The following is a 227,693-nucleotide window of genomic DNA, read 5'->3' as shown; positions in this document are numbered from 1 at the left end:
CGAGCAGACCGTAGTAGACGTGCGGCATGCCCGCGTCGCGCTGCAGCTGACGGTCGAGATGGTCCTCGAGGAGGGTGGCGGCGTTCATGTACGCACGCCAGGTGCGCTGTTCCTCGTCGGTGAGCCAACGCGGCTCTTCAGCGGATGCGGGTGCCGTAGTCATGTACCCCACTGTACGAGCCCCTTCTTGAATATTAAACAAATCGGGAGTATCGTTCTGCATGGAAGCTTGAGACTTCAAATAACTTCCCCATCGGTCTTCCGATGGACCCCCCGGAGGGAGCAGCTGCCATGTCTGTCGCCACGTCTGCCGTCACCGAAGGGCGTGCCCCGCAGAAGCGCATGCCCGCCCTCTACCTCAGTCATGGCGCTCCGCCGCTCGCCGACGACCCGGTCTGGCCCGGAGAGCTGGCCGCCTGGTCCGCCGAACTGCCCCGTCCCAAGGCGATCCTGATGGTCTCCGCCCACTGGGAGGAGGCCCCGCTGGCCCTCGGCGCGGTCCAGACCGTACCGCTCGTCTACGACTTCTGGGGCTTCCCCGAGCACTACTACCAGGTCCGGTACGAGGCTCCCGGCGCCCCCCAACTCGCCGAGTCCGTAAGGAAGCTGCTGCGCGCCCCGGGCATTCCCGTCCAGGACATCCCCGACCGCGGCCTCGACCACGGCGCCTACGTCCCCTTGGTCGAGATGTTCCCCGACGCCGACATCCCTGTCCTGCAGATCTCCATGCCGACCCTCGATCCGGTGAAGCTGATGGAGATCGGACGCAAGCTGGCGCCGCTGCGCGACGAGGGTGTCCTGATCGTGGGCTCAGGCTTTTTCACCCACAACCTGGCCGCGCTGCGCCAGGGCGGCGTCCCCTCCTGGTCGGTCGAGTTCGACGACTGGGGCCACCGCGCTCTGGACGCCCGTGACTGGGACGCCCTGCTCGACTTCGGTCACAAGTCCCCGGCCGGCCTGCTCGCCCACCCCCGTACCGAGCACTTCGCCCCGCTCTTCGTGACGATGGGCGCGGCGGACGCCACGGGCGAGCTGGACGAGCAGCGTTCGGTGATCGACGGGTTCTGGATGGGGCTGGCCAAGCGGTCGGTGCAGTTCGGCTGATCTAGAGGTCCTTCTCGTACCAGGCGACATCCCAGTACCGGCCGAACTTCCGGCCCACCTCCCGGTACGTACCGACATGCCGGAACCCGAAGCGTTCGTGCAGCCGCACGGACGCTTCGTTGGGCTGGGCGATGCCCGCGTAGGCGCGGTGCACGTCCTCGTCGGTGAGCGCCTCGAAGAGGGACTTGTAGAGCAGCGTGCCGACGCCCCGGCCGCCCGCGTCGGGGGCGAGGTAGATGCTGACCGCGACGGAGGTGTCGTAGGCGGGCTTGGGGCGGAAGGCGCTGGATGTGGCGTATCCCAGAATTCGCTGTGCGTTCCCGGGAACCCCCTGTGAGTCCGTGTCTGTGGCAACCATCAGGCGGTGCGGGCCGTCTTCAGGATGGGAGAGCAGCCAAGGACGACGTTCTTCCGGGGTGAAGACGGCAGTGTCGAAGGTGATGGGCGTCTCGCGAATGTAGTGGTTGTAGATGGCCGTGAGGGCGTCGAGGTCGGCCTCGACTCCTGGCCTGACCTGCGCCTCTGTACGTTCCGTTGACATCCGACCTCCCGCTGTGGCGGCACAGGGTACTGCACGATCAGAAAAATTGAGGGGCGGGTTGGGAATTCTGTCCGGATTCCAGTCGTTGTTTCCTTCGGATGCCGGGCACTCGGAAGAGTGTCCGAGCCGCCACTAGGACCCGCAAGCCCACCATCGCAAGGGAGCACGCATGGCAACCCGTGCCGTCGCCCGTCGTCAGTCCGCCACCGGCGAGACCGCCGACGCGGCACGCAGTGTTCGCGCCGTAGGCGGCGAAATCGCCGACCGCGACCTGGTCGGCATGTACCTCGACGAGATCGCGCGTACGCCGCTGCTCGACGCCGCCAAGGAAGTCGAGCTGTCCCAGATCATCGAGGCGGGTGTGTTCGCCCGGCAGATCCTCGACGACGAGGTCGATGCCCCCAAGGCGGACGCGACCCGCGAGGAGCTCGAGGCGCTGGTCGCCGAGGGGGAGCGGGCCAAGGATGTCTTCATCCGCTCCAACCTGCGGCTGGTCGTCGCCGTGGCCCGGCGGTATCCCCGTAGCGGCCTGCCCCTGCTCGACCTGATCCAGGAGGGCAACGCGGGCCTGGTGCGCGCGGTCGAGAAGTTCGACTACCGCAAGGGCTTCAAGTTCTCGACGTACGCCACGTGGTGGATCCGTCAGGCCATCACCCGCTCCATCGCCGACCAGTCGCGCACGATCCGCCTCCCCGTGCACCTGGTCGAGGAGCTGGGCCGGATCCGTCGCGTGCAGCGCGAGTTCAACCGCAAGAACGGGCGCGAGCCCGAGCATGCGGAGATCGCCGCCGAGCTGGACTCGACCCCGGAGCGTGTGACGGACGTCCTGGACTGGGCGCGCGACCCGGTCTCGCTGAACATGTCGGTGGACGACGACGGTGACACCCAGTTCGGTGACCTCCTCGAGGACACCTCCGCGGTCTCGCCCGAGCAGTCCGTCCTCACCCTGCTGCGCAGCGAGGAGCTCGACGACCTGATCGGCCGCCTCGACCAGCGCACGGCCTCGATCATCAAGATGCGGTACGGCATCGACGACGGCCGGGAGCGCACGCTCACGGAGGTCGGCAAGGAGCACGGGCTCACCCGAGAGCGCATCCGCCAGATCGAGAAGCACGCGCTGCTGGAGCTGAAGAAGCTGGCCCGCGACACCGGTTTTGACGCGGCGGCTTAAGAATGTCCACGGTTAGTGCGGTTTGCGTGGTTCATGTGGTTGGTGTGCCACGTATGGTTCGTACGGGTTCGACGGATCTGAGGGGATCCGATGGCCCGAGGTCGGCCATAAGTCGACCGGACATGGCCATGTAACGCCGCTTAACTCGCTGGGCTCTGGGCACAAGACTTCAGGGCCCAGGGTTCAGGGTCCCGGGGCGCAGCCCCAAGACCCCCCAGAACCGAGTCCCGACGCACTCCCCCCCCGCGCCGGGACTCTCCAGAGCCGAGCTTCGGCGCCTTCCCCCCCTGGCGCCGGGGCTCGGCTCCTTTTTGCGCAGGGTTCGTTCGGGACTCGCTCCGGGGGAGCGGTGGTTTTCGGGCAGGCCGACGGGCCACCCCGTACCTGAACCCCGGGGTGACCCGGATGGCAGATTGTGCCACAGGGGCATAACCTGCCGTCCGTGACCGGTACCGACCGCGCGGCCGCCGCTCCCGGGCTCTCGCTCACGGAGCGACGCAAGGCCGCCACCCGGATGGAGATCGCGCGGGCCGCGGCCGGGCTCTTCATGAGGCACGGTCTGCGCGCCACCCGAGCCGAGGACATCGCCCGCGCCGCCGGTGTCGCGCCTCGCACCTTCTACCGCTACTTCGCCGGCAAGGAAGAGTGCCTCGCCCCGCTCTTCTCCGCGGGCGTCGAGAAGTGGGCCGAGGCCGTACGTGACGCCCCGGCCGACCTGTCCGTGCCTCAGGCTCTGCGCCACGCCGTCGTCCAGACCCTCACCCCGGGCGTCGGGGTGCGACCGGAGTCCATGGACTGGGTCCGCGCTCTGCTCCGGTTGGCCGAGGGGAGCCCGGCGCTGCTGAGGGTGTGGGGCGAGGCGTGTCAGGGGGCGGAGCGGACGCTGGCGCGGGTATTGGAGGCGAGGGCTTCCGTGGCGGGCGGCGGGGCGGAGTTCCGGCTCGGTGCCGCCGTGGCCGGTGCGGCGGTTCGTGTGGCGGTGGAGGCCTGGGCCGCCGGTGACGAGCCGGCCGACGGTCCGGCAGGACCGGTCGCGCTCGCCGTACGTCATCTGGAAGCGCTGCGTGACTTCCCCTGGGGCACCGCGTGACTTCCCCTGGGCACCGTGTGAGCGCGCCGCGGACCGGTGCGGCCCGTGCCGGGTGAGCCCCGCATGGACCGGTGCGGCCCGCGCCGGGTGAGCCCCGCATGGACCGGTGCGGCCCGCGCGGGGCTCACCCGGCCCTGACGCCGCCCCCTTCCCGGCGACCGCCCTCCGACCCGCCCTCCGAGGCACCCCCCGACCCGTCTTCCGAGCCGCCCGCCGCCCGAGTCAGGCGCCCGCCCCACTCCCGTACGCACTCCACCAGTTCCGCCGGCCGCCGTACCGTGAACTCGCAGTCGACCATCGCGAGCCGTACCGCCAGCCACTCCACGGAGTCCCCGGCGGAGGAACGCAGCAGGCAGTTGCGCTCGTCGATCGGCTCGGGCGCGCCGAACCACTTGGGCAGGCGGGCCGCGACGAACGCGGCGGGCGCGGCGAAGGCGACCTCGAAGTCGTACGTCTCCTGGCGCCCGTACATCGACTGCCGCAGGTACTCGGCCGCGTTCCCCGTCGGCAGTTCGCGTGGCGTGAAACGGACGCCGGTCGCGAAGGGCTCGGCGATCCGGTCGACGCGGAAGGTGCGCCAGTCGTCGCGGTCGAGGTCGTAGGCGACGAGGTACCAGCGACGGCCGGTGGAGACGAGGCGGTAGGGCTCGGCCAGGCGTCGTGAGGGGGTGTCGTCACCCGAGCGGTAGGCGAACCGCAGCCGCTCCCGCCCGGTCACCGACGCGGCGATCACGGTCAGCGTCTCGGGCGCGATGCTCGCCCCGTCCCCGCTGGTCAGCGGAGTGGTCGCGGCCTGGAGCGTGGACACACGGTGGCGCAGCCGGGACGGCAGCACCTGCTCCAGTTTGGCGAGGGCCCGTACGGAGGCCTCGTCGACGCCCTCGACCGCGTGCCCGGCGCCGGCCCGAAGCCCCACCGCGATCGCCACCGCCTCCTCGTCGTCGAGCACGAGCGGCGGCATCGCCTTGCCCGCCACCAGCCGGTACCCGCCGTCGGCCCCCTTCGTCGCCTGCACCGGATAACCCAGCTCCCGGAGCCGGTCGATGTCGCGGCGGACGGTACGCCGGGACACGCCCAGCCGCTCGGACAGCTCGCCCCCGGGCCATTCGCGGGGCGTCTGGAGCAGGGAGAGCAGCTGGAGGAGCCGGGCCGGTGTGTCCGTCGTCATGTTTCCAGAGTGCCGCACATCTAGGACATGATCTGACCTAATGGGGGCCTACCTTCAAGCCATGACCTCCACCGAGACCACTTCCAGCAGTCCGGCCGAGCCGCCGAAGGGCCCGGCAGCCGCGGCCGACCGACGGCGCTGGTTCGCGCTCGCCATCGTGATGACCGCGGCCTTCATGGACCTGGTCGACGTCACGATCGTCAACATCGCGATTCCCTCGATCCAGCGGGACGAGGGCGCGTCCTTCAGCCAGATCCAGTGGATCACCGCCGGCTACGCGCTCGCCTTCGCCGCCGGGCTCATCACCGGTGGACGGCTCGGCGACATCCACGGCCGCAAGCGGCTCTTCCTGGTCGGCATAGGCGGCTTCACGATCGCCTCCGCTCTGTGCGGCTTCGCCGCGAACCCGGAGATGCTCGTCGCCTCGCGCATCCTGCAGGGCGGGATGGCCGCGCTGATGGTGCCGCAGGTGCTGTCGATCGTGCACGCGACCTTCCCCGCGCACGAGCGGGGCAAGGTCTTCGGCCTCTTCGGAGCGATCGTCGGCCTGGGCGCCGTGTCCGGCCCGCTGCTCGGCGCGCTGCTCACCGAGTGGAACCTCTTCGGTCTCGAGTGGCGGCCGATCTTCCTCATCAACCTGCCGGTGGGCATCGCCGCGCTGATCCTGGGACGACGCTTCATCAGCGAGTCCAAGGCCCCGAAGGCCCTCAAGCTCGACCTCGTCGGCGTGGCCCTCGTGACGCTGGGCCTGCTGATGCTGCTCTACCCGCTGACGCGCGGGCGTGAGCTGGGCTGGCCGCTGTGGGGGTACCTGTCGATGGGCGGCGCCCTCCTCGTCTTCGCGGCGCTGGTGGCCTACGAGCGGCGGAAGGCGGCGCGGGACGGTTCGCCGCTGGTCGAGCTGTCGCTGTTCAAGGTGAAGAGCTTCGCCGCGGGCATCGCCGTCCAGACCGTCTTCGGGGTCGGCCTCGGTATCTTCTTCCTGGTCTGGACGCTGTACATGCAGGTCGGCCTGGGCTGGAGCCCGCTGCGGGCGGGGCTGACCGGGGTCCCGTTCTCGATCGCGGTCTCGGCCGCGGCGGGCATGTCGGTGCAGCTGCTCGTCCCGCGCTTCGGGCGCAAGGTGCTTCAGGCCGGCGCGCTGATCATGGCGGCCGGGGTGCTGCTCTACATCTGGGAGTCCGAGCGGTACGGCCTGTCCATCGCCTCCTGGCAGATGGCGCTTCCGCTGGTCGTCATGGGCGCAGGCATGGGCTTCATCGTGGCCCCGCTGACCGACGCGGTGCTGTCGGAGGTCCCGCGCGAGCACTCCGGTTCGGCGTCCGGCCTCATCAACACCGTGCAGCAGATGGGCAACGCGCTCGGACTCGGCCTGGTGTCCGTGGTCTTCTTCGGCCAGATCGGCGACCGCCTGACCGCCGCCCAGGTGGGCCCGGCCTTCGTCAACGGCTTCCAGCACGCGCTGGGCTGGGTCGTGGCGGTGATGGTCGCGATCTTCCTGCTGATGTTCGCGCTGCCGAAGCGGCCGGCGCAGCATGTCGAGGGGGCGGAGGACACCGCGGTCGGCGGACAGGAGAGCGCGAACCCGGCGGCCGACGCCCCGGTGTCCGGCAGTGAGCCGGCGTTGACGGGCTGAGGTTCTGGTGCCGATGCCCTCGCGCTGACTGTGGTGCTGACGTCCTGGTTCTGTGCCCGTCCTCCGCCTCCGGAGGGCGGGCACACGGCGCTGGTGCAGCGGTTCAGCGTGGTTCAGCGTTTCCTGAGAGCGCACGTTTCCTGAGAGCACACGTTGATATACGGTGACGTAATGTCATCGAGGGAACACGTCACCCCCCGTGAAGCGGTGGTCTCCGGGGCGCCGCAATCCTGGCTTCCCACGTTGTCGGCACTGTCGCTCGAGGAGGTCGCGGCCCTTGATGACGCCGTTCTACGGCCGTCGGTCGAGCGCCTGAGGCTTCGGGTCGGTCGCCCCCTCTCCACCATCGCGGGCAGCGACGGCAGTTAGGGCCCCGTCGCGATCTGCCACGGAGTGCCCCAGTCACGGCCCTGTGAACAAGGAATCGTCGTGCCGATGCGCCGTCACCACCTTTCCGAACCCGTCCTGGACGCGCTGAACTCCGTCACCGAGGACGAGGAAGCTGTCGGTTTCCTGCTCGACGCGGAGTCGAGCCGACGCCTGTTGCTGTTGCGTGCGATCCGCGACGCGGCAGCGGATGACACGGCAGCGGACGCCGAGGACGTACGTCGGGCCTGGCAGCTGCTCGAAGCCGCCGAGCGGGCGGATCCGGCGGGCTTCCGTACGGTGCTCCTCGACCCGCAGGTCGGTGTGTGGTCGGCGAGCCTGCTGCGCAGACTGTCCCGCCCGGATCCGGCGGTGACCGCGGGAGAGCCTCCGCTGCGCGTGGAACTGGGATTCCTCGGACAGCTGGCGGTGGCCGTGTTCATCGGCGCCGGCGTCGACTTCCGCGCGCGCGTGCCGGTGCGGGACGGCCGGGTGTTCCTGCCGGGCCTCGGCCGGGCGACCGTCGGCGGTGATCCCTGGGGCACCGCCGAGGTGTGGGGGCACGACGGTGCGGTCCGGGTCGCCGCGGGCGACGTGATCGTGACGTTGCCGGACGCTAGGGAGAACGACGTCCCGGGGTGGGAGGGGCAGCGGCGGCTGCGTGCGGAGCACGCGGGCATGCGCCTGACCATCACCCTCGACGACCTGGGACCCTACGCACCGGTGCCGGCGCTGGCGGCGCCGGGGCGGCTCTCCTCCGCGCAGTTCGCCTCCTGGCAGAACTGGTTCGCACGCACGTGGCCGGTGCTGGTGAACGATCACGTGGTCAGCGCCCGGGCCCTGACCACGGGGTTGCGCTCCGTCGTTCCGCTGCCGCGGGGCGAGCGGCTGCGTGCGCGGGCGGCTTCGTCGAGCGACGCGTTCGGGTGCCTGTTGCTCTCCGAGCCGGACGAGGACGAGGACGTCCTCCCGGCTCAGCTCGGCGTCGCCCTCGTACATGAGTTCCGGCACACCCTGCTCAACGGCCTCATCTTTCTCACGCCCCTGTTCGAGGAGTGTGACGAGCTGTTCTACGCGCCCTGGCGGGACGATCCGCGCCCTCTCGGCGGGCTGGTGCATGGGGCTTATGCCTTCTCCGGGGTCGCGCACTACTGGCGCACACGAGGTGCGGAGGGGCTCGCGGGCTTCGAGCACGCGCTGTGGCGCAGCGCCGTGCGCGGGGTGCTCGGGACCCTGCGCGAGCACCCCGCGCTCACTCCACTGGGGCACGCGCTGGTCGACAGCCTGGACGAACAGACCACCGGCTGGCATGCGGAGCCGGTGGGAGTACGCGAACAGCGCCTCGCGCACCTCGCGACGGTCCACCACCGTGCGACCTGGCGCGCACACCATCTTCAGGTGCCCGCGGCGCGTGCGAAGGAGCTGGCGGAGGCCTGGTCCGCGGGGCGGCCCGGGCGCGCCGTCACGCGGCACCCCGTGCCCGCGCTGCGGGCCGATCCGGGGGCTTGCCGACTGGACACGCTCGCGCTGCTGGCCCGCCTCAGCCTTGTCGCTCCCGGGGAGTTCGACACCCTGCGTGCGGCGGAGAACCCCGCGAGGAAGGTGCCGGGTGTCGTGCCCGCCGATCTGGCGCTGGTGGACGGCGACGCCACGACCGCGGTCAAGCTGTACGGCGAGGAGCTCGGCGGTCCGGGTGCCCGGCCCGCAGCCTGGGCCGGGCTCGGCCTGGCGCTGGCCGAGTGCGGCGAGCGGGCCGCCGGGAACGCCCTGATCGAACACCCCGAACTGGCCCTGGCCGTCGGCCGTGCGCTGCCCGCCCCGCCGGATCCGGTGCTCCTGGCCCACTGGCTCGCGGAGTAGCGACGTCGGCACCGGCCGGGCCGGTGGCCGGGCTCGACGATCGCGGTACGGGGTCCGTCACAGCGGCATCGGATCGATGTCGCAGTCCGCTCGGTGGTCCCGGTCGGAAGCCTGGCCGACCGCCGGGTGACCGCTGCCCAGGGTGCGCAGGAGACGGCTGTGGGTGTCGCCGTGCAGTGCCTCCGCCTCCTCGACGCGTCCCACGGCCCGCAGGTCCATCGCGAGGTTCGCGGCACAGGCCAGGGCGGAGGGGTGGTCGGCGTCGAAGACCTCCCGGGACCTGCGCACCGTTTCGGTGTCGAGGTCGAGGGCGACGGCCGGGTCACCGAGTGCGTAGTGGTCACTGGCGAGATTGGTGCGGCACACCAGCGTCGAGGGGTGGGTCGCGCCCAGCATCTCCGTGAGCCGGTCCAGCGCCATGGCGTCCATGTACTGTGCGGCCGCCGCGTCGCCCAGCAGCCGGTAGGTGATCGCGAGATTCACGGCGGCGGACACGGCGTGCGGATGGTGCCTGCCGTAGGTGTCCTCGTAGCGACGGCAGATCTCGGTGCCCAGGCGCAGCGCCTCGTCCAGGCTTCCCCGGTGCCGCAGGTGGATCGTCAGTTCGAGCGTGGCGGCCATGGATTCGGGGTTCTGATCGCCGTACCGGCGCACGAGCTCGGAGCGGATGTGCTCCGCCGTCGCACCCGCCTCCTCGTGCTCGCCGGCCTTGCGCAGGGCAACGGCGAGGAGGCGGACACAGGAGAGCGTGAACGGATTGCTGTCGCCGAGCAGTGTGGTGGCCTGCTCGGTGATCTCGCGGTGGTAGGTCAACGCCGTGTCGTAGTCGCCGAGTTCACGCAGGTCGACGATCATCCCGAGCCAGGTGCGCAAGGAGTCGATGTGATCCTGGCCGAAGGTCTGAATGCGGTTGTGCCGGGTCTGCTTGTCCAGTTCGTAGGCGCGCCTGAACTGGCCTACCAGGCGCAGGCTCACGCCCAGGTTGTGCGCGGCCCGCAGTGTCTCCGGGTCGTCCGGACCGATGAGTTGCACGTACTGCTGGTGCACGGAGTCGGAGAGTTGGAGGGCCTCGGCGAAAGCGCCGCGCACGCGGTGGTCTATGGCGACGTTGCCCAGTGCGTCGAAGGTGTCCTGGTGGTGGGGGCCCAGCGACCTGAGATAGGCCTCCAGCGTCGTCGCGTTGAGCTCGGCGGCCTCCTTGTAACGGCCCATGCTGAACTGGAGGAATCCGAGCCAGCGGGCGATCTGCAGGGTCTGGCTGTGTTCCTCGCCCAGTCGGCGGGACCAGTTCTCGTACGCGGACTGGGCGAGCTCCAGGCAGGACTCGTAGTCGCCCCAGCGAAGGAGGTACTTGACCTCGTTCACCACCAGCCTGCGCACCCAGGTCTCGTCGGACTGCACCGCGCCGGAGACCACCACGTGGGGGTAGAGCGCGCCGTACCGGTCCCAGCGCAGCGCGTTGCTGGGGTCGTTGGGGTCGCTCGCCACCAGCAGCATGTGCGCCCCGTGCCGCATGGTGGACCGGTCCGCCTCGGTCATCCGGAACTGCAGCGCCGCCTGCACCAGCCGGTGCATCTGGAGGGAGTTGGTGCGGTGGTCGAAGCGCGCCAGGGAGTAGCGGCCGATGTCGCGGATGGCCTGGCCGAGCCGGATCGGATCCTCCAGGGCGGCGTCCAGCTCGGGGGTGATGGGACTGGGCGGCATCCGCATGAACATGGTCCGCGCGATGGGTTCGGGCGCGTAGAAGGAGCACACCTGAAGCAGCTGGTACGCGGCCGGGCTCTTGGCCTCCAGCCGGTCCAGGGAGATGTTCCAGGCCGCTATCACCGGATGCTGGTTGCCGAGCGGCGCGGTGCCGCGCAGCAGGTCCACGCGCTTCTCGTCGAGCAGCCGCAGGTACTCGTCCACGGGCATGCCCGTCTCCGCGTGCCAGGCGGCGGCCTGCTCGATGGCGAGCGGCAGGTCGCCGAGTGCCTCCGCGAGCCGGTCGGCCTCGGCGTCGCTGATCTCCGGGCCGCGTATGCGCAGCAGCTGTTTGCTCTCCTCCCGCATGAAGACGTCGACCTCCAGCGGCCGGGCGACGGAGGCCCATTGGGGATTGCGCGAGGTGACGAGGATGTTGCCCGGTCCTCCGGCCGGGAAGAACTGCCGTACGGACTCCGGGCTTTCGGCGTTGTCGAAGACCAGGATCCAGTTGGCGTAGGGCACGCCGATGCGCAGCGCCTCCAGGACCGAGGCGACGGTCGAGGAGACGTCGGACCCGGTCGGCAGGCCCAGGCGCGGTGCCAGTTCCACCAGGGACAGGGAGATCTGCGCGCTGCGCTCCGCGGAGATCCACCAGACCACGTCGTACTCCGCCATACGACGGTAGAGGTACTCGACGGCCAGCAGGCTCTTGCCGACGCCGCCCATGCCGTGCAGCGTGTGGGGCAGCACGGCGGTCGCCTTCTCCCGCAGCAGCCGCTGGTGCAGCGTGTCGAGGAGTTCCTCGCGGCCCGTGAAGTTCGGATTCCTGGGCGGGATGTTTCCCCAGATCGTGGGCGCGCTCCTGGTACGTCCGTTGCCCACCGTGCTCGCCGGGGCCTGCTGCGGCATCACCGGCCTCCTCTTCCCCTGATCGGTCCGACGGTCGGCGTCGCCCGGGGGCCGGACGACGGCATCGCTGGGTGCTGTGAGTGCTGTGGATGTTTCGGGTGTGGTGGCGGTGCCGTGGTGCTGTGCGTGCTGCGGGCGGGTCCGATCGGCCGGGGCGGCCGCGAGGGCCTCGTCGACCTCCCTCGCCGGCTTCAGGAACGGCCCGGACAGGGCGTGGAGCACAGCGCTCTCCGCCATGAGCCACGGCCCGGACTCCGCGTCGACCGGCGGGAGTCGGTGCACGGCGGCCCCGCGCAGCAACCGGGGCAGTCGCCACAAGTGTTCCCCGCCGGATCCCCGGCGATCCCCGATCAACTCGACTACCCGCACCACATCGGTACGCCGTCCGGTGGCCAGCAGCTCCTCGCGGATCCCGGGGGCGAACGCGAAGGTGGTGTGCCCGCCGTCGGCCGGTCGGACCAGGCCGTGCACCAGCAGGTGCGCGACATCGGCGAGGGAGGTGCCGGGCAGGAGCGCGCCCCGCACCTCCTCGATCAGCCCGGCGTCGAGGGGTATCGCGGAGAGCATGGTGGCGAGCGTGAACACGCTCCGGGGCACGGACGACTGGAAACGCGCCACCCGAGCCGCCGGGGTGGGGTCGGGCTCCGCCGCCGCGGCGGCGGGTATGTGCGCGCGGGGGAACATCACCGTCATCGGCAGCCACGGCGGCGGGCCCCCGCCCAGCAGGCCGGACCAGGCCTCCAGCCAGCGGGGGGCGAGTTCGAGCACGGGTACGGCCACGTCGGGACGGTGGGCCGGCGGCAGGCCGTGTTGATCGGGCCCCAGGCCGCGGGGCCGCCACCGCAGCCGGTGGTTGGCCGCGCCCGGGGTGGGCGAGCGCAGCAGCACCTGCCAGCCGCGCAGCCCCGTCGTGTGCCATACCGGGTGTGGCAGCAGGTGGATCAGCGCGAGCGGTCCGGACTGGCCCCAGCGGCGCAGCAGCGGTTCCACCTCGTGGGTGCGCCAGCGGGGGCCCGCGCCGTCGGTGAGGAGCAGGGTCAGCCGGGTGCCCGCACGGTGACGCGGCAGGCTCGCGGGGTCGGCGCTGTGCCCGGACGGCAGCCTGTGCGTGGTGATCCGGCCGAAGGCCCCGCACCGACGCAGCGCCGTGGCGAACTCGTGGACCGTCCGCTGCCAGATCCCCATCGTCGGCCCCGCGTCGGCCACCACCGCCACGTCCCGGACAGCGGTGGTGTCGAGCGCGGTGCCGATGTGCCACAGGGCCTCCGCAAGCCCCGGCGGGAGCGCGGCGGGAAACGGGCCGGGCTCCGTCATGGCTCCTCCGGCGCGGTCCACTGCCAGAGGGTGTCGACGGCCTCCTGCCAGTTGCCGTCCTCCGCCACGGCCTGGAGGACACCGTCGGCGGCCAGGCGGAGTGCGTCCAGGAACCGTTCCAGCACCGGTCCCTCGGCGGCGGTGGCCCGTTCGACGAAGGCGTCCACGGCGTCCGGCGCCGGGCCGGGACGGCCGGGCTCCGCGGGGAACCGGTTCGCGGCGATGGCGCGCAGCAGGTCAGGGCCGGGCCGCTGGGTCCGCAGGGTCACACAGCGGCGTACGAGATCCGATGGCAGATCCCGCTCACCCGTGGTGGTGATGACCACCACGGGGAAGGCCCGGCAGCGCACCGTTCCGTCCGGCAGGGAGAATCCTCCGGCCGTCAGTACCGTGCACAGGTCCTCGGGCAGACTGATCTCGGCCCGGTCCAGCCGGTCGATCAGCAGCACACGGGGCCGGCGGTACGGCAGGAAGGCGGCACCCAGGGGCCCGAGCCGGATGCCACCGTCGTGCCCGCCCGCGTCATGACCCTCGTGCGGGCCCTCGTGCGGGCCGTTGTACGGGCCGTCGTACACGCCGTCGTACAGGCCCTCCCGAAGTGTGCTCAGGGAAGTGATCTGCCAGCGCAGGACCGGGCCGAGGCCGAGCTCCCGGCTGATGCGGTAGGCGAGGGACGACTTGCCGGTGCCGGGCTCGCCCGTGACGAGCAGGGGGCGGCGCAGGTGCAGCGCCACGTTCACCCGGGCCACCTCGTCCGGCGGAGCGGGCAGTGGCTGACTGATGGTGCCCAGCACCGCGGGGGCGCACGGGTCGTCGACGGGTGGCGGGGGGAGCTCGGGGCCGCCACCGAAGCTGCGCCAGGCCGGTGCCTGAGGCCACTCCTCCTCCGTCGCACCGGGCAGCCCCGTGCCTCGGTACAGTCCCCACGACTGGCTGTTCGGCGGCATGAACGGCGTCCCTCCGTACGACGACTGGGGTGGCGATGCCCGGACCGGTGGCGCCGGTCCGCACTGCTGGTCCGTGGTCATGCGGGCCGTGGTCACGGTGGCTCGGGGCGCACAGGTTTGCGGTCGGGGTCGTCCCACAGGACCGCGAGGTGGCGGCCGATGTGTGCGGCGTCCTCGTCGTCGGCGGCGTCGATCGCCGCACGGCGGCGGTAGGCAGCCACCTTGGCCGGGAACCGCGACAGGCCCTCGGTGAGGAGCCCGTCGAGAACACCCCGGAACTCCTGGGTGGAGCGGCCCGCGCGGTGCCAGATCACCACGGGCAGCCCGCTGCGCAGGGCCGCGTGCAGCTCCCGGCGGCCGTTGCCGTGTTCGGGCAGCGGCGGCTCGCTCAGCACCAGGGCCACGCAGTGCTCGTTGTCCCCGAGGCGGGCCTCCAGGCCGCGCAGATGGTTGCCGTTCTGGTGCGCGACGTTGACGTACACCGACTTCGACGGGTGTTCGTCGCGCGCCAGCTGCTGCCAGCGGGTACGCCAGAACCGGTACCAGTCCCGGTTCTGCAGCCGGTCCAGGCTGCGCACGACCACCGGGTAGTCCACCGCGAGCGGCACGTTCGGTACTTCGGTGGTGTCCCGGGGCCACCAGTCGACGGGCAGGTTGAGCAGTTCGAAGGGGAGCACGAACTCCAGCCACACATGGGCCAGCCGGTCGCCGCCGCCCCCTTCGACCGCTTTGATGACGCGGGTCACGGCGTGCTGCAGCCCGTCGGTCGGCACCCGCTGCATCGGGTCGCCGTGCTGCCAGTTCGGGCCGCCGGCGTCGGACATGAGGGAGTGCGAGACCGTGTAGCGCCCGTTCTCCAGCGGGTCCGGAGCGATGTGGATCGCCAGGTACTCCTGGCCCGGCCTGACCGCCGGCGGGGGCGCCGGAGTCCGGGCGCGGTCGAGGTCGAGCAGCTCGGCCAGGCCGCAGCTCAGGGCCCACTGCCGGTTGCGTGCGAGCAGTTCGACCGCGACGGGGTGGCCCATCGCGTCGGCAGCGCGGTCGAGGTAGACCATCCACGGTGGCAGCCCGCCCCGTGGAGCTCCCTGCCCGGCCATGTGCAGGAAGTCGTGCCAGCAGGTGTCGGCGTGCGGCGGCGGTGCGGAGACCCTGGCCTCGGTGGCCGTCCGGACCAGGGCCCTGCGCATGGCGTACGACATGGCCGGCGTGCCCAGGGTGGCACCGAGGAAATCCCAGGAGCCGGTGACCTCCGGCAGGCCGTCGAGCGAGTCCACGGCCGTCCATTCGTCGGCGAGCCGTTGTACGACGGGTCCCTGCGGGCAGCCCGGCTCCAGCATCTGCAGTTTCCGCGCGAGCGCCGACAGTCCGTCCTGGTGGCGGGTGCAGAAACGGAACAGTTCCAGCAGCTGCAGCGGCACGGTGGACTGTTCCCGCAGGTCGGCCCGGTGCCCCAGCGCCTCGCCCACCAGATCGGTCAGCAGGGCGCGCGCGTAGCGGTCGTGGAGCGCGGGGACCGTGAGCAGTGCGTCGAGGGCCTCCTCGCCGATCCGCTCCCGTATCCGTAACGCCGGGTTGTGGCGGCCCGCGCCGCCCTGTCCCGTCAACGTCGGCCCGCCGGGTCGGGGAAGCGCGGAGGTGCGGCGTGCCTGGTGGGGGCGGTGCGGGTGACGCCGACGGCGTCGAGCAGCCGGGTGCGGGCCGCGTCCTCGCCGAGGCCCGTGAGGTCGGTGCACGCGACCGTGGACAGCGGCCATGGCGGCCGGCACGGCTCCACCATGACCGGCACCAGCAACTCGGCCATGCCCTCGGGGCTCCGGCGGTGCACGGCCTGCCAGGCCTGCTGGACGGCTTCGGAGCCGACGTAGGCCGGGGACAGGAGGGCGAGGACGCGCTCGCACTGTTCCGGACCTCTCTGTTCCGGACCTCTCTGTTCCAGACCTCTCTGTTCCAGACCGCTCAGCGGTGTGCCGAGGAGGTCGAGGCGTACGCCGACGCCCGCGTTCTCCAGGTGCCAGGCGATCCAGGACGCCCATGCGAGGTCGGTGACGGCGCAGGAGAGGAACAGGTGGACCAGGTGAGCAGGGAGGTCGGTGTGCGAGGGGGCATGCGGTGGTGCGGCCCGTACGACGTGCTCCCGTACGACGTGCTCCCTTACGAGCTCACCGACGGCGTCGGCCGTCCGGCTGCGGCCCTCCAGCAGTGACACCGCGTCGGCCAGCGCGGACAGTCCGTGGTTCGCCGCGATCTCCTCGCGGACGCAGAACCGCACCAGTTCGAGCAGCTGCAGCTGCGTGGTCGTCTGTTCCCGCAGGGCCACCGGCCGCCCCAGCCGGTCGCCGATCAGCTCGGCCAGCATCGCGCGGGCGCCCCGGTCGCCCAGGACCGGGGAATCGCACAGCGCCTGGACCATGGCCTGCTGCCAGTCATGGTTTGGGCGGGCGCGGAGACCGTCCCTGTCCACAACACCCCCCGAGAAGTTGTGTCCCACAGTCCAGGATACGGACGCGATGACACGGCGTCAGGACTTCTGCGAGGCCGGAACGAGCGGGGCGGAGGGGCTCACCTCGATGCCCGTTTGTGTCCACCTGGCACCCGAACCTGTTTACTTTCCGGAAATCCGGGCGTAGCCTCCGAGCGAAACCACAAGTTCGGGCATCGGCCGGACACCAATCGGAGGCGAACGGACATGTACGCACCGGAGCGGCAGCAGGAGATCCTCCGGCTTGCCCGTGACGGCGGTCGGGTGGACGTGCTCTCGCTGGCCGAGGAGTTCCAGGTCACCGCGGAGACCATCCGCCGCGATCTGAAGACCCTCGACCGCGCGGGGCTCCTGCGGCGGGTGCACGGCGGTGCCATACCGGCCGGGCGGCTGGACTTCGAGCCCGACCTCGCCGAGCGCGAGTCCACCGCGGCCGACGAGAAGGACCGCATCGCGCAGGCCGCCGTCGCCGAGCTGCCGGACCAGGGCACGATGATCCTCGACGCGGGCAGCACGGTCGCCCGGCTCGCCGGGGACCTTCCGCTGGAGGCGACGCTCACCGTCGTCACGCACAGCCTGCCGATCGCGGCCCGCCTCGCGGACCACCCCGGCATTCAGCTCCACCTGGTCGGAGGGCGCGTCCGGCACCGTACGCGCGCCGCCGTGGACGCCTGGGCGCTGCGCGCGTACGCCGAGATCCGCGCCGACGTCCTGTTCGTCGCGGCCAACGGCTTCTCCGCCGAGCACGGACTGACCACCCCCGACCTCGCCGAGGCCGCCGTGAAGCGCGCGGCCATCCGCGCCGCTCGCCGCGTGGTGCTGCTCGCCGACTCCTCCAAGCACGGCCAGGAGCACTTCGCCCGCTTCGGCGACCTGAGCGACGTGGACCTGCTGATCACCGACAGCGGGCTGAGCCCCGAAGACGCCACCGACATCGAGCGCGGTGGCACGGAAGTAGTGCGCGCATGATCCTCACCGTCACCCCCAACCCCTCCCTCGACCGTACGTACGAGGTCCCGTCGCTCGACCGCGGCGAGGTCATCCGGGCCACCGGCGAACGCATGGACCCGGGCGGCAAGGGCGTGAACGTCTCGCGCGCGGTCGCGGCGGCGGGGCAGCGCACGATCGCCGTACTGCCGCTGGGCGGTGCGCCCGGCGCACTCGTCGCCGAGCTGCTCCACGCGCAGGGCATCGAGGTCGCGCCGGTCCCGGTCACCGGAGCCACCCGCTCGAACATCTCGGTCGCCGAACCGGACGGCACGCTCACGAAGATCAACGCCCCCGGCCCCGAACTCACCGCCGCCGAGGCGGAGCTGCTCCTGGAGACGGTGCGTCAGCAGTATCGTTCCGGCGACACCGACTGGATCACCTGCTGCGGCAGCCTGCCGCGCGGACTCGGTCCTTCCTGGTACGCCGACCTCGTCGCCCGCGCCCACGCGGCCGGCGCCCGGATCGCGCTGGACACCTCCGGCCCCGCGCTGCTCGCGGCGCTGCGCGAGCGGCCCGACGTGGTGAAGCCCAACGCTGAGGAGCTCGCCGAGGCCGTCGGGCGCCCCCTTGCCACCGTCGGTGACGCGGTCAAGGCCGCCGAGGAACTGCGTGCGATGGGCGCCGACGCCGTGCTCGCGAGCCTCGGCGCGGACGGGCAGCTGCTCGTGGACGGCGCGGGCGCCTGGTTCGGCAGCGCACGGGTCGATGCTGTACGCAGCAACGTGGGCGCCGGTGACTCCTCCCTCGCCGGATTCCTGATCGCCGGTGGCCGCGGCCCGGAGGCCCTCGCCTCCGCCGTCGCCCATGGCGCCGCGGCCGTACAGCTGCCCGGCAGTGTGATGCCGGGCCCGGCCGACCTCGACCCCTCCGCCGTGACCGTCACGTCGGAGGTCCCCGCGGACCGCGTCCTCACGGAGCCCGTGTCATGACGAAGCCAGCTGCTTTGACGAACCCACCTGTTCCGACGAACCCAGCTGTTCCGACGACCGGTACCACCGCGGTCGCACCCCCTGAGCAGGCCCTGATGAGGCGGGGTTTCCCCGGCCCCGCCTCCGCCACACCCGCAGACCCCGCCCTCCCTGAGTGCGGCACCCCCGTCCCCACCCCCGCCCATCACTTCCCCCGGGCGATACGCGTGCGAAGGAGCCCGCGATGAGCGAGATGATCACCGCGGACCTGGTCGATCTCGACCTGTCCGCCGAGACCAAAGAGGCGGCGGCACGCGCCCTCGCCGAGCGCATGGTGACCCTGGGGCGGGTGACCGACCTCGAAGGCTTCCTCGCCGACGTGGCCGCCCGCGAGGCCCAGATGCCCACCGGCCTCGACGGCGGGATCGGCATCCCGCACTGCCGGAGCGTTCACGTCACCGAGCCGACGCTCGGCTTCGGGCGCAGCGCGGCCGGGATCGACTTCGGCGCGCCGGACGGCCCCGCCGACCTGATCTTCCTGATCGCCGCCCCGGCGGGTGCCGACGACGCGCATCTGACGATCCTGTCGTCGCTGGCCCGTCAGCTCATGAACGCCGAGTTCACGTCCGCGCTGCGGGCCGTGGACGACGCGGCGGCCGCGGCCGCGCTCATCCGCGGGGACGAGTCCCCGGCGGCCGCGGCCTCGACCGCGCCCGAGGGCACCGAGTCCACTGACGGCTCCAAGAACTCCGTGGCGGTGTCGGTGGCGGCCTCCGCCGACACCGCCGCGGGCACCACGACCGACACGACGACCGACACCACCGCGGACACCGGAGCCTCCGGTGAGCGTCCGTTCCGGATCGTCGCCGTCACCTCCTGCCCCACCGGCATCGCGCACACCTACATGGCGGCCGAGTCGCTGGAGAACGCGGGCCGCGAGGCGGGCGTCGAGGTCGTCGTCGAGACACAGGGCTCGGCCGGCTTCACCCGGCTCGACCCGGCGGTCATCGCGGCCGCGGACGGTGTGATCTTCGCGCACGACGTGCCCGTACGGGACAAGGACCGGTTCGCCGGCAAGCCCACCGTCGACGTCGGCGTGAAGGCGGGCATCAACAAGCCCACCGAGCTGATCACCGAGGTGCGTGGCAAGGCCGCGCGGGGCGAGGTCAGCGCGGGATCCGCGCCGGGTACGCCGGTGGAGCGCTCCGGCGACTCCACCGAGGGATACGGCACCAAGCTCCGCAAGTGGCTGATGTCCGGCGTCAGTTACATGGTCCCGTTCGTCGCCGCGGGCGGTCTGCTGATCGCCCTCGGATTCGCGATCGGCGGGTACACGGTCAACAAGGCGCCGTCGGTCATGGACCACTTCGTGTGGACCCAGGCGGACAGCTGGGGCGCCCTGCTCTTCCAGATCGGCGGCGTCGCGTTCGGCTTCCTCGTCCCGGTCCTGGCCGGTTACATCGCCTACGGCATGGCGGACCGGCCGGGTCTCGTGCCCGGCTTCGTCGGCGGCGCGATCTCCCTCACCATCAACGCGGGCTTCCTCGGCGGTCTGGCCGCCGGTCTCATCGCCGGTGGTGTGGTGATCGGGATCCAGAAGGTGAAGATCCCGGCGGCGTTGCGCGGCATCATGCCGGTGGTGGTGATCCCGCTGATCTCCGCGGCGATCGTCGGATTCCTGATGTTCGTGGTCATCGGCAAGCCCATCGCCTCCGCGCAGAAGGGCATGACCGACTGGCTCAACGGCCTCACCGGCACCAACGCCGTCCTGCTCGGCGCGCTGCTCGGCCTGATGATGTGCTTCGACCTCGGTGGCCCGGTCAACAAGGTCGCGTACACGTTCGCCACCGCCGGTATCGCCGTCGCGAGCCCCAGTGACTCGGCGATGAAGATCATGGCGGCCGTGATGGCGGCGGGCATGGTTCCGCCGCTGGCCATGGCGCTCGCCACGACCGTGCGCGGCAAGCTCTTCACCCAGACCGAGCGGGAGAACGGCAAGGCCGCCTGGGTCCTGGGCGCCTCCTTCATCTCGGAAGGCGCGATCCCGTTCGCGGCGGCCGACCCGCTGCGCGTGATCCCCTCCGCCATGGTGGGCGGCGCGGTCACCGGCTCCCTGTCGATGGCCTTCGGCGCCACGCTGCGGGCCCCGCACGGCGGCATCTTCGTGGTCCCGCTGATCGGCAACCCGTTCCTCTACCTGATCGCCATCGCGGCCGGTGTCTGTGTCACCACCGCCCTGGTGGTCGTCCTGAAGGGCATGCGCAAGCAGGCCCCCGAGGGGACCGGCGCGGGGGTCGCCGACACCGCGATAGCGGCGAAGGCCGACTCCAAGGAGCCGGTCGCGGCCTGAACGGCCAACTACTCGCCCTTTTAGGGCATCTGCGAGATACATCACGGTCCGGGGCCAAAGTCCCGGACCGTGGTGTCTACTGGGGGCATGCCTGAGCATGTGTCGATCCTCCAGCTGATGGGCGTGGCCGTCCTCGCCCTCGCGACCGTCATCTGGGTCGTCGGCCTGTTCCGCCTGCTGCGCCGTGCGCGCACCGGGGCCCCCGTGCGCCACCACGGGCAGGTGCTGCGCGCCATACCGCGTCAGCGCCGGTCCGGCCCCGCCGCGGAGACCGTGGAACTCACCCCCGAGGAACGCGCCGCGTTCGCGGGCCTGGTACGCCAGTTCAGCGACAGCCGCCCCTGACGAACGGGGGGTTCCCCTGACGAAGGGGGTGTTCGGCTCGACAACCCTGCCAGGCTCTAGGCGAGCCGCGCCGCCCGGCGTTCCATGGCGGCCCGAGCCGCGTGCTCCGTCGGATAGACCTCACACATGTGCCGGCCGTCCGGCGTCGCCGTGTGCTCGACCTCCCACAGGGAGATCTCCTGGCCGTCGCGGAGCAGGAACGCGTGCTCGTAGAGCGAGAAGCACAGGCCGACCTGGCCCGCCCGGCAGGGGCGCCCGAAGGCCTGGGTGATCTGGTGCGCGAACGCGGTGCGCAGCAGCAGCGTCGTGATGTCGGCCCCCGGCCGGTCCGCGTTCTCCGCCCGCCGCAACAACCGCCGCGCGTGATCCGCCGAGTCGTCCGTCAGGTAGACGTGCCGCGGCTCGGGGACCGGTGACGGATGGACCATCACGGGCAGTTCGAAGTCCGGCGCGTCCGGCGGCAGCGGCAGTCGGGCCGTTGCGGCGCGCAGCTCCTCCTCGTCGGCATACACCTCGTGCTGCGGCTCACTCCCGAGCGCCGTGTTGTGCACGAGCTCCCACAGCGTGACCGCCGAGCCGTCGGCGAGCAGCCAGGTGTGCCGGTACGTCTCGCGGTGCAGCCCCGCGCTGTGATGCGCGGAGTGCAGCGAACTGTCGTGCGCCAGCGCGCAGTCGAGCCGCCTTATCGTCTCGTCGGGCAGCTCGAAGGAGTTCAGGGCACGGCCGAGGAGTCGCTCGAGGTGCTCCTCCGGAGACTCGGGCGACTCGGGTGGTTCGTACGCTGCTGTCTCGTACGGAACGCTCAAGGCTTCTCCCGGCGTTGCTGCATGTCACCTTGTGGGTGCATACCGTAGCCCCTCGGTCGGACATCAATCCTGCGAACCGAGAAAACGTACGGACGGAAAACGAGCGGGCCGCGCGGCAAGTTCCCGCGCGGCCCGCCGTGACGTCAACGGCCCCAGGTCAGACCGTACTTCCCGCGGTCCACGCACTCCAGGACATGTTCCAGCCGTTCAGTCCGTTGTCCGGCGAGACGGTCTTGTCGGGGGAGTTCTTCACCACTACGACGTCCCCGACGAGAGAGTTGTCGTAGAACCACTTCGCGCTGGTGTCGCCCTGCGCGCCCTGCACATCGGCGAGACCGACACATCCGTGGCTGGTGCCCTGCTGTCCGAAGGGCGGGTTCCCGCGGTTGTACCAGTAGTTGCCGTGGATGAACGTCCCCGAAGACGTCAGTCGCATCGCGTGCGGCACGTCCGGGATGTCGTACTCGCCGCCGTAGCCCACCGTCGAGCCGTTCATCCGCGTCTGGACGAACTTCTCGGAGATCACCATCTGACCGTTGTACGTGGTGTGCTCCGGGCTGCCCGCCGAGATCGGCACCGACTTGAGCGTCTTGCCGTCTCGCACGACCGTCATGGTCTGCGTGTTGACGTCGACCGTGGAGACCTGGGAGCGGCCGACGGTGAAGGTGACCGTCTTCTTCTGCACCCCGAAGACGCCGTTCGCGCCCTCGACGCCGTCCAGGTCGATCTTCATCGTGACCTTGGAACCGGCCTTCCAGTACGTCTCGGGCCGGAAGTCGAGCCGCTGCGAGCCGAACCAGTGCCCGGCCACCTGCTGCCCGCTGCTGGAAGTGACCGTGATGTGCGACTGCACGGCCTTCTGTTTGCTGATCACCTTGTCGAAGTTGAACGACACCGGCATTCCGACGCCGACCGTGGTGCCGTTGTCGGGCGTGTACGTGCCGATGAAGCTGTTGCTCGAGGAGACCGTCGTGAAGATGGAGTTGGCGGCGGCCGTGCGTCCGCTCGCGTCCTTCGCGGTCGCCGAGATCTGGTACTTCGTCCCGCGCTCCAACTGCGCCGCCGGCTTCCAGCCGGTCCCGTCCGCGGTGATCGCCCCCGGCACCGCCGTCCCGGCCCCCGACACCGTCATCTTCACGTCGGTCAGCTTGCCGTCGCTGACCTTCACGCCCGTCGCGTTGATGGACGCGTCCGTCGAACCGTCCTTGGCCGAGATGACGATCTTCGCCGTGGACGTCTTGGCCGAGGTACCGCTGTCCTTGCCGCCCTTGGCGTCGGCGCTGGCGTTGCCGCCGCAGCCGGTCAGGGTGAGGGCGCCGACCATCAGGGCGGCACAGGCCCCCAGTGCGCGCCGCGCTGTCATGTTCGGCGTTGTCACGGGCTACTCCAGTTTCTCGTGATGTGCGTGATCCGCTCCAGTGCGTGGAGAAAGAGCGAGCGGCGCCGCGAAGGGTTCCCACCGTCCCCGGCCCAACACCGTCGCGTGACAGAACCGGGACAATCGCCCACCGGGCCCACGACGAACTCCCCCTCCTATTGGCGCGACTTGGCGTCAGCGAGGGCAGCGGGCCACCCGGAACCACGGGCCAGGACCCGTCCTAGGCGCTCCCGTACAGCTCCCCGTACGACGGCCACACCCCGCCCGGCCCGTCCACCGGGTCGGCCGCTCGTACCGCGCGGACGATCGCCCGGGTCACCAGATCCGCGCCCGCCGCGAGGATCTCGTTGAGGGCCAGGGGGTGGTCGGGACGGAGCGGGCGGGCGCCCGTGGCCAGGGTGAAGACCGTGTCGCCGTCGTTCAGGAGGTGGACCGGGCGGACGGCGCGCGCGATGCCGTCATGGGCCGTGCCGGCCAGCTTGTGGGCCTGGGCGCGGGTGAGGTCGGCGTCGGTGGCGACGACAGCGAGCGTGGTGTTCAGCGGGGGAGGCGTGTTCTTCGCGGCGGCTTCGGCGAGCCGTTGTCGCGCCGCCTCGTGGACCTCGGCGGCGGGATAGGCCGTACGACCGTCTCGCAGCAACTCCCCGTACAACACCCCCGTCTCCGGATCCACCGCCGAACCCGCCGCGTTGGCCACCACCAGCGCGGCCACCGTGATCCCCGAGTCGAGCACGGCGCTCGCCGTCCCGATCCCGCCCTTGATCCGCCCGACCGTGGCCCCCGTCCCGGCGCCCACGCACCCCTCCGGCACCCGCGCGCCCGGCCCGCTCGCGTCGGCGGCCTCGACCGCGGCCCGGCCCGTGGCCGCGTCCGGCCTCGCCCGGAAGTCGCCGCCGCGGCCCAGGTCGAAGACACAGGCAGCGGGCACGACCGGTACGACGTGCGCCGGATCGAGGCCCACCCGCACCCCGCGGCCCCGCTCCTCCAGCCAGGCCATCACCCCGGACGCGGAGTCCAGCCCGTACGCGCTGCCGCCGGTCAGTACGACCGCCTCCACCTTCTGCACCAGGTTGCGCGGGTCGAGCGCGTCGGTCTCCTTGGTGCCGGGCCCGCCGCCGCGTACGTCCACGGCCGCGATGGCGCCGCCCGCAGGAGCGAGCACGACCGTGGTGCCGGTGAGCCAACCGTCGCCGGTGCGCGTCGCGTGTCCCACGCGCAACCCCGCGACATCCGTCAGAGCGTCAACTGTCATGTCTCCAGTGTTTCCCGCCCCGCGGTCCCCTCTCCCCTCGTTGTGACCATCCGTGCCGTCAGGGTGACCCCGACCGCTACCGACAGCGCCGCCACGATGCCCGCCGCGAGCACCGCCCAACTGCGCAGGAAGGTGCACAGGATCACCAGCAACGCCGTCGTCGGCAGGACGAGTTGCTCTGTGATGCCCATCTTGAAATGGCGCGCGTGCAACAGCCACACCGTGAGGAAGTACAGTGCCGTCGGCAGTGTCACCGCGGCTGACGCGGCGAGCGTCGAGATCTGTGTCTTGCCGACCGCTTGCTCGACCGCGACCTCCAAGCCCGCGCCGATCGCGGCCGCCGACGCGAAGATCAGGTAGTGGCCGTATCCCCACAGGAACGCGTGGGTTTTGGACCGCAGGTGCCCGTGGATGGGTACCACGAAGTAGATCCACCAGGCGGAGAAGACGATCAGCAGTCCGCCGGCGGCGATCGGCAACAGCTCGCCCAGCGCATCGTGTTCGTCCACCGCCGACTTCATGGCCATCGTCGACGCGGCGATCGTCTCGCCCAGCACGATGATCGTGAACAGGCCGAACCGCTCGGAGACGTGGTGCGGATGCCAGGAGGTGACGAAGTCCTTTTCCGCGTACTCGGGGACGCACATCTCGGCGATCGCCATCACCAGGAACACCCAGGGACGCCCGCCCTCGGGCAGGACCACCAGCCCCAGCCAGCCGACCTGGCACAGCAGCACACCGCCCGCGTACCGCAGCGCCATGGTTCTCTCGGGGCCCTGTGTGCCGCGGGCCACTCGCAGCCACTGGGCGATCAGCGCGAACCGCATGATCACGTAGCCGAGCCAGACGGCCAGGTACACATGGTCCTCGAACGCCCGCGACATCCCGGCGGCGAGGACCAGGACACCGGCGATCTGCACCAGTGTCACGACCCGGTAGAGCGCGTCGTCGTTGTCGTACGCCGAGGAGAACCAGGTGAAGTTCATCCACGCCCACCAGATCGCGAAGAAGATCATCGCGTAGTTGAGGATGCCCTCGCCCGCGTGTCCCGCCGCCACGGCGTGCACCAGCTGGCTGCCCGCCTGGGCGATGGCCACGACGAAGCACAGGTCGAAGAAGAGCTCCAGCGGCGACGCGACGCGGTGCGCCTCGTCCCTCCTCCGGGCGGTCATTCTGCGCAGGGGCCCGAGTCGGGCCGTCCTGGGCGTCGGATTGGGTTCGGAAGCGGCGCTGGACGTCATACGGCCAAGCACAGCAGAAAAGAGTCCAGGTCGCTCGGGTTGACGGTCGCAGGACCCGGCCGTACTGGGGTGGGCCTGGGACCCCTCGGCGTACTCTGGGACGCATGAGTACCGGCCCCGCCCCCGCCTCCGAACCGCGTGACGCGTCCGCACCGCGCGATCCGAAGTCCGCGCTGATCTTCGACGACCCGCTGAGCCAGCAGTCCTCGGACGACACGGACCGGGGATGGGGCGAGCAGTCCGGCGGTGACGGTGACAGCGTGGCGGACCTGAAGCGGTTCCTCGACGAGAAGCCGCCGCACCACCTCTGAGCCGCCGTACCTCGGCGCCGCCTGCCGCCGACCCCGCCCTGGCGAGCGCCGGTCCCGAGGCCGCCGCGGCCGGACCCGCGGTCGCGGATCCCGGCCTGGAGAGAACGGTCGCGGATCCCGGCCTGGAGAGAACGAAGGACGACTCCGAGCGCCCGGAGACGGCCCCTGAACGTCCGGAGACGGCCGCCGAGCGTCTCAAGCCTGGCCCGGGTCGTGCAGGGTCGACTTCCGAGCTTCCCGGGCGGGCGCCCGACGGTCCGGATCCGGCCTCCGAGCTTCCCCAGCCTGACGCCGACGGTCCGGGATCGGGCTTCGAGCCTCGGCAGCAGGCCGCCGGGCTTTCGTAGCCCTACGGCGACTGCCCGGCGCCGGCCCGGGCGTTCCCGGGGCCCGAGCCCGATGCTCCGCAGTCGGCCTCGGAGCTTCCCGAGCTCGACCCTCATGGCCCGGCGCCGGCCTCCGGGCTTACGTGGGCCGGCCCCGGTCTTCTCCGTCAGTGCTGGCTGTTGCCCGAACCGCGCTGGGCCACCAGGGCGTCGCGGATTTCCTTGAGGACCTCGAGCTCGGACACCTCGATGACCTCGTGGGTGCCCTCCTTCGCCTTCTGCCGGGCCGCCTGCCGGGCCAGGAACTTCGACATCGGTAGGACCATCAGGAAGTAGACGACGGCCGCGGTGATCACGAAGCTGAGCGTGGCGCCCAGCACGGAGCCCCACATGATCCGGATGCCCGTCGCCGTGTCCCCGGTGCCGGTGCAGGGGTCTTTGAGGCAGGAGCTGTAGCTGTCGAGGTTCTTCGTGCCGATCGCACCCACCAGCGGGTTGATGATGCCCTTCACCACCGAGTTGACGATGTTGGTGAAGGCCGCGCCGATGACCACCGCGACGGCCAGGTCGATGACGTTGCCCCGCATCAGAAAGGCCTTGAAGCCCTCCCAGACACCGGGTTGCTTCTTCTCGCTCACCAAGAGGCCCCTCTGCACAAGTTGTGGAACAAACAGCTCCGCAACCTACGGCAGGGCCCGCCGGACCTGTCCAATTCGATAGCACGATCGAGCGAGTTGACACCGATTCGATATCCAGGAGAGCCGTCAGTACGGCACTGCGCACGGCGCTCAACACAGTGTCACCGCCAGCCGTGCCGTCGTGCCCGCGCCCGCCAGCCGCGCCGCCGTGGCCCGGGGCACGGAGAGGACCACCAGCGCCCCGGTCTCGGTGGCGGCGAAGTCCGGGACCTCGGCCACCCGCGCCCCGGCCGCGACCACGCGGCCCTCGCCGCCACCGTCCGCCGCGATCACGTCGACCCGGTCGCCCGGCCTGAGCAGCCGCACCGTGGCCGCGTCGGCGATCCGCACCGGCGCCGCCACCGTCTCCACCGCGCCCCGCCCCCGCACGGACGCGGTAGCGGAAGAGGGAGAAGAGGACATGGGGGAGGAAGCGGACGTGGACGGGGGAGCCGCCGTCGGATGGCCCCGTGCCCTCCCGGCGTCACCGGGGCCCGCCGCCACGAGGGCCGCCGCCGTGACGGCGAGCCCCGCGGCCACGGCCCGCCGCTTGTGACGGGTGAGGCGCCGCAGCCCGTACCGCCCGCCGCGCACGTGCACGGGGGCGAACTGCGGCACCTCGCGGATCGGAGGCGCGTCCACACCGGGCGGACGTACAGGATCCGTGCCCGGAGCCCGTACGAGATCCGTGTCCAGCGGGCGTACAAAAGGAGCGTGCTGTGCCATGGGACCACCACCTGCGACGAGAGATCGGCTTGCGATCCCACGATGAGGCTTCGCGGCGGAGCCCGTCGGCGCCGGTGGACTACCGGCGAGTTGTGGACAACTCCCTCACCCGAACGGGAAGTTCCACGGCGTGAAGACGCCCGTCATCGCCCGTCACCGCTTGTCGGCGCCCGTCAGTGCCCATCGGCGCCCATCGGCGCCCGTCAGTGCCCACCGAGCGCCCGTCGAGGCCATCGTCACGGCAGCTCGAAACCCGGATCCATGCCACCCTGCGCCGTCGTGCACAGACAGTCCCGCGTCCCGTTCTCCGGCAGGGCCGCCACCGCGTCGTACAGCACGTCCCGCAGCCGGTCCACGTTCGACGCGAACACCTTCAGCACGTCGTCGTGCGAGACGCCCTCGCCGGCCTCCGCGCCCGCGTCGAGGTCGGTGACCAAGGTCAACGAGGTGTAGCAGAGCTCGAGTTCACGGGCGAGCGCGGCCTCGGGGTGACCGGTCATGCCCACCACGGACCAGCCCTGCGCCTGGTGCCACAGCGACTCGGCGCGGGTGGAGAACCGCGGTCCCTCGATCACCACGAGCGTGCCGCCGTCCACCGGCTCCCAGTCACGCCCACGCGCCGCTTCGAGGGCGGCCTTGCGGCCGATGGGGCAGTAGGGGTCGGCCAGCGACACGTGCACGACGTTCGGCACGGTGCCGTCCGGCAGCGGCAGCCCGTCGAAGAACGTCTGCGTCCGCGTCTTCGTACGGTCGACCAGCTGGTCCGGCACGAGCAGCGTTCCCGGCCCGTACTGGGGGCGCAGTCCGCCCACCGCGCAGGGTCCGAGAATCTGACGGGCGCCTACGGAGCGCAGCGCCCAGAGGTTGGCCCGGTAGTTGATGCGGTGCGGCGGCAGATGGTGGCCGCGGCCGTGGCGGGGAAGGAAGGCGACCCGTCGCCCGGCGATCTCGCCGAGGAACAGGGAGTCACTCGGCGGCCCGTAGGGGGTCTCGACTTGTATCTCGGTCACATCGTCGAGGAAGGAGTAGAAGCCCGAGCCACCGATGACACCGATCTCTGCGTTCGCCATGACAAGCACAGTAGCGGGCTTCGAAGGTCTGCCTCCGGAAACGTCGAGGACCCCGTCTTCCGAAAATGTCGAGGACCCCGTCCTTTGAAAACTCCGGGGGAACCTGCCCCCGAAAACGCCAAGGACCCCATCGTCGTACGACGACAGGGTCCCCGCGAGAAAGTCCTATGCGGCCGAGCTGCTGCTCGACGAGCCGCTGCCCGACGACTTCGAGTCCGACGAGGACGAGGTCGTCGACGACGAGGACGACGTCGAAGTGGTCGACGGCTTGGAGGCCGGCGAGCTGCTCGACGAGGAGCCACGGCTGTCGTTGCGGTAGAAGCCGGAGCCCTTGAAGACAATGCCGACGGCCGAGAACACCTTCTTCAGGCGTCCACCGCAGTTGGGGCACTCGGTCAGGGCATCGTCGGTGAACTTCTGCACCGCCTCGAGGCCGTCGCCACACTCGGTGCACTGGTACTGGTAGGTCGGCACTTGTCTTCCTCCTGGCACTCTCACTCAGTGAGTGCTAACGACGATCCATACTGACGTATTCCGCGAGATCAGTCCACTGTCACCGGCACTCGGTGACCGACGCCACGTGCGACGGTGCGTCCGTTGGGCCGCGTGGCCAGCCGTGAGCGCAGGGCCAACAGGGTCACCAGCGCCAGTGCCGTACCGGCCATCGGCACCAGGAATCCGGCACCGTCCCACAGGCGGTCCTCCAGTTGTCCGGCGACCGTGACGGCCGCCGCCTGGCCGAGCGCTACGGCGCCGGTCAGCCAGGTGAAGGCCTCGGTGCGGGCGCCCGCCGGGACCAGGCCCTCGACCAGCGTGTAGCCGGTGATCAGGGACGGAGCGATGCACATGCCGACCAGGAGGCCGACCGCGGCGAGCACGACCACGGAGTGCGCGGCCCACAGTCCGGACGCGACGAGCGCCAGGGCGGCGTAGCCGATGACGAGCCGCCGCTGCGGGGCCACCTTCCAGGCGATGGCGCCGCAGACGACGCCGGAGAGCATGTTGCCCGCGGCGAAGACGCCGTACAGGACGCCGTTCAGACCGGGCTCGCCGATCGACTCGCTGAACGCGGCGAGCGAGACCTGCATACCGCCGAAGACGGAGCCGATGCCCAGGAAGGTCACGATCAGCACGCGCACTCCGGGGACCCGCAGCGCGGAACCGTGCTCCACGCGTGTGTGCCCGGCGGCTGCGACCACGGGCTGGGTGCTCTTCTGCGCGGCGAAGAGGAGGCCGCCGATCAGGGTCAGCCCGGCCTCGGTCAGCAGGCCCGCGGCCGGGTGCACGGCGGTGCACAGCGCCGTGGCGAGCAGCGGGCCGAACACGAAGGTCAGCTCGTCCGTGACGGACTCGAAGGCCGCCGCGGTGGTCATCAGGGGCGAGTCCTGGAGTTTCACGCCCCAGCGGGCGCGCACCATGGGCCCGACCTGGGGCACCGAGGCGCCGGTCGGCACGGCGGCGAGGAAAAGGGCCCACAAGGGGGCGTTCGCCAAGGCCAGCGCCGTCAGGGAGAGGCCTGCCAGGGCGTGCACCAGGACGCCGGGGAGCAGGACGGCCCGCTGGCCGTGGCGGTCGGCGAGACGGCCGGTGAAGGGTGCGAACAGCGCCATGGAGACGCCGGTGACGGCGGCGACGGCGCCGGCGGCCCCGTACGAGCCCGTGGTGTGCTGGACGAGGAGGACGAGGGAGAGCGTCAGCATCGCGAAGGGCTGACGTGCGGCGAAGCCGGGAAGCAGGAACGTCCAGGCGCCGCGGGTGCGCAGCAGCTGTCCGTATCCGGGGCGGGAGGTGACCGTGGATGCCACGGCCCGTGCCTTTCTGCCGCCTGGTAGCGCGCCCGTGCGGGGGGCGCCGAGAGCTGTCCTCTTGCGCGGAACTGCGGTAGATGCCGCGCCGCCCACTGCGGGGGCGTCACGACCGCCATACGGTCGCGCCAGCTCTGCGTCAGGCAGAGTTGGTTCGATCAAGGTGTGCCTTCATCGTACAGGGGCGAGTGCTGCGGTGCCTGTGAAAGTGAGCACCATGGCGGTGTTCGCCTGTGAATGCACATCGCCCCTTAATGTCCCGTTTACTGTCCGGAATGTCGGGAGTGCGGTTCGGCGCCGTTGCCCGCGAGGCCCAGCCAGCCCGCCAGCTTGCCGCCCTGGCCCACCGCGCGCAGCCGTCGCTCGGCCGCGTCCCGGACCGGGTCGGTGGCCACCACGAGCAGCTCGTCGCCGCGTCGCAGAACGGTCGTGGGCAGCGGCACGAAGGAGGTCCCGTCGCGCACGACGAGCGTGACGGCGGCCCCCGAGGGCATGCGCAGCTCGGCCACCTCCACGCCGTGCATGCGGGAGCCCTTCGGGATCGCGACGGACAGCAGATGGCCGCGCAGCCGCTCCAGGGGCGCCGATTCGATCCCGAGGTCGGCGGCGCCCTCGGACTCGCCCAGTCGCAGCTTCCGGGCCAGCCAGGGCAGCGTGGGGCCCTGGATGAGGGTGTAGGCGACGACCAGGACGAAGACGATGTTGAAGATCCGGCGGCTCTCCGCGATGCCGCTCACCATCGGGATGGTCGCCAGGATGATGGGCACGGCGCCGCGCAGGCCCGCCCAGGACAGCAGCGTCTGCTCCTGCCAAGGGATCCGGAAGGGCAGCAGGCCGACCACGACGCTCAGGGGGCGCGCCACCATGGTGAGCACCAGGCCGATGACGAGGGCCGGCACGATGTCGTCGCCCATCTCGTGCGGGGTGACCAGCAGGCCGAGCAGGACGAACATGCCGATCTGGGCGATCCAGCCGAGCCCTTCGGCGAAGCCTCGGGTGGCGGGCCAGTGCGGCAGTTTGGCGTTGCCGAGCATCATCGCCGCGAGGTAGACGGCGAGGAAGCCGCTGCCGTGCGCGAGCGCGCCGGCGGCGTAGGCGGTGACCGCGATCGCCATCGCGGCGATGGGGTAGAGGCCGGAGGCGGGCAGCGCCACGTGCCGCAGTCCCCAGGAGCCGAGCCAGCCCACCGCGAGGCCGATGGCCGCGCCGATGGCCAGCTCCAGGGCTATCTCGCCCAGCAGCACGTACCAGTGCTCCACAGGGCCCGCCGCGCAGAACGCGACGACGAGGATGACCACCGGGGCGTCGTTGAAGCCGGACTCGGCCTCCAGGATGCCCGTCACGCGCGCGGGGAGGGGTACTTTCCGCAGCACCGAGAAGACGGCCGCCGCGTCCGTCGAGGACACCACCGCGCCGATGATGAGTGCCTGCCGCCATTCCAGGCCGATCAGGTAGTGGGCGGCTGTCGCCGTCACTCCGACGCTCACGGCGATGCCGACCAGCGCCAGCGAGGTGGCCGCGGGCAGCGCCGGCTTGATTTCCTTCCACTTCGTGCCGAGGCCGCCCTCGGCCAGGATCACGACCAGGGCCGCGTACCCGATGACCTGGGTCAGTTCGGCGTTGCTGAAGTGGACGTCGCCGACCCCGTCCTGGCCCATGGCGATGCCTATGCCGAGGTAGACGAGCAGGCTGGGGAGCCCGCTGCGCGAAGAGATACGAACCGCTGCCACCGCGACGAGCAGAACGAGCGAGCAGACGAGCAGGAGCTGGTTGAGGTGGTGGACAGTCAGCGGCTGTTCCCTTCTCGCCAATCCGGGCACTGGATTCGAACGTGTGGATGTGAACACGTCGATTCGATGTGATCGCGTCGAGGTCAACGCGTGGAATCGAGGTGATCGCGCGGATCCCAGCACGTCGATCCGAACACCCGAAGTCGATACATGAGTCCAAGTACTTCGTTACCTTACCTAACTCTTGACGCTTTCTTGACACTCCATGGGCCGAGATCGAACGCTCGTCCGTCCTGTACCCGACTCCGCGTCAAGGCGCGTCGGGCCCTGCGCCTATGGTTGCTCCAGCACTCCAGGACCGCCTGCCGCTCGCGTTAGGACAGCAAGGACAGCGATGCCCCCGAACACCACCGCCTCTTCCGGCCAGAAGCCGGGCAAGTCCGGCAGGAAGAAGGGGCGCAAGGCCCGACTGTTCCTGATCGTCCTGGTTCTGGCCCTCTTCGGAGGCGTTGCCTATGGCGGCTACTGGGGGGTCAGTACCGTCCGTGCCTCCTTCCCGCAGACCAAGGGCTCCCTCACGCTCGAGGGGCTGTCGGGCCCCGTGGACGTCAAGCGGGACGGCAACGGGATCCCGCAGATCTACGCCTCGTCCGACGCGGACCTGTTCATGGCGCAGGGCTACGTCCAGGCGCAGGACCGGTTCTACGAGATGGACGTACGCCGTCACATGACCTCGGGCCGGCTGTCCGAGATGTTCGGCTCGGGCCAGGTCAAGAACGACGAGTTCCTGCGCACGATGGGCTGGGACCGGGTCGCCAAGGAGGAGTACGACAAGAAGCTGTCGGCCTCCACGAAGAAGTACCTCCAGGCGTACGCCAAGGGAGTCAATGCCTACCTGAAGGGCAAGGACGGCAAGGACATCTCCCTGGAGTACGCGGCCCTTGGTTTCACCAACGACTACAAGCCCCAGGAGTGGACCCCGGTCGACTCGGTCGCGTGGCTGAAGGCGATGGCCTGGGACCTGCGCGGCAACATGCAGGAGGAGATCGACCGCTCCCTGATGACCAGCCGCCTGGGCCCGAAGCAGATCGCCGACCTGTACCCGGAGTACCCCTACAGCCGGAACAAGACGATCACCCAGGAGGGCCAGTACGACAGCGTCACGGGGTCGTACGTCCAGGGCAGCAGCACGACGGTGGGCAGCGGGACGCAGTCCACGGCGGGCACCGGCCTCGCGGGGAACACCACCGCGCCGGGCGGCCTGCAGAGCCAGCTCTCCAAGCTCTACAACGTGCTCGACAACGTGCCCACCGCCGTCGGCGTGAACGGCAACGGCATCGGCTCGAACTCCTGGGTCGTCGCGGGCAAGCACACGATCACCGGTAAGCCGCTGCTGGCCAACGACCCGCACCTGTCGGCCTCGCTGCCCTCGGTCTGGTACCAGATGGGCCTGCACTGCACGAGCGTCTCCAGCAAGTGCCAGTACGACGTCTCCGGCTACACCTTCGCGGGCATGCCCGGCGTGGTCATCGGCCACAACCAGGACATCGCCTGGGGCATGACCAACTCCGGGGTCGACGTCACCGACCTCTACCTGGAGAAGATCACCGGCGAGGGCTACGAGTACGACGGCAAGGTGCTGCCCTTCACGACCCGCAAGGAAACGATCAAGGTCGCGGGCGGCGCGAGCAAGACGATCGTCGTCCGGGAGACCAAGGACGGGATGCCGCTGCTCTCCGACCGCGACGACGAACTGGTCAAGGTCGGCAAGAAGGCCACCGTCGACAGCGGGGCCCCCGACCGCGGCGACGGCTACGCCATCGCGCTGCGCTGGACCGCCCTTGACCCGGGCAACTCCATGGACGCCGTCTTCCAGCTGGACAAGGCGTCGAACTGGGCAGAGTTCCGCACGGCGTCCGCGTCCTTCGACGTGCCCTCGCAGAACCTGATCTACGCCGACACCGAGAACCACATCGGCTACCAGCTGCCCGGCAAGATCCCGACCCGGTCGAAGGGCGACGACGGCTCGCTCCCGTCGCCCGGCTGGGATTCCAAGTACCAGTGGACCGGCTACATCAAGCAGTCCGAGCTGCCCTACGAGTACGACCCGAAGCGCGGCTACATCGTGACCGCCAACCAGGCGGTCGTCGACAAGGACAAGTACCCCTACACGCTCACCACGGACTGGGGTTACGGGACGCGCAGCCAGCGGATCACCGATCTCATCGAGGCGAAGATCAAGGGCGGCGGCAAGATCTCGACCGACGACATGCGCCAGATGCAGCTCGACGACAGCAGTGAGATCGCCAAGCTGATCGTGCCCAAGCTGCTCAAGATCGACGTCGCCGACAAGAACGTCCGCGACGCGCAGAAGCTCCTGGAGGGCTGGGACTACACCCAGGACGCCGACTCCGCGGCGGCCGCGTACTTCAACGCGACCTGGCGCAACATCCTCAAGCTCGCCTTCGGCAACAAGCTGCCCAAGGAGCTGCGGGTCAAGGGCCAGTGCCTGAACGTCGCCCCGGTCGACACCACCGGCCCCGCGGACGAGAACCAGACCGTGCGCGAGTGCGGCCAGCGTGAGGCGGACCAGGCGCAACCGGACGGCGGCGACCGCTGGTTCGAGGTGGTCCGCAAGATCATCGACGACCCGAACAACGACTGGTGGAAGGCGCCCAAGACGCGCCTCGACAAGGCGGCCGACAACCGGGACGAGCTCTTCGCGCGAGCCATGAAGGACGCCCGCTGGGAGCTGACCGCCAAGCTCGGCAAGGACATGGACACCTGGAGCTGGGGCCGGCTGCACCGCCTGTTCCTGAAGAACCAGACCCTGGGCACCGAAGGTCCCGGCGTCCTGCAGTACATGCTCAACCGCGGCCCCTGGAAGCTCAGCGGCGGCGAGGCGACGGTCAACGCGACCGGCTGGAACGCCGCGGGCGGCTACGGAGTGGTCTGGGTGCCGTCCATGCGGATGGTGGTCAACCTCGACGACTTCGACAAGTCGAAGTGGATCAACCTCTCCGGCGCCTCCGGGCACGCCTACAGCGCCCACTACACCGACCAGACGGACAAGTGGGCCAAGGGCGAACTGCTGCCGTGGTCCTTCTCGGACAAGGCGGTCGACAAGAGCACGAGCGACACCCTGGTGCTCAAGCCGTGAGCCACTGACGGCGACCACGAGTCACCGACGGCGACCGTGAGTTACTGACGGCGGCAGGTGAAAGGGCCCTCCATGCACGCGTGGAGGGCCCTTTCACCTGCCCGGCCCCGTCAGCCGAAGCGGCGCACCCCCGAAGGCGTCACCACCGCGTGTACGGGACGGTCGTGAGGCTCCGCGGGGACGTGCTCGACGACCTCCGCGTCGTACAGCAGCACCACGAGGGCGGGATCGGCCCCCGCGCGCTCCAGGCGGGCCAGGACGCGGTCGTACGAGCCACCGCCGCGCCCCAGACGCATTCCGCGCCGGTCCACGGCCAGGCCGGGCAGCAGGACGGCGTCGGCCTCCTGGACGGCCTCGGGGCCGAGCCGCTCACCCGCCGGCTCCAAGAGAGCCATCCTGCCGCCGTGTCGGACACGCTCCAGGGAGCCCTCTCCGGCGTACGCGCCCCAGTCCAGGTCGTTGTCCGCCATCAGGACCGGCAGCAGCACGCGCACCCCGCGCGCGTGGAGCGCGTCAAGGAGCGCGAGGGTGCCCGGCTCGCTCCCCACGGAGACGTACGCCGCCACCGTGCGCGCGTGCGCCAGCTCCGGCAGCTCCAGTGCCCGCAGGGCCAGGGCCCCGGCGGATACCCGCAGGTCGTAGGGTGTCAACCTGCTTCTCACCGCGAGGAATCCTCGCCGCAACATTCGCTTGTCAGGCTCTGGCGCACGTCCCACGTGACTCACAGCTCACTCCGTACCGTTCCTTATGCGCTCATATGAGAGCTATTTAACGGGACCAACAGATTGCGCTCATAGCCACCGGATATGGTTACGCGCATGACTGAGTCGCACCCCAGGATCAGCAAGGCTGTCATCCCCGCAGCAGGCCTCGGCACCCGGTTCCTGCCGGCCACCAAGGCCACTCCCAAAGAGATGCTGCCGGTCGTCGACAAGCCGGCGATCCAGTACGTGGTCGAAGAGGCCGCGTCGGCGGGTCTCGACGACGTCCTGATGATCACCGGTCGCAACAAGCGCCCCCTCGAGGACCACTTCGACCGCAATTACGAGCTGGAGTCCGCCCTTCAGAAGAAGGGCGACGCCAACCGGCTCGCCAAGGTCCAGGAGTCCAGCGACCTGGCCACCATGCACTACGTGCGCCAGGGCGACCCCAAGGGCCTCGGCCACGCCGTCCTGTGTGCGGCGCCGCACGTCGGCCACGAGCCCTTCGCCGTGCTCCTCGGCGACGACCTGATCGACCCCCGCGACCCCCTCCTCGCCCGCATGGTCGAGGTCCAGGAGCAGCACGGCGGCAGCGTCATCGCGCTCATGGAGGTCGCGCCCGAGCAGATCCACCTCTACGGGTGCGCGGCCGTCGAGACCACCGCCGAGGGCGACCTCGTCAAGGTGACGGGCCTGGTCGAGAAGCCGGACCCGGCGGACGCGCCCAGCAACTACGCGATCATCGGGCGCTACGTCCTCGACCCGCACATCTTCGACATCCTCCGTAAGACCGAGCCGGGCCGCGGCGGCGAGATCCAGCTCACCGACGCCCTCCAGCAGCTCGCGCAGGACGAGAAGGTCGGCGGCCCCGTGCACGGCGTCGTCTTCAAGGGCCGCCGCTATGACACCGGCGACCGCGGCGACTATCTGCGTGCCATTGTCAGGCTCGCGTGCGAACGTGATGACCTGGGCCCGGACTTCCGGACCTGGCTTCGCAGTTACGTAGCCGAGGAGATGTAGGAACTTGAGCAGTGCCGCGACCCGTGTCACCGGCCAGGACCACCTCTGGTCGGTGACCGAGCACCTGGAGGACATCCTCGCGACCGTTCGCCCTCTCGAACCCATCGAGCTGCAACTCCTCGACGCCCAGGGCTGTGTCCTGGTCGAGGACGTCACGGTGCCGGTCTCCCTGCCGCCGTTCGACAACAGCTCGATGGACGGGTACGCGGTCCGGGTCGCCGATGTCGCGGGCGCGAGCGAGGAGTACCCGGCGGTCCTCACGGTCGTCGGCGACGTCGCGGCCGGCCAGGGCGAGCAGCCCCATGTGGGCCCCGGTGAGGCCGCCCGCATCATGACCGGCGCCCCGCTGCCGCCCGGCGCCGAGGCCGTCGTCCCGGTGGAGTGGACCGACGGCGGCCTGGGGGAGGGTCCCGTCTCCGGGATGCGCGCCCACAGCGCGTCCCCCGAGGGCGCCTCCGGCCAGGTGCACGTCCACCGCCCGGCCGAGGCACGCGCGCATGTGCGCGCGAAGGGCAGCGACGTGAAGGCGGGGGACCGCGCCCTCGAAGCAGGCACGATCCTCGGCCCGCCGCAGATCGGCCTGCTCGCCGCGATCGGCCGCGGCACCGTACGCGTGCGCCCGCGCCCGCGCGTGGTCGTCCTGTCCACCGGCAGCGAACTCGTCCAGCCCGACGAGCCGTTGGGCGCCGGCCAGATCTACGACTCCAACAGCTTCGCCCTGTGCGCCGCCGCCCGCGACGCCGGGGCCATCGCCTACCGGGTGGGCGCGGTCGCCGACGACGCCGTGACGCTCCGCGCCACCATCGAGGACCAGCTCATCCGCGCGGACCTGCTGGTCACCACGGGCGGCGTGAGCGTCGGCGCCTACGACGTCGTCAAGGAGGCCCTGTCCTCGGTGGGCGACGAGGACGAGGAGGGCAGCGGCATCGACTTCCGCAAGCTCGCCATGCAGCCCGGCAAACCCCAGGGCTTCGGCACGATCGGCCCCGAGCACACCCCGCTGCTCGCGCTGCCCGGCAACCCCGTCTCCTCGTACGTCTCCTTCGAGCTGTTCGTCCGCCCTGCGATCCGCACCTTGTCGGGCCTGGACGACATCCACCGCCCCACCACCAGGGCGACCTTGGAGACGGGCAAGGCGCTGACCTCGCCTGACGGCCGCCGGCAGTTCCTGCGCGGGAGGTACGCCGACGGCAAGGTGACCCCGGTCGGCGGCGCCGGATCCCACCTGGTCGCGGCCCTGGCCCAGGCCGACGCGCTGATCGTCGTCCCCGAGGACGTCACCTCGGTCGAGCCCGGCACCGAGGTCGACGTGGTCCTGCTCGGCTGAGTGCCCCGAGTGGCGGTACCGTGTCGCGCACAAGAGGCCCGACCGGGAGCGCCGCGCAGACATGAGTACGCAGGACCGACTGACCCACATCGACGAGGCGGGCGCCGCCCGCATGGTCGACGTCTCCGGGAAGGACGTGACCGCGCGCACCGCCCGCGCCAGCGGCCGTGTCCTGGTCTCACCCCGTGTGATCGAACTGCTGCGTGGTGAGGGCGTCCCCAAGGGCGACGCCCTGGCCACCGCGCGCATCGCGGGCATCATGGGCGCCAAGCGCACCCCGGATCTGATCCCGCTCTGTCATCCGTTGTCGGTCTCGGGTGTCAAGCTTGATCTGTCGGTCGCGGACGACGCCGTCGAGATCCTCGCCACCGTGAAGACCACCGACCGTACGGGCGTCGAGATGGAAGCCCTCACCGCGGTCAGCGTGGCGGCCCTCACCGTGATCGACATGGTCAAGGCGGTCGACAAGGGGGCTGTCATCACGGACGTACGGGTGGAAGAGAAGACGGGCGGAAAGTCGGGCGACTGGAGCCGGGCATGACGGCACCGTCGTACCGCGCGCTCGTGGTCACGGCCTCGAACAGAGCCGCCGCGGGCGTCTACGAGGACAAGGGCGGCCCCTTGATCGCCGAGGGGCTCACGGCGTACGGCTTCGAGGTCGACGGCCCCCGGGTGGTGCCGGACGGCGACCCCGTGGAGGCGGCACTGCGCGCGGGCGTCGACGCCGGGTACGACGTGATCGTGACGACGGGCGGTACGGGGATCTCGCCCACCGACCGGACGCCCGAGGCGACCCGGCGCGTACTCGATCACGAGGTGCCGGGCATTCCCGAGGCCATCAGGGCGTTCGGGAGAGAGAAGGTGCCCACGGCGGCGCTGTCCCGAGGGCTCGCCGGAGTCGCGGGACGGACGTTGATCGTCAACCTGCCGGGTTCCACCGGCGGGGTGAAGGACGGCCTGGCCGTCCTGGAGCCCCTTCTGATCCACGCCGTCGACCAGATCCGTGGCGGCGACCACCCCAGACCCAGCGGCAGTGGGGGTGCGAGCTGAACAGCCCATCCTGGCCCGTCGAGCTGGTGGACGGCGATGTCGTCCTTCGGCCGATAAAGGTGCGCGACCAGCGGGCCTGGCGCGAGGTGAACCGGCGCAACCGGGACTGGCTGCGGCCCTGGGAGGCGACGATTCCGCCACCCACGCCCAGCGGTCCGATAGCGCACCGGCCGACCTACCGTCAGATGGTCCGGCATCTGCGCGCCGAGGCCAACGCGGGCCGGATGCTGCCCTTCGTCATCGAGTACCAGGGCCGTCTGGTCGGGCAGCTGACCGTCGCTGGAATCACCTGGGGATCGATGTGCTCCGGGCACATCGGCTACTGGGTGGACCAGTCGGTCGCGGGGCGCGGAGTGATGCCGACGGCCGTGGCGATGGTGACCGACCACTGCTTCCGCACGGTCGGACTGCACCGCATCGAAGTCTGCATTCGCCCGGAGAACGGGCCGAGCCGCCGAGTGGTGGAGAAACTCGGATTCCGCGAGGAAGGGCTCAGGCCGCGCTATCTGCACATCGACGGGGCCTGGCGGGACCATCTCGTCTTCGCACTCACCGCGGAAGAGGTGCCGGAGGGGTTGCTGGGGCGTTGGCGGCGGGCACGATCGATGCAGGCCCGTTCGGAGAACCAGAGCAAGCCCGGCACTCAGTAAATGAAATGTATGTTCGAAATTGATCGGTGCGTGATCGGCTCAGGGCATTAAATTCGCGCTCGCTGCGGCCTGCTGATCGCATCGGTCACAAAAAAAGCTCGAAATATCAGCCGGATCGTGCGACACACCGGCCGAATTGGCAGATGGCCTCATGCAAACCCCTCTACCGTGTGAGACGTGAGCAGCAGCGGCCTCATCTACGCAGTCATCGTCGGGGCCTGGGCCGCCTACTTGGTGCCGATGTGGCTCCGTAGGCAGGACGAGCTGAACGAAGCCCGTCCGACGGAACGCTTCAGCACCGCCATCCGGCTGCTGTCCGGACGGGCGGGAATGGAGCGCCGGTACGCCAAGGACCTGCGGGCGCGCTCCACCGAAGAGGGGGAGCCCAGCGCCCGGCCGGACGCCGTCACCGACTCGGTGGACGTCCGGGCCTTCGCCATGCCTCCGGTCCGGCAGCAGACCAAGGCCCAACTCCCGCCGCCCGCCCAGCCCGAACCGCAGCAGGCGCCACAGGCCCCCGCCCGGCAGGGTGCCCCCCAGGGCTCCTCGGCGGCCGGCCGGGCGGTGCCGCAGCAGTCGGCCCAGCCCGCGCCGAAGTCGTCGGCGCCGGGACCGGGGTCCGGGTCGACACCATCGTCGGGTTCGGGCCCGGGATCGGATTCGGATTCGGCCAACTCCGCGGCCTCCAGGGTTCCGGCCGCGCGGCGGGCCTCCGCGGCGGAGGCCGCGGCGCGCGCCCGGCGCTCGAAGGTGCTCGCGCGCCGACGGCGTACGACCGTGATGCTCTTCCTCGCCTTCACGCTCGGCGCGATCGTGGCGGCCGTCGGGGGGCTCGCGTTCCTGTGGGCGCCCGGCGTGCCCGCCGTGATGCTGAGCTCGTACATCGTGTACCTGCGCGCCCAGGAACGACGGCGCTTCACGTACACCATGGACCGGCGCAGGGCCGAGGCCGCGGCGCAGCGGCTCAGGGAGCGGCAGCCGCGTCGGCGACCCACCCTCGACCCCGGCGCCGACGAGCCCGACGACAGTCCCGAGCCGGAGACCGACCCCGGTCTGTCCGCGCTCGCGGCCGACCGCCGCGCCCTCGTCGAGCAGACCGACCACGCCGAGTGGGTCGACCAGCAGCGTGAGCGCCAGCGGGGTCCCGGCCGGGGCGACAGCTGGGATCCGGTGCCGGTTCCGCTGCCTACGTACGTGACCGCGCCGGTCGCGCCCCGGGCCACGTCCAGTGTCGATCTGGGGGCGCCGGACGCGTGGAGCTCGGCGCGCTCCAGCGCCGCCGAGCCGAGCGAGCCGGAGGCGGAGCCCGCCGCCGAGGAGGGCCACGAAGCCGCCGAGACGGCCGAGGCCGCCGACGACGGTCGAAGTGACGCCCGGCGCGCCGCGTCCGCCCGGCGGGCCCGTGAGCGCGGTCGCACTCCGCTGTTCGACCAGTACGAGGACGGCGAACGGCCGCGCGCCGCCAACGAATGACCAGGCGCTCGGGAGCCCCGGCTGACCTGCCAGGAACGGATTTCCAAGCACCCCGACGGGGATGCTAGAGTTTCACTCGTTGCAAGGGCCTGTGGCGCAGTCCGGTAGCGCACCTCGTTCGCATCGAGGGGGCCAGGGGTTCAAATCCCCTCAGGTCCACTGCAATTCAGAACCCCGTCGGATTCGTCCGGCGGGGTTCTTGCCTGTTCGGCCGCACTCTCTCGTTCACCGAATGGTCAGCGGCTTGGCATAGCAGAGGCTCAGTTCGTGGAAGCGGTAGTAGCCGAACTTGGCACAGGGCTCGTAGCCGCTGGAGAGGTAGAGGGCGACCGCCTCGGGCTGCTTGGCGCCGGTCTCCAGGACCATGCGGGTGCGGCCGGCCGCGCGGGCGTCGTCCTCCAGGGCGGCCAGGATGCGGCGGGCGAGGCCGAGACCGCGGGCCTCCGGGGTCACGTACATGCGCTTGAGCTCGGCGTCGCCGTCCGCGTACCCCTCGTCGTTCTTGTCCTGGCTGCGCCAGCCGCCGGACGCGATCGGGCGGTCCCGCTCGTCGTAGGCGAGGAGGTACAGGCCGAGCGGCGGCTTGAACATCGACGCGTCGAGCGGTGTGACATCGCCCTCATCGCCGTAGCGCTCGGCGTATTCGGCCTGCACCTGGTCGTTGAGCTTGACGGCGTCGGGGTGGTCGTACGGGACCGGGCGGATACTCATGCGAAGTATCGTACATCTATGCGCCCTCTGGGTGGAATGGATTAAGTATCGTGCCCGGGTGCTGACTGTTACCTCGGTGAATGTGAACGGGCTCCGGGCCGCCGCGAAGAAGGGCTTCGTGGAGTGGCTCGCGGAGACCTCCGCGGACGTGCTGTGCCTTCAGGAGGTGCGGGCCGAGCCCGGGCAGCTGCCCGAGGAGGTCCGGGCGCCGGAGGGGTGGCACGTCGTGCACGCCCCCGCGGCGGCCAAGGGGCGCGCGGGCGTCTCCCTGTACACCCGGCGCGAGCCCGACCGGGTGCGGATCGGTTTCGGGTCCGAGGAGTTCGACTCCAGTGGACGGTACGTCGAGGCCGACCTCCCCGGTGTCACCGTCGCCAGCCTCTACCTGCCCTCCGGCGAGGTCGGAACCGAACGGCAGGACGAGAAGGTCCGGTTCATGGACGAGTTCCTCGCCTACCTGAAGGAACTGCGCGAGCGGGCCGCCGCCGACGGGCGCGAGGTCGTCGTCTGCGGCGACTGGAACATCGCCCACCAGGAGGCCGACCTCAAGAACTGGCGTGCCAACAAGAAGAACTCCGGCTTCCTGCCCGAGGAGCGCGAGTGGCTGGGGCGGGTCCTGGCCGCGGACGACGGCGGGTACGTCGACGTCGTACGGTCACTGCACCCGGACGCCGAGGGACCGTACTCGTGGTGGTCGTACCGGGGGCGGGCCTTCGACAACGACAGCGGATGGCGCATCGACTACCACGTCTCGACGCCGGGGCTCGCGGGCAAGGCCGTGAAGGGGTTCGTGGAGCGGGCGGCGACGCACGCGGAGCGCTGGTCCGACCATGCGCCGGTGACGGTCGTCTACGAGCTGTAGCGCTGCAGCCGCCGGTGGCGGTCGTCTACGAGCCTTGGTCCCGCAGCCGCCGGTCCAGGGCCATCGACACTTCCGCCTCCACCACGCTCTTCGCCAGGGGGCGTAGGCGTTTGAGGTCCTCGGTGGTGCGGTCTTGCGTGAGGACGATGCCGGCGAAGAGGTCGGCGAGGGCGTCGGCGTGGTCGCGGACGCGGCGGGCGGCGGTGAGGACGTCGGCCAGGGGGATGCCCTCGCGGACCAGGGCCGCCGAGACGTCGAGCAGGCGGCGGCTGATGTGGACGATCTCGCCGCCGTCGATGCCGAGATAGCCGAGGTCGAGGGCCGCGGCGAGGTTCTCCGGGGTGGCCTGGCCGGCGAAGACGTCGGCCAGCTCCTCGGGGGAGAGGCGGACGGGGGTCTCCTCGGTGGGCTCGCCGAGGCCGAGGAGTTCACCGACGTCACGGCCGTGGTCGAAGGCCTCGGCCAGCTCCGCGATGCCGCTGAGGGTGTGGCCGCGTTCGAGCAGCGCCGAGATCGTGCGCAGGCGGGCCAGGTGCGTGTGGTCGTACCAGGCGATACGGCCCTCGCGGCGGGGCGGCGGTATCAGCTTGCGCTCCCGGTAGAAGCGCAGGGTGCGCACGGTGATGCCGGCCTCCTTGGCCAGCTCCTCCATCCGGTACTCACGCTTCTCCGCCACGTGCGAAACCCTACGTCGTACCGTCGGTAACTTTCGTGGTCGCAACCCTACCCATCAGTACGGAGCTGCCCTACGCTCCCATTGCGCCAGTGTTCACTGGCAGAGTCGGGCGGCTAGGGAGGCGTGGGATGGTCGGGATGACCGAGCACGAGCATGTGCGCGTCGCGGTGATCGGGTCCGGGTTCGGCGGTCTGGGGGCCGCGGTGCGGCTGCGCCGCGAAGGGATCACCGACTTCGTCGTCCTGGAACGGGCCGGAAGCGTCGGGGGTACGTGGCGGGACAACAGTTACCCGGGGTGCGCCTGTGATGTGCCCTCGCACCTGTACTCGTTCTCGTTCGCGCCCCACCCCGACTGGCCGCGCACCTTCTCGGGGCAGGAGCACATCCGGGCCTACCTGGAGCATGTCACCGACGTCTTCGGGCTGCGCCCGCATCTGCGCTTCGACTCCGAAGTGAAGATGATGACGTGGGACCAGGACAAGCTCCGGTGGGGGATCGAGACCAGCCGTGGCTTCCTCACCGCCGATGTCGTCGTGTCCGCGACCGGGCCACTCTCCGACCCCAAGATCCCCGACATACCGGGGATCGACTCCTTCCCCGGCAAGGTCTTCCACTCGGCCCGCTGGGACCACGACTACGACCTGCGCGGCAAGCGCGTCGCCATGATCGGCACGGGCGCGTCCGCCATCCAGATCGTGCCCGCCATTCAGCCCGACGTGTCCCGGCTGACCCTCTTCCAGCGCACGCCGCCGTGGGTGATGCCCCGGGTCGACCGGGCCATCACCGGTGCCGAACGGTGGCTGCACAAGCAGTTGCCCTTCACCACACAGGCCCGGCGCGGACTGCTGTGGGGGATCAGGGAGCTGCAGGTCCAGGCGTTCACGAAGCGTCCTGACGAGCTGGGCCTCGTCGAGCGGCTGGCCAGGCGGAACATGGCACGAGCCGTCCGGGATCCGGAACTGCGGGCCAAGCTGACCCCCGACTACCGGATCGGGTGCAAGCGGATCCTGCTCTCCAACACCTACTATCCGGCGCTCACCCGGGCCAACGTCGACGTCGTGGACTCCGGGCTCGCCAGGATCGACGGCTCCACGCTCGTCGCCGCCGACGGCAGCACGGCCGAGGCCGACGCGATCATTTTCGGTACGGGCTTCCACGTCACCGACATGCCGATCGCGGACCGGGTCGTCGGAACGGAGGGCAGGACGCTCGCGGAGGTGTGGCGCGACGGCATGAAGTCGCTGCGCGGGGCCACCGCGGCCGGGTTCCCCAACTGGATGACGATCATCGGTCCGAACACCGGGCTCGGGAACTCCAGCATGATCCTGATGATCGAGTCCCAGCTGAACTACATGGCCGACTACGTGCGGCAGTTGGACGTCCTGGGCGGACGCGCGGCTCTCGACGCGCGCCCCGACGCCGTCGAGGGCTGGAACGACAAGGTCCAGAAGCGGATGCTGCGCACGGTGTGGAACACCGGCGGCTGCACGAGCTGGTACCTCGACGCGAACGGCCGCAACACCACCATCTGGCCCGGCACGACGACCGAGTTCCGTAGCGCCACCCGGCGAGTGGACCTGGGAGAGTACGAGGTGCTGCGCGCCCCCGGGCCGAACACATCCGGGCCGCGCACACCCGAGTCGCGCATCAAGAACTCCGGCACAAAGGGTGCCAAGAAGGTGGAGGCGGGAGCGTGAGTCGACTGACGCATGTGGAGCACGGGGCGTACGCGCCGCCCGCGCCGGCGCGCGAACTGACCGCCGTCTCCGCCGACGGCGCCCGGTTGCACGTAGAGGTGCACGGACCCGAGGACAACCCGGCCGCGCCCGTCGTCGTCCTCGCGCACGGCTGGACCTGTTCGACTGCCTTCTGGGCCGCGCAGATACGGGACCTCGCCGTCGACCACCGGGTGATCGCGTACGACCAGCGCGGGCACGGCCGCAGTCCCGCGAGCGAGACGTGCACCGCGGACGCGCTCGCCGACGATCTGGAAGCCGTGCTCGCGGCCACGCTCGCACCCGGCGAGAAGGCCGTGCTCGTCGGGCACTCCATGGGCGGGATGACGCTGATGGCGGCCTCGGCGCGGCCACGTTTCCGGGAGCACGCGGTGGCGGCCCTGCTGTGCAGCACGGGCAGTTCGCGGCTGGTGGCCGAGGCGCGGGTGGTGCCGATGCCGGCCGGGTGGCTGCGGACCCAGGTGACCAAGAGGATCCTCGGGTCGGCCGCGCCGCTCGGGCCCGTCACCCCGCTCGCCCGGCGGATCCTCAAGTACGCGACCATGGGCGCCGGTTCGTCACCGGGCATGGTGGAGGCGTGCGCGCGGATCGTGCACGCCTGTCCGCGCACGGTGCGGCACGCCTGGTCGAAGGTGCTCGACCTGCTCGATCTCGACCACGGCGTACGGGCGTTGGCGGTGCCGACGGCCGTGGTGGTGGGTACGGCGGACCGGCTGACGCCCGTGGTGCACGCGCGCGCCCTGGTCGCGGCCCTGCCGAACTGTGTCGGCGTCACCGAACTGACCGGGCTCGGGCACATGACACCGGTGGAGGCGCCGGAACTGGTCACCGCCCGCATACGCGAACTCGTCTCCACCTACGCAGAGATCAAGGAGGGCAGCGCATGACCAAGGTGAGCCTGGAAGGGCAGGTCGCGGTCGTCACGGGGGCCGCGCGGGGCGTCGGCGAACTCCTCGCCCGCAAGCTCTCCGCGCGCGGTGCCAAGGTCGCGCTGGTCGGCCTGGAGCCGGACGCGCTCAAGCAGGTCTCGGACCGGCTGCACGGCGAAAGCGGCTTCTGGCATGCCGATGTCACCGACCACGAGGCGATGGCCCAGGTCGCGGCCGAGGTGAAGGAACGGTTCGGGAAGGTCGACATCGTCGTCGCCAACGCCGGGGTGGCGAACGGCGGTCCCTTCGTCGAGTCCGATCCCGTCGCCTGGCGGCGGGTCATCGAGGTCAACCTCATCGGATCGGCGGTCACCGCGCGGGCGTTCCTGCCCGTGCTCATGGAGAGCCGGGGGTATCTGCTGCAGATCGCCTCGCTCGCGGCCATCACCCCGGCGCCGATGATGACGGCGTACTGCGCGTCCAAGTCGGGCGTGGAGGCGTACGCGCACAGCCTGCGTGCCGAGGTCGGTCACAAGGGCGTACGGGTCGGGATCGGTTACCTGTCCTGGACCGACACCGACATGGTGCGCGGGGCCGATCAGGACGAGGTGATGCGGGAGTTGAGGCAGCGGCTGCCGTGGCCGTCCAACAAGACGTATCCGCTGGGGCCGGCCGTCGACCGTATCGTCGCGGGGATCGAGCGGCGGTCCGGCCATGTGTACGCGCAGTGGTGGCTGCGCGGGATGCAGGGCGTCCGGGGCTACCTCCCGGGGATCATCGGGGCCGTGGGACAACGGGAGATGCGGCGGTTCGAGCCGCGGCTCAAAGGCGTGAGTACGGGGCTCGTGGGTGCCGGCGGGGCGGCCGACGAGCAGCGCCAGCAGGGGATATCACCGTGAGTCACTGATCGAAATGCGTGCGTAGTCCGTGCGTGTAAGTCTGGTCGAGCCCGATCCCCCTCACCCACAAATGGGAGTGAAACCTCATGGGCAAGAAGGACCAGATGCAGAACAAGGCCGAGCAGATGAAGCAGCAGGGCAAGAAGAAGATGGGCCAGGACATCGGCCACGAGAAGGCCCGTCCCGGCGAGCACTCCCCGCAGCCGGGTGCCCGCACCTCGCAGCAGGGCGCGCGTTCCCCGCAGTCGGGTGAGCGCTCCCCGCAGAGGGGCGACCGGACGATCCCGGAGGCCGAGCGCGTGCAGCGTGAGGCGAAGGACCGGCTCGACCAGGACTACGACGTCTGACGGTTCGCTGCGCCGGCTTAGGCCGAGTTGTGGGGCGCCCCTGTTGGCTGGGGGCGCCCCACGCTTTTTGTTGGCGTCGGGGGTGCGTCGTCGGGTGCGGGTGGGTGGGGGCTTGTCGCGCAGTTCCCCGCGCCCCTGACGGCGCGCCCCGCTGACGGTGCGCCCCCTGACCTCTATTGAGATCGTGGGGGGAGTTTTGGTCTTGATCTGTCGGGGGCGTTCGAGTAGTCGGGTGGGGAGGCCGCGTGGTGGGTGGTCAGGAGGTCCAGGGCCAGTTGGATGGCGGTGTCCATTTCGGTGTGGTGGCCCTCCGCCCAGTCCAGGGGGGTGCGCAGGACCGCCAGGTCCGGGGGGACGCCCTGGTTCTCGACGGACCAGCCGTACGCGTCGAACCAGGCCGCGTTCATCGGCACCGTGATCACCGTGCCGTCGCCGAGGCGGTGGCGGCCGGTCATGCCGACGACTCCGCCCCAGGTGCGCTGGCCGACGACGGGGCCGAGCTTCAGCAGCTTGAACGCGGCAGTGATCATGTCGCCGTCGGAGGCGGTCGCCTCGTCGGCGAGGGCGACGATCGGACCGCGCGGGGCGTTCGAGGCGTACGACACCGGCTGGGCGTTGCGTGTCAGGTCCCAGCCGAGGATCGTGCGGGTGAGCTTCTCCACGACGAGTTCGCTGATGTGGCCGCCCGCGTTGCCGCGCACGTCGACGATCAGTGCGGGGCGCGAGACCTCAAGGCGCAGGTCGCGGTTGAACTGGGCCCAGCCCGAGCCGCCCATGTCCGGGATGTGGAGGTAGCCGCACCGGCCCCCGCTCAACTCCCGGACGACCTCGCGGCGTTTGGCCACCCAGTCCTGGTAGCGCAGGGGGCGCTCGTCGATCAGCGGGACCACGGCCACCCGGCGTGCGCGGCCCTCGCCCGCCTCAGGGGTGAACGTGAGCTCCACCGTCGTACCGCCCGCGCCCGCGAGGAGGGGATAGGGGCCGGTGACCGGGTCGACCGGGCGGCCGTCGACGTGGGTGAGGACCGCGCCCTCGCGGATGCCGGTACCGGCGAGCGGTGAGCGTGCCTTGGAGTCGGAGGAGTCGCCGGGGAGGATCCGCTTCAGCGTCCAGCTGCCGTCACGCCGGACGAAGTTGGCGCCGAGCAGGCCCTGCCAGCGCTGGTAGTGGGCCGGGCCCTCGTTGCGGCGGGCGGCGGCGACGTACGCGTGGGAGGTGCCGAGTTCGCCGAGGACCTCGCGCAGGAGGTCGGCGAAGTCGTCGGGGGAGGCGACCCGTTCGACCAGCGGGCGGTACTGGGCGAGCACACCGTCCCAGTCGATGCCGCACATGTGGGGTTCCCAGAAGTAGGCGCGGGTGAGACGGCCCGCTTCCGCGTAGGCCTGGCGCCACTCGGCGGGCGGGTCCACCTCGTGGATGATGCGCCGCAGATCGATCCAGACCGTCGAGTCGGAGTCACCGACCTCGGTCGAGGGGACCGCGCGCAGGTCGCCCTCGTCCACGACGACCAGCCGGGAGCCGTCGCCGCTGACCGCGAACCAGTCCAGGTGCTGGACGAGTTCGGACTTCTTCGCCTTGCTGATGTTGAAGAACTCCAGCGTCGGGCGGCCGGAGGTGTCGTCGGGGTTGACGAAGGTCTCGCCGAGGGCGCCCGAGATCGGCCAGCGCAGCCAGACCAGGCCGCCGCCCGCGACCGGGTACAGCGCCGAGTACTTGGAGGCGGTGACCGGGAAGGGGGTCACCCGGCTCTCCAGGCCTTCCAGTTCGACGCTCACCGCGCCGTCCGCGCTCTCGTCCTCGATCGGGTCCAGGCCTCCGGCTACCGGCCGCCCGTCGGGGTTGAGCGCGAAGGGGGAGGGGGTGGCGGAGGACAGCGGGACGAGGTAAGGGCGGCAGCCGAGCGGGAAGGAGAGGTCGCCGGTGTGGACGTCGTACACCGGGTCGAAGCCGCGCCAGGAGAGGAAGGCGAGGTAGCGGCCGTCGCGGGTGAACACGGGGTTCTCGTCCTCGAAGCGGCCGTTGGTGACGTCGACGATGAGCCGGTCCTTTATGCGCGCGATCTTGATCTGACGCAGGGAGCGGCCGATCCCCGGGTGCGACCAGGTCAGCCAGGCCCCGTCCGGGGAGAAGGCGAGGTCCCGGACCGGCCCGTTGATCGACGTGATCAGCTCAGTGACCTCCCCTCCCTCGGTCTCGGCCGCCGAGGTGTCCTCGGACTCCGTCCGGGCGGCTCCCTCGGTCTCGGCAGGTGAGGTGTCGCCGGGCTCCGTCCGGTCGGCTTCCTCGGACCCCGTCTGCGCGGTGTCCTCGGACTCCGGCTCCGAGGTGGTGCTGTCGGGCTCCGTCCGGGAGGCTTCCTCGGGCTCCGCCCGGGACGGGGACGTGTCCCCGGAATCCTCCGTCGCGTCGAGGATCAGCAGGCGTCCGTCGTTCGAGGCGATCGCGAGGCGTTCGCCCTGCGGGTCGGAGACCATCTCCAGCACGCGCCCCAGTTCGCCGGAGGCGAGCCGGCGCGGCTCGCGTTGGCCGGAGGCCCGGGGGAGGAAGGCGATCTCGACGGCGTCCTCGCCGTCCGCGTCGGTGACGTAGGCGATCCGGCCGCCGGAGCCGAGCATCTCGGGGAGCCGGACGCGTACGCCGGGAGTGTCCGCGATGGTGCGTGCGGGGCCGTCGCGGTGGGTCAGCCAGTACAGGCTGCCGCGCACGACGACGGCGCTGGCCCGGCCCGTCTCGTCGACCGAGAGCCCGTCCACGTGCTGCGCCGCGGGCACCTGGTACGTACGGCGTCCCGCGCGCGGACCGCCGAGGCGGACGTCGAGGCGGCGCGGGACCGAGTCCGGGGACAGGTCGTCGACGATCCACAGGTCCCCGGCGCACTGGTAGACGACCCGGGTGCCGTCACTGGAGGCGTGCCGGGCGTAGAAGGCGTCGTGGTCGGTGTGGCGGCGCAGGTCACCGCCGTCGTACGCGCACGAGTACAGGTTCCCGATGCCCTCGTGGTCGGAGAGGAAGGCGATCCGGCCGCCGACGAACATGGGGGAGTCGAGGTGGCCGTCGAGATCGGCGAGCAGTCGCCGTCCGTGCAGCCAGAGCCGCCCGGTGGCGCCGCCCCGGTAGCGCTTCCAGGAGGCGGGCTCGTGCGGCGGGGTGCCGGTCAGCAGGAGCGTCTTGTGTTCGCCGTCGAGGTCGGCGACCTGGATGGCGGAGACCGGGCCCCAGGGCAGCGCGCCGCCGGGGTCGCCGTCGGTGGGGACCTTGTAGGCCCAGGTGAAGTACGAGAAGGGCTGGCCGTGGGAGGCGACGGCGAGGATGTCGCTGTGCCCGTCCTTCTCGGGCGGCGACCAGCCGCAGACCTGGGTGTCCGCGCTGCCCCAGTAGGTGAGCCGGCGGGAGGGGCCGCCGTCCACCGGCACCAGATGGATCTCCGGCACGAGGCTGCGCCAGCTCGTGTACGCGATCAGCCGGCCGTCGGGGGAGAAGCGGGGGTGGCCGACCTTGGTCCGGTCGACGGTGAGCCGCCAGGCGCGGCCCGGCCCGTCGAGGGGGGCCATCCACAGGTCGTCCTCGGCGGCGAAGCAGAGGTGGTCGCCGCTGAGATGGGGGAAGCGGAGATAGCCGGATGCGTTGCCCCCGGTGGTCGCGTTGTCCCCGGGGGGCGCATGGTCCGTGGTCGCCTTCTCATACGCGTCGCTCACCTACCCATGCTTTTCCTCCCGGAGGCCCCTGGCAACTTGTGAGTAGGTGTCCTTTCGGACGGGCGTGACCCAGCACACGTACGAAACGGTTTCGTTTCGCTTGATCTCAGGGTATCTTCGTAGGTGTACGAAACAGTGTCGTCCGGAGCAGAGAAGGTGAGTGGGATGACTGAAGTCGCAACGGTGCGTCGCAGTCGGATCACCCCCGAGCGTGAGGCCGAGCTGTACGCCGCCGTGATCGAACTGCTCCGCGAAGTCGGCTACGACGCCCTGACCATGGACGCCGTCGCCGCCCGCACCAAGTCCAGCAAGGCCACCCTCTACCGCCAGTGGGGCGGCAAGGCCGAACTCGTCGTGAAGGCGCTGCGGCATCAGAAGCCGGTCAACGGCGACATCGACACCGGATCCCTGCGGGGAGACTTCCACGCGATGGCGCGGCGTGACACCGACTGCGAGATGGAGCAGCACTCCGCGCTGATGCGGGGTCTGGCCACGGCGACACACGAGAATCCCGATCTTCTGCGCGCGTTCAGAGAGCTGATCATCGAGCCGGAGATCGAGGAGTTGGACACGCTGCTGCAGCGCGCCGTCGACCGGGGTGAGATCCGTGCGGACAACCCCGCGAAGGACTATGTGCTGCACATGTTGATCGGCGCCTTCGCGGTCCGCAACATCATCGACCAGCAGCCGCCGACCCAGGACTTCCTCACCTCGTACATGGACGCCGTGATCCTCCCCGCTCTCGGCGCCTGAGCCTGCCCGACCTTCAGTAACGCCTACGTGCACCTGACGCGACCGCTCACGTCGTCGGGCTGATCTCCCCTGCCCAGTTGCCAGCAAACGACCTGACCGGGAGTACGCCCTCGTGGCCACATTCCTTTACAAACTCGGCCGATTCGCCTTCAGGCGACGCCATTTCGTCGCCCTGATATGGGTGGCCCTGCTGACGCTGGCGGGTGTCGGCGCCGCCTCCGCGCCCACCGCCGGAGCGTCCTCTTTCTCGATCCCGGGCACCGAGGCGCAGAAGGCTTTCGACCTGCTCGAACAGCGCTTCCCCGGGATGAGCGCCGACGGCGCGACCGCCCGTGTGGTCTTCAAGGCGCCCGCCGGCGAGAAGATGGGCGACAAGGCCAACAAGGCGACCGTCGAGAAGACCGTCAAGGCGCTCGGCGACGGCTCCGAGGTCACCTCCGTCTCCGACCCCTTCAAGTCCCACGCGGTGAGCAAGAACGGGTCGGTCGCCTACACCTCGGTGAAGTACAAGGTGTCCGGCATGGAGTTGAAGGACTCCTCGAAGACCGCCCTGGAGGAGGCCGCGCAGCAGGCGCGGGACGCCGGGCTGAGCGTCGAGGTCGGCGGTGACGCGCTCCAGGCGACGCCCGAGACCGGGTCGACCGAGGTCATCGGTATCGCGGTCGCCGCGGTCGTGCTCGTCATCACCTTCGGTTCACTGATCGCGGCCGGGCTGCCGCTGCTGACCGCGCTGATCGGCGTCGGTATCGGCGTCTCGACGATCACGGCGCTGGCGAACGCGCTGGACCTGGGCACCACCACCTCCACCCTGGCGATGATGATCGGCCTCGCGGTCGGCATCGACTACGCCCTCTTCATCGTCTCCCGCTACCGTGCCGAACTGGCCGAGGGCCGGGAGCGCGAGGAGGCGGCCGGACGGGCCGTCGGCACGGCGGGTTCCGCGGTCGTCTTCGCCGGTCTGACGGTCGTGATCGCGCTGGTGGGTCTGTCGGTCGTCAACATCCCGATGCTGACGAAGATGGGTGTCGCGGCGGCGGGCACGGTCGCCATCGCGGTACTGATCGCGCTGTCGCTGATTCCGGCCCTGCTGGGCTACGCGGGCCGCAAGGTCCAGCCTGCGGGCAAGAAGAGCAAGCTGCTCGGTGGTGGGCGCGCCGCGAAGAAGGAGAGCAAGCCCAACATGGGCACCCGCTGGGCGAGCTTCGTCGTGCGCCGGCCGCTCGCCGTGCTGGTGCTCGGTGTGATCGGCCTGGGCGCCGCCGCGCTCCCGGCGGCCTCGCTCGAACTGGGTCTGCCCGACGACGGTTCGCAGCCGACGTCGACCACGCAGCGCCGGGCGTACGACGCGCTGTCCGACGGCTTCGGTCCCGGCTTCAACGGTCCCCTGATGCTCGTCGTGGACGGCAAGTCCAGCGACGACCCCAAGGCCGCGGCCACCAAGGTCACCAACACGGTCAAGGACATGAAGGACGTCGTGTCGGTCAGCCCGGCGGCGTTCAACAAGGCCGGGGACACCGCGACGATCACGGTCATCCCCGACTCCAAGCCGTCCTCCGTCAAGACCGAGGACCTGGTGCACGCCATCCGTGACGCGGGCGGCAGCATCACGGCGAAGACCGACGCGAAGGTGCTGGTCACCGGTACCACCGCGATGAACATCGACTTCTCGCAGAAGCTGAACGACGCGCTGATCCCGTATCTCGCGCTGGTCGTCGGCCTCGCCTTCCTCCTCCTGATCGTGGTCTTCCGCTCGATCCTGGTCCCGTTGAAGGCGGCGCTCGGCTTCCTGCTGAGCGTGATGGCGGCGCTCGGCGCGGTCGTCGCCGTCTTCCAGTGGGGCTGGCTGGCCGGCCTCCTGGGCGTCGAGGAAACCGGCCCGATCATGTCGATGATGCCGATCTTCATGGTGGGTGTCGTCTTCGGTCTTGCGATGGACTACGAGGTGTTCCTCGTGACCCGGATGCGCGAGGCGTACGTCCACGGGGAGAAGCCCCACCAGGCGATCGTGACCGGGTTCAGGCACGGCGCACGGGTCGTCACGGCGGCCGCGGTCATCATGATCGCCGTCTTCTCCGGCTTCATCGGCTCCAGCGAGTCGATGATCAAGATGATCGGCTTCGGCCTCGCGATCGCGGTCTTCTTCGACGCGTTCGTGGTCCGCATGGCGATCGTCCCGGCGGTGCTGGCCCTGCTCGGGAAGAAGGCCTGGTGGCTGCCGAAGTGGCTGGACCGGGCGCTTCCCAACGTGGACGTCGAGGGCGAGGGCCTGCGCACGGCGGAGGAGAAGGGCCAGGGCCGCGGCGACGGGGGCCGGGACGAGGACCGGGAGCTGGTACGGGTCTGAGGCCTGACCGGCGGTCTGGCTGAGATGGTGAGGGGCACCCTGCGTTGTGGCAGGGTGCCCCTCACTGTCGTCCTTGTCGAGCAAGCGCCGGGGGAACCGTCTACGTCGCCTCCCGCTGACGTATCAAGGGGCCGGTGACGCCGGACAGGTCGCGGACGGTCACGCTGTTGCGGTCGGTGACCGAGCGGCCGAGGGCGTGGTGTGGCCACAGGCCCCCGGCCACCCGGCGGCTGCGCTCGGCCCACTCGCGGGCGGGGGCACCGCCGGGCTTGTAGTGGTTGAGGGCGAAGCCTCCGGAGTGGATCCGTAGCAGGCAGAAGCCCCCGGGATAGTCCTTGACTGCGCTGACCTCCTGCTGGGTGACGTGCGGGGCTTGCGGCAGGACGGTGCGTTTGTTGCGGTGGGTGTGGCCCGCGTGGTGGAGGAAGACGCCCGGGGCGGCGGCGTAGGCGTCGAGGATCGCGCGCGCCTGGCGACGGTCGAGGCGCTGCCCGCGGCCCATGGGGAAGACGGAGTCCCGCACGGCCAGCGGATGGTGGCCGAACACCACGGTCGGCTGGTCGCCGCGCTCCTTCAACCGGGCCCGGAACCAGGAGAGTTGCTCGGCGCCGAGCCCGCCCGCGTCACCGCCGGCGCCTTCCTTCTCGTAGGTGTCGAGGCCGATGATCCCCAGCCCGCCGAGGTCACGCGCGAAGTAGGCGGGCCCGGCACCGTCGTGGAAGGTGTCGAGGAAGGCGTCGTGGAAGGCGGCACCGGGCTGTCCGGGCCGGTCGTGGTTGCCGCGTACGACGAAGTAGTCCTGCCCGTGGGTGCCGAAACCGTCCATGATCCGCCTGGCCTCGGCCAGGTCCCGCGGGGCCCCGTCGGCCGAGACGTCCCCGGCGGCCAGCAGCAGGTCCGCCCCCCGCCGACGCGCCTCCTCGACCAGGGCCCGGCTCATGGTCTCGGGGTACGGCGCGAGCCCCGGGGCCTGCGACACCCCGCGTATCAGGGGGATCCCGGCCACCAGGCCCGCGGCGGTCTCGCCGAGGTGCAGGTCGTTGCAGAGCGCGATGGACAGGAGGTGGCGGCCGGGCGGGGGCTGGGGCGTGGTGAAGGAGTACGGGCCGCCGACGGAGCCGAGCCCGTGCAGGGAGGTGCCGACGGCGTTGCCGCGCACGAGGTGCAGGGGTGTGGGTGTGGCGGCGACGCCCCGCGAGCCGGCCCGGTAGTAGTAGGTCTGGCCCGGTTCCAGGTCCGTGAGCTCCACGTAGTGGTGTGCGGTGGGCCCGTCCTCGGCCGCGGTGCGGTTCAGCCGGGCGGGGTGGGTGCCGTAGACGACCTCGCCCTCCGTCACCGCGGGCAGCGGATGACCGAACCCGTCGTCGGTGCCGGGTATGCCGGTGTACCAGGTGATGACGGCGCGGTCCTCGGCGAGGGTGACCAGTTCCAGGTGGACCGCGATCAGGGAGTCGGGGTGCCGGCGGCCCGCCCTGCGCGCGGCGGCGGTCCGCAGCAGGGCGGGGACGAGGAGGGCGCCGGAGCGCAGGACGTCGCAGGGGGAGGGGAGAGCCGACAAGGCGGCGAGGGGAGCGGGGAGACAGCAGCGCATGCCGGGTAGGTGCCCCCCGGCAGTGAACGGCGGCCGTGGTGGCGGGGGCGGCACCAGGTATGGGGCGCGACAACTCGGCCCGCGAGCGCCGCCTGCGACTCGGAGCCCGGTCCCGGACCCGTGGCAGCTCCGGATCCTCGAACCACGCTATGACATCATCCGGTCTCAGGCTCTCTCACCAGGGGAGTCGCCGGCCTTCGTCGAACAAGCCTGGGGGAACTGTGAGCACGTCGGAACTCCACTGGTTCACGAGCGGCCACAGCAGCGGTCCCGAGGTCGGCGACCGCGTCGAGACAGCCGTCGTCCCCGCCACCCGGGGGCGGTTCGTGGCGCACGTGTCCGTCCGCTGACCGTGTTGCAGGAGTCGGTCTTCAGATCCGCGGACCTGCCGGTCGGTGACCGGTTCGAGGCGTGGACGCAGCGCATGGGCCGTACGCACGCACCCATGCAACTGGCCAGCGACCGCGCGGCGGACTACCGCGCGCACCAGCGCATGATCGGGCTGGGCGAGGTCACGGTCTGGCCGGCGACCTTCGACCATCTGGTCTTCCGCCGGACGCCGAAGCTGATCCGCCAGTCCGATCCCGAGGTGTACCACCTCTCCCTCCTGCTGAGGGGAGAGGGAGCGGCGGTCTGGGACAGACAACAGGCCGCGTACCGGGTCAACGACATCCACACGAACTGTTCCTCGCGGTCGTACGAGATACACACCGGCCCCGACCCGGTCAGCCTCGTGGGAGTCGAGATCCCGCGGTCGCTGGTGGCGCTGCCCGCGAACCGGGCCGACCAGGTGATCGGCAGCCGGATCTCGGGCCGTGAGGGAGTCGGCGCGCTCCTGGCGCAGTTCCTCGTCCAGCTGGCCTCGGACACCGGCTCCTACCAGCCGTCGGACGGACCCCGGCTGGGAACGGTCCTCGCCGATCTGGTCACGGCCGTCTTCGCGGGCGCCCTGGACGCCGAGGCCCTGCTGCCGCCGGAGACCCGCGGCCGGACGCTGACCCTGCGCATCAAGGCGTTCATCCGCCGGCATCTGGGCGACCAGGAGCTGACTCCCGCCCGGATCGCCGCCGCGCACCACATCTCGCGCAGCCATCTGTACCGCCTCTTCCAGGCCGAGGGCCTCACCGTGGCCTCCTACATCCGCGATCAGCGGCTGGAGAACGCCCGCCGCGACCTCGCCGACCCGGCACTGCGCGCGATGCCGGTCCATGCCGTCGCCGCCCGCTGGGGCTTTCCCCGCGCCGCCGAGTTCACCCGGGCCTTCCGCGCCGCCCATGGCGTTCCGCCGAGTGAACTCCGGAGGCAGGCGGTGGCCGAGGAGCGTGAGGTACGTCCGCAAGGCCGTGGACGCTGCGCCAAGTAGGTGGCGACTGTGCGCCAACGACAGGCGGGCGGTCGGCCGCGCATTCTGGTGATCGCCGCGCGGCGAGGGACGGGCGGACCGGAAGGGTCGGGCCAGGATCGCGGGGGTGTCCTGGCACGGCCCTGGCCGGATCGGCTACGACGCGTCCCCGGCCCGGTCCGCTACGACACGTCCCCGGCCCGCTCGGTTACGACGACAGCGCCGACCGTACCGCCCGTACCAGTGCCTGCGCCCGTGGATCCGCCGTCACCGTCTTGCGGAAGCCGTTCGTGACGTAGCCGAAGGCGATGCCCGACTCCGGGTCCGCGAAGCCCAGGGGGCCGCCGCGGCCGGGGTGGCCGAACGAGGCCGGGCCCAGCAGCGGGGAGGCCGTGCCGTGGAGCATGTAGCCGAGGCCGAAACGCGTGCTGATGACCAGGGTGCGGTCCGGTCCCGCGGACGCCTCGGCGCGGGCCAGGTCGACCGTGGCCGGGGTGAACAGCCGGGTGCCGTCCAGCTCGCCGATCAGGGCGGCGTAGAAACGCGCGAGACCGTCGGCCGTGGCGATGCCGTTCGAGGCGGGGAGGGCCGCCGCGCGATAGGCGGGGTCGTTGTCGTCGGGCGGCGGGGTGATCGCGGCGAAGGCGCGGACGGTCGTCGAGTCCGGGTCGTTGTAGGCCTCGGCCACCGACCGCTTCGGGCGGGTGCGCAGCGCGCTCGACGGCTCGGGCGCATCGACTCGGCCCGCGCGGCCCACCCGGTGGGCCTCGGCCTGCGGCAGCCCGACCCAGAGGTCCAGGCCGAGCGGGGCGGCGATCTCCGTGGCGATGAACTCGCCCACGCCCCGGCCGCCGGTGACGCGGCGGACCAGTTCGGAGAGCATCCAGCCGAAGGTGTGGGGGTGGTAGCCGTGGTCCGTGCCCGGCTCCCAGAGGGGGGTCTGCGCCGCGATCGACTCGGCCGTACGGTCCGGGTCCGCCGCCTCGGCCGGGGTCAGCGGCGCGTCGACCAGGGGCACGCCCGCCTGGTGCGACAGCACGTGCCGGACCAGGAGGCGTTCCTTGCCCCGAGCCTTGAACTCGGGCCAGTACTTCCCGACCGGTGCGTCCAGGTCCAGCTCGCCGCGCTCGTGCAGCATCAGGAGTACGGCTGCCCCGACCCCCTTCGTCGCCGAGTGCATGACGTGGGCGGTGTCGTGCTCCCAGGGCGCCGAATCCGCCGTACCGTCCACGTCCCGCGTGCCGCCCCACAGGTCGACGACCTTGCGACCGTGCCGGTACACGGAGACCGCGGCACCCCGTTCCCCGAGCGTCTCGAAGTTGCGTGCGAACGCTTCCCTGACCGGCTCGAAGCCCTCGGCCACTTCGCCGTTCACGTTCACGTCCGTACTCCCTGTCGCCCGGCCACCCTCAACAGTGGAGGTAACACACACGCGGGAGGCTCGATTCCTAGCCGAGCAGGATCGTGACCTCGATGTTGTTCCGGGTCGCGTTCGAGTACGGGCAGACCTCGTGCGCCGCGTCCACGAGCTTGGTCGCGACGTCCTGGTCGAGGACGGGCAGCGAGACGCTCAGGGCGACCGCGAGGCCGTAGCCGCGCTGCTTGTTGGGTCCGATGCCGACCTTCGCGGCGACGGTTGAGCCGGTCAGGTCCAGTCCGGCGCGGCGGCCCACCAGCACCAGCGCGTTGTGGAAGCAGGCGCTGTACCCGGCCGCGAAGAGCTGCTCGGGGTTGGTGCCGTTGCCGTCACCGCCGAGCGCGGGCGGCATCGCGACCTTCAGCTCGATCTGGCCGTCCTGGCTGGTGACATAGCCGTCCCGGCCGCCGTGCGCGGTGGCCTCGGCGACGTACATGATCTTCGTCGGGCGGGTGTCGACAGCGGTGCCGTCGATCATGGCGGGACCTCCCCCAGGACGGAAAACACAGGAGTGCGCAAGTACATCGTGCACAAGGTACCGGCCGGTACGGAGGATGTGCCTACCAGGGGGTAGAAACCGTCGGTAACCCCCGCCCGGGCAGGTCAGCGCGCGCGCCCCGCCGCACCCTCCGCGCACTCGGCCAGCCCCCACAGCTCCTGCCGCAGCCTGGCCACCTCGTCCCCGGCGAGGCCGGTCGACGCCAGCAGCGCTCGCGGTACGCCCGCCGCGCGCTCCCGCAGCGCCTCTCCGCGCCCGGTGACCGCCACCAGCACCGACCGCTCGTCGCGCGGCGAGCGTTCACGGCGGACCAGACCGGCCGACTCCAGGCGCTTGAGCAGCGGCGACATCGTGCCGTAGTCCAGCCGTAGCGCGCCCGCCAGCTCCTTGACCGTGGTCTCGCCGCGCTCCCAGAGGAACAGCAGGACGAGGTACTGCGGGTAGGTGAGGCCCAGTTCCTCCAGCAGCGGGCGGTACGCGGCGGTCACCGCGCGCTGGGCCGCGTACAGCGCGAAGCACAACTGGTCGTCGAGGAACAGCGACCCGGCCGATCCGAAGTCCTCTTGGTCCCCTTGTTTCGTCACGCGCCCATTGTCACGGAGTACGCACAGCTGTCGAGCGCGGATCGAAACCGAAGGGCAGCTCCAGGCGGTGGGTGCGCATCAGCTCCTCGTCGGAGAGCAGTTCGCCGGTCTTCCCGTCCGCCGCGATCGCGCCGTCGCTCAGGATCAGCGCCCGGGGGCACAGTTCGAGGGCGTACGGCAGGTCATGCGTGACCATGAGGACGGTCACGTCCAACGACCGCAGGATGTCGGCGAGTTCGCGGCGTGAGGCCGGGTCCAGGTTGGAGGACGGCTCGTCGAGGACGAGGATCTCCGGCTCCATCGCGAGGACGGTCGCGACGGCCACCCGGCGTCGCTGTCCGAACGACAGATGGTGCGGGGGACGGTCGGCGAAGTCCGCCATGCCGACCCGCTCCAGGGCCGTACGGACGCGGTCCTCCAGCTCGGCGCCCTTGAGGCCCGACGCGGCCGGCCCGAAGGCCACGTCCTCGCGCACGGTCGGCATGAACAACTGGTCGTCGGGGTCCTGGAAGACGATGCCGACCTTGCGCCGGATCTCCGCCATGTGCCGTTTGCCGACCGGGAGTCCGGCCACCGTCACGGTTCCGGCGCCGCCGTTCAGGATGCCGTTGAGATGGAGGACGAGCGTGGTCTTGCCGGCACCGTTCGGGCCGAGCAGCGCGACACGCTCGCCACGCTCGATGCGGAAGTCGACGCCGAAGAGGGCCTGGTGGCCGTCGGGGTAGGCGAAGGCCAGTCCGGCCACTTCAAGAGAGGGGGTCACAGGGTCCATCCCAGCAGGCAGACGACAAGGGCGGCGAACGGGAGGGCGAGAGCGTACGACCACTGCGCCCGGGACGCGGTCACCTCGTCGATGACCGGCATCGAACCGGCGTATCCCCGGCTCACCATGGCGAGGTGGACACGCTCCCCGCGCTCGTAGGAGCGGATGAACAGCGCGCCCGCCGACTTCGCGAGGACGCCCCAGTGCCGTACACCCCGGGCCTCGAAGCCCCGCGACTCCCGCGCGATCCGCATCCGCCGCATCTCGTCCGTGATGACATCGCCGTAGCGGATCATGAAGGAGGCGATCTGCACGAGGAGCGGGGGCAGCTTCAACCGCTGGAGCCCCAGCAGCAGTTCGCGCAGTTCGGTCGTCGAGGCGAGGAGCACGGAGGCGGCGACGCCCAGGGTGCCCTTGGCCAGGACGTTCCAGGCGCCCCACAGGCCGTTCACACTGAGCGACAGACCGAGGACGTCCACCCGCTCGCCCTGCGCCACGAACGGCATGAGCACGGCGAAGGCGACGAACGGGATCTCGATCAGCAGCCGCTTGAGCAGGAAGGCGGCCGGCACCCGGGCTTTGTACGCCACCGTCGCCAGCAGCGCGGCGTACAGCGCAAAGGCCCACATCGCCTCGCGCGGGGTGGAGACGACCACGACGACGAAGGCGAACGTCGCGGCGAGTTTGGTGTGCGGAGGCAGGGCGTGCACGGGGGAGTGCCCGTGCCGGTAGAGCCGGTGGGCGTGACCCGCGCCCACCTCAGGCCACCTGCGAGGGGGTGACGTCGGCGGTGCGGCGCCTGCGCACCGCCCAGAAGATCCCCGTGCCCGCGACGACGGTGACGCCGACGCCGATCACGCCCGCGAGGCCGCCGGAGATCCGGGCGTCGGAGATGTCCTTGACGCCGTACCCGGCGAGCGGGGAGTCCTCGGTGTGGTGCTTCTTGGTGTTCTGGTCGATGCCCTGGTCCTTGGCGACCTTCTCCAGGCCGTCGGGGCTCGCGGAAGCGTAGAAGCTGACGAAGCCCGCGAGGACGAGGGAGGTGACGAGGCCGACCGCCCACACCTTGCGGCGGGAGGTCCTGGCGGCCACGGGGACGGCGGCGGGCGCGGGTGCGTCGACCAGTTCGCCGCCGACGCGCAGCTTCAGCCGCTGCTGCAGACCGCGGGCCCCGTACACGAGGTCCGGTCGTACGGCGATGACCGCGCCGACCGTGAGAGCGGTGATGGTGGCCTCGCCGATGCCGATGAGGACGTGCACGCCGATCATCGCGGTGGCGACCTTGGTGATCGGGACGTCGGTGGTGCCGCCGAGGGCGTAGATGAGGGTGAAGGCGACGGCGGCGGCCGGGACGGAAAGGAGCGCGGAGACGAAGGCCGCCACGGTGATGGAGCGCTTCTTGCGCGGCAGGACCTTCACCAGGCCCCGGAAGACGGCGTACGAGACGACCGTCGTGACGATCGCCATGTCGGTGATGTTCACGCCGAGTGCGGTCAGACCGCCGTCGGCGAAGAGGATGCCCTGCATCAGCAGGACCACGGAGACACAGAGGACCCCGGTGAAGGGGCCGACGAGTATCGCCGCGAGCGCGCCGCCGAGCAGATGTCCGCTGGTCCCGGCGGCGACCGGGAAGTTCAGCATCTGTACGGCGAAGATGAAGGCGGCGACCAGGCCGGCGAGCGGCGCGGTCTTCTCGTCGAGTTCGCGGCGGGCGCCCCGCAGGCTCACGGCGATGGCGCCGGCGGCGACCACTCCGGTGACCGCGGAGACCGGGGCGTTGATGAATCCGTCAGGCACATGCACCGTTCGATGATAGTGCCTTGTTGCGAACGGCTTGCAAGAGCGAGGTGCCCATGAATAGCGGCGGGGCGGTGATGCATGTGTGATGCATGGCGAGGGCCGATCAGGGAACCCGATGGATAAGGGAGTCCGTGGGCGAAATCTCCGAAATGTGCGACATTGGAGAGGCGACGGATTCTTATATTCCCCACAGGTAACGCAGCGCAAGGAGTCGGTTCATGTCTGCCGTCGAACAGTACGCACGAGCCCACATCGTCACCGACACGGCAGACTCCGCCGAGGACGAACACCAGGTCGTCCCGGTGGCCCTCAGCTACGACCCCGACGCTGATCCCCGCCGGGTTCACATGACGCTGCCCGGCCCCCACGAGTGGGCCTTCCCCCGGGAGCTCCTCGAACGGGGCCTGCGTGGTCCGGTCGAGTCCGGCGACGTACGCGTGTGGCCGTGCGGCCGGGTGCAGGCGGTCGTGGAGTTCCACTCCGCGCAAGGCGTGTCGGTGGTGCAGTTCGACTCGAAGGTCCTGATCCGCTTCCTGCGCCGCACGTACACAGCGGTGACTCCGGTGGCTCACTGACGATCGGCCCACCCCGCGTGCGGCATCACTCCGTGTGAGGCATCGGCTCGCGTGCCGTGTGTGGCATGGTCCGTGCAGCACCTTGTCATGACCCTGCCGATCAAGCCGGCCAGGGCCGCCGCCACCCCGGGCGAGCCCGCGGCGATCCACTGCCGGATCTCCCCTACCGAGGACGAGGACCAGACCGGAGTCGACCGACAGGAACGCATCTGCCGGGAGACCGCCGAACGGCTTCAGCTCCGTGTCGAGGCGGGCGCCCATCTACGTGGACAGCAACCGTTCGGCGTGGCAGCGCAACCGCAAGCGGCCCGGGTGGGAAGAGGCGCTGCGGGCGATGGGGGATGGAGAGATCCGGCGCGTCGTCATCTACCACCCCGACCGCCTCATGCGGCAGCCCAAGGATCTTGAAGAGCCTCTCTCGACAGCCGACGACAAGCGCGTACTCCCGCACGGCGAGGCCTACCGGCGCGACCTGTCGGACCCCGACGACCGGTTCATCCTCCGCATTGAGGTGGCTCACGACTGGGGTGGCTCACGACTGAGGTGGCTCACGCGTGCCGCTCTTCCGACGACTCGTCACGACGGCTGAAGGGCCCTGAAAGGCAAGGCCCGCGAGGGAAAGCCGCGTGTGGGCAATCGTCCTACGGCTGTACGGGCAACGGTCAGGCGATCAGCGAGGAAGAAGCGTGGCCCGCCGTGATCGATCGGGGCCGGTGGGACGAGGTTCAGCGGTGCAGGGAGTACCGGGCCGCCGAGCACTCGCGCCGATGACGTCGATCGGCAGAGGCGCAAGCGCTCCGTGTCAGCGGTGCCTCTCGAAACTTTCGCTCGGGATGTCGCGATCAGGTTTCCGACCGAGTCGGACACCTCCGGCTATGAGGCCGCCACGACCACGCGCCCTGAGGCCGATGTTCTCGCGGACGAAGCCCTGAGGCCGAAGTTCTCGCGGACGAAAAGGACCGGGCGAAGCTGGAGGAGCGCCTGGTCGGTGGCCTGGGATACGTCCCGCGCAAGGACATGGAAGACGACCGGGTGGTGCTGGTGCCGGTGGAAGGGGCCGGAGCGCGGCTGGCGCTCTACGGCCGGGCACGCACCTCGTTCGCGCGGCTGACGACAGCCCGGCCCGCATGGTCCCGGAGTCACCGGGTGCGGCGGACACACTGCTGGAGGCGGGCGGGGAACCCATCGATTTCTCCCCCACGCCGCTCGCCGGGCCGCACGGCGGGCCCGGGCTCCATCCTGATCAGGGCTGAGCGGCGGCGGCTCGGCGGCGAGGGATGCCGCCCGGCGTCGAGGGCGACTCCCTGGGGGCCCGGGGCCGGTGGGGCGCGAAAGAAGCGGAAGGTCATATTCCATGACGTTCTATGGCGTCGGTCACAGCGCCCCACCAACCAACCTGCACGCTTAGTAGACGAGGCATGGCGGACATCTGAGTATTTGTCCGTCTTGGACCTGATGTGGATCCCGCCGCGCGTCCCGGGATTCCGCGTGGCCGGTCCGCACGCCTGTTGCCGTGTGAGGCAAGGCTTCTGACGTCACGTCAGCTTTCCTCCTGCCGCCATGTGCGGACCGGAGACCCGGGGGCACTGCCCTGGCGAGGTCCCGGGACCTACGAGGCGACGTAGTGGCGGGACCCTTTGCGCTCCCTGTTGAGCCGTTCTAAGAATGTCGACTCACAGGACGTCGCCGCAGTTCGGAACCGGTGTTCACGCAGAGCCGACCGCGCACCGGGTGCTCGGCGTCACCGAGTGAGTAGGAGCCCCCCACATGAAGTCGTCCCGAACGTCCGCGAGACTCCTCGCCCTCCCCCTCGGCCTGGGTCTGGCCTCCAGCGCGCTGGGCGCGGCGGTGCCGGCGAGCGCCCAGACGGCCGCCCCCCCGTCCGCTGCCGCCGGTACCTCCGTGGCGCGGTACGACGGGTCGGTTGAGGAGGCTGCGAACAACAAGGCGTTCTTCGAGGCCGTGCTCAAGTCCGTCGCTGAGAAGCGCGCCGCGCAGCCGAACGGGCAGGCGGTGACTGTGTCCTACAACGCCTCCCAGGCACCGAGCTTCCGTGCGCAGATATCGAGCGCGGCCGCGATCTGGAACAGCTCCGAGTCCAACGTCAAGCTCCAGGAGGCGTCGAGCGGTGCCGACTTCTCCTACCAGGAGGGCAACGACTCGCGCGGGTCCTACGCCTCCACCGACGGCCACGGACGTGGCTACGTCTTCCTCGACTACTCCCAGAACCAGCAGTACGACTCGGTCCGCGTCGTCACCCACGAGACCGGGCACGTGCTGGGCCTGCCGGACGACTACAGCGGGCCGTGCAGTGAGCTGATGTCGGGCGGCAGCGCCGGCCCGTCCTGCACCAACCGCTACCCGGACGTCACCGAGCGCTCGCGTGTCGACCAGCTGTGGGCCACCGGACTCGCGCAGGCGCCGGGCACGGTGACCGGGCCCGCTGACCCCTCGAGCGCTGCACCGCCGGTAGGGACCGTGGCGCCGAGCCACGGTCCGGGGTATCCGATGCACGGCACGCCCTGGAGCTGATCGCGTTCCCGAGCGGGAAGCGGCTCGCTGCCGAGGATGGCTTCAGCCACATGCTCAAGACGGCCGTCCGAGCACTCTTGCAGGCCGGCCGGCAGACGCTGGTCTTGTGCATGGCTGTCCTGGGAGGGCGAAGCCGCTCGCACGGCGACGCCCTGCAACGGCGTATCGATGCGATCATCGCCCGGGCAGCGGAAGCGGACTCGACCTGTTCCTGGGGCCTGTGGCAACTCGCCAGGGACAAGTACGAGTTCCGCAGCATGTACTACGGCTCTCTCAAGGAGCGCGAGCACCGACGCCTGGCAGGCGCAGCAGGCCCAGACGGACTCGGAGGAGTACACGCCGCCGGCAAAGGGGGGCAGCGGCACCATCGCCCCACGTTCATCAACACGATCGGCACGTTCGGGGAGAAGATATTCGGCGTGCCGGTCGCCGTGGTCGCGACGGGGATCGGCATCTACTACACGCCCGAGGCAGCAGAGTCGCTGAGCAGCTTTCGCCGGCTGGCAGGACTACCTGCCTGCGATGAGCAGGCGGTATCCGTAGTCCATGCTCTGCTGGCCCAGCAGGTCGGCGTGGCGGCGGTGCCAGGTGCCGGAGTCGAGGTCGGAGCGGAGCCGGGCGATCGCCGGCTCTACGACGGAGGGCGGTAACTGGGCGAAGGTGGAGCTGGCCTGGCGGATGATGGGGTCGAGGTAGCACTCCGGTCGGCGCCAGTAGGCGCACTGGAAGCCGTCGGTGAAGTCGTGCGGGATGGAAAAGGGCGTCACGGTGTGCGCGTCGAGCGCGTCGGCGACCTCGGTCACAGGGGTGAAGCGGGCATGGTCCAGCTCACGGATCTCCGGCAGATACTCCTCCAGTAGCCACAATTCCGTCCGGTGCGTGGGATCCCAGGTGAAGACGACCTGCCTGTCGGCGACGCGGCGCAGTTCGCCGAGTCCGCGGTGCAGGTCGGGCCAGTGGTGGACCGTCATGATGGCCATGGCCGTGTCGAAGGAACCGTCCGTGAACGGCAGGGCTTCGGCCGCGGCCTTCACCTTGTTCGTCCCGAGATGTTGGCCGAGCATGACCTCGGAAGGATCGACCGCGGTCACGCTGACGCCTTCCGGCTCGTAGGAGCCAGTGCCGGCGCCGACATTGACAACCGTGCGGGCACCTTTCAGCGCTTGGCCGATGAGAGCATGCAGGCGGGGGTCAGGGCGTCGGATTTCGCTGTATCCGATACCGATGCGGTCGTAGGTCGCCGACGGAGGGTCGGCAGCGGCGGTGTCCATGGGATCGAGCTCAGCAGATCGACTGGCGGAAGGCCAGAGATTCAAAGATTCAGCGTGGGCCGGATGTTGATGTTCCGACCGAGCGTGGTCGAGCGTGCAGGCATGGCGCGGAAGAGCCGCTGTACGCACGGGTATGCGACACGATGCCCGGCGCGGACGTGACCGGTAGGGGCGGCGAGAATCCACGCATCACAATGACAAAGCCGAGGGAGAAGCCGTGAACGGACCGGCCCCGCGCCGCGCCACGGTCCTGTATGCGATATCCGCGACCTGCGGGGCCATCGGCGCCCTGCTGTGGGTGCGCAGCCAGACCAGTACGCCCCCCAGTCTCCACTCCTCCGCCTATGGATCCTTCCTGGCAGCCGATGCCTACACCTCGTCAGCCTGGCGGGTGTGGTCACCGGCAGTGCCCGAAGGACGTCTTGGCCTGTACCTCATCGCGGTCGGGCTGGTGCTGGCTGTGGCGGCGCGCCTGTTCGCCGTCCGGCGTGACTGAGCAGCGCCAAGGCCACGCCTGCAGGCACGTGCGCTGGTGCTCTGACCGAGCGATCTCTCCGGTGTACTTCCGCAGATTGCCGTGCCCGCGCTTGTGCTGTGCGGGAAGCGGGATCGCGCCAGCCTGCCGGATGCCCGACGGACGGCGGCGGCCATCCCGGGAGCCCGCCGCCTGTTCGTGGTTCCGCACGCCGGGCACCTGGTGCCCATGACGGCGCCGCATGCATTCCATGCCATCGTCCGGGGATTCCTTGCCCCCGAGTAGCAGCAGACGCGTTGAGGGCATCATGGGCAGGCTGCATCACGCGGCTTTGCGTGATCTCCCACCCCAGCGGACGCCCTCTTGCCGGGGCAGCCTGATCCCTTCGGCGAACCCCTGCCCAGCACGTCAAAAGGGCAGGCCCTGCAGGTCCACGCCGACGGTGGGCCGGGGCAGCTCGGCCAGGTCGTACGTCATGGTGGTCAGCGGGCAGAGCCGGGCGCCGACAGGCTGCCGGAAGGCGACCGGCGCAGACATCTGGCGCCATCCGAACCGCGTGTAGAGCGGGACCAGCTCCGGGCGGCAGAGCAGCATCACCGTTTCGGCCCCGGCCGCCCGTGCGTGTTCGACCGCGACGCTGATCATGGTCTTGGCGATGCCCCGGTCCCGATGGGCGGGGTGCACCAGCACGCTGCCCAGCCCGGCGACACGGCGCGGTGCCCCATCGAATGCCATCTCCCGCAGCAGCCACCCCATGGAAGCCACCAGCCGGCCGTCACGGACGGCCGTGAGTGTGTGTTCCTTGTCCGCCCAGACCAGACCGAGTCCGTCGACTCCGAAGGGGTCGGGCAGACCGTCGCGGAGTGCGGCGTTGTCCTCCCGGTCGCCGGGGCCGGGCGCACAGCGCAGTCGGAGGTCTGCATCACCGTCATCACCGTCGTCCACCGCGTGCCCCGCCGCGGCCGGGCCGGCTGTGGGGTCAAACCGGTACCGCAGACAGTGCAGGCCGCTGGACTGGACGGTCCCGGCCTCCTGAGCACCCAGGCGGCGCAGCGCCGCGATCGAGGCCGTGTTGCCGGGCAGGACGAACGCGAAGACGACCGGGAGCGCGAGTCGACGAAACGCCAGGTCCAAGCAGGCACGGCCTGCCTCTCCTGCGATGCCGCGGCCCTGCGCCCGTGGATGCACGGCGAAGCCGAGGTCGGTCCCGTACCAGGCCCGGTTGCGCAGTCCCACCCGCCCGAGGAAGGCATGGGTTGCCGCGTCCCTGACCGCGAAGTCGCCGTAGCCGTGCCTGGCCCAATGTGCGACGTGATCGTCGCACATGGCCTCGGCCGCCGACCGGCTGTCCGCCCGGCCGGTCGCCAGCCACCGCATGACGCTGTCCTGACTGACCACAGCCTCAAACAGATCGTCGCTGTCCTCGCGGCGAATCGGCTCCATCACCAGCCGCTGCGTGCGCAGAACAGGTCCACGTAACCGAGCCATTCGGCAACTCCCCTCAGCCAACGACGGGAGGAGAGTACCCGGCAACCTCTGGAGCGATCTGGTCGGCAACCCTGAGGACTCGCGCAGGGCGGCGAAGGGCCGTAGGACGGGGACGAGCTGGGAGCACAGCCGGTAGGCGGCGTACGCCGAGTCCGTCCACGACGGTGTACGCGGCGATCGACACACCGGAGGCCGACGCCGCGCCGATGGCGGCCCAGTTGGGGCGCCGCCCGCGCATTCCCCCCACCGCGACCCCCGTCAGCCCCGTGCACGACACCGCGATCCCCGCCGCCGCCCACGCGTTCGCCACCTCGTACACGAACACGGCCGCCAGCACGGGGACGACCAGCGGAGCGGTCCCGCGGGCGATCGGATACGCCTGCCCGAAGTCGCCCAGCCGGATGCGGTGCGCGATCGCGTTCCAACTGGCGTGGGTCACCGCGGCGAGCAGCACCGCTGCGGTGACCAGCGGGGTCACGGGTGCTGCTCGCGCACGTCCACCAGCGTGCCGCCCGCATGCGCGACCAGCGTCTTGGGGGCCATGGGGAACACGGTGTACGGGGTGCCGGCCGCGGCCCACACCACGTCGTGGCCGAGCAGCGAACGGTCCGCGAGCACCCGCGTCCTCGTACGGTGGCCGAAGGGCGGCACCCCGCCGATCGCGTACCCGGTCGTCTCCCGTACGAGCTCGACCCTGGCCCGCGTCACCTTCTCGGCCCCGAGTTCCCGCCGCACGAGCTCCACGTCCACGCGCGACGCCCCGTCCATCAGCACCAGCACCGGCACGCCGTCCGCAGCGAAGATCAGCGACTTGCAGATCTGGCTCAGCTCGCACCCGATCGCGGCGGCGGCCTCCTCGGCGGTACGGGTCGCGTCCGGGAAGCGGCGGATGCGCGGCAGCAGATCAGCGAGGCCCAGGTCCGCCAGGGCCTCGGCGAAACGGGGGTGGGCTCCGGACTCTTCGGCGGCGTCGGTCGTCATGGGCGGCACGCTATCGGTCGGTGTAGGAGGCACGCGAGCGAGTTCCGGCGCGCCGCGTGCCGGGTCCCGTACCGGTCCTAGTCCCACCAGAAGCGCCACAGCGGGGCATCGACCAGGGAGGCGGCGTAACGGGGGAAGGGGGTCGGGGGGTCGTTGACGATGTTGTCGGCGGTGGTCAGGAGGTGTTCGAGCGCGATGTGGGCGGCCTGCTGTGCGTCGCGCGGCGGGCTCGCGACGGAGACGTACAGCGTCGCTCCGACGACGGTGAGGACACGGGCGCCGAAGCGGTCCTCCCAACTGCGCAGGAGAGCGCAGAGCAGGGGCAGTGGCGCCTGCGCACGCCAGCCGACGACGGCGGGGATGTCGGCGCTGCGTGCGGCGGCGACGAGGCCGAGACGGGCGTCCGTCGCGTTGTACGGGTCGTCGGCCATGAGGTGGGCGAAGGCCGAGCGGGCGGCCTCGTCCGGGTCGACGCCGCAGGAGGCGAGGGTGGCGGGGGCCAGCCCGGGCCAGTGGTCGAAGGGCGCGCCGGGGTCGTCCTCCCACGGCTCTACGAACGGCGCGATGTCCTCGGGCAGTTCGAGCGGCTCGGACGGGGCGGCGAGCCGGGCGAGTTGGTCACGCCGGTACGCGCGCCAGCTCTGCTCCAGCTCGGCTTCGAGGTCGACGGCGGCTATCTCGGCGAGGTCGAGCGAGCGGGGCCGGTCGTCGTCCCCGTAACAGAGGATCGGCAGCAGACCGGTCTCGCCCTGCTGCCGCTGGCAACGTGTCCACCAGGCCAGAGGGTCCGACGGAGGTGTGTCGGAGCGCCACATGACGGGGGAGCCGTCGGGGACGGCACGGCCTGCGGGCAGTCCCGCGGGCAGTCCCACGGGAAGGGAGAACGTCATGCGCGGAGCGTAGAGGACCCCACTGACACGGCTCCCGAGTCGCTTCCGAGCCGACCCGCACCCCGCCCGGACAGGTCCTGGTTCCCCGCCCGGCTAGCTACCGGCCTTCAGGAGTGCCGCCACGATCGGGCCCGCCGTGTCGCCGCCGTGGCCGCCCTGTTGGACGACGCCCGCCGCGGCGAGGTCGCCCTTCCACGCGGTGAACCAGCCGTTGGGCTTCTTCTGGCCGTCGACCTCCGCGGAGCCGGTCTTCGCGCCGTAGTCGGGGCCGAGGCCGGACATCGCCTCGGCGGCGGTGCCGTACGCCGCCGTGTACTGCATGAGTTCGCGGAGCTGGGCGAGGGTGGTGGCGGAGAGGGTGCGGGAGGCCGTCGCCAGCTTGCGGTTGTCGACCGTCGGAGACACCAGGTAGGGCTGGTGGAAGGCGCCCGTCTTGACCGTGGAGGCGACCGAGGCCATGTTCAGCGGGTTCATGCGGACCCCGCCCTGGCCGATCAGCGAGGCCGCCATCTGGGCCGCCGACTGGACCGGGACCGAGCCGTCGAAGGACGGGACGCCGATGGCCCAGTTGTTCATGGACAGGCCGAAGTACTGCTGCGCCTGGTTCGTCAGGTCGGAGTTCGACAGCTTCTTTGCCTGGCTGATGAAAGCGGTGTTGCAGGAGCGCGCGAAGCTCGCCTTGAACGTGCCGCCCTTGATCTCGAACTTGTCGTCGTTCTGGAACTTCCAGCCGCCGTACGTCACGTACTTCGGGCACGGGTGCTGCTTGTCGGCCGAGGCGAGCCCCTTGTCGATGAGCAGCGACGACGTGATGACCTTCATGGTGGAGCCGGGGGCCAGCGAGCCCTGGAAGGCCGTGTTGAAGCCGTGGCTGGTGTTGGCGACCGCGAGGATCTCGCCCGTCGAGGGGCGCATCAGGACCACGGACGCCCGGTCCTTCTTGGCGACCTGCTGCTCGGCGTCGGCCTGGAGGGTCGGGCTGAGCGTGGTCTTCACGGTCCCCGGGGTGCCCTCGCTGAGGGTCACCAGGGTCTTGTCGGGGGTCTTCTGGGTGCCCTTGGTGGCGGCCTTGCGGACCACGCGCAGTTCGATGCCCGCCTTGCCGCCGGCGATCTTTCCGTACTTCTCGCGCAGCCCGTCCAGCACCGTGCCCAGCGAGGGGTACTTGGCCGTGGTGATCTCGCCGCCGTCCCGGTCGAGAGCGGTGACCGGGGGAGTGCCCGCAGGACCGGTGACCAGGCGGTCGCCGTCCTGGAGGTCGGGGTGCACGACCGACGCCTTCCAGCCGACCAGCGCCACACCGTCCTTGGCGCGCCGCACGACGGTCAGCTTCGAGTCGTACGCCAGGGGCTTGCTCTTGCCCTTGTACGTGACCGTGGCCTTGACGGAGAAGGGGACGGAGGACCCGGACGCCGTGCCCGGAGTCAGCTTGACGCCGGTGATGTGGGCGTCCTTGCCGTAGCCGGTCAGCAAGGTCGTCGCGGCCGCCGAGTCGTCGGTGGCCGCGGCCGCCTTCGCGACGTCACCGCTCTGCCAGGCGGTCAGGAACCGCGTGGACAGCGCCGTGACCTCGGCCGCCGACGGCGGACCGGTCTTCACGGCCTTGTGGGCGGCGGTCTCCGACGTGCGGTCCTCGGCCGACGCCCCGCCGCCGTACAGGCTGTAGGCGCCGAACGCCCCGCCGCCGACGACCACCGCGATCAGCCCGCCGACCACGGCGGGCTTCGTCTTTCGTCGCTCGGCGACGCGCCTTCTGTTCCCCACAGCTTTCGATCCTCCGCCTGTTCCCCAAGTCCCCCGGCACCCTCATGCTCCTCAACGAGAGCCCCTACCCTAGGGTCCCGCCCTGTCAAGGGTGACTTCAGCCGCCCGTTCGTAGCACAGCTGCGACGATCGGACCGGCCGCGTCCACCCCGTGACCGCCTCCCTGGGTCATCGCGGCGGCCGCGATGTCGTTCCGATAGCCGGTGAACCAGCTGTTCGACCTGGACTGGGCGTCGACCTCGGCCGAACCCGTCTTGGCGCCGATGGTGCCGCCGAGCCCCGCCATCACCTGGGCGGCGGTGCCGCTGGTGGCGGTGAGGTTCATCATCGCGCGCAGCTGCGCCGACGTACTGCTGGGCAGGCCCTTCGCCTTCGCCAGTTCCCGGTCGTCGAGCTTGGGCGAGACGATGACCGGCTGCCGGAAGGTGCCCGTCATCGCCGTCGCTGTGACCGACGCCATGTTCAGCGGGCTCATCTGGACCTGGCCCTGGCCGATCGCGTTCGCGGCGCGGTCCGGGCCGCCGGAGGCGGGGACGCTGCCGTCGAAGGAGGGGATGCCGGTCTTCCAGTTGTTCTGGCCGAGGCCGAAGCGCGTCTGTGCCTCGGTCGTCAGGGACTCGTCCGTGAGCGGCTTCTCGTCGATCAGTTTCACGAAGGCCGTGTTGCAGGACCGCATGAAGCTGTTGGCGAGGCTCGCCTTCTCGTTCGGCGCGAGGTTGGTGAGGTTGTGGAAGGTCTGGCTCTGCCAGGTCGCGGTCTCCGGGCAGGGCGCCGGGCCGTTCATGGTGGTCACGCCGTTGTCGATGAGCATCGCCGCGGTGATGATCTTCATCGTGGAGCCGGGGGCCAGGGTGCCCTGGAAGGCCGCGTTGAAGCCGTCCGCACGGTGGTTGGCGACCGCCAGCACCTCACCGCTGCTCGGTTGCACGGCCACCACGGAGGACTCGGCGTACCGGGCGACCGCCTTCTCCGCCGCGGCCTGCACGCTCGCGCTGAGGGTGGTGCGCAGCTTGCCGGCCTTGCCCTTGGCGAGGGTCACCAGGGCGGTGTCCCCCGCGCCCTCGGTCGCGTGATGGATCGCCAGCTCGACTCCGGCCGTACCGCCCGCCGTGTCGCCGTACTTCTCGCGCAGCGCGTCCAGGATCGGTCCCAGCGAGGGGTACTTCTCCTTCGTCAGGACAACGTTGTTCCGGTCCACGGCCTCGATGGGCGGGCTCGCCGAATCGCCCGTGACCAGCGTGTCCCCCTCCTGCAACTCGGGATGCACGACGGACGGCTTCCAGTCGACCAGCGCCTTCCCGGTGGTCTCGCCGCGTACGACGGTCAGCCGGGAGTCGTACGCGAAGGGCTTGGACTTCCCTTCGAACGACACCGTCGCCTTGACGGAGAACGGCACGGTGACTCCCGCCGCCGCCCCCGGGGTGATCTTCACACCGGTGAGGTGTGCGTCGTCGCGGTAGCCGGCCAGCAACTCCTGCGCCTTCTGGGCGAAGTTGGTGTACGCGGCGGCCTTCGCGGCGTCCCCCTGCTCCCAGGCGGCGAAGAACTTCGTCGAGGTCTCCTTGACCTCCGCGCTGCTCGGCGGCCCCGTCTTCACGGCCGCGGGTCCGCCGCTCCCCGAGCCCCCGCCCTCGCTCCCGCTGAGTGCCGACATCACATTGAAGGCGCCGTATCCGGCACCCCCCACCATCACGGCGAACACACTGCCGATGACGGCGGCCTTTGCCCCCTTGCGCATCGCGCGAAACCCTCCCCGTGGACCCCTCCCCCGAACTTCTGAACGCGTTCAGAAAAGCCGGTCTGCAGGGCACTGTATGCGGGAGGAGTGGCGAGTGGGGTGGAGGTTCTCCGAATCGTTAAACCCGGATGTCCAGTCGCATCCGTGAACGCCGGTCATCGACCGGGATGAACGGCTCGCCCCAACGCGCCCTGCACCGGCCGGTCTTGGGCAAGGCGAGGGTGGATCATGGCCGTTTCTTGGGCGTGGGCCTGACACGATGACGCAGCTTCACCAGCTTCACCACCCTCACCGCGAACGCTTCGTGGAGACCTCATGCATAGACCTCGCCCCGCTGTCGGGGTGTCCGTGGCCGTGCTCATCGTGGCGGGGGTGATGAGTGGCTGGGGTACCGGTAGGGCGACGGCGGACGCGGGTTCGGCCGGGACGTTGTACGTGAACCACGACGTGACGTGCAGCGACACGGGCGCGGGCACCCAGAGCGCGCCCTTCTGCACGGTGCAGGCGGCGGCGGACGTGGTGGAGCCGGGGCAGACGGTCCGGATCGAGGCGCCGGACAGTCTGTCGTACTCGGGGTCGGTGACCTTGACCAGGTCGGGCACCAAGGACGCCCCGATCACGTTCACCGGGGCGCCCCTCGCCGTGGGCGGTTCGGAGGCGGAACTCGCGTCCACCGGATCCGCGCCGGCGCTGACGCTCAAAGCGGTGCACGACGTACGGGTCGAACACCTGGCGGTCTGGTACCGCGGCGGGGACGGGGTGGTGGTGACGGGCTCCGAAGGTGTCGGCCTCGACCGGCTGTCGTTCCCCCGTCCCGCAGTGCGGGCCCCCAGCGCGGGGACCGCGGTCACCGTGGACGGCGCGTCCTCGGACGTGACCGTGTCGCGGAACTGGATCGGCGACGGATACGCCTACGGCGTGCGGGTGGAGCCGGGAGCGGCGCGGGTCACCGCGACGACCAACGTGGTGACCACCCCGGGGCTGGGCGGCATCGTGGTGACGGGGACGACCGGCGCGAACGTGACGAGCAACACGGTCATTGCGCCCTGCGCCACCGGAATCTCGCTGGACGGCCAGATCTCCGGGACGGTGGAGAACAACGTGGTCGCCTCCACGGCGGCGAGGCAGAGCGATAAGTGCCCGGCGCCCACCGCTCCGCTGTACGTGGTGTCGGCCGAGTCGGCGGGTCAGGTCACCGGCGACTACAACGTGGCGGCGAACGGTGCGGGCGCCTCCGCCCGCCCCCGCCCCGAATACGCGTGGGCCGGCACCCCCTATGCCACCACCGCGGCACTGCGGGACGGGACCGGGCAGGGTGCGCACGACATCGACGGGCTCAACGCGCAGTTCCTGGCGGTACCGTCCGAACACTCCCCCCTCATCGACTCGGCCGACGCCGACGCGCCCGGCGAGCTCACCACCGACATCGACGGTGTCCCGCGCGTGGACGACCGGATCGTCGCCGACACCGGCACCGGCGCGACGACGCACCTCGACCGGGGCGCCTTCGAGCGGCACGACATCATCATCATTGCGAACGGCGGCTACCCGTCGCCGACGACCGGCGTCGCACCGTTCGTCACCTCGTGGAAGACCGACGGCGCCACCAGTTCGTGGGGCGAACCACTCACGTACTCGTTCGACTTCGGAGACGGCACCGCCCCAGGCACCGGCACCCCGGGCGACCCGATCACACACAGCTACACCACGCCGGGTAGATACTCCGCGAGGATCACGGTGACCGACGCCGACGGATCGACCCGGACCGGGTGGTACAACGAGGGCGTGGCGGGTACGGCCACCCCGCCCGCCGCGTCGCTGTCCGCCGCCGCCGACACCGTGGACGGGCAGGTCAACGCGGGATCCGCGCGGTTCACCCTTGCGGCACCGGCGGACGCGTGGGAGGTCGCCTACCAGACCCTGACATTCGGTGACGGCAACCTGGAGAACCTGCCCGTCGGTCTCCACGAGGTGGAGCACCAGTACCCCGCCCCCGGCACGTACACCGCCACGCTGACGCAGACGGACGGGCTCGGCCGGGTCACCACCGCCAGAACGACCTTCCACGCCGCGGACGCCTTCGTCCCCATGACCCCGCAGTTCGACACGGAGAAGACCATCGCCGCCCACGGCGTCCTGAAGCTCTCGGCGGCCACCGTGCGGGCCGACTCCGACGGCGTGGACGCGGCCCAACTGCAGATCGTCGCCAGGGCGGCCAGGGCGGGCGGCTCCCTGACCCTCTACACCGACGGCACCACCCGGCCGGGCACCTCCAGCATCACCTTCGAGCCCGGCCGGACGGCCACCAACGAGGCGACCGTCAAGGTCACTCCGACCGGTTCGGTCGACGTCTACAACGGCAGCTCCGGCCCGGTGACCGTCGAGGTCGCCACGGTCGGCCTCCAATCGCACGCCCAGTTCGCCCGGACCTACCACCCGGCCACGCCGGTCCGCCTGCTCGACACCCGAAGTGGCACCGGCGCCGCCGCCGGCCCGGTCGCCGGCGGCCGCGCGGTGACCCTGACAGTCGCCGGCACCCACGGCGTCCCGACCGGGGCGAACGCGGTGGTGCTCAACGTCGCGGCGACCACCACCAAGGCCTCCGGCAGCCTCATCGTCTCCACCCACGGCACCTCCGACTCCAGCGTGACGGGCCCGTACTGGACGACCGGGCAGACCGCCTCCGACCAGATCGTGCTCCCGCTGGTGGACGGCAAGGTCGTCCTGCGCAACACCAGCAGGGCGTCGGCGCACCTCGCAGCGGACCTCGTCGGCTGGTACGGCCCGACCGCGAGCGGTGCGGAGTTCCAGCCGGTCAGCCCGGCACGGATCCTGAACACCCGCACCGGCACCGGAAGCGGCAAAACCGCCAAGCTCGGTGCCCACGCCACGCTGAAGCTCAAGGTCACTGGTGCGCACGGGGTCCCTGTGAGCGGGGTGAGCGCCGTGGACCTCAACCTCGCCGTGCCCTCGCCGTCCGGCACCGGCTACCTCATCGCCTACGCCGACGGAACCTCCCGCCCCGGCGTGCACTCGGTCGACTTCACCGCCGGACACACCGTGGCCGACCGCGCGCTGGTCAAGGTCGGCACCGACGGCGAGATCGACCTGTACAACGCGGGCTCCACCGCTGTCGACGTCTACGCCGACCTCCTCGGCGACTACACCGTCCACCCGGCGGGCTGACCGCCCGACGACCACCAACGGCCACGACGACGGCGCGGCATCCGCCGTGCGTGATCCGGCCCAGTAGAGCCCCGGCCAGGGCGTCAGCCTCTGGCCGGGGCCGTCTCGGGCGGCTCGGGCGGCTTGGGCCGTCTCCGGGCCGTGATCTTGAGGGGGCGACGCCGGACAGAGGCTGTCGACGGCCTTCCGGGACATCCCTCGTCGCTCGGCATGAGGTGCGTGTAGGTCCGGAGAGTGAACCCCGGGTCGGCGTGACCGAGGTGGGAACTCAGGGCCGGGATTCCCTCGCCGGCGTCCAGCAGTATGGACGCGTAGAAGTGCCTGAGTACGTGACGTGCGCATTCCGTCCTCGGGGGCTGACACATCGCGCTCGCCCGCTTTCCGTGCCAGGATGATATCTGCGGCTGCCAGGGCGGGCTTCCGGTGGTGATCGTCGAATTTCGAACTCTCCCTGGACCTCTGCCCCTTGTTCTGGTGCACCCGCCTTTCGGCGTGATGCCTGATTCGGCCCATCTCCGACGGGTAGTTCTGCCCACACTGAATCGGCTGTTCTGCCTAAATTGTCCAACCGTGGTGTGCTCCTCACGCCTGGCGGCTGACGCACGGGGCGCGTTTACGAGTGAAGCAGGGAATCCACTGGAAGGGCGCACCTGTACATGGCCCCCACGGCGGATAGTGAGGCTCTCGTGTTTATTGATCGAAATCGAATCGCGCGCGTAGTAGGGGTTTCCTCTGCTGCCGCGCTGCTCGCTGGAACAGCCGGCTTGGCAGGCGCCGAGGCTGTGACCACAACCCGGAACGGCGCAGTGGTGCATTCGGTCAGCAAGCCGCGCCCGCCGCTCCCATCACATACACAAAATTCGCCGGGTGCAGGGAGCGGCGGCGGGCACATTCCCAACACGCCCAACACGCCAACTGCGACGAACACCCCGAACCGCCCCGGTGGTGGCATTCCCAACACGAACAACACGCACAACATCCTGGGATGACGGCGCCAACGCAGGAACGACCAGGACCGTACCCATGTCACGGATGGCGCAATTCGGCGTGCTCTGCCCAACAGTTGCGCTCATGGTGGCTTTATGGAAGAGCCGAATGTTGTTCAGTCGCACGAAGACGCAAGTGGACGGCTCCGAAACCTTCCCGTAGCGATCGTGATGGCTGCAGGTCTGCTGACCGGCGGCGGCATACTCTCCTGGTTCGGGTTGAAGGATGTTAGCGAAGCGCTGTCGTTCGCGGGCCGGACAACCGGCTTCTCCGCATTGGTCGTCGCCCTGGTGTTGTTTCTTGCCGTGGTTGCCGCTTGTGACTACTGGGGAGGGCGGAGCTTCAGAGCATCGGGAATGTTCGTCCTGGCTGCCGTTCTGCTTGTCCTGATCATCAACGCTGGACTTTTGGCGATGCAGATAGAGGGACGCGAACTCACGAACTGGCTGATCGCCTGGATTGCGCTTATAGCCTGGTCGGGCTGGGCGTTATGGGTGCTCCTGCGGCGCGAAAAAGTCTGGAAAGATATTCCAGCGCCCCGCGCGTTCGCCGTGGGGGCCCTGGCGACGGCGCTTTTGGCGTTCGGTAACTTTGCGTACTCGCAGGTTTATCTACCCTATTCCACCCCTCTGCTCGTCTCGGTTACGGCGGAGTTTGAAAAGCCGGTGGCGAACGGTGCCACCGGTGGCACCACGGTGCCGCTGCGTCTGACGCTGAAGAATGGTGGGAAGGTCTCTGCGTATGTCCCCCAGAGTATCTACGTGGTCCAGGGGCAATATGAGGACACGAGCCAGGTGGCGGGAACTCGCAAGAACTGGCTGTATGGCGCATCGAACGGTGTTGTCCGAGACAATTTCCAGATCAAGGGCGCGACCGTGATCGAGAATGGCATGATCTTCTATCCCGGCACGGACACGTGGTTGGACCCCGGAGAAACTCGGACGGTGGATCGCGTTATCCGGCTGCCGAAGGATGTCAAGTATCAGACCCTCATGGCTTACGCCGAGGCCATTCTAGTAAGAAAGGATCGAGTATCTCTCGACACTCCCGGCGTGCAAAAATCCTGGGATGAATCATCACTTAAACACATCAGTGATGCTCCGGAATGGGTGAGAGGTGACGCACCCTCTAGCGTTGATTTTCTGAAGTGGACGTTTCCTCTGCGTGAGGGAAGTTATCTGACGGCGGCGACAAGAAGACGAAAACAACTCACCACGTGGTGGGTGCTGCAGAATCCGAACATTGCCGTGACCGTCTCCCCTTTGAGGGGAGAGAATGTCAGGCCGACTGCGCGAGATATGAGTACCCTCCTTGCGCGGTACGGACTTGAATCGATCGACAGTGGGTTTGCCGAGATGCCGATGGAGGCGGTGATGAAGGGCCGGTGAGGCTTGGTGTCTTCCAGACCGTCCACGGCCGGCGCGACGGCCGGCGACCAACGACGACCTCGAGGGCGCGGCTGACCACCGCGCCCTCGTGGTGTGTCCGTGCAGCTAGACCCAGGTGTCCAGCCACATCCGGGAGCGCCACTGGTCTATGGGGATCGCCGTGCCCGTGTACAGGGGCCAGAAGTAGATGAAGTTCCAGGCGATCAGGAGGACCAGGACGCCCGCGCTCGCCGCGCCGATGACGCGGCGGCGTTCCGTGGAGCCGGGTGGGCCGAGGATCGCGCCGATCATCATGGCGACCGCCAGGCACAGGAACGGGACGAAGATGATGGCGTAGAAGAAGAAGATCGTGCGCTCCTGGTACATGAACCAGGGGAGGTAGCCGGCCGCGATGCCGCAGGCGATCGCGCCCGCCCGCCAGTCGCGGCGGAACGCCCAGCGCCACAGGACGTAGACGATCGCGAAGCAGGCGGCCCACCAGAGGAGGGGCGTGCCCAGGGCCAGGACCTCGCGGGCGCACTTGTCGCCCGCGTCCGCCGGGCAGCCGTCCTTGCCGGGCAGCGGGGACTCGTAGAAGTACGAGACCGGGCGGCCCAGGACGATCCAGCTCCACGGGTTCGACTGGTAGGTGTGCGGGGACGAGAGGCCGACGTGGAACTCGTACACCTCGTGCTCGTAGTGCCACAGGCTGCGCAGCCAGTCGGGCAGGAAGGTCCAGCTGCCGCCCTTGCCGTCGGTCGCGGCCCAGTTGCGGAAGTAGCCGCCCTTGCCGTTGGTGGGGGAGAGGATCCAGCCGGTCCAGGAGATGAAGTACGTGGCGATCGCCACCGGGACCGTCGCGAGGAACGTGATGCCCGTGTCGTGCTTGAGGGCGGCCGCATACGGGTGACGGGCGCCCGCGACCCGGCGCGCGCCGACGTCCCACAGGACCGCCATCAGGCAGAACGCGAAGAGGACGTACAGGCCGCTCCACTTGGTGCCGAGGGCCAGGCCCAGCATCAGACCGGCCGTCCAGCGCCAGGGGCGCCAGCCGAGGCGGGTGGACTCGGCGATGTGCGCGTCGGGGCGTACGAGACCGTCCGCGTCCGTGGGCAGGGCGGCCGCCAGCCGGGCACGCGCGCGGTCGCGGTCCACGATCAGACAGCCGAAGGCCGCCAGCACGAAGAACATCAGCACACCGTCGAGCAGCGAGGTGCGGCTCATCACGAAGTGCAGCCCGTCCACCGCCATCAGCGCGCCCGCGAGACAGCCCAGGAACGTCGAGCGGAACATCCGGCGACCGATCCGGCACAGCAGCAGCACCGACAGCGTGCCGAGCAGCGCCGTCATGAAACGCCAGCCGAATGGATTGAAGCCGAACATCCATTCGCCGAGCCCGATGACGTACTTGCCGACCGGGGGATGCACCACATAGGCGGCGTCGGAGGGGATGCCGACGTGCCCGTTGTTCTGCAGGATCAGGTCATTGGCGTTCTTGTCCCAGTTGACCTCGTACCCGCGGTGGATCAGCGCCCAGGCGTCCTTGGCGTAGTACGTCTCGTCGAATATCACCGCCTTCGGGCTGCCCAGGTTCCAGAACCGCATCAGCCCTGCCATCAGGGTCACGAGCAGCGGGCCGCCCCAGCCCGACCAGCGCGTGATGCGCTCCGCGACCTCGTGGCGCAGCCCGAACGCAGCCCAGATCCGGGGACTGGGCTCGGCGTACGGCGGCACGAGCCGATCACGCACGTCGCTTCTGGGTGGCGCGTTGTATCCGAAGCGGCGCAGCCGCTGCTGCCACGACGGCCGCCGTTCTTCGGCTGCCTGGCCCTGCCGGGTGTCCGTGGAGGACGCGGTACTGGTCACCGCGCCATCGTAGGGAACAGGTCTGTGGGAGTCCCGTGCACGGGCCTAATGGGTGGATGCGGCTGCCGCCGAATGCCCCTGCGAGGATGGAACCGTGACAGGAACCCTTGTTTTGGCCGGCACCCCCATCGGCGACGTGGCCGACGCCCCGCCCCGGCTCGCCCAGGAGCTGGCGGGCGCGGACGTCGTCGCCGCCGAGGACACCCGCAGGCTGCGCCGGCTGACCCAGGCGCTGGGCGTGCAGCCCACCGGGCGCGTGGTGTCGTACTTCGAGGGGAACGAGGCCGCCCGCACGCCCGAACTCGTCGAGGCGCTGGCCGGCGGGGCGCGCGTGCTGCTGGTGACCGACGCCGGGATGCCGTCCGTCTCCGACCCCGGGTACCGGCTGGTCGCCGCGGCTGTCGAGAAGGACATCAAGGTCACCGCCGTACCCGGCCCGTCCGCCGTGCTCACCGCGCTCGCGCTGTCCGGGCTGCCCGTCGACCGGTTCTGCTTCGAGGGGTTCCTGCCGAGGAAGGCGGGCGAGCGGCTGTCCCGGCTGCGGGAGGTCGAGGGTGAGCGCCGCACGATGGTCTACTTCGAGGCTCCCCACCGCCTCGACGACACCCTCGCCGCGATGGCCGAGGTCTTCGGGGACGGGCGGCGGGCCGCCGTCTGCCGCGAGCTGACCAAGACGTACGAGGAGGTCAAGCGCGGACCGCTGGGCGAGCTGGCGGCCTGGGCCGCCGAGGGCGTACGCGGGGAGATCACGGTGGTGGTCGAGGGTGCGCCGGAGAAGGGCGCCGAAGAACTGGACGCGGGCGAACTGGTGCGCAGGGTGCGGGTGCGGGAAGAGGCGGGAGAGCGCCGCAAGGAGGCCATCGCGGCGGTCGCGGCCGAGGCGGGAATTCCCAAGCGCGACGTCTTCGATGCGGTGGTCGCGGCAAAGAACGCGGCGCACAGCGCCCCATAGAAGAGCAAAGGGCCCGCACGGAAAGCAAAGCTCAGGCCGTGTCTTCGAGGCATTCCGACAAGGAAAGGCCAAAACGACTCCAATAGTCGACAGGCCTGATGCGTTCCCGCCCGGAGAAGCGTCCACTGGTTGAAGGGACGTACCCGTCCCTCGCCCCCGCCGACCGGGGGCGCTTGTCCAGCGGAACAGCAGGAGCTGGCATGAGTGAGATCGCAGGGCAGACCGGCAACCGCAGCGCGGCGACCGCCGTCGTCAACGAGTCGTATTCCTTCGCATGCATGCGCTGCGGGCACGGCTGGGAGCAGTCGTTCGAGATAGAGCACCACCGCGACGCCGAGGGCGGCGAGTTCGTGATGTACGTGGCGGACGGCCATGTCGTGCCGTCGCCGCTGAGTCGGCCCTCCTGCCAGAACTGCGACGGACACGTGGTGCGCATCATGCGCGCCGGACAGGTGTCCTCCGTCCAGAACTCCATGCACCAGCACACGCACCGACCGGTGCCGGCCCACCCCGAGCAGACCCACGGCGAGCAGACCCACGGCGAGGCCGTCGACCAGCCGGCCGTGCCCAGGGAACCCCACCACTGGCACCTCTCCGACCTGCTGCACCCCTTCCACCACCGCAAGGCGGGCTGATCGCGCAAGCGCGGTGACCTCGCCCGGGTGAGGTCCGGTCCGGCATGCCCCTTTCGTAGGATCGGGGCATGCCCTCCGACAAGACCGAAGCGCCACCGCTCCCCGAGCCGCTGCGCGTCCCCGTCGCCGACTCGCACACCCACCTCGACATGCAGTCCGGCACCGTCGAGGAAGGCCTCGCCAAAGCCGCCTCGGTCGGCGTGAGCACGGTCGTCCAGGTCGGCTGCGACCTGAAGGGCTCCCGCTGGGCGGCCGAGACCGCCGCCGCGTACGAAGCCGTCCACGCCACCGTCGCCCTGCACCCCAACGAGGCGCCCCGTATCGTGCACGGCGACCCCGACGGCTGGTCCCGCCAAGGCGCACGACAGCCCGGCGGCGACGGCGCCCTGGACGAGGCCCTCGCCGAGATCGACCGCCTCGCCGCCCTGCCCCAGGTCAAGGGCGTCGGCGAGACCGGGCTCGACTACTTCCGTACGGGCCCCGAAGGCAAGGCCGCCCAGGAGCGCTCCTTCCGCGCCCACATAGAGATCGCCAAGCGGCACGGAAAAGTCCTGGTCATTCACGACCGGGACGCGCACGCCGACGTGCTGCGCGTCCTGAAGGAGGAAGGCGCGCCCGAGCGGACCGTCTTCCACTGCTACTCCGGCGACGCGGTGATGGCCGAAATCTGCGCCCAGGCCGGGTACTACATGTCCTTCGCCGGAAACATGACCTTCAAGAACGCCCAGCCACTGCGCGACGCGCTGGCCGTGGCCCCCCTGGAGCTCGTCCTCGTCGAGACCGACGCGCCCTTCCTGACCCCCGCCCCCTACCGCGGACGGCCTAACGCGCCCTATCTCATTCCGGTCACGGTGCGCGCCATGGCGGCCGTGCGGGGCATCGACGAGGACACGCTGGCGACGGCGCTCTCGGCGAACACCGCACGGGCCTTCGGTTACTGAGAGATAACGCTTCCGGCCATTTTTCGGGGTCACACCTCAGGGAAGTATCGCGACACAGCGTAGCCGCGTTGCTTGGGAGAGTGACGACCGCTCCGCTAGGTTCTGGTCGCCCGATCCGGACCCCCCTGGAGCGTGTCGTCGTGAGCAACTCGCAGAACGAGACGTTTGGCCTGACTGGAACGTCGTTCGAGGACCGAGAAACTGGTGAGCAGCCGCCGTACGGTGCCGGAAGCCCGGACCGCGGCGGCTACGTGGACACCTACCGGCCCGCGTACGAGGCACTGGCGGCGTCCCAGGCGCCGACCGAGCCGATACTGCCCCGGCAGACGCAGACGTTGGTGCAGACACAGACACACACGCAGACGCAGGCGCTCGGTGACGCGGCGGAGGATCCCCGGTCCGGCGGGCGGGCCGCTGCCCGGCGCGCCGCCCGGCGTCGGCGCACCGCCGAGCGTCCCGACCCGCTGCGGAGGCTGCTGCCCCAGGCGCTCGTCGTCGCCTTCCTCGCCGGCGGCACGTCCGCCTTCGTCGCCAACGACAAGGCCATCGAGCTCAGCGTCGACGGCAGAGCGCGCACGCTGCACACCTTCGCCGACGACGTCACCGAACTGCTCGCCGAGGAGGGCGTGCGGGTCGGCGCGCACGACGTCGTCGCGCCCGCCCCCGGCACCGAGCTGACCAGCGGTGACGAGATCGCGGTCCACTACGGGCGGCCCGTACGGCTCACCCTCGACGGACAGCCGCACGAGGTGTGGACGACGGCGCACACGGTGGACGGGGCGCTCCAGCAGTTCGGGGTGCGCGCCGAGGGGGCGTACCTGTCGACCTCGCGCTCCCGGCGCATCGGCCGTGAGGGCCTCGCGCTCGACGTCCGCACCGAGCGGACGGTGACGATCATGGCGGACGGGCGGGCACGGACGATCCGGACGAACGCGGCGACCGTCGGCGAGGCCGTCGAGAAAGCCGGGATCACCCTCCACGGCGAGGACACGACGTCCGTCCCGCCAGGGAGCTTCCCCCGGGACGGACAGACGGTCAGCGTGATGCGGATCACCGGCACCCAGGAGGTCCGCGAGGAGGCGATCCCCTTCCGGACGACACGGACGAACGACCCCTCGCTGTTCCATGGCACCGAGGTCGTCGACCGGGCCGGGGAGCCCGGGGCCCGGCGGGTCACCTACCTGCTGCGGACCGTCAACGGGGTCAGGCAGAAGCCGCGGAGGGTCGGCGACGAGGTGGTCCGGGAGCCGCGTGGACAGGTGGTGCGGGTCGGTACGAAGCCGCGGCCCGATTCCCCGCAGGGTGCCGACCATCTGAACTGGTCCGGGCTCGCGGCGTGCGAGTCCGGCGGCCGCCCCGGCGCCGTGGACCCCTCCGGCACCTACGGCGGCCTGTACCAGTTCGACACCCACACCTGGCACACGCTCGGGGGGGCCGGGCGGCCCCAGGACGCGCCGGCCGCGGAGCAGACCCGCCGGGCGAAGAAGCTGTACGTCCGCCGGGGCACGAGCCCGTGGCCCCACTGCGGAGTCCACCTCCACGGCTGACGGGTTCTCCGGCTGCGGGCCCGGTGGGGGTTGTTCGCGCCCACGCGGCCCAGCCGCATGTTCAGCAGCGCCCCGCGCCCCCTGAGGCGGGGGCTGCGCCCCGCGTCCCCGTAGTCTTGGGGCGTGAACAGCCCCACCCCCGACGCCCTCCTGGGCCCCGCCGACGTCCGCGAGCTCGCGGGTGCCCTCGGTGTGCGGCCCACCAAGCAGCGCGGCCAGAACTTCGTGATCGACGCCAACACCGTGCGCCGCATCGTGCGCACCGCCGGTGTGCGGGCCGACGACGTGGTCGTCGAGGTCGGCCCGGGCCTCGGCTCGCTGACCCTCGCGCTGCTGGAGGCGGCCGACCGGGTCGTCGCCGTGGAGATCGACGACGTACTCGCGGGGGCGCTCCCGGTGACCATCGCCGCCCGTATGCCGGCCCGCGCCGACCGCTTCGCCCTCGTGCACTCCGACGCCATGCACGTGAACGAACTCCCCGGCCCCGCCCCCACCGCCCTCGTCGCGAACCTCCCGTACAACGTCGCCGTCCCCGTGCTGCTGCACATGCTCGCCACCTTCCCGACCATCGAGCGCACGCTGGTGATGGTGCAGGCCGAGGTCGCCGACCGGCTCGCCGCCGACCCCGGCTCGAAGGTGTACGGCGTGCCGAGCGTCAAGGCCAACTGGTACGCCGACGTGAAGCGGGCCGGCTCCATCGGACGGAACGTCTTCTGGCCCGCGCCGAACGTCGACAGCGGCCTCGTGTCGCTCGTCAGGCGCGCCGAGCCCATCAGGACCACGGCCTCCAAGCGCGAGGTCTTCGCGGTCGTCGACGCCGCCTTCGCCCAGCGGCGCAAGACGCTGCGCGCCGCCCTCGCCGGGTGGGCCGGTTCCGCGCCCGCCGCCGAGGCCGCGCTCGTCGCCGCCGGGGTCTCACCGCAGGCCCGCGGGGAGTCGCTGACGGTGGAGGAGTTCGCCCGTATCGCCGAGAACAAGGCCGAGGACAAGGCCGAGGGCAAGGCTGAGAACGCCGAGCACAAGGCCGAGAACAAGGAGAGCGCTCAGCCGTGACGGAGTCGAAGACCGAGCCCACGACGCACACGGGCAAGGGCAGGGGCACGGGCACGGACGTCGTGACCGTACGTGTCCCCGCCAAGGTCAACGTCCAGCTCGCCGTCGGCGCCGCCCGCCCCGACGGCTTCCACGACCTGGCCAACGTCTTCCTCGCCGTAGGGCTGTACGACGAGGTCACCGTGACGCCGGCAAACGAGCTGCGGATCACCTGCGAGGGCCCGGACGCCGACCAGGTCCCTCTCGACTCCACGAACCTGGCGGCCCGCGCGGCCCTCGAACTCGCCCGCCGGTACGGCGTCGAACCGAGGGTCCACCTCCACATCGCCAAGGACATCCCCGTCGCGGGCGGCATGGCGGGCGGCAGCGCCGACGGCGCCGGCGCGCTGCTCGCCTGCGACGCCCTCTGGGGGACGAACGCCTCCCGCGAGGAACTCCTCGACATCTGCGCCGAGTTGGGCAGTGACGTGCCGTTCAGCCTGGTGGGCGGGGCGGCGCTGGGTGTCGGGCGGGGTGAGCAGCTGCGGACGCTGGACGTCGGCGGGACCTTCCACTGGGTCTTCGCGATCGCCGAGCGCGGGCTGTCGACCCCGGCGGTCTTCCGGGAGTTCGACCGGATGAACGAGGGCGTGCGGATCCCGGAGCCGGTCGCCTCGCAGGAGCTGCTCGACGCGCTGGCCAAGGGGGACGCCGGGGCCGTCGCCCGCGCCGTCTCCAACGACCTCCAGCCCGCTGCCCTCTCCCTCTTCCCGGCCCTCGCCGACACGCTCGCCGCCGGGCGGAGCGCCGGTGCGCTCGCGGCCCTGGTCTCCGGCTCGGGGCCGACCACGGCCTTCCTCGCGGCGGACGCCGCGTCCGCGCGCACGGTCGCCGACGCGCTGCGCGCCTCCGGCACCTGCCGGACGGTACGGGTCACCGACGGCCCCGCCCCCGGCGCGACGGTCGTCTGACCCGCACGGGCACGTCACGTGCGGCGGTACTCGGAGGCACGTCACGGGCCCGGTACTCAGAGGCGAATTGAGTACGGGCGCGCTGACGCCGTAGCGGCGGACGGCGCGACCGTACTCGTATGGCATCAAGCGCTCACGCCCTCGCCGAGGCCACACCCGCCTCGCGCGACAAGTACGTCGACCTGCTGCGGGTCGCCTCGCTCGGCACGGTGGTGCTCGGGCACTGGCTGATGGCCGCCGTGTCGGTGCGCGGCGACGGCCGGGCCGAGGTCGGGAACCTGCTCGCCGTGGAGCCCCGCCTCCAGCTGCTCACCTGGGCCCTCCAGGTCATGCCCGTCTTCTTCTTCGTCGGCGGCTTCTCGCACGCGCTGTCGTACCGCTCGCTGCGACGCAAGGCCGCGGAGAACGGGGGAGGGGCTCTCTACTCCGTGTTCCTGCGCGCCAGGTTGCAGCGGCTGCTGCGGCCGACCGTGGTGTTCATCGGCGTGTGGGGAGCACTCGCGCTCGCTCTGCAACTCGCGGGCAGGCAGGGCGGATTGCTGGACGTGTCGCTGCGACTCGTCGCCCAGCCGCTGTGGTTCATAGGGATCTACCTGGCGATGGTGGCCTTCACCCCGCCGCTGCTACGGCTGCACGAGCGGTACGGGTGGGGCGCGTTCGGCGGGCTCGTCGCCGCGGCCGGGCTCGTGGACGTGCTGCGGTTCGCGTTCGGGGTGCCGTACGTCGAGTTCCTGAACTTCGCCTTCGTCTGGCTCGCCGTCCATCAGCTCGGTTTCCTGCGCGCGGACGGGAAGCTGGGACGCCCCTACCTCCTCGCGGGCGCCGGGCTCGCCGGGGCGGTGCTGCTGGTGGCGTACGGGCCGTATCCGCTGTCCATGGTCGGGATGCCCGGCGAGAAGATCTCCAACATGGCGCCGCCCACCTTCGCGCTGCTGTGCCACGGGCTGTGGCTGGTCGGCGGGGTGGAGTCGCTGCGGGGCGCCGCGCAGCGGTGGCTGCGCCGGCCGCGGGTGTGGCGTGCGGTCGTCGCGGCCAACGGCGTGTCCATGACGGCCTTCCTGTGGCACCTCACCGCGATGCTCGGTGTGTACGGGGCGCTGCTGGCCCTCGGTGCACGGCTGCCGGAGCCCGCGACGGGGGCGTGGTGGGCCCAGGTGCCGGTGCGAGTGGTGGTGGCCGGTGCGGTGACGGCGCTGCTCGTCACCGTGTTCCGGAGGTACGAACAGCCCTCTGCCGCGGTCGTACGGGACCCGGGGGCGCCGTCCGCGGGTGCGCGGCCGGCCGCCGCGCTCGGTGTGACGCTGTGCCTCTTCGGGGTGCTGGGGCTCTCCATGGTCGGGTTCGGCGGGTTGCTGGAAGGGCGTACGGCGGTACTGATCGCGGTCCGGGTGACGGCTCCGGTCGCCGTGGCGATGACGCTCGTGGGGTGGCTGCTGGTGGAGCGTGCGGGACGGGGGCGGCCCGCGGCCGCGTAAGTATGCGGGGCGGGTGCGTTGTCTGCGGGCCGGTGGTGTCCGGTCGCGCCGCGCGGCGGAGCCGCATATCGACACAGCCCCGGGCCCCACCGGCCCGCAGCCGGAGCCCCCACCCGTGTGGCTCGGGAGGTGAGGGAGCCGGACTACCCTTGAGGGTCGATCGTCCCCCTTGTTACAGGAGAGAAATGGCCGTCAACCTGGTCAATGTCGAGTCCGTCAGCAAGGTGTACGGCACCCGTGCCCTGCTCGACGGAGTCTCCCTCGGCGTCAGCGAGGGCGACCGGATCGGTGTGGTCGGGCGGAACGGCGACGGCAAGACCACCCTCATCCGCATGCTCGCCAAGCTGGAGGAGGCCGACACCGGCCGCGTCACGCACTCCGGCGGGCTGCATCTGGGAGTGCTGACCCAGCACGATTCCCTCGATCCCGCCGCCACCGTCCGGCACGAGGTCATCCGGGACCTCGCCGACCACGAGTGGGCGGGCAACGCCAAGATCAGGGACGTCCTGACGGGACTGTTCGGCGGCCTTGACCTGCCGGGGTTCCCGCAGGGGCTCGACACGGTGATCGGCCCGCTCTCCGGCGGTGAGCGCCGCCGTATCGCGCTCGCCAAGCTGCTCATCGAGGAGCAGGACCTGATCATCCTCGACGAGCCCACCAACCACCTGGACGTGGAGGGCATCGCCTGGCTCGCCCAGCACCTGCGGGAGCGGCGGTCGGCGCTGGTGTGCGTGACCCACGACCGGTGGTTCCTCGACCAGGTCTGCACCCGTATGTGGGACGTACAGAAGGGCGCGGTGTACGAGTACGAGGGCGGGTACTCCGACTACGTCTTCGCGCGGGCGGAGCGTGAGCGCATCGCCGCCACCGAGGAGGTCAAGCGGCAGAACCTGGTGCGCAAGGAGCTGGCCTGGCTGCGGCGCGGCGCCCCCGCCCGTACCTCCAAGCCGCGCTTCCGCATCGAGGCCGCCAACGAGCTGATCGCGGACGTGCCGCCGCCCCGCGACAAGAGCGAACTGATGAAGTTCGCCAGCTCGCGCCTGGGCAAGACGGTCTTCGATCTTGAGGACGTGACGGTGCAGGCGGGCCCGAAGGTCCTGCTCAAGCACCTCACCTGGCAGCTCGGACCCGGCGACCGGGTCGGGCTCGTGGGGGTGAACGGAGCCGGCAAGACCTCCCTTCTGCGCGCCATGGCCGAGGCCGCCCGCAGCGACGGGGAGACGCAGCCCGTCGCCGGGCGGATCAGCACCGGCAAGACCGTCAAGCTCGCCTATCTGTCGCAGGAGGTCGCCGAGCTCGACCCGACCTGGCGGGTGCTGCAGGCCGTGCAGGCCGTCCGCGACCGGGTCGACCTGGGCAAGGGACGCGAGCTGACCGCGGGACAGCTGTGCGAGACGTTCGGCTTCAACAAGGACAAGCAGTGGACGCCCGTCGGGGACCTCAGCGGTGGTGAGCGGCGGCGGCTTCAGCTGCTGCGGCTGCTCATGGACGAGCCCAACGTCCTCTTCCTCGACGAGCCCACCAACGACCTCGACATCGAGACGCTGACCCAGCTGGAGGACCTGCTCGACGGCTGGCCCGGCTCGATGATCGTGATCTCCCACGACCGGTTCTTCATCGAGCGCACGACGGACAACGTGTTCGCGCTCCTCGGCGACAGCACCCTGCGGATGCTGCCGCGCGGGATCGACGAGTACCTGGAGCGGCGCAAGCGCATGGAGGAGGTCGCCGCGGCCGCCGTGCTCGCCGCCGCGCCCGCGCCGTCCGTCAGGGCCGCCTCCGCCGCCGACGCCCGCGCCGCGAAGAAGGAGCTGCAGAAGATCGAGCGTCAGCTCGACAAGATCTCCGAGAAGGAGAGCAAGCTCCACACCCAAATCGCCGACAACGCCACCGACTTCGAGAAGGTCGCCAAACTCGACGCCGAACTGCGCCAGTTGACCGGTGAGCGCGAGGAACTGGAGCTGCGCTGGCTGGAGCTCGCGGAGGACGCGTAAGCCCCTGGCGGGTGGCGCGCGCGTCCCGTGAAGGGGGCGTGAAGGCGCATAACGAGGGCATCACGGGCCGGTCCTCCCTTGGGAACAGGGGGAGTACCGGCCCCTTGTTCGAGGTCCCCAGAGTGATAGAAAGGTCCGTCTGAGAACAGTCTGAGAACCACCGGTGTGGCGCGAAATCGGCGCCGCCGACCGCGCCGCCGGTGGGGCGCCACATCAGTGAACGAGGGGGAACGCGCTGATGAGTCAGCCGCCGAGTGAGCCGCCGCAGGGTGACTTCGGAGCACCGCAGGACCAGCCACCGACGCCGTCGACGCCACCGGTTCCACCGGCGGCACCGGCGCAGGGAGGGTTCGGCGCACCCCCCAACACGCCCCAGGGCACGCCCCCTCCGCCCACCGGTCCGCCGGCGCCCGGTTACGGATACCCGCAGCAGCCCGGGCCTTACGCCCAGCCCGGCCCGTACGCACCACCGCCACAGCAGGCGGGCCCGTACGCACCACCGCCACAGCAGGCGGGCCCGTACGCACAGCCGCCGCAGCAGCCGGGGCCGTACGCACCACCGCAGCAGCAGCCGGGGCCGTACGCCCAGCCCGGCCCGTACGGTCAGCAGCCCGCATACGGTCAGCAGCCCGGATACGGGTCCGGGTACGGCTATCCGGGCCAGGCGCAGTATCCCGGCGGCCCGGCCACCCCTCCGCCTCCTCCCGGTGGTTCCAGGAACCCCTTCAAGGGCCGCCCGGCCATGGTCATCGGCGCCGCCGTGGCCGCGCTGCTCGTCGTCGGCGGGGCGGTCTGGGCCGTCAGCGGCGGGGGCGGCGACGACGGCAAGAAGCCGGTCGCCCAGGACAGCAAGGGCGCGAAGGCCTCCTCCTCCGCCGATCCGGTCAACCCCGGTGACGGCAGCGGCAACGGTGGCGGGGACCCCGAGAACCTCAACGCGGGCCGCCAGGCCGGTGAGGCGAAGGTGCTCTGGTACAAGCAGGCGCCCGACGCGCCCGGTTCCGGCGCTGACGCCCCCGGCCTGTGGATCACCGACAAGACAGCGGTGAAAGCCGCGTACACGCAGGTGTTCGCGTACAACGTCGGGGACGGCAAGCCCACTTGGGACCCGATCACGTTCCCGCAGCCGATCTGCGCGGTCACCCCGCAGAAGACGTCCGACGACAAGGTCGTCGTGGCGTACAAGAGCGGTGCCGGTGACAGCGCCAAGTGCAACCAGCTCCAGCAGATAGACCTCGACACCGGTGCCAAGGGCTGGAGCGGCAAGGTCGCTGACGGAGCGCTCTTCGACAGCACGCTCACCATCGAACTGTCGGTCACCGGCAAGACGCTGATGGTCGGTCGCTCGCAGTCCGGCACGGCGTACGACATCACCAGCGGCAAGAAGCTCTGGGACAAGAAGAACTACGGCCAGGCCTGCTACCCGGCCGCGTTCGCGGGCGGCGCCAAGCTGCTGTCCGTCGCCTCCTGCGGTGCCGCCACCGACACCGAGCACGACGAGGTGCAGCAGCTGGACCCGGCCACCGGCAAGGCCAAGTGGACCACGAAGATCCCCAAGGGCTGGTCGGTCGAGCGCACGTACTCCGTCGACCCCGTCGTCATCTACATGACCAACAAGGACCAGAAGAAGGTCAACGTCACCACGTTCAAGGACAACGGTGCCGTCCGCTCGCAGCTCAAGAGCAGCGACGCCTTCAGGCCCGAGTGCGGTTTCGCCATCCTCGACCGCGACCTGACAGGCTGCTTCGGCACCGCCGCCGACGCGAACACGCTCTATCTGCCGACCGAGGCGAAGAGCGGCGCCAACGAGATCGTCGCCTTCGACCTGTCGACCGGCAAGGAGAAGTGGCGCGTCAAGTCCCCGGCCGCCGAGTCGATGCTGCCGCTGAAGATGGACGGCACGCGGTTGATCGCGTACGTCGAACCGTCGTACGACGCCGGCGGGCAGATCGTGTCGATCCCCACGACCGGAAGCAGTCACCAGCCCACCAAACTGCTGCAGAACCCGCAGGGCACGGCGTCGGTCGAGAACGGCTTCTTCTCGAAGGCGGTCGACTACGTGGACGGGCGCTTCTACCTCTCCACCACCCGGCTGACGGGCAACGACCAGTCGAAGGAGAAGTTGATGCTGGCCTACGGCAAGTGACGCACGCTCACGCCACCTTCGCCTCGTTCGCCACCTTCCTCGTCTCCCGCATCTCCGTCCCCAACGCATCCGCATCCGAGGTAGACACGTCATGAGCCAGCCGCCACCCCCACCACCGCCGAACCAGCCCCCACAGGGTGGCTTCGGCGCGCCGCAGGACCCTCCGCCGGGTGGCTTCGGCGCGCCGCAGGATCCTCCGCCGGGTGGCTTCGGCGCGCCGCAGGATCCTCCGCCGGGTGGCTTCGGCGCGCCGCAGGATCCTCCGCCGGGTGGCTTCGGCGCCCCTCAGGACCCTCCGCCGGGCGGATTCGGCGCGCCCCAGGCTCCGCCGCCCGGTGGGTTCGGCGCCCCGCAGCCTCCGCAGGGTCCCGGTTACGGCTACCCGCAGCAGGCACCCCCGCCGGGGCCCCCGGCCCAGCCGGGCTACGGCTACCCCGGCCAGCAGCCCGCCCAGCCCCCGGGCCCCCCGTACGGCTACGGCTATCCGCAGCAGCCGCCGACCTACCCGATGCAGCCCCAGGTTCCCCAGGGCGGGGGCGGCGGGCGGAAGCCGAACAGCCAGGTGGTCATCATCGTGGCGGCCGTGGTGGCCGTCGCGCTGATCATCGGCGGCGGGGTCTGGTACGCGAGCTCCGGCAAGGACGACAGCAAGAACAACTCCTCCGGTACGAGCGGCGGCACCGGAGGCAAGGGCGGTTCGGGCGGCGACAAGACCACCGGTTCCACCGGCAAGGAGAAGGTCCCCGCCGACACCAGCTCCAAGGTCCTCTTCCAGGTCCCCGCGCCCGCCGTGCCCGCGGAGAGCAGCGTGTCCACCGTCGGCTCCTGGCTCACCGACAAGGTGTACGCCAAGAGCGGCGACGCCGAGATCGACGGCTACGACCCCGACTCCGGCGCCAAGGTCTGGACGATCAAGCTCCCCGGCCCGGTGTGCACGGCCAGCCGCCACACCACCGATTCCGGCCGGACCGCGATCGTCTACGAGCCCGCCATGCCGACCAAGGCGAAGCCTTCCCACGGCTGCAGCGAGGTCTCCGCCCTCGACCTCGCCGCGGGCAAGCTGCTGTGGACGAAGTCGGTCACGTCCGGTGACCAGAAGATCGGCCTCGAAAACGTCACCACCAGCGCGAACACCGTCGCCGTCGGCAGCACCAACGGTGGCGCCGCGTTCGACATCTCCACCGGCAAGGTGCTGTGGGCACCCAAGCCCACGGACACCTGCTACGACGCCGGGTACGGCGGCGGCGACAAGCTGGTCGCGGTCCGCAAGTGCGGCGAGTACGGCAGTACGCGGCAGTTGCACATCCAGACCATCGACCCGGCCTCCGGGAAGGTGATCTCGGAGTACAAGATGTCGCCCGGCATCGAGTACGCGAGCGTCGTGTCGACCAACCCGCTGGTGGTGGCCGCCGACGTCGGCGACTCCGCCGGTGACGGCAGCGGCATCTCGGACTTCTTCTCCATCGACAACAAGACCGGCCAGTTGCGCACCAGGATCTCCGCGCCGGGCAAGACCTACGCCGCCAAGTGCGACGGCATCAGCAGGATCGAGGGCTGCACGAAACTGGTGGTCGGCAACGACAGGCTCTACATCCCGACCGAGCAGCACGACGGCGGCCAGTCCGGCCAGATCAACGAGATCGTCGCCTTCGACCTGGGCACCGGCAAGCAGACCGGCCAGCGCGCGGACGCGGGCGACGGCTACGACATCTCCCCGCTGCGCATGGACGGCGGCAACCTTCTCGCGTACAAGCGTCCGCCCTACGACAAGGGCGGTCAGATCGTGAGCATCGACGGCACCTCCTTCAAGGAGACCAAGCTCCTGGAGAACCCGGCGACCGAGGCGGTCCGCGACGCGGAGACGAGCATGCTCCCGGACTACGCCGAGATCCTTTACAGCGAGGGTCACCTGTACATGTCCGCGGTCTACGCCCACAAGCCGTACAGCGCCTCCGAGAAGGAGTACCTGGCGATCGCGTTCGGCACGCAGTAGGTCAACTTCTTTTGACCATGGCCCCGTCCCAGCTCAGGGACGGGGCCGTTCGCTTACCCCTCATCACTCCCGAATGCGAGGAATTTCGATATTCCGGGGCACTTCTCACCGGTAGGGGAAGCGCAACGTCGAACAAGCGTGTAGCTTCCGGGGGATGGAGAGCCGGGGGGCTCCTAATCCACGGGGAACCAGTGGGGATGCTTGGGGGGACTGGGGGGTTGCTCGATGGGAGTGCGGCTCATGGTGGTCGACGACCACCGACTGCTCGCCGAGGCGTTGGCCTCGGCGTTGAAACTGCGGGGGCACCGGGTGCTCGCCGCGGCGGCGCCCGCCGCGGGAGCGGCGGAGCTGGTGATCACCAGGGCACCGGAGGTGTGCCTGATCGGCACGGCGACACCCGCCGAGCCGGGAATCTTCGACCCGGTGATCAGGATCAAACGAGAGCGTCCGCAGGTGGCGGTCCTGGTGCTGGGTCCGGTCCCGAACCCGCGCGGTATCGCCGCAGCGTTCGCCGCGGGCGCGTCGGGCTACGTACGCCACGACGAGCGCATAGAGGGAGTCGAGCGCGCCATCATGAAGGCGAGGGCGGGTGAGGCGGCGGTCGCCCCCGCCCTGCTCCAGGGCGCCTTCAGCGAGCTGCTGAACCCCGCCGCCCAACCGGACGACGAGGGCCAGCGGCTTCTGCAGATGCTCACTCCACGCGAGGTGGAGGTCCTGGTGAGGGTCGCGGACGGGGAGGACACGAGGCTCATCGCGGCCGGTATGGGGATAGCCCCGTCGACCGCCAGGACCCATGTCCAGCGGGTGCTGATGAAGCTGGGGGTGGGATCGCGGCTGGAGGCGGCCGCCCTGGCCGCGCGGACAGGCTTGCTGGACCGGGCGGGGCCGGTGGCGGCGGGGCTGGGGAGTGCGGAAGACCCTGGGCCCGCGTAGTCACCGCGTACGCAAAGGGCGTTGGGTCCGACGGTGAAGTACCGCCGAACCCAACGCCGCAGACGTCATACGTTCAGACCGCGATGTCAGGCGTGTTCGTGAGTCGCCGGCACGGTGCGCGGTGAACGACCGGTCACGTGCAAGCGGTGGAGAGCTGCGCCGCGGTGGCGAGCACCGCGTTCAGCGCCGCGGTGATGTTGGCCGGGACGGGCGGGATGGCCGCCAGCGCGGCGGTGAGGACCTGCAGCTGCGCCTGCACCTGCAGAGCGAGGGCCGCACAGGTCGGCGGCGTCGGAGGCGCTGCCGGGAGGCACCCGGCGGCACGGAGCTGTGCGACCGTGGCCTGGGCCGCGGCCACCGCCGTCTGGGCCGCGGCGACGTTGGGCGTCGGCGTGGTGGCCAGAGCCGTCGCGGCGGCCTGCAGCTGCGTGGAGAGCTGACCGCTCAGCGTGGCGCAGACCGTCGGGGTCGTCGGCGGCTTCGGGCCCTTGGACTCCTGGACGACGGGCTGCGGGTCCGAGGCGGCGAGGGCCGCCGGGGCTATGGCCATGGACAGGGAGGCCAGGGCCGCGGCCGAGGCGACAACGGACCCGAAGCGCTTGAAAGAGAACATTCCGCGCCTTTCTTCGTGTGTTGTGTGAAGAAGTTGGGGAGGTATCCCCGAGCTCAGGAGGCCCCGCGGCGTGGCCTCCGGCAACTCCACGTGTCCTATGCACTCCAGGCCGTGCTGTTCGCCAAGGTCCTCGCTGGGAGGGAAGGCGCAGGTCAGAGGCGCGTGACGGAGATGCTTCGAACGGGGGTGCTCGCTACTGTGAACGGGCGACCACCTGGAGTGGTCATTCCTCGTCGGGCAACGGCGCGGGCGGAGCCAGCGGGCGCAGCCACAGCCACAGCAGGAAGAAGATGCCCAGGGCGAGCATGCCGAGGCCGGTCCAGAGGTTGATGTTGACGCCCTGGGCCTTGGCGAGTTCGGCGTCGGAGGCGGTCAGGCCCGCGAGGGTGACGATGACGCCGTAGACGACGAACAGGCCGCCGATGACGGTGCGGATGTCGAAGAGGCGGGTCGCGGTCGCGGACTGATGCTCCAGCTCCGTGACCTCGCGCTGGACATCACGGTCCGAATAGTGGTCGGACATGGTTGCTCAGGCCTCCTGCGTCAGAACGAGAACGGGATGTAGCAGGCCGCCGCCAGGATCAGCGCGCCCCAGCCCAGCAGTGCCGGCCTGCGGTACCACGCGTCGTCGCCCGCGGCCGGCGGCTCGGCCATGCCGGGGGAGACGGTGCCGTAGACCAGGCCCTGGAGGTCCTCCGCCGGTTTGGGTGCCGTGAAGAGGGAGACCGCGACCATCACCACCGCGCCGGCCACGAAGCCCGCGATCGCGGAGACGAAGTTGGCTCCCTGGTCGGAGGGGATGGCGATGATCCCCTGCTTGTAGATGACGAAGTAATTGACCATCGCCGCCGTCGTGCCTGCCAACAGGCCCCAGAATCCCGACTTCGCCGACGCGCGCTTCCAGAACATGCCGACGATGAAGGCCACGAACATCGGCACGTTGAAGAAGGAGAAGAGGGTCTGCAGGTAGGCCATGATGTTGGAGAAGGAAGACGCCAGGAACGCCGTACCGATCGACGCCAGGACACCGATCACCGTGATCAGGCGTCCGAAGCGGACGTAGTAGGAGTCCTCCCGGTCGGTCATGACGTAGCGCCGCCAGATGTCGGACGTGAACACCGTGTTGAACGACGAGACGTTGGCCGCCATGCCCGCCATGAAGGCCGCCAGGAGCCCCGTCACCGCGATGCCCAGCACGCCGTTCGGCAGCAGTTCCTGCATCAGGTACGGGACCGCGTCGTTGTACTGGAGGTTCGAGCCGCTCGTGCCGATCCTGGGCACCAGGACCGCCGCCACCAGGCCCGGGATCATCACCAGGAAGACGATGAAGATCTTGGGGAACGCCGCGATGAGCGGGGTGCGCTGGGCCGCCGACAGGTTCTTCGCCGAGAGCGCGCGCTGCACCTCCGCGAAGTTCGTCGTCCAGTAGCCGAAGGAGAGGACGAAGCCGAGGCCGAGGACGATGGTCAGCCAGTTCGCGCCCAGCGGGTTCACATGGCCGATGCCCGTACCGCCCCAGGCGGTGGTGAAGTCACTGCCGTGGGTCTTGTCGAGCGAGTGGGTCAGGCCGTCCCAGCCGCCGACCCGCTTCAGACCGAGCGTGGCGATCGGGATCAGGGCCGCGAGGATCACGAAGAACTGCAGCACCTCGTTGTAGATCGCCGAGGACAGGCCGCCGAGCGTGATGTACGCCAGGACGAAGAACCCCGCGATCACGATCGCCACCCACTGCGGCCAGCCGAGCAGTGCCTCGACCACGATCGCCAGTGAGTACAGGTTGACGCCCGCGATCAGGATCGCCGCGAAGGCGAACAGGATCGAACTCAGCAGGTGCGCCGCCTTGTCGAAGCGCAGGAGCAGGAACTCGGGGACCGAGCGGACCTTCGAGCCGTAGTAGAACGGCATCATCACCAGGCCCAGGAACACCATGGCGGGGATTGCGCCGATCCAGTACCAGTGCACGGTGTAGACGCCGTACTGCGCGCTGTTCGCGGCCATCCCCAGGATCTCGGTCGCGCCGAGGTTGGCGGAGATGAACGCGAGGCCGGTGATCCAGGCGGGCAGCGACCGCCCGGAGAGGAAGAAGTCGAGGCTGGTCCTGACCGAGGCCTTGGCGGCGAAACCGATGCCGAGCACGACGACGAAATAGATGCCGAGGATCGTGTAGTCGAGCCCGTTCGTGGGGAGCCGGAGCCCTGCGGCGAGGTATGTGGGGGCATGCATGCCCGTATCCATGCCCCAGGAGTCCCACGATGCTGCCCAAGCTTCACAGACACCCCCCAAACCCCCGCAGGCATTGACGTCCCTGTTGCTTTGTGGTTTGTTGTGTTCGGTTATGTTTGATGGTTGGGTGTGGTGTGGATGAGGAGTCCAGCGGTGAAGAAGACCTCGACCCGGCTCGCCGACGGTCGTGAGCTGATCTACTACGACTCACGCGACGACACGGTGCGCGACGCGGCGGACCGCCGCCCGCTGGAGCCCACCGTGACCAGCTCCCAGGTGCGCCGCGACCCGCTCCTCGGCGACTCGGTCGCGATCGCCTCGCACCGCCAGGGGCGCACCTACCACCCCCCGGCGAACGAGTGCCCGCTGTGCCCCTCGGGGGCCGACCGGTTGAGCGAGATCCCGGACTCCTCGTACGACGTCGTCGTCTTCGAGAATCGTTTCCCCTCGCTCGCCGGCGACTCCGGGCGCTGCGAGGTCGTCTGCTTCACCTCCGACCACGACTCGTCCTTCGCCGACCTCACCGAGGAGCAGGCGGGGCTCGTCCTGGAGGCGTGGACGGACCGCACGGCGGAGCTGTCCCATCTCTCCTCCGTCGAACAGGTCTTCTGTTTCGAGAACCGCGGCGAGGAGATCGGCGTCACCCTCGGCCATCCGCACGGGCAGATCTACGGCTACCCGTTCACCACCCCGCGTACGGCCCTGATGCTGCGCTCGCTGGCCGCGCACAAGGAGGCCACCGGCGGCCAGAACCTCTTCGACGACGTCGTCGCACGCGAACTCGCCGAGGGCGACCGGATCGTCCTGGAGACCGAGCAGTGGGTCGCCTTCGTGCCGTACGCCGCGCACTGGCCCTACGAGGTCCACCTCTACCCCAAGCGGCGGGTGCCCGACCTGCTCGGGCTCGACGAGGAGGCCCGCACAGAGTTCCCCCAGGTCTATCTGGAACTCTTGAGGCGCTTCGACCGGATCTTCGGTGAAGGGGAGCCTCCGACGCCGTACATCGCCGCCTGGCACCAGGCGCCGTTCGGCGCGCTGGCCGAGTTCGACGGCGTGAACAGGGACGACTTCGCGCTTCACCTCGAGCTTTTCACCATTCGCCGCACTTCCGGCAAGCTGAAGTTCCTCGCGGGTTCCGAGTCCGGCATGAGCGTGTTCATCAACGACGTGCCGCCGGAAGCCGCGGCCCAGCGACTGCGAGAGGTAGCGAGTTCATGAGTGGGAAGTACCTGGTCACGGGTGGCGCGGGCTATGTCGGCAGCGTGGTCGCGCAGCATCTGATCGAGGCCGGTCACGAGGTGACGGTCCTCGACAACCTGTCGACGGGCTTCCGCGAGGGCGTCCCGGCGGGGGCTTCCTTCATCGAGGGCGACATCCGCGACGCCGGCAAGTGGCTGGACTCCTCGTACGACGCCGTGCTGCACTTCGCCGCGTTCTCGCAGGTCGGCGAGTCCGTCGTGAAGCCCGAGAAGTACTGGGACAACAACGTCGGCGGCACCATGGCGCTGCTCGCGGCGATGCGCGAGGCGGGTGTGCGCAAGCTGGTCTTCTCCTCCACGGCCGCCACGTACGGCGAGCCGGAGCAGACCCCGATCGTCGAGTCCGCGCCGACGAGGCCCACCAACCCCTACGGCGCCTCCAAGCTCGCCGTCGACCATATGATCACCGGCGAGGCGGCGGCCCACGGACTGGGCGCGGTGTCGCTGCGCTACTTCAACGTGGCCGGCGCCTACGGGGCGCAGGGCGAGCGCCACGACCCCGAGTCGCACCTCATCCCGCTCGTCCTCCAGGTCGCGCAGGGGCGGCGGGAGGCGATCTCCGTCTTCGGCGACGACTACCCGACGCCGGACGGCACCTGCGTCCGTGACTACATCCACGTGGCGGACCTGGCGGAGGCGCACCTGCTGGCCGTCGAGGCGGCCACCGCCGGTGAGCACCTCATCTGCAATCTCGGCAACGGCAACGGCTTCTCCGTCCGTGAGGTCATCGAGACCGTCCGCCAGGTCACGGGGCACCCGATCCCCGAGGTCATGGCCCCGCGCCGGGCCGGGGACCCGGCCGTGCTCGTCGCCTCGGCGGCGACCGCGCGCGAGCGGCTCGGCTGGAACCCGTCCCGCGCGGATCTCGCGGGGATCGTCGCGGACGCGTGGGCGTTCGCTCAGAACAAGGAGCGGTAGGTAATTCGGTGGGCGTTCGCGAGGGGTTCGAGGAGCTGTACGGGACCGCACCGGAAGGCGTCTGGGCGGCGCCGGGGCGGGTCAACCTGATCGGCGAGTACACGGACTTCAACGAGGGGTTCGTGTTGCCGCTCGCCCTGCCGCACACGGCGGTGGCGGCGGTGTCGCGGCGCACGGACGGGGTGCTGCGGCTGCACTCCGCCGACATCGAGGGCCCGGTCGTCGAACTGCATGTCGACGAGCTGGCGCCGCTGACCAACACCAGCTGGGCCGCGTACCCGGCGGGCGTGGTGTGGGCGCTGCGCGAGGCGGGGCACGCGGTGACGGGCGCGGACGTGCACCTCGCCTCGACCGTGCCGACGGGGGCGGGCCTGTCCTCCTCCGCCGCTCTGGAGGTCGTGACGGCGCTCGCCCTCAACGACCTGTACGAACTCGGCCTCACCGGGCCCGAACTGGCCCGGCTCGCCCAGCGCGCCGAGAACGACTTCGTCGGCGTGCCCTGCGGGATCATGGACCAGACGGCGTCCGCGTGCTGCACCGAGGGGTACGCCCTGCACCTCGACTGCCGTGATCTGTCCCTCCGGCAGGTCCCCTTCGATCTGGCCTCCCAGGGGCTGGAGCTGCTGGTCGTCGACACGCGGGTGAAGCACGCGCTGGGCGACGGGGCGTACGCCGAGCGGCGCGAAGGGTGCGAGGAGGGCGCGCGGCAGCTCGGGGTCTCGCATCTGCGGGATGTCGCGTACGAGGAGCTCGACGCGGCGCTCGCGCGCCTGTCGGACGAGCGTGTACGCCGATACGTCCGCCACGTCGTCTCCGACGACCACCGGGTGGAGCGGGTCATCGCGCTGCTGGACGCCGGGGACGTCCGGGCCATCGGTCCGGTCCTCACGGACGGGCACGCCTCGCTCCGGGACGACCTGCGGATCTCCTGTGAGGAACTGGACCTGGTGGTCGCCACGGCCAACGCCGCGGGGGCGCTGGGTGCGCGGATGACCGGGGGCGGCTTCGGCGGCTCGGCGATCGTGCTGGTGGAGTCGGCGGATGTGGACACGGTGACGAAGGCGGTGACCGAGGCGTTCGGCTCCGCCGGTTACACGGCTCCTCGGGTCTTCCCGGCGGTGCCTTCGGCGGGCGCCCGCCGCATGATGTGACAGCCCCGCGCCCCTAAAAGCCTCGGGGCAGCGGCTTGGTCAGGGTGTATTCCGTGATTCCCGGGGGATAGTCGGGGATCACGCACACCACCTCGTAGCCATGTTTCTTGTAGAACTCGGGGGCCTGGAAGTCCCAGGTTTCCAGGCGGGAGTTGCGACAGCCGCGCTCCTCGCGGGCGAGGCGCTCGGCCTCGGCGAGGAGCCGGCCGCCGAGGCCCGCGCCGCGGTGGGGCGCGTCCACCCAGAGGTACGTCACGTGCAGCCACGTCGTCCAGGTGTGACCGACGAGCCCGCCCGCGAGCGCCCCGTCGGCGGCCAAGGCCCAGACGTGGAGCGGAAGTTCCCGTTCGGCAGGGGTGCCGCGCAGAGCACGGAGGATCGGGGACGCCTGTGTGTTCGTGTCGCGCAGTCGCCGGCGGAGCAGATCACGCCGGTCTTTGTCGTCTCCTGTCTCCATACGAAACATACGACTCACCATAAACGCGCCGGCCAATCAGTTCTGCAAATTGCCTTCCGCTGCCCGCCCCCGGTCGTACCCTGTGAACAGCGCCGGTGGGGGCCGGTGCTGATCAGGGGGCGAGACAGTCGGGTACGACGCCCGAAGTGGGGGTAGCAGTTCCAGCACGGCGGCGGCCGTGCGGCTGCGGCACTCCGTTTCCCGAGTTCGAGCGGGCTCGGGATCACTTCGGGTGTCGTACCTGCGCCGGTCCGTCCCCCGACCAGTGGGGGTATCAGTGGTTCGCATCCGTGTCCTGGTCGTCGACGACCACCGCATCTTCGCCGAGTCGCTCGCCGCCGCCCTGGCCGCCGAGCCCGACGTCGACGTGTCCGCCGCGGGCAGCGGCCCGGCCGCGCTGCGCTGCCTGGAGCGGGCGTCCGCGGAGGGCCGCAGATTCGACGTACTGCTCGTCGACGCCGACCTGGGCGGCAATCTGCCCGGCGCCCGTCCTGCCGTACCGGTCCAGGAGGGCAACGAGGACGGGCTCGTCGACGGCATCTCGCTGGTCGCGGGCGTCCGTTCGGGGCAGCCGAGCGTGCGCATCGTCGTCCTCGCCGAGAAGGACGATCCGCGCCGCGCCGCCCTCGCACTGCAGGCCGGCGCCTCGGGGTGGGTCGCCAAGGACTGTTCCCTGTCGCGGCTGCTGACCGTCATACGGGGTGTGCTGCGCGACGAGACGCATCTGCCGCCCGCCCTGCTCACCGGCGTCCTGCGGGAGTTGACCGCCGCGCGCAAGCACCGCACCGAGAGCGAGCGGCTGGTCGAGTCGCTCACGCCGCGGGAGCGGGAAGTGCTGCGGTGCATGGTCGCGGGGCTGGGGCGGAAGGCCGTCGCGGAGCGGTTGTTCCTCTCCCCGCACACCGTCCGGACCCATATGCAGAACGTGCTGGGGAAGTTGGGCGTCCACTCGACGCTCGCCGCGGTCGCCCTCGCCCGCCGCGCCGGGGTCGGACCCGTCGACCTAGCCGGGGATGTTGTCGAACGGGGCGGTCAACTGGCGTAGCAGGGACGCGAGTTCACCGCGCTGCGCCCTGCTGAGTTCGGCCAGGATCGCGCGCTCCTGGTCGAGAAGTCCGGCCAGCGCCTGGTCGGCGCGATCGCGTCCCTCGTCCGTGAGGCGCACGAGGACGCCCCGGCGGTCGCTCGGGTCCGGGAGGCGCTCCACCAGGCCCTTCTTCGTCAGCCGGTCGATGCGGTTGGTCATCGTGCCGGAGGTGACGAGCGTCTGTGTGAGCAACTGGCCGGGGGAGAGCTGGTACGGGGAGCCCGCGCGCCGCAGCGCGGTCAGCACGTCGAACTCCCAGGGCTCCAGGCTGTGCTCGGAGAACGCCAGCCGTCGGGCGCGGTCCAGGTGCCGGGCGAGCCTGCTCACCCGGCTGAGTACCTCGAGCGGTTCCACGTCGAGGTCAGGGCGCTCCCGGCGCCATGCTGCGACCAGCCGATCGACCTCGTCCTCCATGACGATCAGTGTAGTGGTTGTGTCGACATGAAGTCTCTTGATATCAAGCTTCTTGACATCGAGATACATGGGGCGGGAAAGTAGCGGACATGACCACTCCCACCTGGGATCCCGCCCAGTACCTGCGCCACGCCGGCCACCGCGCCCGCCCGTTCATCGACCTCCTCGCCCGGGTCCCCGACCTCCCCGGCACCCCGCCCCGCATCGCCGACCTCGGCTGCGGCCCCGGCAACGTGACCGCCCTCCTCGCCGACCGCTGGCCCACCGCGCGCATCACCGGGTACGACAACTCCCCCGAGATGCTCGCCAGGACGCAGCCGTACGCGGGCCCCACGGCCGGCGGCGGACACCTCGACTTCGCCCACGCGGACGCCGCGACCTGGGCGCCCACGCAGACGTACGACCTGATCGTGTCGAACGCGGCGCTGCAGTGGGTGCCCGGGCATCTGGAGCGGTTTGGCGACTGGGTGGCCGCACTGGCGCCCGGCGGCACCTTCGCCTTCCAGGTCCCCGACAACATCGACGCGCCCCTGCACGCCCTGATGCGCGAGCTCGCCGCCTCCGCCCGCTGGAAGAACCGCCTCGAAGACGTCCTGCGACACGAGGACTCCGTCCACGAACCACTGGTCTACCTGGACCGGCTGGCTCGCCTCGGCTGCGACACGGACATCTGGCAGACGACGTACCAGCAGATCCTGACCGGTGAGGATCCGGTACTGGACTGGGTGAAGGGCACAGGGCTGCGCCCGGTGCTCACGGCCCTCGCCGACGACCCGGAAGCCCGCGACGCCTTCGTCGCCGAATACCGCGACCTGCTCCGCGACGCCTATCCGACGGCCCCGTACGGCACGGTACTGCCCTTCCGTCGCCTGTTCGCCGTGGCGCACAAGGGAGCGTGAGCGGATGCTCGCCGCCGTCGACCACGTCCAGCTCGCGGCCCCGCCCGGCTCGGAGGACCTCCTGCGCGGGTACTACGTCGAGGTTCTCGGCATGACCGAGATCCCCAAACCGCCCGTCCTCGCCGCCCGCGGCGGCTGCTGGTTCCGCGCGGGGGCCGTGCAGCTGCACCTGGGGATCGAGAAGGACTTCCGGCCCGCGAAGAAGGCCCACCCCGGGCTGCGCGTCACCGGCATCGAGGCGTTCGCCGCCCACCTGAGGGCCCACCAGGCCGAGGCCACCTGGGACGACAACCTCCCCGGCCACCGCCGCTTCTACTCCGAGGACCCCGTCGGCAACCGACTGGAGTTCCTGGAGCCACTCGGATCCGCGGAGCCGTTCGGGTCCGTGGAGCAGCCCGGGTCCTAGGACTTGCGATGCCCGATCAAACGCGGCTTCGGCTCCAGACCGTCCAGGCCGTGCCACGCCAGGTTCACCAGATGAGCCGCCACCTCCGCCTTGCGGGGCTTGCGGACGTCCAGCCACCACTGGCCCGTCAGAGCGACCATGCCCACCAGGGCCTGGGCGTAGAGGGGAGCCAGTTTCGGGTCGAAGCCGCGCAGCTTGAACTCGCGGCCCAGGATGTCCTCCACCTGGGTGGCGATGTCCGAGATCAGCGACGCGAAGGAACCCGTCGACTGGGGAATGGGCGAGTCGCGGACCAGGATCCGGAAGCCGTCCGTGTACTCCTCGATGTAGTCCAGAAGGGCGAAGGCGGCCTGCTCGCACAGCTCGCGGGGGTGACCGGCGGTGAGGGAACCGGTCACCATGTCCAGCAGACGGCGCATCTCGCGGTCCACCACCACCGCGTACAGACCCTCCTTGCCGCCGAAGTGCTCGTAGACCACCGGCTTGGAGACGCCGGCCTTCGCCGCGATCTCCTCCACCGACGTCCCCTCGAAGCCCTTCGCCGCGAACAGGGTGCGACCGATCTCCAGCAGCTGCTGACGGCGCTCCGCACCGGTCATGCGGGTGCGGCGCGCACGCCGCGGCTTTTCACTGCTGCTCGGGGTGCTGCTGGAGTCGGTCGCCACACCGTCAATCATGCCGCTTCAGCGGTTTCCGTCTTGCCCCGGGAGGCCGACCCGCCCGTGTCGCGCTTCGAATCGATACGCGAGCGTGACGGCCAGCGCACGTCGTACGCCCAGCCGAGCTGCTCGCACCAGCGGATGATCCGCGCCGAGGAGTCGACCTGGCCACGCTGCACGCCGTGCCGCGCCGAGGTCGGGTCCGCGTGGTGCAGGTTGTGCCAGGACTCACCGCAGGAGAGCACGGCCAGCCACCACACGTTGCCCGAGCGGTCCCGCGACTTGAAGGGCCGCTTGCCCACCGCGTGACAGATCGAGTTGATCGACCAGGTGACGTGATGCAGCAGCGCCACCCGGACGAGCGAACCCCAGAAGAAGCCGGTGAACGCGCCCCACCAGGACATCGTCGCCAGACCACCGATCAGCGGGGGAAGAGCGAGGGACAGCACCGTCCAGTAGATGAACTGGCGCGAGATCGCGCGGATCGCCGGGTCCTTGATCAGGTCCGGCGCGTACTTCTCCTGCGAGGTCCGCTCCTCGTCGAACATCCAGCCGATGTGCGCCCACCACAGGCCCTTCATCAGGGCCGGCACCGACTCCCCGTAGCGCCACGGCGAGTGGGGGTCACCCTCGGCGTCGGAGAACTTGTGGTGCTTGCGATGGTCGGCGACCCAGCGGACCACAGGGCCCTCGACCGCCATCGAACCGGCGATCGCCAGCCCGATCCGCAACGGGCGCTTCGCCTTGAAGGAGCCGTGCGTGAAATAGCGGTGGTAGCCGATCGTGACGCCGTGGCAGCCCAGGTAGTAGAAGAAGACCAGCAGGCCGATGTCCAGCCAGCTCACCCCCCGGCCCCAGGCCAGCGGCACCGCTGCCACGAGGGCTACGAACGGAACAGCGATGAAGAGAAGCAGCGTGATCTGTTCGAGTGACCCCTTGCGCTCGCCACCCAGCGTGGCGGCGGGGAGCGAGGCGTCGTCGGGCGACCGCGGGACGTCGTCGATCACGTCGGAACTCGTGGGCATGAGCATCCCCTGTGGGGTTCGAGGGCGGGGGAGGTGGCCGGTTACGGGACCTCAGAGTCCTCCTGCCAGCTGACGGGAGGCCCTACGCATCCGTAACTTACGGCGTCGTAAGTATGGCAGCGCGCAGCCTGGGGGCAAGAGCCCAACAGCCTGCGCGTCCGCATGGACACCTATCCTTGGACTCGGTCGGACAGCGCGGTCCGTTCTGTTTTCTTCCCGGATGCCACGTCCCTAAGCGGCACCCCGCCGCGCGACCACCATCCGGGTTCCCTCCCTGACGAGCTTCAGACGAGCTTCCACACTCTTCAGCCGAGCTTCCACACTGCAAGGAGCCGCACCTGTGAGCAGTGCCGACGACCAGACCACGACGACCAGCAGCGAGCTGCGCGCCGACATCCGCCGCCTGGGCGACCTGCTCGGTGAGACCCTCGTCCGTCAGGAGGGCCCCGAGCTCCTGGAACTGGTCGAGAAGGTCCGCCGCCTGACCCGCGAGGACGGCGAGGCAGCCGCCGAGCTGCTGCGCGGCACCGAGCTGGAGACCGCGGCCAAGCTGGTCCGCGCCTTCTCCACGTACTTCCATCTGGCGAATGTCACCGAGCAGGTGCACCGCGGCCGCGAGCTGCGCGCCAAGCGGGCCGCCGAGGGCGGACTCCTCGCCCGAACGGCGGACCGGCTCAAGGACGCCGACCCCGAACACCTGAAGCAGACCGTCAAGAACCTGAACGTCCGCCCGGTCTTCACCGCCCACCCGACGGAAGCCGCCCGCCGTTCGGTCCTCAACAAGCTGCGTCGTATCGCCGCGCTCCTCGAGACCCCCGTCATCGAGGCCGACCGCCGCCGCTACGACACCCGGCTGGCCGAGAACATCGACCTGGTGTGGCAGACGGACGAGCTGCGCGTGGTCCGCCCGGAGCCCGCGGACGAGGCCCGCAACGCCATCTACTACCTGGACGAGCTGCACGCCGGCGCCGTGGGCGATGTCCTGGAGGATCTCACCGCGGAGCTGGAGCGCGTCGGTGTGCGGCTCCCGGACGACACCCGGCCGCTCACCTTCGGCACCTGGATCGGCGGCGACCGCGACGGCAACCCGAACGTCACCCCGGCCGTCACCTGGGACGTCCTGATCCTCCAGCACGAACACGGCATCAACGACGCCCTGGACGTCATCGACGAACTCCGCGGCTTCCTCTCCAACTCCATCCGCTACACCGGCGCCACCGAGGAACTCCTCGAATCCCTCCAGAGCGACCTGGAGCGCCTCCCCGAGATCAGCCCCCGCTACAAGCGCCTCAACGCCGAAGAGCCCTACCGGCTCAAGGCCACCTGCATCCGGCAGAAGCTGGAGAACACCAAGCAGCGCCTCGCCACGGGCACCCCGCACGAAGAGGGCCGCGACTACCTCGGCACCGGCCAGCTCCTGCGCGACCTCACCCTCATCCAGACCTCGCTGCGCGAGCACCGTGGCGCCCTGTTCGCCGACGGCCGGATGAACCGCACCATCCGCACCCTGGCCGCCTTCGGCCTCCAGCTCGCCACCATGGACGTACGCGAGCACGCCGACGCCCACCACCACGCCCTCGGCCAGCTGTTCGACCGCCTCGGCGAGGAATCCTGGCGCTACGTCGACATGCCCCGCGACTACCGCGCCAAGCTCCTCGCCAAGGAACTCCGCTCCCGTCGCCCGCTCGCCCCGACCCCCGCGCCCCTCGACGCCGCCGGTGAGAAGACCCTCGGAGTCTTCGGGACGGTCAAGAAGGCCCTCGAGATCTTCGGGCCCGAGGTCATCGAGTCGTACATCATCTCGATGTGCCAGGGCGCCGACGACGTGTTCGCCGCGGCCGTACTCGCGCGGGAGGCCGGCCTGCTCGACCTGCACGCCGGCTGGGCCAAGATCGGCATCGTCCCGCTCCTGGAGACGACGGACGAGCTGAAGGCCGCCGACACGATCCTCGAGGACATGCTCTCCGACCCCTCCTACCGCCGCCTCGTGGCGCTGCGCGGGGACGTCCAGGAGGTCATGCTCGGCTACTCCGACTCCTCGAAGTTCGGCGGCATCACGACCAGCCAGTGGGAGATCCACCGGGCCCAGCGCCGCCTGCGCGACGTCGCCCACCGCTACGGCGTACGCCTGCGTCTCTTCCACGGCCGCGGCGGCACCGTCGGCCGCGGCGGCGGCCCCTCCCACGACGCGATCCTCGCGCAGCCCTGGGGCACGCTGGAGGGCGAGATCAAGGTGACCGAGCAGGGCGAGGTCATCTCCGACAAGTACCTCGTGCCCTCGCTCGCCCGCGAGAACCTGGAACTCACCGTCGCCGCCACCCTGCAGGCCTCCGCCCTGCACACCGCCCCCCGCCAGTCCGACGAGGCGCTGGCCCGCTGGGACGCGGCCATGGACGTCGTCTCCGACGCCGCCCACCACGTCTACCGACGACTCGTCGAGGACCCGGACCTTCCGGCGTACTTCTTCGCCGCCACCCCCGTCGACCAGCTCGCCGACCTGCACCTCGGCTCGCGGCCCTCCCGCCGCCCCGACAGCGGCGCCGGTCTCGACGGCCTGAGGGCCATCCCCTGGGTCTTCGGCTGGACCCAGTCACGGCAGATCGTGCCTGGCTGGTTCGGCGTCGGCTCAGGGCTCAAGGCGCTGCGGGAGGCGGGGCTGGACACCGTGCTGGACGAGATGCACGAGCAGTGGCACTTCTTCCAGAACTTCCTCTCCAACGTCGAGATGACCCTCGCGAAGACCGACCTGCGGATCGCCCGCCACTACGTCGACACCCTCGTCCCCGACGACCTCAAGCACGTCTTCGCGACCATCGAGGCCGAACACGAGCTGACCGTCCGCGAGGTACTGCGCGTCACCGGCGGCAAGGAGCTCCTGGACACCAACCCGGTCCTCCAGCAGACCTTCTCCATCCGCGACGCCTACCTGGACCCGATCTCCTACCTCCAGGTCGCGCTCCTCAAGCGCCAGCGCGACGAGGCCGCGGCCGGCGCCGAGCCGGACCCGCTGCTCTCCCGCGCGCTGCTCCTGACGGTGAACGGTGTGGCGGCCGGACTGCGCAACACCGGCTGATCCCCCGACAGCGGCTGGCGGTGTCCCCTCGGTTGAGGGGACACCGCCAGCCGCTTACAGAACCAGGAACGTGGCCGTCAGCTGCGCGATCCCCGCCCCCGCCAGCACCCACGCGGCCCGCCGCAGGCGCAGGCCACCCGCCACCACCACCGAGGCGAGCAACAGAGCGCCACCCAACGGGACCCAGGCATAGAGAAGGCCCGCCGGACCACTACGGACGACATCACTGCTGCCGGGCTTCACGGTCACCGTGTACGTCCGGCCCTTGCGCACCGCGACCGCCTCGTCGATGGTGACGTGCGCCCGCGCCCGCGACCCCGTCGAGGTCGGCGCGTACGTCCCCGTACAGACATCGCCGGAGCACCCGGTCACGGTCATCGTCCCCTGCTCCCGGCCCTTGCTCAGCATCACGTGCTGAGCCGTGCCCCAGGAACCCCAGACGCCCGCGATCAGGATCAGCGCCGCGACCGTACCCATCACCGCGAGCCGCCCGAACCGCAGCGCCGGATGTGTGCTCCGACGGGAGCCTCGATGTGCGGCGACGGCAGGCATGGCGGCGATCCTTGGCCATGGCTGCGCGCCCGGTCAACTCCGGTCGGTTCCGGTGGGCGACAAGTCGGCAGTTGTACGCGTACATCGACCGCCCCGGAGAGACGATCAGGAGTTGTACGTGCCCTGCGCCCGCTCCAGCCCCTCGATGACGAGGCACTCCACGGCGTCCGAGGCCCGGTCCACGAAGTAGTCGAGTTCCTTGCGCTCCGCCGAGGCGAAGTCCTTCAGGACGAAGTCGGCGACCTGCATCCGCCCCGGAGGACGCCCGATGCCGAACCGCACCCGGTGGTAGTCGGAGCCCATCGCCTTCGTCATCGACTTCAGCCCGTTGTGACCGTTGTCGCCACCGCCGAGCTTCAGGCGCAGGACGCCGTAGTCGATGTCCAGCTCGTCATGGATCGCGACGATGTTCGCCGTCGGCACCTTGTAGAAGTCCCGCAGCGCGGTCACCGGGCCACCGGACAGGTTCATGTACGACATCGGCTTGGCCAGGATCACCCGGCGGTTCGCCGGGCCCGGCGGGCCGATGCGCCCCTCGATCACCTGCGCCTGTGCCTTGCCGGCCCGCTTGAACCTGCCGCCGATCCGCTCCGCCAGCAGGTCGGCGACCATGAAGCCCACGTTGTGCCGGTTCATGGCGTACTCGGGGCCGGGGTTGCCGAGGCCCACGATCAGCCAGGGGGCGCCCGCATCGGTCGTCACGTCGGTGTCTCCCATGTGTCCTTGATACGCGGCAGCCGCCGCTCCTGAGGGGAGCGGCGGCTGACACAGATGAAGATTCCGGGGGAATCAGGCCGATCAGGCTTCGGCGGCCTCGGTGCCCGCGGCCTCGCCCTCGGTCGGCTCCTCCGCCTGGGCGGACAGGACCTGAAGGACGACCGCGTCCTCGTCGATCGCCAGCGTGGTGCCCTTGGGCAGCGGGATGTCCTTGGCGTGGATGGAGGCACCGGCCTCCAGGCCCGCGATGGAGACGGTGACCGACTCCGGGATGTGGGTGGCCTCGGCCTCGACCGTGAGGGTGTTGAGCACGTGCTCGAGCAGGAAGCTGCCCGGGGCGAGCTCGCCCTCGGTCTGCACGAAGACCTCGACGGTGACCTTCTCGCCGCGCTTCACGAGGAGCAGGTCGACGTGCTCGAGGTAGCCCTTGATGGCGTCGCGCTGGACGGCCTTCGGGATCGCCAGCTGGGTCTTGCCCTCGATGTCCAGGGAGAGCAGGACGTTCGGGGTGCGCAGGGCGAGCAGCAGCTCGTGGCCCGGCAGCGCGATGTGGACGGGCTCGGCACCGTGGCCGTAGACCACGGCGGGAACCTTGCTGTCACGGCGGATGCGGCGGGCGGCGCCCTTGCCGAACTCGGTACGGGTCTCGGCGGCGAGCTTGATCTCGGACATGTGCACTCCTCGTAGAAATCTGGGGAAACCAGGGAAGGCGGTCACCCGGCCAAACCATCGGCCTGCTACGAAGAGCGCGTCGATAACGGACCGCCGCACGCGCCTTTTCAAGCGGTACGGCCTCCCTCGCCGAGCAACTGTGACAGCTTACTGGGCGGGAAGGCCGTACCAGAAATCGATCTATGTGAGGACCGTCCGCCGGTCCTCTCCCTGCTCCTCCTACTGCTCCTCGAACAGGCTCGTCACCGAGCCGTCCTCGAAGACCTCACGGACCGCGTTGGCGATCGTCGGCGCGATCGACAGGACCGTGATCTTGTCGAGCTCCAGCTCGCCCGGGGTCGGCAGGGTGTCCGTGAAGATGAACTCGCTGACCTTGGAGTTCTTCAGACGGTCGGCCGCCGGGCCGGAGAGCACGCCGTGCGTGGCCGTGACGATGACGTCCTCCGCGCCGTGCGCGAAGAGGGCGTCGGCGGCGGCGCAGATCGTGCCACCGGTGTCGATCATGTCGTCGACGAGGACACAGACGCGGCCCTTCACGTCACCGACGACCTCGTGGACGGTGACCTGGTTGGCGACGTCCTTGTCGCGGCGCTTGTGCACGATCGCCAGCGGGGCGTCCAGGCGGTCGCACCAGCGGTCGGCGACGCGCACGCGTCCGGCGTCCGGGGAGACGACGGTGAGCTTCGACTTGTCGACCTTCGCCCCCACGTAGTCCGCCAGGATCGGCAGCGCGAAGAGGTGGTCGACCGGGCCGTCGAAGAAGCCCTGGATCTGGTCGGTGTGCAGGTCGACCGTGAGGATCCGGTCGGCGCCCGCCGTCTTCATCAGATCGGCGATCAGACGCGCCGAGATCGGTTCACGTCCACGGTGCTTCTTGTCCTGCCGCGCGTAACCGTAGAAGGGCACGATCACGGTGATGCTCCGCGCGGAGGCCCGCTTCAGAGCGTCGATCATGATCAACTGCTCCATGATCCACTTGTTGATGGGAGCCGTGTGGCTCTGCATCAGGAAGCAGTCGGCGCCGCGCGCGGACTCCTGGTAGCGGACGTAGATCTCACCGTTGGCGAAGTCGAAGGCCTTCGTCGGGACAACCCCGACACCCAGCTTATGGGCGACCTCCTCGGCAAGCTCGGGGTGGGCGCGGCCGGAGAAGAACATCATCTTCTTCTCGCCGGTCGTCTTGAACCCGGTCACAGCACTGTCTCCTCAGAGGTGTCTCAGCTGGGGCATGAGGAGTCTTCTCAACTGGAGCGCGAGAAGCCTTCTCAGCTGGGGGTACGGGTGTGCATATATGCGGGTGTGCACTTATCACGGTACGCCGTGTCAGACGCACCTGTTTCCGGTCAGGCTTCGCCCTCCGGCTCCCGGGAGGCCACCTCCGCCGCCTTCGCGGCCGCGCTTCCGGGACGCTTGCGGGCCACCCAACCCTCGATATTCCGCTGCTGGCCACGGGCCACGGCCAGCGAACCGGGTGGCACGTCCTTGGTGATCACGGAGCCCGCCGCGGTGTACGCGCCGTCCCCGACCGTGACAGGAGCCACAAACATGTTGTCCGAACCGGTACGGCAGTGGGAGCCCACGGTGGTGTGGTGCTTCTCCTGCCCGTCGTAGTTCACGAAGACGCTCGCCGCACCGATGTTCGAGTACTCGCCGATCGTCGCGTCGCCCACGTAGGACAGGTGAGGGATCTTGGTGCCCTCGCCGATCGTGGCGTTCTTCGTCTCCACGTACGTGCCGATCTTGGCCTTCAGGCCGAGGCGCGTGCCCGGACGGAGGTACGCGAACGGGCCCACGCTCGCCTGCGGCCCGACCTCGGCGCTGTCGGCGACGGTGTTGTCGACGCGGGCCCCCGCACCCACCGTGGTGTCCTTGAGGCGGGTGTTGGGGCCGACCTCGGCGCCCTCGGCGAGGTGCGTGGCGCCCTGGAGCTGGGTGCCCGGGTGGACGATCGCGTCCTGCCCGAAGGTGACGGTCACGTCGATCCAGGTCGAGGCGGGGTCGACGACGGTCACTCCGGCGAGCATGGCCTCGGTGAGCAGCCGGTCGTTGAGGATGCGGCGGGCCTCGGCGAGCTGGACGCGGTTGTTGATACCGGCGATCTCGCGGTGGTCGCCGGCGACGGCCGCCCCGACCCGGTGCCCGGCCTCGCGCAGGATCCCGAGGACGTCGGTCAGGTACTCCTCGCCCTGGCTGTTGTCCGTCCGCACCTTCCCGAGCGCGTCCGCGAGGAGCTGCCCGTCGAAGGCGAAGACCCCGGAGTTGATCTCACGGATCGCGCGCTGCGACTCGTTCGCGTCCTTGTGCTCGACGATCGCGGTGACCGCGCCGCTGGCGCCGTCCCGCACGATGCGGCCGTAGCCGGTGGCGTCGGGGACCTCGGCGGTGAGCACGGTGACGGCGTTGCCGTCGGAGGTGTGGGTGGCGGCGAGCTGCCGCAGGGTCTCGCCGCTGAGCAGCGGGGTGTCGCCGCAGACCACGACGACCGTGCCGTCGACGACGCCGCCCAGCTCTTCCAGGCCCATCCGTACGGCGTGGCCGGTGCCGTTCTGTTCGGCCTGTACGGCCGTCCGCACGCCGGGGTCGATCTCGGCGAGGTGCGCGGTGACCTTCTCGCGGGCGTGACCCACCACGACGACCAGGTTCTCGGGCTCCAACGCGCGCGCGGCCGCGAGCACATGGCCGACCAGGGAGCGGCCGCACAGTTCGTGCAGGACCTTGGGTGTGGCCGACTTCATACGGGTGCCCTCACCCGCTGCGAGAACGACGACGGCTGCCGGAGGATTGACGCTCACGGATATGCCCTTCGGCTTCGGATGGCTGGGGTGCCTTCGGGGTGTGGACATCCGCAGGATACCGGGGCGTTTCAGGGGGGACATGAGAGCGGGCCCTGACAGTGCTGTCAGGGCCCGAACCAAGGCCTTGTGTGCTGTGGCTCCCCCGCAAGGATTCGAACCTTGTCCTACCAGATCCAAAATCTGGTGTGCTGCCAGTTACACCACGGGGGATGGCCCTTGAGACCTTACCCGAGTCGGGTCTGAGTCTGGGCCACGATTCTGCCCCACCAGCCTTCAATGCGGCAGTAGAGCTCGGCTCCCTGTAGGACTCGGATGACGAGGCAACCGCGGTAGGCGTCGCCGACGTTCTTGCGGACGGTCTTGGGGTTGTGCTTCTTGAGTGTCGTCGGCTGGAGGGCGGCGGCGTCGATGCCGACGAGGTCGGCCCAGTACCGCTCGGCGGTGGCCACATCCGCGGTTTCATGGATCATGACGCGGAAGCGCAGCCGTTCTCGTGGCACGTCCAGCAGGTCCAGCCACGCGAGGTAGACCTGAATCACTCCGGGGTCGCTGTTGATGAAGATGACGGATTCCCGGCGTTGGTACGGTTTGCTCTTCTGGCCCTCGGCCCAGTAGAGGGCGACCCCGGCCATGAACAGTTCCCGGTCGGACAGAGCTCCGATGGACTCGGCAGCCTGCCGCTTGGTCTCCTCGCGTACCCGGTCCTGCTCGGCGCGGAGCCGTGCGAGCCCCGCGTTCATGCGGGCTCGCTGTTCCTCCGGGGTGCAGCGAGGTTCCGGATGGGGCAGATCCCGCACCCAGAGCGATACGGAACTCTTCGAGCAGCCCAGCTCCGCCTGGATCTCGTTGTACGTCCAGCCCTGTCCCCGCAGCTCACGAGCCCTCTTCCGCAGGTCGTCCTTCGCGTTCGGGCGCTTGGTCCATTCCGGGGGCGGCTCACCTGTCACGAGACGTTGGAGGGTCTCCTTGTTGTGGACCTGAAGTTCTTCCCGGATCTGGCGGAGGCTGAGACCCGCCCTGCGCAGCGCGATCGCCCGATCGCGCAGGTTCTCGAACTCCGCGTACTTGTTCTGTGGATGTGCCATGGGCATACCGTCCGGGCGGAATGTGATCTTCCGGGGTGAACGGTGAGGGAATCAGCAGTTCGAGGGATACCGGTGGGTTTCGCTTCTGTTCGATTGCGGAGAGTGGTGTAGGCCAGGAGGTGAAAGTCACCGGAAATGGGGCGGGGTGCGAACGTAGGCTGGAGCCATGACCACGACGGGGGAAGAGCACACCGCGGCCGGTACCGGGCCGTGGTGGTGGGTCAGATGGCGTAGTGCCGTGTTGGACGCGAGCCTCGCGTCGGCGTCGGCGGTGGAGTGCGCGATCGAGGGGATTCCGTTCGCACGTGACGCGGGCCTGCCGGTTGCCGTGGGCGTGGGGTTCGGGCTGGTCGCCGGGTCCGTGCTGCTGTTGCGCCGGCGCTGGCCGATCGCGGTCGTGCTGGTGTCGATCGCCATCACGCCCGCCCAGATGGGGTTCCTGATGGGACTCGTCGGGCTGTACACGCTCGCCGCGTCCGAGCTGCCGCGCCGGATCATCGGGGCGCTCGCGGGGATGTCCTTCGCGGGGATGCTGATCGTCACGTTCGTGCGGGCGCACCAGGGCATGGTGCGTGGGGACGTGACGATGGGGGACTGGTTCGTTCCGTTCGTCTCCATCACGACCGCGATCGGGATGACCGCGCCGCCCGTCCTGCTCGGGCTGTACGTGGGGGCGCGGCGGCGGCTGATGGAGAGCCTGCGGGAGCGGGCGGACTCGTTGGAGCGGGAGTTGCAGCTGCTCGCCGAGCGGGCCGAGGAGCGGGCGGAGTGGGCGCGCAACGAGGAGCGGACGCGGATCGCGCGGGAGATGCACGACGTGGTGGCGCACCGGGTGTCGTTGATGGTGGTGCACGCGGCGGCGCTGCAGGCCGTGGCGCGGAAGGATCCCGAGAAGGCCGTGAAGAACGCCGCGCTGGTGGGGGACATGGGGCGGCAGGCGTTGACGGAGTTGCGCGAGATGTTGGGTGTGCTGCGTACGGGGGACGGGTTGTCGTCCGTGCGGGTGCGGGCGGTGCCGTTGGCGGCCGTGGGGGTGGCGGCCGCGGCGGCGGCTTCGCGGGCGGTCGATGACGGGGCCGAGGGGCCGAGTCTTGCCGAGCTGGACGAGTTGGTCGGGCAGTCGGCGGCTGCGGGGATGGTGGTGGATCTCTCGGTGGAGGGTGACACCCGGGGGTACGCGGCGGAGATCGAGCAGACGGCGTACCGGGTGGTTCAGGAGGCTCTGACCAACGTGCACAAGCATGCGGCGGGGGCGAAGACGCATGTGCGGCTCGCTCATCGGGACGCGGAGATCGCGATGCAGGTCGAGAACGAGTGTCCGCCGGAGCCGGGGTCGGCGTCGGCCATGCATCTGCCCAGTGGTGGTAATGGCCTGGTGGGTATGAAGGAGCGGGTTGCCGCGCTGGGGGGAGTGTTCGTGTCCGGGCCGACGGATTCGGGTGGGTTCCGGGTGTCGGCGGTGATCCCGGCGTAGGCCCTTCGGGGGCGCGGTTGTTGGCTGCGGGTGGGTGGGGGCTCGGCGCGCAGTTCCCCGCGCCCCTGCGGGGCGGGGCTGTGCCCCGGCCCCCTGCATCGGGCTGAACGGCCGCGCCCTCGAGCGCCGGACGGGCTGGAGGGCTTTCAGGGGCGCGGGGAACTGCGCGACCAGCCCTCACCGGTGCGCGGCGGAAGGACCCTCGATGGGGTGGTCAGCCGGCCGTCAGGCGGACCGGGGCGATGCCGGACAGGAGGGTGGTGAGGGCGGTGTCGATCTCGGGGCCCAGGTACCAGTCGCCGGTGTGGTCGAGTACGTAGACGCGGCCCTCGGAGTCGATGGCGAGCAGGGCGCGGGAGTCGGACTCCTCGCCGAGGGGGCAGACCTCGGTGTCCAGGGCGCGGCCGAGGTCGCCGAGGGTGCGGGCCATGTGGAGGCCGTGGAGGGGGTCGAAGTGGAGCGCGGTCGGCGCCAGCTGGCGGCCGGGCCCGGTGGGCTTCACGTGCAGTCCGCCGAATTCCGCCCAGGCCTCCACCGCCGCGGGGAACACGGCGTGCCGGTGTCCCGCGGGCGACTCGTGGCCCCGCAGCGCGTCGGCCCAGTACTCGGCCTGCTTTATGTCCCAGCGCCCGGGTTGCCATCCCGCGGAGCGCAGCGCGGCGTCCACGGGTGCGGAGAAGCGTGTCGAGGGTCCGCCCTGCTCGAGCGGGGCCGAGAGCTTGGGGGAGGGGGAGCGGTCGGCGTGCATCTGCCCTTCGTTCGTCGAGGGTCGGGACATCGGCGCGCTGGCGGGGGCGCCGTCGTACGTATGTGTGCGGGGGGAGTTCAGGAGCCGCCGGCCGTCGCCGTCGGGTCGACGACGTGGACGCCGAAGTGGTCGCTGAGCGCCGTGCAGGCGCGGCAGGGCGCGGCGAAGCTGCCGTGCAGTGGGTCGCCGTCCTCGCGGATCCGGCGTGCGGTGAGTTTGGCCTGTTTGAGGGCTTTGCGTGCCTCGCCGTTGGTCATCGGCTTGCGGGCGGCGCGTTTGCTGCGGGTGGCGTCGATGGTGGCGATGTGGCGGGAGATGAGGATCGCCTCGGCGCAGCGGCCGGTGAAGCGGTCGCGTTGCGCGCTGGTGAGGGTGTCGAGGAAGTCCTGGACGAGCGGGTGAAGGGCGGGCGGCTGGTCGCCGCGGGCGGCGGTGCCCGTGAGGGTGGCGCCGCGTACGGAGAGGGCGGCGGCGACGGTGGGGAGTATGCCGTCGCGGCGGTGCAGGAGGGTGGGTGCGTGGGCCGCCTCGGCACTGCTCCAGCCGACGCGCGGGTCCCCGGACGTGCCCGTATGTGTCGCGTTCATGATCGTTCTTCCCTCCCGTGCATCCCCCGATGCGGCTACAGACTGCCAAATGGCGTGGCGGGTGCGGTAGCTGGGGCGCGCGACACGCCCGGGCTTCGTCATACCGTCACGGCGGGGTGACGGCAGGTCACGGAACCGGAGGCCCGGTGACCGGTGTCTTCCCACCGCATAGGCTGTCGATATCCGCGATCCAAACAGCTATTGAGAACGCCGCAGGGGGCAACCGCCATGACGACAGGTCGGCTCGGGCAGCAAGCCGCGCCGCCGAACGCGGCCTACGCCGGGCAGGTCGTGCATTTCCCGGATCCGGTCCGGGCCGCTCGCCACCCCAGGGGTGTGCGGGTCGATGCGCACGGCTACCCCGACTTCTCGCCGTACGCGCGTGCCGCCGCGGAGATCGCCGAACCCCCGGAGGGTTTCGGCGTGGACGAACTGCGGTTGACGGACTACGTGTCGGCGAACGCCGCGCTCGCCACCGCCGGGCACGATCTGTGGGACACGATTCCGTCCGTGGCCACTCCGCACGGCTGGACCTGGCATCACGTGCGGGGCACGCGGCGCCTGGAGCTCGTTCCCGTGGAGGTCAAGGCGCTGCTGCGGCATCACGGCGGTATCGCGACGGCGGCCGTGGATCACGGCAAGCGGGGGACGCGTCCGTTGCAGGACACGCGGCCCGCGCACTTCGGGCTGCCGAAGTCGGCGGTCGCGGTGAGCGAGCAGCAGGTGCTCGGGGTCGAGGAGGACCTCGGCTATCGGCTGCCGGGTGCCTATCGGTCCTTCCTGAAGGCTGCGGGCGGGTGCGCGCCGGTTGGTGCCGCGCTCGACGCGGAGCTGGGTCTGCTGGTGGACCAGCCGTTCTTCACGGTGCGCGAGGAAGCCGCCGTGAACGACCTCGTCTATATCAACAAGTGCCTGCGCGACCATCTGACCAAGGACTATCTGTGCGTCGGATTCGTGCAGGGTGGCCTGCTCGCCGTCAAGGTGAAGGGTGACGCGATCGGGTCGGTCTGGTTCTGTGCGTACGACGATGCCCGCGACCAGGACGCCTGGCCGCCGGCCGAGCGCGTGCAGCGGCTGTTGCTGCCCTGCGGCGCCGACTTCGACCAGTTCCTGTCTCGACTCGCGGGCAATCCGCCGGAGTTGGAGACGGTGGCGAACCTGATGGTGGACGGTGGCTTCGCGCGCGCCGTTCCCGTCTCTTCCCTGGGGGAGTGAACGTCCGATGGTGACCTTCGCGCAGGCGCAGGAGCGCGCGGAAGAGTGGATCAACGGCGAGGTGCCCGGGTATCAGCACCGTGAGGTGCGGGTGCGGGAGTTCGAACTCGGGTTCGTGGTGTGGGCCGAGGACCGCGTCGACGGTCCGCGTTCCGACGGGGGCGCGCAGCGGCTCGTCATCGCGCGGGACAGCGGGGAGGCGACGCTCTGGCCCGGGCTGCCGGTCGGTGAGGTGATCCGCCGGTACGAGGAGGAGTACGGGGTGCCGCAGGCGTCCCCGGAAGCGGCACCGGCGCCTCCGGCCCGGGTCGATCTGAACCAGACGTCGTTCTTGCTGAGCCCTCCGGAGTGGTTGCAGGAGGCGGCGGACAAGCTGGGCATTCCGGATCGGCGGGCGGGTGCGACGGCCGGCGGTGCCCATGGCGCGGGGGCCGGACTCGGTGCGGGTTCTCACGCTGGTGCCCATGCCAACGGGGCTTCCGCGGCCAGTGGTTCGACGCCGCCTTCTCCTTCTTCTCACCCTTCTCCCTCTTCTCCTTCGCCCTCTTCCCCTTCGGACGCGCCGCCGCCGTGGCCCGCCGCCGCGGCCGGTGACGAGCGGGACGCGGGTCCGCGGGATGCCGTGGGGGTGCCGGGCGTGCCCGCTTCGGCGACTCCGTGGGCGGGGACGGACACCGCCGGGGACGGGGGCGAGGACCGTTCCGTGCCGCTGCCCGCGACCGTGTTCGCGCCGCAGCTGAGCGACGCCGACGACAAGGCGGGTCCGGGTGCGCCGCCCGGTGCGACCCCGGACGCCAAGACGGCTCTGATGTCCGGCGGCAGTCAACTCCCGCGCACGGCGCAGGCGCCCGCGGTCGACGACCGCACGGCCCCGTCGGCGTACGGCTACCCACAGGCAGGCCCTGGTGCGCCGGGCATGCCGGGCACGCCGCCTCCGGGTGTTCCGGCTCCGGGTGGTCCGGTTCCGGGTGTTCCGGCTCCTGGTGGTCCGCAGGGCATGCCTCCTTCTGGACCGCCGGTCACGTACGGCTACCCGCAGGGGCCCGGTGGTGCTCCCGGGACGCCTCCTCCTCCCCCTCCGCCTCCCGGCGGCCCGCAGGGCACGCCCCCGCCCGGTGTGCCCGGGTACGGGTACCCGCAGGGGCAGCCCCCCGTCGCGCCGCCGCGGCCGCTGCCGCCGAACGCCGGTGACATCGCCGACGCCGCGACCAGCAAGGCGCAGGCGCCGCCGAGGGGCGCGCGGGGTGGTGGCGTGAGCGCGCCGCCTCCGCCGAGCGCTCCGGGCGTACCGGGTGCGCGGCCGGGGAGCGCCCCGCCGCCTCCGCCCCCGCCGCCGTCGTCCGGGCCCGGTGCTCCGGGCACCCCGGCGGGCGGGTACGTACCGACGCAGCTCGTCTCGCAACTCGGCCCGAACGGGCCCGGGGTTCCTGGTGCGCCTGCCGCCCCCGGCGCTCCGCAGCCTCCGGGTGGTACGCCCCCCGGGGGTGTCCATCACGCCGCGACCATGCTGGCGGGTCCGCCCGCGGGCGCTCCCGGCGCGCTCCAGCCTCCGAGTGCGCCTGGTGCGCCTGGTGCTCCGCAGCCTCCGGGCACCCCGCCCGGCGGTGTCCACCACGCCGCCACCATGTTGGCTGGTTCTCCGGCTGGTTCTCCGGCCGGTCCTCCGGTCGGCCCTCCGGTCGCCGGTCCCGGCGTACCGCCGCCCCCGCAGGCCCCCGGCATGCCTCCGGGCGCGCCGCAGCCGATGCCGGTACAACCCATGCCCGGACAGCAGACGCCCGGTCAGCCGATGCCGGGACAACCCATGCCCGGACAGCAGACGCCCCCAGGGCAGCAGCCTCCGGCGTACGGCTACCCGCAGGCCGGTCAGCCGACCGTCGGGCCGGGGTATCAGGCCGTACTGCGCTACCGCGCGCAGGACGGTTCCGAGCAGCAGTTGATCCGGCGCTCGGCGCCGGGGACCCCGCACCCGGAGTGGCAGATCCTGCACGAGCTGCGCGCGATGAACGTGCCGCCGCAGCAGGTCCTGGAGCTGCACACGGAGTTGGAGTCGTGCGAGCTGCCGGGCGCGTACTGCGCGCGGATGATCCGGGAGAGCTGGCCGCAGGCGCGGATCACCAGCATCGCGCCGTACGGCACGGATCACGCGAGCCGTCAGCAGGGTATGCACCAGCTTCTCGCGCATCAGGGCGAGTTGCACCAGGTGGCGGACGGTCCCGCGCGTCCGGCGCCGGTGCGGGCGCCGATTCCGCCGGTGCAGCCCGCACCGCCGGTTCCGCCGGAGGCGATCGGGCAGGAGCTGGCGGCGGCGTTCGGGCCGGGTCTGTTCCGGTTCGACCAGGCCGCGGTGTCGCGGCAGGGTGTGCCGAACATCGTGGCGCACACGCTGGTGGTGGCCGGACTGCCGGTCGACATGGGCCCGTTCTTCTGGGCGCAGGCGCAGCCCGGCCGTCCGGTGCCGACGCTCGCCGAGCTGGCGCAGGAGCGTGGGGTGCAGCCGGCCGCGGACGCGGGCTCGTACCTCGTCATGGGCAGTGACTTCGGCAAGGCGATCTGTGTCCAGTACGGCACGGCGAACATCGTGGCCGTGCCGGTGGAGGCGGGCCCGGGCGGTGCCTCGGTGCCGCCGCAGTTCGTGAACACGGGGCTGCCCGAGTTCGCGCGCTGTCTGGCTCTGCTCGGCCGGATGTGGCGGCTGCGGTTCGGGCTCAACCAGGAGCAGGCGGGCCGCTGGACCGTCGACTTCCAGGCGCAGCTCGCCTCGCTCGACCCGGCGGCGCTCGGCTCGCCGGAGAGCTGGTGGTCGGTGCTGCTCGAGCAGATGTGGGACGGCTTGCTGTGACGCGCCGCTGAGCGTCCGTCAGGGAGCCGAAAGGGTTGGACCCGGTCGTATGACCGGGTCCAACCCTTTTTTTACGCGGCTGACCGCTACGAATGCGCGGAGTGTCGCGTTATGAACACTTACGCCTGATCCACCAAGATGTGCGCCACATCGTGTTGTACGTCACCCAGTGGAGAGGTGCCCAGGGATGAGCAGCGCATCGGTGTCGCCGCACGGCTTCGTGGCCGTACGGGGGCGCGGTTACCGTCCCGAGCAGGTCGACGCGTACTTCGCCGCGCTCTCGCAGGTCCGCGACACCGCCTGGGAACGGGCCGCCCGGCTGACCGTCCTGGCCAAGGAGATGGACGCGGAGGTCGGGCGGCTGCGGGAGGTCGTGGCGCGGCTGGCCCCGCAGACGTACGAAACGCTCGGCGAGCGTGCCTGTCGGATTCGCGAGCTCGGTGAGGAGGAGGCCACGGCGGTGCGCGAGAACGCGCGGAGCGCGGCCCGGCTGGCCGTCGAGGAGGCCGGGGCGGAGGGGCGGCGGATGCGTGAGGCGGCGCAGGCGTACGCCGACGAGCTGCGCGGCGAGGCCGAGGAGCGCGCCCGGCACCGTCTCCTCGCCGCCCGCGCCGAGGCCGACGAGATGCGGATCGCCGCCCGTCGCGCGGTCAAGGAGGGCCGGGGGGAGGCGCTGGCGGCGCTGCGCGAGGTGCGGCAGCGCACCGAAGGCCTCCTCGACGAGCAGGAGAAGGAGCACGCCGAGCGCTGGGAAGAGGCGGAGCGGGCGGCGGTGGAGCGGGCGGCCGCGCTCGACGCGCACCAGGTGGAGCGGGGGGTGCGCGCCGAGGCCGCGTTGGCCGAGGCCGAGCGTGCCCTGGCCGAGGCGGAGGAATTCGCTCGGCACGGGCAGGAGGATGCGAGGGCGCAGGCCGCCGAGGTGCTGGCCGAGGCTCGTGTTCATGAGGAGCGGATCGCTCGGGAGACGGAGCGGGTGCTGCGCGAGCACGGGGAGCGGTGGGACGACGTACGGGCGCAGATGGATCAGGTGCGGACGAGTCTCATGACGCTGACCGGGCGGGCGCCGGTGGAGTAGTGGGCGCGGTGGGGGTCGTTCCTACGCTGCCGGCCGGCCCTTACGGCGTTCTCCGTACCGCCCCCGCCAGGATCCACCCCTCCACCGCCTCGTACTGCCTGCGCTGTTCCTCCGCCTTGCGGCGCCCGGAGATCACCGTCCCCAGCCACCCGTAGGCGAAGCCCAGGGGAATGGACACGAGGCCGGTGGTGGTGAACGGGAACCAGTTGAAGTCGGCCTCGGGGAAGGCCGAAGTGGGGGAGCCGGAGACCAGGTTGGTGCCGGTCATGAGGATGAGGACGGTCAGGGTTCCGCCGATGAGGGTGCACAGGAGGCCCGTGCGGGTGTAGCGGCGCCAGAAGAGGCCGTAGACCAGTGCGGGCGCTATGGCCGAGGCGCCCAGGGAGAACGACAGCGTGACCAGGGGTTGCAGGCTGCGGTGCTGGACGAGGGTGGCGAGCAGGATCGCCGGTGCGCCGACCGCGAGCGCGGAGACCCGGGCGAGGGTCATCTCGCGGCGCGGGGACAGCTCCCGGATCCGCCCGGCGAACACGTCGTGGGCGAGGGAGTTGGCGCAGGCGAGGATCATCCCGGCGACCGAGGCGAGGAGCGTGAGGAAGATCGCCGTCGTCACGGTCGTGAAGAGGAGGGTCTCGGCCGTCGACACGTCCGGTCCGAACGCGGCCCTGGATCCCAGCAGATACGCCGTGTTGCCCTGCGGGTCGGCGCTCGCGATCACGGACCGTCCGATCAGCGCCGTGGCCCCGAACCCGACGACCGTGATGACCAGCACGAAGACGGCCACGCAGGGTACCGCCCACGACATCGAGCGGCGTACCTGACGGGCGCTGCCCGCGGTGTACATGCGCATGGTGATGTGCGGCAGGCAGGCGCCGCCGAGGACCACGGTCAGCTCCGAACTGATCATGTCGATACGGGGGCTGGGCCCGCCCGCGAACTGCAGGCCGGAGTGCAGGAAGGCGGTCCCGACGCCGCTGTTGCGGGCGGCGGTGTCGAACAGGGCCCCGGGGTCCCAGCCGAAGCGCTGCAGGATGAGGGCGGCGACCACGGTGCCGGAGCCGAGCAGCATCACGATCTTCAGGATCTGGATGAGGGCGGTGCCCTTCATGCCGCCGATCGCCGCGTAGCTGATCATCAGTGTGCCGAGGCCGATGATGCAGCCGGTCTTGAGGGAGTCGCTGGAGAAACCGAGGATGAAGGCCAGCAGATCGCCCGCGCCGGCGAGTTGGACCAGCATCAGCGGCAGCAGGGCGACGAGGGTCGCGGCGCACGCCGTGATGCGTACCGCGCGCCCCGGCATCCGTCGTGCGAGCGCGTCGCCCATGGTGAACCGGCCCGCGTTGCGCAGCGGTTCGGCCAGCAGGAACATCAGCAGCATCAGCGACAGGGCGGTGCTGAGGGCGAGGACGACACCGTCGTACCCGGCGAGGGCGATGACGCCGCCGGTGCCGAGGACGGTCGCGGCGGAGATGTAGTCCCCGGCGATGGCGAGACCGTTGCGCATCGGCGACAGGGAGCCGTAGCCCGTGTAGAACTCGTCGAGGTCGTCGCGGTCCGGTCCGGTCATCACGCACAGCAGCAGCGTGATCGTGGCGACGGCCGTGAACGCCACCAGTGACATGGCCCGTGCGGAACTGCTGAACCCGACCATGCTCGTCAGGGCGGTCACCTCGGACATCCGGCTCATCGGGTCGCCTCCCGCTTCGCGTCCAGCTGGGTCTGTCGGCGGATCCGGTCCGCGATGGGGTCGAGGCGCCGGCGCGCGGTGTACTCGTACAGCCCGATCGCCAGGCAGGTCACCGGCACCTGGAGCAGTCCGAGCAGCAGTCCGACCGGCAGTCCGCCGGACACTTCGCTCGTCATCAGCCCCGGCGCGAACGCCGACAGGAGGAGGAAGAGGGTGAAGTAGCCGAGTGCGGTGAGCGTCGCGACCCGCCGTTGCCAGCGGTAGGCGCCGCGCAGGACGCGGAGGTCGCTGTGCCTGCCGAGTGCCTGGTGACGCGGTTGTCGCTTTCTCTCGGGTTCGGGTGGCTGGGGCTGCGGTTGCCAGGGGTAGGTGAGGTGCGAGGGGGGCGTGTGGTGGGGGGATGGGTACGGGGACGGGTGCTGCGGCGGGTGATGCGGGTCGTACGACGGCTGGTGCCGCCTCTGGTGCTCGGGGGACGAGAACGCGTCTTGCATCCCGTGATCTCCTTGCGTGGCTCGGGCCCGGTGCGGACCGCAGGGAGTTGGGGGGTGGGCGAGGCACGCACGCTACTCGCAAGTAGCCGGTTCACGTGAGGCTTTCACCAAACTGAGCGGTCGGTATGCGCTTACTTCGGCGACCCGGGGTGTTACCCGCGTTTACGCCGGGAGTTCATCGACAGTTGGCCCTGTCTTCAGTCCCCGGGATTCTTGATGACCGGAAAGCGCCGCGGTGCCACGAACAGCAGGACCAGGAAGGCGAGTGCGGCGGCGCCCGCCGCGCCCAGGTAGACGGCGTGGACCGCGTCGGCGACCGCGTGGCGCACATGTTCGGCGGGCGCGCCCGAATCCAGCGCCCGCGTCACCGCGTCCAGGTCCCCGGCGCCGCCGAGCCGCGCGGCCAGCACCCCGTTGGCGATCGCGCCGAACAGGGTCGCGCCGATGGTCTGGCCGGTCTGGCGGCAGAAGAGGACCGACGCCGTCGTCGTGCCGCGTTCCTCCCAGCCGACCGTCGACTGCACGCCGATGATCAGGGGGAGTTGGAAGAGGCCCAGGGCGCCGCCCAGCAGGAGCATCAGCAGGGCCGGCTGCCAGGGCTCGCCGGGGTAGGGCAGGAAGGGGAAGGCCAGCAGGATCAGGGTCGCGGCGGCGATGCCGAGCATCGCGGTGTTGCGGAAGCCGATCCGACCGTAGACGTGCTGGCTGAACGCCGCCGACACCGGCCAGCTCAACGTCCACACGGAGAGCACGAATCCGGCGGCGACGGGCGCCAGGCCGAGGACCGCCTGCGCGTACGTGGGCAGGAACACCGTGGGGGCGACCATGAGCAACCCCAGCGCGCCGAGCGCCAGGTTGACGGCCGCGATCGTGCGGCGCCGCCACACCCACCCGGGGATGATCGGCTCGGCCGCCCGGCGCTCGATCACGACGACGGCACCGATCAGCGCGAGTCCCGTACCGAACAGGGCGAGCGACGGGGCCGACAGCCAGTCCCAGGCGACCCCGCCCTGCACCAGCGCGGTGAGCAGCACACCACCGCAGGCGAAGACGGCCAGCGCGCCCGCCCAGTCGATCCGGGGGCGGCGGCCGGAGGACTCCCGTACCGGCTCGTGCAGATGGCGGACGATCAGCCACAGCGCCAGCGCGCCGATCGGCAGATTGATGAGGAAGATCCAGCGCCAGTCGGCGTACGCGGCGAGCACCCCGCCGAGGGAGGGGCCCGCGATCGCCGAGGTCGCCCACACCGTGGACAGCTTGGCCTGGATCCTCGGGCGCTCCTTGAGCGGGTAGAGGTCCGCGGCGAGCGTCTGCACCGTGCCCTGCAACGCGCCGCCGCCCAGGCCCTGCACGATCCGGAAGGCGATGAGCGCGGCCATGTTCCAGGCGGTGGCGCACAGCAGCGAGCCGAGGAGGAAGACGGCGGCGCCCGCGACGAGGACCGGCTTGCGGCCGAAGGTGTCGGAGAGCTTCCCGTACACCGGCAGGGTGACCGTCACCGCGAGCAGATAGCCCGAGAACAGCCAGGAGAAGACGGAGAAGCCGCCGAGGTCGCCGACGATCTGCGGTACGGCCGTGGAGACGATGGTGGAGTCGAGCGCGGCCAGCGCCATGGAGAGCATCAGGGCGGCGACGACGGCACCCCTGCGGCTGCGCGAGGACGCCGGCTGTTCCGTCGCCGCGGCCCGTATTCCGGTGTCCCCCTGGCCCACTGGAGCGCCTCCCCTGATCGGTTCCCCCTGCAACCATCTGCCGTCCCCCACCATCTCACTTGACCTTCACGTAGCGGGAGGGTGGACGCTGACCGGGTCCGAGGGTGGAGGCGACCCCGAGAGGGACTCCACCGAAGGGTGGACTGCCCCTAGGGGTCTCTCCCCACCAGGGCTCGGGGGGCGTTCGTACCGGCGGAGGACGAGACGGGGCGAGGCCGTCCTTAACCTGGCTTTATGCCGCTGAGGGCGGTGGACCGGACCCACGGGGGTGGGGTTTTCCCCCGTAGAAGACTGCGCTGGGCACCAGCGCGCCGGACCACCCCCCGCCACCAGACTTACCGACGTAGCGAAGAGCACTTCATCCGCTGACCGACATAGGAGATACACCGTGACATCGGCTGTGACCATTCCCAGGCACGGGGGCACTGGAGGGCGTACGGCCGTTGCCGCGCGGGCGCGGCAGGTCGTCAAGGCGTACGGGTCCGGGGAGACCCGGGTCGTCGCCCTGGACCAGGTCGACGTGGACATCGCACGGGGGCAGTTCACCGCGATCATGGGCCCCTCGGGGTCCGGCAAGTCCACGCTGATGCACTGCCTCGCCGGACTCGACACCGTGACGAGTGGCCAGATCTACCTCGACGAGACCGAGATCACCGGGCTCAAGGACAAGAAGCTCACGCAGCTGCGCCGGGACCGGATCGGGTTCATCTTCCAGGCGTTCAACCTGCTGCCGACGCTGAACGCGATAGAGAACATCACGCTGCCGATGGACATCGCGGGCCGCAAGCCGAACAAGGGCTGGCTCGACCAGGTCGTGGAGACCGTCGGACTCGCCGACCGGCTCAAGCACCGGCCCAGCCAGCTCTCCGGCGGCCAGCAGCAGCGCGTCGCGGTGGCGCGGGCACTCGCCGCGCGGCCCGAGATCATCTTCGGGGACGAGCCGACCGGAAACCTCGACTCCCGGGCGGGCGCCGAGGTGCTGGGCTTCCTGCGCCGCTCGGTGGACGAGCTCGGCCAGACCATCGTGATCGTGACGCACGACCCGGTGGCGGCCTCGTACTCGGACCGCGTGCTGTACCTCGCCGACGGCCGGATCGTCGACGAGATGTACCAGCCGACGGCCGATCAGGTCCTCGACCGCATGAAGGACTTCGACGCGCGGGGGCGTACGTCATGACCGTCCTGAAGACCTCGATGCGCAACTTCTTCGCGCACAAGGGGCGGATGGCGCTGTCGGCGGTCGCGGTGCTGCTGTCCGTGGCCTTCGTCTGCGGCACGCTGGTGTTCACCGACACCATGAACACGACGTTCGACAAGCTGTTCGCCGCCACCTCCTCCGACGTGACCGTCTCGCCGAAGGCGGTCAAGAGCGACAGCACCCCGCAGAACGGCAGGCCCGACTCGCTGCCCGCCTCGGTCCTGGAGCGGGCCAAGAAGGCGGAGGGCGTCAAGTACGCCGAGGGCGCTGTCAGTTCGATGAACGTGACCGTCGTCAACAGCGCCAACAAGAACATGGGGTCGAGCACCGGGGCCCCGACGATCGCCGGCAACTGGACGCGCAACGACCTGCGTTCGATGGAGATCACCTCCGGTCACGTCCCGCGCGGGCCGACCGAGACGATGGTCGACGCCGACACCGCCGACAAGCACCACCTCAAGCTCGGCGACGAACTGCGCACCATCGCCGTCACCGGTGACTTCAAGGCCCGGATCGTCGGCATCGCCACCTTCAAGGTGACCAACCCCGGTGCCGCCGTCGTCTACTTCGACACCGCCACCGCCCAGCGCGAACTGCTCGGCACCACCGGCCGGTTCACCAACATCAACCTCTCCGCCGCCACCGGTGTCACCAACGACACGCTCAAGCAGAACGTCATCTCCTCGATCGGTGCCGGCGCGTACAAGGTGCAGACGCAGAAGGAGTACGCCGACGAGAACCGCTCCGGCGTCGGCTCCTTCATGGACGTCATCAAGTACGCCATGCTCGGCTTCGCCGGGATCGCCTTCCTGGTCGGCATCTTCCTGATCATCAACACCTTCTCCATGCTGGTCGCCCAGCGCACCCGCGAGATCGGCCTGATGCGGGCGATCGGCTCGTCCCGCAAGCAGGTCAACCGGTCCGTCCTGGTCGAGGCGACCCTGCTCGGCGTCTTCGGCTCGATCCTCGGCGTCGGCGCGGGCGTCGGACTCGCGGTCGGCCTGATGAAGCTCATGTCGGCGGCGGGCATGGACCTGTCCACCCGCGATCTGACGGTCAAGGCGACCACCCCGGTCATCGGACTCGTGCTCGGTGTCGTGGTCACCGTCCTCGCCGCCTATCTGCCCGCCCGCCGGGCCGGCAAGGTCTCCCCGATGGCCGCGCTGCGCGACGCCGGTACACCGGCGGACGGCAAGGCCGGTCTCGTCCGCGGCATCATCGGCCTGGTCCTCACCGGCGCCGGAACCTTCGCGCTCTTCACGGCGGCCCATGCCGACAAGGCGAGCGACGGTTCGCTGGTGCTGGGCGCGGGAGTCGTCCTGACCCTGATCGGGTTCGTCATCATCGGCCCGCTGCTCGCGGGCGGTGTCGTCCGGGTCATCAGCGCGGTGCTGCTGCGCTTCTTCGGCCCCGTCGGACGGATGGCGGAGCGCAACGCGCTGCGCAACCCGCGCCGCACCGGAGCCACCGGCGCGGCCCTGATGATCGGCCTCGCGCTGGTCGCCTGCCTGTCGGTCGTCGGCTCGTCCATGGTCGCCTCCGCGACCGACGAGCTCGACAAGACGGTCGGCACCGACTTCATCATCCAGGGTAACCAGCGGATCGTCCCGCAGGCGGCGAAGGCCATCGAGACGACACCCGGCCTGACGCGCGTCACCCACTACCGGGACCTGGAAGCCAAGCTGACCACCCCTGACGGCGCGTCGGACACGCAGGGTGTCACGGCCGCCGACCCCACCTACCCGCAGGACCTGCGCCGCAAGACCACGGCCGGTGACCTGAACGCCGCCTACGGCAAGGACTCCATGTCCGTCGGCTCGAAGTTCGCCACCGAGCACCACGTCAAGGTCGGCGACACGCTGACCGTCGCCTTCAAGGGCGGCAGCACGGCGAAGCTCAAGGTCGCCGCGATCACGGCCGACGACGGGGTCATCGACCAGGGCGCGCGCTACACCAGCACCGAGACCATGCGCAAGTACCTCCCGGCCAACCGGATCCCGCCGGACCAGATCATGTTCGCCAGCGCCAAGAAGGGCCAGGAGAAGCAGGCGTACGCGGCCCTGAAAAAGTCCATGGAGCCCTACCCGCAGTACCAGGTCCGCGACCAGACCGACTACAAGCAGGAACTCAAGGACCAGATCGGCCAGCTCCTGAACATGGTCTACGGCCTGCTCGCCCTCGCGATCGTCGTCGCCGTCCTCGGCGTGATCAACACCCTCGCCCTGTCGGTGGTGGAGCGGACCCGCGAGATCGGCCTGATGCGCGCCATCGGGATGTCCCGCCGCCAGCTGCGCCGCATGATCCGCCTGGAGTCGGTCGTCATCGCCCTCTTCGGCGCGCTGCTCGGCCTCGGCCTGGGCATGGGCTGGGGTGCCACCGCCCAGAAGCTCCTCGCCCTGGAAGGCCTGAAGGTCCTGGAGATCCCCTGGCCGACCATCATCGGAGTCTTCATCGGCTCGGCGTTCGTGGGCCTGTTCGCCGCCCTGATCCCGGCGTTCCGGGCGGGCCGGATGAACGTACTGAACGCCATCGCCACCGACTAGCCGGCGGCAGCAGCCGCCGCGAAGCCACCGTATACGGGGGTTACGGGGGACGGGCCCGGCCCAGGAGGACATCACCTCCTGGGCCGGGCCCGCGGCCGTACGCGGTGCGTCAGGTGTGTCCGGTGCGCCGCTCCAGGAGCACGTAGCCGTAGGCGGCGCCCACGACGTCGTACGCGGCGTCGGGATGCAGACGGCCGGCGTACGCCTGGACGTCCTGGACCGAGTGGTCGGAGTCGTCGAGGGCGATGAAGTCCGGGGTGACACCACCGGTGCCGCCCGTCCAGAAGACCCGGCAGCGCGCGACGAGCCGACTGCTCGGGCCGACGTTCGCCTCGACGCTCGCCCCGTCCGGGACACGCGCCAGCAGCCGTTCGACGGCACTCACGCGCGCGGGCTTGCGATACGCGGCGGACTCGCCCAGCACGGACAGCGGGAGCGAGGGCGTCAGCGCGAGCGCGGCCGCGACGACGGCCGTGGGCAGGTGCAGCGCGTACGAGCGCAGCCACGGGCGCGGACTCCAGCGGGCCCGGGAGAGCGCGTCGGCCAGGGCGAGGGACAGGACCGGCATCGGGACGGCGCTGTAGTGCCAGTCCGTGCCCCAGTAGTGCGGGTCGCAGGAGAGGAAACGCCAGCCCAGGGTCGGCAGGGCGACCAGGAGGAGCGGGGAGCGCAGGGCCAGCAGACCGGTGGTGGGGATCAGCAGCCAGGCGAGGGTGCGGAGTTTGGTGCCCAGGCCGTCGAGGGGATCACCGCCGGCCTTGTTCCAGTAGGTGTAGGTGCCCGCGGTGTTGAAGGCAGGGATCACCACCGTGAGGGTGAGCACCGCGGCCAGTACTCCGAGGACGGCGGCCCCGAGCGCGTACAGGGCCGTACGCGGGGCGGGCTTCCGGGCCCGCACGGCCACGACCAGGGCGATCGCGGCCAGGGTGAGCCCGAGGTCCTCCTTGACGAGGACCAACGGGAACGCCCACAGCAGGGCCGCGCGCCACCGTCGCTCCAGGACCGCCTCCAGGGCGAAGGCGATCAGCGGGACGGCGAAGCAGATCTCGTGGAAGTCGAAGTCGACGGCGCGCTGGATCCCCCACGACAGCCCGTACGCGAGACCCAGCGCGAGTCCCCGGGAGCGGCCGAGGAGCCGGGCGGCGGCGCGGGTGACCGGGACCGCGGACAGGGCCAGCAGCACGGCCTGGGCGACGAGGAGGGTGACCGGGGTGGGGAAGAGACGGTAGGCGGGCGCGAGGAGGGCGGTGACCGGGCTGAAGTGGTCGCCGAGGAGGTTGCTGCCCGGGCCCCTGAGATCGGCGACGGGGGCGCGCAGGTGGGCGTAGGCGCGGACGGCCTGCTCGAAGATGCCGAGGTCCCAGGAACGGGTCGCCAGATGCCGCCAGCGGCAGACCGACAGGGTCGCGTACGCGGTGAAGAGCAGGACCGCCAGGAGCTGGGGGTCGCGGGGGCGCCGGTCACGGGCGGGGACTGCCGTGACCGGCGGGGGTATGGGGGCGCTGTCGCTGCGACCATCGCCGACGGGCCGCCGCCAGGCCTTTTTGAACTCCTCGATGGTCATGCGGCTCCCGGTACGTGATCACGTGTCACGGGGTATACGCCGGGGACATGGGGTGTGGTTGACGGCTCGGGGTGTGGTGCGGCTCACTTCCAGTGAGTGGGGTGGGCGCGGTGGCCGCCGGTCTGCGGGCCGGTGGGGGCTGGGCGCGCAGTTCCGCGCGTCTGTGAAGAGACGCTCCTGGAGACGGGCCTACGAACCAGGCCCGAAGCCGTCCACCTCTTGCGTCTCACAGGGAGCGCGGCGCCGTCGTAGGCTGGACAACCCCGGCCCGTCGAGACGTGTCGGGCGGTTCGCGTTGCCCTCTCTCCGGGATGGAAGCCCTTCATGAGCCTGCACGGTCTGCTCGACGCCGTCGTCAAGGACGCCGCCCTCGCGGAAGCGGTGAAGGCCGCCACCGACGGTAACCGGATGCACGTCGACCTGGTCGGCCCGCCCGCCGCCCGCCCCTTCGCGGTGGCGGCCCTGGCCCGCGACGCGGGCCGCCCCGTACTGGCCGTCACGGCGACGGGACGCGAGGCCGAGGACCTGGCCGCGGCGCTCAGGTCCCTCCTCCCGGCCGACACGGTCGCGGAGTACCCGTCGTGGGAGACGCTCCCGCACGAGCGGCTCTCCCCCCGCTCGGACACCGTCGGCCGCCGCCTCGCCGTGCTGCGCCGCCTGGCGCACCCGCGCCCCGACGACCCCGAGACCGGCCCCGTGTCGGTCGTCGTCGCGCCGGTGCGCTCGGTGCTGCAACCGCAGGTCAAGGGCCTGGGGGACCTGGAGCCGGTCGCGCTGCGCACGGGGCAGAGCGCAGACCTGGGCGGGATCGTCGAGGCGCTCGCGGCAGCCGCGTACTCCCGGGTCGAGCTCGTCGAGAAGCGCGGCGAGTTCGCCGTACGCGGCGGCATCCTGGACGTCTTCCCGCCCACCGAGGAGCACCCCCTCCGGGTGGAGTTCTGGGGCGACGACGTCGAGGAGATCCGTTACTTCAAGGTCGCCGACCAGCGCTCCCTCGAGGTCGCCGAGCACGGACTGTGGGCGCCGCCCTGCCGCGAGCTGCTCCTGACGGACGAGGTGCGGGAGCGGGCGGCCCGGCTCGCCGAGGAACACCCCGAGCTGGGCGAACTGCTCGGCAAGATCGCCGAGGGCATCGCCGTGGAAGGCATGGAGTCACTGGCTCCGGTCCTCGTCGACGACATGGAACTGCTGCTCGACGTCCTGCCCAAGGGCTCGATGGCCGTCGTCTGCGACCCGGAGCGGGTACGGACGCGGGCCGCGGACCTGGTGGCGACCTCGCAGGAGTTCCTGCAAGCGTCCTGGGCGGCGACGGCCGGCGGCGGCGAGGCCCCCATCGACGTCGGCGCGGCCTCCCTGTGGGCCATCGCGGACGTCCGCGACCGGGCCCACGAGCTGGACATGATGTGGTGGTCGGTGTCGCCGTTCGCGGCCGACGAGGAACTGGACGCGGACACCCTCAAGCTCGGCATGCACGCTCCCGAGACCTACCGCGGCGACACGGCCAGGGCGCTCGCCGACACCAAGGGCTGGCTCGCGGACGGCTGGCGCACGGTGTACGTCACCGAGGCGCACGGCCCCGCCGCCCGTACCGTCGAGGTCCTCGGCGGCGAGGGCATCGCGGCCCGCCTCGACGCGGAGCTGACCGAGCTGACGCCCGCCGTGGTGCAGGTCGCGTGCGGTTCGATCGACTACGGCTTCGTGGACCCGGCACTCAAGCTCGCCGTCCTCACGGAGACCGACCTCTCCGGCCAGAAGGCGGCAGGCAAGGACGGCGCGCGCATGCCGGCCCGCCGCCGCAAGACCATCGACCCCCTCACGCTCGAAGCGGGCGACTACATCGTGCACGAGCAGCACGGTGTCGGCCGCTACATCGAGATGGTGCAGCGGACCGTCCAGGGCGCGACGCGCGAATACCTGGTCGTGGAGTACGCCCCGGCCAAGCGAGGCCAGCCCGGCGACCGCCTCTACATCCCCACCGACCAGCTGGAACAGATCACCAAGTACGTCGGCGGCGAGGCCCCCACCCTGCACCGCCTGGGCGGCGCCGACTGGACGAAGACCAAGGCGCGCGCCAAGAAGGCGGTCAAGGAGATCGCGGCGGACCTGATCAAGCTGTACAGCGCGCGCATGGCGGCGCCCGGTCACGCCTTCGGTTCCGACACCCCTTGGCAGCGCGAACTCGAGGACGCCTTCCCGTACGCGGAGACGCCCGACCAGCTCACGACCATCGCCGAGGTCAAGGAGGACATGGAGAAGACGGTCCCGATGGACCGCCTGATCTGCGGCGACGTCGGCTACGGCAAGACGGAGATCGCGGTCCGCGCGGCCTTCAAGGCAGTGCAGGACGGTAAGCAGGTCGCGGTCCTGGTGCCGACGACGCTGCTGGTGCAGCAGCACTTCGGGACCTTCTCCGAGCGCTACTCGCAGTTCCCGGTGAACGTCCGCGCCCTGTCCCGCTTCCAGACCGACACGGAGGCGAAGGCCGTCCTGGAGGGCCTGCGGGACGGCGCGGTGGACGTCGTCATCGGCACCCACCGGCTGTTCTCCGCCGAGACCAAGTTCAAGGAGCTGGGCCTGGTCATCGTCGACGAGGAGCAGCGCTTCGGCGTCGAGCACAAGGAGCAGCTGAAGAAACTGCGCGCCAACGTGGACGTCCTGACGATGTCCGCCACCCCCATTCCCCGTACGCTCGAAATGGCGGTGACGGGCATCCGGGAGATGTCCACGATCACCACCCCGCCGGAGGAGCGGCACCCGGTGCTGACCTTCGTCGGCCCGTACGAGGAGAAGCAGATCGGCGCGGCCGTCCGCCGCGAACTGCTGCGCGAGGGCCAGGTCTTCTACATCCACAACCGGGTCGAGTCGATCGACCGGGCGGCGGCGCGGCTGCGTGAGATCGTCCCCGAGGCGCGTATCGCGACGGCGCACGGCCAGATGGGCGAACAGGCTCTGGAGCAGGTGGTCGTCGACTTCTGGGAGAAGCGGTTCGACGTGCTCGTGTCGACCACGATCGTCGAATCCGGCATCGACATCTCCAACGCCAACACGCTGATCGTGGAGCGTGGCGACAACTTCGGTCTCTCGCAGCTGCACCAGCTGCGCGGCCGGGTGGGCCGAGGCCGTGAGCGCGGCTACGCCTACTTCCTGTATCCGCCGGAGAAGCCCCTGACGGAGACCGCGCACGAGCGGCTCGCGACCATCGCCCAGCACACGGAGATGGGCGCGGGCATGTACGTGGCGATGAAGGACCTGGAGATCCGTGGCGCGGGCAATCTGCTCGGCGGCGAGCAGTCGGGTCACATCGCGGGCGTCGGCTTCGACCTGTACGTCCGCATGGTCGGCGAGGCGGTCGCGGACTACCGGGCCTCCCTGGAAGGCGGGGTCGAGGAGGAGCCGCCCCTGGAGGTCAAGATCGAGCTGCCGGTCGACGCACACGTCCCGCACGACTACGCGCCGGGTGAGCGGCTGCGTCTGCAGGCCTACCGCGCCATCGCCTCCGCCAACACGGAGGAGGACGTCAGGGCCGTACGCGAGGAACTCACCGACCGCTACGGCAAGCTGCCCGAGCCGGTGGAGAACCTGCTGCTCGTCGCGGGCCTGCGGATGCTCGCGCGGGCGTGCGGCGTAGGCGAGGTCGTGCTTCAGGGCAACAACATCCGCTTCGCACCGGCGGAGTTGCGCGAGTCCCAGGAACTGCGCCTCAAGCGGCTCTACCCGGGCACGGTCATCAAGCCGGCCGCCCACCAGCTCCTCGTCCCCCGCCCGAAGACGGCGAAGGTGGGCGGGAAGCCGTTGGTCGGGCGGGAGTTGTTGGGGTGGACCGGGGAGTTCCTGGCGACGATTCTCGGGTCGTAGAGGTCGACGATTCTCGGGTCGTAGAGGTCGTAGAGGTTGTGGAGGTCGTCCGGAGGCGTAGAGGCGGGGGTCGGTGCCGGGTTCCTGCACCCGGTCGGAGACGGTCTGGCGCAGGCGGTCCGCGGTCAGGTCGCGGGCCGTGGTCAGCTCCAGGTCGTTCTCGCGCAGCAGCGATCGCCGTGAGCAGGCCGGTGCGGTCCTTGAAGTGGTGGGCCGGAGCCGACTGAACGAACTGCTCTGTGACGGGAGGGCGTGGGGGTGGGAGTGTGCGGGCGTGAGAGCGGACGTCGCCGGGCGGCGCAAGTGAAGCCGCCCGCGGGAGTGGGGCTTCGCGGACGGCCTCGGTGTCACGGTCGATCGGTGGGTGTGTCGTGCCTCGCGCGTCTGCGCGGCTACGGCTGATCGGGGTCTACGGCTGATCGGGCCGGTCGGTCGGTTCGCGGTCCACGCCCATAGCGCCCTCGATCTTCTGCTGGGCGTCGTCGACCTGGTCCGTGTACTTGTTGCCCGTCTTCTCGTTGATCTCCCGTTCCCCGGCGTCGGACATGTCCTTGCCCTTGGACTTCGCATGGTCCTTGAACCTGTCGAAGATACCCATGCGGGAACTCCTTCCGGAGGTGTGTCACCACCGACGATACGCCCGGCGTGCACCTATTGCCCGTTGAAGGAGGGTATGGGCTGGGCATGCCCGCCGCTACCGTGGGCACCAGGGAAACGCGCCCTGTTCAGGGCGGACCCGGGGAACAAAGGGGAGGGGCGTCGTGGTGCGTCTGAGGGGTGGGGCGGCGGCTGCCGCATTGGTGCTGTTCGTCGTCGGCGCGGGGGTCAGCGGCTGCAAGAAGGACACCACGGGCTCGGCCGGCCCGCAGGGCACGGCGGCCGGCGGCGCCGCGCTCAGCGCCGTGGACTCGCTGACCGTCAAGGGGCGCGCCCAAGACGGGCTACAGCAGGGCGAGGTTCGGCACGGCCTGGGCCGACACGGACTCCAACAAGTGCGACACCCGCGACGACATCCTCAAGCGGGACCTGAAGAACGTGAAGTTCACCGGTGGCACCTGCAAGGTCGTCTCCGGGGCGCTCGACCCGGACCCGTACTCCGGCAAGGACGTGACGTACAAGCGTGGCCGCAGCCTGGTGGACATAGACCACCTCGTCGCACTCTCGGACGCCTGGCAGAAGGGCGCCAAATACTGGGACGCCAGCAAGCGGATAGCGCTGGCCAACGACCCGCTCAACCTGCTGTCCGTCGACGCGAGCACCAACCGCAGCAAGGGCGACGGCGACACCGCGACCTGGCTCCCGCCCAACAAGGGGTACCGCTGCGCGTATGTGGCCGCACAGGTGGCCGTGAAGAAGAAGTACGGGTTGTGGGTCACCGACGGGGAGAAGGCCGCGATGAAGAAGGTGCTCTCCGAGTGCCCCGGCCAGAAGCTTCCCTCGGGCGGCAATCCGACCCAGGCGCCGAAGCGGTTCACCGCCAACTGACGTCGTTTCACGCTGCTCGGCGCAAGGGCAAGATGACGAGAATCTGTCAAGAAAGTGAGGAGCCTGCAAAAAAGTTCACAAGTAGCAAAGGGGCGAGTCGAAACAAGTCGACTTGGTTCAGCAAGATCCGGTCAAGGTAAGGCCAAAAACGTTCCTCGAGCCTGTCCACGGCATGTTCACAACAGTCAAGATCAGCGGGTTTTCTGTGCTTCTCCTGCGCGTTCCCCCTGCCTGATCTCTCTTGACTGTTGGAGTCGAAGCCGTGCGCATTCGGCCTGCCCGCCGTTCCCGCCAGCCCCGCCGTCCCGTCAGCCGTATGCACCTCATCCGGCGGCAGGTGGCCATGGTCGCCCTGACGGCGCTCGCAATGATGCTGACGACCCAGCAGGCGGTGGCCGACGGCCGCGAGTTGGGCCAGGTGTCCCTCTCGATGCCGAGTCTGTCCTCCGTGATGGCCTGGTTCCAGGACCCGCACTGGGGCCGGATCCCGCACCAGAAGTCGGGCACCGCGGCCGGACACGCCCACCACGTCTCCGCGAAGACGACCGACGCCAAGCGCGGTGTGGGCAGGGCGCCGGGCAAGGGGAAGGGTGAGCTCGCCGCCTACCAGCCGCACAAGCCCGCCGTTCAGCAGGGCAAGAGCCGCGGCGGCGGCACCTACAACCCCAAGACCAGCAAGCGCAACGCGGCCAAGTCCTCGCGCACCGACACCGTCTACGACAACGCCGACGGCAGCACCACCCGCCGAATATCCCCGACGCCCGTCAACTACCAGGTGGGGAAGGGGAGATGGGCGCCGATCGATGTGGACGTGAGAGCCGGTCCCGACGGCCGCTGGCACGAGAAGGCCAACTCCGTCGGTGTCGACTTCGGCGCCAAGGCCGGTGACTCCGGCCTCGTCTCCTTCGCCGCCGACAGCGCGCACTCCCTTTCCTACGGACTCAAGGGCGCGGCCTCCGTCAAGGGCACGGCGGACGGCTCGCGCGTCACGTACGAGAACGTCCTGACGGACACCGACCTCCAGGTCGCCCCCACCGCGACCGGGGTCAAGGACGCGGTCGTCCTGCGTTCCGCGGACGCGGGGAACAGCTGGACCTTCCCCCTGGACCTCAAGGGCCTCACGCCCGTCCAGACCAAGAGCGGGTCGATCGACCTGCGTGACTCCACCGGCAGGACCGTCGAGCGCATCCCCGCGTCGTACGCCTACGACTCGAAGGTGAACCCGCGCTCCGGGGACCCGGCCACCACCCACGACGTCAGCACCGAGCTCGTCCACGACAAGGACGGCTACGCGCTGAAGGTGACCCTCGACGACAGCTGGCTGCACGACCCGCGCCGCGTCTTCCCGGTCACCGTCGACCCGCAGGTCACGGACGGCTGGACCACCACCTACGCCGAGTCCGGCGCCGCGGGCGACCACTCCTACGAGCAGACCGTCAAGGTCGGCTCCTACGACTCCGGCACCCACTCCGCGGTCAGCTACGTGAACCACTGGGACACCGCCTGGGACGGCAGCGGTGTCACCGTCTCCTCCGCGACCCTGCACCTCTTCGACACCTGGGCCGCCACCTGCACCGCCGAGCGTTTCGACGTCGCGCTGGTGACGAAGGCCTGGACCCCGGAGGGTGTCACCAGCTACCCGGGGCCGACGTACGGCTCCTCGATCGGCAACGCCACGCCGAGCGTGCCCAACGCCTGCGCCAACACCGGCGCCGACCGCTCCGTCGGCGACAACGTGAGCGTCTCCCTGTCCACGTCCGCCATCCAGGGCTGGATGAACGGCACCACCGCCGACCACGGCCTCGCGCTCTACGCGTCGACGACCGACAACCTGCACTGGAAGCAGTTCGGCTCCTTCAACGACCCCGGGCTCGGCCCGTACATCGTGGTCACCTACACGGGTAACACGGCGCCGCAGCTGTACGAGCAGTTCCCCGCCGACAACGCGGTCGTGGGCACCACCACCCCCGAGCTGACCGCCTGGGCGGGCGGCGCCAACTCCAGCGGCAGCGCCGGCCAGTACGTCTTCAAGGTCTACGACGCGACCAACACCCAGGTCGCCACGTCCGGTCTGATCTCCACCGGCGACTGGACGGTCCCCGCGGGCAAGCTGGCCTGGGGCAAGCCGTACACGTGGACGGTTCAGGCGTACGACTCCACCACCGCTCTGTACTCGACGGCGGACCCGTACGCGCTCTCGGTCCAGGTGCCGCAACCCGTGATCACCTCGGGTCTGTCGCAGAACAGCAGTGACCACGGCTTCGACGCGTCGATCGGCAACTACACCACCTCCGACACCGACGCCTCGATCTCCACCGTCGGCCCCTCGCTGGACGTGGAACGCGACTACAACTCCCGCGACCCGCGCTGGACCGGCGCGTTCGGGTCCGGCTGGTCGAGCATCTTCGACGCGCGGGCGACCGAGCAGTACACGGCGTCGGGCGCGGTCTCCAGTGTCAACGTCACCTACCCGGACGGTTCGCAGGTCGGGTACGGCAAGAACAGCGACGGCACGTTCGCCCCGGGCAACGGGCGGTTCGCCACCTTCACCACGGTCACGGGCGGCGGCTACAAGCTGACCGACAAGGACGACACGGTCTACACGTTCACCCAGTCCCTGGGCTCGGGCGCGTACGGTCTGCTCTCCGTGACGGACGCCAACGGGCGGTCCATCACCTTCACCTGGACCAGCGGCCACATCACGAAGATGACGTCCGCGGTCTCCACCCGTTCGCTCAACCTGACCTGGTCCACGCCGTCCGGCGCGTCGGCCGCGCACGTCCAGACCGTCGTCACCGACCCGGTCACCGCGGGCGACTCCTCCACCGCGCAGACCTGGACGTACGGCTACACCGGCGACCAGCTCACCAAGGTGTGCTCGCCGCTGTCGACGACCAAGTGCACGACGTACGGCTACACGAGCGGCTCGCAGTACCAGAACGCCTCGCTCGACCTCGACCCGCACGCCATGTGGCCGCTGTCGGAGGCCTCGGGCGCGACGACCGCCAAGGACGCCGTCCTCGCCAACGAGGGCACCGACAACGCGACCTACGAGAACGTGACGACGGGCCAGAGCGGTGGCCCGCTCACCGGCTCCTCCACCACCGTCGCCTCCTTCAACGGCACCTCCTCCGACGTCTCGCTGCCGAAGAACACCGGCAACGACACCGACTCCGGCGCGCTCTCTCTCTGGTTCAAGACCTCGGCGGGCCCCGGCGTCCTGTACTCGTACGCCTCCCAGCCCATCGGTTCCGGACAGGCCGCGGGCTTCTACACCCCCTCGATCTACGTCGGCACCGACGGCAAGCTGAACGCCGAGTTCTGGTACAGCGGCGGCATCAACCCGATCGTCACGACCGCATCGGTCGCCGACGGCAAGTGGCACCACGTGGTGCTGTCGGCCGCGGGCAACTCGCAGACGCTGTACGTCGACAACGCGAAGATCGGCTCGCGCACCGGCACCGTCTCCATCCAGAGCGCGGTCGCCTTCGGCAAGAACCAGTCCTTCAACTACCTCGGCACCGGCTTCCTCGGCGGGAACTGGCCCGACGAGCCGCACCAGAGCTCCAGCGAGAAGACCGGCTACGCCACCTACTTCAACGGCTCGGTCGCGGACGCCGCCTGGTACGGCCGCCCGCTGGTCGCCGCCGACGTCAACGCCCTCTACCAGTACGGCACCCACGCGGCGAGCCTGCTGACCTCCATCACCCGGCCGTCCGGCAAGACGTACGCGGCCATGCAGTACGACCCGGGCACCACCACCCTCACCCAGCTCACCGACGAGAACGGCGGCGTCTGGAAGCTCGGGGCGCCCACGGTCACCGGCTCCAGCCAGACCTACCGGGGCGCGGTCCTCGGCGCGGCGCCCGCGGGCTACTTCCGTCTCGGTGAGGCGGCCGGCGCGACCACCGCCGTCGACGAGGTACGCGGCGGCAACGGCACGTACAGCGCGGTGACGCTCGGCGCGACGGGACCGTTCAGCGACCAGAAGGCCGCGACGTTCAACGGCAGTACCTCGTATGTCGAGGTGCCCACGGCGACGCTGCACGCCACCAGCGACCGCAGCGTCGAGCTCTGGTTCAAGACCGCGGCGCAGGGCGTCATCGTCGGCGACCAGTCGGTGGCCGTCGGTGGTGCGAGCGTCGCGTCGGGCACGTACAGCCCGTTGTTGTACGTCGGTACCGACAACAAGCTGCACGGCCACTTCTGGTCCGTCAGCGGCTCCGGCACCGCCGACTTCGGCTCCACCGGCACGGTCACGGACAACGCCTGGCACCACGTGGCGCTCACCGTGTCCGGCGCCACCCAGACCCTCTACCTGGACGGCGTCCAGCAGGACACCTTCTCCGGCACGCCGAACGACCAGTCCAACTCGCACCTCTACATAGGCGCCGGCTTCGCCAAGGGCTGGCTCGACTCGCCCGCCGACGTCAGCCACTTCACCGGTTCGATCGCCGACGTCGCCCTCTACCACTCGGGGCTCACCGCGCAGGACGTCGCGGCCCACGTGGAGGCCGCGAAGAACTCCACCGGCCTCCTCCCGGTGGAGACGGTCAAGGTGACCTCGCCGGCGAACGCCACGCTCACCTACACCTACGACGTCGACAACGGCAACCGGGCGCTGACCGAGACCGACGGCCTCGGCAACAAGACGAGCTTCGGCTACGACTCCGCCGGTTTCGAGCACACGGTCACCGACCCCAACGGCTCGATGAACATCACCGGTCACGACGTACGCGGCAACATCGTCTCCTCGACCGCCTGTCAGGACGAGTCCGCGAACAAGTGCTCGACCGAGTACTACACGTACTACCCGGACGACACCACGGCCCAGCTGACGACGACCGACCCGCGCAACGACCAGCTGCTGACCGAGCGCGACGGCCGTTCGGCGTCGGCGACCGACACCACCTACCTGACCTCGTACGCGTACGACGCGCAGGGCAACCAGACGGGTATCACCGGCCCGGCCGTCCCCGGCTTCTCGCACGGCCGCACCACCACGACCGTCTACAGCGACGGCACCAGCACCTACCCGTCCGCAGACGGCGGAGTGGTGCCCAAGGGCCTGCCGGTGAAGACGGTCAGTCCCGGCGGCGCGGTCAACCAGGTGGCGTACTTCAAGAACGGCGACGTCGCCTCGACCACCGACGCCATCGGTCTGGCGACGACGTACACCTACGACGGCCTCGGCCAGGTCCTCAGCCAGAAGGTCGTCTCCGACACCTACCCGAACGGCCTGACCACCTCGTACACGTACGACCTGAACGGCCAGGTCACCGAGGAGCACGACCCGCAGCTCACCGACCGCGTCACCGGCGCCACGCACGCCGCCGTCTCCTCGACCGTCTACGACGAGGACGGCAACGTCACCTCGCAGACCGTCGCCGACGCGAGTGGCGGCGACACCGCGCGCACCGAGACGCAGACCTACGACGCCTACGACCACCTGCTGACCGAGTCGGACGCCAACGCCGTCGCGGGCGCGAGCAACGGCAACACCACCACGTACACCTACGACAACCAGGGCAACAAGACCAAGGAAGTCACCTCGGCGGGCAACGAGACCCGCTACACGTACGACGACAACGGCAACCTGCTCACCCAGGCCCTGATGTACACCGGTGACCCGGTCAACCCGGGGACCGCGACCCTGCTCACGGAGTCCTCGCGCGCCTACGACCCGGCCGGCCGCCTCCAGTCGGTGACCGACGCGATGGGCAACACCACCTCGTACACCTACCTGGACGACGGTCTGACCGCCGCGGTGAAGCGGACCAGCTCCGACGGCACGAAGAGCTACGTCCTGGAGTCGGACACCTACGACGCCGCCGGGAACCTGCTCACCTCGACCTCCGACAACGGCGAGACCGTCACCAACTACAAGGTCGACGCGGCCTCCCGCACCACCTCGACCACGGTCGACCCGACCGGCGTGGACCGCGTCTCCACGGTCTCGTACACCCCGGACGACCAGGTCGCGAGCGAGAACGACCACGACGCCACGGGCTACGACCGCACCACCACCAGCTCGTACGACGCCATGGGCAACGTGCTCAGCGAGACGCTGTACGGGGACGCCTCCGGGCACCCGGCCGGCTGGTGGAAGCTCAACCAGGACTCCGGCACCAACATCACCGACTCCTCCGGCACCGGCAACACCGCCACCGCCGGATCGGGCGTGACCTGGTCGGACAGCGCGGCGAAGTTCGCGGGCACCACCACCGGCACCGGCAACGTCGTCGACACCACCGGCCCGGTCCTGGACACCACCGCCTCCTACACGGTGTCCGCCTGGGTCAACCTCAGCGACACCTCCACCTACCGCACCTTCGTCGCGCAGGGCGGCACCAACCGGGCCTCCTTCTACCTTCAGTACTCCAAGGCCGACAACGCGTACCGCTTCCACGCGGCCAACGCCGACGTAGCCTCCCCGACCGCGTTCTACGACGCCACCGCCACCGCCGCGCCGACGCTGAACACCTGGACGCACCTGGTCGGCGTCTTCGACTCGACGACCGGCGCGATGAAGCTGTACGTCAACGGCGCCCAGGCGGGCTCGGGTACGAACACCGCGCCCTGGACGGGCACCGGACCGCTCTCCATCGGCGGCACCGAGAAGGCGGACGGCACGACGAGCGACGTCGTCGCCGGTTCGGTCGGTGACGTGCAGGTCTACCAGCGGGCCCTGTCCGCGACCGACGTCACCTCCCTCTACGGCAAGGGCCGCACGGGCGGCACGGTCGGCTCCTCCACCGAGCAGACCACCAAGTACAGCTACGACAAGCGGGGCCTGCCGACGTCCACGACGGACGCCGAGCAGAACACGACGACGTACACCTACGACGAGGCCGGCAACCTCGCGCTCTCCACCGCGCCCGCCGTCCAGTCCGAGCCGGACGGCACCACGCCGGCGACCGTCCACCCCGTCACCACCAGCGGCTTCAACACCTTCGGCGAGGGCGTCGAGGAGGAGGACCCGAACGGCCTGGTGACGACCACGGCGTACGACGCCAACGGCAACAAGGTCTCCGAGGCGCTGCCGTCGTACACCCCGGCGGGCGCCTCGACGGCCAACGCGGGCACCACGGTCTGGAAGTACGACAGCGAGGGCAACCAGACCGACGAGATCAGCCCGAGCGGCAAGACCACCTCGTACCTCTACGACCAGATGGGCAACCTCGCCCAGATCACGGCGCCCGACGGCACCAAGACGCACGCGCTGTACGACACCAACGGCGAGCAGCTGTCGGCGACGGACGCCGCGGGCGCGCAGACCCAGGCGACGTACGACTTCATGGGCCGCCAGCTCACCTCGTCGACGATGGAGCGCTACCCGTCGACGAGAACGCTGACGACGACGAACTCGTACGCGGTCACGACCGGCAACCCGTACGGCGCCCACACCGCGTCGACGACGTCGCCGGGCGGGGTGAGCAACTCCTACGCCTACAACCGGGCCGGTGACGTCACCTCGGTGACCGACGGCGCGGGCAACACCACCCGCTACGGCTACGACTTCGAGGGCAACACGACGAAGACGACGCTGGCCGACGGCACCTGGACCGAGACGGACTACAACGCCTCGGACGACCCGACGGCGACGCGTGAGTACGACGCGAGCGGCACCAAGCTGTCGGGGACCTCGCAGCAGTACGACGGCGTGGGCAACATGGTCTCCTCCACGGACGCCAACCAGCACACCACCCGCTGGACGTACGACGCGTCGGGCGCGATCACGCAGCAGGTCGAGCCGGTGGACGCCGCGACCTCGATCACCACGACCTTCGGCTACGACGCGGCGGGCAACCGCACGCGCTTCACCGACGGCCGCGGCAACTCCTGGCGCTACACGTACACGCCGTGGGGCCAGCAGGAGAAGGTGATCGAGCCGACGACCGACAAGTACACCTCGGCCGCCGACTCGACGACGACCTTCGCCTACGACGCGGACGGTCAGCTCACGACGGCCACGCTTCCGGGTGGCGTCACGACGTCGATGACCTACGACGTCAACGGCCAGCTCAAGACGATGAACGGCTCCGGCGCGGACGCGGCGACGGCGAAGCGCACCTTCAACTACGACGCGGACGGCCGGGTCCTGTCGGCGGACACGGACGAGGCGGGCATCGCGGGCGCGGTGGACCACCAGGCCGCCACGCACGACGCGTTCACGTACGACGACCGGGGTGACGTCCTCACGGCCTCGGGCTCGGCGGGCTCCTCCAACTTCTCGTACAACGACGACGCGTCGATGCTGACGCGGGCGGACGCCGCCGGCACGACGTCGTACGGCTATGACACGGCGGGCCGTCTGTCGTCCCTGAACGACGCGGCGACGGGCACCCAACTGACCTACACGTACGGTCAGTTGAACGAGGTCAAGTCGGTCAAGTACGGCGCGACGGGCCAGACCCGCACGATCGGTTACAACAGCTCGCACGAGCTGACGAGCGACGTCCTGGTCCAGGGCGCGTCGACGCTGGCGAGCTTCTCGTACGGCTACGACGACAACGGCAACCTGACGTCGAAGGCGACGACGGGAGTCTCGGGCGCTTCGTCGAACACGTACACGTACGACTGGTCGGACCGTCTGACGTCGTGGAACAACGGTTCGACGACGAAGAGTTACGCGTACGACGCCTCGGGCAACCGCATCCGCAACGGCTCGGACGTCTACACCTATGACGCCCGTGACGAGCTGACCTCGGACGGCACGCACACCTACGACTACTCCGCGCGCGGCACGATGACGCAGGAGTCGCAGACGTCGGGTTCGGTGGCGTACAAGACGGACGCGTTCGGCGGCCAGATCGCGGCCGGCACGCAGTCCTACACGCTGGACGCGCTGGCCCGGAACATCACCGACACGGACACGACGGCGCAGTCCACGCGCACGTTCGCCTACTCCGGCGCGGACAACACGATCGCGTCCGACGGTGACAACACGTACACGTACGACCCGGCGGGCGGCGTGATCGGCGTCAAGCCGTCGGGCGGCAGCGGCTCGCTGGCGCTGACGGACCTGCACAGCGATGTGGTGGGCACGTTCACGTCAGGTGCGACGTCGCTGGCGGGTTCGGCGTCGTACGACCCGCTGGGCAAGGTGGTCTCACCGACGGACACGGTGACGGGTCATCTGGGCTTCCAGTCGGGCTGGACGGAACCGGGCACGGGTGACGTCGGCACGGCGTCGCGCTGGTACAGCCCGGACACGGGCCAGTTCCTGAACAAGGACAGCATCTCGCTGAACGCGGTGCCGAACTCGGTGGCGGCGAACCCGTTCGCCTACGTCGACGACAACCCGATGGCGGGCACGGACGAGTCGGGCAACTGTTCCTGGTACGACGCGATCTGTGGTGCGAAGAAGGCCGTGCATCACGTCAAGCGGGCGGTCTCGCACGTGGCGCACAAGGTGTACCACGCGGCCAAGCACGTGGCCCGCAAGGTCGTCCACGCGGTCAAGCACGCGGCGCACAAGATCGTCCACCATGTGCGGGACGTGTACCACGCGACGGTGCGGGTGGTGCGGCGTGTGTATCACTACGCGGCGCGGCATGTCAGACGCGTCTATCACGCGGCTGTCCATGCGGTGCATACGGCGTATCACAAGGCCTCGCGTGTGGTGCATCGCGTGGTGCACGCGGTGAAGAAGGCGGCGCACAAGGTCGCGAGCCATGTGAAGAAGGCCGCGAAGGCGGTCGCCCATGTCGCGAGGACCGCGTATCACGCGACGGTCAAGGCGGCGAAGGCGACGGCGACGTATGTGAAGCACCACGCGGCTGCGATCACGTCGTTCGTGGTGTCTACGGCGGTGTTCGCGGGGTGCGAGGCGGCGACCTGGGGCGTCGGCACGATCGGCTGCGCGGCGATCGCGGGTGCGGCCGGCTCCCTGGTGGAGCAGGGCTTCAAGTGCGCCGAGAACGGCGGCGGGGACTGCAGCGTGGGAGCGTTCGCGGGCTCAGCGGTGGAGGGCGCGGCCGCGGGTGCGCTCGGCGGTGCGCTGGGCAGCCTGGGCGGCAAGATCCTGGCGAAGGTGGCGCCCAAGGCCATGAAGGTCGTGGGCGGCCTGTTCGGCAAGGGGGCGACCGAGGCCGGGGACTCAGCGGCGGCGGACGCCACGGACGAGGCGGCCTCGGCGGCGGAGTCGGAGGGGGCGGGGACGAGGAGTCAGTCGGAGTCGGGCGGGAGTTGCAAGATCCCGGGGGCGAAGGCAGCCCCGCACAGCTTCACCGGGTCGACCCCGGTGCTGATGGCTGACGGTTCGGCGAAGGCGATCGACCAGGTGCGGGTGGGCGACACGATCGCGAACTCGGTGCCGGGAGTGGCTGGTACGGAGGCGCACAAGGTCACTGCGGTGATCGTGACGCACACGGACCACGACTTCGTGGATGTGACGGTCAAGAAGGCGGCCGAGCCCGGGGCGAAACAGACCTCGAAGAGCGGGGCGAAGTCCCTGGCCCGGAAGGTTGCCCGCAAGGCCGCGTTCGGCCTGGCGGCGTCGGCGGCTGTGCTGGGCGCGTTGGCGGCGAACCACGGCCACGGTCAGGAGCCGGCGACGGCTCCCGTGGCTGCGGTCAGCAATACGGCGTCCGCGCAGGACACCAGGGCCGCTGGGACGACCGAGGCTACGCAGACCGGTGACGACGTCAGAGGCGCGCATCTCACCACGACGTTCCACCACCCGTTCTACGACGAGACCCAGTCGGCATTCGTAGAGGCCAAGGGCCTCCACACCGGAGACATCCTTCAGACCCCCACCGGCACCACCGAGGTCACCAGCGTCCGGCTGTTCCACGCGAACACCACGACCTACGACCTCACCATCGGCACCCTCCACACCTACTATGTGGAGGCCGGGGACACGCCGGTCCTCGTTCACAACTGCGACGACCTCGGTACCAATGCCGACTACCAGGACACCGAGAACCCGCTGGTCAAGGCGGTCCACGACCGGCGAGTCCTGGAAGGTGACAGGACGATCAAGAACTACGCATCGGCTCGACTGAAGGACGGAACGATCATCACCGGGCGGTCGATGGGGAAGGGACGAAACGGGATCCACGCAGAAGAGGACCTGATCAACCAGGCCGGCGGTATCGAGAACATCGACGCGCTGTTCACTGAACGTGCGCCCTGCGACAACAAGTGTGACGGCCTCCTGAGAGACACGGACGTCGACGTCTCGTATGCGTTTCCCTGGAATCATCCTGATGTCGCCGTTCGGAAGGCAATCCGGAGTCAGACCAATGCCGGCCTCAAGAAGGCGGTCTCCGACATGTTCGCGGCCCGAGCGGGTTAGGTCGGAAGGACGTTCGATGCAGGAAGGAGAACCAGTCTGTGATCGATCCTCTGCCTGAGTTGCCCAAGCCGGTATTCACCGTGGTCCACGTGGCGTCCTCATCCGACGTTCCCGTCGCCGTCGCCCGGGAACTTCTTGAAACGGGGGTTCCTCGTGGGATGATCGGGTACGAATACCGATCACTCGCGGAAGCGGAATTCCTCGAAGGGGTCCCTCCGAATGGTTTGGTGGCGTTCGGGAGGAGCGGACTGCTAGGTCGGATCTGCGTCGATACCTCCACGGGGGAGGTCGTCCACATCCCCAAGGTCGAGTCGGCGAAGGTCACCCATGTCAATAAGGACATCCACGCTTTTACGCGCTGCGTATCGGCAGTGATCGACCGTTTCCCGTTTTATCAGGAGGATGCTGAGGAGGAGGAGTTCGAACGGGTGGCGGACGAGCTTCGCGACATCATCGTGCGGATCGACGAAACGGCCCTGGTACACAACGGGTTCTGGGATGGGGTCTGCGAGGACGTGGCGATGGGCGACTACGCGGACTGGGACGCTTGATGGTGGCCGGTTCGCCGGCCGGTTGACCGTGCCGCGCCTTAAGTCTGACGCTGCGCTCGGGGCGACGTGTATGCGTCCTGAGGTCGCCTAATGCCACACCTAGTACGACTTTCCACGCTCCCATCGGCACCGCAAAGGTCAGGACCTTCCCAGCAATCCCATCTGCGAAGAAGGTCGCTCCGAGGCAGGGGCGACCCCAGGCGTTTGACGGCAACGCTGACGGCAACGCCAGCGGACGCCCGGAGCCCCCACTCACGTTTCGTGGTGGGGGCTCGGGACGTCTCTGCGTGGTGTGGTCAGTTGACCAGGACTGTGGCCATCGGCGGGTCTTCGGGATCGTCGCCATCCCGAAGGACGTCGCCGAGTTGGTTGATGGCGTCGTGTTGGAGGCGCAGGCGGACGTGGGCGTAGACCTGGGCGGTGATGCCGATGTTGGCGTGCCCGAGTAGTTCCTTGATGGTGACGAGTTGGACGCCCTGTTCCAGGAGCAGCGTGGCGCAGGTATGGCGGAGATCGTGGAAGCGGATTCGTCGGATGCCTGCCTGGTTGAGCAGTCCGGTGAATCGACGGGCGACGTCACTGGGGTCGAGGGGTGTGCCGATACGGGTGGTGAAGATCAGGCCGCCCTCCCGCCACCGAGCCCCTGCGGCGATGCGTTGACGCTCCTGCTTCTGGCGGTGTTGTTCGAGGGCGGCCAGGCAGACGGTGGGCAGGGCGACGCGTCGTTCGGCGGCCCGGGTCTTGGTGGGGAAGAGGGTGAGTCCTCCGGCGGGGTTGTGCTGGAGGCTGCGGCGGATGTTGAGGGTGCCGGCGGCCGGGTCGAGGTCGGCCCAGGTGAGTCCGAGTAGTTCACCGCGTCGCAGTCCGGCTCTCAGGGCCAGTTCCCACAAAGCCCGGAGTTTGTCTTGACGGGCCACTTTGAGGAAGCGGCGTGCTTCGTCGGCGGTGAGTGGTTCGAAGCGCCGGTGGCGGGGCGGGCTGAGTTTGACGTTGCGGGCGACGTTCCGGGGGAGTTCTTCCTCCCGGACGGCGTGTTCGAGTGCGGATTTGAGGACGGAGTGCACGTAGGCGACGGTGAGTGGGGACAAGCGTTTGTCGCAGCAGTTGCCGATGGCGCAGCAGCGGCGTGGTGCGGCATCGAGGTTGCGGGCGCAGCACTGGCAGGTGGTGCGGAGCCGGTCGAGGAAGGTGCGCACGTCCCTGGCCGTCAGCTGAGCCAGCTTCTTGTTCCCCAGCCCAGGCACGAGGTACAGGCGCACGCAGGTGCGGTAGCGCTCGTGGGTGTTCGCGCGGACCCGGTGCAGGGCCACGTGGTTGAGCCAGTAGGCGAGGTAGTCGCCGAGTGCGCCGCTGCCGGTGGCGACCGGGTGGCCGCTGTTGCTGGCAGCCATCTTCTCGGTGAGCTTGTCGGCAGCCTCTCGACGAGTCGAGCCGTACATGCGGACGCGCTTGCGCGTGCCATCGGTGGTCAGCACGTATCCGGCGGCTTCCCAGCGGCCGTCCTTGCGCTGGTAGATGGTGCCTTCGCCGTTGGCACGAGTTTTCTTGCGCGGTGCCGGCATCAGGCGGCTTCTTCCAGGTGATGGCGGATGTACGTGTCGAGGGCGGACGCTGGGATGCGGCGGGCACGGCCGATCGTGAGGGAGGGCAGTCGGCGGGAGCGCAAGAGGTCGTAGACGGTGGAGCGTCCGACCTTGAGCCGGGCCATGACTTCCGGCACGGTCAGCAGCTGGGCGGTTGCGGTCGTCATGCGGCGGCTCCTTCCAGGGCCAGTTGGTCGCGTAGGGCTTCGCGGGCGGTTTCGCGGTTGTGTTGGAGGTCTCGGGCGATGGTGGCGGCGAGGGCGGATTCGCCGGGGGTGTGGCCGTGTCCGGCGTATTGCCAGTCGGCGAGGACGAGGACGGTGTCCGGCTCGCGCTCGTCCAGACCGAGGGCTTCGCGTTCCTGGGCGGCGCGGAAGTCGGCGCGGGCCTGGCGCAGCTCGCCGAGGGTGGTCGAGTAGCGGCGGGACTTGGAGGAGAAGTGGCCGCGGAAGCCGAGCATGTGAGCCCAGGCCCACAGACGGCGGTCGGGGTAGAGCGGATCGAGCGTCTTGCAGGTTTCGATGAGGCGGCGGGTGTGGCCGGGGACCTGGTGGCGGTCGAGTTCGGAGAGTTCGCCGATGCGGCGGTCGAGGGTGCCGGTGTTCTCGGCGGCCTTGGTGGCGTACTTGGCGACGTAGGAGGCGACGGCCTGTTCGGTGATGTCGGAGCCGTCGCCGAAGGCCTTGACGGGCCGGACGTCGAGCTGGGTGCCCCAGCGGAAGGTGCGGGCGGGCTGGTCTGCGGCGGCCGGGACGGAGACCGAGGTGTAGGAGTGGGCGGCAGCGGCGCGGATCGCGTCGGTGAGCAGGCCGACGGTGGCCCAGGACGGGGGCGGGGTGTCGGGTCCCTCGGGGCCGTCGATGCGGATCACGGCGTGGAAGTGGAGGGCGCCGCGCTTCTGGAATTCGGCGACCTTGCCGTACGAGAGCCGGGCCGACTCCTTCAGCTCCCGTTGTGTGAGTCCGGCGCGGGCGGCGATCTCGCGGCGGAGCCGGTTGGTGAAGCGCTGCCAGAGGTCGCCCGCGTGGTTGTTGAAGAGGACGGCGCCCGCGTAGTCGTAGGTGGCCGGGTCGAGCGCCGTACCGAGGACCGGATCGTCTGAGGAGTGGTGGGTGCCGCAGCGGCAGACTCCGCGGTCGGGCCGGTTGTGCACGGGGCCGAAGGACGGGGCGGTGAGGGTGGCGAAGACACGGGGGTGATCACGGACCGTGGACGGGATGTCGCGTCGGTCATCACCCGCCAGGCCCGCGCGGATGAGGTGGTAGGTGTCGCCCGCGTACGTCCAGGCGCAGGACGGGCAGCGGGAGGCCCGGCGGTTGCCACAGGCGACGCGGAGACGTCCGCCCGGCTCGGACTCCGTCGAGTAGTGCTGCAGGGTCTCGCCGGTGGTCTTGTCCTTGGTGAGGGTCCAGCCGGTGAGGTGGATGGGGTCGGCGCATCCTCCGGTGCGCTTGATCTGGTCGTGCCAGCGGTCGAAGTCGTCGGCCGAAGCCACCCTCAGCAGGTCGCCGAGGGTGGTCGGGTCGAGCAGGTCAGACACGCGCGGCCTCCCGTGCTCGGGCGGTGCGGGCGGTGCCGGTGCCGTGGCAGGCCGGGCAGTGCGCGGTGATGGTCCGCAGGTGGCCGTGCGGGTTGCGGCCGCCGAGGGTGACGGCGGCGGAGGCAAAGCCGTCGCAGGCCGGGCAGATCCGGGACGGCGGTCGGGTGCGGTGCGTCATGCTGGAAGTTCCTTCCGGTTGCGAGATCGGGATGGGGCACGGCTCCCGGGCGGCGGAGACTTGGCGGTTGAGGCCGCCCGGGGGCCGGTCAGCGGCGCTTGCCCTCGGAGGCGAGTAGCGAGCGGACGACGAGCGCGCACACGGCCACGGACGCAGCGGTGATGGCGACCGCGAGGAGCATCGAGACCAGGACGGCGCCGACCACCAGGACCACGGCGGTGCCGCTGCCGACGAGGGCGATGACGGCGCCGGGGGTGAGCTGCACGGTCGGCCGAGCCGGGGCCGGGGCGACGACCGGGGCGGGAGCCGGAGTCTGCGGGGTGTGCTGTACCACCGCGGTCGGTTCGACGATGGCGGGCGGGGTGATGAGGCCGGTGGGCTGGGGCATGGTCGGGACCTTGGGGCGGAACATGGCGGATCTCCCTTCGCGGGCGGTTACTTGACGGCGGTGTCGATGGCGGGGGCGAGCAGGCTGTCGGCGAGGAGGTAGCCGCCGAGGAGGAGCACGGCCACGAGCCACCAGGGCGGGCGGATGAGCTTGATGCCGAGCCAGCCGACAACCAGAAGGGCGAACCAGAGCGGGACCTGCACGGGGTATCTCCCTTAGCGGATGGTGCAGCGGTGGGTGCGGGCGGCGAGCTGGGCGGCGGACTGGCTGGAGTAGTCGGCGGACCAGCCGCAGCGGTCGTTGGTGCACACGGCGGCGTGTTTGGTGTGGCCGTGGCGGTCGCGGTGGGTGCCGATCTGCACGGGGCCGATCCGCATCACGGAGTGGAAGTGGTCACGGGCGGGCATGTCGGTCAGTCCTTCCGGGTGGTGGGGTCGGGGAACTGTGCGCGGATGCTGCGGGCGGCGGCCGGGTCGTTGGTGCGCTGTGCGGCTTCCTCGGCGAGCAGGTGGGCCAGGTAGGGGCGTCCGGCGGCGGTCATCTCCCGTGCGCCGTCGAGGTAGTCGGCGACCGTCAGGTCGGCCGGGTCGTTGGTCATCTCGGCTTCCTCCGTTCCGGGTCAGGTGAGTTGGGCGGCGATGGCGTCGGCGAGCTGGGGTGGGACGCCGAGGCGGGCGCGCAGGGTGTCGGTGTCGATCGGCGAGCCGGTGCGGGCGTGGTGGTCGTCGGCGACCTTGCGGGCGTGGTCGACCAGCGCGGCCGGGACCGGCGGAGCCGTGACGATGGGTGCCGCGGCCGGGGTGGGGTCGGCGGCGGGGAGGGCCGGAGTTTCCTCGGCCGCCATGACCGGCTCGGGGATGGGGTCGGGCTCGGTGTCGGGTTCGGGGGCGTGGGCTGCGGGTGCCGGCGGAACTGGCGCCCGGTCTTCGGCGGAGTGGGCGAGGAGGGTGCCGCCGAGGAAGGCGAGGGCGGGCCATCCGGCGATGCCGAACCGCAGCCAGGCCGGGGGATGGGCGAGGTCGAGGAATCCGGCGGTGGCCACGTTCGCGCCGAGGGACGCGAACAGCGCGATGACGAACCAGCACCAGGCCAGCCGGGACGGTCCGTCGGACCGCAGTCGTCGCCAGGCGGCGACGAGGAGCAGGTCCACCGAGATCGGGTAGGCCCAGGCTTTCCAGCCGTCCTGTCCGGCAGCGTCGGCGAGGTCGTGCAGGTGGGCGAAGGACAGCGCTCCGGCGATGACGGCCTGGACGAGGACGGCGTCCACGCGCAGCGCGGGCCGGGCCATCACGAGCCGCCGGGGTAGTCGGGGCCGTCGGTGGGGTCGTAGCCGGGCGGGAACGTGCCGGGCGGCGGCTCCGGCAGGGACGCGGCGGATTCCAGCTTGTCAGTCCATTTAGGGCAGTGATGCGGAAGTTCGGCTGACGGGAAGGCGAATAAATATGCTTGATTTCAGCCAGGATGATATTCGTGATCAATTGGCCGGGCTTGACGACTGGCAGGTGGCAGTTTTTTCGGCAGCCTGTGCAGAGGTCTTGCTTCCTTCATACAGAAGGTTCGCGGAGCTTGAGGAAGTCGGCGATCCGGACAGTGTGGAGGAGATCCTCGAGCGGATTTGGGAAGAGCTCCTTGCATCAGGCGAGGAGTGGGTGCCTACTGAACTCCCTGATCCAGGTGAGGTATTTCAGCTCCTGCCGGATCAGGATGAAGAGTGGAATGAATGGTCAGCATGCGCCGAGAACGCAATCGCCGCTCTTGGCCTGCTGATCGAATACTGCGGAAGCCTGGAGTTGGATTTCGCTGCCCGTGTAGCTCAGCAGGCGTACGAGGCGGTGGATTCGATTGCTTCCAGCGCGGCGGACGCTCCCTTCATGGATCAGCAGGTGGTTGAGGAAGTTCTTGCGGCGAACATTGTCCAGAGTGAACTGCGCCGCCAGAGCGGCGTTGTCGAGCTGCTGGCGGGTCCCCTGGGGCAACAGTCTGCTGTGGCGGTCTCCATTCGGGAACACGCTCGCGCGCAATCCCTGGGTGGGAACCCTGGGAATGGATTGTCGGATGGATGAGGGTATCCAGAAACCCTTCCTACTCGATTCCTGGATTCTGTTTATGTGCTCGTAGACGCACTCGCCGTCGGCCGCCCTAATTACAATATGGCCCAATTTGCATCCCTGGATTGAGCGTCCCTTGCTTCGGGTCCCCGCATCATGCGGGAGGTCCCTTTGGAGGGCCTCGCGCAGCCCTAGGATGAGTGGTAGCAGTGGTACTGAGCATTTTCTTCAACGGGGACTGGATTTATGGCGAGACTTGGGGTGAGATGTCCCGCATACAATTTCGAGAGACATGGAGAACCGATGCCGAAGCTGTAGAAAAACTGGCGGAACTTCTACCTGGGCATACGGCATAAGGGTGAATTATTGGAAGTGGGCATTAGCGGGCGGCATCTGCGGAGGATTCCGTGAAAATCGGCGAAATCGAGGTCTTTCTTAACTACGGGCAGCTTGTTATCGGATCGGGTGGCGATCCAGGATTGGCCTACTGGTATCCACCCCGCCGGTGAACGATGCGCACCATGTTGTGCTCACTGTGCGTGCGCAGATCGCGCCCGTTAGGGTGAGTGTGTGGCGTGGTGCTGCACCGAAAGCGTCCCGTCAGATTTTCGATGGTGAGGTGGTTCTTTCCATGGGGTACCTCACTTTACGTGAGGCGTCGGACCCGCCGTTCTTCGTGTGGCCGGTGGTTAGCGCGGAGGCGCGGGTCGCGCTGTCGATCGGCGTCGATGCGTGGGACGAGGCAACGGTTGTGACGGTCGTTGTCGACCCAGGCGCCGACTCCATGCCCGACGTGAGAAGTAGAGATGGTTTTATTGCGTCAGCGGCTGCCATTACCTCACTTTCACGGATCGACCAAGTGCTGACTGGCTACAGCTATCCCGTGGACCGTCTTGCAGCGGCTATAAGAATTATGCGAGCTGCTTCGGATGGAGGTGTTTCCGATGCGCGTATTCGGTATGGAATCGCTTCCGTGGTTGAATGGCTGAAATGGCTGCACCCTGCGATTTCATCTGGCGCCTTGGAGGGCGTCCCGGAAAAGATCCGCAATAACCTTTCCGGCGACTTCTCCGAAGAGGTGACCGCACGTGTTCTCATTGCCTACATTGCATCGACTCTGGGGGTCAGTGTCGAGGAAATCCTCATGGTCTGCTGAGCGTCTGGGTGCTCGGTGCTTCGGTGAGGTCTCCTCTCAATTGGGCTGGGGCGACATGCGGCGCCGTTAGCGCTGTTGTGAAGCGTGGTGAGGCCGTCACGCGAGCGGCCCAAGCCCTTGGGGCGCGTGGGGATCGGGAGCGTTGCTGGTTGGCCGGGGTTCGGGCAGGGCTTCAGGTGATCAGTCGCTGACGTTGACGGTCGCGCAACTCTCGATACCGAGACCGGTCAACACGGCCCGGAGTCGTTCCGCCGCCGGGCCGGGGGCCAGGCCGGCCCCGATCTCCAGGTCGAGATGGCACCGTCCCCTGCCGTTGCCCGCACCCGTTGTCTCGCTGTCGGAGCCGAACGCGGCTTCTAGGGCCTCCTCGACTTCGTCACGATTGATCGGCAGACCCGTGAAGACGATCTCATTGAACATCGTGGCCTCCGCGCCGAGGTGGCGGAATGTACCGGCCGAGGTGTTAGCGGCGCCTCGGTCGCAGGGCGGTTATCAGGGTGGCGAGTTGACGTGGGTCGACGGTGAGGATGGTGTCCGGTTCGTCGCTTTCTCGGAGGAGGATCGTTCCGCCAGGGGTGGTGGCGAGGTAGACGCAGGAAGAACCTTCCTCGCTGTAGGTGGACTTCTGCCAGTGCAGTTCGGGCATCGGGGTCCTCAGAGGTCTTGGGTGATGCGATCGATGAGGTCGCGGGAGGCTGTGGGGTTCAGGGCGGCTTCCTCCATCCGGTCCAGGACCAGACGGTACTTCTCCAACTGTCCTGCCGCATCGATTAGTTCACTGCCATGGGCTGTGTCGACTTCGACGGTGTCAAGGGCGGTCACAGGCCCATGGAAGTAGTCCACGCCATGGCCCGTGGTCGGGAACGGCGTGCCGTTGAACGGAATGACCCGGAGGTTGATGTTCGGCTGTTCAGCGAGTTTGGCGAGATGCTCCAACTGGGCCAGGGCCACTTCGCGGCCGCCGAACTGCATGCGCAGGGCCGCTTCGTGGACGATCGCGGTGTAGGACACCGGCTGTTCGCGGAACAGGACGGCCTGCCGCTTGATGCGGTGGGAGACGCGGTACTCGATCTCGTGGGGGCGCAGGGCGGGAACTACTGCCCGGAAGAGAGTGCGCGCGTGTTCCGGTGTCTGAAGCAGGCCCGGGATGTTGATGACCTGGGTCATCCGGAGCGCGGTGGCGTGGTGCTCCAGCTCCGCCAGATCCAGGAGCCGGGGCGGAAGTGTCTCGCGGTACTCCTCCCACCAGCCGCGCGTACGGTCCGCCGCCATACCGGCGAGAGCATCGACCAGGGGCTGGTCGGTGCAGCCGTAGATGTGGGCGAGGGTGCGGACGCGGTCGGCGCTCACGCCGAAGCGGTTGGCCTCGATGTTGCTCATCTGGCCTTGCGTCGTGCCCAGGGTGCGGGCCGCCTCCGCGGCGGTCATGCCCGCACGCTCGCGCATGCGGCGCAACTCCACGCCGATCCGGAGGCGGCGCGCTGACGGCGCGCTCCTTGGTGCCATGTCCTCGCTCCGTTCCGCACATCTGGCGTGGTGGTCACTCACACGAAGTAAATCCCTGAAGGTTTTGCTGGACGGTGCAAAACCTTCAGCAGTCGCAATCTACGGTGAGTCCCAAGCCGCTCCACTGGTTTCGCCGGTAAGCCGGGAGCGCACCGCGCTGCCCAGAGCACTTACGTGCCCACGCGACATGCCACCGCCCGGACGGACTCGTGCAGCGAATTCAAGTCCCCTCACCGCAGGAGGCGTTCATGGTCACCGTATCCCCGCAGAAGTCCGATGCGTCCCCGTCTTGGGCGTACGCCCTTCAGTTGCCGCACGATCCGCTCGCGCCTCGCATCGCCCGCGTCACCCTCAGAGCCGTCCTCGCCGGACACGGCATGTCCCAATTCACCGACAATGCCGAGCTGTTGACCTCGGAACTCGTCACGAACGCCTATCGGCACTCCACCGGCCCAGCCACCCTCCGCCTCCGCGCCCTGGGAAGCGCTGGCCTTCGCGTCAGCGTCTGGGACGCCGACCCCCACATCCCGCCTCCCTTCGACAAGGGCTCCGGCGTGCCCCACGCCGTCCCCGCCGAGGCGGACGGCGGACGCGGACTGTTCCTCGTATGCCGCTACGCGGACGCGTGGGGCGGCTACCCGCTCGGCGACGACCTCTTCGGGCGGGGCGGAAAGCTGCTGTGGTGCGAGCTTGGCCTGCCGGCCGCCGATTGCGGCGCGGCCGTCGCGTGATCGGTCTGCGTGCGTTCCAGGGTTGCCACGTACTGATGCGGTACCGCTGACACGCCGTCACCGGCGGAGCTTCGTCGTTGGCGGGTTCGGCGTCGTATGACCCGCTGGGCAAGGTGGTCTCACCGACGGACACGGTGACGGGTCATCTGGGCTTCCAGTCGGGGTGGACGGAGCCGGGCACGGGCGACGTGGGTACGGCGTCGCGCTGGTACAGCCCGGACACGGGCCAGTTCCTGAACAAGGACAGCATTTCGCTGAACGCGGTGCCGAACTCGGTGGCGGCGAACCCGTTCGCCTACGTCGACGACAACCCGATGGCGGGCACGGACGAGTCGGGCAACTGTTCCTGGTACGACGCGATCTGCGGTGCGAAGAATGCGCTCGGCGAGCTGGGCGGCAAGCTTCTGGCGAAGGTGGCGCCCAAGGCGATGAAGGTCGTCGGCGGGCTGTTCGGGAAGGGGCGAGTGAGGTGCTGGTGGCGGCCGCTCCTGGGGCGTCCGTATGCCCGGGCCGGTCGTGGCGTCGTACTCAGCAACGGCTGTTTGTACGCTGCTGGACCGACGGCAGGGTGGGGTGTGCCGGTGGCCTGGCCTACTGCCAGAAGCACTCGTCGATCACGATTTGAGGGTCGGTGGTGCGGGGGGCGAAGTGGTACCGCAGCCATCCACGCCCGTGATCGAAGTAGAGGACGTGCTCACCGCTGGGACGGGTGGACTGGACGGGTTCGACACTCATGCCGGCCGGTAGGCCGCGGTCGCTGTCAATGCCCCGGAAGTACGGGTCCTTGGCGGTGACGAGCTCGGCGCGGGCGGCATCGACGAGGGAGCGGGCCTGAGCGGGGAGGGCGTTCCTGTTGACGTCGGCTTCTTTCGTCCAGTCGGCCTGCCAGGGAGGCCCCATGAATGCGCTGGTCACTGGCCGGGTTCCGCCTTTGCGGTCGTGCGGCGGATGCGTCCGGCCTCTTCGATGAGCGCTTTGGCGTGGGTGTAGTCGGGTGCTTGGGCGGCCTCGTCCTCCAGGTGGTGAACCCTGGCTTCGAGGTGAGGGTCACGGGCGAGGGCGTACTCGCTCCACCATCGGGCCATGAAGGCGGGAACGGGGGCGAGGTCATAGGCGTCGGCGATGTCCCGGCGCCAGTGCCGGTCGAAGTCGACGAGGAGTTGCGGCGCGTGCTGGGCAATGGCCGCGCGGAGCGCCTTTGGGGTCCTCTCGGGCATGGGGGGGACGGAGGTCCCAGTCTCGAGGGGCGCGGTGGTCATGAGTGGCGGGTTCCCTTCGGAGGAGTGGGGCAATCAGGCTGCGGCAGGGAGCGAGTGGGGTGTGGAACAGTTTGCCTCGGAGTGAGGCTCGCTTTCCTTGGCCCGGTTCCTTCGTACTGCGGCGCGGATTTTGGCGACGCGGTCGCGTTTGACGCCCAGCAGTCGCGCGACATGCTCGACGCGGCCGTACGGGATGGGGTTGCCCGGGGTCTTGGTAGTGGCGGCGTAGACGAGAACGGCGAGCTTTTCCCGTTCTTTCTGCATCTTCTCTTCCGCCTGGCGGATGACCTCCTGCTGGCATGCGATGGCGATGAGTGCTGATGTCTTCAGGTCTTCTTGGTATCGCACGTCCTCAGTACTCATGCGGTCGAGCATGACACATAATCAACGCCCTCAACAATTCATTCTTCCAGTATGCACTCTGGTGTGGAGCGTCGTGCGGTGATCTGTGTGGCCCGATGGCCGGCAGGTGTCCCACGGCGTGCGCCGAGCCTCCTGCGGAGGTGAAGCGAGACGTTCAACCAGCGGCGTACGACGCCAACGGCAACAAGGTCTCCGAGGCGCTGCCGTCGTACACCCCCGCGGGCGGCTCCACGCCCAACGCGGGCACCACGGTCTGGAAGTACGACAACGACGGCAACCAGACCGACGAGATCAGCCCGAGCGGCAAGACCACCTCGTACCTCTACGACCAGATGGGCAATGTCGCCCAGATCACCGCGCCCGACGGCACCAAGAATCACGCGGTGTACGACACCAACGGCGAGCAGTTGTCGGCGACGTTCCCGGCAAGCCGAAGCCGCACAGTTTCACAGGGTCGACCCGGGTGCTGATGGCGGACGGTTCGGCGATGGCGATCGACCATGTGCGGGTGGGCGACACGATCGCCAACTCGGTGCCAGGAGTGGCTGGCACGGAGTCGCACAAGGTCACCGCGGTGATCGTGACGCACACTGACCACGACTTCGTCGACGTGACCATCAAGAAGGCCGCGGCCAAACAGGCCGTGAAGGGCGGGGCGAAGTCCCTGGGCCGGAAGGCGGCCCGCAAGGCGGCACTGGGCCTGGCGGCCTCGGCGGCGGTGCTCGGCGCACTCGTGGCGAGCCACGGCTACGGCGGCCACGAGCCGGCGACGGCGCCGGTAGCCGCGGTCAGCGCGGCGTCCTCGGCACAGAGCACCCAGGCCGACAGGGGTGAGAAGGACGGTCAGGGAGCACACCTGACGACGACCTTCCGTCACCCCTTCTACGACGAGACCCGGTCCGCGTTCGTCGAGGCCAAGGACCTGAAGGTCGACGACGTCCTCCAGACCCTGACCGGCACGGCCAAGGTCACCGGCGTCCGCTTCTACCACGCGAACACCACCACCTACGACCTCACCATCGGCACCCTCCACACCTACTATGTGGAGGCTGGCGCCACCCCGGTTCTGGTCCACAATTGCGGCGGCTCGGCCACGCCGGATCCGGTTGCGCTGCAGGCTCGTGTTGATGCCATGACTAAACGAATGGGAGCCGGGGCATTCAAGAAGACCGTTGGTGGGCTTCACGTTCCAGTCTCTGGAGGGGGTCTCGATTTGTTCGCGGTCGGCGCTCAGGCGGATATCTCAGAGGCGCAGATCGGCTTGGCGGATGCCGAAGATGAGGCATTGAGGATCTATCCCAAGCTGCCCAGCCGTGCTGGTGTCGCAAAGATCGATGAGCCATACCTCCTTGGACGGAATCACGCGGAGGGGAAACTGCTCACTGAAGCGATGAACCTAGGTGTGCAACCTAAGATGCTGATCGCGAGCAATCACTTCTGCGAGGAATTCTGTGCACCATTGATTGAGCGAACTGGCGGCAAGATCCTCACCAAGACTCTGGCTGTTTGGAATTAAGGAGGGAGCGTCGTGCCTGAAACCCCTGATGGGTCATTCGTCATGCGGAGGCGTATCCTTGCGGTCGTCGCTGCCAGCCGGGTGGACTCCATCGTGTCTTTGCAAGCCGAGACGGTAGGTGCGGCAGAAGACGCCTACCCGGCTGTCCAAGTGGTTGAGTCCTACTGGCGCGAGTTCGGGGGTCTTGGTGACGACTCGGAGCTTCGGCGGGCGGCTCGACCACTGGTGGATGGGCTCCGCGCCGATGCCGAGACCTCGGGTCGCCCGTGGGCGCGTGCTGTAATGGCTGCTCTCGACTCCGTCCTTGGCCTGATCGACATGGACGTCGATGTGCACCGCTCGCGAGCCCAGGTGATCGGATCGGCGTTCTCAGTGGCCTATGAATTCGATCAGCGGGGGGTGGCTCCCCCCGCTGGGGCAAACAGTTGGTTTTCCTTTGAGGCTGCTGGGCAAGCGGCTGCGGCCGACCAAATTAGCTCGTCAGGTGATTCGCTCTCCAAGGAGGAATTGTTCAACCTCCGTGTGGGTGCCGGGAGCGATGCCATGCATTATCACCGGGCTATGAAGGAGTGGATGAGGAGCGTGCCCTGATGCTGAGGGCTGGTCTACGGACTGGGTGCTGGAGAGAGCACTGCCAAATTGGCTGCGGTCGGCCTGTGGGCTGATTGTTTAGCCCCGATCTCAGGTGAGGGTCCGTCAGTTTTCTGGCGGACCCCTTTCGCTTGTTCGAGTACGAGATTTCTGGGGGCGGGCAGCCTGGTGACTCATCCTTTGTGCAGCGTACGGGAACTGACGTACAGAATGGTCGGTAGCTCGCGTGGAAAATCTGGTGCCTGAAATTATGGAAAAGCTGAGCGGCGTCCGTCTGACGGGCAGTCGGCATCGTCACGCAGACGTTTGACGCTGAGGTTGAAAGGGTGGGGTGACAGCTGGCGTTGGCGGTGCTACATCCTCGTCATGAGGTACGCGGATGGCGGTGGTCTGACCGCCGTGGGGCGGGCGAAGTGTGAGGCCGTGCGCTTCGAGGCCGCGGAGACGTTCAGGCAAGGGGTGCGGCCGCCGGGAGTGGCCCGCAGGTTACGGGTGACGCGGAAGTCGGCGTATGCCTGGCACACAGACTGGCGTCAGGGTGGCAGTGCTGCCCTTGGAGTCCAGGACAGCCGGTGGCTTTCCGTGCCGGCTCGACCATGTCCAGACGGAGCGGTTGCAGAGTGAGCTGGAGGCCGGCCCGGCGGCGCACGGCTGGATGGAGGACCAGCGGTGGACCCTGGCGAGGGTCGCGGAGCTGATCCATCGGCTGTTCGGACGCCGGTACACCCCGCGCGGGGTGTCGTATCTGCTGCACAGGCTGGGCTGGTCACCGCAGGTCCCCGCGCACAGAGCCGTCGAGCGGGACGAGCAGGCCGTTGAGTTGTGGCGAACGGAGCGGTGGTCATGGGTAAGAGGACGGCCCAGCTCCTGGGCGCGTGGATAGCTTTCGAGGACGAGGCCGGACAGGACCTGAAGCCCGGGAAGGGCCGGACCTGGTCGTGGCGGGGCCGGACGCCGCTGGTCAAGGTGACAGGCAAGGGCTCAGGTCGCGTCCTGACGGCGGGGATGATCTGCCTCAGGCCGGGTCGTGCAACCAGGCTGATCTACCGGACGCAGACGTACCGGGGCCGAACCGGCGAGAAGAAGGGTTTCCGGGCGCGCGAGTTCGCCAGTCTGCTGACCTCCGCCCGCCGGCAACTCGGCGGTGCCCCACTGATCGTGGTGTCGGACAACGCCGGCACTCATCACGCCAAGGCCCTGCGAGAGTTCTGCGACCGCAACAGCGACTGGCTGACCATTGTCAAGCTCCCGCCCTACGCGCCCGACCTCAACCCCGTCGAAGGCGTATGGGCCCACCTGAAGAAGTCCCTGGCCAACCTCGCACCCCACGCGATCGAAGAACTCACCCCGCTCGTGAAGAACCGCCTCCACAACATCCAAGGCCGCCCCGAAGTGCTCGACGGCTTCATCGCCGAGACCGGACTGCGACTGGAGCCCGCGTAACCCGTCACCCCGCCCTTTCAACCTCAGCGGCAGCGGACGCCGGAGCTCCCACCCGCGGTTTGAGGAGGGGTGCCCCGGTTTCCTTGTGTGATGTTGTCGGTTAAGTTCATATATTGGCAACGGGGGGGAAATGATGCTTGACGTCGATTCTGAACAGGTACTTCACGTTGTTGACGAAGCTGTACGGTTCGAGTGTCCGTGGAACGCGGAGGAGATCTCGTCCCGGCTGATCCTGTCGGGCTGGGAGCCCGTTGGTTCAGTGTCCCTTCCATATCCGGAGCGCCTCGGGCGGAGTGGCCTTCTCCTGGGCATTGAAAATGACGGGTATCTGGTGATCGTTGGCGTGACACTGAAGGAGTGGCAGGCCGATTTGAATTCGGCTCGCTATGTCAGGGTCGTAACCGAAGGCTATAAAGAAATAATCCAAGACTGTCGGGAGATGGCAAACCAACTCACGTCTCTACTTGGCCAAAGATTCTCGGTCGAGCCGGAGGATTTGGTGTTCGATATGGATGAGTTTCCTTTTGTGCACGTGGATTGTTGGAAGGTCACCGACATCCATGTGATCCTGGGGCTCGAGCATCTTGACCCCGACGATACCCCCATCAGAGTATCGCTGTATCTGAGCCAGGGCTCCACGGATTAGCTCGGCGCTACCGAGATGACCGTCTGAATTACGCTGAAGGCCTCTCGGGTTTTGCCGTTCAATATGGTTCACAGTGCCGTCGGTGCCGGGCCTTCATCGCGGATGGATTACACGGACTGGCGATTGGTTTTTCAGTAGGGAGCTGGTTGGGCGGCTTGAAACTGCGTTCGGGGCAGATGTGCATGCGTCCGGAGGATGCGTGAGTCTGCAGGTGAGAATGGAAGTGAGCAGGAAGGGTGTCGGTCGAAGATGTCGCAGTTCAAGTTCGTCACCTATCGCGGAAAACTGCCGTCCGCAGTATCAGGCGACCTCGCGAAGCACCTGGAGGAACGTGGTGTTCCGGGTGCTGTGTTGACCATCTTTCGGGCGGTTGGATCGCCCTATATCGCATCCTGTGCAGGAATGGGATATCGCATCAAGGGCCTAGTTGTGGGCTTCTCGCGGGAAGATGACGAGATTTGCGTCGACCTGGAGACCGGGCGTGTTCTGCTCCTCGCCTCGTGGAGTCCGGCGAGTCCACTCCAGGTGAACCGTGACATTTTTTCGTTCGTCAAATCCCTGGTGGAATTGCAGGACATTCTTCCCTTGTGCGGACGTGAACGCGATCTTGATGATGCGGAAGTGGCCGAGATGAAAATCCGTGCACAACTCCAACGGATTGATCCCCTTTCGATAGAGGATCTGAACGGTTTTTGGGGCGCGTTTCTTGATGATGTCGGGGTGGGTGACTATCCAGGTTGATTCTTCCGCGCCAACCTGTTCAGGGCAGGCATGTCGACGCACAGGTTAGTGACCCAGGATCGATTCACTGCCCGCCGCAGGCGTGGCGATTGAAGAGCGTAGGAGCTTCCCGAGTTGCGTCTTGATGGCAACGGTGACGGCAACCGGGATGCACTCCAGCACACGTCGGCGGATGTCGACGCATCGTTGATTCGTCCCACACCTGCGAAATCCCAGTCAGGAAAGTCCAGCCTTCCACACCTACTATGTGGAGGCAGCGGATACACCGGTCCTCGTCCACAATTGCAACGGAGGCGTTGCGCCCAACGGCGTCGCCTGCGCCTGCGATGGCTCGACGAACCCGTCGGACTCAGACCTTGTTCAGGCCATTGCAACGCGGGCCGAGCGTAAGGGGGGGGAGGCAGTGGAGCAGTCAAGGGAACTGCCAAGCGCGCTTATGCGGATAAGCTGCTGCAGCGCTATCAGGGGATCTACGGAAATCGTGGACTAGTGACTGAACAGAGCTACCCGGGTGGTGCTCCGGTTGCCAGAGGGACTGCCGGCAGCGCTCGGCCGGACGTCTATGATCCGGCCACGGTAACTGTGCGGGACTATAAATTCGTGCTAAAATCCGGACGGGGAATCGGCAAGGCGCAGGCTGACAAGAACGCCATTAACGTTCCAGGCGTGAATGTGACAATAGAGGTGAATCCTTGAGTAAGTCTGACGCGGCAACCGCCAAGCGTGTCACCTCTGATTGGCGTGTGACCCTCCCGGGGTTCTCGGAATGGCGGCCTTTGCGATTGCTGCGACGTATCGGTCCTGTCGTTCAGGGTGTGACTCTGGACCGCACGACGGTAGGGGACGGATACTTTCCCACTGTGCATATTCATGTCCTGGTTCGAGAATTCCCGGTTATTTCGTTGACGCTTGGCCAGCGAATGGTCGCTCCCTCCGGAATCCAAGAGAGCGTTTCGTTTGCGCGCCACTCCGGCGAATATGAATCAGCTGCTCGGCGGCTTGTTGTTCAGAGCAGGTTGTCGTTGGAGGAGCCGCCGACGATTTCAACTATCGTCGATGCGCTGTATGAACACGTGAGCCTGCGGCAAGAGAGAGGCCTCCCGCCAGCGGTGCGGGAACTCGAAGACGGGGTACTTATTGCCGCCGCGGCCGGAGCACCATCGCTGGTCGAGTTCGGGCTTCGATTGGCGCGTCAGATGGTGGACGTGTGGCCCAAGTCCCGACTACCACTGGACTGGAAGGGAGGCGACATCTGGCTCACCGGCTTGGAAGAACGAATTGCAAATCCCTCTGCCCTGTCGGATGTCGTTGAGCAGCAGATCTCCTTTCATAAACTCGCGAAGGTTCCGACGGTTTAGCACCTCGGGGCGATGTAGGCAGAGAGCGGGGCCACAGCAGCGTTTGACGCTGAGGTTGAAAGGTCCGGGTGACTGGTTTATGAGGGCTCCGGTCCCAGTCCGGTCTCGCCGGTGCGGCCTCGGTAGGTCTGCGTCCGGTAGATCAGCCTGGTGTCATGGCCCGGTCTGACGCAGATCATCCCGGCCATCAGGACTCGGCCGGAGCCCTTGCCCGTCACCTTGACCACCGGAGTGCGTCCGCGTCCGGACCATGTGCGGCCCTTGCCGGGCTTCAGGTCCTGCCCGGCCTCGTACTGCCGCCGCACGCGGTCAGGGAGATCAGGAGGGCGACGACGGACGTGGTTGTGAAGGTTCGGTGCATGCCGGAGATGCTGACGTTCACGGAGACGTGGTGGGTCCGTGTAGCGGAGCTGTGCCGCGGTGTTCCCTTGTGGCGCGCCGTGTTCGAGCGTTTCTGTGACGTCGGCTACAGAGTCGCTTCCAAGGTCACCGACTGGGACGCGAAGCCGTTGCGCTCGTAGAAACGAATGGCCTCGGCGTTGCTCGCATAGGCCGTCACCTGTGCCGATCCGGCGCCCGATTCCTTTGCCCAGGCCCGGAATGCGTCCACCATGCGTCTGCCGATCCGGTCGCGCCGGTATGCGGGGCGCACATACATGCTCACCAGCGTCGCGGCCTTGACCGGTCTCATCGCGGACGGCTCCATCAACGCGCCCGTGAGATAGCCGATCACTTCGCCGTCGCCGCGATCGGCGACAAGGAGCAGTCGGTTCGGGTCCGTCACGCCGGACGCGAAACGCTGTGGTCCGTGCTCGTGTGGCCAGTTGATGTCGATGCTTGGATCGCGGGTACCGGCGTCCTCGGCGAACAGCGCACCGCTGCATGCGACAAGCCCTTCGACGTCGGATTGTTCGGCCCTGCGGACGATCACCTCATGCCGTTGATCACTCATGGGCTGTGACACTAACGGCGGGTACTGACATGACTGGCTGCATCCACAGGTAGTGGATGTCGCGGGGAAAGGTGCTCGACCGGTTCCCGCGGCGACAATGCGTCCATGCGTATCCGAGCAGTCCACATCCACGAACTGCCCGTCCTTCAGGACATCGAACGCGCCGCCGGGCGGTGTTTCGCCGACATCGGCATGCCGGAGATCGCCGACGACGAGCCTCTTCCACTCGCCGACCTCGGCCACTATCAGCGGGCCGACCTCGCCTGGGTCGCGGTCGACGAGGCCGACAGGCCGGTGGCGTACCTCATCGCGGAACACGTCGACGACAACCTGCACATCGAGCAGGTGTCGGTGCACCCGGACAGCGCGCGGCGTGGCATCGGGCGGTCGCTGCTGGACCATGTCGGCCACCGGGCCGGGGCAGACGGGATACCCGCTCTCACCCTCACCACCTTCGCCGACGTCCCCTGGAACGCGCCCTACTACGTGCGCTGCGGTTTCCAGTTCCTGGATGACAGCGCGCTTGGTCCCGGGCTCCAGGACATCCGCCGACGCGAGGCAGCTCACGGTCTGGAGCGCTGGCCGCGGGTCTGCATGCGCCGAACCTTGTGACCCGTGGCGCGGCGGTGCCCGGCGGGGCTGGGTGCGTGGTCCTCGGGACGGCTCGGTGCCGTGGTCGGCGCCGAGCTGGACGGCACCGAACCGTCCCTGAGGCCTCTGCTCTCAGGGCTCGTTACGCCTCGGCGAACAGTTCCTCGGCGGTGGTGGCCGTGAGCGCACGGTCGAGCCACGTGCTCAGCAGTTCCAGATCGGTGCAGGCGTTGACGCGCTCGCGTGCGGCCTCGGGGATGTCGATGGCGCGGAGGTCGAGGATGCGGAGGATGTCCTCGGCGCGACCCTCGGCACGGCCCTTGGTTCGGGTCTCCTCGATGATGGTGCCGCTGCCGGGGAAGCGGCTGGGACGGAAGGTCATCAGGTGCCTCCAGAATGCGCGGCTCTGGGTGTCGCCCAGGCCGAACTCGGTGTATTCGGCCCAGTCCTGCGCGGTCTCGCCTCCGATGGTGGCGAGCGCCGTCGCCTCCGGCATCAGAATGGGGCCGGTTCAGCCCCCCGGGTGAATACGCCTCAACTCCACGCGATACGCGGTCGAGGTCAGCGCGTCACCGGCAGAGCCGTCGCGAACCGGTGACCGTCGGCGCGGGTCTGGACCGGGAAGTCGACCTTGAGGGCGCCCTCCTGGCCCTCGACGGTCAGGTGGGTCACCACCTTGAGGCCCAGGAAGGTCTTCTTGGGCGCGCTCGCGGTGACGTACGGACGCGGGAGGTTCATCAGCAACTTGCCCGGCTTGCCGCCCCGGTTGCCGTCGAAGAACAGGATCCGCTGGTTCGTCAGGACGAGGTACATCGGGCGCGGGGTGACCGTCGCCATCACCGTTCCCGCGCTGAGTACGCCGACCACCGCCGCGGTGAGGGCCTGCTTGCGCACCGAGACCGTTCCGATGCCGGCCAGGCTCGTGAGTTCGACCTGTTCGCCCTGGAGCAGCAAGGGGGCCGAGACTTCGAGCAGTTGTCTGGCGCGACGGGTGTTGAGTGCCACGGGTGGGGCTCCTGGTGACGGTGGGGTGAGAGTGACGGTGACGGGACGGCGGCAGTGGCTGGGAGGTGACGGTGACGGGAGGGCGGCAGTGGCTGGGAAGTGACGGTGACAGCGGTTGCATGGATTGTTCCAAGCCAGAGGCAAGGCGAGAGGTCACCTCCCACAAGGCGAACTCAAGTTCGAGTCATGACCCGGTCAAGATCAGTCATCGAAGGGTCAAGGCGACGCCCGTATGTGCTGTTTGGGCATTCTGTTCCCACAACCTCCCCACACCTGGGCGAAAACCGTCTCCAACCCGCCACTTACCATCCGCTCCATGTCGACCGACGCGTCCCTCCCACCCCCCGACTTCGAGCTCGCCTCCGCCTTCCCGGAGGTCGGCTGGTTGCGGCAGGCCACCGCCGCGCGGGACTGGGCGGGGATCAGGCAGTACGCCGACGGACTGCCGCAGGGCACCGACCGTGCGTTCCTCGTCCGGGTCGTCGCCGAGGTGCCCGGCGTCGAGCACTTCCTGCGGGAAGTCGTCGCCGCGGCCCCCGACGACGTACTGGCTCTCACGATGCTCGGGACCCGCGAGGTCGAGATCGGCTGGGAGATCCGGAGCAGCGCGCGCGCCGAGCACGTCAGCCGGGAGCAGTTCCGGCAGCTGCACGAGCACCTGCGGCAGGCCGAACGGCTGCTCATCCGGGCCACCGCCCTCGACCCGTCCCACGACGCGGCCTGGGCCGCGCGCCTGACCACGGCGATGGGACTGCAACTCGGGCAGAACGAGGCGCGGCGGAGGTACGACCGACTGGCCGCGTACCACCCCCACCACCTGACCGGGCAGGCCCGGCTGCTCCAGCAGCTGTGTCCCAAGTGGAGCGGGAGCTGGGAGGCGGTGCACGGGTTCGCCCGCGAGTGCCTGCTCAACTCGCCCGAAGGGTCGCTCAGCGGTGGTCTGGTGGCGGAGGCGCACCTGGAGCGCTGGCTCGATCTGCCCTCCGCGGGGAGTGAGCGGACCGACTATCTGCGCCAGGCCCACGTCCACGCCGAACTCGTCGAGGCCGCCGAACACTCCGTCCTGCATCCGCACTACCGGCCGGTGTACGGCTGGGTCACCATCCAGGGCGTCTTCGCCGCGCTCTTCTCGCTGACCGGCGACACCGCACGCGCCGCCGCGCACTTCCGCGCCCTGGGCAACCTGGCCTCCGAGTACCCGTGGAGTTACCTCGGCAAGCCCGCGGACGCGTACGTCAAACACCGTTCCGCCGCCCTCGGAAGAGGCTGAGCGGATGCCGAACAAGACAGGCAGAGGCAGACGATGAGCCAGGGCATCCATCACACCGAGGTCGACGGCATACCCACCCTCTTCGCGTACGCCACCGGGCCCATGCGTGCCGGACTGGTCTTCCGCGTCGGCGTCGCCGACGAGACGCTCGCCGGGGCCGGGATCACCCACCTGGTGGAGCACCTGGCGCTGCACCGCCAGGGCCTGGCCGACTACCACTTCAACGGCGCGACCAAGGCCGCGTTCACGCACTTCCACGTGGAGGGCGCGGAGCACGAGATCGTCGCCTACCTCGACGGCGTGTGCACCTCCCTCCTCGATCTGCCCATGGAGCGGCTGGAGACCGAGAAGGAGATCCTGCGCACCGAGGAGGCGAGCCGGGAGCCCGGACAACTGCCGCTGTGGCGGTACGGGGCGCAGGGGTACGGGCTGGTCAGCTATCCGGAGTGGGGCGTACGGGGGTTGCGGCCGGACGACGTACGGGAATGGGCCGGGGCCTGGTTCACCCGGGACAACGCCGTGCTGTGGATCGCGGGGGAGCGGCTGCCGGCCGGGCTCTCGCTCAAACTGCCCGCCGGTCAGCGGCGCCCGATGCCCGCCGTCACCTCCGCCCTCCCCACCGCCCCCGCCTACTTCTCCGACGGCAAGGGCGGCGTCCTGCTCGACGCCGTCGTCACCGACACCACCGCCGCCCGGCTCTACGCCGGCGTCCTGGAACGCGAACTCTCCCGCTCCCTGCGCCAGGAGGGCGGCTACTCCTACACGGCGGCCAGCGACTACACCTCCCGCCGGGACGGTTTCGCGACCGTCACCGCCTTCGCGGACGCCCTGCCCGCCAAGCAGGACGCGGTCCTCGGCGGGTTCGTCGACGTGCTCGCCGGGCTTCAGGTCGGCCGGATCGCGCAGGCCGACCTGGAGGCCGTACGCGGGCGCAGCGACGCCACGCTGACCGCTTCCGACGCGGCCGTACGGCGGCTGCCGGGCGCGGCGGAGGAACTGCTCGCCCACCGTCCGCCGCGCGGGCTCGACGAACTGCGCGCCGAGCTGTGGGCGATGACACCGCAGCATGTGCACGCGGTGGCGCTGGAGGCCGCCGGGACGGCATTGCTGCAGGCTCCCTCGGGGCATCGGGCCGACTGGGCCGGGTACACGGCGGCCCCGACCACGTCGTCGTACGCCGTCACGGGCACGCGGTTCGAGGCCGTACGCAAGGACGGCCCCGCCATGGTCGTCGGGGGCGAGGGGGTCAGCCTGACGGCGGGAGGCGAGGCGGCCACCGTGCTCTATCGCGCGTGCGCCGCCCTGCTCAGTTGGCCCGACGGCGGGCGCCGGCTCATCGGCACCGACGGGCTGTCCGTGGAGGTGGAGCCGGGGGAGTACGGGATCGACGCGCACACCATGGCGACCATCGACGCGGCGGTGCCTCCGCGCGCGGTGGTGCAGCTGCCGCCCCGGCAGCGGCAACAGCAGCAGCGGCGGCAGGGGGGTGCCGCTTCGGCGGGGCAGGCCGGAGGATCCGGTGTGGCTCAGCAGAAGGCGTCGGCGCGGCGTACCGGCGGGCAGACGGCGATGCTCGTCATCTTCGGGCTCCTCGCGGGACTCTGGTCCCTCCTGGCCGTCTCGTACACCGTCTTCGGCGCCTCGGACCCGGAGACCAGCACCGGGGAATGGGCCGCCCTCACCGTCTTCCTCTGGGCCATCGGGGCGCTGCTCGCCTGGCCGGCCGTCAGGGTTGTGCGAAGCACCCGGCGGGGGTGAACCGCCGGGTGCCTTGAGTGTGGATGGGGGTTTCCGGGTGACCTCAGCGCAGATACGGGTTGCCCGGCGCCGGACCCGGCATGGGCCCGGGTGTCCGCCCCGCGTTCGCCGTGGCGTACTTCGGCGTGCGCTTGTCGAACAGCGCGAACAGCAGCAGCCACACCGCCATCGCCAGAGTGACGACGGCGACCGCGCCGAGGACGGGATCGCCCGCGTCCGACTGAACGGTCGCCCACGGCAGCGTCACCAGCTCGTACAGCAGGAACGCGGCGAAGGCACCCCAGTCCGAGCCCCTGCCGCGGCGGATCGCGACATACAGGAACGGCACCCACACCAGCAGACCCAGCGACGCGACCGCCAGAACCGACCACGCGATCCGCTGGGCCCAGTCGGCTTCCAGACGCTTGTCCACGCTCATGCCCATGCCCATGCCCATGCTCATGCCCTCACACCCCCGAGCACCCACGAGCGCCCTACGAGCCCCCCGAGAGGTCTCCCGGGTCCCGAGAAACCTCTCGGGGGGCGTCATGCTCCCATCCAGCGGGTCACACGTGCTGGTGTTCGCCCTTCAGGGACGTCACGATCTGGGTCGCCAGCTTCTTCGCCGTGGCGGCGCCGTTGTCGTGGCCGTCCGTGGACATGACGCTGACGACGTCGGTGCCCGCGCGCACGGCGATCAGGGTCGTGCCGTTCTGCCAGGCGCTGTTGGCCAGGGTGAGGGTGTACGCGGCGTCGCCCAGGCCGGGCGTGGTGGCGCCGGTGACCTTCACCTTGGTGTGCGTGTCGGAGTCGGTGAAGGTCGCGCACGTGGTGGCGGTCTTCTCCAGGTCCGTCAGCACGGTCGTCGCGGTCGTGCCGCGGTAGGTGTCGACCTCCTGGGCGATGTCCTCGGAAGTGTTCTTGCTGACGTAGTCGTTCTGGGCGAAGGACACCCCCGAGTCGCCGGTGATCGCTATCCAGCTGGTGCCGCCCAGCAGGGAGCAGTCCGGCTTCGGCGCGGGCGAGGAGCTCGGCGGGGCGTACGTGGTGCCGGAGTCCCGCGCGCCGCTCGGGTCGACCGCGAAACCGGTGGCGAAGAACGACGCGGGTGCCAGCGCCTTCTTGAGCTGCGCACCTGTCAGCAGACCGGCGTTGGGGTCCTTGGCCGGCTTCGTCTTGGCGGACGAGGGCTGAACGGTGGTGCCGGAGGAGCAGGCCGCCAGGGCCAGCGGGAGCACGGCTGCGGCGAGCAGGGCCTTGGCCGTGCGAGAGGGGTGAAGCATCGGGATGTCAGAGTCCTTCTTTGAGAAAAGGTGCTGTTGAGCCGAGCGGACTCTAAGGGTGCACAGGCCATGCACAGGCATCCGTGTGTCAAAGATCAGTAAAAGAGGGAGCCGACGGGCTCGGGGTTCCATGGACTCCCCATGTTTTGCCGTGGCTTGAGTGATTCTTGTGGCGATTGGGATACGGGGTTTCCCGATCAAGGGGGTGGCGTCGGTTACGGTGCGATCCGCCCCGCGCGCCGGGGGCCGGTCACCCTCTTTCGTCGGTGAGCCGGGATGGGCGCCGACGGGGCCCAATTGTCGTGAACTGTCTTGATTCGATCTATATGACCGCATGTCCTGCGCGTCTCGCGCGCCGTGATGTGCGCGTGTCATGAATGGGGTGGGGATGTCCAGCCATCGGATGTCTAAGAAGGGCCGTTACATCGCTTGGGCGACGGCAGGCGCGGCCGTGGTCGCCGGGGCCGGGATCGCGGCGCAGACGTCGATGGCGGCCACCACCTGGCCCGCCCAGAAGACGTTCACGGGGCGCGCCTTCGACACCTGCGCCGCGCCCTCGCTGACGGCGATGAAGGCCTGGCACACCGGCTTCTACGGAGCCGCCGCCGTCTACATCGGCGGCAAGAACCGCGGCTGCAGCCAGCCCAACCTCACCGCGTCCTGGGTGAAGTCGGTCAGCACCCTGGGCTGGAAGCTCATACCGCTCTACGTCGGCGCGCAGCCGTCCTGCCAGACCGGCTCCAACCCGGAGAAGCTCACCGCCACCAACGCCGCCTCGCTCGGCGCCACCGACGCCGCGGACGCGGTGGCGAAGGCGTCCGCGCTGGGCATGAAGGCGGGCAGCCCGATCTACCTGGACATGGAGTCGTACGACATCACGAACGCGGCGTGCAACAAGGCCACGCTGACGTACGTACGCGCCTTCGACAAGGCGCTGCACGCCAAGACGTACCGGACCGGTTTCTACGGCTTCACCAGCTCCAGCGCCAAGGCCATCGCGACCGCGACCGACAAGACGGACCTGCCGGGCAACCTCTGGTACGCGCTGTGGGACAAGGTCAACACCACGACCTCGGACTGGCCGTGGGGCTCCACCCAGTTCACCAGCCACAGCCGCGCCCACCAGTACATGGTCAACAGCAAGGAGACCATCGGCGGTTACACGATCACCGTGGACCGCGACGCCTGGGACGCGCCGGTCGCCATCACCGGCTGACACTCGGACGCATCCCGAGACCGCCGGAGAACATCAACCGGAGAACAACCGGAGGAGGAGCAGGACATGAGGGTCGAAAGGCTGCCGGCGGTCGTCGGACCGTCCGCCGTCCGTGCCGGACTGGCGGCGCTTCCCGTCGTCAGCCTGGGGCTGTTGTGTCCGGTTCCGTCCCTCGTGATCGCCCTGCGGCGGGGCACCCGCGCGGACTGGGCGGTCTTCGGGGGGTTCTGCGCGGTGCTGGTGGCGTGGGTCATGCAGCTCTCGCTCACGCCCGAGACCACCCACGGCCTCGAGTTCGCGGACGACGTGCTCCTGATCCTGGTGTCGATGGTCGGCGCGGCGGTGCACGCCTGGACGGTCTGGCCCCGGCGCGTCGGGTACTAGCGGCGCACCGGCCGCACGGGCCGCACCGGCCGGACCGGCCGCACGAAAACACGGAAGCGCGGAAGAGCGAAGAAGCGGAAGTACGGGAACCACGTGGTCAAGCGGGTCAGGCAGGTGCCGCAGGCGCAGCGCGCGAAGGCGGCGCGCGACGCCACGCAGGAGTCGAGGCTCGCCGCCGGTGTGCGGGCGGTACTCCAGTGGCCGCGTGTACTGGGCGGCAGGGGGATCGCGATGGTGGCGGGTGCCGTGATCGTCGCGGTCGCGGTCGCGGTCACCGGGTACTTCCTCTCCCGCACCGACACGAAGCCTCAGGTGCCCGACACCCGGGCCCGCCACTACAAGGACGTCGACGCCTGCCTGCTGACCGGCAAGGACGGGATCACGGCCGGGACCACCGCGGCCGAGGTCTGGCAGGGCATGCAGGACGCGTCCCTCAAGACGCACGCGCGCGTGAGCTATGTCCCGGTGACCGGTGAGCAGTCCGCGGCCAACGCGCGGCCCTACCTCAACGGCCTGCTCCAGCGGTCCTGCGACGTGGTCGTCGCGACCGGAAAGCCCGAGGTCACGGCGGCCACGCAGACCGCCCCGCAGTACCAGAAGGTCGACTTCGTGCTGGTGGGGGATGCCGGAGCCGACTCCACGAGCGCCAAGAACATCACCGTGACACGCGTCGGCGACGGACTGCGCGCCGAGGTCGCCGGGGTCGTCGAGCGCGAGGTCAAGGCGCGCGGTTAGCCGCGGCCGGTACGACAGGACGCGATCGGTCGTACGAGCGGATGTGAACGGTCGTACGAGCGGACGGTGGCCGTCCCGCTCGTCACGGCAGCCGCGCCGGTATCTGAAGTCTCCGCGAATCGTTGGTCGAATGGCTGGCCGAGAGCCGGGCCACTGCCTACCATCGATCACCGCAAGACTTTGTGCACCGTCGCACAATCTCCTCGGGAGGTTTCCTTGCACCGCCGCCGTCGCACCGCGTTCGTCCTCTCCGCCGCGATCGTCGCAGCGGCCCCCCTTCTCACGGCGTGCGGTGGCGAGGCGCACCCAGGCGCCGCGGCCGTCGTCGGTGGCCGGCGGATCACGGTCGCGCAGTTGGAGAGCCGGGTGAACGAGGTGCGCTCGGCACAGCGGGCCGCCGTCAAGGACGAGACCCAGTACGAGCAGGCCATCGCCAAGACCGGCAGCCTCACCCGCGACACCCTGCACACCATGGTCCTCGACCAGGTTCTCGACCGGGCCGCCAAGGACGCGGGCGTGAGTGTCACCCGCGCGGACACCCAGCAGATGCGGACGGCGCTGGAGGGCCAGGCGGGCGGTGCGAAGGCGCTGGAGACGGCCTGGCTGCAGCAGTACGGGGTGGCGCCCCGGCGTCTCGACGACAACCTCCGTACCGAGATCGAGGCCCAGAAGCTCGCCGCCGCGCTCGGCGCCGACATGAACACCACCGACGGCAAGGCCACGTTCTGGAAGGCCATGTCCGACGCGTCCAAGAAGCTGAACGTCGATCTGAACCCGCGCTACGGCGCCTGGGACGTCCAGAAGAGCAGCCGCGTCGACGTGAAGACGCCGTGGCTGCGGGAGGTCACGTCGACGGGGACGCAGCAGACGGCGTAGTAGGTCACTGGGGGCGGGGCTGTGGATAAACGGTTCATCCCCCTCCCGGCCTGTGGATAACTCCTGGGGGCGTCGGTGGCGTGCGTTACGTTCGTGGGGTGAACGCAACCAGCTCCGACGCCACCGCCCAGGTTCCCGACCCCGGCCGTATCGTCCTGCTCACCACCAGCCACCGCGTCGCCCCGGGGCTGCTGTCCTGGCCCGCCTGGCAGGTGCTGCGCGCCGCCGACCAGGTGCTGTGTGCGGACGGCGCACATCCACAGCTGCCGTATCTGCGTGAGGCGGGCATCGGCGTCGACGAGGCTTCCCCCGATGCCCAGGACTTGGTGGACGCCTGCGCCGGTGGCCGCACGGTGGTCGTCGTCGCCACCGGGGAGGGCGAGCCGCGCCTCACCGACGGACTGGCCCGCCTCGCCGGCTCCGGCCGCATACAGATGCCCGACCTGGAGCTGCTCCCGGCCTCGTACGACCTGCCGGGCGCCCGCCTCCTCGACCTCGTCCAGGTCATGGACCGCATCCGCGTCGAGTGCCCGTGGTCGTCCCAGCAGACCCACAAGGGCCTCGCGAAGTACGGGATCGAGGAGGCGTACGAGCTCGTCGAGGCGATCGAGGAGGGCGACCGGGACGAGCTCAGGGAAGAGCTCGGCGACGTTCTGCTCCAGGTCGTCTTCCACGCCAGGATCGCGGAGGAGGACGCCGAGACTCCCTTCTCCATCGACGACGTGGCCGGCGGCATCGTCGCCAAGCTGATCCACCGCCACCCGCACGTGTTCGGCGACGAGACGGCCACGACCCCCGAGGAGGTCAAGGAGCACTGGCTGCGCACCAAGGCCGAGGAGAAGCGGCGGACGTCCGTGACGGAGGGGATACCGCTGGGCCAGCCGGGCCTGGCCCTCGCGGCGAAGCTGGCATCGCGCGTGCGCACTGCGGGACTTGAGGTCGAACTCCCCCGCGGCGAAGGCGTCGGCTACGAGCTGCTGGCCATCGCCGCCCACGCGGAGGCCGAGGGAGTGGACCCGGAGGCGGCCCTGCGCGCGGCGGCGCGGGCCTACCGGGACGCGATCCGTGCGACGGAGACGGGCTGAGGGCCGGCGGTTCGGGGGTTACGTGCGGGGGGCGCGGCTTGCCGGGTTGTGCCAGGCGGGGCGGGGGCGGTCCAGGAGCCACTCCGCGGGGCCCAGCGGGCGGGGGCGGCTGGGGTCGGCGGGTGGGAGGAGGTCGTGGAAGATCTGTTCCGGCGGGGTGCCGAGGGCGGGGAGGGCCTCGGCGATCTCCTCGACGAGCTGGGGCGGCCCGGCGAGATAGACGTCGTGGCGGGCCCAGCCGGCGCGGTTGCCCAGCGCGGTCAGCAGTCGCTCGGTGGCCTGGGCCTTGGGGCGGCCGGGCGCGGGGGTGATGAAGGTGACGCCGAGGCGGGGCAACCGGGACTGGAGTCGTTCCACGGCCGACCGGTCGTAGAGGTACGAGGTGTCGCGGGCCACGAGGAACAGCCGGGCCTCGTGCGTGGCGTCGAGTTGCTGGAGCAGCGCCTTGACGGGGGCCCATCCGGTGCCGGCCGCGATGAGGGTCAGCGGCCGTTCCACCGGCGCCCGCAGGGTCAGGGCGCCGCCGGGTGCGCCGAGCCGCAGGACATCGCCCTCCCGGGTCTGCCGGACCAGGGCGGTGGACAGCACCCCGTCCTCGACGCGGCTGACGTGCAGGTCGACGGTGTGGTCGGCGCGGGGCGCGTTGCCGAGCGAGTACGGGCGCCAGATGCCCGGCAGATGGGGGACGCTGACGCTGACGTACTGGCCGGGGGAGTAGCGCAGCCGGTGATGCGGGCGGAGGGTCAGTACGACGAGGTCGTCGCCGTGCCGGGTGCGGGACACGACCTCGGCGTCCCACCAGGGCGGTTCACCCGCGTGCTGTGCCTCCCACGCGCCCTGGAGCATGACGTTCGTGATCGCCCCGTACGCCTCGGCCCAGGCCTTCTCGGCCTCCGCGCTCCAGGCCGACCCCGCGACGGCGGCGAACGCGGCGATCAGGCTCGCCCCGACAGCGGCGTAGTGCTCCGGCTCGGCCAGGTACTTCCGGTGGTCCCGTCCCAGCTCCCGCAGGTACCCCGGCAGCGTCGGATCCTCCAGCCGCTCCATCACATACGTGAGTGCCGCGAACAACCGGTCCCGCTGTCGCTCCATGTCCTCCGGGAAGTCCAGGGGGAAGAGCCCGCGGACGTCCGGGTTGTGCCGGAAGAGATGCGAGTAGAAGTACTTGACCGCGAACTCGGCCCGTCTTTCGACGACCGCGAAGCTGGATCTGAGTATTTCGGGGTCCACGGCGCGAATTTATGGAGGAGGCGAGCCGTGGAGTCAAACAGCAGACGATTTCGGGACGGCCCGGGATGAACGGGGCGCGGCCCGCACCGCCCCCACGCACACACGCCGCCCCCTACCCCCGCAGACACGCCGCCTCCCACCCCCGCAGACACGCCGCCCCCCCACCCCCGCACCGCCCCCACCCCGCTCCCCCTCCCTCCGGATACCGTCAGGGAGTGACCGATCAGCCGCCGCCGTTCAGCCCCGCCCCGGAACTCTTCACCTGGGAGTTCGCCAGCGATCCCTACCCCGCGTACGCCTGGCTGCGGGAGCACGCCCCCGTACACAGGACGCGGCTGCCGAGTGGGGTGGAGGCCTGGCTGGTGACGCGGTACGCGGACGCCAAGCAGGCGCTCGCCGACGCGCGGCTCAGCAAGAATCCGGCGCACCACGACGAACCCGCCCACGCGAAAGGGAAGACGGGTATTCCGGGGGAGCGCAAGGCCGAGTTGATGACGCATCTGCTGAACATCGACCCGCCGGACCACACCCGGCTGCGGCGGCTGGTCTCGAAGGCGTTCACGCCGCGACGCGTGGCCGAGTTCGCGCCACGCGTGCAGGAGCTCACCGATCAGCTGATCGACCAATTCGCGGAGAAGGGTTCCGCCGATCTGATCCACGAGTTCGCGTTCCCGCTTCCCATTTACGCCATTTGCGACCTGCTGGGCGTGCCCCGCGAGGACCAGGACGACTTCCGGGACTGGGCGGGAATGATGATCCGGCACGGTGGCGGACCGCGGGGCGGGGTCGCGCGGTCGGTCAAGAAGATGCGCGCGTATCTGCTCGAACTCATTCACAGGAAGCGGGAAGGCCTTCCCGACACGCCCGCGCCCGGTGAGGACCTCATCTCCGGTCTCATCCGCGCGTCCGACCATGGCGAGCACCTCACGGAGAACGAGGCCGCCGCCATGGCCTTCATCCTGCTCTTCGCCGGGTTCGAGACGACCGTCAATCTCATCGGCAACGGCATGTACGCCCTCCTCACCCACCCCGAGCAGCGCGCGCGCCTCCAGGAGTCCCTCGCCGCCCGCGAACGCGAACTCCTCGAGACCGGCGTCGAGGAACTCCTCCGTTACGACGGGCCCGTGGAACTGGCCACGTGGCGGTTCGCCACCGAGGCCGTGTGCATCGGCGGGCAGGGCATCGCGCCCGGCGACCCCGTCCTCGTGGTCCTCGCGGCTGCGGACCGTGACCCCGCGCGGTTCGAACAGCCGGACACGCTCGACCTCTCCCGCCGTGACAACCAACACCTCGGCTACGGCCACGGCATCCACTACTGCCTCGGCGCCCCGCTCGCCCGCCTGGAGGGCCAGACCGCGCTCGCCACCCTCCTCACCCGCCTCCCCGACCTTCAACTCGCGGGAGATTCGGCCGATTTGCGCTGGCGCGGAGGGCTCATTATGCGTGGATTGCGCACGCTTCCAGTGGAGTTCACGCCTCCGGTACCGGTCGCGCGATAGCGGGCGACCATACACCTGCGGGCGCTCAAACCTGACGCGCACTCAACTCTGTGATCTTCACGTGATCTACGCTGCATCGACTTGTGACAAGTGTTCGGGTGCGGATACGTTCACTCGTCAACGCGACTCACACGTCGCGTAGTCACCTGCTGTCACGTGAAAGGCTTCCGCATGCTCTCCGGGAACGGCCGCCATCGTCGCCCCCGTCAGGCCCCGGCCCTCATCGTCGCGGCAGGAGTGACCGGATCCGCCATCGCGATCCCGTTGCTCGGTGCCACCAGCGCGAGCGCGGCCGACGGCACCACGTGGGACCGGGTCGCCGAGTGCGAGAGCGCCGGCCAGTGGAGTGCCGACAGTGGCAACGGGTATTACGGCGGGCTCCAGATCAGCCAGGCGGACTGGGAGAAGTACGGCGGCCTCATCTACGCGTCGAGCGCCGACGAGGCCAGCCGCTCGCAGCAGATAGCCATCGCCGAGAAGCTCCTCGACCACCAGGGCCTCACCCCCTGGCCGACCTGTGGACCGCTCTCCGGGCTGAGCAAGAACTCGGGCGACATCCTGGTCGACACGGGCGTGGCGAACGACTCGTCCAGCACAGTGGATTCATCCGGTTCCTCCGATTCGTCCAGTTCGTCCAAGAATTCAACCCCGTCCACCTCTTCCGGCTCGAAGTCCGATTCGTCTTCGTCTGACTCGTCTTCATCCGACTCGTCCTCGAAGGCGTCCGGGAACGCGGCCGAGAACACGACGAAGGCCGACACCAGCGGCGACGCCCAGGGGGCGGACGGCTCCGACACGGCTGCGTCGAAGAGCGACAACTCGGGCAACTCCGGCCAGGGCGACGACTCTTCCGGTACGTCCGAGAACGCGACGACCGGTGCGGGGCGCCACCGTGGCGGCACCGCGGACGAGAACACCACCGACAGCGCCGTGGACGGCCGTGGCGACGACTCCTCCGGGCGGCATGCCTCGCGCGGAGCCGGCGCCTCCCGTGATGTCGTCGACGGCTCCTACGTCGTGCGCGCCGGAGACAATCTCTGGACCATCGCGGACGCCCTTGACCTCGAAGGCGGATGGGCCGAGCTGTACGACGCGAACAAGAAGACGGTCGGCGTCGACCCGAACCTCATCCTCCCCGGTCAGAGCCTTGCAGTTGGTGCCGAATCGGGCGAAAAGTAGGGGCAGTTCGCGTCATGGTTCGCTGCGTAATGTCCGGTTTGGCGCGAGTGAGAGATGGATCTCAAAGGCCCTGATCGTCTTTGGAATTCAGCCGATCGACTGCTTACGGTCATGACCGCTCGCCACAGCGGGCCCCGACGGTCGTCAACGCCGAATCCTGCCAACGGCCGTACGGGAACAGTCGACGCGTCAGCGCCGTAGGCAGGAGCGGGGGACCCAAGGTATGCGCCGCGCCCGGTAGTTGACCGGGAGCGGCTTGGGGTGAAGCCGAGCGCTCAGAGCGCACGGCCGGGCACTCACCCGCCCGAACCCGACAGCTCACCTCGCAGGCGTCGGTGAGGGGATCTCTCCATGCTGTTTTCCAGCAAGGGCAAGCACCGCCGTCCGTCCAAGGCCACTCGTGTCGCCACGCTCGCCGGTGTCACCGGTGTCGCCATCGCCGCTCCGCTGATGGCGGCCGGCAACGCCTCCGCCGCCACCGCCTCCCAGTGGGACGCCGTCGCCCAGTGCGAGTCCGGCGGGAACTGGTCCATCAACACCGGCAACGGCTACTACGGCGGTCTGCAGTTCTCGGCCTCCACCTGGGCCGCGTACGGCGGCACCGCGTACGCCGCGACCGCCAACCAGGCGTCCAAGTCCCAGCAGATCACCGTCGGCGAGAAGGTCCTCGCCGCGCAGGGCAAGGGCGCCTGGCCGACCTGTGGCACGGGCCTGTCGGGCGCCGCGTACACCGGCGGTGCGAGCACCCCGTCGACCTCGTCTTCCTCGAACAGCTCCTCGTCGAACAGCTCGCCGAGCGCCAGCACCACCACCCGCTCGACGGACACCGCGGCCTCCCGTTCGGCGTCCCGCCCGGCCGCCCAGAAGACCGTCTCCACCCCGACCGGCAAGAAGGTCAAGAAGGGTGACGGCGAGTACAAGGTCGTCAAGGGTGACAGCCTCAGCTCGATCGCCGAGAAGAAGAAGGTCAAGGGCGGCTGGCAGCAGCTGTTCAAGCTGAACAAGGACATCGTCGACGACGCCGACTTCATCTACCCGGGTCAGCAGCTGCACCTCAGCTGATGATCGGCAGCTTCACCCCAGCTGAATGACAGGTCCCCCATAAAAGGGGTCTCCACACTGGAGACCCCGGTGAGGGTCGCCCCCGTCCCCACGGGCTCCCCGCTCCGGTGCGTGTTCCCCCGTACGCGCCGGAGCGGGGTTTTTCGTCTCCGGCATTTCGTACGGAGCGTTTCGTACCCAGATTTCCGTACCCGTTTTTGTTCCGTTCTGGAACAATGTGTACGTTCAGTTCTGCCCAAGGGGTGGGCGACCGGCTGGCCGATCCCCCCGGGGCGGTTAGGCTCATGTCGCGAAGCCATCACAGGCTCCGCGTACCCGCGTCACATCCCAGAAGGAGATGCTCGTGCCGTCCATCGACGTCGTCGTAGCCCGGGAAATCCTGGACTCCCGAGGCAACCCCACGGTCGAGGTCGAGGTCGGCCTCGACGACGGCAGCACGGGTCGTGCCGCCGTTCCGTCCGGCGCGTCCACCGGCGCCTTCGAGGCCATCGAGCTGCGTGACGGTGACCCCAACCGTTACGGCGGCAAGGGTGTCGAGAAGGCCGTCCTCGCCGTCATCGAGCAGATCGGCCCGGAGCTCGTCGGTTACGACGCCACCGAGCAGCGCCTGATCGACCAGGCGATGTTCGACCTGGACGCCACCGACAACAAGGGCTCGCTCGGCGCCAACGCCATCCTCGGCGTCTCGCTCGCCGTCGCGCACGCCGCCTCCGAGGCGTCCGACCTCCCCCTCTTCCGCTACCTGGGCGGCCCGAACGCGCACCTGTTGCCCGTTCCGATGATGAACATCCTGAACGGCGGCTCGCACGCCGACTCCAACGTGGACATCCAGGAGTTCATGATCGCCCCGATCGGTGCGGAGTCCTTCTCCGAGGCCCTGCGCTGGGGCGCCGAGGTCTACCACACCCTCAAGAAGGTGCTGAAGACCAAGGGCCTGTCCACCGGCCTGGGCGACGAGGGCGGCTTCGCCCCGAACCTGGAGTCGAACCGCGCCGCGCTCGACCTCATCCTCGAGGCCATCAAGCAGGCCGGTTACATCCCCGGTGAGCAGATCGCGCTCGCGCTCGACGTCGCCGCGTCCGAGTTCTACAAGGACGGCAAGTACGAGTTCGAGGGCAAGTCCCGCTCGGCCGCCGAGATGACCGAGTACTACGAGGAGCTCGTCTCCGCGTACCCGCTGGTCTCCATCGAGGACCCGCTGTACGAGGACGACTGGGCCGGCTGGAACGTCATCACCGAGAAGCTGGGCGACAAGGTCCAGATCGTCGGCGACGACCTCTTCGTCACCAACCCGGAGCGCCTGGCCCGCGGCATCGAGGAGGGCTCCGCGAACGCCCTGCTCGTCAAGGTCAACCAGATCGGCTCGCTGACCGAGACCCTGGACGCCGTCGAGATGGCCCAGCGCAACGGCTTCAAGTGCATGATGTCCCACCGCTCCGGCGAGACCGAGGACGTCACCATCGCCGACCTCGCCGTCGCGGTGAACTGCGGCCAGATCAAGACCGGCGCCCCGGCCCGCTCGGACCGCGTCGCCAAGTACAACCAGCTGCTGCGCATCGAGGAGATCCTCGACGACGCGGCGGTGTACGCGGGCCGCAGCGCCTTCCCGCGCTTCAAGGGCTGACACCCGCAGAGGGTCAAGCCTTAGCCAGTCGTACGTACGTCCCCGTACCCGGTCCCGTACCGTGTCCGGGGACGTACGCGCGTGTGAACGGGAGGCGGGACATGGCCGTGAAGGACCGGGACCGGTTCTCCACCGCGACCAGGCTGAAGCTGCTCGGCGAGCAGACGGCGGCCCGCGTCTACCGCTCGCAGACCAAGCGCCAGGCCCGCCGCTCACGCCTGACCGGCCGCGCCGCGCTGCTGGCTCTCGTACTCTGTTCTCTGATCGTGGCCCTTGCGTACCCGATAAGGCAGTACGTGTCCCAGCGCGCCGAGATCGCCGATCTGGAGCGACAGCAGGAGCGGGCCCGCGCCCGGGTCGAACAGCTGCGTGACCTCAAGGCGCGCTGGCAGGACGACGCGTACGCGAAGCAGCAGATCCGGGAACGGCTGCACTATGTGATGCCGGGCGAGACCGGATACGTCGTGATCGACCCGGACGCGGCGAAGCAGTCGCGTACGGATCTGGGGGTGGCAGCCCGCCCCTGGTACGCCAACGTCTGGGACGGCGTCGACAAGTCGGACCACTCCGACCGGTGACCTGATGGCCGGTGACCTGACGACCGGTGAATTGACGACCGGTGAATTGAAGAAGAAAGAGACTTGAGCACAGGCATGGAAACGCCCCCGCCGCCCACCCCGCGCACCGAGCCGACCGACGCGGACGTCGAGGCCTTCAAGCAACAGCTCGGCCGGCCGCCGCGCGGGCTGCGGGCGATCGCGCACCGCTGTCCCTGCGGTCAGCCGGACGTGGTGGAGACGGCGCCCCGGCTGCCGGACGGTACGCCGTTCCCGACGACGTACTACCTCACGTGCCCGCGCGCGGCCTCCGCGATCGGCACGCTGGAGGCCAACGGCGTCATGAAGGAGATGACGGACCGGCTGGCGACCGATCCCGAGCTGGCCGCCGCGTACCGGGCCGCCCACGAGGACTACATCGCGCGGCGCGACGCCATCGAGGTACTGGCGGGCTTTCCGAGCGCCGGTGGGATGCCGGACCGGGTGAAGTGTCTGCATGTGCTGGTGGCGCACTCGCTGGCCGCGGGGCCCGGGGTGAATCCGCTGGGCGACGAGGCGATCGCGATGCTGCCGGAGTGGTGGCGCAAGGGTGCGTGCGTGGTGGCGGCGGAGCCGCCGTCCGAGGGGGAGTGAGCGGGCTGCGCCGCGTCCTCCCGGTGCGTGATCTGTCTGCGGGTGGGTGGGGGTTGAGCGCGCAGTTCCCCGCGCCCCCGAGGGCGGGGCTTCGCCCCGGAGCCCCGTGCGTCCGGAGTGCTTTGTCTGCGGGTGGGTGGGGGTTGAGCGCGCAGTTCCCCGCGCGCCGAAGGCGGGGCTTCGCCCCGGAGCCCTGTGCGCCTCGGTCGCACGTCGTCGAAACGAATTCACGAGCAGGAGACAACAACCGATGACCAGGGTCGCCGCCATCGACTGCGGTACGAATTCGATCCGCCTCCTCGTCGCCGACGCGAACCCGGTGACGGGAGAACTCGTCGATCTGGACCGCCGGATGACGATCGTCCGGCTCGGTCAGGGCGTCGACCGCACCGGACGCCTCGCCCCCGAGGCACTGGAGCGCACCTTCGAGGCCTGCCGCGAGTACGCGGCGATCATCAAACGGCACGGCGCGGAGCGACTGCGCTTCGTGGCGACCTCCGCCTCCCGCGACGCGGAGAACCGGGACGAGTTCGTACGCGGCGTGCTGGACATCCTGGGCGTCGAGCCCGAGGTCATCACCGGCGACGAGGAGGCCGAGTTCTCCTTCACCGGCGCGACCAAGGAACTGACGGGCCGGCACGACCTCGCCAGGCCCTACCTGGTCGTCGACATCGGCGGCGGGTCCACCGAACTGGTCGTCGGTGACGACCACGTGCGCGCCGCCCGCTCCGTGGACATCGGCTGCGTACGGATGACCGAGCGGCACCTCGTGCACGACGGGGTCGTCAGCGACCCGCCGACCCCCGCCGAGATCGAGGCCATCCGCGCCGACATCGAGGCGGCCCTCGACCTCGCCGAGCGGACGGTCCCGTTGCACGAGGCCCACACGCTCGTCGGCCTCGCGGGTTCGGTCACCACGGTCGCGGCCATCGCGCTGGACCTCCCCGCCTACGATTCGGCCGCCATCCACCACTCCCGCTTCCCGTACGAGAAGGTCCGCGAGATCACCGAGCGGCTGCTGGCCTCCACCCACGCCGAGCGCGCCGCGATCCCTTCCATGCACCCGGGGCGCGTCGACGTCATCGCCGCCGGCGCCCTCGTCCTGCTCGCGATCATGGAGCGGATCGGTGCGGCGGAGGTCGTGGTGAGCGAACACGACATCCTGGACGGGATCGCGTGGTCCATCGCCTGAGGGGCTGACCGGACGGGGCCGAGGGGTGCCGTTTCCGAGTACGGCTCATGAGGCGAGGGAGCCTTTACTACCCGCTGGTAGCCTCCCTTGAGCAGGTCGGATAACGTATGAGCGCGCCCAGGGGGCCATTCGGACCCTCTCGGCGACACGCCGCCGGAAAACTTCGTGAAGTTCTTCACAAGGAATTCGGCCCTGTGGGGGGACGATGGGCCCCCTTGAGTGCTCCTAGGGGGCTCATCAGGCTCCGGAGGGTGCTCAACGGAGTGTTCCGGGAGTGTTTCCGGCGGGTGAAGCGGAGGGGTGGTTCGACCGGTTCGGGCACCCGGAGCGGCAGCTCACGCGGTGTTGACAACGGTCGCCCCTACACGGTGGTTCCCCCTCGCCGCCATGACCTGGGTCACGTGAGCGGCGCAGTGTAGCAGAGGGCCCACCCAAGCTTGTGAAGGGGCGCACGAGCGACCCTCCAGGGGCGGGTGGATACTCGATGGCATGAGCACCACGGAGCGTCCCAGGATCCTCGTAGTAGGCGGTGGGTACGTAGGCCTGTACGCAGCTCGGCGCATTCTCAAGAAGATGCGCTACGGCGAGGCGACCGTCACGGTCGTCGACCCCCGGTCGTACATGACCTACCAGCCCTTCCTCCCCGAAGCCGCCGCCGGCAGCATCTCCCCTCGGCATGTCGTCGTCCCGTTGCGACGCGTCCTGCCCAAGGCGGAGGTCCTCACCGGCCGGGTCACCACCATCGACCAGGACCGCAAGGTCGCCACGATCGCCCCCCTCGTGGGCGAGGCGTACGAGCTGCCTTTCGACTACCTCGTCATCGCGATGGGCGCGGTCTCCCGCACCTTCCCGATCCCCGGCCTCGCCGAACAGGGCATCGGTATGAAGGGCATCGAGGAGTCCATCGGCCTGCGCAACCACGTCCTGGAGCAGCTCGACAAGGCTGACTCGACCACGGACGAGGACATCCGCCGCAAGGCGCTCACCTTCGTCTTCGTGGGCGGTGGCTTCGCGGGTGCGGAGACCATCGGCGAGGTCGAGGACATGGCCCGCGACGCGTCGAAGTACTACACCAGCGTGTCCCGCGAGGACATGCGCTTCATCCTCGTCGACGCCGCGGACAAGATCCTCCCCGAGGTCGGCCCCAAGCTCGGCCAGTACGGCAAGGAGCACCTGGAGGGCCGTGGTGTGGAGATCTACCTCTCCACCTCCATGGACTCCTGCGTCGACGGCCACGTCGTGCTGAAGAACGGCCTCGAGGTCGACTCCAACACCGTCGTGTGGACGGCCGGCGTCAAGCCGAACCCCGTCCTCTCCCGCTTCGGTCTGCCGCTCGGCCCGCGTGGTCACGTGGACACCCAGACCACCCTCCAGGTGCAGGGCACGGACTACGTCTGGGCCGCCGGCGACAACGCCCAGGTGCCGGACGTCGCCGCGCGCAAGGCCGGGGTCGAGAACGCCTGGTGCCCGCCGAACGCGCAGCACGCGCTCCGTCAGGCGAAGGTCCTCGGCGACAACGTGGTCTCCGGCATGCGGGGCTTCCCGCAGAAGGAGTACTCGCACGCCAACAAGGGCGCCGTCGCGGGTCTCGGCCTGCACAAGGGCGTCGCGATGATCGTCATGGGCAAGATGAAGATCAAGGTCAAGGGCCGTCTGGCGTGGTACATGCACCGCGGCTACCACGGTCTGGCGATGCCGACGTGGAACCGTAAGATCCGGGTCTTCGCCGACTGGACGCTCGCGATGTTCCTCAAGCGTGAGGTCGTCTCGCTCGGTGCGATGGAGACTCCGCGTGAGGAGTTCTACGAGGCCGCGAAGCCGGCTCCGGCTCCGGCCGCCGCCTCGGCTCCGGCCGCCGCCAAGACCGAGGAGAAGGCCAAGGCCTCCTGACCTCCGGTCACCTGTTCGTCCCTGAGGGACCTTCCGCCATCCGTGGTGCGGGGGGTCCCTTTGGCGTTGTCCGGCTGCGGGCCGGTGGGGGCTGGTCGCACAGTTCCCCGCGCCCCTGAAAGCCTCGGGGCGCCCGGCGTTCCGGAGTGCGCGCCCCCTCCCGCCCCCACGGAAGAACATGGTGGGTACAAGTATTTTGCTCAGCTGTAACGCGGAAGGGGGACTGCGCGCGAGGCCGGTTGGTGTTTACGTGGTGTTGGAGCGTTCGGGAGTGTTGTCTCGGAGGTGTACGCCATGCAGGACGCCGCGCTGCGGCTGAAGAGCCTTGTCGAACAGTTGGTGGGGGCCCCGCTCCCGATGCGCATCCGCGCCTGGGACGGCTCGGAAGCGGGCCCTCCCGGCGCCCCCGCCGTTGTCGTCCGCAACCGGCGCGCCCTGCGCCGGCTGCTGTGGAAACCGGGTGAGGTGGGGCTCGCCCGGGCCTGGGTCGCCGGGGACCTGGGGGTGGAGGGCGACCTCTACACCGCGCTCGACCTGCTGTCGGGGCTCGTCTGGGACCGGGGCGAGGACGCGCGGGGCCTCGCGGAGGCCCTGCGTGATCCGGAGGTTCGGGCCGCCGTCCGCGGACTGGTGAAGATGGGCGGTCTCCCGTTGCCGCCCAGCCCGCCCCCGGAAGAGATGCGCAGGCGCCGCCGCCACCTCCACACCAAGCGCAGTGACCAGCGCGCCATCAGCCACCACTACGACGTGGGAAACGACTTCTACGAGATCGTCCTCGGGCCCTCGATGGTCTACTCGTGCGCCTACTGGGAGGACGGCGGAACCCTCGAGGGCGCTCAGCGCGACAAGCTGGAACTCATCGCGCAGAAGCTCGATCTGAGGCCGGGGCAGCGGCTTCTCGACGTCGGCTGCGGCTGGGGCTCGATGGCGATCCACGCCGCCCGCGAGCACGGCGTGAGCGTCGTCGGAGTCACGCTCTCGCACGAGCAGGCCGCGTACGCCCGTAAACGGGTCGCGGACGAGGGGCTGACCGACCGGGTGGAGATCCGGGTGCAGGACTACCGGGACGTCGCCGACGGGCCGTACGACGCGATCTCCTCCATCGGCATGGCCGAACACGTGGGCGCCGAGCGCTACCTGGAGTACGCCGAGGTGCTGTACCGCCTCCTCAAGCCGGGCGGGCGGTTGCTCAACCACCAGATCGCACGGCCGCCCCGGCGGGACGAATCGGCGTACGACGTCGACGAGTTCATCGACGCCTACGTCTTCCCGGACGGCGAGCTCGCGCCCATCGGCACGACCGTCACCCAGCTGGAACGCGCCGGGTTCGAGGTCCGCGACGTCGAGTCGATCCGCGAGCACTACGCCCTCACGCTCCGCCGCTGGGTCACCAACCTGGAGGCGCAGTGGGCGCGGGCCGTGGCGCTCACCGGTCCGGGCCGCGCCCGTGTCTGGCGTCTGTACATGGCGGCCTCCGCGGTCGCCTTCGAGCGCAACCGCATCGGCGTCAACCAGGTACTGGCGATCAGGACCCCCGAGCCCTCCGGCGCCGCCGGAATGCCCCTGCGGGCCAGAACCTGGAACCCGGCCCACTGACACCGGTCCGCCGACGACCGGGGCCCCGTTCCGATCCGGAACGGGGCCCCGATGCCGGTGACCGGTTCTCCGCTACTCCGACTTGATCGCCGACAGCATGTTCAGGCGGGACGCCCGGCGGGCCGGCCACAGCGCGGCCAGCACGCCGACCGTCCCCGCGAGGAGCAGGAAGAGAGCCATCCGGCCCCAGGGCAGGACCAGTTCGTACGTCGACATCCTGCTGCCGACGAGCTCGCCGGCCGCCCAGCCGAAGAACACGCCCAGGCCGATGCCGAGCACGCCGCCGAAGAGCGAGATGACCAGGGACTCCAGGCGGACCATCCGCTTGATGCCCTTGCGGTCGAGGCCGATCGCGCGGAGCATCCCGATCTCCTGGGAGCGCTCGAAGACCGACATGGCCAGCGTGTTGATGACACCGAGGACGGCGACGATGACCGCCATGGCGAGCAGGCCGTAGAGCATGTTCAGGAGCAGGGTGAACATCTTCGCGATGTTGTTGGAGATGTCCTTCTTGTCCTGGACCTGGACGGCCGGGTTGTTGCCGAGGGCCTTCTCCAGCTTGTTCTTCGTCGCGTCGGACGTGCCGCCGGCCGTCTTCAGCATGACCTGCATGTCGGTGACGTCCGTCAGGTGCGGGGAGAGCGTCGCGTTGTCGACCATGATGCCGTTGATCATCATGTTGCCGTGGTAGATCCCGGCGACGGTGAGGCGCTGCTTCTTGCCGTCCTCGTAGGAGACCGTGAGGTCCGAACCGGCCTTCCACCCGTGCGACTTGGCGGTGTCGTCGTCCACCACGACCTGGGTGCCGCCGACCTTGAAGGCGCCCTCGTCGAGCGTGAGGTCGGTGAGCTTGGCGATGGACTCGCCGTTGACGCCCGCCAGCATCTCGGACGTGCCGTCGATGCGCGAGGGCGAGGTGCGCAGGGGGCTGGTGTCGGTGACACCGTCGAGGCCGGCGAGGGTCTTCGCGACGTCCGGGGAGAGAGGGACGCCGTTGGCCATCGACACGACGTAGTCCGCCTTGATCGCGGAGCTGGCCATCTTGTCGATCGACTTCTGCAGGCTGCCCGCCATCACCGTCATACCGGTGATCAGGGTGAGCCCGATCATCAGGGCGGAGGCGGTGGCGGCCGTGCGGCGCGGGTTGCGCACCGAGTTCTGGCGGGCCAGCTTGCCGGAGACCCCGAAGACACGGAGCACCGGGGCCGCGGCCGCGATCAGGGGGCGGGAGAGCAGCGGGGTCAGCACGAAGACGCCGATGATGAGGAGGACCGCGCCGAGACCCATCGGGGCCTGGCCGTCCGAGCCGCTCATGGTCGTCGCGTACAGGACGACGGCGACGCCGGCCGCGGCGAACAGGGCGCCGATCGTGTTCCGTACGACCAGGGACTTCGTCGTCGCCTGCGCGTGCACGCTGCTCATCGCGGCGACCGGCGGGATCTTCGCGGCGCGGCGGCCGGGCAGCCAGGCGGCCAGCATGGTGATGAGGATGCCGACGAGCAGGGCCGTGGCGATCGTGCCGGGCGAGATCACCAGCGGGCCGTCCGGGACGGTGGCGCCGAGCGAGCCCATCAGCGAGCGCATGCCCGCGCCGATGCCGATGCCCGCGAGCAGACCCGCCACCGCGGCGACCGCGCCGACGACGAAGGCCTCGACGAGCACGGAGCGGGTGACCTGGCGGCGGGAGGCGCCGACGGCGCGCAGCAGGGCGAGTTCCTTGGTGCGTTGGGCGACCAGCATGGTGAAGGTGTTGGCGATGATGAACGTACCGACGAACAGCGCGATGCCCGCGAAGACCAGCAGGCCCGTCTTCATGCCGCTCATCGCGGAGGCGATCGCGCTCGCCTGGTCGTCGGCGAGCTGCTTGCCGGTGGTGGTGGAGGCGACGCCCTTCGGGATGACCTGGTCGAGGGCGGCGCGCAGGGCGGTCTGGCTGGTGCCGGACGCGGCCTTCACATCGATCTCGTCGTACTCGCCGACGCGGTGGAAGAGCTGCTGCGCGGTCGCCGTGTCGAAGAGGGCGAGGCTGCCGCCGGCCGCGACGTTGCCGTCGTCGGTGGTGAAGACGCCGGCGACGGTGGGGGCGAGGACGGGGCCGTCGACGGACAGCCTTACGGTGTCGCCGACCTTGTAGCCCGCGCGCCTCGCGGTCTCCGAGTCGATCGCGACCTCGTTCTTGCCCTTGGGCGCGTGGCCGCTGGTCAGCGGGTAGCGGGCGTCCTTGGTGCCCCAGTAGTTGCCGCCCTGCGACTGGAAGCCGCTGCCGACGAGTTTGCCGTCCTTGTCCGCTATCGCGGTGAAGCCGGTCACGACGCCCATGGTGGTGCCGGCGCCGGGGACCTTGGAGGCCTTCTCGAGCAGTGCCTGCGTGAGCTTCTGCTCCTTGCCGACCTTGTCGCCCGTGTCGTCCTGGGTCTTGGGCTGGATGGCGACGTCGACCTGGCCGAAGCCCTTGGCGGAGCTCTTCTGGTAGGCGTCGGAGATGGTGTTGGTGAAGACCAGGGTGCCCGATACGAACGCCACGCCGAGCATTACGGCGAGCACGGTCATCAGGAGCCTGGCCTTGTGCGCGAGCACGTTGCGCAAGGCGGTTCGGAACATGGGGTTTCTCAGTCCAGGAGGGTGAGGCGGTCGGCAGGCGGAGGGTGTGGCCTTGTCTGCGGGCCGGTGAGGGCTGGTCGCGTGGTTCCCCGCGCCCCTGAAGGGGGGGGCGCTGCGCGCATCTTCAGCCCGTCCGGCGTGTGCGGACGAGGCCGTTCAGGCCGATGCGGGGGTCCGGGGGCGGATGGCCCTCGGTCAGCTGGTGCGGCCCTTGGCGTCGAACTGCTTCATGCGGTCCAGGACGGAGTCCGCCGTCGGTCCGTACACCTCGTCCACGATCCGTCCGTCCGCGAGGAAGACCACCCGGTCCGCGTACGCCGCCGCCACCGGGTCGTGGGTCACCATCACCACGGTCTGCCCCAACTCCCGTACCGAGTTGCGCAGGAAGCCCAGCACCTCGGCACCCGAGCGCGAGTCGAGGTTTCCGGTCGGCTCGTCGCCGAAGATGATGTCGGGCCGGGAGGCGAGCGCGCGGGCGACGGCGACGCGCTGCTGCTGGCCGCCGGAGAGCTGGGAGGGCCGGTGGCTGAGGCGGTCGGAGAGACCGATCATCGTGATGACCTTGTCCAGCCACTCGCGGTCGGGCTTGCGGCCCGCGATGTCCATCGGGAGGGTGATGTTCTCCAGGGCCGTCAGCGTCGGCAGCAGGTTGAACGCCTGGAAGATGAAGCCGATCTTGTCCCGGCGGAGCTTGGTGAGCTGCTTGTCCTTGAGGGAGCCGAGCTCGGTCTCCCCGATGCGCACGGAGCCGGAGGAGAAGGTGTCGAGGCCCGCCACGCAGTGCATCAGCGTGGACTTGCCGGACCCCGAGGGGCCCATGATCGCGGTGAACTCGGCCTGCCGGAAGTCGACGGAGACCCGGTCGAGGGCGACCACCTGGGTCTCGCCCTGTCCGTAGACCTTCGACAGTTCCGTGGCGCGGGCGGCCACGGTGGTGGCCCGGTCGGCGAGGGGCGTGGTGGTCACGGGAGGGTGCTCCTGTCGGGACGACGGTGTTTCTGGGGACGTGTCCCATCCTCGCGGCCGTTCGGCGCCTTGGAGTCAGCCGCTGTTCCGGTTCCGGGGGCAGCCTCGGGTCGGACCGCGGGCGGTCTTGTCATACCTGGGGATGAGGCCGCGCCCTGAGTGCTCCCTGAGTGCTTCCCGAGCGCCGTGCGGGTACGACTCCTGTGGGTGCGTCCGTTCGGACGGTGAAATTCCGTCATTCCGTATACGCGGGTCTGTGCCGCCCGAAAGGCTATTGGCAAGTGCGGATGGCCCGTACCGGGGGCTGATGCACCCTCAGACGTCAATAAAATAAGACAACATCGGTTCGCTCGTCCGCTGTTCGAGGGATGCGCCCCGATAGGCTCGGAACCTCAATGCGGAGCCCATGGCCTGCCCGGATGGTGGAATGCAGACACGGCGAGCTTAAACCTCGCTGCCCCTCGCGGGCGTACCGGTTCAAGTCCGGTTCCGGGCACCTCCGACCCTTCTGTCCTTTTGCGTCCCTCAGGGGCGTCTTCGGCGACTTCATCGTGAACCGTTGACAGCAAGCGCGTGCCGTCGCAGACTCGCGTCAGGAAATGGTGAAGTAATTTTCACCAGGCGAACAAGCCGCAAGGCGAACAAGTCGGCAGGCGAACAAGTCGGCGGACGAACAAGCCGGACTGCGGGCTGAGCGGAACGCGAAGGGGCGTGCCGGATGCGTACCACCGTCGGAATCATCGGAGCCGGGCCGGCCGGCCTGCTGCTGGCGCGGCTGCTGCACAACGCGGGGATCGACTCCGTCGTGCTGGAGAGCCGCGACCGGGCGTACGTCGAGCAGCGCCAGCGCGCCGGGATCCTGGAGCAGGGGACGGTGGACGTGCTGCGGGCCGCCGGGGCCGGCGGTCGGATGGACCGGGAGGGGCTGCGGCACGACGGGATCGAGCTGCGGTTCGCGCGGGAGCGGCACCGGGTCGACTTCCCCGCCCTGACCGGCGGCAGCTCCGTGATGGTGTACGCCCAGACGGAGGTCTGCAAGGACCTCATCGCGCTCCAGATCGAGGAGGGCGGCCCGCTGCTCTTCGAGGCCGAGGCACTGGCGGTGGAGGAGGCGGAGAGCGACCGGCCGCGGGTCCGCTTCCGGCACGAGGGGCGCGAGGACGTACTGGAGTGCGATTACGTCGTCGGCTGCGACGGGTTCTGGGGGGTGGCCCGGCGGGCGATACCCGCCGAGCACTCCCGCGTGTTCGAGCGGACGTACCCCTTCAGCTGGCTCGGGATCCTCGCCGACGTGCCGCCCTCCCACGACGAACTGGTCTACGCCCGCCACGACCGCGGCTTCGCCCTGCTCAGCATGCGCTCGCCCGCCGTCTCCCGGCTCTACCTCCAGGTGCCCGAGGGCACGGACGCCGGTTCGTGGGCGGACGAGGAGATCTGGGACGAGCTGGAGCGGCGCTTCGAGACCGCCGACGGGTGGAGTCTGGAGCGCGGGGCCATCACCTCCAAGTCCGTCACCCCGATGCGCAGTCACGTCCACGAGCCCATGCGGCACGGGCGGCTCTTCCTCGCCGGGGACGCCGCCCACATCGTTCCCCCGACCGGCGCCAAAGGGCTCAACCTCGCCGTCGGCGACGTGGTGACGTTCGCCCGCGCGCTGGTCCACCTGGAGGAGACCGGATCGGCGGAACGTCTCGACGCGTACTCCGAGACCTGTCTGCGCCGCGTCTGGCAGGCCGAGCGGTTCTCGTACGACATGACCACCCTGCTGCACCGCGCCCCGGACGCGAGCCCCTTCGAGAACCGCGTCCAACTGGCCCGGCTGCGCCGGATCGCCACTTCACGGGCGGCCGAGGCGGACCTGGCGGAGGGTTACACCGGGTTTCCTCTGGACTGATCGCCGCCAGAGCCCCGGGACCCCGCCCAGCAGGGCGTAGGGGGCCTGTCACGGCTTGGTACCAGTGCGCGCGGCCCGGGAGACACGCGCGTACCTTGGCAGCGTGAGGGAAAGATCCTCCCCAAGCAGTAGGGTTAATCCTTTGCCTACCCATTACCCTTGAGCCAAGACCACGCACGGTGGCCATGGAGGAGTGAAATGAGGAGCAGCAACCCGGTCTTCTCGCGACGGGGGTTCAGCCGCGACAACGGCTACGCGGGATTCAACGCGGCGCCGCAGGCCGGGGGACCCGCTGTCGGCACGCAGGCCAACCCGTACGCCCAGGGTGGCAACCCCTACGCGCAGAACCCTTACGCCCAGCAGGACCTGCAGCACGGCGCACCGCCGCAGGCCCCGGTCTCCACCGGCCGGATGACGATGGACGACGTCGTCATGCGCTCGGCCATGACGCTCGGCACCGTCACCGTGGGCGCGATCCTCGCCTGGGCGCTGCTTCCGGTGACCAGCACCAGCTACGGGCTCGCCATCGGCGCCGCGCTCGTCGCGTTCGTCCTCGCGATGGTGCAGTCCTTCAAGCGCACGGCCTCGCCCGCGCTGATCCTCGGTTACGCCGCCTTCGAGGGCGTCTTCCTCGGGGTCATCAGCGAGATGTACAACAGCCGGTGGAGCGGCGCGCCCTTCCAGGCCGTGCTCGGCACCATGGCGGTATCCGGAGCGACCCTCCTCGTCTACAAGGCGGGCTGGGTCCGGGTGACCGCGCGGTACGCGCGCATCGGTATGACCATCGCGATCGCCTTCGTGGTCGTCACGGCGGTCAACCTGCTGCTCGTCGTCTTCGGCGTCGCGGACGACGGCGGACTGCGCAGCATGGGCCCGCTGGGCGCGATCGTCGGCATCCTGGCGATCCTGATCGGCGCGTTCTTCCTGACCCTCGACTTCAAGCAGATCGAGGACGGCATCGCGTACGGCGCGCCGAAGGAGGAGGCCTGGCTGGCCGCGTTCGGCCTGACCATGACCCTCGTGTGGATCTACATCGAGATGCTGCGGCTGGTCGCCATCTTCAGCGGCGACGACTAGCCGACCCCGCCGGCCGAACGGGCCGGTGACCGACCTGAAGGGCCCGCGAACCGACGGTTCGCGGGCCCTTTGTCATGGGGATGCCTGGTCCTGGTGGTGGTGCGCGCTCAGAGCAGTTTGCGCGCGGCCCTCCTCAAGTCGTACTCATGAATGATCGCCTTGGCGTGGCCGTACGCGAGGTTGTGCTCGGCGCGGAGCCAGCTGACCTTCTCCTCGAAACGGAAGAGAGCGGGGCCTTCGTCGACGGTGCGCAGCCAGTCGGATACTTCACGACCGGTGCAATGGGGAATGCGGGCGAGCAGATTGCGGTGGGTCTCCTGGGAGAACACTTGGGACATCGGCGCCTCCGGACGCAATGGGGTGTAAGCCGGTCCTTCACGCCACGGTGCCTGAGGGTTCGGTTGTTGGCAACAGTCCCGTCGCGGCGCGTAGTCTCGCGGCGTGCTTGATACGACGCCGCTGACCCGAGCCGTGGACCACTTCGCCGACCGGTTGCGGGCCGCACCGCAGAGCCGGCTGCAACGGGGGGCCGCCGCGGAGGCACTGGGGCTGGCCAGGGAGTTGGCACGGTGGGCGCAGCGTGTGGAGGACCCCGCGGCTGAGCCCTTGGAGATGCCGGACGCGGGGATGTTCGCCGTCGCCGATCAAATCACCGTCGCCGCACATGATTTGGCGGTCGTCCTGAGGGACGAGGGGGAGCTCGCGGAGGCGTTGATGTTGGTGGAGGAGGCGCAGAAGAGAGCCGGGGTGTGACGCCGGTTCAGGGGCCTGCGGGGGCCTGCAGGGGCCTTCAGGGACCCGCGGGGGCCTACAGGGACGCTATGACCCTGTCCGCCAGGATGTAGACGCTCTCCTCGCCGCAGGCGAAGGTCAGGGCGTAGGCGCCGGAGACGCCGGAGCCGCCGAGGAGGACCGGGGATTCACCGGCGCGCAGGGCCGCCGCCAGCCGTTCCGCGGTTTCGCGGTGGCCGGGGGTCATGCACAGGGTCGTACCGTCGGCGAAGACGTAGACGTCGAGGGTGCCGAGCGGGCCGGGGCGGACGTCCGCCAGCTCCGTGCCGGACTCGGCGAGCTCCTCCAGGCAGGACACCGTGCGCTCGTGATCGTTCACGACGGGTGACTGGACCGGGACGAAGTCCGGGTGCGAGGGGTGACGGCGGCGGGCCGCGGCCAATTCGGGCGAGTCACCGGCGTACTCGTCGGCGTCGAGGCCCGCCTCGGTCACCGGCTCCAGGGACTCCAGGCTCAAGAAATCCGACTCGCGGGGCATGAACAGTTCGCTGTCGGGCAGACCGAGCAGCGAGGGCGCGTCCGAGGCGTCACGTGCCTCCTGGGCGGCCCAGAACGCCCGTGCCTCGGCGAGCTCACGCTCCCGCTCCTCGGCGAGCGCGTCGGCGACGGCAGCGCGTATCTCGTCCGTGTCCGCGGCCGAGCGCGCCGCCGGTACGAGGCCGTGCGGGACGGTCGTGGCGCGGCTCTCGGCCAGCTCCTCGTGCAGGGCCGCGACCTGCCGGCGCAGACCCTGCAGGGTGCGCAGAACGGCGACGCCCACAGCCGCGGTCGCGGCGGTGGTGAGCAGCAAAGCAATTGGCATGGCGCTCACTGACGTACTCCCGGTTCAAAGTCGACCCCCCGACTTCCTACATCAGCTTGAAGGGCGGACCATCCTGCTGTCAGTGCGTAACGTCACGAATAGGACAGGACTTTGGCCCTCAGGTTTAGCTGCGCATCGGCTCTGACCTGCGTAAATCGCTCTCCGAGGGGAGATAGGTCACATCTTGGGGGGGATTGGATCACAAATCGGCCCAGAGTCCCGGTGGTTACTGGGCTCTGGGCCGATTCGGTCACGCTGGGCTCAGTGGTGATTACCCGTACGGAACTAGCTGAGGCGCTCGATGACCATCGCCATGCCCTGGCCGCCGCCCACGCACATCGTCTCCAGGCCGAACTGCTTGTCGTGGAACTGGAGGGAGTTGATGAGGGTGCCGGTGATGCGGGCGCCGGTCATGCCGAAGGGGTGGCCGACGGCGATGGCGCCGCCGTTCACGTTCAGCTTGTCCAGCGGGATGTTCAGGTCGCGGTAGGAGGGGATCACCTGGGCGGCGAAGGCCTCGTTGATCTCGAAGAGGTCGATGTCGTCGACGGTCAGGCCGGCACGCTGGAGGGCCTGCTTGCTGGCCTCCACCGGGCCGAGGCCCATGATCTCGGGGGAGAGGCCGGTGACGCCGGTCGACACGATGCGGGCGAGCGGGGTGAGGCCGAGCTCGCGGGCCTTCGTGTCGGACATGATCACGAGGGCGGCGGCGCCGTCGTTGAGGGGGCAGCAGTTGGCGGCCGTGACCATGCCGTCGGGGCGGAAGACGGGCTTGAGGCCCTGGACGCCCTCCAGCGTCACGCCCGCGCGCGGGCCGTCGTCCTTGCTGACGACCGTGCCGTCGGGGGTGGTGACCGGGGTGATCTCGCGCTCCCAGAAGCCGTTCTTGATGGCTTCCTCGGCGAGGTTCTGGGAGCGGACGCCGAACTCGTCCATGTCCTGGCGGGTGACACCCTTGATGCGGGCGAGGTTCTCGGCGGTCTGGCCCATCGCGATGTAGGCGTCCGGGACGAGGCCGTCCTCGCGCGGGTCGTGCCAGGTCGAGCCCTCGGACTGGGCCACGGCCTCGGTGCGGGCCTCGGCCTCCGCGAAGAAGGGGTTGCGCGTGTCGGGGAGGGAGTCGGAGTTGCCCTTGGTGAAGCGGGAGACCAGCTCGACGCCGGCCGAGATGAAGACGTCGCCCTCGCCGGCCTTGATGGCGTGCAGGGCCATGCGGCTCGTCTGGAGGGACGAGGAACAGTAACGGGTGATGGTGCAGCCCGGGAGGTGGTCCATGCCCATCTGCACGGCGACGATGCGGCCGAGGTTGTTGCCCTGCTCGCCGCCGGGGAGGCCGCAGCCGAGCATCAGGTCGTCGATGTCCTTGGGGTCCAGCTCGGGGACCTTGGCGAGGGCGGCCTGAATGATCGTGGCGGTGAGGTCGTCCGGGCGGAGGTCCTTGAGGGAGCCCTTGAAAGCGCGGCCGATGGGGGAACGGGCGGTCGAGACGATCACGGCTTCGGGCATCACGGCTCCATGGGCGCTATGGGGGTGGACGGGCAGGGCTGCTTGGGAAGTTACCCGCCCGTACCGCCCGGGTCACCGCTCCGGCGGTGTGACTAGGACCGCATTTCTAAGCGCTTGCTTTCCTCACCTCGCTTGCCGAAGGCATTCAGCGGCACGGAGATCCGGGGCGCAGCCCCCCTTGGGGGCGCGGGAAACCGCCCGCCAAGCCCCCACCGGCCGGCAGCCGAAGAACGCCGGGCGGGCGGCGAATCGGGGCGACGCCCCGCCTTGGGGGCGCGGCGAACCGCGCGACCAGCCTCCATGTACCCGCAAGCCCCAGCCTCCATGTACCCGCAAGCCCCAGCCTCCACGTACCCGCAAGCCCCAGCCTCCACGCACCCGCAGCCCCAGCTCCCACGCACCCGCAGCCGGAGAACCCCCCCGGCACCCGCAGCCGGAGACCACACCCCCGCACCCGCAGCCAGACCCCCCGCAGCAAGCGGACACCCCCCTGGCGCCCGCCGTCTCACGCGGACGGCGTCGGCGCGGGGGCCGGGTCCGTGGCGGGGACGCGCCGGCGCCGGCGGCGCTTGAGGAGGGCCCACGGGCCCCGCGGCCCCGTGGGCATGGCGGCCGTGACCTCCGTGCCCGGCTCGGACGCCGCCTCCGCCGCGGCCCGCGCGACCGGCAGGAAGCCCTCGCGACGAGAGACGTCCGGGCGTTCCTCCTCGGCCGGCCACAGGCCCAGCGCCGCGCAGACGGTGGGAAGGACGGCCATCGCGGCCGTCGCGTACCCCTCCGCCGAGGGGTGGTAGTTGTCAGGGCCGAACAGCTCGCGCGGATTCGCCTCGAACTCGGGTCCCAGCAGGTCGCCCAGCGAGACGGTACGGCCGCCCTGCTCGACCGTGCCGATGGTCTGCGCGGCGGCGAGCTGGCGCGAGGCGCGGCGGGCCAGCCAGCGCAGCGGCTGCTGGACCTGCTCCACCGTGCCCAGGTCGGGGCAGGTCCCGACGACCACCTCCGCCCCCGCCGTACGCAGCCGTCGCACCGCGGCCGACAGATGGCGGACCGACCGCGTCGGCGGCATCCGATGGGTGACATCGTTGGCGCCGATCATGATCACGCAGACGTCCGGCACCCGCGAGGTGTCCGCGAGGGCGACCGCGACCTGCCGGTCGAGGTCGTCGGACTGGGCGCCGGGCAGCGCGACGTTGCACATCTCCACGGGGCGTTCGGCGACCGCCGCGAGCCCGGACGCCAGCAGCGCGCCGGGCGTCTGGCGGGCCCGGTGCACGCCCTGCCCGGCCGCCGTCGAGTCACCCAGCATGGTCAGCCGCAGCGGCGGCCCGTCCTGCACGGCGTACGCGTACCCGTAGAGACCGTCGGCGCGGGGCGCGTGCGCGTGCCCGTTGCCCACATGGCGCTTCGCCAGCTGCACCTCGGCCAGCACCAGTCCGACCGTCGCGGCACCGACCAGCCCGATCCCGCCGCCGCCGTACGCCGCGCCCGCCGCGATCCGCCGTGCCACCCTCGCCCTCGACAAGCTCGACATACGTCGCCGCCACCTCCTCGTAGCCGTACAAACACTGCTTGCCCCGTGGAGCAGGTCGGCCAATCTCAACGGCGAGTGAACCGTCACCCAGGGCCTTAGGCTGACGGGACCATTCCTGTTAAAACGCAGCTCCGGAGACAACGGTGCAATTCCACGACTCGATGATCAGCCTCGTCGGCAACACCCCGCTGGTGAGGCTCAACAACGTGACCGCAGGCATCCAGGCGACCGTCCTGGCGAAGGTTGAGTACTTCAACCCCGGCGGGTCCGTGAAGGACCGCATCGCCCTGCGCATGATCGAGGCCGCGGAGGAGAGCGGCGCCCTCAAGCCCGGCGGCACGATCGTCGAGCCCACCAGCGGAAACACCGGGGTCGGGCTGGCCATCGTGGCCCAGCAGAAGGGCTACAAGTGCATCTTCGTCTGCCCCGACAAGGTGAGCACGGACAAGATCAACGTGCTGCGGGCGTACGGCGCCGAGGTCGTCGTCTGCCCCACGGCCGTCGACCCGGAGCACCCGGACTCGTACTACAACGTCTCCGACCGGCTGGTCCGTGAGACGCCCGGCGCCTGGAAGCCCGACCAGTACTCCAACCCGAACAACCCCCTCTCGCACTATCACTCCACCGGCCCCGAGCTGTGGGAGCAGACGGAGGGGAGGATCACCCATTTCGTGGCGGGCGTCGGCACCGGCGGCACGATCTCCGGGACCGGGCGCTATCTGAAGGACGCGAGCGACGGCAAGGTCAAGGTCGTCGGCGCCGACCCGGAGGGGTCGGTGTACTCGGGCGGGTCCGGGCGGCCGTACCTCGTCGAGGGCGTCGGTGAGGACTTCTGGCCGACGGCGTACGACCGTACGGTCGCGGACGAGATCGTGGCCGTGTCCGACAAGGACTCCTTCCAGATGACGCGGCGGCTCGCGAAGGAGGAGGGGCTGCTCGTCGGCGGCTCCTGCGGGATGGCCGTGGTCGCCGCGCTGCGGGTGGCCGAGCGGCTCGGACCCGACGACGTCGTGGTCGTGCTCCTCCCCGACAGCGGACGCGGCTACCTCAGCAAGATCTTCAACGACGAGTGGATGGCCGACTACGGGTTCCTGGAGGACTCCGGCCCGAGCGCGCGCGTCGCGGACGTGCTCAACGACAAGGTGTCCGGCGCCATCCCCTCCCTCGTCCACATGCACCCGGACGAGACGGTGGGCGAGGCCATCGAGGTGCTGCGCGAGTACGGCGTCTCGCAGATGCCGATCGTCAAGCCGGGCGCCGGTCACCCGGACGTGATGGCCGCCGAGGTCGTCGGGTCCGTCGTCGAACGGGAGCTGCTCGACGCCCTGTTCACCCAGCGCGCCTCGCTGCAGGACCCGCTGGAGAAGCACATGTCGGCGCCGCTGCCGCAGGTCGGCTCCGGCGAACCGGTCGGCGACCTGATGTCCGTGCTCGGCAGTGCCGACGCGGCGATCGTGCTCGTCGAGGGCAAGCCCACCGGTGTCGTCAGCCGCCAGGACCTGCTGTCCTTCCTCGCCAAGGGCGGCGCCAAGCAGTAGGCGCCGACGGGCGGCCCGCGGGCAAGAAGGCGCCGGTCAGGGCGATTTCCGCAGATGGCAGGAGGATATTTCCCGAAGTTCCCCTCCTGAGCGGGATCTTCCTGCCTCTCGGCAGGGAACTTCGCGGAAGTGGTACGAGCGCGTCACGTCCGCGCAGCACCCGCTTAACACGGGTCCGGCACATTAGTGGGTGTCGGCAGGGCGGGAGCGGCTCCCCGCCCCGGCCGACGCCAAAACGGCGCCAAGGAACCTCCGGAGCGGCTCCCGGACCTCCATGGACGCCACGGACGCGCAAGCCCGGCCCTGACCCGGCCCGCGTCCCTCGCGGGGACCGCCGTCGTCCCGCCCCCCGGTAACGGGGGTGCGGCGGTCCCCGCGCAATACGTGAGAAGGGCCCGGCACCAGTCAGGTGCCGGGCCCTTCCCGTGTGTACGCCACGATGTACCTACGCTCCAGGCCCTGGTCAGGCCCTAGTCCTCCCAGTCGGAGTCCTTGCCCCTGCGGCGGCCGAAGAAGCTCGGGGTGACGCGCGCGGCCTGGACCACGTTGACGCCCACGATGCCGGCCCAGGCGACCAGCAGGCCGGGCAGATGCGCCACGCCGCCGCCGATCGCGGACAGCGGGACCGCCAGGACCAGCGACACGATCCCGAAGCCGAAGCGCTCCCCCCACGAGCCGGCCGCCCCCTGCGGGGAGCGCGCACCGCGGGCCACCACCATCTGCTGCTCGGCCAGCTGCCGCCGTACCCGGCGGTCCACCGCGCCGTCGACACGCTGTTCGACCTTCTCCAGGAACGAGTCGACGAGCGCGGACTCGTACTCCTCGCCCAACTCCCTGCGCGCGTGCAGAGTGGCGTCGAGTTCCTTCTTCAGTTCGGCGTCGCCGCCCGCTTCCCTACCGGTCATGCTGTTCACGTTAGAGAGCGACGGCCCCCGTGGCACTGGGGTTAGCCCCCCTGTTGGGGCTGGGCCGCACCCCCGGGGGAGGCTCTAGGGGAGGAGGGTGACCAGGCTGGAGTCGAGGTCGAACCGCGCGGCGGCCACATGCGCCGCGGTGAAGGCCGGGTCCGCCCGGATCGCGTCCCGGACCCAGGCCGCGTGCGCCCGTACGGTGTGGTCGGCCCAGTCCCCGGGCACCGCCCGGGTACGGAGCGCCGCGGGCGTGATCTCGTCCACCAGAAGGGCGAGATGGCCGGGCACGGGTGCCCCCGTACGGAGGTGTTCGAGCGTCGCCGCGACGGCCCCGCAGCGCTCGTGCCCCAGCACCAGCACGAGGGGAACGCCTAACTCCGCCACCCCGTACTGGACGGATGCGAGGACCGCCTCGTCGAGCACCTGCCCGGCGGTCCTTATGCAGAGCAGGTCCCCGATCCCCTGGTCGAAGACCAGCTCGGGCGGGACACGGGAGTCGATGCAGCCGATGACGACCGCGAACGGGTGCTGCCCGGCGGCGAGGACATGCCGCCGGGCGCGCTCCTCGTGCGGATGACGGGGCTGCCCGGCGGCGTACCGCCGGTTGCCCGCGAGAAGTTCGTCGAGCGCCGCGCGGGCGGTCGCCGGCCGGGATCGGGGCGCGGCGACGGCCGGAGTCGACGCGGTGGCGGTGAGTACGGAGACGGTGGTCGCCGCCAGAAAGGCCCTGCGGTTCGAGGGCATGACGCTCCCTCAGGAGTTGTGCCTGTAGCGCCCCATCACCGTACGCACACATGCACTCACCCTGAGTGTCGATTTAATGATCCTTGGTTGAATCGTCGTCGGATCATCGCTGCCGGGATACCGCCCCTTGATCAGGCGGCGGAGCTGTCCGCGGGAAGGCCCACGGGAAGGTCCAGGGGCCGCAGCTCGTCCGCGTACGAGACGGACATCCGGCGCATCAGGCCGTCCTCGGTGATGTCGTACTGGCCCAGGCGCCACAGCGGCGGCGAGTACGCGTGGATCGACACCGCGTCGTCGGTGGCGCCGGTCAGGCGGTGGATGTGCTCGGGGCCGAAGCAGAAGGAATCGCCCTCGCCGACGGTGACGGACAGGTGACTGCCGCCGATGCGCGGGTTGGACTCGGTCAGCGCGCCCTGCACGACGCCGACCGCGCCGGAGGAGATGTCGTGGTCGTGCCAGCCGGTGTCGTTGCGCCGGGTCCAGCACAGCAGCCAGACATCGACGTACTCGTCGCGGTACAGCGACGCGTAGTGCCGCTCCTCGTCGGAGAACGCGACCTGTTCGCGCCAGAGTTCGGGGCGGGTGGCGAGGTCGTCGACGAGGGCCTGGAGCTCGCGCTTGTCGAGCGTGCGGTCCGGCAGGGCCTCGTACGTCATGGGGTGGCTCCCTTCAGGAGGCGGGCGGGGTTGACGGTGCGCAGGGCGTGGACGGCGGCGGCCGCGCCGAGGTCGGGGACGGTGGGCGAGGCGTAGGGGCGGTCGCTGCCGCTGACGACCACGTCGATGCCGACGGCCCGCACGAGCGCGTCCACGGCGCGCGTCCCGTACGACGAGGTCTCGTAGAAGGCGTCGAAGTCGACCTCGCCGCGCCCGCCGCCGCGCGCCGCGAACCGTTCGCCGTGCAGCGGGGCGAGTCCCGCGAGGGCGGCGAAACAGACGCGCAGACGGGGGTGACGGGCGCGGCCGAAGGCGCGGAAGGCGAACCAGGACGCGTGCATCTGGTGGACGTACGGGACCAGCGCGGGCCACCAGGGCGGCGTGCCGGGGGTGGGCGGGGCCGTGCCCGGGTGGACGAACAGCGGCTTGTCGTGGCGGGTGAGGACGTCGAGGAGGGGTGCGCAGAAGTCCCAGCCGGCCGCGTCCAGCAGGGCGGTGGCGGGGAGTTGGAGGCCTGCGCAGCCCCGGCGGAGTTCGCGCTCGACCGCGTCCGGGGCCGTTTCCGGTTCCGACAGGCAGGGCGAGGCCCAGACGCCGAAGGGGGCCGGGAGCGCGAGGGCGCCGTCGTGGAAGGCGGCGAGCAGCGGGGCGGCCTCGGCGGGCGGCAGGTGTTCGATGCCGAGCGGGCTGGAGAGGGAGACCAGGGCCAGGTCCAGGCCGTCGGCGTGGGCGAGTGCGGTGCGGGCCGCGATGTCGTGGTCGGCCGGGTCGACCTCGTACGGCGGCTCGCCCGCCAGGTGCAGGGTCCAGCCGTCGAGGTACGGCGGTGCGGTGCGGGCGCGCAGTAGCTCGACGAAGGCGGGCGGCCAGATGTGCTGGTGGACGTCGGTGGGCACGCGGCGGTCCTCGCTGGGTGGACTCAGGTTAAGCGCTTCAGTGATGCGATTAACTTAAGCGGTTAACAAGGGGGCGTCAAGCGCGCGGGCGGGGTGGGGGCGGTGTGTGGGCGGGGGGTCGGCCGGAGGACCGGCTGGAGATCGGCCAGGGGTCGGCCGGGCCTTGCGCTCACAATGTGGACGTGTCCCGGTAGGCTTCCCGGCATGGCCAGGCCCAATAAGCGCACCACCCTCCGGGAGGTGGCCGAGGCCACTGGTCTCTCCACCGCCGCCGTCTCCTACGCCCTGCGTGGCAAGCACGTCTCGAAGGAGACCGAGGAACGGGTGCGCAAGGCCGCCGCCGAGCTCGGCTACGAGGCCGATCCCATCGCCCGCGCCCTCGCCAGCGGGCGCACCAGCATGGTCGGTGTCCTCGCGGGCGACCTTCAGGACCTCTGGCAGCAGCAGCTGATGGCCGCCATCGGCCGGGAGCTGCTTGCCGGCGACCGCTACGCGCTGATCCTCGACGCGGGCGGTGACCCCGACCGTGAGCTGAAGCTCGCCAAGCAGCTGCGCGACCAGCGTGTCGACGCGTTGCTGGTGTCGCCGGTGAACCCCTCGGCCGAGGGGTGGGCGGCGATCGCCGACGCGTTGCCGGTGGTGGCCGTCGGGGACTCGCTCAGCACGGCCCGTACCGCCGGGCAGGTCATCTTCGACAACCGGGCCGGCATCGACTCCGTCCTGGAATATCTGTATGGGCTCGGCCACCGCCGGGTGACCGTGCTGACGCCGACCCGGCCGAGCACGCCCGACCGGCCCGCCGACGTGTACGTCCGGGAGGCCGCCGAGCGGCTCGGGCTGCGTGCCGAACTGGTTCCGTGTCCGCAGGAGTTGGGCGAGGCCACGGTCGTCGCCCGCCGTCTTCTGGACGGGCCCCGGCCCGCGACCGCCGTCTTCTGTTTCTCCGACTCGTTGGCGTACGGGGTGTACGCCGCCGCCGCCGAGGCGTCGCTGTCCGTCGGCCGGGACGTCTCGGTGGTCGGCTTCGACGACCACCCCGTGTCCCGGGTCCTCACCCCGCCGCTGACCACGGTGGACTGGGGTCTCCCGGAGATCGCCGCGGAGGCCGCACGCTTGACGGTCGCGGCGATCGAGGGGAAGCGGGTTCGTAAGAAGCGGATCCTTTGTGCGCCGAGGATGAGCGAGCGGGGCTCAGCGGTCCGGGTGTAGCCCACAGCTTTCTCGCCCCCGCCGCCCCTACCCGTCCCATCCCCAGGGGCTCCGCCCCTTCGACCCCGCCGGGGGCGCAGCCCCCCCCCGGGCGGGGCTTCGCCCCTGCGCCCCACCGGGGGCTCCGCCCCCTGGGCCCCCACCGGGGGCTCCGGCCCCTGGGCCCCCATGGGGCTTCGGCCCCTGGACCCGTATGGGGCTTCGGCCCCTGGACCCCCGCATCGGCCTGAACGGCCTCGTCCTCAAACGCCGGACGGGCTGAAAGGGAGCTGCGCGGGCAGGCCCCGCCGGGCGGCAGCTGAGGAACCACTCACTGGGTCTGGCGCGCCGCCCCGAGGGAGGGGTTCAGGCCAGTTTCTTGGTCTTCAGCCAGGCGTTGGCGACCGCGTCCGGGTCCTTCTTCTCCTTGTCCACCAGGCGGTTGAGCTTGGTCAGTTCCTCGGAGGTGAGGACGTTGCCGAGGGTGGCCAGCGCCTTGCGGACCTTCGCGTCGGCCTTGCGGGAGGCGACGAGGGGGACGATGTGCTGGGAGGGGATCAGGTTGAGGGGGTCGGTGAGGACGACCCAGCCGTTCTCGATGACGTCCACGTCCGTGGTGAAGACGTTGGCGACGTCGATGTCGCCCTTCTTCAGGGCGCCCTTGACCAACGGGCCCGAGGAGTCGAGGGACTTGAACTCCTTGAACTCCACCCCGTAGCGGTCCTTGAGGCCCACGACACCGACGACCCGCTTCTTCATCTCGGCGGCGGCACCCAGGACCAGTTTGCCGTTGGCCTTGCGCAGGTCGGCGAGGGAGGTCAGACCGTACTTGGCCGCCGTCTCCTTGGTGACGGCGAAGCTGTCGCGGTCCTCGGCCGCCGCGTAGGAGAGGACTTCGAGGCCGCTGGGGAGCACGGTCGTCAGCGTGTTCTGCATCGCGCCGGCCTCGGTGTCCGTGGCCTTCGCGTCCAGGTACAGGAGCAGGCTGCCCTGGTACTCGGGGAGGAGGTCGATGTCGCCGCCCTCCAGCGCGGGCACGACGATCTCGCGTGAGCCGAGGTTGGGGCGGACCTTCGTCTTGATGCCCGCGGCGTCCAGGACACCCGCGTACAGGTAGCCGAGGACCTGGTTCTCGGTGAAGTTGGCGGTGCCGATGGTCACGCCGCCGGCGCTGGATCCGGAGCCGCCGCCGCTGCCGCCGCCGGAACTGTCCAGCGAGGTGATGCCGCTGCTGCAGGCGGCCAGGGCGGGGACGGAGGCCGCGGCGAAGAGGCCGCCGAGCAGAGTCCTACGGTTCATGGTTCTTCGGCTCCTCAGTGGGCGGCGGTACGGCGGTGACGGAACAGGTAGCGCTGGAGTCCGGCCAGCGCGAGGTCGAGCACGACGGCGACGATCGCGACCAGTGCCGCCCCGCCGAGGACCTGGACGAGGTCGCGCTGCGCCAGGCCGTCGAAGACGTACCGGCCGAGGCCGCCGAAGCTGACGTACGCGGCGATCGTGGCGGTGGACACCACCTGGATGAGGGAGAGGCGCAGGCCCGTCATGATCAGGGGGAGGGCCAGCGGGATCTCGACCTGGAACAGGACCTGGTGACCGCGCATGCCCTGGCCCCGCGCCGCGTCCTTCACCTCCGGGTCGACGGCGCTCATACCGGCGTAGGTGTTGGTGACGATGGCGGGTACCGCGAGGACGACGAGGGCCACGTACACCGACCACAGCGACAGGCCGCTGACCAGGAAGACCAGGACGACCAGGCCCACGGTCGGCAGCGCCCGGCCGAAGGAGGACAGGTTGATGGCGAGGAAGGCGCCCTTGCCGGTGTGACCGATCAGCAGGCCGAGCGGGAGTGCGATCGCGGCCGCGATGAGGGTGGCGAAGAGCGAGTACTCCAGGTGCTCGGCGATCCGGTGCGCGATGCCGTCGGTGCCGGCCCACTGATCGCCGCTGACCAGCCACTTGGCGAGGTTCTTGAAGAGTTCGTACATGTCAGGCTCGCCGCCTCGTCCACGGAGTGAGTACGTACTGGATCGCGACCAGCAGCGCGTCCGCGACCAGCGCGAGCAGCAGGGTCAGGACCACGCCGACGATCACCGGCGTCGGGAAGTTGCGCTGGAAACCGTCCGTGAAGAGCTGGCCGAGTCCGCCGTCGCCGATGTAGGTGGCGACGGAGACCAGGGAGATCGACATGACCGTCGCGATCCGCACGCCCGCCATGATCACGGGGAGGGCGAGCGGGAGTTCGACGGTGAGCAGGGTCCGCAGCGGGCGGGTGCCCATCGCCTTGGCGGCTTCCTTGGTCTTCACGGGGACCGAGTCGAGGCCCTCGACCGTGTTCCGGAGCAGGACGACCAGGGTGTAGACCGTCAGGCCGATGACCGTGGTGGTGCGGGTCAGACCGCTCACCGGGAGCAGGAGGACGAAGATCGCGATCGAAGGGATCGTGAAGAGGACGTTCGAGAGGCCGAGAAGCACGCCGCGCAGGGCGCGCACCCGGTGGGCCACGACGGCCAGCGGGAGGGAGATCAGCAGGCCGAAGAAGACGGCCAGCAGCGCGGCCTGGAGGTGGGAGAGGGCGAGGGAGGTGAGGTCGTGGGTGTGGTCGCCTATCCAGGACCAGTCGACGGTCATATCGCCACGCTCGCGGTGCCGTGGGTGCCGTGCGCCTTGCTCGCGTGCTCGTGGATGTCGTCGCGGGAGGTGACGCCGGTGAGTACGCCGTCGGCGTCCACACGCGCCACCAGTCCGGTGGGCGAGGCGATGGACTCGTTGAGCGCCGCCAGCAGGGAGTCGGTGTCCCTGAGCGGTCGTACGGGGAGTTCGGCGTCGTCGGCCGTCGCCCGCCAGTGCCGCGGCTTGCGGGCCTCGTCGAGGACGAGGGTCCAGGCGCCGCCCTCGGGGGCCGGGCCCTGCGGTACGTCGGTGAGGTGCTGGAGCGAGAGGAGCTTGAGGCCCCGCTCGGCGCCGAGGAAGTCGGCGACGAAGTCGTCCGCGGGGCGGGCGAGCAGGTCGGCCGGGGTCGCGCACTGCACCAGATGGCCGCCGGTGCGGAAGATCGCGATCTGGTCGCCGAGCCGGACGGCCTCGTCGATGTCGTGGGTGACGAAGACGATGGTCTTGCTGAGCTCCTTCTGGAGGCGGAGCAGTTCGTCCTGGAGCTGGGTGCGCACGACCGGGTCGACCGCGCCGAAGGGCTCGTCCATGAGCAGGACGGGCGGGTCGGCGGCGAGCGCGCGGGCCACGCCGACGCGCTGCTGCTGGCCGCCGGAGAGCTGGTGCGGGTAGCGCTTGCCCGCATCGGCGGCGAGGCCGACGGTCTCCAGGAGCTCGGCCGCTCGCGCCCTGGCCTTCTTGCGGCCCCAGCCCAGCAGCAGCGGCACGGTGGCGATGTTGTCGAGCACCGTGCGGTGCGGGAAGAGGCCGGCCTGCTGGATGACGTACCCGATGGAGCGGCGCAGTTCGGCCGCGTCCTGATCGAGGACGTCCTTGCCGCCGACGCGGATGGTGCCGGAGGTCGGATCGACCATCCGGTTGATCATCCGGAGGGTGGTGGTCTTACCGCAACCGGAAGATCCGACGAGGACGGTCACGCCGCCTTCCGGCATCTCCAGAGAGAGGTCGTGGACTGCGGTGGTGCCGTTGGGGAAGCGCTTGTGGACCGTGTCGAACTGGATCATGAGGTGTCCCTTGCCCGGTCTGCATATCGTCATGCAGAGTTCTCTGTACCTGAATAGGTTGTCAACGGTCCGGCGTTAATCGCTGGTTACTTATGGCCACCAGGCAAGATCCAATGTCCGGATTGAGGGGAGTTTTTGCTCTATGTCGTCTCGGAATGCGGACACGTCGCGTGCGATGGTGGCCGGTCTCACCGCCGGTCTCGTGGTGCTCGACGGGTGCAGCACCGGTGTCGCCGACATCGTGCGGCTCGCCGACGGGGCCGCGCGGCCCGTTCCCGGCACCGAGGCGATGAAGCGTGTCGAGCAGTCCTGGGACGCCGCCCGGCAGATCGCCGCCACCGGTCGCGTCTACGGGCGCTCCACCGGCGTCGGCGCCAACCGGAACGAGGGCGTGCCGACCGAGGCCGCCGCCGAGCACGGGCTGCGCCTGCTGCGCAGCCATGCCGGTGCCATCGGCGAGGAGCTCCCCGCCCGCCAGGTCCGGGCCATGCTCGCCGTCCGCGCCAACCAGCTCCTGGCGGGCGGAGCGGGCCTGCGGCCCACCGTCGTCACGGCGCTGTGCGAGGCCCTGGAGACCGGCGCGTACCCGGTCGTGAACGAGTTCGGTTCGGTGGGCACGGGGGACATCGCGGCGCTGGCCCAGGTGGGGCTGGCGCTGGTGGGGGAGCATCCCTGGCGGGGGCCGGAGCAGGGTGTGCCGCCCCGGGTGCAGGGTCCGTCGGTCCAGGCCCAGGGGCCGTCGCCGCTCGGTCTCGGGGAGCGGGTGACGTCCTTCGGGGAGGAGGTGTCGTCCGTCGGGCAGGGCCTTCCCCCCGGGCCCCAGCCCCTCGACAACAACGACGCCCTCGCCCTCATCAGCAGCAACGCCCTCACTCTCGGGCAGTCCGCGCTCGCGCTGGACGAGCTGCGGGGGCTGATCGAGGCCACCCAGGTCGTCGCCGCGCTGTCCCTGCTGGCCGTCGACGGATCGCACGAGGCGTACGCGGCGCCCGTACACGCCGCGCGCCCGCACAAGGGCTCGGCCGAAGTCGCGCGCCGGATGCGGGAGTTGATCGGGGCGGCGGACCGGCCCACCCCGCCGCTCGGGCGGATCCAGGACCCGTACGGCTTCCGGTGCGTCCCGCAGATCCACGGGCCCGCGCAGGATGCCGCGGACGCCCTCGAAGAGGTCCTGGTCGTCGAGATCAACGCCGCCGCCGAGAACCCCCTCATCTCGCCCGAGGACATGGCCGCGTACCACCACGGCGGCTTCTACCAGGCGCAACTCGCCCTCGCGCTCGACCACTTCAGGCTCGCCGTCACACAGGTGGCGCGGCTGTCGACCTCCCGGCTCTCCACCCTCAACGAACCCGCCTACACCCGCCTGCGGCCCTTCCTCGCCGACCAAGAGCCCGCGTCCTCCGGCGTGATGATCCTGGAGTACGCCGCCGCGGCCGCCCTCGGCGACCTGCGCGCCTTCTCCGCGCCCGCCTCGCTCGGCCACGCTGTACTCTCCCGGGGCGTCGAGGAACAGGCGAGCTTCGCCTCGCTCGCCGCACGGCAGACACTGCGGGCGTGCGGTGCCTACCGTCTCGTCGTGGGCTGCGAACTGGTCTCCGCCGTACGGGCGCTGCGCCAGCGCGATCTGCGGCCCGACCCTGAGCTCCCGGTCGGACGGGCGATGGAACTGGCCGAGTCCGTGCTCGGCCTGGACCAGACCGACCGGCCGCTGACGGACGACGTGACGGCCGCCGCCGCGCTGCTCGACCGGTTCACGGACATCTGGAGGGGGAACGAGTCATGAGCGTGGACAGGAGCACGGACGTGAGCGCGGAGGCGAAAGCCGGCATGAAGGCCGGGATGAAGGCCGACGTGAACGCCGGCGTGAAGGCCGGCCTGCATGCCGACGAGAGCGTGATGGACAGTCCCGCCGGACGCCTGCAGGCGCTCTTCGAGGGGCACCGGCTGACGCCCACCCAACGGCGCATCGCGCACAGCATGGTGCGCAGCGCCGCCGACGTGCCGTTCCTCTCCAGCGTCGAACTCGCCGAACTCGCCGGGGTCAGCCAGCCCTCCGTCACCCGCTTCGCGGTCGCGCTCGGCTTCGACGGCTACCCGGCGCTGCGCAAGCACCTGCGCGAGGTCGCGCCCACCGAACAGACGGCGGCCCCGGGCTCGTACAACGAGTACCAGCAGGCCGTCGAGGCCGAGATCGAGAACCTGAAGCACCTCGCCGAGGTGCTCGCCGACCCGCGCCCGGTGCAGCGCGCGGGACGGCTGCTCGCCGCCTCCCGTCCGCTCCCGGTGCTCGGACTGCGCGCCGCCGCCTCCCAGGCGTACGGCTTCGCGTACTTCGCCGCCAAGGTCCACCCGGACGTACGGCTGCTGCACGAGGGCGGCACCATGCTGCACGACCGCATCGACGCGGCCGTCCACGCCGGAGCCACCGCCCTGCTCTGCTTCGCGCTGCCCCGCCACCCGCGCGAGGTCGTGGACTCGCTCGCCTACGCCAAGGAGGCCGGGCTGACGGTGGTGACGGTCGCGGACTCCGCGTTCGCGCCGGTCGCCAAGGTCTCGGACCTCCTCCTGCCCGCCGCCGTCGGCACCGGGCTCGCCTTCGACACGGCCTGCTCCCCGATGCTCCTCGGGCGCGTCCTGCTGGAGGCGATGTGCGACGACATCCCGGACGCCCAGACGCGGCTGGAGGAGTTCGACGCGCGGGCGGCGGCCAGGGGCCTGTTCGTGGAGTAGTCACGGTTCGGTGGAGTGGCCCCGCTTCTCAGACTCGTCTCACCTTCGCTCGTTAGCGTGCGCGCCCAAAGACGCTGAAGACGCAAGCGGCTGAAGACGCAAGCACGGGAGGCGGAGAACGTGGCGCGCGGAGGGCAGGGGCTGGCTCGGGTGGCCGTCGTGGTGAGAGCCGGGGCGGCACCACTGTGGTGGTTCGGGGTGTTCGCGGCCGGTATCGGGGTGCTGTTGCCCGGGCTGACCGGACGCAGGATCGGGGTCATGGCCGGCGCCGCGCTGTTCATCCTCGCGGCCGCCGTGGTGGCGTACACCCGCAGAAAGCGGTACGCCGCACTCGTCCGCTCGGCCGCACGCGCGAGCAAGCAGGACGTGCTCCAGGACCGGGCCGTGACGGTACGCAACTGGCGTCGGGGCCATCGCTGGTGGCTGCTGCTCGCCTTCGTGGCCGCGCTCGGCAGCTCCTTCGCGGTGCCCGCCGCGGGCGGCATGCTGCTCGCCGGTGCGGGCGTCGGGCTGTGGCTCAAGGCCGGCTGGCTCGGGCGCCGGGAACGCGCCGAGGAGGCGCTGATCTGGGTGCGCGTCGACTGGCTCGGCCGACGCGCCGGGGCTCCCGCCGGAAAGCCGGTCAAGGCCTGCCGGGCCACCGGAGTGGCGGCCGGTGACGCCGCGCCCGGCGGAGCGCGACGCCGCTGACCCGAGGCGGCGACAGGGGGTCGCTACACCTCGAGGTCCGCCTCGATCCTCTTCAGCTGGTGCCGGGCCATCGCCAGGTTGGACCGCTTGGCGTCGAGCACCAGGTACAGGAAGAGCCCGTTGCCGCCGCGCCCCTTGATCAGCCGGATCAGGTGGTACTGGTCGGACAGCGTGATCAGGATGTCCTCGATCTCGCCCTTCAGTCCGAGGTGCTCCATGGTGCGGATCTTGGCGCGGACGACGTCGGTGTTGCCCGCCGCCGCCACGGTGAGGTCGAAGCCCTTGCTGCCGCCGATCGTGCCCAGCGCCATTCCGCTGGTGTAGTCGACGAGGGCGGCTCCGGTCGCGCCCTCGATCGAGGCGAGTGCTTCCTTCAGCGCGGTTTCGGTGTTGGTCATGGTGGTTCTTCCTTTCGGCTTGTCGGTCCGACTTCTCGGCCCGACCTTCGGTCCGACTCTTCGGTCAGCTTTCCGATGCGGTGGGGGCGTTGGGGGTGGGGGTCGGGGGCGTGCGGGGAGTGCCGCGCGCCGTACGGGTGCGCGTCGGCATGGAGGCGGCCCGCGTGGGAGCCCGCGCCGGGGCGACCGGTTCGCCGCGCGCCGTCGCGGCCTCCACGAGCTCGCCGATCCGGGTGCCGGAACGGCGCCCCTCCAGATGCAGCCGGCCGACGTTGACCCGGTCCTGGGCCAGCAGCGTCAGCACGGCGGAGCCGCCCGCCGCGTACGTCGCCACATAGCCGTCGACGCCGCGCACCAGCAGCTCGCGGAACTCGCCCTGCCCGGTGGCGTCCGCCATCCGCACGGCCACCCCCAGCGCGGCCGCGGTGAGCGCGGCCACGCCCTCGGGCTCCACTCCGGGTGTGTCGTGGGCGAGTACGAGTCCGTCGACGCTGGCCGCCAGCGCACCGGTCAGCTGGGGCACGCGGGCCCTCAACCGGTGCAGCTCGTCGAGGACTTCGGGTTCCGCCGCCATCAGCAGTCTCCTCTCGGCACGCTGTCGCAGCGCGCGGATCACAGGGCCTCCAGCGCGTCTCGGAGCCGGCGCAACAACGCGACGTCGGGATCGGCGGAAGGCTGGGTGAGCACCTTGGGCAACGGCGCACGCTCCGGCGCGTTCGCCGCCGTGACGAGCCCGGCCGCGGCCAGCCGGCGGACGTCGACGAGGGTGTGGAACGCGGGCCGCCCCAGGGCGAGCGAGATGTCCGACGCCGTCCGCAGACCGTCCACCCGGCCGAGCACGGACCACTGGCGCAGGGGGACCGACGGCTCGGCGGCGCGCCGGGCGCGCGCCAACGGGGCGGTGTCCGTCGCCGGGTCGGGCCAGACCCGGTGCAGCAGCTGGCGACGGCGCAGCGTCTCACGCTCCACCGCGGCCACGGGCACGGGACGCACGGGGCCGAGCCAGTGCGCGGCCCCGTACCGGAACCGGGCCGGAGTGCTGCTCGGCCCCAGCACGAAGTACGCCGCGTCGTACAGCGCCCCGAGATGGCACAGCTCCAGCGCGCCCTCGGCGATCCGCCCGCGCTCGACCAGGAACCGCCCGACCCGCCGCCGCGCCCCGGCCTCGGCGACCGCCTCCCGCCAGGACTCGGCCGCCAGCACTCCGCGCGCGGTGAGCAGCACGTCGAGCGAGGGCGTGGCGGGGCTCTCGGCATGCACGACCTCTCCGTCACAGAGGTAGAGCACCCCGCGCTCGCGCACCAGCACGCCGGTGGCCCGCTCGGCGGCGAGTCGGCTGAGCATGGGCGAGAGGCCGACGGGGACCGCCGCCCTGTCGTTGTCGTTGGTGTTGTTGTTTTTGTCGTTGTTGCGGTCGTGGTCCTGGCCGCTGTCCTTGTGCACGGCGAGTTCGAGTGCGGGCGGTGTTCTGACCGTCGTCATCCCAGTACCAGCCGTCCGGCCATCTCACCGAGCCGGATCCGGGCCAGCGCGAGATTGCCGTCCGCCCGGTCCAGCCACAGATGCAGGAACACGCTGCTGTCGAACGTGGTCCTGACGAACCGCAGCAGGTGGTAGCTGTCACGGTTGCTGACGATCAGGTCCTCGACCGGGGTCTCCTGCTCGGACCAGTCGGACCCGTCGGACGGGGCGAACGCCTTGTGCTCCGCGGCGAGCCGGGCGAGCTCGGCCGCCTCCGCCGCGGTCGTCTCGTGGTCACCGCCCGGGGCGTCCCCGACCGTGCCCAGGGCCAGCCCGCTGGTCCAGTCGACCACCGCGGCGCCCCGGGCACCGGGCAGTCGCATGGCTTCCAGTAGGCACTCGTCGATTCCGGGCACCACGTATCCCCTCCCGCCAAAGGGTTCGGCCGAGTGACGCCGAAGTTACGCAACGTGTGCGCGACGGGTGAGGGATCTGGCATTTTCCTGTGGAACATGCGCGCGGTGGCTAAGGTGGGTCAACTGACCATATTTTCAGTCCTCTTGGCGCTGTTCGGATGCCGGTCAGGGCCCGTTGCGAAGGCGCGCCAGGGGGCGCTCGCAGGTCCGCGGGGGTGTGCGGGAGGCCACGCACGCCGTGTTCTCTTTCGGGGTGCCAGGCGCCAGGCGCCAGGCGCCAGGCGCCAGGCGCCAGGTGCCAGGTGCCAGGTGCCGGGCGTCGGGGGCTACAGCGCCGTGAGTGCCGTCGGTCGCGCGCCGCCCGACTCCGCGACGATCTCCTCGACGCCTTGCGGCTCCCGTACGACCGCGAACCGCACGTCCCTGCCCCCGTTGCCGCCCTCGACCGGCGCGAAGCCGTAAACGCCCGGCCGGGCCAGGGAGTTGTACGCGTAATGATGGGCGAAGTAGTACGCGCCCGTGTCCAACGCCGCCGCGTAGTCACCCTGTTCGAGCAGCGGGAGCGCGCGCCCCTCGGCGAGCAGGTCGCCCGCGAAACAGGCGGGCCCCGCGATGTCCTGGACGACGTCCGGCCCCGCCTTGGGGCGCCCCTTCGTGTCGTACGCGGCGATCCGCAGCGGCCAGGACCCGGGTGCGTACACCGTGCGGGTCGCGATCTGCACCCCGGCGTGGGTCACCGCGACCGGCCGGCCTCCGGCGGACTTCGCGTACTCGACCCGCGCGATCACGGTCCCGTGCTTGGCCAGCAGCGACCGCCCGAACTCGGTGACCAGCCCGTACCGCCCGTCGAAGAGCCCTGGCACCGCCTCGGCGAGCAGCCGCGCGTACTGCGCGTACGTCGGGGTCGTGACGTCGGAGCCGAAGTTGACCGGCAGTCCGCCGCCGATGTCGAGCGTGTCGATCTGCCGCCGCCCGACACGCCGGTTGATCTCCTCGGCGAGCGCGTACGTCTCCGCGATCCCCCGCGCCATCAGCGAGAGAGGGATGCCCTGCGATCCTGTGTGCGCGTGCAGCCGGGTCAGCCACGGACGGTCGGCGTACGCCTGGACGATCCACTCCCGGGCACCCTCGTCGCGCAGCGCGACCCCGAACTTCGAGGTCGCCGTCGCCGTGGACAACGCCTCGATGGATCCCCCGCCGACCTGCGGGTTCACCCGGATTCCGATGGGGGAGCGGGGGTGCGGGGATCCCGCGGGACCGCCGTTCGGCCCGTTGGGCAGGTCTCCCGCCAGGCCGTCGATGCGGTCCAGCTCCTGCGGATTGTCCGCGTTGACGGCGATGCCCAGCGCCAGCGCCTCGCGCAGTTCGGCGATCGTCTTGGCGGGTGAGTCGAGCACGGTCTCGGAGGGTGGCACTCCGGCCGCGCGTGCGAGGGCGAGCTCGCCGGGGCTCGCGACCTCCGCGCCGATGCCGTGCTCGTGCAGCAGTCGCAGTACGGGCACCAGGGGGGTCGCCTTCACCGCGAAGGCGTGCAGCACGGGTGTGCCCGGCGCCGTCACCGCGTCGAAGGCGGCCCGCAGCTCCGCCACCGAGGCCTTGATGCCGGGAACGTCGAGGAGGGCGATGATGGGGGCCTCGGGCCCCAGCAGTCCATGCTCCACAGCAGCCCGGACGGCGTCGTCGCGCCGCGCCACGCGATCGGAGCCGGACTCGCCCCCGCCCGCCGAAGACGCCCCGCCCGCCGAAGACGCCTCACCCGAAGACGCCCCGCCCGCCGAAGCCTCACCCGAAGGCGCCGCCGCTGAAGACATCCCGGTCGATGGTGTCCCCGTCGAAGGCACCCTGGTTCCTGCTGCTCCATCGCTCACTGAATCCTCCGTCGTGTCCCTGTCTGTGCCCATACATCCCAGCCAAACACCCGCGCCACGCCCCCGCTGGCCCACTCATCTATTGACTAGCTCTATTCAAGAAGTCAGGATGTGAATATCTACTGCAACAGTCCGCTAGGAGGCAGACCATGTCAGGACCCCGCCCCGTCCGAGCGCCGCGCGGTACGGAACTGAGTGCCCTGGGATGGCAGCAGGAAGCCGCCCTGCGGATGCTGCAGAACAACCTCGACCCCGAGGTCGCCGAGCACCCCGACAAGCTCGTCGTCTACGGCGGCACCGGCAAGGCCGCCCGTGACTGGCGCTCCTTCGACGCCATGGTCCGCACGCTGCGGACCCTCAAGCAGGACGAGACGATGCTCGTCCAGTCCGGCCGCCCCGTCGGTGTCATGCAGACCCACGAGTGGGCCCCGCGCGTCCTCATCGCCAACTCCAACCTGGTCGGCGACTGGGCCAACTGGGAGGAGTTCCGCCGTCTGGAGGCCCTCGGCCTCACCATGTACGGCCAGATGACCGCCGGCTCCTGGATCTACATCGGCACCCAGGGCATCCTCCAGGGCACCTACGAGACCTTCGCCGCCGTCGCCGCCAAGAAGTTCAACGGCACGCTCGCGGGCACCATCACCCTGACCGCGGGCCTCGGCGGCATGGGCGGCGCCCAGCCGCTCGCCGTGACGATGAACGACGGCGTCGCGATCTGTATCGACGTCGACCCGCGCGCCATCGAGCGCCGCATCGAGCACCGCTACCTGGACGTGAAGGCCGACTCCCTGGAGCACGCCCTCCAGCTCGCCGTCGAGGCCCGCGACCAGCGCAAGCCGCTCTCCATCGGCCTCCTGGGCAACGCCGCCGAGCTGCTGCCCCGCATGCTCGCCGAGAGCGCCCCCATCGACATCGTGACCGACCAGACCTCGGCCCACGACCCGCTGGCCTACCTCCCCACCGGCATCGACTTCGACGACATGGCCGACGCGGCCGCCAAGGACCCGGCGGGCTTCACCACCCGCGCCCGTGAGTCCATGGCCAAGCACGTCGAGGCGATGGTCGGCTTCATGGACGCCGGCGCCGAGGTCTTCGACTACGGCAACTCGATCCGCGGCGAGGCCCAGCTCGCCGGGTACGAGCGGGCGTTCGCCTTCCCCGGCTTCGTCCCCGCCTACATCCGCCCCCTCTTCTCCGAGGGCAAGGGCCCCTTCCGCTGGGCGGCCCTGTCCGGCGAGGCCTCCGACATCCACAAGACGGACAAGGCGATCCTCGACCTCTTCCCCGAGAACGAGTCCCTGCACCGCTGGATCAAGATGGCGGGGGAGAGGGTTCACTTCCAGGGCCTGCCCGCCCGCATCTGCTGGCTCGGCTACGGCGAGCGCGACAAGGCCGGCGAGCGCTTCAACGACATGGTCGCCTCCGGTGAATTGGCCGCGCCCCTCGCCATCGGCCGCGACCACCTCGACTCCGGCTCCGTCGCCTCCCCGTACCGCGAGACCGAGGCCATGCTCGACGGCTCCGACGCGATCGCCGACTGGCCGCTGCTCAACGCCATGGTGAACGTCGCCTCCGGCGCCTCCTGGGTCTCCATCCACCACGGCGGCGGCGTCGGCATGGGCCGCTCCATCCACGCCGGCCAGGTCTCCGTCGCCGACGGCACCAAGCTGGCCGGCGAGAAGCTCCGCCGCGTCCTCACCAACGACCCCGGCATGGGCGTCATCCGTCACGTCGACGCCGGCTACGACATCGCCGAGACCACCGCCGACGAGCGCGGCGTGCGCATCCCGATGCGCGAAGGCGACGAGGACGGCACCGCGTGACCTTCCACAGCATGTGGGCGGAGCTGCTGCCGATCGGCCGCAGCTCCGCCTCCGGCGGCTACCGCCGCTTCGCCTGGACCGAGGCCGACGCCGACTGCCGGGCCTGGTTCCGGGCCCAGGCCGAGTCCCGCGGGCTGCGCTACGAGCTGGACCGCAACGGCAACCAGTGGGCCTGGCTCGGCGACCCCGCCGAGGGCGACGCCGTCGTCACCGGGTCCCACCTGGACTCCGTGCCCGACGGCGGGGCCTTCGACGGGCCCCTCGGCGTCGTGTCGTCCTTCGCCGCCCTGGACGAACTGCGCGCCAGGAAGGCCGAGCTCACCCGCCCCCTCGCCCTCGTCAACTTCGGCGACGAGGAGGGCGCCCGCTTCGGACTCGCCTGCGTCGGCTCCCGGCTGGCCGCCGGACAACTCACCGTCGAGCAGGCGCACCGGCTGACCGACGGCGACGGCATCACGCTCCCGCAGGCCATGGAGCGCGCCGGATACGACCCCGACACCATCGGTCCCGACCCCGAGCGCCTCGCCCGCATCGGCGCCTTCGTCGAACTGCACGTCGAGCAGGGCCGCGCCCTCGACCTCAGTGGCGACCAGGTCGGCATCGCCAGCGCCATCTGGCCGCACGGCCGCTGGCGCTTCGACTTCCGGGGCGAGGCCAACCACGCGGGCACCACCCGGCTCGTCGACCGCCGCGACCCGATGCTGTCGTACGCCGAGACCGTGCTCGCCGCCCGCCGGGAGGCCCAGCTCGCCGGTGCCGTCGCCACCTTCGGCAAGATCTCCGTCGAGCCGAACGGCGTGAACGCCATCCCCTCCCTCGTGCGCGGCTGGCTCGACTCCCGCGCCGCCGACCAGGCGACCCTCGACACGGTCGTCACCGGCGTCGAGAAGGCCGCCCGCGAGTACGCGGAGGCCCAGGGCGTCGAACTCGACGTCGTCCGCGAGTCGTTCACCCCCGTCGTCGAGTTCGAGCACGCCCTGCGCGACGAGCTCGCCCGCATCCTGGGCAAGGACGGGGAAGAGGCCGCGGGACTCACGGTTCCCGTCCTGGGCACGGGCGCCGGACACGACGCCGGAATTCTCTCCGGGACCGTCCCGACCGCCATGCTGTTCGTACGCAACCCCACGGGTGTCTCGCACTCCCCGGCCGAGTACGCCGCCGAGGACGACTGCGTGGCCGGGGTGACCGCACTCGCCGACGTACTCGAAGGGCTGGCCTGCAGGTGACGCAGACGTACTGGCTTGAACACGCCTGGCTCGACACCCATGTCGAGCCGGGCGTGGCCCTGGACGTGACGGACGGGCGGATCACCGCCGTCCGCGAGAACACCGCCACCCCGCCCCCCGGCGCCGAGATCCTCCGCGGACTCACCCTCCCCGGCCTCGCCAACGCCCACTCGCACGCCTTCCACCGCGCCCTGCGCGGCACCGTCCAGGTCGGCTCCGGCACCTTCTGGACCTGGCGCGAGATCATGTACTCCTTCGCGGACAGGCTGACGCCGGACACCTACCACGCGCTCGCCCGCACCGTGTACGCGGAGATGGCGCTCGCGGGCGTCACAGCCGTCGGCGAGTTCCACTACGTGCACCACGCCCCCGGCGGCACCCCGTACGCCGACCCGAACGCGATGGGCGAGGCGCTCGTCGCGGCCGCGGACGAGGCCGGCATCCGGATCACCCTCCTCGACACGGCATACGTGTCCGCCGGCTTCGGACAGCCGCCCAACCACCACCAGCTCCGCTTCTCCGACGGCAGCGCCGAGGCCTGGGCGGAACGCTCTTCACTTCTCAAGGACCGCGATCACGCACGGATCGGTGCCGCCATCCACTCCGTACGGGCCGTGCCCGCCGGACAGCTGGCGACGGTCGCGCGCTGGGCCGAGGAGCGGCAGGCCCCGCTGCACGTGCATCTGTCGGAGCAGACGGCGGAGAACGACGCCTGCCAGGCCGCCCACGGGTGCACCCCGACGCGGCTCCTCGCCGACCACGGCGTGCTCGGCCCCCGCACGACCGGCGTCCACAACACGCACCTCACGGACGAGGACATCGCGCTGCTGGGCGACTCCCGGACGGGCACATGCATGTGCCCGACGACGGAACGGGACCTGGCGGACGGCATCGGCCCCGCCGTCGCCCTCCAGCGAGCCGGCTCGCCCCTCTCCCTCGGCTCCGACAGCCACGCCGTCATCGACCTCCTCGAAGAGGCCCGCGCGATGGAGCTGAACGAGCGCCTGCGCACCCGCACCCGCGGTCACTGGACGGCGGCCGCCCTGCTGCGCGCCGCCTCCGCCGACGGCCACGCGGCCCTCGGCTGGCAGGACGCGGGTAGCCTCGAGGCGGGCGCGCTCGCCGACTTCACGACGATCGCCCTCGACTCGGTCAGGACAGCGGGACCGGTGCCGCGCCTGGGCGCCGAGACGGCCGTATTCGCGGCGACGGCGGCCGACGTACGGCACACGGTCGTGGGCGGCCGGCATGTCGTACGCGACGGGGCGCACGCTCTTGTTCCCGATGTGCCGCAGGCCCTCGCGCAGGCAGTCGAAGCCCTGCGCGCCTAGAGACGACCGCCGAACTCCGCCCCCACGAGGACGCCATGAGCAGCATCACCGGCACGACCACCGTCATCACCAACATCGCCAGTCTGGTCACCAACGATCCCTCCCTTGGCGACGGATCCCCCCTCGGTCTGATCCAGGACGCGGCCGTCGTCATCGAAGGCGACCGCATCGCGTGGACCGGTGACTCAAGAAAAGCACCCGCCACTGACAACCGGGTCGACGCCGGTGGCCGGGCCGTGATTCCGGGCTTCGTGGACTCCCACTCGCACCTCGTCTTCGCGGGCGACCGCACCCAGGAGTTCAACGCCCGCATGTCGGGCCGCGGCTATACGGCGGGCGGCATCCGCACCACCGTCGCCGCCACCCGCGCCGCCAGTGACGAGGACCTGGAGCGCAACCTCACGCACTACCTCCACGAGGCCCTGCGCCAGGGCACCACCACCTTCGAGACCAAGTCGGGCTACGGCCTCACCGTCGAGGACGAGGCCCGCGCGCTGCGCATCGCGGCGGCACACACCGACGAGGTCACCTACCTCGGCGCGCACATCGTCTCCCCGGACTACGCCGACGACCCGGCCGCGTACGTGGCCCTGGTGACCGGCGAGATGCTCGACGCCTGTGCCCCGTACGCCCGTTGGATCGACGTCTTCTGCGAGAAGGGCGCCTTCGACGGCGACCAGGCCCGCGCGATCCTCACCGCAGGCAAGGCGAAGGGCCTGCACCCGCGCGTCCACGCCAACCAACTCTCGTACGGCCCCGGCGTCCAGCTCGCCGTCGAACTCGACGCGGCGAGCGCCGACCACTGCACCCACCTCACGGACGCGGACGTCGAGGCCCTGGCGAACGGCCGCACGGTCGCGACCCTGCTCCCCGGCGCCGAGTTCTCCACCCGCGCCGAGTGGCCGGACGCCCGCCGCGTCCTGGACGCGGGCGTGACCGTCGCCCTCTCCACCGACTGCAACCCGGGCTCGTCCTTCACCTCCTCCGTCCCGTTCTGCATCGCGCTGGCGGTACGGGACATGGGGATGACCCCGGACGAGGCGGTCTGGTCGGCCACGGCGGGCGGCGCGGCGGCCCTGCGCCGCACGGACATCGGCCGTCTCACCGTCGGCGCCCGCGCCGACCTCGCCCTCCTGGACGCGCCCAGCCACGTCCACCTCGCCTACCGGCCGGGTGTACCGCTGGTCACCGGCGTCTGGCGGCGCGGCGCACGCGAGGTCTGACACCGGGGTCACGAGTCCGAGGCCGCGAGGCCGGGGTCACGGCGCCTGGGTCACGAGGCCCCCGCCCGCCACCGCTGACTCGTGCCCCCGTCGAGCGGCAGCAGGGACAGGCCGTCGCCGCCGCTCGGGGTGACCGCGGTCTCGACGGCGATGGACGGGCGGATCACGCCGTCGTCGTCCACGGTGAACCTCAGATTCTGGCCGTGGCTGCCGTCGATCGAGCCGCAGTCCCAGATCCCGACGCCGTTGTCGATGGAGCCGCGGCTGTCGAGACAGAGGTCGGAGTCGGCGTACGACTGCAGGACGCCGCGGCCGGAGTCGACCCGCCACCGCTGGGTGCGGGCCGAGGTACAGGGCGCCGTGACGACGTCCGTGCCCTGCGTCAGATCGCCGTCGCGGATGTCCAGGCACAGGCCCGAGGCGAGGTTCACGACCTGGGCGTAGCTGCTGCCCGGCGGGTAGGCCGGGGCGGGCGTGGGGGACGGCGTCGGACGGGCCGATCTCGAGAGGGAGGGGCTCGGGCTCCGCGTCGGGGAAGGGGACTCGCTGGTCGCGGAGGGCAGCGGGGCCGGGGGCGAGGGGGTCGCCGAGACGGTCGCCGTCACCGTCACCTGCGGCACGCTCGACGGGGTGGTGACCGAGCCCGCCGTGTTCTGGGACGGCGAGCCGCCCGACGACAGCACGACGAACAGCAGCGGCACCAGGGCGACGCCGAGGGCCGCCGCCGAGGTGAGGACGAAACGGCGGGACGGCGGCCAGGGCCCCGACGAGGCGGGGACGCCGGGCCGGGGTTCGCCCGCCTCGCTCATGACGTACGCCGTGCCCGCCCACGGCAGCAGCCCCTCGGCCAGCGCGGTGCGCGGATGGTCGCGCAGGGCGGACAGCTCCTCGTACGCCGTCGTGCAGTGCGCGCAGTGCGCCATGTGGGCGTGCAGATCGGGGCTGGAACGGGGGTTGTCCGGCCGTAGCGACTCCTCGATCAGCCGCCGGAAGTCCCCGCAGCGCGGGTCGTCGGAGGCGGCGAGCCGGAACTTCAGACAGGCCTGGCCCAGGGCGTGCAGCGCGGGCTGCGCGCCGTACGTCACGTCCTCACGGGTGAGGCCGAGCAGGACGGCCGCCCGGTCGGCGGGTTCCTCTTCCACGACCCCGTACCAGAGCAGGCCCTGGGTACGGGACGGGAGGGACTGGAACGGGGCGAGCAGGGGCGGCACGGGCCCGCCGGGGCCCGCCGCGCTCAGCACGAGGAGCAGACCGGGGTCGAGGCCTGCGGCCCGTTCGTCCCTCGCCCACGAGGCGGCCACCTGCCCCGCCAGCAGCAGGAGCCGGTGGCGCCAGGGGACGCTCGGGTTCGAGCCGCGTGCCGTCTCCTGGGCCGCCAGGGTGAACGCCTGTGCCGCGAGCTGTCCTGCGGCCGACTCGCTGCGGGTGCACAGGCGGGCGTAGGCGAGGACGGACGGGCGGTGCCGCTCGCGGAGTTCCTGGAGGGCCGGATACGCGCTGGGGGTGTCGGCGCTCAGCAGTTCGGTGAGCCGCGTGTCGGACGCGCCCGCGTGGACCCCGCTGCCTTCGCTCATCACTCGTCCTCGTCCTGACGTACCAGCCAGTTTGGAGTGACCATCGTGACGAGAGTGGCCCTTTGAGGAAAGAGGTTTGAGGAAAGAGGGGGAGAGAGAAGAGAGGTTTCTTCGGGTAACAGTTCGAGATGTCGACGGTCGATGGACCATGCGGCCCGGCGCCGAGGGCGTCGGGCCGCATGCAGCGGAGGGTCGGGGAGCGTCGCTCCCCCCTCGTCACTCCTCGACCGTCAGTCCCTTCCGCAGTCGCACCAGCGTCCGCGACAGCAGCCGCGACACATGCATCTGCGAGATCCCGAGCTCGTCACCGATCTCGGACTGGGTCATGTTGGCGACGAAGCGCAGCGAGAGGATCTGCCGGTCGCGCGAGGGGAGCTCGGCGATCAGGGGCTTGAGTGACTCCACGTACTCGATGCCCTCGAGGCCGTGGTCCTCGTAGCCGATGCGGTCCGCGAGCGCGCCTTCGGAGTCGTCCTCCTCGGGCTGGGCGTCCAGCGAACTGGCCGTGTAGGCGTTCGAGGCGGCCATGCCCTCGACGACCTCGTCGTTGGTGATGCCCAGGCGCTCCGCCAACTCGCCCACCGTGGGCGCCCGGTCGAGCTGCTGGGCGAGTTCGTCGCCCGCCTTGGCCAGGTCGAGACGGAGTTCCTGCAGTCGGCGCGGTACGCGCACGGACCAGGAGGTGTCGCGGAAGAAGCGCTTGATCTCGCCGATGATGGTCGGCATCGCGAACGTGGGGAACTCGACGCCGCGGCTCAGTTCGAAGCGGTCGATCGCCTTGATCAGGCCGATCGTGCCGACCTGGATGATGTCCTCCATCGGCTCGCTGCGGGAGCGGAAGCGGGAGGCGGCGAACTTGACCAGCGCGAGGTTGAGCTCGACCAGCGTGTTGCGCACGTACGAGTAGTCGTGGGTGCCTTCTTCGAGGGACTCCAGCCGCTCGAAGAGGGTCTTGGACAGGGCCCGTGCGTCCACCGGTCCCACCTCGTCGTACGGGGGGATC

198 protein-coding genes, 3 tRNA genes, 3 pseudogenes and 1 riboswitch (2 of these 205 only partly in view) are annotated in these 227,693 nt (G+C 70.1%); of the genes and pseudogenes, 104 read left to right on the top strand and 100 right to left on the bottom strand.

Features of this window, described 5'->3' with window-relative positions:
- Positions 1-163, bottom strand: the beginning of a protein-coding gene (locus ACIRA5_RS09545; protein ID WP_403689066.1) for a MarR family winged helix-turn-helix transcriptional regulator. It extends 347 nt beyond the left edge of the window; only the first 163 of its 510 coding nucleotides appear in the window; its start codon is at positions 161-163; the stop codon falls past the left edge of the window.
- A 128-nt stretch (positions 164-291) separates the two neighbouring features.
- On the opposite strand from ACIRA5_RS09545, the gene ACIRA5_RS09540 reads away from it, so the two are divergent.
- Positions 292-1,104: a dioxygenase gene (locus tag ACIRA5_RS09540; protein ID WP_403689063.1), complete on the top strand. Its 813-nt coding sequence runs from the start codon at positions 292-294 to the stop codon at positions 1,102-1,104.
- Between the two features lies 1 nt (position 1,105).
- Here ACIRA5_RS09540 and ACIRA5_RS09535 read toward each other — a convergent pair whose 3' ends face one another.
- Positions 1,106-1,645: a GNAT family N-acetyltransferase gene (locus ACIRA5_RS09535; RefSeq protein WP_403689061.1), complete on the bottom strand. Its 540-nt coding sequence runs from the start codon at positions 1,643-1,645 to the stop codon at positions 1,106-1,108.
- 169 nt (positions 1,646-1,814) lie between these two features.
- Between ACIRA5_RS09535 and ACIRA5_RS09530 the strand changes: the two genes are divergently transcribed.
- Positions 1,815-2,816: an RNA polymerase sigma factor RpoD/SigA gene (locus tag ACIRA5_RS09530; protein ID WP_075027220.1), complete on the top strand. Its 1,002-nt coding sequence runs from the start codon at positions 1,815-1,817 to the stop codon at positions 2,814-2,816.
- Positions 2,817-3,330: 514 nt separating this feature from the next.
- Positions 3,331-3,906, top strand: a complete 576-nt coding sequence (locus tag ACIRA5_RS09525; RefSeq protein ID WP_403689742.1) for a TetR family transcriptional regulator — start codon at positions 3,331-3,333, stop codon at positions 3,904-3,906.
- A 124-nt stretch (positions 3,907-4,030) separates the two neighbouring features.
- Here ACIRA5_RS09525 and ACIRA5_RS09520 read toward each other — a convergent pair whose 3' ends face one another.
- Positions 4,031-5,074 carry a helix-turn-helix transcriptional regulator gene (locus ACIRA5_RS09520; protein ID WP_403689058.1) on the bottom strand — a complete coding sequence of 348 codons (1,044 nt, stop codon included), beginning with the start codon at positions 5,072-5,074 and terminating at the stop codon, positions 4,031-4,033.
- A gap of 61 nt (positions 5,075-5,135) precedes the next feature.
- On the opposite strand from ACIRA5_RS09520, the gene ACIRA5_RS09515 reads away from it, so the two are divergent.
- Together ACIRA5_RS09515 and ACIRA5_RS09510 are read left to right on the top strand one after the other, a co-directional pair.
- On the top strand, positions 5,136-6,710 hold the full coding sequence (locus ACIRA5_RS09515) for an MFS transporter (RefSeq protein ID WP_403689056.1): 1,575 nt from the start codon (positions 5,136-5,138) through the stop codon (positions 6,708-6,710).
- Between the two features lie 435 nt (positions 6,711-7,145).
- A complete protein-coding gene (locus tag ACIRA5_RS09510) occupies positions 7,146-8,936 on the top strand; it encodes an HEXXH motif domain-containing protein (RefSeq protein WP_403689739.1) in 1,791 nt (596 codons plus the stop codon).
- Between the two features lie 57 nt (positions 8,937-8,993).
- On the opposite strand, the gene fxsT is transcribed toward ACIRA5_RS09510, so the two are convergent.
- From fxsT to ACIRA5_RS09490, 4 genes are all read right to left on the bottom strand, one after another.
- On the bottom strand, positions 8,994-12,845 hold the full coding sequence (gene fxsT, locus ACIRA5_RS09505; protein ID WP_403689055.1) for an FxSxx-COOH system tetratricopeptide repeat protein: 3,852 nt from the start codon (positions 12,843-12,845) through the stop codon (positions 8,994-8,996).
- Complete coding sequence (locus tag ACIRA5_RS09500; RefSeq protein ID WP_403689053.1) at positions 12,842-13,792, bottom strand: AAA family ATPase; 951 nt, start codon at positions 13,790-13,792, stop codon at positions 12,842-12,844. Before ACIRA5_RS09500 ends, fxsT begins: the two co-directional genes overlap by 4 nt.
- A gap of 92 nt (positions 13,793-13,884) precedes the next feature.
- Positions 13,885-15,396: a hypothetical protein gene (locus ACIRA5_RS09495; RefSeq protein ID WP_403689051.1), complete on the bottom strand. Its 1,512-nt coding sequence runs from the start codon at positions 15,394-15,396 to the stop codon at positions 13,885-13,887.
- Positions 15,393-16,202, bottom strand: coding sequence for a toll/interleukin-1 receptor domain-containing protein (locus tag ACIRA5_RS09490; RefSeq protein WP_403689049.1), 810 nt, complete (start codon positions 16,200-16,202; stop codon positions 15,393-15,395). Before ACIRA5_RS09490 ends, ACIRA5_RS09495 begins: the two co-directional genes overlap by 4 nt.
- A gap of 276 nt (positions 16,203-16,478) precedes the next feature.
- On the opposite strand from ACIRA5_RS09490, the gene ACIRA5_RS09485 reads away from it, so the two are divergent.
- The 4 genes from ACIRA5_RS09485 (at position 16,479) to ACIRA5_RS09470 (ending at position 20,864) form a co-directional block, all read left to right on the top strand.
- Positions 16,479-17,240: a DeoR/GlpR family DNA-binding transcription regulator gene (locus tag ACIRA5_RS09485; protein ID WP_054233089.1), complete on the top strand. Its 762-nt coding sequence runs from the start codon at positions 16,479-16,481 to the stop codon at positions 17,238-17,240.
- On the top strand, positions 17,237-18,190 hold the full coding sequence (pfkB, locus tag ACIRA5_RS09480; protein ID WP_403689047.1) for a 1-phosphofructokinase: 954 nt from the start codon (positions 17,237-17,239) through the stop codon (positions 18,188-18,190). Before ACIRA5_RS09485 ends, pfkB begins: the two co-directional genes overlap by 4 nt.
- Positions 18,191-18,413: 223 nt before the next feature.
- Positions 18,414-20,519: a fructose-specific PTS transporter subunit EIIC gene (locus ACIRA5_RS09475; RefSeq protein ID WP_403689044.1), complete on the top strand. Its 2,106-nt coding sequence runs from the start codon at positions 18,414-18,416 to the stop codon at positions 20,517-20,519.
- 87 nt (positions 20,520-20,606) lie between these two features.
- Positions 20,607-20,864: a hypothetical protein gene (locus tag ACIRA5_RS09470; protein WP_403689042.1), complete on the top strand. Its 258-nt coding sequence runs from the start codon at positions 20,607-20,609 to the stop codon at positions 20,862-20,864.
- 56 nt (positions 20,865-20,920) lie between these two features.
- On the opposite strand, the gene ACIRA5_RS09465 is transcribed toward ACIRA5_RS09470, so the two are convergent.
- The 4 genes from ACIRA5_RS09465 to ACIRA5_RS09450 all read right to left on the bottom strand — a co-directional run bounded on the left by ACIRA5_RS09465 (position 20,921) and on the right by ACIRA5_RS09450 (position 25,541).
- Entirely contained in the window at positions 20,921-21,670 is a 750-nt protein-coding gene (locus ACIRA5_RS09465; protein WP_067376386.1) for a DUF6227 family protein, read from the bottom strand.
- Positions 21,671-21,827: 157 nt separating this feature from the next.
- Positions 21,828-23,048, bottom strand: a complete 1,221-nt coding sequence (locus ACIRA5_RS09460) for an Ig-like domain-containing protein (RefSeq protein WP_403689040.1) — start codon at positions 23,046-23,048, stop codon at positions 21,828-21,830.
- A gap of 220 nt (positions 23,049-23,268) precedes the next feature.
- Positions 23,269-24,300 (bottom strand): P1 family peptidase, encoded by a 1,032-nt coding sequence (locus ACIRA5_RS09455; protein ID WP_403689039.1) that lies wholly within the window; start codon positions 24,298-24,300, stop codon positions 23,269-23,271.
- Complete coding sequence (locus ACIRA5_RS09450; RefSeq protein WP_403689037.1) at positions 24,297-25,541, bottom strand: low temperature requirement protein A; 1,245 nt, start codon at positions 25,539-25,541, stop codon at positions 24,297-24,299. Before ACIRA5_RS09450 ends, ACIRA5_RS09455 begins: the two co-directional genes overlap by 4 nt.
- Before the next feature lie 104 nt (positions 25,542-25,645).
- Here ACIRA5_RS09450 and ACIRA5_RS09445 point away from each other — a divergent pair, with 104 nt between their 5' ends.
- The gene (locus ACIRA5_RS09445; RefSeq protein ID WP_060901778.1) at positions 25,646-25,852 is read left to right on the top strand and encodes a hypothetical protein; all 207 of its coding nucleotides are present in this window, start codon (positions 25,646-25,648) and stop codon (positions 25,850-25,852) included.
- A gap of 493 nt (positions 25,853-26,345) precedes the next feature.
- Here ACIRA5_RS09445 and mscL read toward each other — a convergent pair whose 3' ends face one another.
- The 6 genes from mscL to ACIRA5_RS09415 all read right to left on the bottom strand — a co-directional run bounded on the left by mscL (position 26,346) and on the right by ACIRA5_RS09415 (position 32,276).
- The gene (gene mscL / locus ACIRA5_RS09440; RefSeq protein ID WP_403689034.1) at positions 26,346-26,816 is read right to left on the bottom strand and encodes a large conductance mechanosensitive channel protein MscL; all 471 of its coding nucleotides are present in this window, start codon (positions 26,814-26,816) and stop codon (positions 26,346-26,348) included.
- Between the two features lie 150 nt (positions 26,817-26,966).
- A complete protein-coding gene (locus ACIRA5_RS09435) occupies positions 26,967-27,581 on the bottom strand; it encodes a hypothetical protein (RefSeq protein WP_403689033.1) in 615 nt (204 codons plus the stop codon).
- Between the two features lie 236 nt (positions 27,582-27,817).
- Positions 27,818-28,651, bottom strand: coding sequence for an S-methyl-5'-thioadenosine phosphorylase (locus tag ACIRA5_RS09430; RefSeq protein WP_403689030.1), 834 nt, complete (start codon positions 28,649-28,651; stop codon positions 27,818-27,820).
- 165 nt (positions 28,652-28,816) lie between these two features.
- Positions 28,817-29,125 carry an FmdB family zinc ribbon protein gene (locus tag ACIRA5_RS09425; protein WP_403689029.1) on the bottom strand — a complete coding sequence of 103 codons (309 nt, stop codon included), beginning with the start codon at positions 29,123-29,125 and terminating at the stop codon, positions 28,817-28,819.
- A 68-nt stretch (positions 29,126-29,193) separates the two neighbouring features.
- A complete protein-coding gene (locus ACIRA5_RS09420; RefSeq protein ID WP_403689027.1) occupies positions 29,194-30,456 on the bottom strand; it encodes an MFS transporter in 1,263 nt (420 codons plus the stop codon).
- A gap of 263 nt (positions 30,457-30,719) precedes the next feature.
- On the bottom strand, positions 30,720-32,276 hold the full coding sequence (locus ACIRA5_RS09415; RefSeq protein ID WP_403689025.1) for a potassium/proton antiporter: 1,557 nt from the start codon (positions 32,274-32,276) through the stop codon (positions 30,720-30,722).
- A 304-nt stretch (positions 32,277-32,580) separates the two neighbouring features.
- Between ACIRA5_RS09415 and ACIRA5_RS09410 the strand changes: the two genes are divergently transcribed.
- Positions 32,581-35,346 carry a penicillin acylase family protein gene (locus ACIRA5_RS09410; RefSeq protein ID WP_403689022.1) on the top strand — a complete coding sequence of 922 codons (2,766 nt, stop codon included), beginning with the start codon at positions 32,581-32,583 and terminating at the stop codon, positions 35,344-35,346.
- A gap of 110 nt (positions 35,347-35,456) precedes the next feature.
- Here ACIRA5_RS09410 and ACIRA5_RS09405 read toward each other — a convergent pair whose 3' ends face one another.
- Positions 35,457-36,032 (bottom strand): 5-formyltetrahydrofolate cyclo-ligase, encoded by a 576-nt coding sequence (locus ACIRA5_RS09405; protein ID WP_403689021.1) that lies wholly within the window; start codon positions 36,030-36,032, stop codon positions 35,457-35,459.
- Positions 36,033-36,164: 132 nt separating this feature from the next.
- On the opposite strand from ACIRA5_RS09405, the gene galU reads away from it, so the two are divergent.
- The 7 genes from galU to ACIRA5_RS09370 all read left to right on the top strand — a co-directional run bounded on the left by galU (position 36,165) and on the right by ACIRA5_RS09370 (position 41,726).
- Entirely contained in the window at positions 36,165-37,067 is a 903-nt protein-coding gene (gene galU, locus ACIRA5_RS09400; RefSeq protein ID WP_403689020.1) for a UTP--glucose-1-phosphate uridylyltransferase GalU, read from the top strand.
- A gap of 4 nt (positions 37,068-37,071) precedes the next feature.
- A complete protein-coding gene (gene glp / locus ACIRA5_RS09395) occupies positions 37,072-38,394 on the top strand; it encodes a gephyrin-like molybdotransferase Glp (protein ID WP_403689019.1) in 1,323 nt (440 codons plus the stop codon).
- Between the two features lie 61 nt (positions 38,395-38,455).
- On the top strand, positions 38,456-38,935 hold the full coding sequence (gene moaC / locus ACIRA5_RS09390; RefSeq protein ID WP_053852462.1) for a cyclic pyranopterin monophosphate synthase MoaC: 480 nt from the start codon (positions 38,456-38,458) through the stop codon (positions 38,933-38,935).
- On the top strand, positions 38,932-39,444 hold the full coding sequence (locus ACIRA5_RS09385) for a molybdenum cofactor biosynthesis protein B (RefSeq protein ID WP_054233072.1): 513 nt from the start codon (positions 38,932-38,934) through the stop codon (positions 39,442-39,444). The genes moaC and ACIRA5_RS09385 overlap by 4 nt, the downstream gene beginning before the upstream one ends.
- The gene (locus ACIRA5_RS09380) at positions 39,441-40,094 is read left to right on the top strand and encodes a GNAT family N-acetyltransferase (protein WP_054233071.1); all 654 of its coding nucleotides are present in this window, start codon (positions 39,441-39,443) and stop codon (positions 40,092-40,094) included. The genes ACIRA5_RS09385 and ACIRA5_RS09380 overlap by 4 nt, the downstream gene beginning before the upstream one ends.
- Before the next feature lie 177 nt (positions 40,095-40,271).
- Positions 40,272-41,567, top strand: coding sequence for a gephyrin-like molybdotransferase receptor GlpR (gene glpR, locus ACIRA5_RS09375; RefSeq protein WP_403689015.1), 1,296 nt, complete (start codon positions 40,272-40,274; stop codon positions 41,565-41,567).
- A gap of 85 nt (positions 41,568-41,652) precedes the next feature.
- A tRNA-Ala gene (locus ACIRA5_RS09370) sits at positions 41,653-41,726 on the top strand.
- A 66-nt stretch (positions 41,727-41,792) separates the two neighbouring features.
- Here the strand turns inward: ACIRA5_RS09370 and ACIRA5_RS09365 are convergent.
- The gene (locus ACIRA5_RS09365) at positions 41,793-42,278 is read right to left on the bottom strand and encodes a GNAT family N-acetyltransferase (protein WP_403689013.1); all 486 of its coding nucleotides are present in this window, start codon (positions 42,276-42,278) and stop codon (positions 41,793-41,795) included.
- Between the two features lie 58 nt (positions 42,279-42,336).
- Here ACIRA5_RS09365 and ACIRA5_RS09360 point away from each other — a divergent pair, with 58 nt between their 5' ends.
- On the top strand, positions 42,337-43,140 hold the full coding sequence (locus tag ACIRA5_RS09360) for an exodeoxyribonuclease III (RefSeq protein ID WP_352044295.1): 804 nt from the start codon (positions 42,337-42,339) through the stop codon (positions 43,138-43,140).
- Between the two features lie 25 nt (positions 43,141-43,165).
- Here ACIRA5_RS09360 and ACIRA5_RS09355 read toward each other — a convergent pair whose 3' ends face one another.
- The gene (locus ACIRA5_RS09355; RefSeq protein WP_403689736.1) at positions 43,166-43,792 is read right to left on the bottom strand and encodes a MerR family transcriptional regulator; all 627 of its coding nucleotides are present in this window, start codon (positions 43,790-43,792) and stop codon (positions 43,166-43,168) included.
- 161 nt (positions 43,793-43,953) lie between these two features.
- Between ACIRA5_RS09355 and ACIRA5_RS09350 the strand changes: the two genes are divergently transcribed.
- The 4 genes from ACIRA5_RS09350 (at position 43,954) to ACIRA5_RS09335 (ending at position 47,667) form a co-directional block, all read left to right on the top strand.
- Positions 43,954-45,513, top strand: coding sequence for a flavin-containing monooxygenase (locus ACIRA5_RS09350; protein WP_403689734.1), 1,560 nt, complete (start codon positions 43,954-43,956; stop codon positions 45,511-45,513).
- On the top strand, positions 45,510-46,439 hold the full coding sequence (locus ACIRA5_RS09345; RefSeq protein ID WP_403689011.1) for an alpha/beta fold hydrolase: 930 nt from the start codon (positions 45,510-45,512) through the stop codon (positions 46,437-46,439). The genes ACIRA5_RS09350 and ACIRA5_RS09345 overlap by 4 nt, the downstream gene beginning before the upstream one ends.
- On the top strand, positions 46,436-47,320 hold the full coding sequence (locus ACIRA5_RS09340) for an SDR family oxidoreductase (protein WP_403689009.1): 885 nt from the start codon (positions 46,436-46,438) through the stop codon (positions 47,318-47,320). The genes ACIRA5_RS09345 and ACIRA5_RS09340 overlap by 4 nt, the downstream gene beginning before the upstream one ends.
- Before the next feature lie 86 nt (positions 47,321-47,406).
- Positions 47,407-47,667, top strand: a complete 261-nt coding sequence (locus ACIRA5_RS09335; protein ID WP_403689007.1) for a hypothetical protein — start codon at positions 47,407-47,409, stop codon at positions 47,665-47,667.
- A gap of 173 nt (positions 47,668-47,840) precedes the next feature.
- Here the strand turns inward: ACIRA5_RS09335 and ACIRA5_RS09330 are convergent, their stop codons facing one another.
- Entirely contained in the window at positions 47,841-51,362 is a 3,522-nt protein-coding gene (locus ACIRA5_RS09330) for a S41 family peptidase (protein WP_403689005.1), read from the bottom strand.
- Between the two features lie 165 nt (positions 51,363-51,527).
- Here ACIRA5_RS09330 and ACIRA5_RS09325 point away from each other — a divergent pair, with 165 nt between their 5' ends.
- Both ACIRA5_RS09325 and ACIRA5_RS09320 read left to right on the top strand, forming a co-directional pair.
- Positions 51,528-52,115, top strand: a complete 588-nt coding sequence (locus tag ACIRA5_RS09325) for a TetR/AcrR family transcriptional regulator (RefSeq protein ID WP_403689002.1) — start codon at positions 51,528-51,530, stop codon at positions 52,113-52,115.
- Between the two features lie 112 nt (positions 52,116-52,227).
- The gene (locus ACIRA5_RS09320) at positions 52,228-54,459 is read left to right on the top strand and encodes an MMPL family transporter (protein ID WP_403688999.1); all 2,232 of its coding nucleotides are present in this window, start codon (positions 52,228-52,230) and stop codon (positions 54,457-54,459) included.
- 100 nt (positions 54,460-54,559) lie between these two features.
- Here the strand turns inward: ACIRA5_RS09320 and ACIRA5_RS09315 are convergent, their stop codons facing one another.
- The gene (locus tag ACIRA5_RS09315; RefSeq protein ID WP_403688997.1) at positions 54,560-56,050 is read right to left on the bottom strand and encodes a metallophosphoesterase; all 1,491 of its coding nucleotides are present in this window, start codon (positions 56,048-56,050) and stop codon (positions 54,560-54,562) included.
- A 221-nt stretch (positions 56,051-56,271) separates the two neighbouring features.
- On the opposite strand from ACIRA5_RS09315, the gene ACIRA5_RS09310 reads away from it, so the two are divergent.
- Positions 56,272-56,400, top strand: coding sequence for a hypothetical protein (locus tag ACIRA5_RS09310; protein WP_352044303.1), 129 nt, complete (start codon positions 56,272-56,274; stop codon positions 56,398-56,400).
- 2 nt (positions 56,401-56,402) lie between these two features.
- Positions 56,403-57,413: a helix-turn-helix domain-containing protein gene (locus ACIRA5_RS09305; protein WP_403688994.1), complete on the top strand. Its 1,011-nt coding sequence runs from the start codon at positions 56,403-56,405 to the stop codon at positions 57,411-57,413.
- A 187-nt stretch (positions 57,414-57,600) separates the two neighbouring features.
- On the opposite strand, the gene ACIRA5_RS09300 is transcribed toward ACIRA5_RS09305, so the two are convergent.
- The 6 genes from ACIRA5_RS09300 to ACIRA5_RS09275 form a co-directional block, all read right to left on the bottom strand.
- Positions 57,601-58,773, bottom strand: a complete 1,173-nt coding sequence (locus tag ACIRA5_RS09300; RefSeq protein ID WP_403688991.1) for a serine hydrolase domain-containing protein — start codon at positions 58,771-58,773, stop codon at positions 57,601-57,603.
- A gap of 67 nt (positions 58,774-58,840) precedes the next feature.
- Positions 58,841-59,287 carry an organic hydroperoxide resistance protein gene (locus tag ACIRA5_RS09295; RefSeq protein ID WP_352044306.1) on the bottom strand — a complete coding sequence of 149 codons (447 nt, stop codon included), beginning with the start codon at positions 59,285-59,287 and terminating at the stop codon, positions 58,841-58,843.
- A gap of 125 nt (positions 59,288-59,412) precedes the next feature.
- On the bottom strand, positions 59,413-59,892 hold the full coding sequence (locus ACIRA5_RS09290; protein WP_403688988.1) for a MarR family winged helix-turn-helix transcriptional regulator: 480 nt from the start codon (positions 59,890-59,892) through the stop codon (positions 59,413-59,415).
- Positions 59,893-59,902: 10 nt separating this feature from the next.
- On the bottom strand, positions 59,903-60,664 hold the full coding sequence (locus ACIRA5_RS09285) for an energy-coupling factor ABC transporter ATP-binding protein (RefSeq protein WP_403688986.1): 762 nt from the start codon (positions 60,662-60,664) through the stop codon (positions 59,903-59,905).
- Positions 60,652-61,413 (bottom strand): cobalt ECF transporter T component CbiQ, encoded by a 762-nt coding sequence (gene cbiQ / locus ACIRA5_RS09280; protein WP_168492523.1) that lies wholly within the window; start codon positions 61,411-61,413, stop codon positions 60,652-60,654. The genes ACIRA5_RS09285 and cbiQ overlap by 13 nt, the downstream gene beginning before the upstream one ends.
- A gap of 1 nt (position 61,414) precedes the next feature.
- On the bottom strand, positions 61,415-62,458 hold the full coding sequence (locus ACIRA5_RS09275; RefSeq protein ID WP_403688984.1) for an energy-coupling factor ABC transporter permease: 1,044 nt from the start codon (positions 62,456-62,458) through the stop codon (positions 61,415-61,417).
- 215 nt (positions 62,459-62,673) lie between these two features.
- On the opposite strand from ACIRA5_RS09275, the gene ACIRA5_RS09270 reads away from it, so the two are divergent.
- The 3 genes from ACIRA5_RS09270 (at position 62,674) to snpA (ending at position 65,562) form a co-directional block, all read left to right on the top strand.
- On the top strand, positions 62,674-63,030 hold the full coding sequence (locus tag ACIRA5_RS09270; protein WP_403688982.1) for an SsgA family sporulation/cell division regulator: 357 nt from the start codon (positions 62,674-62,676) through the stop codon (positions 63,028-63,030).
- Between the two features lie 265 nt (positions 63,031-63,295).
- Positions 63,296-63,619, top strand: coding sequence for a recombinase family protein (locus tag ACIRA5_RS09265; protein ID WP_403688980.1), 324 nt, complete (start codon positions 63,296-63,298; stop codon positions 63,617-63,619).
- 1,178 nt (positions 63,620-64,797) lie between these two features.
- The gene (snpA, locus tag ACIRA5_RS09260; RefSeq protein WP_403688977.1) at positions 64,798-65,562 is read left to right on the top strand and encodes a snapalysin; all 765 of its coding nucleotides are present in this window, start codon (positions 64,798-64,800) and stop codon (positions 65,560-65,562) included.
- A 509-nt stretch (positions 65,563-66,071) separates the two neighbouring features.
- Here the strand turns inward: snpA and ACIRA5_RS09255 are convergent.
- Positions 66,072-66,833, bottom strand: a complete 762-nt coding sequence (locus ACIRA5_RS09255) for a class I SAM-dependent methyltransferase (RefSeq protein WP_403688974.1) — start codon at positions 66,831-66,833, stop codon at positions 66,072-66,074.
- A gap of 217 nt (positions 66,834-67,050) precedes the next feature.
- Between ACIRA5_RS09255 and ACIRA5_RS09250 the strand changes: the two genes are divergently transcribed.
- Positions 67,051-67,329 carry a hypothetical protein gene (locus ACIRA5_RS09250; protein WP_403688972.1) on the top strand — a complete coding sequence of 93 codons (279 nt, stop codon included), beginning with the start codon at positions 67,051-67,053 and terminating at the stop codon, positions 67,327-67,329.
- A 387-nt stretch (positions 67,330-67,716) separates the two neighbouring features.
- Here the strand turns inward: ACIRA5_RS09250 and ACIRA5_RS09245 are convergent, their stop codons facing one another.
- The 6 genes and pseudogenes from ACIRA5_RS09245 to ACIRA5_RS09220 form a co-directional block, all read right to left on the bottom strand.
- Positions 67,717-68,796, bottom strand: a complete 1,080-nt coding sequence (locus ACIRA5_RS09245; protein ID WP_403688970.1) for a GNAT family N-acetyltransferase — start codon at positions 68,794-68,796, stop codon at positions 67,717-67,719.
- A gap of 139 nt (positions 68,797-68,935) precedes the next feature.
- A pseudogene (locus ACIRA5_RS09240) lies at positions 68,936-69,274 on the bottom strand (EamA family transporter); the annotation flags it as partial.
- Positions 69,271-69,777, bottom strand: coding sequence for a YbaK/EbsC family protein (locus tag ACIRA5_RS09235; RefSeq protein ID WP_403688967.1), 507 nt, complete (start codon positions 69,775-69,777; stop codon positions 69,271-69,273). The pseudogene ACIRA5_RS09240 and the gene ACIRA5_RS09235, both read right to left, overlap by 4 nt.
- 77 nt (positions 69,778-69,854) lie before the next feature.
- Positions 69,855-70,667, bottom strand: a complete 813-nt coding sequence (locus ACIRA5_RS09230) for a DUF4253 domain-containing protein (protein WP_403688966.1) — start codon at positions 70,665-70,667, stop codon at positions 69,855-69,857.
- A 93-nt stretch (positions 70,668-70,760) separates the two neighbouring features.
- Positions 70,761-72,431: a penicillin-binding transpeptidase domain-containing protein gene (locus ACIRA5_RS09225; protein ID WP_403688965.1), complete on the bottom strand. Its 1,671-nt coding sequence runs from the start codon at positions 72,429-72,431 to the stop codon at positions 70,761-70,763.
- Positions 72,432-72,528: 97 nt separating this feature from the next.
- Positions 72,529-74,169 carry a penicillin-binding transpeptidase domain-containing protein gene (locus ACIRA5_RS09220; RefSeq protein WP_403688962.1) on the bottom strand — a complete coding sequence of 547 codons (1,641 nt, stop codon included), beginning with the start codon at positions 74,167-74,169 and terminating at the stop codon, positions 72,529-72,531.
- Between the two features lie 315 nt (positions 74,170-74,484).
- On the opposite strand from ACIRA5_RS09220, the gene ACIRA5_RS09215 reads away from it, so the two are divergent.
- Positions 74,485-77,355 carry a PKD domain-containing protein gene (locus ACIRA5_RS09215; RefSeq protein WP_403688959.1) on the top strand — a complete coding sequence of 957 codons (2,871 nt, stop codon included), beginning with the start codon at positions 74,485-74,487 and terminating at the stop codon, positions 77,353-77,355.
- Positions 77,356-78,437: 1,082 nt separating this feature from the next.
- Positions 78,438-79,730 (top strand): Yip1 family protein, encoded by a 1,293-nt coding sequence (locus tag ACIRA5_RS09210; protein ID WP_403688957.1) that lies wholly within the window; start codon positions 78,438-78,440, stop codon positions 79,728-79,730.
- Positions 79,731-79,835: 105 nt separating this feature from the next.
- Here the strand turns inward: ACIRA5_RS09210 and ACIRA5_RS09205 are convergent, their stop codons facing one another.
- On the bottom strand, positions 79,836-81,575 hold the full coding sequence (locus ACIRA5_RS09205) for a dolichyl-phosphate-mannose--protein mannosyltransferase (RefSeq protein ID WP_403688954.1): 1,740 nt from the start codon (positions 81,573-81,575) through the stop codon (positions 79,836-79,838).
- A gap of 94 nt (positions 81,576-81,669) precedes the next feature.
- On the opposite strand from ACIRA5_RS09205, the gene rsmI reads away from it, so the two are divergent.
- The 11 genes from rsmI (at position 81,670) to ACIRA5_RS09150 (ending at position 96,194) form a co-directional block, all read left to right on the top strand.
- Entirely contained in the window at positions 81,670-82,527 is an 858-nt protein-coding gene (gene rsmI / locus ACIRA5_RS09200; RefSeq protein ID WP_382034787.1) for a 16S rRNA (cytidine(1402)-2'-O)-methyltransferase, read from the top strand.
- Between the two features lie 200 nt (positions 82,528-82,727).
- Entirely contained in the window at positions 82,728-83,162 is a 435-nt protein-coding gene (locus ACIRA5_RS09195) for a hypothetical protein (RefSeq protein WP_403688953.1), read from the top strand.
- A 68-nt stretch (positions 83,163-83,230) separates the two neighbouring features.
- Positions 83,231-84,103 carry a TatD family hydrolase gene (locus ACIRA5_RS09190; protein ID WP_403688952.1) on the top strand — a complete coding sequence of 291 codons (873 nt, stop codon included), beginning with the start codon at positions 83,231-83,233 and terminating at the stop codon, positions 84,101-84,103.
- A gap of 140 nt (positions 84,104-84,243) precedes the next feature.
- Positions 84,244-85,650, top strand: coding sequence for a ubiquitin-like domain-containing protein (locus tag ACIRA5_RS09185; protein ID WP_403688950.1), 1,407 nt, complete (start codon positions 84,244-84,246; stop codon positions 85,648-85,650).
- Positions 85,651-85,773: 123 nt separating this feature from the next.
- On the top strand, positions 85,774-86,703 hold the full coding sequence (gene rsmA / locus ACIRA5_RS09180) for a 16S rRNA (adenine(1518)-N(6)/adenine(1519)-N(6))-dimethyltransferase RsmA (RefSeq protein ID WP_403688947.1): 930 nt from the start codon (positions 85,774-85,776) through the stop codon (positions 86,701-86,703).
- Positions 86,704-86,765: 62 nt separating this feature from the next.
- Positions 86,766-87,653, top strand: coding sequence for a 4-(cytidine 5'-diphospho)-2-C-methyl-D-erythritol kinase (locus ACIRA5_RS09175; RefSeq protein WP_403689732.1), 888 nt, complete (start codon positions 86,766-86,768; stop codon positions 87,651-87,653).
- Positions 87,654-87,772: 119 nt separating this feature from the next.
- Positions 87,773-89,128, top strand: a complete 1,356-nt coding sequence (locus tag ACIRA5_RS09170; RefSeq protein WP_403688945.1) for an acyltransferase — start codon at positions 87,773-87,775, stop codon at positions 89,126-89,128.
- Positions 89,129-89,313: 185 nt separating this feature from the next.
- Complete coding sequence (locus ACIRA5_RS09165) at positions 89,314-91,122, top strand: ABC-F family ATP-binding cassette domain-containing protein (protein WP_403688942.1); 1,809 nt, start codon at positions 89,314-89,316, stop codon at positions 91,120-91,122.
- Positions 91,123-91,360: 238 nt separating this feature from the next.
- Positions 91,361-93,268 (top strand): PQQ-binding-like beta-propeller repeat protein, encoded by a 1,908-nt coding sequence (locus tag ACIRA5_RS09160; RefSeq protein WP_403688939.1) that lies wholly within the window; start codon positions 91,361-91,363, stop codon positions 93,266-93,268.
- 91 nt (positions 93,269-93,359) lie between these two features.
- Positions 93,360-95,261 (top strand): PQQ-binding-like beta-propeller repeat protein, encoded by a 1,902-nt coding sequence (locus tag ACIRA5_RS09155; protein ID WP_403688937.1) that lies wholly within the window; start codon positions 93,360-93,362, stop codon positions 95,259-95,261.
- 225 nt (positions 95,262-95,486) lie between these two features.
- Positions 95,487-96,194 carry a response regulator transcription factor gene (locus tag ACIRA5_RS09150; protein ID WP_352044332.1) on the top strand — a complete coding sequence of 236 codons (708 nt, stop codon included), beginning with the start codon at positions 95,487-95,489 and terminating at the stop codon, positions 96,192-96,194.
- A gap of 133 nt (positions 96,195-96,327) precedes the next feature.
- On the opposite strand, the gene ACIRA5_RS09145 is transcribed toward ACIRA5_RS09150, so the two are convergent.
- The 3 genes from ACIRA5_RS09145 to ACIRA5_RS09135 form a co-directional block, all read right to left on the bottom strand.
- Positions 96,328-96,807 (bottom strand): hypothetical protein, encoded by a 480-nt coding sequence (locus ACIRA5_RS09145; protein WP_403688935.1) that lies wholly within the window; start codon positions 96,805-96,807, stop codon positions 96,328-96,330.
- 223 nt (positions 96,808-97,030) lie between these two features.
- Entirely contained in the window at positions 97,031-97,330 is a 300-nt protein-coding gene (locus ACIRA5_RS09140; RefSeq protein ID WP_403688932.1) for a hypothetical protein, read from the bottom strand.
- A gap of 20 nt (positions 97,331-97,350) precedes the next feature.
- Complete coding sequence (locus ACIRA5_RS09135) at positions 97,351-99,030, bottom strand: sodium:solute symporter family protein (protein ID WP_403688930.1); 1,680 nt, start codon at positions 99,028-99,030, stop codon at positions 97,351-97,353.
- Between the two features lie 153 nt (positions 99,031-99,183).
- Between ACIRA5_RS09135 and galT the strand changes: the two genes are divergently transcribed.
- From galT to galK, 3 genes are read left to right on the top strand one after another with little or no spacing between them, the layout of a single operon-like run.
- The gene (gene galT / locus ACIRA5_RS09130) at positions 99,184-100,248 is read left to right on the top strand and encodes a galactose-1-phosphate uridylyltransferase (protein WP_403688929.1); all 1,065 of its coding nucleotides are present in this window, start codon (positions 99,184-99,186) and stop codon (positions 100,246-100,248) included.
- Positions 100,245-101,207, top strand: a complete 963-nt coding sequence (galE, locus tag ACIRA5_RS09125) for a UDP-glucose 4-epimerase GalE (RefSeq protein WP_099922229.1) — start codon at positions 100,245-100,247, stop codon at positions 101,205-101,207. Before galT ends, galE begins: the two co-directional genes overlap by 4 nt.
- A gap of 8 nt (positions 101,208-101,215) precedes the next feature.
- Positions 101,216-102,358, top strand: coding sequence for a galactokinase (galK, locus tag ACIRA5_RS09120; protein ID WP_403688927.1), 1,143 nt, complete (start codon positions 101,216-101,218; stop codon positions 102,356-102,358).
- 13 nt (positions 102,359-102,371) lie between these two features.
- On the opposite strand, the gene ACIRA5_RS09115 is transcribed toward galK, so the two are convergent.
- On the bottom strand, positions 102,372-102,836 hold the full coding sequence (locus ACIRA5_RS09115; protein ID WP_403688926.1) for a GNAT family N-acetyltransferase: 465 nt from the start codon (positions 102,834-102,836) through the stop codon (positions 102,372-102,374).
- Positions 102,837-103,092: 256 nt separating this feature from the next.
- On the opposite strand from ACIRA5_RS09115, the gene ACIRA5_RS09110 reads away from it, so the two are divergent.
- Complete coding sequence (locus ACIRA5_RS09110; RefSeq protein ID WP_054233027.1) at positions 103,093-103,860, top strand: response regulator transcription factor; 768 nt, start codon at positions 103,093-103,095, stop codon at positions 103,858-103,860.
- On the opposite strand, the gene tamR is transcribed toward ACIRA5_RS09110, so the two are convergent.
- Positions 103,819-104,316 carry a MarR family transcriptional regulator TamR gene (tamR, locus tag ACIRA5_RS09105; protein ID WP_060901813.1) on the bottom strand — a complete coding sequence of 166 codons (498 nt, stop codon included), beginning with the start codon at positions 104,314-104,316 and terminating at the stop codon, positions 103,819-103,821. The genes ACIRA5_RS09110 and tamR overlap by 42 nt on opposite strands.
- Before the next feature lie 89 nt (positions 104,317-104,405).
- On the opposite strand from tamR, the gene ACIRA5_RS09100 reads away from it, so the two are divergent.
- Entirely contained in the window at positions 104,406-105,215 is an 810-nt protein-coding gene (locus ACIRA5_RS09100) for a trans-aconitate 2-methyltransferase (protein WP_403688924.1), read from the top strand.
- 4 nt (positions 105,216-105,219) lie between these two features.
- Positions 105,220-105,621 carry a glyoxalase gene (locus ACIRA5_RS09095; RefSeq protein WP_403688922.1) on the top strand — a complete coding sequence of 134 codons (402 nt, stop codon included), beginning with the start codon at positions 105,220-105,222 and terminating at the stop codon, positions 105,619-105,621.
- On the opposite strand, the gene ACIRA5_RS09090 is transcribed toward ACIRA5_RS09095, so the two are convergent.
- The gene (locus tag ACIRA5_RS09090; protein ID WP_054233024.1) at positions 105,618-106,298 is read right to left on the bottom strand and encodes a TetR/AcrR family transcriptional regulator; all 681 of its coding nucleotides are present in this window, start codon (positions 106,296-106,298) and stop codon (positions 105,618-105,620) included. The genes ACIRA5_RS09095 and ACIRA5_RS09090 overlap by 4 nt on opposite strands.
- Complete coding sequence (locus tag ACIRA5_RS09085) at positions 106,295-107,305, bottom strand: acyl-CoA desaturase (RefSeq protein WP_403688921.1); 1,011 nt, start codon at positions 107,303-107,305, stop codon at positions 106,295-106,297. Before ACIRA5_RS09085 ends, ACIRA5_RS09090 begins: the two co-directional genes overlap by 4 nt.
- 340 nt (positions 107,306-107,645) lie before the next feature.
- On the opposite strand from ACIRA5_RS09085, the gene ppc reads away from it, so the two are divergent.
- Positions 107,646-110,378, top strand: coding sequence for a phosphoenolpyruvate carboxylase (ppc, locus tag ACIRA5_RS09080; RefSeq protein ID WP_403688920.1), 2,733 nt, complete (start codon positions 107,646-107,648; stop codon positions 110,376-110,378).
- Between the two features lie 54 nt (positions 110,379-110,432).
- On the opposite strand, the gene ACIRA5_RS09075 is transcribed toward ppc, so the two are convergent.
- The 7 genes from ACIRA5_RS09075 to ACIRA5_RS09045 form a co-directional block, all read right to left on the bottom strand.
- Positions 110,433-110,930: a hypothetical protein gene (locus ACIRA5_RS09075; protein WP_403688919.1), complete on the bottom strand. Its 498-nt coding sequence runs from the start codon at positions 110,928-110,930 to the stop codon at positions 110,433-110,435.
- 105 nt (positions 110,931-111,035) lie between these two features.
- Positions 111,036-111,647, bottom strand: a complete 612-nt coding sequence (gene pth, locus ACIRA5_RS09070; RefSeq protein ID WP_403688918.1) for an aminoacyl-tRNA hydrolase — start codon at positions 111,645-111,647, stop codon at positions 111,036-111,038.
- A gap of 81 nt (positions 111,648-111,728) precedes the next feature.
- Positions 111,729-112,319, bottom strand: coding sequence for a 50S ribosomal protein L25/general stress protein Ctc (locus tag ACIRA5_RS09065; protein ID WP_403688916.1), 591 nt, complete (start codon positions 112,317-112,319; stop codon positions 111,729-111,731).
- 219 nt (positions 112,320-112,538) lie between these two features.
- A complete protein-coding gene (locus ACIRA5_RS09060) occupies positions 112,539-113,513 on the bottom strand; it encodes a ribose-phosphate diphosphokinase (RefSeq protein WP_054233019.1) in 975 nt (324 codons plus the stop codon).
- A 149-nt stretch (positions 113,514-113,662) separates the two neighbouring features.
- Positions 113,663-115,111 (bottom strand): bifunctional UDP-N-acetylglucosamine diphosphorylase/glucosamine-1-phosphate N-acetyltransferase GlmU, encoded by a 1,449-nt coding sequence (gene glmU / locus ACIRA5_RS09055; protein WP_403688914.1) that lies wholly within the window; start codon positions 115,109-115,111, stop codon positions 113,663-113,665.
- Positions 115,112-115,248: 137 nt separating this feature from the next.
- Positions 115,249-115,324: transfer RNA gene (locus tag ACIRA5_RS09050), tRNA-Gln, on the bottom strand.
- 14 nt (positions 115,325-115,338) lie between these two features.
- On the bottom strand, positions 115,339-116,199 hold the full coding sequence (locus ACIRA5_RS09045) for a hypothetical protein (protein WP_403688912.1): 861 nt from the start codon (positions 116,197-116,199) through the stop codon (positions 115,339-115,341).
- 166 nt (positions 116,200-116,365) lie between these two features.
- On the opposite strand from ACIRA5_RS09045, the gene ACIRA5_RS09040 reads away from it, so the two are divergent.
- Entirely contained in the window at positions 116,366-117,673 is a 1,308-nt protein-coding gene (locus ACIRA5_RS09040) for a sensor histidine kinase (protein ID WP_403688910.1), read from the top strand.
- A gap of 214 nt (positions 117,674-117,887) precedes the next feature.
- Here ACIRA5_RS09040 and ACIRA5_RS09035 read toward each other — a convergent pair whose 3' ends face one another.
- Positions 117,888-118,421 (bottom strand): SUKH-3 domain-containing protein, encoded by a 534-nt coding sequence (locus tag ACIRA5_RS09035; protein ID WP_403688907.1) that lies wholly within the window; start codon positions 118,419-118,421, stop codon positions 117,888-117,890.
- A 77-nt stretch (positions 118,422-118,498) separates the two neighbouring features.
- Positions 118,499-119,008 carry a YwqJ-related putative deaminase gene (locus ACIRA5_RS09030; RefSeq protein ID WP_403688905.1) on the bottom strand — a complete coding sequence of 170 codons (510 nt, stop codon included), beginning with the start codon at positions 119,006-119,008 and terminating at the stop codon, positions 118,499-118,501.
- Positions 119,009-119,236: 228 nt separating this feature from the next.
- On the opposite strand from ACIRA5_RS09030, the gene ACIRA5_RS09025 reads away from it, so the two are divergent.
- The 3 genes from ACIRA5_RS09025 to ACIRA5_RS09015 all read left to right on the top strand — a co-directional run bounded on the left by ACIRA5_RS09025 (position 119,237) and on the right by ACIRA5_RS09015 (position 124,140).
- The gene (locus ACIRA5_RS09025; protein ID WP_403688903.1) at positions 119,237-120,223 is read left to right on the top strand and encodes an SMI1/KNR4 family protein; all 987 of its coding nucleotides are present in this window, start codon (positions 119,237-119,239) and stop codon (positions 120,221-120,223) included.
- A gap of 7 nt (positions 120,224-120,230) precedes the next feature.
- Positions 120,231-123,065 carry an SUKH-4 family immunity protein gene (locus ACIRA5_RS09020; protein ID WP_403688901.1) on the top strand — a complete coding sequence of 945 codons (2,835 nt, stop codon included), beginning with the start codon at positions 120,231-120,233 and terminating at the stop codon, positions 123,063-123,065.
- Positions 123,066-123,252: 187 nt separating this feature from the next.
- A complete protein-coding gene (locus ACIRA5_RS09015; RefSeq protein WP_403688899.1) occupies positions 123,253-124,140 on the top strand; it encodes a cellulose-binding protein in 888 nt (295 codons plus the stop codon).
- Between the two features lie 40 nt (positions 124,141-124,180).
- Here the strand turns inward: ACIRA5_RS09015 and ACIRA5_RS09010 are convergent, their stop codons facing one another.
- From ACIRA5_RS09010 to ACIRA5_RS09000, 3 genes are all read right to left on the bottom strand, one after another.
- Positions 124,181-125,791, bottom strand: coding sequence for a cation acetate symporter (locus tag ACIRA5_RS09010; protein WP_403689729.1), 1,611 nt, complete (start codon positions 125,789-125,791; stop codon positions 124,181-124,183).
- 32 nt (positions 125,792-125,823) lie between these two features.
- Positions 125,824-126,321 (bottom strand): DUF485 domain-containing protein, encoded by a 498-nt coding sequence (locus ACIRA5_RS09005; protein WP_403688897.1) that lies wholly within the window; start codon positions 126,319-126,321, stop codon positions 125,824-125,826.
- A 197-nt stretch (positions 126,322-126,518) separates the two neighbouring features.
- On the bottom strand, positions 126,519-128,033 hold the full coding sequence (locus ACIRA5_RS09000) for an MFS transporter (RefSeq protein WP_403688894.1): 1,515 nt from the start codon (positions 128,031-128,033) through the stop codon (positions 126,519-126,521).
- 388 nt (positions 128,034-128,421) lie between these two features.
- On the opposite strand from ACIRA5_RS09000, the gene ACIRA5_RS08995 reads away from it, so the two are divergent.
- Together ACIRA5_RS08995 and ACIRA5_RS08990 are read left to right on the top strand one after the other, a co-directional pair.
- On the top strand, positions 128,422-129,210 hold the full coding sequence (locus ACIRA5_RS08995; RefSeq protein ID WP_067376193.1) for an ABC transporter ATP-binding protein: 789 nt from the start codon (positions 128,422-128,424) through the stop codon (positions 129,208-129,210).
- Positions 129,207-131,774: an ABC transporter permease gene (locus ACIRA5_RS08990; RefSeq protein WP_403688891.1), complete on the top strand. Its 2,568-nt coding sequence runs from the start codon at positions 129,207-129,209 to the stop codon at positions 131,772-131,774. Before ACIRA5_RS08995 ends, ACIRA5_RS08990 begins: the two co-directional genes overlap by 4 nt.
- Positions 131,775-131,883: 109 nt before the next feature.
- On the opposite strand, the gene ACIRA5_RS08985 is transcribed toward ACIRA5_RS08990, so the two are convergent.
- Positions 131,884-133,338 carry a DUF2079 domain-containing protein gene (locus ACIRA5_RS08985; protein ID WP_403688890.1) on the bottom strand — a complete coding sequence of 485 codons (1,455 nt, stop codon included), beginning with the start codon at positions 133,336-133,338 and terminating at the stop codon, positions 131,884-131,886.
- 324 nt (positions 133,339-133,662) lie between these two features.
- On the opposite strand from ACIRA5_RS08985, the gene mfd reads away from it, so the two are divergent.
- Complete coding sequence (mfd, locus tag ACIRA5_RS08980) at positions 133,663-137,193, top strand: transcription-repair coupling factor (protein ID WP_403688888.1); 3,531 nt, start codon at positions 133,663-133,665, stop codon at positions 137,191-137,193.
- A gap of 409 nt (positions 137,194-137,602) precedes the next feature.
- On the opposite strand, the gene ACIRA5_RS08975 is transcribed toward mfd, so the two are convergent.
- Complete coding sequence (locus tag ACIRA5_RS08975) at positions 137,603-137,791, bottom strand: Rv0909 family putative TA system antitoxin (RefSeq protein WP_403688885.1); 189 nt, start codon at positions 137,789-137,791, stop codon at positions 137,603-137,605.
- A 163-nt stretch (positions 137,792-137,954) separates the two neighbouring features.
- Between ACIRA5_RS08975 and ACIRA5_RS08970 the strand changes: the two are divergent.
- From ACIRA5_RS08970 to ACIRA5_RS08960, 3 genes and pseudogenes are all read left to right on the top strand, one after another.
- Positions 137,955-138,678 (top strand): annotated as a pseudogene (locus tag ACIRA5_RS08970) (HNH endonuclease family protein).
- A gap of 316 nt (positions 138,679-138,994) precedes the next feature.
- Positions 138,995-149,980, top strand: coding sequence for a LamG-like jellyroll fold domain-containing protein (locus ACIRA5_RS08965; protein ID WP_403688883.1), 10,986 nt, complete (start codon positions 138,995-138,997; stop codon positions 149,978-149,980).
- Between the two features lie 38 nt (positions 149,981-150,018).
- Complete coding sequence (locus tag ACIRA5_RS08960) at positions 150,019-150,531, top strand: SUKH-4 family immunity protein (protein ID WP_403688881.1); 513 nt, start codon at positions 150,019-150,021, stop codon at positions 150,529-150,531.
- Between the two features lie 296 nt (positions 150,532-150,827).
- Here ACIRA5_RS08960 and ACIRA5_RS08955 read toward each other — a convergent pair whose 3' ends face one another.
- The 9 genes from ACIRA5_RS08955 to ACIRA5_RS08915 form a co-directional block, all read right to left on the bottom strand.
- Positions 150,828-152,093 carry a tyrosine-type recombinase/integrase gene (locus tag ACIRA5_RS08955; protein WP_403688879.1) on the bottom strand — a complete coding sequence of 422 codons (1,266 nt, stop codon included), beginning with the start codon at positions 152,091-152,093 and terminating at the stop codon, positions 150,828-150,830.
- Positions 152,093-152,281 carry a helix-turn-helix domain-containing protein gene (locus tag ACIRA5_RS08950; protein WP_403688877.1) on the bottom strand — a complete coding sequence of 63 codons (189 nt, stop codon included), beginning with the start codon at positions 152,279-152,281 and terminating at the stop codon, positions 152,093-152,095. Before ACIRA5_RS08950 ends, ACIRA5_RS08955 begins: the two co-directional genes overlap by 1 nt.
- Entirely contained in the window at positions 152,278-153,654 is a 1,377-nt protein-coding gene (repSA, locus tag ACIRA5_RS08945) for a replication initiator protein RepSA (RefSeq protein WP_403688874.1), read from the bottom strand. Before repSA ends, ACIRA5_RS08950 begins: the two co-directional genes overlap by 4 nt.
- On the bottom strand, positions 153,647-153,832 hold the full coding sequence (locus ACIRA5_RS08940; RefSeq protein WP_403688873.1) for a hypothetical protein: 186 nt from the start codon (positions 153,830-153,832) through the stop codon (positions 153,647-153,649). Before ACIRA5_RS08940 ends, repSA begins: the two co-directional genes overlap by 8 nt.
- Positions 153,833-153,920: 88 nt before the next feature.
- Entirely contained in the window at positions 153,921-154,244 is a 324-nt protein-coding gene (locus ACIRA5_RS08935; protein WP_403688870.1) for a SpdD-like protein, read from the bottom strand.
- Positions 154,245-154,267: 23 nt separating this feature from the next.
- Entirely contained in the window at positions 154,268-154,423 is a 156-nt protein-coding gene (locus tag ACIRA5_RS08930; protein WP_096239738.1) for a hypothetical protein, read from the bottom strand.
- A 12-nt stretch (positions 154,424-154,435) separates the two neighbouring features.
- The gene (locus ACIRA5_RS08925; RefSeq protein WP_403688868.1) at positions 154,436-154,627 is read right to left on the bottom strand and encodes a mobile element transfer protein; all 192 of its coding nucleotides are present in this window, start codon (positions 154,625-154,627) and stop codon (positions 154,436-154,438) included.
- A gap of 5 nt (positions 154,628-154,632) precedes the next feature.
- Positions 154,633-154,818: a hypothetical protein gene (locus ACIRA5_RS08920; RefSeq protein WP_403688867.1), complete on the bottom strand. Its 186-nt coding sequence runs from the start codon at positions 154,816-154,818 to the stop codon at positions 154,633-154,635.
- 21 nt (positions 154,819-154,839) lie between these two features.
- Complete coding sequence (locus tag ACIRA5_RS08915) at positions 154,840-155,508, bottom strand: DUF2637 domain-containing protein (RefSeq protein WP_403689727.1); 669 nt, start codon at positions 155,506-155,508, stop codon at positions 154,840-154,842.
- A 154-nt stretch (positions 155,509-155,662) separates the two neighbouring features.
- Here ACIRA5_RS08915 and ACIRA5_RS08910 point away from each other — a divergent pair, with 154 nt between their 5' ends.
- Both ACIRA5_RS08910 and ACIRA5_RS08905 read left to right on the top strand, forming a co-directional pair.
- Positions 155,663-156,283: a DUF416 family protein gene (locus tag ACIRA5_RS08910; protein ID WP_403688864.1), complete on the top strand. Its 621-nt coding sequence runs from the start codon at positions 155,663-155,665 to the stop codon at positions 156,281-156,283.
- Between the two features lie 490 nt (positions 156,284-156,773).
- On the top strand, positions 156,774-157,424 hold the full coding sequence (locus tag ACIRA5_RS08905) for a hypothetical protein (RefSeq protein WP_403688863.1): 651 nt from the start codon (positions 156,774-156,776) through the stop codon (positions 157,422-157,424).
- A gap of 180 nt (positions 157,425-157,604) precedes the next feature.
- Here the strand turns inward: ACIRA5_RS08905 and ACIRA5_RS08900 are convergent, their stop codons facing one another.
- The 3 genes from ACIRA5_RS08900 to ACIRA5_RS08890 are packed head-to-tail and all read right to left on the bottom strand — an operon-like array spanning position 157,605 to position 158,930.
- A complete protein-coding gene (locus ACIRA5_RS08900; RefSeq protein WP_403688862.1) occupies positions 157,605-157,844 on the bottom strand; it encodes a hypothetical protein in 240 nt (79 codons plus the stop codon).
- Between the two features lie 43 nt (positions 157,845-157,887).
- Positions 157,888-158,070, bottom strand: coding sequence for a DUF397 domain-containing protein (locus ACIRA5_RS08895; protein ID WP_403688859.1), 183 nt, complete (start codon positions 158,068-158,070; stop codon positions 157,888-157,890).
- Between the two features lie 8 nt (positions 158,071-158,078).
- Positions 158,079-158,930, bottom strand: a complete 852-nt coding sequence (locus tag ACIRA5_RS08890) for a Scr1 family TA system antitoxin-like transcriptional regulator (RefSeq protein ID WP_403688857.1) — start codon at positions 158,928-158,930, stop codon at positions 158,079-158,081.
- Positions 158,931-159,178: 248 nt separating this feature from the next.
- On the opposite strand from ACIRA5_RS08890, the gene ACIRA5_RS08885 reads away from it, so the two are divergent.
- Together ACIRA5_RS08885 and ACIRA5_RS08880 are read left to right on the top strand one after the other, a co-directional pair.
- The gene (locus tag ACIRA5_RS08885; RefSeq protein WP_403688855.1) at positions 159,179-159,661 is read left to right on the top strand and encodes an ATP-binding protein; all 483 of its coding nucleotides are present in this window, start codon (positions 159,179-159,181) and stop codon (positions 159,659-159,661) included.
- Between the two features lie 77 nt (positions 159,662-159,738).
- Positions 159,739-159,987: pseudogene (locus ACIRA5_RS08880) on the top strand (RHS repeat-associated core domain-containing protein); the annotation flags it as partial.
- Between the two features lie 265 nt (positions 159,988-160,252).
- On the opposite strand, the gene ACIRA5_RS08875 reads toward ACIRA5_RS08880, so the two are convergent.
- From ACIRA5_RS08875 to ACIRA5_RS08865, 3 genes are all read right to left on the bottom strand, one after another.
- Entirely contained in the window at positions 160,253-160,576 is a 324-nt protein-coding gene (locus ACIRA5_RS08875; RefSeq protein ID WP_403688853.1) for a hypothetical protein, read from the bottom strand.
- The gene (locus ACIRA5_RS08870; RefSeq protein WP_403688852.1) at positions 160,573-160,878 is read right to left on the bottom strand and encodes a DUF6247 family protein; all 306 of its coding nucleotides are present in this window, start codon (positions 160,876-160,878) and stop codon (positions 160,573-160,575) included. The genes ACIRA5_RS08875 and ACIRA5_RS08870 overlap by 4 nt, the downstream gene beginning before the upstream one ends.
- Before the next feature lie 75 nt (positions 160,879-160,953).
- Positions 160,954-161,283 (bottom strand): hypothetical protein, encoded by a 330-nt coding sequence (locus ACIRA5_RS08865; RefSeq protein WP_403688849.1) that lies wholly within the window; start codon positions 161,281-161,283, stop codon positions 160,954-160,956.
- Positions 161,284-161,423: 140 nt separating this feature from the next.
- Here ACIRA5_RS08865 and ACIRA5_RS08860 point away from each other — a divergent pair, with 140 nt between their 5' ends.
- The 9 genes from ACIRA5_RS08860 to ACIRA5_RS08820 all read left to right on the top strand — a co-directional run bounded on the left by ACIRA5_RS08860 (position 161,424) and on the right by ACIRA5_RS08820 (position 167,578).
- The gene (locus ACIRA5_RS08860; protein WP_403688847.1) at positions 161,424-161,753 is read left to right on the top strand and encodes an RHS repeat domain-containing protein; all 330 of its coding nucleotides are present in this window, start codon (positions 161,424-161,426) and stop codon (positions 161,751-161,753) included.
- Complete coding sequence (locus tag ACIRA5_RS08855) at positions 161,753-162,799, top strand: polymorphic toxin-type HINT domain-containing protein (protein WP_403689725.1); 1,047 nt, start codon at positions 161,753-161,755, stop codon at positions 162,797-162,799. The genes ACIRA5_RS08860 and ACIRA5_RS08855 overlap by 1 nt, the downstream gene beginning before the upstream one ends.
- A 12-nt stretch (positions 162,800-162,811) precedes the next feature.
- Positions 162,812-163,390: a hypothetical protein gene (locus ACIRA5_RS08850; RefSeq protein WP_403688846.1), complete on the top strand. Its 579-nt coding sequence runs from the start codon at positions 162,812-162,814 to the stop codon at positions 163,388-163,390.
- A 366-nt stretch (positions 163,391-163,756) separates the two neighbouring features.
- On the top strand, positions 163,757-164,014 hold the full coding sequence (locus ACIRA5_RS08845; RefSeq protein ID WP_403688845.1) for a helix-turn-helix domain-containing protein: 258 nt from the start codon (positions 163,757-163,759) through the stop codon (positions 164,012-164,014).
- Entirely contained in the window at positions 163,944-164,273 is a 330-nt protein-coding gene (locus ACIRA5_RS08840; protein ID WP_403688843.1) for a winged helix-turn-helix domain-containing protein, read from the top strand. Before ACIRA5_RS08845 ends, ACIRA5_RS08840 begins: the two co-directional genes overlap by 71 nt.
- Positions 164,234-164,833 (top strand): transposase, encoded by a 600-nt coding sequence (locus ACIRA5_RS08835; protein ID WP_403688841.1) that lies wholly within the window; start codon positions 164,234-164,236, stop codon positions 164,831-164,833. Before ACIRA5_RS08840 ends, ACIRA5_RS08835 begins: the two co-directional genes overlap by 40 nt.
- 130 nt (positions 164,834-164,963) lie before the next feature.
- The gene (locus tag ACIRA5_RS08830) at positions 164,964-165,479 is read left to right on the top strand and encodes a hypothetical protein (RefSeq protein ID WP_403688838.1); all 516 of its coding nucleotides are present in this window, start codon (positions 164,964-164,966) and stop codon (positions 165,477-165,479) included.
- Between the two features lie 249 nt (positions 165,480-165,728).
- Positions 165,729-166,220: an SUKH-4 family immunity protein gene (locus ACIRA5_RS08825; protein WP_403688837.1), complete on the top strand. Its 492-nt coding sequence runs from the start codon at positions 165,729-165,731 to the stop codon at positions 166,218-166,220.
- 860 nt (positions 166,221-167,080) lie between these two features.
- On the top strand, positions 167,081-167,578 hold the full coding sequence (locus ACIRA5_RS08820) for a hypothetical protein (RefSeq protein ID WP_403688834.1): 498 nt from the start codon (positions 167,081-167,083) through the stop codon (positions 167,576-167,578).
- 77 nt (positions 167,579-167,655) lie between these two features.
- Here the strand turns inward: ACIRA5_RS08820 and ACIRA5_RS08815 are convergent, their stop codons facing one another.
- Both ACIRA5_RS08815 and ACIRA5_RS08810 read right to left on the bottom strand, forming a co-directional pair.
- The gene (locus ACIRA5_RS08815; RefSeq protein ID WP_403688833.1) at positions 167,656-167,883 is read right to left on the bottom strand and encodes a hypothetical protein; all 228 of its coding nucleotides are present in this window, start codon (positions 167,881-167,883) and stop codon (positions 167,656-167,658) included.
- Between the two features lie 161 nt (positions 167,884-168,044).
- On the bottom strand, positions 168,045-168,530 hold the full coding sequence (locus ACIRA5_RS08810) for a GNAT family N-acetyltransferase (RefSeq protein ID WP_403688831.1): 486 nt from the start codon (positions 168,528-168,530) through the stop codon (positions 168,045-168,047).
- 105 nt (positions 168,531-168,635) lie between these two features.
- On the opposite strand from ACIRA5_RS08810, the gene ACIRA5_RS08805 reads away from it, so the two are divergent.
- Positions 168,636-169,142, top strand: coding sequence for a GNAT family N-acetyltransferase (locus tag ACIRA5_RS08805; RefSeq protein WP_403688830.1), 507 nt, complete (start codon positions 168,636-168,638; stop codon positions 169,140-169,142).
- Positions 169,143-169,263: 121 nt separating this feature from the next.
- Here ACIRA5_RS08805 and ACIRA5_RS08800 read toward each other — a convergent pair whose 3' ends face one another.
- Positions 169,264-169,617 (bottom strand): hypothetical protein, encoded by a 354-nt coding sequence (locus ACIRA5_RS08800; RefSeq protein WP_403688828.1) that lies wholly within the window; start codon positions 169,615-169,617, stop codon positions 169,264-169,266.
- Between the two features lie 65 nt (positions 169,618-169,682).
- The gene (locus ACIRA5_RS08795; protein WP_352044368.1) at positions 169,683-170,126 is read right to left on the bottom strand and encodes a hypothetical protein; all 444 of its coding nucleotides are present in this window, start codon (positions 170,124-170,126) and stop codon (positions 169,683-169,685) included.
- Between the two features lie 316 nt (positions 170,127-170,442).
- Between ACIRA5_RS08795 and ACIRA5_RS08790 the strand changes: the two genes are divergently transcribed.
- A complete protein-coding gene (locus ACIRA5_RS08790; RefSeq protein ID WP_403688825.1) occupies positions 170,443-171,396 on the top strand; it encodes a hypothetical protein in 954 nt (317 codons plus the stop codon).
- 33 nt (positions 171,397-171,429) lie between these two features.
- On the top strand, positions 171,430-173,154 hold the full coding sequence (locus ACIRA5_RS08785; protein ID WP_403688823.1) for an insulinase family protein: 1,725 nt from the start codon (positions 171,430-171,432) through the stop codon (positions 173,152-173,154).
- Between the two features lie 43 nt (positions 173,155-173,197).
- Here the strand turns inward: ACIRA5_RS08785 and ACIRA5_RS08780 are convergent, their stop codons facing one another.
- Complete coding sequence (locus tag ACIRA5_RS08780) at positions 173,198-173,596, bottom strand: hypothetical protein (RefSeq protein WP_403688820.1); 399 nt, start codon at positions 173,594-173,596, stop codon at positions 173,198-173,200.
- A 103-nt stretch (positions 173,597-173,699) separates the two neighbouring features.
- The gene (locus ACIRA5_RS08775; protein WP_403688817.1) at positions 173,700-174,416 is read right to left on the bottom strand and encodes a hypothetical protein; all 717 of its coding nucleotides are present in this window, start codon (positions 174,414-174,416) and stop codon (positions 173,700-173,702) included.
- Positions 174,417-174,804: 388 nt separating this feature from the next.
- Between ACIRA5_RS08775 and ACIRA5_RS08770 the strand changes: the two genes are divergently transcribed.
- From ACIRA5_RS08770 to ACIRA5_RS08750, 5 genes are all read left to right on the top strand, one after another.
- Positions 174,805-175,632, top strand: coding sequence for a glycoside hydrolase domain-containing protein (locus ACIRA5_RS08770; RefSeq protein ID WP_403688816.1), 828 nt, complete (start codon positions 174,805-174,807; stop codon positions 175,630-175,632).
- Between the two features lie 66 nt (positions 175,633-175,698).
- Entirely contained in the window at positions 175,699-176,016 is a 318-nt protein-coding gene (locus tag ACIRA5_RS08765; protein ID WP_351300940.1) for a hypothetical protein, read from the top strand.
- 93 nt (positions 176,017-176,109) lie between these two features.
- Complete coding sequence (locus ACIRA5_RS08760) at positions 176,110-176,751, top strand: hypothetical protein (protein ID WP_403688814.1); 642 nt, start codon at positions 176,110-176,112, stop codon at positions 176,749-176,751.
- Positions 176,752-176,967: 216 nt separating this feature from the next.
- Positions 176,968-177,627 (top strand): SurA N-terminal domain-containing protein, encoded by a 660-nt coding sequence (locus ACIRA5_RS08755; RefSeq protein WP_403688813.1) that lies wholly within the window; start codon positions 176,968-176,970, stop codon positions 177,625-177,627.
- Positions 177,628-177,725: 98 nt separating this feature from the next.
- Positions 177,726-178,712, top strand: coding sequence for a nucleoside triphosphate pyrophosphohydrolase (locus ACIRA5_RS08750; RefSeq protein WP_352044375.1), 987 nt, complete (start codon positions 177,726-177,728; stop codon positions 178,710-178,712).
- A gap of 18 nt (positions 178,713-178,730) precedes the next feature.
- Here the strand turns inward: ACIRA5_RS08750 and ACIRA5_RS08745 are convergent, their stop codons facing one another.
- The gene (locus tag ACIRA5_RS08745; protein ID WP_403688811.1) at positions 178,731-179,942 is read right to left on the bottom strand and encodes a globin domain-containing protein; all 1,212 of its coding nucleotides are present in this window, start codon (positions 179,940-179,942) and stop codon (positions 178,731-178,733) included.
- Between the two features lie 215 nt (positions 179,943-180,157).
- Here ACIRA5_RS08745 and ACIRA5_RS08740 point away from each other — a divergent pair, with 215 nt between their 5' ends.
- From ACIRA5_RS08740 to ACIRA5_RS08700, 9 genes are all read left to right on the top strand, one after another.
- The gene (locus ACIRA5_RS08740) at positions 180,158-181,441 is read left to right on the top strand and encodes a cytochrome P450 (RefSeq protein ID WP_403688810.1); all 1,284 of its coding nucleotides are present in this window, start codon (positions 180,158-180,160) and stop codon (positions 181,439-181,441) included.
- A 171-nt stretch (positions 181,442-181,612) separates the two neighbouring features.
- Entirely contained in the window at positions 181,613-182,620 is a 1,008-nt protein-coding gene (locus ACIRA5_RS08735) for a transglycosylase family protein (RefSeq protein WP_403688808.1), read from the top strand.
- A gap of 138 nt (positions 182,621-182,758) precedes the next feature.
- Positions 182,759-182,967: riboswitch (cyclic di-AMP (ydaO/yuaA leader) on the top strand.
- A gap of 4 nt (positions 182,968-182,971) precedes the next feature.
- Positions 182,972-183,682, top strand: coding sequence for a transglycosylase family protein (locus tag ACIRA5_RS08730; protein ID WP_403688805.1), 711 nt, complete (start codon positions 182,972-182,974; stop codon positions 183,680-183,682).
- Between the two features lie 337 nt (positions 183,683-184,019).
- On the top strand, positions 184,020-185,306 hold the full coding sequence (eno, locus tag ACIRA5_RS08725; protein ID WP_060897729.1) for a phosphopyruvate hydratase: 1,287 nt from the start codon (positions 184,020-184,022) through the stop codon (positions 185,304-185,306).
- A 101-nt stretch (positions 185,307-185,407) separates the two neighbouring features.
- A complete protein-coding gene (locus tag ACIRA5_RS08720; protein ID WP_403688804.1) occupies positions 185,408-185,884 on the top strand; it encodes a septum formation initiator family protein in 477 nt (158 codons plus the stop codon).
- Between the two features lie 75 nt (positions 185,885-185,959).
- Complete coding sequence (locus ACIRA5_RS08715; protein ID WP_054237267.1) at positions 185,960-186,496, top strand: DUF501 domain-containing protein; 537 nt, start codon at positions 185,960-185,962, stop codon at positions 186,494-186,496.
- A gap of 250 nt (positions 186,497-186,746) precedes the next feature.
- Positions 186,747-187,688: an exopolyphosphatase gene (locus ACIRA5_RS08710; RefSeq protein WP_403688802.1), complete on the top strand. Its 942-nt coding sequence runs from the start codon at positions 186,747-186,749 to the stop codon at positions 187,686-187,688.
- A 489-nt stretch (positions 187,689-188,177) separates the two neighbouring features.
- A complete protein-coding gene (locus ACIRA5_RS08705; protein WP_403688800.1) occupies positions 188,178-189,578 on the top strand; it encodes an NAD(P)/FAD-dependent oxidoreductase in 1,401 nt (466 codons plus the stop codon).
- Positions 189,579-189,872: 294 nt separating this feature from the next.
- The gene (locus ACIRA5_RS08700; protein ID WP_403688797.1) at positions 189,873-191,174 is read left to right on the top strand and encodes a class I SAM-dependent methyltransferase; all 1,302 of its coding nucleotides are present in this window, start codon (positions 189,873-189,875) and stop codon (positions 191,172-191,174) included.
- A gap of 72 nt (positions 191,175-191,246) precedes the next feature.
- On the opposite strand, the gene ACIRA5_RS08695 is transcribed toward ACIRA5_RS08700, so the two are convergent.
- Positions 191,247-193,775: an ABC transporter permease gene (locus ACIRA5_RS08695; RefSeq protein WP_403688796.1), complete on the bottom strand. Its 2,529-nt coding sequence runs from the start codon at positions 193,773-193,775 to the stop codon at positions 191,247-191,249.
- A gap of 195 nt (positions 193,776-193,970) precedes the next feature.
- Positions 193,971-194,741 (bottom strand): ABC transporter ATP-binding protein, encoded by a 771-nt coding sequence (locus ACIRA5_RS08690; protein ID WP_352044385.1) that lies wholly within the window; start codon positions 194,739-194,741, stop codon positions 193,971-193,973.
- A gap of 413 nt (positions 194,742-195,154) precedes the next feature.
- On the opposite strand from ACIRA5_RS08690, the gene ACIRA5_RS08685 reads away from it, so the two are divergent.
- The 3 genes from ACIRA5_RS08685 (at position 195,155) to ACIRA5_RS08675 (ending at position 197,712) form a co-directional block, all read left to right on the top strand.
- Positions 195,155-195,237 (top strand) — tRNA-Leu (locus ACIRA5_RS08685).
- A gap of 222 nt (positions 195,238-195,459) precedes the next feature.
- On the top strand, positions 195,460-196,635 hold the full coding sequence (locus ACIRA5_RS08680; RefSeq protein WP_403688793.1) for a 4-hydroxybenzoate 3-monooxygenase: 1,176 nt from the start codon (positions 195,460-195,462) through the stop codon (positions 196,633-196,635).
- A 198-nt stretch (positions 196,636-196,833) separates the two neighbouring features.
- On the top strand, positions 196,834-197,712 hold the full coding sequence (locus ACIRA5_RS08675) for a Bax inhibitor-1/YccA family protein (protein WP_403688791.1): 879 nt from the start codon (positions 196,834-196,836) through the stop codon (positions 197,710-197,712).
- A 107-nt stretch (positions 197,713-197,819) separates the two neighbouring features.
- On the opposite strand, the gene ACIRA5_RS08670 is transcribed toward ACIRA5_RS08675, so the two are convergent.
- Positions 197,820-198,050 (bottom strand): DUF4287 domain-containing protein, encoded by a 231-nt coding sequence (locus tag ACIRA5_RS08670; protein WP_054237274.1) that lies wholly within the window; start codon positions 198,048-198,050, stop codon positions 197,820-197,822.
- Positions 198,051-198,153: 103 nt separating this feature from the next.
- On the opposite strand from ACIRA5_RS08670, the gene ACIRA5_RS08665 reads away from it, so the two are divergent.
- On the top strand, positions 198,154-198,465 hold the full coding sequence (locus ACIRA5_RS08665) for a hypothetical protein (protein ID WP_079065410.1): 312 nt from the start codon (positions 198,154-198,156) through the stop codon (positions 198,463-198,465).
- A gap of 55 nt (positions 198,466-198,520) precedes the next feature.
- Here the strand turns inward: ACIRA5_RS08665 and ACIRA5_RS08660 are convergent, their stop codons facing one another.
- The 3 genes from ACIRA5_RS08660 to ACIRA5_RS08650 all read right to left on the bottom strand — a co-directional run bounded on the left by ACIRA5_RS08660 (position 198,521) and on the right by ACIRA5_RS08650 (position 202,343).
- Positions 198,521-199,306, bottom strand: coding sequence for a hypothetical protein (locus ACIRA5_RS08660; RefSeq protein ID WP_403688789.1), 786 nt, complete (start codon positions 199,304-199,306; stop codon positions 198,521-198,523).
- Positions 199,307-199,591: 285 nt separating this feature from the next.
- Positions 199,592-200,812: an acetyl-CoA C-acetyltransferase gene (locus ACIRA5_RS08655; RefSeq protein WP_403688787.1), complete on the bottom strand. Its 1,221-nt coding sequence runs from the start codon at positions 200,810-200,812 to the stop codon at positions 199,592-199,594.
- Between the two features lie 505 nt (positions 200,813-201,317).
- Positions 201,318-202,343 (bottom strand): SGNH/GDSL hydrolase family protein, encoded by a 1,026-nt coding sequence (locus ACIRA5_RS08650; protein WP_403688785.1) that lies wholly within the window; start codon positions 202,341-202,343, stop codon positions 201,318-201,320.
- 143 nt (positions 202,344-202,486) lie between these two features.
- Between ACIRA5_RS08650 and ACIRA5_RS08645 the strand changes: the two genes are divergently transcribed.
- The gene (locus ACIRA5_RS08645; RefSeq protein ID WP_054237278.1) at positions 202,487-203,881 is read left to right on the top strand and encodes a cystathionine beta-synthase; all 1,395 of its coding nucleotides are present in this window, start codon (positions 202,487-202,489) and stop codon (positions 203,879-203,881) included.
- Positions 203,882-204,351: 470 nt separating this feature from the next.
- On the opposite strand, the gene ACIRA5_RS08640 is transcribed toward ACIRA5_RS08645, so the two are convergent.
- The 4 genes from ACIRA5_RS08640 to ACIRA5_RS08625 all read right to left on the bottom strand — a co-directional run bounded on the left by ACIRA5_RS08640 (position 204,352) and on the right by ACIRA5_RS08625 (position 207,088).
- Positions 204,352-204,786: a hypothetical protein gene (locus ACIRA5_RS08640; protein WP_403688783.1), complete on the bottom strand. Its 435-nt coding sequence runs from the start codon at positions 204,784-204,786 to the stop codon at positions 204,352-204,354.
- 84 nt (positions 204,787-204,870) lie between these two features.
- Entirely contained in the window at positions 204,871-205,536 is a 666-nt protein-coding gene (locus ACIRA5_RS08635) for a carbonic anhydrase (RefSeq protein ID WP_403688780.1), read from the bottom strand.
- A 131-nt stretch (positions 205,537-205,667) separates the two neighbouring features.
- A complete protein-coding gene (locus ACIRA5_RS08630) occupies positions 205,668-206,192 on the bottom strand; it encodes a cysteine dioxygenase (protein ID WP_403688777.1) in 525 nt (174 codons plus the stop codon).
- On the bottom strand, positions 206,189-207,088 hold the full coding sequence (locus ACIRA5_RS08625; protein WP_403688775.1) for an amidohydrolase: 900 nt from the start codon (positions 207,086-207,088) through the stop codon (positions 206,189-206,191). Before ACIRA5_RS08625 ends, ACIRA5_RS08630 begins: the two co-directional genes overlap by 4 nt.
- 204 nt (positions 207,089-207,292) lie before the next feature.
- Between ACIRA5_RS08625 and ACIRA5_RS08620 the strand changes: the two genes are divergently transcribed.
- Positions 207,293-208,297 (top strand): LacI family DNA-binding transcriptional regulator, encoded by a 1,005-nt coding sequence (locus ACIRA5_RS08620; protein ID WP_075027330.1) that lies wholly within the window; start codon positions 207,293-207,295, stop codon positions 208,295-208,297.
- A gap of 345 nt (positions 208,298-208,642) precedes the next feature.
- Here the strand turns inward: ACIRA5_RS08620 and ACIRA5_RS08615 are convergent, their stop codons facing one another.
- From ACIRA5_RS08615 to ACIRA5_RS08600, 4 genes are read right to left on the bottom strand one after another with little or no spacing between them, the layout of a single operon-like run.
- Positions 208,643-209,575, bottom strand: a complete 933-nt coding sequence (locus tag ACIRA5_RS08615) for an ABC transporter substrate-binding protein (RefSeq protein WP_403688772.1) — start codon at positions 209,573-209,575, stop codon at positions 208,643-208,645.
- 14 nt (positions 209,576-209,589) lie between these two features.
- Entirely contained in the window at positions 209,590-210,261 is a 672-nt protein-coding gene (locus ACIRA5_RS08610; protein ID WP_075027332.1) for an ABC transporter permease, read from the bottom strand.
- A gap of 1 nt (position 210,262) precedes the next feature.
- Positions 210,263-210,904, bottom strand: a complete 642-nt coding sequence (locus tag ACIRA5_RS08605) for an ABC transporter permease (RefSeq protein WP_099922288.1) — start codon at positions 210,902-210,904, stop codon at positions 210,263-210,265.
- A complete protein-coding gene (locus ACIRA5_RS08600) occupies positions 210,901-211,950 on the bottom strand; it encodes an ABC transporter ATP-binding protein (protein ID WP_403689723.1) in 1,050 nt (349 codons plus the stop codon). Before ACIRA5_RS08600 ends, ACIRA5_RS08605 begins: the two co-directional genes overlap by 4 nt.
- A 142-nt stretch (positions 211,951-212,092) precedes the next feature.
- Here ACIRA5_RS08600 and ACIRA5_RS08595 point away from each other — a divergent pair, with 142 nt between their 5' ends.
- From ACIRA5_RS08595 to ACIRA5_RS08585, 3 genes are all read left to right on the top strand, one after another.
- Positions 212,093-213,733, top strand: a complete 1,641-nt coding sequence (locus ACIRA5_RS08595) for an aromatic amino acid ammonia-lyase (RefSeq protein ID WP_403688769.1) — start codon at positions 212,093-212,095, stop codon at positions 213,731-213,733.
- A 113-nt stretch (positions 213,734-213,846) separates the two neighbouring features.
- Entirely contained in the window at positions 213,847-214,680 is an 834-nt protein-coding gene (locus ACIRA5_RS08590; protein ID WP_261687714.1) for a MurR/RpiR family transcriptional regulator, read from the top strand.
- Between the two features lie 120 nt (positions 214,681-214,800).
- Complete coding sequence (locus ACIRA5_RS08585) at positions 214,801-215,370, top strand: hypothetical protein (RefSeq protein ID WP_403688767.1); 570 nt, start codon at positions 214,801-214,803, stop codon at positions 215,368-215,370.
- Between the two features lie 23 nt (positions 215,371-215,393).
- Here ACIRA5_RS08585 and ACIRA5_RS08580 read toward each other — a convergent pair whose 3' ends face one another.
- From ACIRA5_RS08580 to ACIRA5_RS08560, 5 genes are all read right to left on the bottom strand, one after another.
- Positions 215,394-215,768: a hypothetical protein gene (locus tag ACIRA5_RS08580; RefSeq protein ID WP_054231414.1), complete on the bottom strand. Its 375-nt coding sequence runs from the start codon at positions 215,766-215,768 to the stop codon at positions 215,394-215,396.
- Between the two features lie 64 nt (positions 215,769-215,832).
- On the bottom strand, positions 215,833-216,342 hold the full coding sequence (locus tag ACIRA5_RS08575) for a roadblock/LC7 domain-containing protein (protein ID WP_403688764.1): 510 nt from the start codon (positions 216,340-216,342) through the stop codon (positions 215,833-215,835).
- 38 nt (positions 216,343-216,380) lie between these two features.
- On the bottom strand, positions 216,381-217,112 hold the full coding sequence (locus ACIRA5_RS08570) for a transcriptional regulator (protein WP_403689720.1): 732 nt from the start codon (positions 217,110-217,112) through the stop codon (positions 216,381-216,383).
- Positions 217,113-217,246: 134 nt separating this feature from the next.
- Positions 217,247-217,645, bottom strand: coding sequence for a hypothetical protein (locus tag ACIRA5_RS08565; protein ID WP_054236907.1), 399 nt, complete (start codon positions 217,643-217,645; stop codon positions 217,247-217,249).
- Positions 217,646-217,971: 326 nt separating this feature from the next.
- On the bottom strand, positions 217,972-219,456 hold the full coding sequence (locus tag ACIRA5_RS08560) for a diaminopimelate decarboxylase (protein ID WP_403688761.1): 1,485 nt from the start codon (positions 219,454-219,456) through the stop codon (positions 217,972-217,974).
- Between the two features lie 206 nt (positions 219,457-219,662).
- Here ACIRA5_RS08560 and hutU point away from each other — a divergent pair, with 206 nt between their 5' ends.
- Genes hutU through hutI form a run of 4 tightly spaced genes read left to right on the top strand, consistent with a single transcriptional unit; the run spans position 219,663 to position 225,116 of the window.
- On the top strand, positions 219,663-221,336 hold the full coding sequence (gene hutU, locus ACIRA5_RS08555; RefSeq protein ID WP_403688758.1) for a urocanate hydratase: 1,674 nt from the start codon (positions 219,663-219,665) through the stop codon (positions 221,334-221,336).
- Positions 221,333-222,562: an allantoate amidohydrolase gene (locus ACIRA5_RS08550; protein WP_403688755.1), complete on the top strand. Its 1,230-nt coding sequence runs from the start codon at positions 221,333-221,335 to the stop codon at positions 222,560-222,562. Before hutU ends, ACIRA5_RS08550 begins: the two co-directional genes overlap by 4 nt.
- Positions 222,553-223,893, top strand: a complete 1,341-nt coding sequence (locus ACIRA5_RS08545; protein WP_403689717.1) for a formimidoylglutamate deiminase — start codon at positions 222,553-222,555, stop codon at positions 223,891-223,893. The genes ACIRA5_RS08550 and ACIRA5_RS08545 overlap by 10 nt, the downstream gene beginning before the upstream one ends.
- A 35-nt stretch (positions 223,894-223,928) precedes the next feature.
- Positions 223,929-225,116 (top strand): imidazolonepropionase, encoded by a 1,188-nt coding sequence (gene hutI, locus ACIRA5_RS08540; protein ID WP_403688753.1) that lies wholly within the window; start codon positions 223,929-223,931, stop codon positions 225,114-225,116.
- A gap of 50 nt (positions 225,117-225,166) precedes the next feature.
- On the opposite strand, the gene ACIRA5_RS08535 is transcribed toward hutI, so the two are convergent.
- Positions 225,167-226,690 carry an RICIN domain-containing protein gene (locus ACIRA5_RS08535; RefSeq protein WP_403688752.1) on the bottom strand — a complete coding sequence of 508 codons (1,524 nt, stop codon included), beginning with the start codon at positions 226,688-226,690 and terminating at the stop codon, positions 225,167-225,169.
- A 216-nt stretch (positions 226,691-226,906) separates the two neighbouring features.
- A protein-coding gene (locus ACIRA5_RS08530) for an RNA polymerase sigma factor SigF (RefSeq protein ID WP_388399119.1) crosses the window boundary here: on the bottom strand, positions 226,907-227,693 show its 3' portion. The gene runs 134 nt beyond the window's last position; the window shows 787 of its 921 coding nt (coding positions 135-921); its start codon lies beyond the right edge, outside the window; it ends in the stop codon at positions 226,907-226,909.

Origin of the sequence: Streptomyces sp. NPDC096311 (assembly GCF_044763085.1) — a bacterium.
Taxonomy (GTDB): domain Bacteria; phylum Actinomycetota; class Actinomycetes; order Streptomycetales; family Streptomycetaceae; genus Streptomyces.
This window is presented reverse-complemented; position numbering and strand designations above follow the sequence as displayed.

What these genes read in the sequence shown, in the direction of transcription:
- ACIRA5_RS09215 (WP_403688959.1), top strand. Translation starts at nt 74,485, where the DNA reads ATGCATAGACCTCGCCCCGCTGTCGGGGTGTCCGTGGCCGTGCTCATC.
- ACIRA5_RS08830 (WP_403688838.1), top strand. Translation starts at nt 164,964, where the DNA reads ATGATGCTTGACGTCGATTCTGAACAGGTACTTCACGTTGTTGACGAA.
- ACIRA5_RS09005 (WP_403688897.1), bottom strand. Translation starts at nt 126,321, where the DNA reads ATGCAAGACGCGTTCTCGTCCCCCGAGCACCAGAGGCGGCACCAGCCG.
- ACIRA5_RS09285 (WP_403688986.1), bottom strand. Translation starts at nt 60,664, where the DNA reads ATGGACCCTGTGACCCCCTCTCTTGAAGTGGCCGGACTGGCCTTCGCC.
- ACIRA5_RS09430 (WP_403689030.1), bottom strand. Translation starts at nt 28,651, where the DNA reads ATGGCGAACGCAGAGATCGGTGTCATCGGTGGCTCGGGCTTCTACTCC.
- ACIRA5_RS08580 (WP_054231414.1), bottom strand. Translation starts at nt 215,768, where the DNA reads ATGACCAACACCGAAACCGCGCTGAAGGAAGCACTCGCCTCGATCGAG.
- ACIRA5_RS08765 (WP_351300940.1), top strand. Translation starts at nt 175,699, where the DNA reads ATGAGGGTCGAAAGGCTGCCGGCGGTCGTCGGACCGTCCGCCGTCCGT.
- ACIRA5_RS08570 (WP_403689720.1), bottom strand. Translation starts at nt 217,112, where the DNA reads ATGCTCAGCCGACTCGCCGCCGAGCGGGCCACCGGCGTGCTGGTGCGC.
- ACIRA5_RS09140 (WP_403688932.1), bottom strand. Translation starts at nt 97,330, where the DNA reads ATGTCCGACCACTATTCGGACCGTGATGTCCAGCGCGAGGTCACGGAG.
- ACIRA5_RS08595 (WP_403688769.1), top strand. Translation starts at nt 212,093, where the DNA reads ATGTCGTCTCGGAATGCGGACACGTCGCGTGCGATGGTGGCCGGTCTC.
- ACIRA5_RS09350 (WP_403689734.1), top strand. Translation starts at nt 43,954, where the DNA reads ATGACCGAGCACGAGCATGTGCGCGTCGCGGTGATCGGGTCCGGGTTC.
- galE (WP_099922229.1), top strand. Translation starts at nt 100,245, where the DNA reads ATGAGTGGGAAGTACCTGGTCACGGGTGGCGCGGGCTATGTCGGCAGC.
- ACIRA5_RS09030 (WP_403688905.1), bottom strand. Translation starts at nt 119,008, where the DNA reads ATGAACGCGACACATACGGGCACGTCCGGGGACCCGCGCGTCGGCTGG.
- ACIRA5_RS08640 (WP_403688783.1), bottom strand. Translation starts at nt 204,786, where the DNA reads ATGACCGGTAGGGAAGCGGGCGGCGACGCCGAACTGAAGAAGGAACTC.
- ACIRA5_RS08845 (WP_403688845.1), top strand. Translation starts at nt 163,757, where the DNA reads ATGAGGTACGCGGATGGCGGTGGTCTGACCGCCGTGGGGCGGGCGAAG.
- ACIRA5_RS09385 (WP_054233072.1), top strand. Translation starts at nt 38,932, where the DNA reads ATGACGGCACCGTCGTACCGCGCGCTCGTGGTCACGGCCTCGAACAGA.
- ACIRA5_RS09115 (WP_403688926.1), bottom strand. Translation starts at nt 102,836, where the DNA reads ATGGTGAGTCGTATGTTTCGTATGGAGACAGGAGACGACAAAGACCGG.
- ACIRA5_RS08935 (WP_403688870.1), bottom strand. Translation starts at nt 154,244, where the DNA reads ATGTTCCGCCCCAAGGTCCCGACCATGCCCCAGCCCACCGGCCTCATC.
- ACIRA5_RS08870 (WP_403688852.1), bottom strand. Translation starts at nt 160,878, where the DNA reads ATGCCCGAGAGGACCCCAAAGGCGCTCCGCGCGGCCATTGCCCAGCAC.
- ACIRA5_RS08605 (WP_099922288.1), bottom strand. Translation starts at nt 210,904, where the DNA reads ATGACCGTCGACTGGTCCTGGATAGGCGACCACACCCACGACCTCACC.
- ACIRA5_RS09255 (WP_403688974.1), bottom strand. Translation starts at nt 66,833, where the DNA reads ATGGACACCGCCGCTGCCGACCCTCCGTCGGCGACCTACGACCGCATC.
- mfd (WP_403688888.1), top strand. Translation starts at nt 133,663, where the DNA reads ATGAGCCTGCACGGTCTGCTCGACGCCGTCGTCAAGGACGCCGCCCTC.
- ACIRA5_RS09230 (WP_403688966.1), bottom strand. Translation starts at nt 70,667, where the DNA reads ATGACGTTCTCCCTTCCCGTGGGACTGCCCGCGGGACTGCCCGCAGGC.
- ACIRA5_RS09090 (WP_054233024.1), bottom strand. Translation starts at nt 106,298, where the DNA reads ATGATTGACGGTGTGGCGACCGACTCCAGCAGCACCCCGAGCAGCAGT.
- ACIRA5_RS09485 (WP_054233089.1), top strand. Translation starts at nt 16,479, where the DNA reads ATGTACGCACCGGAGCGGCAGCAGGAGATCCTCCGGCTTGCCCGTGAC.
- ACIRA5_RS09195 (WP_403688953.1), top strand. Translation starts at nt 82,728, where the DNA reads ATGAGTGAGATCGCAGGGCAGACCGGCAACCGCAGCGCGGCGACCGCC.
- ACIRA5_RS08865 (WP_403688849.1), bottom strand. Translation starts at nt 161,283, where the DNA reads ATGAGTACTGAGGACGTGCGATACCAAGAAGACCTGAAGACATCAGCA.
- ACIRA5_RS08955 (WP_403688879.1), bottom strand. Translation starts at nt 152,093, where the DNA reads ATGCCGGCACCGCGCAAGAAAACTCGTGCCAACGGCGAAGGCACCATC.
- ACIRA5_RS09245 (WP_403688970.1), bottom strand. Translation starts at nt 68,796, where the DNA reads ATGGCTCGGTTACGTGGACCTGTTCTGCGCACGCAGCGGCTGGTGATG.
- ACIRA5_RS08735 (WP_403688808.1), top strand. Translation starts at nt 181,613, where the DNA reads ATGCTCTCCGGGAACGGCCGCCATCGTCGCCCCCGTCAGGCCCCGGCC.
- ACIRA5_RS08780 (WP_403688820.1), bottom strand. Translation starts at nt 173,596, where the DNA reads ATGAGCATGGGCATGGGCATGGGCATGAGCGTGGACAAGCGTCTGGAA.
- ACIRA5_RS08650 (WP_403688785.1), bottom strand. Translation starts at nt 202,343, where the DNA reads ATGTCGAGCTTGTCGAGGGCGAGGGTGGCACGGCGGATCGCGGCGGGC.
- ACIRA5_RS09355 (WP_403689736.1), bottom strand. Translation starts at nt 43,792, where the DNA reads ATGGAGGAGCTGGCCAAGGAGGCCGGCATCACCGTGCGCACCCTGCGC.
- ACIRA5_RS09095 (WP_403688922.1), top strand. Translation starts at nt 105,220, where the DNA reads ATGCTCGCCGCCGTCGACCACGTCCAGCTCGCGGCCCCGCCCGGCTCG.
- ACIRA5_RS08710 (WP_403688802.1), top strand. Translation starts at nt 186,747, where the DNA reads ATGACCAGGGTCGCCGCCATCGACTGCGGTACGAATTCGATCCGCCTC.
- hutU (WP_403688758.1), top strand. Translation starts at nt 219,663, where the DNA reads ATGTCAGGACCCCGCCCCGTCCGAGCGCCGCGCGGTACGGAACTGAGT.
- ACIRA5_RS09045 (WP_403688912.1), bottom strand. Translation starts at nt 116,199, where the DNA reads ATGGCACATCCACAGAACAAGTACGCGGAGTTCGAGAACCTGCGCGAT.
- ACIRA5_RS08990 (WP_403688891.1), top strand. Translation starts at nt 129,207, where the DNA reads ATGACCGTCCTGAAGACCTCGATGCGCAACTTCTTCGCGCACAAGGGG.
- ACIRA5_RS09015 (WP_403688899.1), top strand. Translation starts at nt 123,253, where the DNA reads ATGAGCAGCGCATCGGTGTCGCCGCACGGCTTCGTGGCCGTACGGGGG.
- ACIRA5_RS08675 (WP_403688791.1), top strand. Translation starts at nt 196,834, where the DNA reads ATGAGGAGCAGCAACCCGGTCTTCTCGCGACGGGGGTTCAGCCGCGAC.
- ACIRA5_RS08730 (WP_403688805.1), top strand. Translation starts at nt 182,972, where the DNA reads ATGCTGTTTTCCAGCAAGGGCAAGCACCGCCGTCCGTCCAAGGCCACT.
- ACIRA5_RS09340 (WP_403689009.1), top strand. Translation starts at nt 46,436, where the DNA reads ATGACCAAGGTGAGCCTGGAAGGGCAGGTCGCGGTCGTCACGGGGGCC.
- eno (WP_060897729.1), top strand. Translation starts at nt 184,020, where the DNA reads ATGCTCGTGCCGTCCATCGACGTCGTCGTAGCCCGGGAAATCCTGGAC.
- ACIRA5_RS09515 (WP_403689056.1), top strand. Translation starts at nt 5,136, where the DNA reads ATGACCTCCACCGAGACCACTTCCAGCAGTCCGGCCGAGCCGCCGAAG.
- ACIRA5_RS08940 (WP_403688873.1), bottom strand. Translation starts at nt 153,832, where the DNA reads ATGACGCACCGCACCCGACCGCCGTCCCGGATCTGCCCGGCCTGCGAC.
- ACIRA5_RS09235 (WP_403688967.1), bottom strand. Translation starts at nt 69,777, where the DNA reads ATGACGACCGACGCCGCCGAAGAGTCCGGAGCCCACCCCCGTTTCGCC.
- ACIRA5_RS08610 (WP_075027332.1), bottom strand. Translation starts at nt 210,261, where the DNA reads ATGTACGAACTCTTCAAGAACCTCGCCAAGTGGCTGGTCAGCGGCGAT.
- ACIRA5_RS08705 (WP_403688800.1), top strand. Translation starts at nt 188,178, where the DNA reads ATGAGCACCACGGAGCGTCCCAGGATCCTCGTAGTAGGCGGTGGGTAC.
- ACIRA5_RS08670 (WP_054237274.1), bottom strand. Translation starts at nt 198,050, where the DNA reads ATGTCCCAAGTGTTCTCCCAGGAGACCCACCGCAATCTGCTCGCCCGC.
- snpA (WP_403688977.1), top strand. Translation starts at nt 64,798, where the DNA reads ATGAAGTCGTCCCGAACGTCCGCGAGACTCCTCGCCCTCCCCCTCGGC.
- tamR (WP_060901813.1), bottom strand. Translation starts at nt 104,316, where the DNA reads ATGGAGGACGAGGTCGATCGGCTGGTCGCAGCATGGCGCCGGGAGCGC.
- ACIRA5_RS09165 (WP_403688942.1), top strand. Translation starts at nt 89,314, where the DNA reads ATGGCCGTCAACCTGGTCAATGTCGAGTCCGTCAGCAAGGTGTACGGC.
- ACIRA5_RS08575 (WP_403688764.1), bottom strand. Translation starts at nt 216,342, where the DNA reads ATGGCGGCGGAACCCGAAGTCCTCGACGAGCTGCACCGGTTGAGGGCC.
- ACIRA5_RS08895 (WP_403688859.1), bottom strand. Translation starts at nt 158,070, where the DNA reads ATGCCCGAACTGCACTGGCAGAAGTCCACCTACAGCGAGGAAGGTTCT.
- ACIRA5_RS09270 (WP_403688982.1), top strand. Translation starts at nt 62,674, where the DNA reads ATGTCTGCCGTCGAACAGTACGCACGAGCCCACATCGTCACCGACACG.
- ACIRA5_RS09540 (WP_403689063.1), top strand. Translation starts at nt 292, where the DNA reads ATGTCTGTCGCCACGTCTGCCGTCACCGAAGGGCGTGCCCCGCAGAAG.
- ACIRA5_RS09295 (WP_352044306.1), bottom strand. Translation starts at nt 59,287, where the DNA reads ATGATCGACGGCACCGCTGTCGACACCCGCCCGACGAAGATCATGTAC.
- ACIRA5_RS08700 (WP_403688797.1), top strand. Translation starts at nt 189,873, where the DNA reads ATGCAGGACGCCGCGCTGCGGCTGAAGAGCCTTGTCGAACAGTTGGTG.
- ACIRA5_RS09525 (WP_403689742.1), top strand. Translation starts at nt 3,331, where the DNA reads ATGGAGATCGCGCGGGCCGCGGCCGGGCTCTTCATGAGGCACGGTCTG.
- ACIRA5_RS08630 (WP_403688777.1), bottom strand. Translation starts at nt 206,192, where the DNA reads ATGACGTACGAGGCCCTGCCGGACCGCACGCTCGACAAGCGCGAGCTC.
- ACIRA5_RS08535 (WP_403688752.1), bottom strand. Translation starts at nt 226,690, where the DNA reads ATGAGCGAAGGCAGCGGGGTCCACGCGGGCGCGTCCGACACGCGGCTC.
- ACIRA5_RS08720 (WP_403688804.1), top strand. Translation starts at nt 185,408, where the DNA reads ATGGCCGTGAAGGACCGGGACCGGTTCTCCACCGCGACCAGGCTGAAG.
- pth (WP_403688918.1), bottom strand. Translation starts at nt 111,647, where the DNA reads ATGGGAGACACCGACGTGACGACCGATGCGGGCGCCCCCTGGCTGATC.
- ACIRA5_RS09145 (WP_403688935.1), bottom strand. Translation starts at nt 96,807, where the DNA reads ATGTTCTCTTTCAAGCGCTTCGGGTCCGTTGTCGCCTCGGCCGCGGCC.
- ACIRA5_RS08950 (WP_403688877.1), bottom strand. Translation starts at nt 152,281, where the DNA reads ATGACGACCGCAACCGCCCAGCTGCTGACCGTGCCGGAAGTCATGGCC.
- ACIRA5_RS08635 (WP_403688780.1), bottom strand. Translation starts at nt 205,536, where the DNA reads ATGCCCTCGAACCGCAGGGCCTTTCTGGCGGCGACCACCGTCTCCGTA.
- ACIRA5_RS08920 (WP_403688867.1), bottom strand. Translation starts at nt 154,818, where the DNA reads ATGACCAACGACCCGGCCGACCTGACGGTCGCCGACTACCTCGACGGC.
- ACIRA5_RS08975 (WP_403688885.1), bottom strand. Translation starts at nt 137,791, where the DNA reads ATGGGTATCTTCGACAGGTTCAAGGACCATGCGAAGTCCAAGGGCAAG.
- ACIRA5_RS09155 (WP_403688937.1), top strand. Translation starts at nt 93,360, where the DNA reads ATGAGCCAGCCGCCACCCCCACCACCGCCGAACCAGCCCCCACAGGGT.
- ACIRA5_RS09075 (WP_403688919.1), bottom strand. Translation starts at nt 110,930, where the DNA reads ATGCCTGCCGTCGCCGCACATCGAGGCTCCCGTCGGAGCACACATCCG.
- ACIRA5_RS08790 (WP_403688825.1), top strand. Translation starts at nt 170,443, where the DNA reads ATGTCGACCGACGCGTCCCTCCCACCCCCCGACTTCGAGCTCGCCTCC.
- ACIRA5_RS09455 (WP_403689039.1), bottom strand. Translation starts at nt 24,300, where the DNA reads ATGACAGTTGACGCTCTGACGGATGTCGCGGGGTTGCGCGTGGGACAC.
- ACIRA5_RS08835 (WP_403688841.1), top strand. Translation starts at nt 164,234, where the DNA reads ATGGGTAAGAGGACGGCCCAGCTCCTGGGCGCGTGGATAGCTTTCGAG.
- ACIRA5_RS09535 (WP_403689061.1), bottom strand. Translation starts at nt 1,645, where the DNA reads ATGTCAACGGAACGTACAGAGGCGCAGGTCAGGCCAGGAGTCGAGGCC.
- ACIRA5_RS08715 (WP_054237267.1), top strand. Translation starts at nt 185,960, where the DNA reads ATGGAAACGCCCCCGCCGCCCACCCCGCGCACCGAGCCGACCGACGCG.
- fxsT (WP_403689055.1), bottom strand. Translation starts at nt 12,845, where the DNA reads ATGACGGAGCCCGGCCCGTTTCCCGCCGCGCTCCCGCCGGGGCTTGCG.
- ACIRA5_RS09410 (WP_403689022.1), top strand. Translation starts at nt 32,581, where the DNA reads ATGCCCCCGAACACCACCGCCTCTTCCGGCCAGAAGCCGGGCAAGTCC.
- ACIRA5_RS09065 (WP_403688916.1), bottom strand. Translation starts at nt 112,319, where the DNA reads ATGTCCGAGATCAAGCTCGCCGCCGAGACCCGTACCGAGTTCGGCAAG.
- ACIRA5_RS09500 (WP_403689053.1), bottom strand. Translation starts at nt 13,792, where the DNA reads ATGCCGCCGAACAGCCAGTCGTGGGGACTGTACCGAGGCACGGGGCTG.
- ACIRA5_RS09220 (WP_403688962.1), bottom strand. Translation starts at nt 74,169, where the DNA reads ATGCGCAAGGGGGCAAAGGCCGCCGTCATCGGCAGTGTGTTCGCCGTG.
- ACIRA5_RS08775 (WP_403688817.1), bottom strand. Translation starts at nt 174,416, where the DNA reads ATGCTTCACCCCTCTCGCACGGCCAAGGCCCTGCTCGCCGCAGCCGTG.
- ACIRA5_RS08900 (WP_403688862.1), bottom strand. Translation starts at nt 157,844, where the DNA reads ATGTTCAATGAGATCGTCTTCACGGGTCTGCCGATCAATCGTGACGAA.
- ACIRA5_RS09025 (WP_403688903.1), top strand. Translation starts at nt 119,237, where the DNA reads ATGACGACAGGTCGGCTCGGGCAGCAAGCCGCGCCGCCGAACGCGGCC.
- ACIRA5_RS08600 (WP_403689723.1), bottom strand. Translation starts at nt 211,950, where the DNA reads ATGATCCAGTTCGACACGGTCCACAAGCGCTTCCCCAACGGCACCACC.
- ACIRA5_RS08885 (WP_403688855.1), top strand. Translation starts at nt 159,179, where the DNA reads ATGGTCACCGTATCCCCGCAGAAGTCCGATGCGTCCCCGTCTTGGGCG.
- ACIRA5_RS08855 (WP_403689725.1), top strand. Translation starts at nt 161,753, where the DNA reads ATGGCGGACGGTTCGGCGATGGCGATCGACCATGTGCGGGTGGGCGAC.
- ACIRA5_RS08615 (WP_403688772.1), bottom strand. Translation starts at nt 209,575, where the DNA reads ATGAACCGTAGGACTCTGCTCGGCGGCCTCTTCGCCGCGGCCTCCGTC.
- hutI (WP_403688753.1), top strand. Translation starts at nt 223,929, where the DNA reads ATGAGCAGCATCACCGGCACGACCACCGTCATCACCAACATCGCCAGT.
- ACIRA5_RS08805 (WP_403688830.1), top strand. Translation starts at nt 168,636, where the DNA reads ATGCGTATCCGAGCAGTCCACATCCACGAACTGCCCGTCCTTCAGGAC.
- ACIRA5_RS09190 (WP_403688952.1), top strand. Translation starts at nt 83,231, where the DNA reads ATGCCCTCCGACAAGACCGAAGCGCCACCGCTCCCCGAGCCGCTGCGC.
- ACIRA5_RS08985 (WP_403688890.1), bottom strand. Translation starts at nt 133,338, where the DNA reads ATGACCATCGAGGAGTTCAAAAAGGCCTGGCGGCGGCCCGTCGGCGAT.
- ACIRA5_RS08825 (WP_403688837.1), top strand. Translation starts at nt 165,729, where the DNA reads ATGTCGCAGTTCAAGTTCGTCACCTATCGCGGAAAACTGCCGTCCGCA.
- ACIRA5_RS09325 (WP_403689002.1), top strand. Translation starts at nt 51,528, where the DNA reads ATGACTGAAGTCGCAACGGTGCGTCGCAGTCGGATCACCCCCGAGCGT.
- ACIRA5_RS09010 (WP_403689729.1), bottom strand. Translation starts at nt 125,791, where the DNA reads ATGGTCGGGTTCAGCAGTTCCGCACGGGCCATGTCACTGGTGGCGTTC.
- ACIRA5_RS09445 (WP_060901778.1), top strand. Translation starts at nt 25,646, where the DNA reads ATGAGTACCGGCCCCGCCCCCGCCTCCGAACCGCGTGACGCGTCCGCA.
- ACIRA5_RS08620 (WP_075027330.1), top strand. Translation starts at nt 207,293, where the DNA reads ATGGCCAGGCCCAATAAGCGCACCACCCTCCGGGAGGTGGCCGAGGCC.
- ACIRA5_RS09040 (WP_403688910.1), top strand. Translation starts at nt 116,366, where the DNA reads ATGACCACGACGGGGGAAGAGCACACCGCGGCCGGTACCGGGCCGTGG.
- ACIRA5_RS09450 (WP_403689037.1), bottom strand. Translation starts at nt 25,541, where the DNA reads ATGACGTCCAGCGCCGCTTCCGAACCCAATCCGACGCCCAGGACGGCC.
- ACIRA5_RS09335 (WP_403689007.1), top strand. Translation starts at nt 47,407, where the DNA reads ATGGGCAAGAAGGACCAGATGCAGAACAAGGCCGAGCAGATGAAGCAG.
- ACIRA5_RS08560 (WP_403688761.1), bottom strand. Translation starts at nt 219,456, where the DNA reads ATGTCTTCAGCGGCGGCGCCTTCGGGTGAGGCTTCGGCGGGCGGGGCG.
- ACIRA5_RS09160 (WP_403688939.1), top strand. Translation starts at nt 91,361, where the DNA reads ATGAGTCAGCCGCCGAGTGAGCCGCCGCAGGGTGACTTCGGAGCACCG.
- ACIRA5_RS08890 (WP_403688857.1), bottom strand. Translation starts at nt 158,930, where the DNA reads ATGGCACCAAGGAGCGCGCCGTCAGCGCGCCGCCTCCGGATCGGCGTG.
- ACIRA5_RS09315 (WP_403688997.1), bottom strand. Translation starts at nt 56,050, where the DNA reads ATGCGCTGCTGTCTCCCCGCTCCCCTCGCCGCCTTGTCGGCTCTCCCC.
- ACIRA5_RS08770 (WP_403688816.1), top strand. Translation starts at nt 174,805, where the DNA reads ATGTCCAGCCATCGGATGTCTAAGAAGGGCCGTTACATCGCTTGGGCG.
- ACIRA5_RS08915 (WP_403689727.1), bottom strand. Translation starts at nt 155,508, where the DNA reads ATGGCCCGGCCCGCGCTGCGCGTGGACGCCGTCCTCGTCCAGGCCGTC.
- ACIRA5_RS08800 (WP_403688828.1), bottom strand. Translation starts at nt 169,617, where the DNA reads ATGCCGGAGGCGACGGCGCTCGCCACCATCGGAGGCGAGACCGCGCAG.
- ACIRA5_RS09135 (WP_403688930.1), bottom strand. Translation starts at nt 99,030, where the DNA reads ATGCATGCCCCCACATACCTCGCCGCAGGGCTCCGGCTCCCCACGAAC.
- ACIRA5_RS08785 (WP_403688823.1), top strand. Translation starts at nt 171,430, where the DNA reads ATGAGCCAGGGCATCCATCACACCGAGGTCGACGGCATACCCACCCTC.
- ACIRA5_RS09035 (WP_403688907.1), bottom strand. Translation starts at nt 118,421, where the DNA reads ATGCACGCCGACCGCTCCCCCTCCCCCAAGCTCTCGGCCCCGCTCGAG.
- ACIRA5_RS08590 (WP_261687714.1), top strand. Translation starts at nt 213,847, where the DNA reads ATGGACAGTCCCGCCGGACGCCTGCAGGCGCTCTTCGAGGGGCACCGG.
- ACIRA5_RS09100 (WP_403688924.1), top strand. Translation starts at nt 104,406, where the DNA reads ATGACCACTCCCACCTGGGATCCCGCCCAGTACCTGCGCCACGCCGGC.
- moaC (WP_053852462.1), top strand. Translation starts at nt 38,456, where the DNA reads ATGAGTACGCAGGACCGACTGACCCACATCGACGAGGCGGGCGCCGCC.
- ACIRA5_RS09475 (WP_403689044.1), top strand. Translation starts at nt 18,414, where the DNA reads ATGAGCGAGATGATCACCGCGGACCTGGTCGATCTCGACCTGTCCGCC.
- ACIRA5_RS08965 (WP_403688883.1), top strand. Translation starts at nt 138,995, where the DNA reads ATGCACCTCATCCGGCGGCAGGTGGCCATGGTCGCCCTGACGGCGCTC.
- ACIRA5_RS09530 (WP_075027220.1), top strand. Translation starts at nt 1,815, where the DNA reads ATGGCAACCCGTGCCGTCGCCCGTCGTCAGTCCGCCACCGGCGAGACC.
- ACIRA5_RS09405 (WP_403689021.1), bottom strand. Translation starts at nt 36,032, where the DNA reads ATGTTGCGGCGAGGATTCCTCGCGGTGAGAAGCAGGTTGACACCCTAC.
- ACIRA5_RS08810 (WP_403688831.1), bottom strand. Translation starts at nt 168,530, where the DNA reads ATGAGTGATCAACGGCATGAGGTGATCGTCCGCAGGGCCGAACAATCC.
- ACIRA5_RS09210 (WP_403688957.1), top strand. Translation starts at nt 78,438, where the DNA reads ATGGAAGAGCCGAATGTTGTTCAGTCGCACGAAGACGCAAGTGGACGG.
- ACIRA5_RS09150 (WP_352044332.1), top strand. Translation starts at nt 95,487, where the DNA reads ATGGGAGTGCGGCTCATGGTGGTCGACGACCACCGACTGCTCGCCGAG.
- ACIRA5_RS09470 (WP_403689042.1), top strand. Translation starts at nt 20,607, where the DNA reads ATGCCTGAGCATGTGTCGATCCTCCAGCTGATGGGCGTGGCCGTCCTC.
- ACIRA5_RS08925 (WP_403688868.1), bottom strand. Translation starts at nt 154,627, where the DNA reads ATGCCCGCCCGTGACCACTTCCACTCCGTGATGCGGATCGGCCCCGTG.
- ACIRA5_RS09490 (WP_403689049.1), bottom strand. Translation starts at nt 16,202, where the DNA reads ATGGTCCAGGCGCTGTGCGATTCCCCGGTCCTGGGCGACCGGGGCGCC.
- ACIRA5_RS09520 (WP_403689058.1), bottom strand. Translation starts at nt 5,074, where the DNA reads ATGACGACGGACACACCGGCCCGGCTCCTCCAGCTGCTCTCCCTGCTC.
- ACIRA5_RS09085 (WP_403688921.1), bottom strand. Translation starts at nt 107,305, where the DNA reads ATGCCCACGAGTTCCGACGTGATCGACGACGTCCCGCGGTCGCCCGAC.
- ACIRA5_RS08660 (WP_403688789.1), bottom strand. Translation starts at nt 199,306, where the DNA reads ATGCCAATTGCTTTGCTGCTCACCACCGCCGCGACCGCGGCTGTGGGC.
- galU (WP_403689020.1), top strand. Translation starts at nt 36,165, where the DNA reads ATGACTGAGTCGCACCCCAGGATCAGCAAGGCTGTCATCCCCGCAGCA.
- ACIRA5_RS08695 (WP_403688796.1), bottom strand. Translation starts at nt 193,775, where the DNA reads ATGTTCCGAACCGCCTTGCGCAACGTGCTCGCGCACAAGGCCAGGCTC.
- pfkB (WP_403689047.1), top strand. Translation starts at nt 17,237, where the DNA reads ATGATCCTCACCGTCACCCCCAACCCCTCCCTCGACCGTACGTACGAG.
- ACIRA5_RS08680 (WP_403688793.1), top strand. Translation starts at nt 195,460, where the DNA reads ATGCGTACCACCGTCGGAATCATCGGAGCCGGGCCGGCCGGCCTGCTG.
- ACIRA5_RS09365 (WP_403689013.1), bottom strand. Translation starts at nt 42,278, where the DNA reads ATGAGTATCCGCCCGGTCCCGTACGACCACCCCGACGCCGTCAAGCTC.
- ACIRA5_RS09170 (WP_403688945.1), top strand. Translation starts at nt 87,773, where the DNA reads ATGGCATCAAGCGCTCACGCCCTCGCCGAGGCCACACCCGCCTCGCGC.
- ACIRA5_RS09510 (WP_403689739.1), top strand. Translation starts at nt 7,146, where the DNA reads ATGCGCCGTCACCACCTTTCCGAACCCGTCCTGGACGCGCTGAACTCC.
- ACIRA5_RS08655 (WP_403688787.1), bottom strand. Translation starts at nt 200,812, where the DNA reads ATGCCCGAAGCCGTGATCGTCTCGACCGCCCGTTCCCCCATCGGCCGC.
- ACIRA5_RS09020 (WP_403688901.1), top strand. Translation starts at nt 120,231, where the DNA reads ATGGTGACCTTCGCGCAGGCGCAGGAGCGCGCGGAAGAGTGGATCAAC.
- ACIRA5_RS09435 (WP_403689033.1), bottom strand. Translation starts at nt 27,581, where the DNA reads ATGGCACAGCACGCTCCTTTTGTACGCCCGCTGGACACGGATCTCGTA.
- ACIRA5_RS08910 (WP_403688864.1), top strand. Translation starts at nt 155,663, where the DNA reads ATGCTTGATTTCAGCCAGGATGATATTCGTGATCAATTGGCCGGGCTT.